The organism is Nonomuraea sp. NPDC048901, from assembly GCF_040649695.1.
Lineage (GTDB): Bacteria > Actinomycetota > Actinomycetes > Streptosporangiales > Streptosporangiaceae > Nonomuraea.
The window spans coordinates 233,147-455,886 of the sequence record NZ_JBEZFW010000001.1; the positions used below are offsets into that span (position 1 = coordinate 233,147).

Consider the following 222,740-nt stretch of genomic DNA (forward strand, 5'->3'; position numbering starts at 1 on the left):
CAGGACGTTCAGGATCAGGACGTTCAGGATCAGGACGTTCAGGATCAGGACGTTCAGGATCAGGACGTTCAGGATCAGGACGTTCAGGATCAGGACGTTCAGGATCAGGACAAGGTGTCCTTGACCGCGATCTGGCCATCCTCGACGACGAACTTCTGGTTGGTGTTGTTGGGGTCGCACTGCCACAGGTACACCTGGATGCCGTTGCCGCGTCCGTTGGTGGCGTCCAGGCATAGGCGGTTGCCTGAGTTGAGGGTGGACTTGAGGATGATCTGGCCGCCCTGGATGACCCAGAGCTGGTTGGCGTTACCTAGGCACTGCCACTGGTAGACCCGGGTGCCGTTGGTTCGGCCGTTGGAGGAGTCCAGGCACATCATCTGGCTCGTGCCGATGGTGTCTTCCACCTTGATGAGGCCGTCCTCGACGACGAACTTCTGGTTGGTGTTGTTGGGGTCGCACTGCCACTGGTACATCAAGATGCCGTTGCCGCGGTAGTTGCTGACGTCGACGCACATTGCGGTCCCGACCGGGATGGTGCGGTTGGCGGGCTCTTGACCAGCGGCCAGCGCAGGCGGAGCAGTGACCGCGCCCATGGTGGCGGAGATGACGGCGGCGGCCAGCAGATGGCGAGCAAGCATGGGTGCCTCCAGAGGAGTTGATCAAGACTCGAGCACCATGACACAACCGAACGTAGTTGATCAATCACCGTCCGCACAAAGCTTGGTGCGTCGCGATGTGATGCCCGCCAGGGGCGAAGCTTCGGGCATCCGCGCTTGCGGTTCAGGATGATCCAGAACGTACAGACTGGATCATGGCACGTCACACCCGGACGGAGGCCGCCGTCGAGGGAGGCGTCCCTAGTTCTTCGACGGGTACGTCGAAGGCACGCTGAGTGGTGAGACTCGCGCGTTCGATCCGATCGAGGCGGAACCATCGGATGGCCTCGCGGCGCCGGCAGCGCGCCACGAGGAACCAGTGCCCGGCCGTGAACGCGAGCAGCTGAGGGTCCACCCGGCGCGTGGTCGGCGTACCGTGACGATCGCGGTAGTGCAGCGAGAGGACCTTGCGCTCCTCAAGGGCATGTTCGATCGCGTCGCGTCGGCGCGGATCAGCTGTCTCGGTGGTGCTGTGGTCGATCCAGATGCGCTCGGTCAAGTCGTCCGCGTGCCGTCGCGCCTGCGGGTCCATCACCGCCAGTACTTTCACCAGGGCGGCTCGAGCCTGCCTGTCGAATGGTTGTCCCCGGTGTGCCGCGATCGCCGCGGCGAGCGCGCAGGCTTCGGTGGCGGTGAAGTTCACCGGTGGCAGGGTGGCGGCACGATCGACGACGTATCCGCCAAGCCGGCCCGTGCGTGCCCAGACTGGGAACCCGCCCTGTTGCAGAGCGGAGATGTCGCGCTTGACGGTGCGGATACTGATCTCGAATGCGGTGGCGAGCTGCTGGGCGGTGCGGCCTCGGGGACCCGCACGGCGGAGATCTTCGCGGATCGCGTAGAGCCGGTCGGTGCGGTTCATTCATAAATGGTGCCATAACGGTGACACCCAGCAGCTCCAGAATCGGAGCATGACGAAGTCGCGAGAACCCATCCTGTTGCTGAGCGGTGCCGGTCTTCCCGTCTGGATCTGGGACCAGGTGCGCGAAGAACTGGCCGCGTCGCACCAGACGGTGGTCGCTGAGCGACCGCGTCATGATCGCGCTTCGCTCACGGAGTACGCCGCCGCGGCACTGGATTCGGCACCGTGGGAGCGATTCGCGGTCGTCGCGCACTCCAGTGGCGGGACTGTCGCAGCGGAACTCATGACCCTCGCGCCTGACCGGGTGGGCGCGTTCCTGGCGGTCACGGCCGTCGTGCCGAAGCCGGGACGCAGCTTCGTCGCGTCGATGCCGTTGCCGAACCGGCTCGTGCTGAGCCTGGCGATGCGGCTGGCCGGCACCCGACCGCCCGATGCCGCTATCCGGCGGGGCGTGGCCAGCCGCGTCGACACGAAGACGGCCGATCGCATCGTGGCGGAGTTCCACCCCGAGTCTGTGCGTCTCTACCGGGACACGCCGCAAGGCGGTGGTTTTCCCGAACGTCGAGGCTACCTCTCCACCAGCCAAGACGCTGAGCTCCCGATCGGACTGCAACAGCGGTTCGCGCGCAACCTCGACACGAGCTGGAACGAATCCCTCGCCAGCGGACACCTGCCGATGCTCGAAGCGCCCGACGCTCTCGCCCGGCGAATCGAGAACTTCCTCGCCGACAGACCCAGTTGACCGAGAGGCGCACGAGGGCCACCCCCATAGTTGGGAGTGGCCCTTCTACTCAGCTCCAATGAAGCAGCTTCTGACGGCTCAGTTGTAGGGGTTGTCGTAGGTCACGGATTTGGTGCGACTGTTGTAAGTGTTGCCGGGATAGAACCAGCCGCCCGTCACGTACAAGGTGACATTCGTGAGGGTAGTGGAGTGGGTGTATTCACCGTCGTAGAGGTACAGGTACAACTGGCAGCCGGGGGGAGCAGTCGCCGTGCCCGTCTGGCTCGGATAGAAAATGGTGCTGCCGTTGACGGAGACGTAGAAGTTCGGCATTGGGTAGGACCCGCTCCCCCAGCACAGCCGGAGCGCGTACCTGAACTTCGTGTTCCCATCGTCGAACGCCAGCGTGCCGGTCAGCTGGGCGAGCATGATCGACGGGCCGGCGTTCGAGGTCACCGTGATGGACACGGCCTGGTCAGGGCCGTAGGCGGCGTGCGCGGGAGTGACGGGCACCAGGATTGCCGCGAGGGTTGCGATGGCGACGGCGACAGAGCCGGCCGCACGACGTACTTTGGAGCGTGTCAATTCCAACCTCATCTCTCGCATGATGTCGGCGGAGCGCGCACGGAGACTATTTTCGGGGTCTCCAGGTGTCCAGAGAGACGATCGAGAGCCATTGATTCGGCCGGCATTAACTTGTGCCATAGCGGCTCTCGCGAGGGTGAATCAGGCGTGCTACCAGGTCGGGGATCAGCCTGCGGAGCCGTAATACCGACGTGACGGGTGAAAGTTTCATTTCACCGGACACCTGCGGTGGCGATGGGGTGCCGGTACAAGCCGCAGGAGCAGCGATGAAGCAGGCTCCGCGCCGTCAAGAACTTCCTGGAGCTCGGCGAGTGTCCGCCGCCGCGTCGTCCTGGTCGGTCAGGGGCGTCGGCTCGGCGGCCGCCCCGCCGTCCTGCTCGTACGAGCCATCCTGCTTGTACGAGGCCGACACCAAGATCTCTTCGGCGTCCTTGTTACGAGTCACCCAGAGATAGACCAGTGCGCCGAGGAACAGCACGATCGACGTCCACTGGTTGATCCGCAGCCCCAGGAACGTCACTGCGTGGTCCACCCCGCCAACCGGGTCGATCCGCAGCCCTTCGATCCAGAACCGCCCCAACGTGTAGCCGGCGACATAGAGGGCGAACAGCCGGCCATGGCGGAGTGTGAACCGCCTGCCGGCCAGGATCAGCCCGAAGCCGAGGGCCACGTCCCACAGCGACTCGTACAGGAATGTCGGGTGGTAGAGCACGCCCGGCCGGCCGCCGTGCGCCTGGTCGATCTCCAGGCCCCACGGCAACGTGGTCGGACTGCCGTACAGCTCCTGGTTGAACCAGTTGCCCCAGCGGGCAATCGCCTGCCCGAACGCGATGCCGGGCGCGATCGTGTCGCCCACGGCGCCGAGGGACAGCCCCCGGCGGCGGCAGGCCAGCCACACGCCCACGCCTCCCAGAGCGACCGCGCCCCAGATGCTGAGGCCGCCTTCCCAGATGAACAGGGCCTGGTAGGGCTTCTTGATCGCGCGGCTCCCGCCGACGCGGAGTCCCTCACTCGATGCGAGGAACTCCTCCTGCAAAGCTTTGACGAGCTCAGGAGCTCCGCCTCAATTTCAGTCTCGAAAGACGCGGTGGAGACGGAGGATGGGGCCCTGAACGGCAATCCCTCATCCCACTTCAGCCGGCTGTCCAGCCACTGGCGTGGGACGGGCGAAGCGGAAGAGCTGTCCGGGGAGTTCCGGATCCCCCATCTCTATCGCGCCATCACGAAACCGCCTCCTCCGTTGGCCTGGGACGGCTCGTCCGACGACGAGCGCGAACTCATCCGCGAGTCCCGGGAGATCGACGGCACTCCACGTTCTGGTACGGGGGCAATAGTCACGGCGAGGCTCAGCACCCCGCTGGAAATCTGGCTGTGGTACCGGGGGCAGCCCACGCAGATGGACGTGGACTATCTGGGCTACCTAGAGGCCCTGGCCCTCACTAAAGGGACACACGGATGGCAGTACCTGTTCACCGATCTTAGTTTCTCCGACCCGGACCTCTACTGGATCGCCGATGATATGCAGGCGATGCTGCATCATTTTCCTAGGCTGTTCTCGCAGTATGACTACACACCGCTACACGAACGCCTCGAAGAGCGCCTTTGGGAAGGGCCTCCGCTTCGCTCCGAGCTGTTCTTCGTTGGGCATGACTTCGGCGCGCAAGGTCTTTCGCTGTGAGCGCTTCGTGCTTCAGGGGATCAGCAGAGACGAGAGCGTTGCCGGGTATCTTCCATGTTCTGAGCAGGGCTCCTCAGAACCGGCAGTGGAGGGCCGTCGCATCGTCGAAGGTGTTGCCTCGTGGCCAGCAGCTGCCGTTCGGGTCGGACTGCTCTATCACCACCACTTGGGTTCACCGGTCTACACAGGATCGTTACGGGAAATCCCTTATCTCGCCGACATCGCCCTCTTACTCTTTTCCCTGCTGTATTCCCCCAACCAAGGACACTGATGAAGCGCTTATTCGCAGGCCTCGTAGCAACGGCCGCGGCCGTGTGCGCGGTGGCCGCACCCGCTCAGGCGGCATCCGTAGCATCCGTGCAGGCCGCTCCAGCGGACCCGGTGAAAGCCCTGAAAGCCCAGCTGACCCCGGGCAAGGGCGTAAAAATCACCGAATCAAGCAGCATCACCGTCGATTTCACCACCGGCGACCAGGCTATGCAGGTACGGGTGAACACCCGTACGGCCGGCACCCTGGCTTTCGGCAAAGGCAATGTAGCGGCTGCCGACCTCCGTGTCCGCATGTCCTCACGCCAGCAAGGGCCCAACCCTCCCTACCGGGTCATCGCTGAGGGCAGAAACGCCTACGTGACCAACGCCGGCATCGCCAAGGCGCTGCCTTCCGGCCGTTCCTGGATCCAGTCGAAGGCCAGTGGGCAGGAAAATGCCGTCCTCGGCATGGGCGTCACCTCAGCAGAGCTGCAGTACATGGTGAAAAACGCATCAGAAGTGGCGACCGGCGAATATCAGGGCACCGCCAAACTCACTGACTTCCGGCACGACAAGTCCGCCGGGGAAGGCAACGTCGAGTTCCATCTGTACTTCGATCAACACAACCTTCTCACCCGCACGGTCGTCGACACGACGGCCTACCCGGACAGCGACAGCACGGCCTATGACCAGATGGTCTTCCACACCGATACCAAGTATTCGGGCTGGGGCGCCAAGGTGAAGATCGCCGCACCGGCGGCCCGTAAGGTCATCAGCGAGAAGAAGCTCAACACGAAGACCCGCAAGGCCGCCATAAAGGCTGGCTATCCGGAGAGCGGTCCCTTCTAAACCAGCGCCGTAACTAGCACCGTTCGAGCGTGAGCAGCGGCTCAGCGAACACCGGCGCCGGCGCGTCGGGGTTCGCGGCAACCGCCTCCTCCAGGCGGCGGAAACCGGCCTCCAGCTCGTCCGGACTGAGCTGAGCGAAGAACGAAAGGGTGCGCAGGCGCAGCCGTTGGAGCATGTCAGCACGGGTGCCGACGGACGGCTCGGTAACCGTGCCGAAGCCGGCAACGCGCCAGCCGTCCGACGTGAACATCTCGATGACCTCGTGCAGCGGCTGGAACAGCGCGGCGTCCGCCGCGAAGCCGCGGGGGAAGTGCTCCAGCCACCACGGCCTGGGATGGTGGTCGCTGAAATTCGCGCGCAGTAGCAGCCGCCCGGCGGGCCTGAGCACCCTGGCCAGCTCCCGTACCGCCAGCGGTTTGTCCTGGACGTGGTGCCAGGACAAGAACATGAGAGCGTAATCGGCACTGGCGGACGGCACCGGCATGTCCTCGGCGGAGCCCGCCAGATATCGCACATCGGGATGCCGGGACTGTGCCTGCGCTATCTCGCGCATGCGGACCGACGGCTCGACGCCAGTGACCGGCCCGAACGCTCGCGCCAGGGCGGGGGTGAACCGGCCGGTCCCTGCGCCGACGTCCAGCCCCACCAGCGGGCGCCCCTCGGGCAGCACCGCTGCGAAGGCGCTGATCCATGTCTGCTGCTGCCGCTCGGTAAGCGCGCGGCCACGCGCGTAGTCCTGGTGCTGCTCCGTGTCGTAGTCGATCCGCCTCATCGCCGCTCCCGGTCAGCCGGGCCACAGCGAACCGTCGGCCCGATATATCGACTGGATACATCGGCAAGATATGCGGCGTCGCGTCATGCCACAAGTGGGGCCATGACGGTCAGGAACGCAGGCTTCGCCCGGCGAAGCCGACTGGGATCTGGACCCGGGGGCTAATCCGAGCCTGTCCGACCTACCAGTTCCGTGAGGCGGCGTTCGAGGAAGCGCCGTTCGGCGCCGTCGCCGGTGAGTTGCCTCGCACGTCGATAGGCGTCACGCGCCTCGTCGGTACGCCCGAGGCGTCGCAGGAGTTCGGCCCTGGTCGAGTGCAGGTAGCGGAAGTCGTCGAGACCGAGTTGGTCGACGACGCGCAGACCGGCCTCGGGGCCGTCGGTCTCGGCGACGGCGATGGCGATGGCGATGGCGCGGTTGAGCTCCACGATGGGCGAGCCGGTCAGGCGGGCGAGCCGGCCGTACAGGGCCGCGATCTGCGCCCAGTCGCACGGCGTCTCGGCGTGCAACGAGGCGATGGCGGCCTGCAGGACATAGGGCCCACGGCCGCGCAGGGCGAGCGCCCGGTCGAGCTCGGCGCGTCCGGCGGCGAGCTGTTCGGTGTTCCACAGGGACCGGTCCTGATCGCCGAGCAGTACGAGCTCGCCGTCGCGGAACCGCGCCTCGCGACGGGAGTCGTGCAAGAGCATCATCGCCAGCAGCCCGTGAACCTCGGGGCCGTCCGGAAGCAGTTCGGCGAGCACGCGCCCCAACCAGATCGCCTCCGCCGCGAGCTCGTCGCGGCCCCCGCCGAGGGTGCGCAGGGTGAGCGCCGTCATCATTGGTAGTCGGCGTAGACCTGCTTCTGCTCCTCCTCGGACAACGCGGCCTGTTCCTCAAGCGCGGTGCCCTGAGAGATCAGCATGACGTACTTCATCGTTTCCTCCTCGTCGCTACCAGATTGGTCGGGCAGTAAGACGAACGGCGGGTCGCGAAATCGACAGGTCGGCACTGGAAATCTGACGCGACCATGATCAGGCGTCGGGGTCAGGGAGCGGTGAGGTGGGCGCGGATGGCGGCGGCGCCGGATTCGGTAAGCCAGTCGGTGAGCGTACGCAGTCCGGGGTGGATGACGCGCAGCGACTCGATGTCGGCGTGCCATCGGTGACCGGTGTGCCAGTGTTTCCTGATCTCGGCGACCTCTGAGCTGATGGCGGCGGCCTCTTCATCGGTGACCTGCTCGTACCGGACCGGAATGCCCGTGGCCTCGGTGATCGCGGCGGCGGCTTCGACCGGGGTCGGTTCGTCGCCGGCCAGTTCCAGGGTTCGTCCGGCGAACCGGGTCGGCTCCGCGAAGGCGAGCGCGGCGAACTCGGCGATGTCCTCCAGCGCGATGATCTGCATGGGCTCGTGCGGGGTAAACAGATGGCGGTGTACGCCGTTGGAAATGCCGTCGATGCCGATCGCCCCGTCGCTGAGATAGTTCGTCATGAACCGTACTGGACGCAGCACGGTAGGCAGCGCGATGTGGTCGTGCAGGTACTGTTCGATCAGCGCTTTCCCCGCTGAACCTGGCACTTCTGTCGATGCCGAGGCGAGGGTGCTGAATACCACCTGCTTGATTCCCGCCGCGGCCGCCGCGTCGATCAGCGCCCGGCCACGGGCCACCTCGAGGTCTGTCGTGAAGGACAGGGGCGGTATGCCGAACAGGGCGGCCGCGCCATCGAGTGCCGGCGGCAGACTGGCCGGATCGTCGAAGTCGCCGCGTACGAGCTGGGCACCCGCGGCGGCCAGTGCGGTAGCGGCGGGTGCGGTCAGGTCGCGCACCAGGGCTCGCACCGGCCACCCTCCGGCAAGCAGCCGCCGGGCGGTGGCGCCGCCCTGCTTGCCAGTGGCGCCGGTGACGAGGATGGGGGAACCGAGATTTGCCGGCGTCACGGTGGTCATGGCGTCCTTTTCGGAGACGACGGATTCGGAGATGGTGGATACTGACACGATCCGGAATGCTCCACCCCCTTCCACGCCACGGACAAGGATTACGTGACATGACCGCAGCACCGGCGCCAGTACCGGATGCGGCACGTGCCGAGCGGGCCGATGCCCGCCGCAACCGAGAGATCGTGCTGCGCACCGCGATGCGCGTGTTCGCCGAGGAAGGGCGGGAGGTGTCGCTTGGCCAAATCGCGCATCGTGCCGGGGTCGGCGCCGGGACCGTCTACCGGCACTTCCCGAGCAAGGAGATCCTGGTCGAGGCGGTGCTCGCCGAGCACGTCCAGGGATTCGTGGTCTCCGCGGGTGGATGGGCCGGCCGCGCGGCGCCCGGTGACGCCCTGTTCGGGTTCCTGCTCGAAGTGATCGAGAAGCTGGCCGACCGCAAGCACGTCTGCGAAGCGCTCACCGCTGACAAGGGCTGGCCGCGTGCCGTGCTGACCGCCGCGGCGCAGCGGTTCCACGAGGCGCTGGCCCGCTTGCTGCACGACGCGAAACAGGCTGGTGCGATACGCGCCGACGTGCGGGTCGACGATCTGGCCGCGCTGGCCGTCGGCGGCGCCGCACTGCGTTCGGCACACCGGGACCTGGCACGCGGTACGCGGCTGGTGCGGCTGCTGCTGGACGGATTGCGTACCCCTACTGTCACGAAAGCCAGCGAATTACGTGACGCGCCCTCCCATCAGCGTCACGAAACCGCGGCCCCCAGCGAGAGGCGCTGCGAGGAATGCGGTGCTCGGCTGCGCATCCGGGCTACCGGGCGGCCACCCCGCTACTGCGGTCCGACCTGCCGCCAGCGCGCCCGCCGCCGTCGCGTCGCCGACGGCGGCATGGAACCTCTGCCGTCATCGGCGGCGCCGTCGCAGCGGTGACCGCTTGGGCTCCACCGCAGCGAGGATGCGGGGCGGCGTGATCCACGACCGCACTCATTGGGCGTCGGCTCCGGGCGTGCGGTAGGCGGCGAGGAAGACCCGGACGGCGGCATCGGCGTAGTGGTCGAGCTCGGATGGGGCGAAGCGAATGTCGTCGCCGCAGAGCATGACCTTGTTGACCGGGATCGAGGAGACGAGCCAGGTGAAGTGGTTGGCCGCGAGGACGGGATCGTCGATACGCAGTAGTCCGCGGCCGGTCAGCTGCTCGAAGCAGGACGCCAGCGCGGCGTGCACGCGCTCGGGACCCGCCTCGAAGTAGGCGTGGCCCAGGTTCGGGAAACGGCCGGCTTCGGCGATGACGAGGCGGCGTACGCGCAGGTGGGATGGTTGCGTGAGGGCGTGGACGAACTGGCGCGCGACCGCCCGCAGGGTGGTCTCGACATCATCCGTGGCCGCCAGGTCGACCATGGCGTTCCGGAAGATCTGATCGATGCCGACGAGGCGGTCGAGCACGATCTGCTCGAACAGGCTCTCCTTCGGCCCGAAATGCTTGTAGATCGTCTGCTTTGACGCGCCCGCGGCAGAGGCGATCTCGTCGGTCTTGGCACCGACGTAGCCGTCACGAAGGAACACCTCCAGCGCCGCATCCATGATCCGGCGCCGTGTCTGCGCGTGCGTGTCTGCGGCTTGCGGCATTCAGGCCCTCCAGGGTTCGCGCCGTTGACACTCTCCGAAGTGTACCGTACGGTACTGTTCACTATGTCGGTACAGTACCGTACGGTACGACTTGGAGGAACCAAGGTGGGCACTGTCCAGTCCAAGGACGGCACTGAGATCGCCTTCGACGTCTGGGGCGACGGCCAGCCATTGATCATGATCGACGGGGCCACCGCCCATCGCATGGTCAACCCGACCAATGGTGAGGTGGGGCAGCTGCTGCGCGAGGAGTTCCGGGTCTACGCCTACGACCGCCGTGGTCGCGGCGAGAGCACCGACACCGCACCGTACGCGGTGGAGCGCGAGTTCGAGGACCTTGCCGCTCTGATCGACCACGCCGGCGGGTCGGCCATGGTGTTCGGCTGGTCCTCAGGGGCCGTGCTGGCCCTGCACGCCGCCGCCGCGGGCCTGCCGATCACCCGGCTGGCGCTGTTCGAGCCGCCGTTCGTCGTCGACGACAGCCGCCCGCCGCTGCCGGCCGACTACGTCGAGCGGCTCGACGCCCGCGTCGCCGACGGCCGTCCGGGTGACGCGGTGGAGCTGTTCATGACCGCGGCGGCCGGCGTCCCCGCCGAGGCCGTCGCCGGTATGCGACAGGCCCCGTTCTGGCCCGCCGTGGAAGAGGTGGCGCACACCATCGCCTACGACGGGCGGATCATGGGCACCACCATGTCCGGCGCTCCGCTGCCCCGCGACCGCTGGGCCGCGGTGACCGTGCCCGTCCTGGTCATGCACGGCACCGGCACCATGCCGTGGCTGATCACCGGGGCCCAGGCGCTGGCCGATCTCCTGCCCACCGCGACCCTGCGCGCCGTACCGGGCGAGAACCACGGCACCACAGCCGACGTGCTCGCTCCCGCGCTGCGGCAGTTCGCCCAAGGTCGCTAGGAAACGCCGGCGGATGACCCTTGCCGCGTCCACCGGCGAGGCTCACCGGGGGTGGCAGGCGAGGGCTCTACACTCGCTCGCCATGACCCGATTAACTGATCGTCTCGGTCCTGCCTCCCTGCTCATCGCGCTGCTCGCCATCTTCCTCGGCCTCCGGCTGACCCAGGACTGGGTGCGGCCTGGCCTCGGGGTCATCGCGGCGGCGCTGGCATGGCCTGGGGTGCGGAAGCAAGCCACGATCGCGACGGTGTACAACCGCAGTACATCGGTGGCGGGGATGTCGGTGGCGGCGGTGGCGATCGGTCTCACGGCGGCGAAGTTGGCGGCCACCGCTCTCTTTTAGCGCCGGCAGCAAGGGCAGCCTCTTCGCGGCTCGGTGGTTGTCCGTTTGATTCCCACCCCTGGCCAAAGGAGGTAATGGGGGTCGACCATGGTCGGTGACGGCGGTGCCACCGGGCTCCCCCATCGGTTCGCCGGCTGGCTTCCGCTCGGAGCGCTCATCTTGTGCGTTGCCGCGACGCTGCAAGCGATCGGCCTCGTCCGGCTGGCTCGCCGAGGGACGACAGTGCCCGCCGCGTAGAAAATATCCCGCGCCATTAGCGTGCGATTAAGACAGCCGCCATAAAGTGGTCGATCGTGACAATGAACCCATGGCCGTTGGGCGGCGACCTGAGCGTCGCGAGGATCGGCTACGGAGCGATGAAGCTGACCGGCTGGCCGCAGGGTGATCGGCCCAGCCGGGAGACGGCTCTGGCGATCCTGCGCCGGGCGGTGGAGCTCGGCGTGAATCACATCGACACCTCGCACTACTACGCGCGTGACGGAGTGGCGGCCAATGAGCTGATCCGGGAGGCGCTGTCTCCCTACCCGGCGGACCTGGTGATCGTGACCAAGGTGGGCGCGCTGGTCGAGGGCTCCGATGTCGCCTTGCCGGCGGCCGAGATGACCGGCCTGACACCGGACGGCCTGCGCCGCGGCGTGGAGGCGAACCTGCGCTCGCTCGGGGTTGACCGCCTGGACGTGGTGAATCTGCGAATGGGTGGCCACGACCGCTCCGAGACGTCCCTGGCCGCGCCCCTGACAACGCTGCTCGAGCTGCGCGAGGAGGGCTTGATCCGCCACCTGGGCGTATCGAACGTCACCGCTGACGAGTTCGCCCAGGCCCGCGCGATCGCGCCCATCGTCTGCGTCCAGAATCTCTACAACCTGTCCAAGCGCGATGACGACCCACTGGTCGACGCCTGCGCGGACGCGGGCATCGCCTATGTCCCCTACTTCCCTGTCGGCGGGTTCCAGCCGATCAAGGCGGGGCACCTGGACGCCATCGCCGCCCGCCACGGTGCGACGGTGCCGCAGGTGGCCCTGGCCTGGTTGCTGGCCCGATCCCCCAACATCCTGGCGATCCCCGGCACCGGCTCACTGGCGCACCTGGAGGAGAACATCGCCGCCGGCACACTGAAGCTGAGCGAAGAAGACCTCGCTCAACTGGGGTAGGCGCATGCCGCCCGGACAACCCGTTCCGAACGTCAGAGTCGCCAGTAGACCGCAGTGGCGTCGTCGTGTGCCTTGCCGCGCGGCCAGCGGGCGCCGTGGGGGTCGGTGTGCTCGGCCGTACGGACCTGGCTGATGAGTTCGGCGGGACCGTCGGCTTCCAGGATGTTCAGGAGGCCTCGCCAGCTCGCGAGGTCGAAGCAGTCGACCAGGCGCGATGCCCCATCGCTGAGCAGCGCGGCAGCCCGTACCGCGTCCGTGGGAACGCTGCCGGTGAGAGAGTGTTCGGCGGCCAGGGGGTCGGTGGAGGCGACCCAGTAGCCTCCGTCACGGTTGCGGTGCTGGAGCTGGGCTTCCACGGATCCAAGGCGTTCCCGCTCGTGCTCCTTGGAGCCGGTGGGCAGGGTGTCCAGGTGCGTTCGCAGGGTCGCCGTGACATCAGCCAGGCGATCATCGCTGACCACCATGGGTTCCGCGGCGGAGTTCAGGTCCAGGACGAGGATGGAGTCCGCCAGTACCAGCCAGTCCAGGGACTCCGTTGTCCGGCGGAGTAGGAGCACGGTTGCCGCGGGTGATCCGGGATGGGCGAGGTCGCAGGTCGAGGAGTGCAGAGAGGAGACGGTCTCGATGCCCTCGGCCAACACGTCGGCCAACGAGCGGTCGTCGGCCGTCAGCGTGGCGAGCGTGGAGAGTAAGGACGAGCCGAGTATGCGCGTGTACCAGGCCACGGTGTGGACGCATCCGGTCGGCAGGCGTGCGGGATAGCCGGCGCCGTCGAGAACGACCACCGCGTCAGGGGTCGCGCCGACGAAGTCTTCGTTCTCCCGGTTGAGACCACCCACCTCAGTGGCGAAGGCCAGGCTCACGCTGGTCAGCTCTCCTCGTGTCGGTGCAGCGGACTTGCCGACTCAGCGTACGGCGACGACAGCAGGTGCCGCTCGCGTGTCACGAGCGGCACCTGCTCCGTTACGGCTTGCTCAGACGGCTATGGCCTGCTTCAGACGGCGCAGCCCCCGTCGGAAGCGCCGTCACGAGCTCCCCGTCAGACGGTCCCCTCCCGGCCGGTCCCCTCCCGGCCGAACTCCAGAGTGATCCGAGAGTTGATCTCCTGGGCCTTGGGGGAGTAGGCGGGGTAGAACTCCTTTCCGCACTCCAGGTCCTTCAGCGCCGCCTTGATCTCCTTGTCCAGGTACGGCTTGGCCTCCTCCGGCTTGAGCTTCGGCTTCAGGACGAGGGTCTTGCCCTTGGGCACCTTGGGCAGCGGGTCCTTCCAGGTCTTCTTGGCAACCTCTGTGACCTGCTGCCAGTACGTCCTGCGGCCCAGACCGTTCAGTGCGCTCGGCTTGGTCTCGCTGACTCCCAGGCACTTGGCGAACTGCTTGCCCAGCTGCGCAAGCTGCTTGTCCTTGTCGAGGACACTCAGCTCCTTCTTCAGCGCGGCTTCGAGCTGATTCCAGTAGTCGTCCTGGGAGGTGACGGTCTTGCCCAGCACCTCCTTGGCCGCCTCGGAGAAGCAGGCGTCGTCGGCGGCGCGCCACTTCTTCAGCCCGTCGGCCGAGAGCGACATCATCGTCTTGTTGTTCGGATTGTCGGGGCGGGTGGGGTTGACCACCTCGTCCTTCGGGAAGGCGTTCTCGGCCCAGACGCCGAAGCCGTACTTGGCCCGATACGTCCGCAGCGCCTTGAGGTCACCCTGAAGCCGCTCCCACTCCCCGGGCTGCCAAGTGTGCTTGGGCATCGGCGTGGCCACGTAGTCGAAGCCCTTCTCCGTCATGCAGGCGACACGCTTCGCCTCCAGTTTGGTCTGCGTCTCGTACGCGGCATCGGCCCCCGAAGGGGGTGATGTGAAAGCGCCGAACGAGCCGACGAGCACGGTGGCCGCGATGGCCTTGGCGATGAGCATGGGTCGTTCTCCTTTGCTATGAGGGCATGCGAAACAGAACTTCCGGCCGAAAAGGCCGGATCGGGGGAAAGTCTCAGCAGGGGATCTTCATGTGAGACGCCTTCGGCGCCACCTCGGGCAGCCCGGGTACGAGATCGACGGCGAGCACGGCGGTGCCTTGCCTCGCGCCCTTCCTTTCGGTGATCTCGTCGGTGGGCGTCTTCACCTTTCTGTCCCTGGTGTTGACCGTGCGTTCGCCCAGGTAGCCATAGGTTTCCCGGTCGAAGATCAGCTCGGACCGGGTGCCGTTGCCCTCGTCCATGGCGACGGCCAGGCCAGGGCGGCCGGCGGCGTCCACGGTGTCGCCGATGAGCACGATGCCGTCCAGCCCAGCGGCGACCTGGTACAGCGCGGCGCCCAGGCTGGGCCGTACCACGGACTCGGGGACCAGGCCCTGGAGGGAGTGCCAGATGCGCAGCGGCTCCTCGCCCGTATCGGCGACGATCTTCGCGCGTACCTGGCCGGGGTCCGTCGGCCAGGCCCCCAGCCGCGCGTACGCCGGCTGGCCGGGACAGGCCCCCGGCTCGTACACGATGTCCTCGACGCCGCGGTCCCAGTACTTCCGGGGCACCGGTCCCGTGGCCGACAGGGCCTGCGTGCGGCTCAGCCAGGGCTTGCCCACGTCGGCCGCCTCCCAGCGCTCCTCGTTGACCAGCACCTTGGTGTACTGCGTCCTCCCCGACCGGTCCTTGGTGTACAGGCTGCGCTGGGCCAGCATCTTGGTGTGGACGTACTGGCCGCGGGGCGGCACCATGTCAGGCTGGTCGGCGGCGGCCCGCGCGGCCAGGTTGAGCAGCGCCTTGGCGTCGGCCGGAGGCGCCGCGACCAGATACCCGGGGGTGCGCGGATCAGAGCCGCCCAAACCCACCTCGGTGACAAGGATGCCGGCGGTGAGCGTCACCGCCATCGCGCCGACCAGCGCGACGCGCCGGACCGGCAGCACGGTACGCCACCTGCGGCGCGGACGGTCGAACCGGGACACCAGGGCGGCACGCGAGCCCGCCAGTTCGCGCTCGGTCGCCTCGGGCACCTCGGCCAACAGCCGGCCGAGCTGCTCCATCTCATCCATGATCTGCTCCTTCCAGCGCCTGGCGAACCTTCTTGCGCGCCCGGTTGAGCCGGGATCGCACAGTCCCGACCGGGACGTTCAGCGCCTCGGCCACCTCCTCGTACGTCAGCTCCGCCCACGCCACCAGCAGCAGCGCGTTCCGGTCCCCGGTGCGTAACCCGGCCAGCGCCGCCCATCAGCGGCCGGTTGACCGCGAGCGTGCCCACTCCGTCCTCCACCGGCCCGCCGGTGATCTCCGCCGGGTCCACCCCGCCCCGCACGTACGCCCGGTAGCGGGCCACCTCGCGCCGCCGCCGTTTGCCGATCACGTTCGAGGCGATGCCGTACAACCAGGGCCGGGCACTGGCCTGGCCGTACTGGTAGCGGTCCCGATGCTCGAACGCCGCCAGGAACGTCTCGGACACCACGTCCTCGGCCGAGTCGTGACCGAGCCTGCGAGCCGCGAAGCGGTGCAGGGCGGGCGCGTGCCGGTCGAACACCATGGCGAACGCCTCCGGCTCCCGCAGCGATCGGCGGATCAGATCGGTGTCGGCGGCCTCGGCTATCGCCGGTTCGGCCATGAACTGGTCAGCTCCTTCATGCGGTGCCTTGTGCGGCAAGTGGGCAGATTCGCATGTACTTACCGCTGCTCCGCCGAAGAGTTCACGTCGGCCCGATATTTTGCCGCTCCCGTTGAAGAGCCTCCGCTTCGTTCCGGGCTGTTCGTCCTGGGCACACCTTCGGTGGGCGCTTCGCGCACGAGGGGCTCAGGCGTTCTCCCAGGCGCATAACAGCATGGGACCTTCCGGTGCAGCAGGCCTTTGACGCCGCTGTTGTCACCGGAAGGTCGCTATGCGCTGTGTGAATTTCGGGCGTACCCGCGACGGGCACTGGGTCCAGGCGGCTCCTTACTGCGGAGTGGTAGGCGTGGGGGCCGGGCGTACGGCGATGGACTGGCTCAGCGGACGCTCCCCGCCCGTGAGGAACGGAGATCCCGTGGCCTCCTTCAGCGTGCCGCCGGATCCGATCTGGAACGCGGCCAGCTGGTTCGTGTCCCGGATGGCGGCGAAGACGTCCCGGCCGTCCGGCGTGATCGCGACCGCCGCCACCTCGGCGTGGTCAGGGGTGTGGACGGGGGAGTCGGCGGTCGGCTTGAGCGAGCCGTCCGCGAGGATCGTGAAGCCGAGCAGGCCGCCGCGAGCCGTGTCGACGTCGGGGTCGTTGCTGGCGACGTACAGGTGCTGACCGTCGGGCGTGACCTTGAGACCGACCGGGCCGGTGGGCGCGGGGAACGGCGATCCGGGCACGGGCGTCAGCGCGCCGTCCGCGCCGCGCCGGAACCCCCACACGTTCTGCCCGACCAGCGAGGTCACGTACACCAAGCCGCCGTCCGGGCTGATCGCGATCCCGAAGTTGGCCTGCCCGACCTTCGCCACGTCCTGCGCGGGTCCGAGCGTGCCGTCGAAGCGCACGTCGAATCTGGTGATGACTCGCGGCGGGCTGTCGGCGGTCTCGTCCACATCGGCGTACGAAAGGTAGAGGAAGCGCCCGTCGGGGGACAGCACCGTCTGCTTGGGGTTGTCGGAGGTGGCGCGGAAGTCGCCGAGCTTGCTGGGTCTGCCGTCGAGACCGATCCGGTACGCCGAGATCGTTCTGTCGGCGGTGTTGGTCACGTACAGGGTGCGCCCGTTCGGGGAGACGGTCGCCCCCCACGGCTCGTCGCCGGTCTGGACGATCTGCGGATCCGGCTGGAGCGCGCCCTGCGCCCCCACGCGGAACACCGAGAGCGTGTCGGAGTCGCTGTTGACGACGTACGCGGTGGCCCCGTTGGGGGTGAGGGCGATGCCCCGGGGGAACTTGCCGAGGGTGGACACGGGCTTCCCAAGCGGTTTGAGGACCGCCCCCGGGCCGATCGCCAGGGAGGAAACATCGCCGGAGCCGGCGTTCGTGACGTAGACCACGCCGCCCGACGGCGGCAGGACCGGCCCCGTGGCGGCGTGCGCCAGGGCGGGAGAGGAGACGGCGAGCAGCGCGACCGCGGCCAGGACGGCACCGCCCGCTCGCGTGGACGACCAGATGGACAGGGATGACTTCTTGTACTTCATGGATTTCCCCATGGTTCGACAGATGGGCCTGCACCTGATGGGCGTGCCATCCCGTTCCATCTGTCTTTGAGGGTTCCATGCCCGCCTCTACATAGTCCGGTTCCCATGCAGGCGCCGTCGTTCCCACCATGCCCAATCGGAATCGGGGGACGTAGGCGGAGCTGGTGAGGTTCGACGGAGGTCCCGGCCGCATCCGGGTGTGCTCAAGGGCGATCACCGCCGCCATGGGGCGACGGCCGAGCCCGGGAACATGATGGATCAGAGCCAGGCGGAAGAGGGGGATCATGACGGGATACGTGCGGTGGTAGGACATGCGTACCGAGGGCATCGAACGCGCCGGTGGCGACGGAGTCCTCTATGTACGTACCAGCGACTCCATCGTGGCGCTCTCCAAGGAGTACAGATGAGACAACACGTGCGCATTCCGGTGCCCGACGGCGATTCACTGGCGGCGACGGTGGCACTGCCGGAGGGGACGGCGCCCGTGGCCGGATGGCCGGGGGTGGTGGTCGTGCACGAGATCTACGGCGTCGAACCGGACATGCTTGATGTGATGGACCTGTTCGCCGAGCGTGGGTACGCGGCGGTCCTGCCTGATCTGTACAGCCACGGGACCAGGATCGCGTGCCTGGCGCGGGCTATGCATCAGCTCGCGACCGGTAAGCCGGGTCGGCCGACGGCCGACATTGACGCGACCCGGCGGTGGCTGGCCGGTCGTGCGGACGTCGACGGTGCTCGGCTGGGTGTGATCGGGTTCTGCATGGGGGGCGGGTTCGCCCTGGCGTATGCGGCGGGCGCGCCGCCCGGTGTGCGGGCCGCATCGGTGAATTATGGGGCGGTTCCCCGGCGTCAGGAGGAGCTGCGGTCGGTGTGTCCGGTCGTGGCGTCCTACGGTGCCCGCGACCAAGGGTTTCGGTCGCACGGCAGGCGGCTGCAGGAGCATATGGCGGCGCTCGGCATCGAGCACGACGTCGAGATCTATCCGGAGGCCGGGCATTCCTTCATGACCGACGGCCATCATCCCATCGCGAAACTCGCGCTGTTTCCGTTGCGTCATGGTCTTGTCCGCTCAGCGGCGGACGACGCGTGGCAGCGTACATTCGGCTTCTTCGACCAACACGTAGACCAACACGTGGCTGGCGAATAGCTCGGAATCGCTAAAGAGGAGAAGCGCCCGGTTCAGTACAGACGGGCGGTACTTCGGCTGATAGCCTAATTCGCCATGAGGAAAGCTATCATCGCGTTAGTGATCGCCGCTGCCACGCTCTTCTCGCTGTCCGCGTTCTTCGCGTCGCCCGCCTCGGCGACCGACGGGACGATCATCTCAGAAAATTGAAATAGGCTTTCTCCCCTGTTTCGGTCCCGTCAGTAACACCATTTGAGGCTGAAGGCCACCACCCATGAGTGGGTAGTGGCCTTCGATGTCGTGCTTCTTTATCGCACTGTTCTAAGGGCTAATCGCAGTGCTCGAAGCCGCTGGTGTACGAGCTGCTGCCGACCGAGCCGCCCCACTTGACGCACTTTCCGGGCGCGCTGCGCTTGACCGGTCCCGCGTAATAGTCGTAGCTGCCCGAGTCGGTCGACCGGCTTTCCCCTTCCGGTTCCAGGAAGGCCGACACCGCCGACGCCGTGCCGAGGCTCGTCGTCTTCAACGTCGCGACGCAGTTGTAACCATTACCCGAGTTGTAGAGCAGGTAGGTGCGACCGCCAGTGAGAGCGGCGGAGTCGATGACGGAATAGCCGCTGCCGCAGACCTCCTCGGCGGTGTAGGGGTTGCCACCGCAGGCGTTGGTACTCGTGACGGCCTTCTTCTGGCCCAAGGACACGGTCACGCCGTCCACGGTCGGGCTGGTGTCCATCGCGCCGCTGGAGGTTCGCTGTTCGTAGTGCAGGTGGGGAGCGTTGGCGCCGCCCGTCGAGCCGACGGTTCCGATGGCGGTGCCCTGGCCGACGCTCAGTGAGCCGCCGGCCGCCTTCACCATGGTCGCGAGGTGGGCGTACCGGGTTCTGGTGCCGTCACTGTGCTGGATCTCTATCCACTTGCCATAACTCGTGCTTCCCGCGTCGTAGAAGTACGCGGTGCCCGCGGCGGTGGCGCGTACGGTCTCACCGTTGATGTCGTCGCCGCCGTAGTCCTGCCAGTCGATGGAGCCCGATGGGTTGTGGTTGGGGGTCCAGTTGTTGGCGTAGAAGGTCTTCCCACAGTTGAACGGGCTCTTGTGGGACACCGCCATGACGCTGCTGTCCTGCGCTGAGGCGGCTTGGGGGATCAGCGCCGTCGCGAGAGTGAGCGTCAGGGCGGTGATCGTGGTTCTGAGGGTCTTGGGCCAGGTCGGCTTGCCAGTTGTGGGCATGCTTGCCTCTCTGAACGAGTCGTATGGGGGGATACGGTTAGGCGCCCAGGTCCTGATGTCGGTGAGCCTCGTGGTGACAGAGCTGCGTCGGGAGGGTCGATCATGAAGATAACTCTGAAAGTTCTCTTCATCAATCTCTGTGACATGAAATTTTGCGGCTGTTCCACTTATGGTCGTGCGTTCAACCAGGACGCGACCTGTGAGCGGCCTTCGTGCGAGAGCAGTGAGTCGAACCCCGGGAGACGACGCCATCTCCGGCCGGTAGCGTCAACGCCATGCGGCTTCATGTGGGATGCGCGATGTGGACGCACGTGCCCTGGCAGGGACGCTTCCTGCCTCATCCGCTTCCTCCCGGCGAACGCCTGCGGGCCTATGCCACCTGGTGCAACGCGGTGGAGGGCAACACGACGTTCTACGCGACACCGGCGCGGAACACCGTGGAGTCGTGGGCCCGGCAGACCGACCCCGACTTCCGCTTCGTGGTCAAGCTGCCCAAGTCGATCACGCACAAGCGCCGTCTTACCGGTGCGGGCGCCGACGAGGAGTTGCGCGCGTTTCTGTCGGCGATCGAGCCGCTCGAATCGCGGACCCACGCCCTCTGGGTCCAATTGCCGGGGTCATTCGCGCCCACCGACCTCGGCGCGCTGGCGGGCTTTCTCCACAGCCTGCCTCCTTCGTACAGATACGCCGTCGAAGTGCGTCACCGGGCGTTCTTCGACGACGCGCGGTCAGTACGGCTGCTCGAAGGCGTGCTCGCCCGCGCCGGTGCCGAATGGGTCCCGTTCGACACCACCACCCTTTTCCAGAGCCCTCCGACCAGCGACGCCGAACGAGACGCGTGGACGAAGAAGCCGCGCGTGCCGCGCCGGACGACGGCTCTCACCGACCGTCCGATCGTGCGTTACCTCGGCCGGGACGCCACGGAACGTACGGTCGAGGGCTGGCAGGAGTGGGTCGCCACGGTCACCGAATGGCTGCGGGAAGGCCGCTCGCCGACGGTGTTCGTCCACACCCCCGATAACGCCGACGCGCTGACTCTCGCTCGCCGCTTTCACGACGAGGTACGGGCCCGGGTGCCCGAGGTCGAGCCGCTCCCCGAGCCCATGCCGAGCGAGCCACTGACCCTGTTCTGAGCGAAGGCCACGCGCCCCTGCCCTATATGGATTTCACCCACGAACGAGCCTTGGCCATGGGCATCGCAAGCTCGTCCTGAACGAGACGTACCGCTTCGTCCTCGTCGCCGCGCACCTTGAGCTGGCGCACGCGACCAGTGATGTCCATGGCCCTCATCGGGTCTGTGTACTTGTGTATGCGCCGCTGCCGCATGACCTTGACCAGCTGCATGACCCAATAGATGAGGAAGCTGAGAAAGAGTCCGGCGAAGATGAGAGAAATCACCGTTTCTAGCACGGATTGATCTTAGGATGCGGCCGCCGCCTCCCACGGAGTCCACACGGGGGATTCGCCCAGCTCGCACGTAAGCTTTGCCTTTTGACGGGGCAGCACAGTGGGCGGCCGACCTGCCGATTCCCCGCTCTCGACCGCCGGAGTCCTGACCCCTCGGCCGTGGCCGTCTACGAGGTTCACCACGCGGACGCCTCGCTGCCCCCGATGGGAGACGTGTCCGTCATTTCGGCATGTCGACATGGTCGCGAGACGCTTTCAGGGAAGGACGCCCGCCCATGACGATCTCTCTCACCGGCCGCCCCACAACCGGCCGCTACACAGTCGGCATGGCCACGAGCGCTGCCGACGTACAGGCCGCGCAACGGCTTCGCCACGAGGTCTTCGTCGAGGAGATGGGGGCGCGGCTCGACAGCCCGATCTCCGGTCTCGACGCGGACAGGTTCGACGCGTACTGCGACCACCTCCTGGTCCGCTACGACGACAAAGTGGTCGGCACCTACCGGTTGCTCCCTCCGGGACGTACGGACCGGCTGTACTCCGACGCCGAATTCGATCTCCGCAACCTGGCCGTCCTCAGGAAGGACCTGGTCGAGGCGGGCCGCACCTGCGTACATTCCGATCACCGCGCCGGCACGGTGGTCAGCCTGATGTGGGCGGGCATCGCGCGCTACATGGTGAACGGTGGCCACAAGTGGCTGGCGGGTTGCTGCTCGGTACCCCTCGACGACGGGGGCGCGGTCGCGGCCGGTGTCGTCGAGCGGGTGCCGCTCGGCCCGGCGGAGTACCGCGTAACGCCGCGCGACCCGTGGCGGATCAAGGGCGCCGCCCGTTCCGACCGGTTCGTACCGCCTGCGCTGCTCCGCGGCTACCTGCGGCTGGGCTCCTGGGTGTGCGGGGCGCCCGCGCACGACCGTGACTTCGGCACCGCCGACTTCTTCGTCCTGCTCTCGATGGCCAACGTCAACGCCCGCTACTTGCGGCACTTCCTGGGAGAACCGCAGTGACCGTCACCGCGGCCGGCCCGGTGGAGCTCAACCCGTGGCTCCGCATGGGCCCATGCACTCCCGACGCCTGTGTGGAGCCCCCGGCCGCGCTCGCCGGTCCCCTCCGCCGCGTGGCGCGGCTTCTCGCGGCCGTTCTCGTGCTGCTCGCGGGCCTCACGATCGCCCTGGCGACTCGCCGAGCCGGTACGGCCTGGCGGGCGGAGATCACGAAGACGTGGGCGCGGCTGCTGTTGCGCGTCCTCGGCATCAGGGTCAGAACCACGGTCGGCGTCGCCTTCTACACCGAACCACAGCCCGCGCCGACCGCACCAAACGCACGAAGCGCGCTGACCGCGCCTACCGTCCCGGCAGCGGGAGGCGCGCTTCTTGTGGCCAACCATGTCTCCTGGCTCGACCCGCTGGTCATGGCGGCCACGGTGCCGTCACGGCCGCTGGCGAAGCGGGAGATCGGTGAATGGCCGCTCATCCGTACGCTGGCCGCGGGTTCGGGCGCGCTGTTCATCGACAGGGAACGACTCTCCGCCCTGCCCTCGGCCGTCGCCACGGTCGCGAACGCCCTCAAAGCAGGCGACACCGTGATCGCGTTCCCCGAGGGCACGACGTGGTGCGGACGTGGGATGGGGGAGTTCCGGCCGGCCGTGTTCCAGGCGGCGATCGACGCGGGCGCCGCCGTACGCCCGGCCACACTGCGCTACCGCGAGGGGGACTCGACGTCGACCCGCGGCTGCTTTGTCGGAGACGACTCGCTTCTCGCCTCCCTCCTGCGGGTGACCGCGACCCGCCACCTGGTCGCCGAGGTCACCCTCTTCGCTCCCGTACGGCTCGCGCCCACCGGGCAGCGGCGGCACGAGGCGCGCGCCACGCTGGCCAGGATCGCCGAGGCCCAGGTACGCGCCGGCGTCGTCGAGCAGCACGGGGAAGTCGTTGTGCGGCACGAGAAACGCACCGACGCGCGTGTTCCTGGGCGGCGCCGCGAGATGGCACCACTATCGCCATGACATGGCCCGATACCGTCGTGAAATGGACACCAACCCCAGAGTTGCCCGTCGTCACGGGACGACGGGCAACCCGGAGCGTCCTAGCGAGCCAGGGACGCGAGGGTGTCCGGCTTGTTGGTGATGATGCCGTCCACCTCATAGCCGATCAGCCGACGCATGACGTCGGGGTCGTCCACCGTCCAGGCGAAGACCGCCATCCCCAGGCTGTGGACGCGCCGCACGTACTGCTCGGTGATGTTGCCGTACGGCGGGTTGATGTGGGTCGCGTACGCCGCCACCTTCGGCAGGTCCGCCATGGCCGGCGTGCCGAGCAGGCCGATGGGCACCTGGGGCATGGCGCGGTGGAACGTACGCATCGAGGCCCAGCTGAACGACTGCACGACCAGCCGGCCGGAGCTCAGCCATGAGGCGTTCTTCCGCAACTCGTCGGCGACCCGCTTTTCGATGCCCGGGTAGAGCTCCGGTGCCTTGATCTCCAGGAGCAGGCTGAGGCCGCTGCCGTCCATCTCGCTCAGGGTCTCTCCGAGGGTCGGTACGGGCTCGCCGTCGTACTTGACGGCGAACCACGAGCCCGCGTCCAGCCGCTTGATCTCCGCGAGCGTGAAGTCGCCGACCCGCCAGGGCGCCCGGCCGGGGAAGACCCTCTCGACGTCCGTGGTGCGGGACAGCGTCGTGTCGTGCATCAGGACGAGCTTGTGGTCCTTGGTCTCCTGCACGTCGAGCTCGAACGCGTCCGCGCCCAGCTTGTCGGCCAGCTGGAACGCGGTGATGGTGTTCTCGGGCGCGTCCGCGGAGGCTCCGCGATGCGCGACGACCTGGGGGGCTTGGAAGTAGATCGCCGATGACGGGGTGGCGGTCGCTGTGGGGGCTACGGTGGCGAGGGCGGCGAGGGACGTGGCGATGATGGCTCCGAGTCGGGGGAACATGGGGGCTCCTCTGGCTTGGGAAGGCAGCCGGCAAACCGAACTTGACAACCACGTGTGACGCGGAGTTGAGGGGAGAGCAACCCGCCGATGCCAGGGAGATGAGCATTGAGGACACCGGCTGTCCGGTCAGCCGCTCCCGCCCACGACGCGTTCCTGACGCTCCGGCTGATTGCCCTATGTCATCGGTCGAGCACGTGTCGTAACAAAGCGTTCCCCGTTCGACGGCCCGCCACGCGCGGCCGTCCTATCCCCTGGGCCAGTGCGGATCTTCGGTGTAGATCACGACCTGAAACGCATATGGCCTGTTGCGATCGTAAGTAGAGTTCTGGCAGGGTCCCACGGGAGATTCAGGATCGAGCGATGAACGAGCAGTGGCGGGAAATCGGCGACCGGGTCTATGTCCGGCGCCATGAGTCCTTCGACATGAACGTCGGCCTGATCGTCGGTGATGGCCACTGCCTGGTGCTCGACACCCGCGTGTCCCACCAGGAGGCCGCCGACCTGATCGAGGCGATCAAACGGGTCACCACCAGCCCGTGGACGGTCGTCAACACCCACTCTCACTTCGACCACTACTTCGGCAACGCGCTGTTCCTGCCGGGCGAGATCTGGGGTCACTCCAGGTGCGCCGAGGAGATCGAGCTGTACGGCGAGCAGCAGCGGGCCAAGTGGATCGAGCGCCTGCCCGAAGACCGGCGGGCGGAGCTGGAAGAGGTGGAGATCGTGGCGCCCGACCACACGTTCACCTCGACGGCCACGCTCGACATCGGCGGCCGGCTCGTGCACCTGAATCACTTCGGCCTCGGCCACAGCAGCAACGACATCGTGGCGCACGTACCCGATGCCGGGGTGGTGTTCGCCGGTGACCTGATCGAAGAGGGTGCCCCGCCGGCCTTCGGCGACTCCTACCCGCTCGACTGGCCCGCCACGGTGGCCGCGATGCTGACCGAGCTGCCCGAGCGGGTGATCGTGCCGGGACACGGCGCGGTGGTCGATCGCGCCTTCGCCATCGCCCAGCAGGCCGAACTGGTCGCCGTGGCGGAGCTCGCCGCGCGGGCGCACGTGGAGGGCCTGCGTGACCTGATCACCCAGTTCCCCTACCCCGAGGACGTCGCCAGGCAGGCCATCGAACGGGCCTTCCTGCAGCTCGACAGCCAACTGGCCTGACCGTCGCGCACGAGGCTGGACAGCCGTACTGTCGTTTTCTATAGTGCGTATTGCAATATAGAAGGAGGCATCATGGCACGACGCCACGACCTGGTCGGGCTGACCGTGCTCGCCATGCTCTCGGTACGTGCCAGCCACCCCTACGAGCTGCACCGCTTCATCGTCGACACGCACAAGGACTACGTGACCGGCCTGCCGCGCAGCCTCTACCACGCGGTCGAACGGCTGGCGAAGGACGAGCTGATCGTGCCGACGAAGACCGACCGCGAAGGCCGCCGGCCCGAGCGGACGGTCTACGAGATCACCGAGGAGGGCCGCCAAGAGCTGGCGACGAGGCTGCGCAGGATGCTGGAGCAGCCGGATGCCGACCGGCGCACGCTGGTGGCCGCCGTCTCCCTGATCGGCGCGTTGCAGGTGCCCGACGCCAAGCGGGCGCTGCGCACGCGTACGGCCTCCATCGAGGGGACGATCAGCGGCATCGAGGCGCACCGGCGGGCGATGGCGGAGAGCGGCCTGCCGGAGATCCTCATGCTCGAGATGGAGTGCGAGCAGGCCCTCTACACGGCCGAGCTGGCCTGGTTGCGCAGCGTGCTCGACCGGCTGGACAAGGGCGAGCTCGACTGGTCGGGCACGGTCAAGCAGTCGCTGATGGTGCAAGTGCTGGAAAGTTGAGTGGCCGCCGGGGTGCGCCAACACCCCAGCGGCCGGAAATCCGAACAAGGCGCCTGCCCTGTCCAGGACTCGCAGTCTCAGGATAGGCGCCGCGACAACAGGAGCAGTGCCATGTCCACTGAGATCAGAGACCTCCTCGCCAGGCTCACCGCGGCCTGGAACTCCGGCGACGCGGCGGCCTACGCCGCGCTGTTCACCGAGGACGCCGACTACATCACCTTCTTCGGCCTGCACCTTCAGGGCCGGGAGGCCATCGAGGTCGCCCACCGGCAGCTCTTCCAGAGCCCGATCAAGCTGACCGGAGGCGGCGGCGAGCCCATCGTCAAGCCGCTGGGCGACGGCGTCGCGCTGGTGATCTCCGGTGGCGGCTCGACCGTCGACGGGCGGCCCGACCCGAGCCGCGACTCGATCGTCACCTTCACCGCCGTCAGCACGCCCGGCGGCTGGCGCTTCGCCTCGTTCCAGAACACCCGGGTGCGCACGCCATGAGGAAGTCCCTGCTCGTCGAGGTGTCCGGGGTGGTCGAGGCGCCACCTGAGCGGGTACGCGAGGCGCTGATCAACCGCGACCCGCTGATCGACCGCGGGGGCCGGTTCACCGTCGAATACCACCCGGGTCACACCATGACCGTCGAGGTCACCGACCGTTCGATCGCCTACCAAGGCGGCTGGTGGTACCGGGCCGAATGGTCGCTGACCGGGCACCCCCAGGGCACGCTCATCGTCCATCGGGTGTACAACATCGCCGAGCGGATGCGGTGGGCCGTACCGCTGGCGAACCGGTTCTTCATGGGCTTCGACGAGGCCACACGCGAGGGGTTCGCCGAGGGGCTTGCTCAGATAGGAGGGGACTTGGGGTGCTCCGTGCACCTCACTTAAGCTCGCTGAGCGTAGACGCCGACCACCCCACGGGAGCCGCCGGCGTCTACATCCGAGCCGGGTTCGAGATCTGTCAGCGCGCCACGATGTACTCGCTGCCGATCACGCCAGCCTGATCTTGCCCTTCACCAGCTTGATCTTCTTCTTGGCGAGCGGACGCTTGGCCGGACCTTGCACCACCGCACCCGTCAGGGCGCTGAACTGGCTGCCGTGGCACGGACAGTGGATCTTGCCCCCGCTTACGCTCGCCACCGTGCAGCCCTGATGGGTGCAGATGGCGCTGAAGCACTTGAAGACGCCCTTCTTCGAGTGGGTGATCACGTACTTGCCACTAACGATCTTGCCTTTGCCGACCGGGATGCTCTTGGCGCTGGCCAGGACCGGACCGGCGGCCTCCTCTTCGGCCTCGGCGGGTCGCGCCCACAGGAAAACGGCTCCTGCTGCGCCCGCTGCGGCGCCACCTCGGGTGATCAGTGCACGGCGTGTGAGCATGATTGCCTCCTTCAACTAACCACACGATGAGAAGTGGCTAGTGGTTCAGGGGAAATCTCGCGATAAATCCACCTTCTTCGGCCAGCAGCGTGCCGCCGTGCAGCAGCGCGATGTCCCGCGCGATCGGCAACCCGAGCCCGGCCCCGCCGACATCCCTGGCCCGCGCCTCGTCCAGCCTGGTGAACCGGTCGAACACCGCCTCACGCTGCCCCACCGGAATCCCCGGCCCGTCGTCGAGCACCTGAAGCACGGCCTGACCGCCCTCCTGGCGTACTCGCACCCGTACGACCGCCGTGGCGTGCCGTACCGCGTTGTCGACCAGGTTGGTCACCAGGCGGGCCAGGTGCGCCCGCGAGCCCTGGAAGACGACGTCGGGCTCGACGTCCAGCTCCATCCGCAGCTCGGGCCGCCGCTTGATGCGCAGCGACTCCTCCGCCGCCACCTGGCCGAGGTCGAGGTCGCTCGTACGCAGCGGCTCACCCGCGTCGAGCTTGGCCAGCAGGAGCAGGTCGGCGGCCAGCGACTGGAGGCGCTCCACGTCGGCGAGCGCCTCGGCGGTCAGCTCGCTCGGCTCGGCCAGCTCCAGCCGGGCCCGCAGGGTGGCGATGGGGCTGCGCAGCTCGTGCGCAGCGTCCGCGACGAACCGTTTGTGCGTCTCGACGGCCGTCTCCAGCCGGTCGAGCGTGCCGTTCACGGTCGTCGCCAGGGCGGCGATCTCGTCGCCCGAGCTGGGCACGGGCACCCGCTGGTGCAGGTCGCGGGCCGTGATGTCGGCCACCTTGGCCCTGATGGCCGCGACCGGGGCGAGCGTGCGGCCGACCGAGAACCAGGTCATGCCCGCCACCACGAGCAGCAGCGCGGGCACGCCCGGCAGGAGGGCGCGGTTGAGCGTCTCCAGCGCCTCGTCGGCACTGACGAGCGAGGCCCTGGCCCAGATCTCCGCCGATCCGCCGGCCGTCGACACGGGCATGCGCGCGACCGCGAACTCACTGCCCTGCGCCCAGCTCGTCGCCGCCGGGGCCCCCACTGTCGTGAGCATGACGTCTGGATCGGCGATCCGCAGCGCGAGCGCCGGCTGAACCACCAACCCGCCCACTAGGTCATCGGCGAGGCGCGCCCGTGCGCCCGCGGTCGGCCCCGTCGTGGGCGCGTCACTGGAGGTACGTGTCAGCCCGCTGATGGTCGGTGCGTCACTGGAGGGGCGCGCCTTTCCTGCTGTGGGCGGCTCTCCCGCCGACGGGCTGCTGGAGGTGCGCGCCCGTCCAGTTGCGGCCGGCGCGCCGGAGGCGGGCGTCTGGGCAGTCGTGGGCCGGCTGAGCAGGGTGGTCAGGTCGACGGTCTCCGCGTACGGAGCCGCGGCCACGGCCTTCCTGGCCGCCTCCGCGCCCGCGCTGCTCTGCAGGCTGCCCCGCAGCGCCAGCACCAGCACGACCGCCGCCAGCCCCAGCGCCACGGCCACCACCAGTGTCGCCGCCGCGGTCGCGCGCAGCCGTACGGACGCCATCCCCACGGGCAGCCGTCCCAAGGTCAGGTGTCCGCGCCACCAGGTCATGCCGCCTCCAGCCGGTACCCGGCGCCGCGCACCGTCACCAAGGTCGTCCTGCCGAACGGTTGGTCGATCTTGCGGCGCAGCGCGCTGATGTACACCTCAACGATGTTCGGATCGCCGTCGTAGGAGAAGTCCCAGGCCTGCGCCAGCAGCTCGCTCTTGGAGACCACCTCGCCGGCCCGCCGCGCCAGCCCGTGGAGCACCGCGAACTCCTTCGGCGTCAGCGCGATCTGCACCTCCCCCCGGCGGCAGCGCAGCCCGGCCGGGTCCACGACCAGGTCCCCGACCGTGATCGTCACCGGCCGCTCGTGCCCGCCCCTCCGTACGAGAGCGCGCAGCCTGGCCAGCAGCACCACGTACGAGAACGGCTTGGCCAGATAGTCGTCGGCGCCCGTGTCGAGCGCCTCGGCCTCGTCGTAGATGCCGTCCTTGGCGGTGAGCATCATGATCGGCGTCCAGTTGCCGGCCTCGCGCAGCCGGGAGCACACGGTGTAGCCGTTCAGCCTGGGCAGCATCACGTCGAGCACGATCACGTCGTACGTGTTCTCCGAGGCCATCCAGAGCCCGTCGCGCCCGTCATAGGCCACGTCGACGGCGAACCCCTCACCCGCCAGGCCGCCCTTGACCAGATCGGCCAGCCGCTGCTCGTCCTCCACCAGTAGCACTCGCACACCGAACAGGGTCCCGCACCCAACCTAAAGCCAACCTGAAGATCATTTAGGGCGCCTTCAGGATCACTTCAGGTACGGCGGGCCAGGCTCGGGGCGTCCGATCGTTTCCAGCAAGGAGATTCCATGTTCAAGCGACGTCTCGCGGTCCTCGGCGCGGTGGGCGTGCTCGTGCTCACGGGCCTGGGCGGATCCGCGATGGCCGACGAGGCTCCGTCGGCCGTCCCGGGTGTCAAGGTGACGTGTACGACGAGCGACGGCAAGACCATCGCGTTCGCCGAGCGGGCGCGCACCCTTGGGGACCTCGCCGCCAAGCCGGGCGAGAAGGCGCCTGAGGGCGGTGTGGCCCTGCGCCTCCGGGACGACCAGACGATCGAGATCGAGTCGCTCCCGGAGGGGGCGGTCACGAAGGCGCTCCCGGCCAAGCCCGCTGAGGGGTTCACCGCCGAAGGCGGCGAGCCGGCCGACGACGCCGGGAAGACAGGCATCGCCCGGCCGACGGAGGACGGCAGCCTACCGACCAAGATCGCCAAGACGGTCGCCGTCAAGTGCGAGCCGATTAAGTGAGGGCCGATTAAGTGAGGGCCGCGCCCGCCGTAGCACCGGGGGTGTACGGCGGGCGCGCTCACTCGAACCTGACGGGTGCGCGTCCACGGGGGCGTTCACTCACTCCGGGAGCGACGGGTGCGGCCCCAAGGCCCAGTACTCGAACAGGCCGTGACCCACGAGCCCGTCGTACTCGAAGCGCCCCACGGCGTCGACCATCCCCCACATTTTGGACGCGTCGTCGGGCAGCGTGTAGGTCACGCCTTGCACGACCGGCTCCGCGCCCTGGTACATCCCGTGCTTCCAGTCCGGCTCCAGGCCGTAACCGGTGCCGACCATGAGGTGGACCGGCAGCACAGGGGTGCAACGCACGTCGAACGCCTTGCCGCCGGGAGGTGAGAAGGTGATCGTGGCCTCGACGACGTCCCGGGTCCCGGGCGCGTAGACGGGGTGGTACTCGGGCCGGCCCAGATACTCCTCCTCGCGCCCGTCGGACCAGACCCTGGTGGCCTCCTCCAGGACGCGGCGGCCCTTCTCGTCCTCCTGGATGATGCAGAGGATCGCGTGGTCGTCGAACCGCATGGGCGTGTACAGCCAGTAGAAGCTCCCCGCGTTCTTCGCCTGGATGCCCGGCGGCTCGGGCTCGCCGACGGGCCTGATGCCCCAGGACCGGTCGCGGGTGCCCTGCCATCGGTCAGGGGTGACGGATATCTCGTCGTCCCCGATGCGGATGTGGCCGGACCAGGCCCCGGTCTGCGCCAGCCGTACGGAGTCGAAGATGACCCGCTCCTGCCAGCGGACGAAGTGCCGTGGCTCGAGCGTCGCCGGGATCGTGCCCTCCCAGGTGAGGTCGAAGGACAGGCCATGCTCGTTGGGCTCCAGGATGATCTGGAGCCGTTTGAGCCCTTCGATGACCTTCACCTGGAACGGGCCGATCTCGGTGTTCATCCGGTCGGTGCCGAGCTCGCGTGAGGCGCGGACGACCCGGTGCAGGTTCCCGTAGCGGACGCAGGCGAAGGCGTCGGTGACGCCCAGGTTGGGGTACTGGCCGGCGCCGACGATCAGCATGAGCTCGTCGGTGCCGGGGTGGCAGTTGAAGTAGTAGCGGTCGTAGAAATTGCGGTCCGAGGTCGCCACGTGCCGCATGACCTGAGCCGCCTGGTGGATGGGGTAGTCGTCGAGCGGGGACAGCGCCATGCCGCCGGTTGTAGCAAGCGCTTGGTGTAGGCGTCAACGCCTATGGGCGGAAACGCGAAGCGCGCCCCCCGCTCGATCGAGTGGGGGGCGCGCTTTCGCGCGGATCACGTCATCTTGCGCGATGCCTCATCCGCCTTGTCGGACATCTCGGACGCCATCCTCTCGGTGGTGTCCGCGGTCTTGTCCGCCTTGTCGCCGGCCCACTGCGACGCGTCCGAGGCCGAGTCCTTCATGTGCTCGGTCCACTGCCGGGCGTTACGCCGGTAGAACAGATAACCGAGCGCGCCCACAGCGATACCGGTCAGAAGGATCATCACTGGCATCCCCCGCGACCTTCGCGGGGTCGGGTCGATCCGCTCGGCGGCGTTGATCAGCATGGCGCTGACCTTGGGGGCGAGCTCATCCTCGACCCGATGCGCGGCCTCTTCCAGCCTCGGGGCCGCCCAGTAGCGGGCGTCCTCGATGCGATGCGCGGCGACCACCTTGGCCTGATCCGCCATCACCTTGGCTTGATCCGCCATCACCTTGGCCTGATCCGCCATCGGCGTCATTTGCCGGCCAGTTCTCATGGCCCGGGCCTTCATACGGCCCATCCACGTGGTTGGGACTACGATGACCACGCGGCGATTTTTCAGTGTCAGGGACACAACAACCTCCCCTGCTTGATGGGGCCCCGAGCCTGACCTTCCCGTAGCGAAGCGGCTCAATCATGGCGTCCGTGGCAGGATGGCTTTTGCGGCCTAACGACCGTGGTCATCAAAATCCACAAAACCAACCTTGTACATAGAGGGGGGCAGCTGTCTCGTGGCCGAGAAGCTGATCGCAAACCTGCAGACAAATCGCGGAAATATCAAGATAGAACTCTTCCCCAACAAGGCTCCCAAGACGGTCCGCAACTTCGTCGAGCTCGCCGAAGGCGGCCGTGAGTGGACCCACCCGGGCACCGGGGAGACGAGCACCGGCCGTTACTACGACGGCACGATCTTCCATCGGGTGATCCCCGGCTTCATGATCCAGGGTGGTGACCCGCTGGGCGAGGGCATCGGCGGCCCGGGCTACGACTTCGACGACGAGATCCACCCGGATCTCTACTTCAACCGCCCTTACCTCCTGGCCATGGCCAACGCCGGCATCCGGTTCGGCAAGGGCACCAACGGCTCGCAGTTCTTCGTCACGGTCGTGCCCACGCCGCACCTCAACGGCAAGCACACCATCTTCGGCGAGGTGATCGAGGGCCAGGACGTCGTCGACGCGATCGCCAAGACGCCGACCGGCCAGCGCGACAAGCCGATCGACGCGGTGGTCCTGGAGTCGGTCACGATCGACCGCGTCCAGGGCTGACCTACGTGGGCTGACCAGGTACCACCCAGGATTGACCTAGGCACACATCCTGGGCTGACCCCGGCGAACCGTCCAAGGCCGCCCAAGGCGCACGGGGCGGGCTGAACACGCCAGCGCGGTGATGCCGCGCAGGCCATAGGCTGCGGTCATGACCAGCCAGCCGCCCAGCCCGCCCCCGCAGCCCGAGCAGCCTGCGGAGACCGTGCCGACGTGCTACCGGCACCCCAACAAAGAGACTTGGGTCCGCTGCCAGCGTTGCGAGCGTCCCATCTGCCCCGACTGCATGCGCGACGCCGCCGTGGGCTTCCAGTGCCCCGAGTGCGTGAGCGAGGGCAATCGAGGGGTACGCCAGGCGCGGTCGACGTTCGGCGGCGCCCTGGTCACCACGCCATACGTCACCTGGGTGACCCTGGCGCTCAACGTGCTCGTCTTCGGCGCCCAATATCTGACGGGCAACGCAGTCACCGAACAGCTGGCCATGCGGCCGTACAACGTCGTCGCCGGGCATGAGTACTATCGGCTGCTCACGTCGGCGTTCGTGCACGACGGGCCGTTCCACATCCTGTTCAACTGCTGGGCGCTCTACGTCATCGGCCCCTACCTGGAGCGGGCCTTCGGGCACACCCGCTACCTGGCCGTCTACCTGGTCAGCGCGCTGGGCGGCTCGGTGCTCGGCTACTGGCTCGACCCGCTCGGCCAGTACACGGTCGGGGCGTCAGGAGCCATCTTCGGGCTGTTCGGCGCCGTGTTCGTGGTGGGGCGCAAGCTGAACATGGACGTACGCGGCATCGCCGTGCTGATCGCGATCAACCTGGCGATAACCTTCCTGGTCTCCGGCATCAGCTGGACCGGCCACATCGGCGGCCTGATCACGGGATCGGCCCTTGCCGGGGCCCTGGCCTACGCTCCCAAGAGCAACAGGACCCTCTGGCAAGTGCTGACGGTCGTGGGAGCGCTGGCCATCCTGGTCGTGCTCGTGGCCGTCAGATCCTCGGCCCTCCTGGGCGGCGTGGGCTGACTTCCCCAGGGTGTGGAAAAACTGTGGAAAAAAACTAACGCCAGCGGGTGGAGAGCACGACCCCGAAGATGATGAAGACGAACCCGATCAGCAGATTCCAGTTGTGGAGATCGCCGATGAAGGGTGCGCTGGGCGCCACGTAGTAGACGGCGATCCACAGGATGCCGAGGATCCACGACACCACCATCGTGGGAGCCAGCCAGCGCGGGCTGACCGTGACCTGCTGGGACTTCTGCGGCGGCGTGTAGACCGCCTTCTTGCGAGCCTTGGACTTGGGCACTGGAAACTCCTGCTGGGCGCCTGGGCATCCGGGTTGTCCACAGGCTATTAGTTTTGAGCGTAATTGCTTTGAGCGTAGTGGAAGCGTGCCCAGGATAGTCGCCACGCGCACGAGATGGCGATCCCCGGCCTCCGGATGGGCCGCGCTTACGCTGAGTGAGTGAGGGCCGTGCTGCGGGCCGCGGGGGAATCGAGCATCACCGCGGGCCTGATCCTGTTGTTGTTCTGCGCCTACCTGCTGTGGGGGACGGGCGTCTATACCCAGCGCATGCAGTTGCAACTGCAGCAGGAGCTGGTGGAGGAACACGCGCGCCCGGAGCCGGCCAAGCTCCGGAAGATCGAGCTGGGCCGGGCCGTGGCCATGCTGCGCATCCCGAGGCTCGGGCGCGACTACCACTACGCCGTGGTCGAGGGCGTGGACGCGGAGCACCTGAAGAAGGGCCCGGGCCACTACCCCGGCACCGCCCTCCCCGGACAGATCGGAAATTTCGTCGTATCGGGTCACCGGACCACGTACCTGGCGCCGTTCAACCGGATCGACGAGCTCCAGCGCGGCGACGAGATCATCGTCGACGCCCCCGAGGCCCGCTACACCTACCGGGTGACCTCGCAGGACGTCGTGTACCCCGACGAGGTCGACGTGATCGCCTCGGTGCCCGGCAAGCCCGACACCAAGCCCATCAGGGCCTACATCACGCTGTCGACCTGCCACCCCGAATACTCCGCCGCCCAGCGGCTCATCGTGTTCGGCGTGCTGAAGAAGACCGAGCTCAGGATGGAATGACATGTACGGATGGCTCTGGGACAGGCTGCCCGGCGGCACGGGCACCAAGCTGCTGGCGGCCACCGCGCTGGTCGCCGTGGCGGGCGTCGTACTCTGGTATGCCGTGTTCCCGCTTCTCGAACCCGCGGTGACGCTCGACGAGGTGACCGTACGGAAATGACCCGCGTGCTGGTCGTGGACAACCACGACAGCTTCGTCCACACCATCGTCCAATATCTGCGTGAGCTGGGCGCCGCGTGTGACGTGCGCCCGCGCGACGACGTGCGCGTGAGCGACGCCGACGGCTTCGACGGCGTCCTGGTGAGCCCGGGGCCCGGCACACCGGAGGCGGCGGGCGTGAGCGTCCCCCTGGTGCGCCACGCGGCCCTGCGCGGCCTGCCGCTGCTCGGCGTCTGCCTCGGGCACCAGGCGATCGGCCTGGCCTACGGTGCCACCGTGTCGCGGGCGCCTGAGCTCGTACACGGGCGGACCAGCGCGGTGTCGCACGACGGGCTCGGGGTGTTCGCCGGGATCCCCTCGCCGGTGCGGATGACCCGCTACCACTCGCTGGCCGTACGGCCCGACACGGTACCCGCCGAGCTCGACGTGACCGCCCATACCGAGGACGGCGTCATCATGGGGCTGCGGCACCGCACGGCGCCCATCGAGGGCATCCAGTTCCATCCCGAGTCCGTGCTGTCGGAGCACGGGCACCGGCTGCTCGGCAACTGGCTGCGCGGGATCGTGTAACACTCGACCGCCGCCGGACGACAGACAGATGAGCGTCCCCGCCGTCGCCCCCGAGCGGCGGGGACGCTCTTTTACGTGTCCGACGTGCCAGGGCCGCCCCCCGGTGTGGGAAGGCGGCCCTCTTTTACGTGCCTGACGTTCCGGAGCCGCCCTCCCGGTGTGGGAGGGCGGCTCCGTCGCCAAGCTCTGCTCAACGCCTCGCGGGTCAGCCTTGGATGCTGTCGTCGTCGATCGGTGAGTCGTCGGTCGGCTGCGTGTCGTCCGTGGGCGAGTCGGTCGGCTGTGGCTGGTCCGTCGGTTGGTCCGTCGGCTGTGGCTGCTCCGTCGGCTGCTGCTCCGGACCCGTGGAGACCACGATCGTCACGGTGGTGTTGGGGTTCTGCGGTGTGCCCGCTTCGGGGTTCTGCTGGATGACCGTGCCCTGAGGCTGGTCGTCACTTGCCTGCGGGACCGCCTTGACCTTGAAGCCCGCCCCTCTGAGCGTCTTGGTGGCGTCCGCCTGGGTCAGGCCGATCACGCTCGGGATGGCGGTCTGCTCCTTGGGCACGTAAAGCGTGACGGTGCCGTCCTTCTCGACCTCCTCGCCGGCCTTGGGATCGGTCTCGATGACCTTGCCCTGCGGCTTGCTGGAGACCTTGGTCTTGACCGTGCCGGTCAGCCCGACCTTCTCGAGGATGTCGTTGGCCTCCGCGGTCGTGGCGCCGATCAGCCCGTCGGGAACCTTCACCTTCGGCGGGCCCTTGGACACGACCAGCTTGACCGTGGAGTCCTTCGCCACGTTGGTGCCTGCGCCGGGCTCGGTCCTGATCACGGTGTCCTTGTCGTACTCGGCGCTGGCCTCCTTCACCACCTCGGCCTTCAGCCCCAAAGTTTCGAGCTGGGTCGTGGCGGCCTGCAGTCGCTGCGCGGCGAGCGAGGGGACCTTGATCTCGCCCGTGGGCTTGTCGCCGCCGCTGCTGAACACCACGTAACCGATGCCGATGAACGCGCCGATGATCAGGAGCGGGATGACGATCCAGGCCGCGGTCTTGAGCGCGGTGTTGCCGCCGCCGCTGTTGGCGCGCCGCCGGCCGCCCCGGCCGCCGTGCCCGCCCTCGTCGTACTCGTAGGGGGGCACCGCGCGGGTGCCCTGAGTGGCCGGGCCGGTGGCGGCCTGGGTCGCCGTCATCATGCGGGTGCCCGCGCCGTAGTTGCTGGTCATCGCCATCGTCTGGGCGTCGACCGGCATGCCGGACATCGCCCGCTGGATGTCGGCCCGCATCTCGCCCGCGTTCTGGTAGCGATGCGCCGGGTCCTTGGCCATGGCCTTCAGCACGATCGCGTCGCACCACGCGGGGATCTCGGGGTCGATCTGCGACGGCGGGATGGGTTCCTCGCGTACGTGCTGGTAGGCGATCGCCACCGGGGAGTCGCCGGTGAACGGCGGCTGGCCGGTGAGCAGCTCGTAGAACACGCACCCGGTGGAGTAGATGTCGCTGCGGGCGTCGACCCGCTCACCGCGCGCCTGCTCGGGCGACAGGTATTGGGCGGTCCCTATCACCTGCGCCGTCTGCGTCATCGTCGCGGCCGAGTCGGCCATCGCGCGGGCGATGCCGAAGTCCATCACCTTGACGTCGCCGTTGCGGGTGATCATGACGTTGGCCGGTTTGATGTCGCGGTGGACGATGCCGCCGCGGTGGCTGTAGTCCAGCGCCCGCAGGATGCCGTCGACCAGCTCCGCCGCCCGCTCCGGCAACAGCCGCCGGTCGGCCCGCAGCAGGTCGCGCAGCGTCCTGCCGTCGACGTACTCCATCACGATGTAGGGCACCGGGGCGCCCTCGCTGACGTCTTCGCCGGTGTCGTAGACCGCGACGACCGCCGGGTGGTTCAGCGAAGCCGCGGACTGCGCCTCACGGCGGAAACGCGCCTGGAAGGTGTGATCGCGCGCCAAGTCAGAGCGGAGGGTCTTGATCGCGACTACGCGGTCCAGCCGGATGTCTCGGGCGCGATAGACCTCGGCCATGCCGCCGCGCCCGACGACGCCGTCGAGCTCGTAACGACCTCCGAGTCGCCGAGGCTGAGTCATTTCCTGCACTGTCCCTTACCGTTCATCTTGGGTACCGGCCTGCTCGCGGGCCGCCGGTGTCCATCATCGACCCCGTGGCGCATCACGTCTCCTCCTTCGGCGGGTTTGTGACACCCGGGTCAGGCGAAGCACTTGGTGTCGGAGTTGTCGGTGTAGTGGTGGGCCTGGGCGTCGGTGTGGGAGTCGGGGTACGGGTTGTCGGGGTGGACTTGGGGGTTGGCTTCCTGGTTGGAATTGCCGTCACGCTTACCGTAGCCGACCGTGAGGGTACCGGCCTCTTCGACTTCACCGTAACGACGGGAGGTCGTCGAGTGTGAGTCTTGGCCTTGGACGGCTTCCATACCGGGGTCACGCTCACCGACTCCGACGGGTCGGCGATGCTGGGCGGGCCGGACACCGCGTCGCGGTCCATGAAAGTGAAGGCGCTGAGCCCGACGGCGGCGGCGCAGCCCGCGCTGGCGAACAGCGCCAGCGTCAGCCTGCCCCTGCGGCGGCGGGGTGGAGCGGGCGCCGCACCGGGCCGCCCGGTGATCGAGCCGGGGGACGGCGAGCGCAGCGTCGTGGCCGTCGGCGTGGCGAGGTCGTCGGTGACAGACCCCTCATCCGGCCGCCCCCGAAGGCCCTCGTGCTGCCGCCACTCCTGGAAGCCCTCTTGCCGCTGCCGGCCCCGGACGCCTTCCTCCTGCTGGCGTACGCGGAAGCCCGCCGGATCGGTGAGCATGCTGAGCTCGGCACCCGACTTGTTGGCGGCCAGCGACTGGCGCAGCCGCTGGGAGCGGTCGGCGACCTCCATGGCCGACGCGGGCCGCTGCCGCGGATCCTTGGACAGCAGCACCATGACCAGCTCGCGCACCGCGGCGGGCACGTCGACGCCGAGCGGTGGCGGCGGGTCGTTGAGGTGCATGAGCGCGATCGCCACCGGCCCTTCGGCCTGGAACGGCGTGCGCCCCGACAGGCACTCGTAGGCCACCACGCCCAGCGAGTAGAGGTCGGTCGACGGGGTGAGAGGCAGCCCCTGCGCCTGCTCCGGGCTGACATATTGGGCCGTACCGAGCACGGTGCCCGTCAGCGTCACCGGAGCCGACTCCATGGCGCGGGCGATGCCGAAGTCGGTCACCTTGATGGTGCCCTCGGGCGTGACGAGCAGGTTGCCGGGCTTGATGTCGCGGTGGATGACCCCCGCCGAGTGGGCGGCGTGCAGCGCCTTGGCCGTCTGGTGCACGACGTCGAGCGCCACTTCGGGCATGAGCGAGCCGTTGCGGGTCAGGATGGCGGACAGCGGCTCGCCGTGCACCAGCTCCATCACCAGGTAGGCGAGGTCGCGCTGCTCGCCGTAGTCGAAGATCTGCGCGATGCCGGGGTCGGCCAGGGCGGCCGTGATCCTGGCCTCGTTGCGGAAGCGGCCGCGGAAGGACTGGTCGTCCTGGATGTGGCTGCGCAGCACCTTGACCGCGACCTCACGGCCGAGCAGCTCGTCACGAGCACGCCAGACATCCCCCATACCGCCCGAGGCGATGCGGGAGAGCAAGAGGTAGCGGTTACCGAGCCGCATGATCCAGCAGAGTAGCGGTCATCACTTGTTCAGCACCGCCTCCATCACGGCTTTGCCGATCGGCGCGGCGGTGTGGCCGCCCGTCGCCTCGGCGCCGACGTTGGCCGCGCCCGACTCGACGATGATCGCGACCGCGACCTTCGGGTCGTTGGCCGGCGCGAAGCTGATGAACCAGGCGTGCGGCGGCTGACCGTCGGACGTCTCGGCGGTGCCGGTCTTGCCCGCCACGTCGACGCCGGGGATCTGCGCCAGGTTGGCGGTGCCGTTGTTGACGACGCTGACCATCATCTCGCGCAGCTTGCCCGCCGTCTCGGAGCTGACCGCCTCCGACAGCTCCTCGGGCTTGGCGTCCTCGACCGAGTCGCCCTTCGAGTCAGTGATCTTGTTGACCAGGTACGGCTTCATGACCTTGCCGTCGTTGGCGATGCCCGCGGCGATCATGGCCATCTGCAGCGGCGTCATCTGGTTGCTGCGCTGGCCGATGGAGGACATGGCGATGGCCGCCTTGTCCTCCTTGGGGCCGAAGGAGCTCTGGGCCACCGACATCGGAATGCCGATCTGGGTCCCCATGCCGAACTTCTCCGCCTGCTGCTGCATCTTGTCGTAGCCGAGGTCCATGCCGATCTGGCCGAACGGCGTGTTGCAGGACTTCTCCAGTGCGTAGACCAGCGGGACCTTCCCGGCCCCGCAGGCCGCGCCGCCGTAGTTGGGCAGGCTGATGTTGGTGCCGGGAAGCGGGAGGCGCTGCGGGGCGTCCACGACCGTCTGGGGGCCGCGGCTGGAGTCGTCTTCGAGGTAGGCCGCCGCGGTCACCACCTTGAACGTGGAGCCGGGCGGGTAGGTGCGGTCGATGTTGCGGTTGAGCAGCGGCTGGCCCTTGTCCTTGGCCAACTTGTCGTAGAGGGGGAACACCTCGCCCTTGTTGGTGCCCGACAGCTCGGTCGGGTCGTAGGTGGGCAGCGACACCATCGCCAGGATCGCCCCGGTCTTCGGGTCGAGCGCGACGACCGCGCCGCGCTTGCCGCTCTCGCGCAGCGCGTCGTAGGCCGCCCGCTGGGCCTTGGGGTTGATCGTCACGTCGACGTTGGCGCCCCTGGTGGGCTCACCGGTGAACAGGTCGATGCTCCGGCGCAGTAGCAGGTCGGGGCTGGAGCCATCGAGCAGTTTGTTCTCGGACCGCTCGATGTTGGACTCGCTCTCCGGCGAGAAGAAGCCGGTGATGTGCGCGTAGAGCTTGCCGTCGGGGTATTCCCTGAGGAAGCGGAAGTCGCCGTCCTTCTTCTCCACCGACTGCGCCAGGATTACCTTGCCACCGGCGGTGATGCGACCCCGCTCCACGGCGTAGCGCGCGTAGTAGTTGCGCTGGTTACGGGAGTCTGCGCTGTATTGCTCCGCTTTTACGGCCTGCACGTAGTTCACGTTGATCATCAGAAGTGCGAACATGGCCAGGCAGGCCACGGCCGCACGCTTCAGAGTGCCGTTCATCGCTGGAACACCTGCGTCATTCCCTCGTTCTGGATCGCCTGGGGCGGAGGTCGCCGTGCCGAGTCTGACATGCGTACCAATAGTGCGATAAGGATCCAGTTAGCCAGCAACGCCGAGCCACCCTGGGACATGAACGGGGTGACCAGACCGGTCAGGGGGATGAGGTTCGTCACGCCGCCGACGATGATGAAGACCTGCCAGGCCAGGATGAACGACAGGCCGCCCGCCAGGAGCTTGGAGAACGGGTCGCGGGCCGCGAGCGAGGTGCGCAGGCCGCGCTGGACCAGCAGGGCGTACATCATGAGCAGCGCCATCAGCCCGGTCAGGCCCAGCTCCTCGCCGGTCGCCGCGAAGATGAAGTCGGAGAACGCCAGCGGGATCAGGTACGGGTGTCCCTGGCCGAAGCCGGTGCCCAGGATGCCGCCCGCGCCGAACCCGAACAGGCCCTGCATGGTCTGGTAGCTCTTGCCGCACATCGGGTCGCCCGGAGGATCCTGCTGGCAGATGTCGGCGTTGCCGTAGTAGACCTTGTTGGCGGGGTCGAGCCAGACGTCGAATCGGGCGCCCACGTGGTCGAAGACCTGCCCGGCGAGGAAGGCGCCGCCGACGAAGAGCAGGATGCCGATCAGCACCCACGACGTGCGCTGGGTCGCGATGTAGAGCATCGCGATGAACGTGCCGAATATCAGCAGCGAGGTGCCGAGGTCCTTCTCGAAGACCAGCACCAGCAGGCTGAAACCCCAGGTGACGAGGATCGGGCCGAGGTCCCTGGCCCTGGGCAGGTCGATGAAGAGCAGCCGCCGCCCGGCCAGGGCCAGCACGTCGCGCTTGGCCACCAGGTAACCGGCGAAGAAGACGACCAGCGCCAGCTTGGCGAACTCGCCGGGCTGGATGGAGAAGCCGCCGATGCGGATCCAGATCTTGGCGCCCTGCACCTCGCTGAGGCTGCCGGGCAGCATCGCGGGGATGGCGAGCAGGACCAGGCCGACGGCGCCCGCGGTGTAGGTCAGCCGTTGGAGCACGCGGTGGTCGCGCAGCACGATCAGGGTGATCGAGAACATGACGACGCCGAGACCGGTCCACATGATCTGGTTGGCGGTGGACGCGCCGCGCATCCCGGAGGCCTCGAGGCGGTAGATCGTGACCAGGCCGAGGCCGTTGATCAGGGTCACCAGCGGCAGGATCAGGGGATCGGCCCAGGGCGCGAACTTGGCCAGGACGAGGTAGGCGGCCAGCATCAGACCGCCCAGCCCCAGGCCGTACGTCAGCATGCCCGAGGGGATCGCGCCGTCGAGCGCCAGCCCGACATTGGCATAGGCGCCCATGACGATCACGACCGCGAACGCGAGCATGGCCAGCTGGGCCCCACGCCGCTTGGCCGGCATGAGGACGGGGGCTTCCGCCACTTCACTCATCTACTGCGGTTTCGCCTTCGTCTTCGTCGCGCTCGCGGAGGGCGAGGCGGTCGCGGTCGGGGTGGCGGCCTTCTGGTCAGTCGGCTCCGCGGTGGCCTTGAAACCGTTGATTCTCGTCATGCCTTCCGCCAGGGTCTTGACCTCGATGCCGCCCTTGATCAGCGCCTGGTCGGGCTCGGAGAGCTGGGAGAGCGGCTTGCCGGTGTGCTGGGCTACCGAGAAGAACTGGAACGGCCCCACCTCCTGACGGATGCCCCGGAACACGACCACCTCGTCGCCCTTGGCCCCGACGAAGAACTGGTCCTGGGTCCACTGCCAGCCGAAATAGCCGCCGGCGCCAATGGCGACGACGGCCACACCCAGGACCGAGACCAGCATGGGCCACGCCCGGCGCCGCTTGACCGGCCGCCGGGCCGCCTGCGGGCCCGGCTCGTCGAAGTCGTCGTCGGTGAGCACCGGCTGGGGCGCGGTCACCGCGCCCGGCCGGCCCGGCGAGGTGTCGTGCGCTTCGAGCCGCAGGCGCGTCATGCCCGCCGCCCCGACGGTCGCCGACTCGGTGGTGGGCGCCTGCTGCCCCTCGGCGAGCTCCAGCACGTCGGCCAGGACGCAGGTGATGTTGTCGGGCCCACCACCCCGGTTGGCCAGGTCGATCAGCTGACGCACGACCTCTTCCGGGTCGTCGATGTTGGTCAGCGTGGCATGCAGGGTCTCCGCGCTCACCACTCCGGACAGGCCGTCGGAGCAGAGGAGATAACGGTCGCCCACCTGCGCCTCGCGCAACGTGAGGTCGGGATCGACCTCGCCGCTCCCGTCGAGTGCCCGCAGCAGGATCGAGCGCTGCGGGTGCGTCGCGGCCTCCTCAGGCGTGATGCGCCCGTCGTCGACCAACTGCTGCACCAGCGTGTGGTCGTGGGTGATCTGGTATAGCTCCCCGCGTCTGAGCAGGTAGGCGCGCGAGTCGCCGACGTGCACCAGGGCCACCGAGGTGCCGTTCCAGAGCATGGCGGTCAGCGTGGTGCCCATGCCCTTGAGGCTGGGATCCCGGCCCACCATCTCGTGCAGCTTGCGGTTGGCGTCGCGTACCGCTGCCTCGATGGCGTTGAGCAGGTCACCACCCTGTTGGGCCTCGTCGAGAGAGGCCATTGCGGCGATGGCGACAGAACTCGCCACCTCACCGTGTGCGTGTCCGCCCATACCGTCTGCGACGGCTAGCAGACGGCCGCTTGCGTACGCCGAGTCCTCGTTTCCTTCGCGGAGGAGGCCGACGTCCGAGCGGGCGGCGTAGCGGAGTGCGATGGTCATTTGCGCAATTCAATGACTGTCTTGCCGACGCGGATCGGAACACCGAGCGGCACCGGGGTCGGGCGGGTGACTTTTGAGCGGTCGAGATATGTGCCGTTGGTCGAACCGAGATCTTCCACGATCCACTGACCGTCCTGAGGGAAGAGCCGGGCATGCCGGCTGGAAGCGTAGTCGTCGGTGACTACCAGCGTGGCGTCGTTCGCCCGGCCAATGGTGATGGGCGTCTCCGTGAGATTAATGGTGGTGCCTTGCAGCGGGCCACCCGTCACAACGAGCTGGCGTGGCTCGCCCTTCTTATTCTTCGGCTTGGCCGCCGGTTTGGTGGGCTTGATGCCCTTGCGTGGGCCCGCGGGGGCCGTACGTGATCCGAACAAGTCTGTCCGGATCACGCCGACTGCGGCAATGACGAAGAACCACAGCACAGCCAGGAAGGCGAGCCGGATCAGCAGCAGCGTGAGCTCGGACATGGACCGTCTGTCTACCCCTAATCGCGCCGGAACACCAGTGTCGTACGCCCCAGGGTCACTCGCGTGCCGTTCTGGAGCTCGACTCTGCGTACCGGCTGGCCATTGACGAACGTGCCGTTCGTCGATCCGAGATCGACTAGGGCGACTAGCTGACCCTCGACGCGCAACTCCGCGTGGTGGCGAGAGACGCCGGGGTCGACGAGACGAAGATCGCAGTCGGTGCCCCTGCCCAGCAAGGTCACCGGAGTGGTGAGCTCGTAGGAGCGGTCGCCCTGCGGATCGTCCTGAGTGGACACGAGCAGCCGGGGCCGCCCGTTGAACGCGTTGGGCCTGGATGGTGGCAGATCACTCGCCGGCTGGCGAATTTCGTCCTGCTCCACCGTCGCGCCGCGGATGACTCCCGACCTGATGCGGAACAACCCCACTGCCAGGTCGGCGGCGGTTTCGAAACGAACCCGGACCGGTCCCACGAAGGAGTAGCCCTGTTCTTTGGCGTACTCCCTGGCGAGGTTGGCCAGCTCGTGGCTGATGCTGTCGGCATAGACCTCAAGCCGCTCGCTGTCGGTCGTGGACAGTTCAACCACGAAGTCGTTGGGCACGAGCGTCCGACCTTGAGCGACGATCGCCGCACGCTCATCCATCTCCCGCTGAACCGCGCTGGCGACCTCGACCGGCTGAAGGTCAGATTTGAACGCCCGCGCAAAGGCCCCCTCAACCAAGCCTTCGAGCCTTCGCTCGAAGCGCTGAAGGACTCCCACCGGGTACCTCCCTTCCTCCGTGCATATGATCGCGGCCACCAAACGCGCACCGCGCCTGGCCTCCGCTCCTCCCACGTCGCGGGTGGTCCCGGCGCTCGTCGGCTGTCGCGCCCAGCTCCTCCGCTCCCGTGTCTTATGCGATCGTATCCGGGTTCAGTACCAGCGGCTGTTCCGTGCTACTGTTTCTCCGCACCCACAAGGGCGGGTGGCGGAACGGCAGACGCGCACGGTTCAGGTCCGTGTGTCCGAAAGGACGTGAGGGTTCAAATCCCTCCTCGCCCACTCGTTGACGGGGACCCTATGGTCGCCAGCCCCCCTCCGGGGGGCTTGCTTCCCTCGGGTCCCCTCGTCGTTTACACCGGGGGGCGACCCCCGGACCCCCAGCAGGAAACCCGCTGGTGGTTGTTCACCGGCCGGTTCCTCGCCTTAACCCGCTGGTGGTTGTTCACCGGCCGGTTCCTTGCCTTAACCCGCTGGTGGTGCTCTTCGGGCGGTTCCTTGCGTTAATGCCTGTAGTGCTCTCATCGGCCAGTTGCTGGCTTGAATCCTTGTGTACGCGGCAGACCCACAGTGGCGAAAGAGGGGCCGGATCGCAAGGGGCGGGGACTCCTGTTTTTGGGAACCTTGTGGGCCCGCGTTGGGAACGGTAGGCCCGGCCGGTTGCAGATCGCTTTCGGATGGCTTTCCGGCCGGGCGTGTGTTATTGCCCACACTTGTGGGGTTAGGCGGCCATTGCTCGGGTGTCGAGGAGTTCGCCCACCAGGTCGGTCAGGCTGACCATTCCGATGACCGTGCCGCCCTGGCCCGTGACCAGCGCCAGGTGGGCGTGGGCCTCCTGGAGTGCGGTCACCGCCTCGGGGACCTGGGTGACGCAGGGCAGGCGGGGGACCGGGCGGGCCAGGTCGCCCGCTGCGCGGTTGGGATTGATCAGGGCGTCTCGGGCATGCAGCACGCCCTGTACGTCCCCTGGAGCGCCCACCAGGAGGCGTAGGTGGCCGCTCTCCGCCGCCGCCTGCTTGATGCGCGTGGCGTTGGCCGACGCCGGCACGGTGACCACCTGGTCGATGGGGACCATGAGGCGCTCGATGCCTTCTGCCTGGAGGCGGAGGGCTCTGGTGAGCAGGTCATGCTCTTCTCTGTCCAGGAGGCCCATCCGGCCCGACTCGCCCACAAGCATGGCGAGCTGGCGCGGGGTTCTGGTGGTGGCCAGTTCGTCACGTGGGACCACGCCGAACAGGCGCAGGATCACGTTGGTCAGGCCGTTGAGCGCCGACAGAAGCGGGCTCATCAGCGACGTGAAGCCGCGGAAGGGCAGCGTCAGCAGCAGGGCGGCCCGCTCGGGGTGGGTCAGCGCCCAGGACTTGGGGGCCATCTCGCCCACCACCATGTGCAGGAACGTCACCAATGCCAGCGCGATGGTCAGCGCGATCGGCATCCGCATCGACTCGGGCACGCCTACTGCGGCGAAGACCGGCTCCAGGTAGTGCTCGATCGCGGGCTCGGTGACCTGGCCCAGGCCCAGCGTGCAGAGCGTGATGCCGAGCTGGGCGCCGGCCAGCATCAGGGACAGTCGCCGGCCGCCGCCCACCGCCGACTTCGCGGTGATCCGCACCAGGCGGTTGCCGTTGGCGGCCATCTCCTCCAGGCGGTGCCGCTTGGCGGAGACGAAGGCGAACTCGGCCGCCACGAACAGCGCGTTCAGCAGTAGTAGGGCCAGGCTGATCAGGATCATCGTCATCGGACGGCCTCCGCGTGCTGGACCGGTGCCAGCCGTACCCATTCGGGGACGCGGCGGTTGAGGGACAGGACGGTGAGTTCGGCCTGGTGCTCCTGTTCGTCCTCGGCGAACGGGTCCGTCTCCGGGATGACGGGCACGGTCACGGTGTCACCGGGCTCCGGCATACGCCCCAGCCTGGCGAGGACCAGCCCGGCGAGCGTGTCGTAGTCGTCGCTCTCGGGCAGTGAGACGCCGGTGGCCCGCTCGACCTCGTCGAGCCTGAAGCGGCCCGGCACCTCCCAGATACCGTCCGGCTGCGCGACCGCGCCGTCCGGCTCCGGGTCGTTCTCGTCGATGAGCTCGCCGACCAGCTCCTCCGCCAGGTCCTCGACGGTGATGACGCCGGCGAGGTCGCCGTACTCGTCGATCACACATACCAAGTCGTCCTTGGCCGAGCGCATCTGGTTCAGTACGGCCGGCAGCGGCAGCGAGTCGGGCACCAGCACCGCGGGGCGGGTGATGCCGATGATCGAGCCGTCTTCGAGACCGGAGGTGATCAGCTCGCGTACGCCCGTCACACCCACCACGTCGCCGTCGGCGCCGAGCACCGGGTAGCGGGAGTGGCCGCACTCGCGTATGACCTCCACGAGGTCGGAGATCGGCTGGGAGTCGCGGAGCACGACCACGCGCGGGCGCGGGACCATGATCTCCTCCGCGTTGCGGTCGCCGAACTCCAGCGCCCGCTCCAGCAGCTCCGACAGCCGCGGCGGCAGCTCGCCCGCCAGGGTGGACTCGGCGATGATCCGCGAGAGCTCCTCGGGGGTCGCGCCGTGCTCCACCTCCTCGACGGGCTCGATGCCGATGCGCCTGAGCAGTCCCGTGGCCGCCGAATCGAACAGGCGGACCACCGGGCCGACCACGGCCAGGTAGACCAGCGTCGATCCGGCGAGGAACTTGGCGACGGCCTCCGGCCTGGCGATGCCGAGATTCTTGGGCGCCAACTCGCCGAGGACCATCTGGACGATGGTCGCGACGAACACACCGATGGCCACGGACAGGCCGGTGATGAGGCCGTCGGGCATGCCGGTGTCCGTCAACCACGGACGAACGATCGTCGCTATGGCGGGCTCGGCCAGGAAGCCGACCAGCAGCGCGGTGACGGTGATGCCGAGCTGCGCGCCGGAGAGCATGAAGGAGAGGCGGGAGGTCACCTGGAGGGCCTTCTCCGCGGCCTGGTCGCCGGCGGCGGCCTGCTCGCGCAGGAGGCCCCGGTCAGCGGCCACGAAGGCGAACTCCTGCGCGACGAAGTAACCTGTCGCGGCGGTGAGCAGGAAGAGGGCGATGAGCCCGAGGTACGCGCTCACCGGGACGAGCTCCGAAGAGGTGAGCGATCAGGGGATCCCGTGCGTCCGCACGGGCGAATATTCCAAGGGTCCGGGGCGGACACGATCATCCTTTCGATGGCGGAAGTCCGTAAACCGTAACGATGCAGATGGCAGCAATGTTTCCGACGTGACGCTCCGCTAGTTCTGCGTACTTTTCCGTGGGAAAACCTTGGCGAGACGTCTTCACTGGTGGGGGGTTGGACGTAGCGTCTATGACAACCGAAGGGGAAAGAGGCCAAGTGTCTGAGGAAGACCGGACGAGAGCCATGCGCTCGCCGGGCGATGGTCGCCCGCTGCCGGGTCGGAACGGCGACGGGCCGCGGTCGGGTGGTGCCCCCGCGCATCGGATTCCGTCGACGCAGCAGGTCCCTCCGCCGGCTCAACAGGCGCCGCCGACGAACCAGTCGCCCTCCGACGCGCCGCGCGCCGGTGGTTCGCGCGTGTACGGCCGCGAGCGCTCAGGCGGCAGCCCGATGAAGCCGTTCACGCCCAAGGCGGAGCCGGCCCCGTCGGGGCCGAAGCCGCCGCGCAGGCGGATCAAGGGCCGGACCATCCTGAAGATCGTCGCCGCCGTGGTGGCACTGCTGATCGTGGCGGCAGTGGGGCTGTTCTTCTGGATCGACTCTCGGCTGACCGGGATCCCCGGCGTGCTCGACGGCGAGGGTCACCCCGCCGACACCCCGGGCACCAATTGGCTGCTCGTCGGCTCCGACAGCCGCAAGGGCCTGTCGGCAGCCGACCGCAAGAAGCTCGCCACCGGCAAGGCGGCCGGCCAGCGCACCGACTCGATGATGCTGCTGCACATCCCGGCGGGCAGCGACAAACCGACTCTCATCAGCCTGCCGCGCGACTCGGCGGTCACCATCCCCGGCAAGGGCCGCAACAAGCTCAACGCCGCGTACGCCATCGGCGGCCCCAAGCTGCTCGCCCAGACGATCGAGTCCGTCACCGGGGTGCGCATCGACAACTACATGGAGATTGGTTTCGCCGGGTTCGTGGACATCGTCGACGCGGTCGGCGGCGTCGAGATCAACGTCCGCGCCGCAGTCGACGACCCCAAGGCCGGGCTGAAGCTCAAGAAGGGCGTCCAGACGCTGACCGGCGCCCAGGCGCTCGGCTACGTCCGTACCCGCAAGGGCGGCGCGCTGCCCGACTTCGAGCGGACCAAGCGCCAGCGCCAGTTCCTCGGCGCGGTCGTGAAGAAGGCGGCCAGCCCCGGCACGCTGATCAATCCGTTCACCTCGATCCCGCTGGCCATGAGCGCCACCGACGCGGTGGCGGTCGATTCGAGCACGGGCGCGTTCGACATGCTCTCGCTGGGCCTGGCCATGGGCGACAGCCCGGTGACCACGGTCGTGCCGTTCGGCGGCAACGAGATCGCCGGCGGCGGCAGCGCGGTCAAGTGGGACAGGGAGAAGGCCACCGCCCTGTTCAACGCGATCAAGGAGGACAAGCCGGTGCCGAAGGAGATCCTCGACGCCGGCTGATCCCGTCTTCTTTCTGGTCTTCTTGCTGTCCTTCTTCTCCTCCGAAGGTGGAATCCCTTCGGGGGAGAGTCCTGCCACGACGGGCCGTCGACCCCTGCTGTAGCTAGCTTCCTGCGGTGGTGGCGCCGGTGCTGGCGCCGATGGCGGCGGTGGTGGCGGCGATCACCATGACCGAGTTGATCGCGGCGATCGTCTTGGCCACCGCGTCGCCCGCCCAGTCGCCCTCGGAGATCTCCTTGATGCGGGCCTTGTTCGCGCCGGGGAACGCCTTGCGGTCGAGCTTGGCGGCGTGCATGACGGCGATGAGCACCGCCGTACGCCCGTCGGGCTCGGCGCCCGCCAGGACGCCGCTCACGCGCTGCCTGACCTCCGCCTCGACGCTGCCGTCGGCCTCCGGCCAGCGGGTGGTGGGGAAGATACCGAGCACCTTGCCGCGCTCCTCGGCCAGCACGCCCGTCTCGGCGAGCCGGACGAGCAGGCGCCGGCGCAGCTTGGTGGAGTGGAACCGCTGGACCCACCAGTCGGGCTTGCGCTCCTTGCGCTCCTCCGCGATGCGGGCCAGCGCGGCGTCGAGTTCGTCGTCGCCCAGCGGCGTGGCGTCCTCGAGGGACACCTTCTTGCCGGTCAGGGCCACCCGCTCGTTGATCGCCAGCTCGGCGAGGATCGCGCCGCCGAGCGCCGGATCCAGTTGACTGGCGCTGATGAGTTGCTTGCCCTCCTTCTCGCTGTACGCGAGCAAGAGGAGTTCTTCCGCGATCGTCACACTCATTCCCTGACACTAACCTGCCGCTCATGGGTATCTCCGAGAAGTTGCACGCGGCCGGGCGCCCCCTCCTCGACGCGCAGCTCGCGCATCCCACGGTCGTCGGCATCGGGCGCGGCGATCTGGCGGAGCCGGTGTTCCGGTCGTGGCTGGAGCAGGATTATCTGTTCCTGCTGGACTATGTGCGGGTGTTCTCGCGGTTGGCCTGGCAGGCGCCGGCCGCGCATCTGGGCGATCTCGTCGACCTGGCGCACACGACCTTCCATGACGAGCTGAGGCTGCATCGGGAGCTGTCGGCCTCGTTCGGGGCGACCTTGGAAGGCGCACGGAAGGGGCCGGCGTGCGCGGCCTACACGACGTTCCTGCTGGAGTCGGCCGCCGATTATGGCGAAGGGCTGGCCGCGCTTTATCCGTGCATGTGGGGATATTCGCAGCTTGGTCGGCTCTTGGCGGAGGACTTGCCCGCCGAGCCGCGCTATCGGAGATGGGTGGAGACGTACGCCGATCCGGGATTTGCGGCGCTGACTGTGCGGATCGCCGAGATGATCGACCAGGCCGATCCCGAGCCCGCGCGGGCGGAGGCGTTGTTCCGCGAGGGGATGGCGCACGAGCTGGCGTTCTGGGACGTCCCATAGTTATCCACAGGCTGTGGATGACGGTGCGTCGTACCCTGGTGGCATGCCTGAACTCCCCGAAGTGGAATCGCTCGCCGGTTTCCTGCGCGAGCGGGCGGTCGGTCGCACGCTCCTGGGCGTCGACGTGGTCGCCTTCTCGGCGCTCAAGACGTTCGACCCGCCGGTCACCGCGCTCGGCGGGCTGACCATCACGGGCGTGGCCAGGCACGGCAAGTTCCTCGACTTCGACTGCGACGGCCTGCACCTGGTCATCCACCTGGCCCGCGCGGGGTGGCTGCGCTGGCGCGAGGACCTCTCGGGCGCGAAGCCGGTCCGTCCGGGCAAGGGCCCGCTGGCGGTACGGGTGCGCCTGGCGCCCGACGACGAGGGCCTGGCGCCCGGGTTCGAGCTGACCGAGGCGGGGACTCAGAAGCGCCTAGCCGTCTATGTCACGAAAAATCCTGATGACGTGCCGGGTGTCGCCGCCCTCGGCCCCGACCCCCTCGACGACGCCTTCACCGTGGCCACGCTCAAAGCCATCCTGAACGGCAGCCGTACCCAGGTGAAGGGCCTGCTGCGCGACCAGAAGGTGATCGCGGGCATCGGCAACGCCTACTCCGACGAGGTGCTGCACGCGGCCAAGATGTCCCCGTTCAAGATCGCCTCGACCCTCACCGACGACCAGATCGCCGACCTGCACGAGGCCATTGTCACCACGCTGCGCGAGGCGGTGGAGCGGGCGCACGGCCTGGCCGCGAAGGACCTCAAGGCGGAGAAGAAGTCCGGCCTCCGTGTCCACAACCGCGCCGGTCAGCCGTGCGACGTCTGCGGTGACACCATTCGCGAGGTGTCCTTCGCCGACTCCTCGCTGCAGTACTGCCCCACCTGCCAGACGGGCGGCAAGCCGCTGGCCGACCGCCGCCTGTCCCGCCTGCTGAAGTAACGCCTCCGTGCCTATGGTCATGCTCTGACGATGATGGGTTCCTCGGGCTCTCCGGACCTGTCGGTCCCCTGCGTGGGGGTGGGCGGGCGTCGGCGTAGGCCGGTGGCCATGATGAGCGCGGCGACTGCCGTGGCGGCCAGCGGTACCAGCAGTGCCGTCCTGATGGCCGCCAGTCCGGCCTCTGCGGAGGTCGCGTCGCCGAGTGCCGCCACGCTGACCGCCGTGACCATGGACAGCCCGAGTGCCGCGCCGAACTGGAAGGCCGAGTTCAGCAGCCCACCGGCCAAGCCCTGCTCGTCCTCCGCGATGCCCTCCGTGGCGACGATCGTGAGCGGGCCGTACACGAAGGCGAACATCAGGCCGATCAGCAGCATCGACGGCAGCATGGCCGCGTACGACCAGTTCATCCCGACCCCCACGAACAGGCCGTAAGCCGCGAGCCCGGACAGCAGGCCGCCGAAGATCACCCGGGCGTTGCCGTACCTCTGCACCAGCCAGGGGGTCAGCGTGGGCGCGAGCGCCACGTCGGCGGCGGCGGCGAGCAGGGCCAGCCCGGTCTGGACGGTGGACCAGCCGCGCAACTCCTGCAGGTACAGCGTGACGAGGAACTGGAAGCCGAAGAACGACGCGGTGAGCAGCAGCGCAGTCAGGTTGGCGCGCACCAGTGGCGCGGAGCGCAGGATGCCCAGGCGGACGAGCGGAGTGGCCGACCGCCGCTCGATCACCACGAACGCCGCCAGCAGCGCCACGCCGCCCGCGAACGCGCCGACGGTCCAGGCCGGGCCGTCGGTGGGGTGCTCCAGCCGTACCAGGCCATAGACCAGCAGCGTCATCGCGCCGGTGATGGTCGCGGCCCCGGCCAGGTCGACGCCGCCGGCGGGCCGGGGCGTCCGCTGCTCCTTCAGCAGCGGGACGGCGGCGATCAGGATCGCCAGCGAGAAGAGGACGGGCGCGAAGAAGACCCAGCGCCAGCCGATCGAGCTCAGCAGACCACCGATCACCAGCCCGAGCGCGAACCCGGCGGCCCCCGTCCCCGCGTACACCAGCAGCGCGCGGTTGCGCTGCCTGCCCTCGGAGAAGCTCGTGGTGATCAGCGACAGCCCGGCGGGCATCATGAAGGCGGCCGCGACCCCGGTGAGGAACCTGGCGACCAGCAGCACCCACCCCTCGGTCGCGAACCCGCCCAGCCCGGAGAACACCACGAACACGCCGAGCCAGAGCAGGAACATCCTGCGCCTGCCCAGCAGGTCGGCCGCCCGGCCGCCGAGCAGGATGAAACCGCCACAGCCCAGGACGTAGGCGCTCACCACCCCGCTCAGCATGCCCGTGGACAGCCCCAGATCCGCCCTGATCGACGGCAGGGCCACGTTCAGCATGGCCACGTCGGTGCCCTCGATGAAGATGGCCCCGCACAGCACGATCAACATGCCCCAAGCGCGTTTGGACATGGTCAACTCCTGGTTACTTATCGGCATTCGGTTATCTCTGGTAACCATCCAAATCATCCGGCAGTATGAAATGTCATGGAAGACGGCACTTCTAAGTCACCCGGTTACTGCGAGAGCACCGTGGACGACGACTACGACGTGTGGCAGTGGGACACCAGGGAGGACTGCGAGGTCCGGCAGATACTCGACCGGGTCGCCGACAAGTGGTCGCTGCTGGTCATCGCGCTGCTCGACTGCCAGAGCCTGCGCTTCACCCAGTTGCGCCGCGAGATCGACGGGGTCAGCCAGCGGATGCTCAGCGTGACCCTGCGCCACCTGGAGCGCGACGGCCTGGTCAGCCGTACGGTCCACCCCGTCGTGCCCCCGAGGGTCGACTACGCGCTCACGCCGCTCGGCCGGACGCTGCACCAGACGATCAAGAGCCTGGTCACCTGGACCGAGGAGCACCGGCAGGAGATCGCCACGGCGCGTGCTGCCTACGATGAGCGACGCGAGATGATGGAGGCATGACGGTTCCAGAGATTCCGGCAAGCGACGTTCCCGCTGACGCCTACCTGCTCGACGTGCGCGAACAGGACGAATGGGTGGCCGGGCACGCCCCCGAGGCGGTGCACATCCCGATGACGCAGATCCAGGGGCGGGTCGAGGAGGTGCCGGGCGACCGGACCGTCTACGTGGTCTGCCGGGTCGGCGGCCGGTCGTTCCAGGTCGCGGCCTGGCTCAACCAGCTCGGGCGCGAGGCGGTCAACGTCGACGGCGGCATGCAGTCCTGGGCGGGCGCGCGCCGCCCGATGGTCAGTGAGACGGGGCGCCCGCCGTTCGTCGCCTGACGGATGGCATAATCCGCTCGACAACTACACAAACCGCGGGAGCTCGGGGTGCACCGGGCTGAGAGGGCGACTGATCTGTCGCCGACCGCATGAACCTGTCCGGGTAATGCCGGCGTAGGGAGTGTGAGATGACGCATGTCGTCGACGAAGTCCCGCTGACCCTCGAAGGGACGCCCCCCAAGACGCTCGGGCTGCTCGACCAGGGGGCCCTGTGGGCGAACCTGGCGGTGAGCCTGCTGGGGTTCAGCGGCGCGCTGTTCCTGCTCGACCCGCTCGGCGGCAGCCCGCTCAGCCTGACCGCCGCCCTGCTCGCCGCGCTCGTCGGCAGTCTGGTCGGCACGGCCATGGTGGGGCTGTCGGCCATCCCGGGCACGCAGACCGGGCGGCCGGCGATGGTGCTGCTGCGCGGGTTGTTCGGGGCGCGGCTGTCCTACATCCCGACCGTGCTCAACATCGTCCAGATGATCGGGTGGGGCGCCTTCGAGCTGTGGGTGATCGCCAAGGGTGCGATGGCCATCTTCGGCGACGTGGTGCCGTACCAGGTGTGGGTGGTGGTGGCGGGGGCGTTGACCACGTCGCTGACCATCTGGCCGCTCGGGTCGGTCCGGCTGCTGCGGCGTTACGTCACCATCGGGGTGATCATCTCGCTGGTCTGGTTCGCGGTGGCGTTCCTGTCGAAGGCTCCCCCGCAGGGCGGCGGGTCGTGGACGGCTTTCGCGCCCGCGGTCGACTACGTCATCGCGCTGTCGGTCTCGTGGGTGCCGATCGCCGCCGACTTCGCCCGGCACTCCAGGTCGAGCCAGGCGGCCTTCGCGGGCGTGGTCGGCGGCTACACGCTGGCCCAGGTCGCCTGCCTGGGGCTGGGCGTCTACGCGGTGGCCATCGCCGGGTCCGCCGCGGTGGCCGCCGACGGCACGGCCGTGTTCGGGGCGTTCGTCGCGGTGCCGCTGGGCGCGCTGTTCTTCGCGATCCTGGTGCTGCGGGAGGCCGACCAGTCGTTCGCGAACGTCTACTCCACGACCATGTCCCTGCAGAACCTCATGCCGCGCGTCGACCGGCGGGTCTTCTCGATCGCCATCGGCGTGCTGACCACCGCCATCGCGCTGGTGGTCGACGTGAACTCGTACGGGGCGTTCCTGGGCGTGATCGGTGCGGTGTTCGTGCCGATGTTCGCGGTGCTGGCGGTCGACTACTTCCTGCTCGGCGGATCCTCGGGGTGGAACACCGACGAGGACGCGCCCGCTCGCTGGTCCATGCTGGTGCCCTGGGCGCTCGGTTTCGTGGCCTACTGGCTGACCACCTCCACGCCCACGGTCGCGCAGTGGGACGGCCTCTGGGCGGCCGTACGCGAGGCCATCGGGTTCACCAGGCAGCCGTGGATGAACGGGGCCCTGGGCGCGGCTCTCGTGGCGGCTCTGGTGACGCTGGCGATCGGCTGGGCGACCAGGCGCGCGTCGATCACGCGTCGTTGAGTACGTACCTCAGGCCCGCGAGCGTTTCTCGATGTTGAGGAGATGACGCTTGGCGGCCTGGCCGCCCGCGTAGTCGCCGAGTTCGCCGTCGCCCGGCACGATCCGGTGGCACGGCACGACCACACAGACGGGGTTGGCGTTGAGCGCGTTGCCGACCGCGCGCAGCGCGCGCGGGCGGCCGATGCTCTCGCCGATCTCGTCGAGGGTCGCCGTCTCCCCGTAGGGCACGGCCATGGTCTTCTGCAGCACCGTGCGGGCGAACGTCGTGGCGATGGACAGGTCCACCGGCGTGGCGAAGGCCCGCAGGCGCCCGGAGAAGTAGGCGTCGAGCTCCCTGCGCACCGGATCGAGCCGCCCGGGGTCGGGCCCGACGAACGCGCCCACATGCCGGACGACCAACTCGAAGACGGTGTCCTCCGACTCGAAGCTGCACGCCACGATGCCCTTGCCGCTCACCGCCAGCACCAGCCGGCCGACCGCGCCGTCATAGGTGCCGAACGCCACATCGGGCGGCACCTCGCCGCGATAGGTGGCGGAAGTCACCCGCAGCAGGGCATCGAGGTCTCCACTGGACATACCCGCCACCCTCTTCCGCCGCCCTGAAAGGCCGTGCCCGCAGCGTATCGGACGGATCGCCCGACGAACGCCGCACGCCACAGGCACTATGGAGGTGTGGGTGACGACAGAGCAGGCAGTGACGATGAGATCGCTCGCGCGGTGCTCGCCAGCTCGCCCAACGCCGTGGTCGCGCTCGACAGGGACCAGACCGTACTCGTCTGGAACCGGGCGGCGGAGCGGCTCTTCGGCTGGTCGGCCGAGGAGATGCTGGGCCGCAGGGCGCCGATCGTGCCGGGGGAGCTGACAGCGGAGCACAACGCGGTGCTCGAACGGGTGCGTACGGGCGGCCAGGTGTCGCTGCGCACCAAGCGGTTGCGCAGGGACGGCACCGTGCTCGACCTGAGGGTCGACACGAGCGCGCTGCTCACGGGCAGCGCCGTGGCGGGCTACGTCTTCGTGCACCATCTGACCGAGGCTGACGAGGCCGCCAGGAACCGCATGGCGCGGCGGGCCCGGCTGGTGCGCCGGCTCACCGACGTGGTCGGCGACATCAACGCCGAGCTGGAGCTGTCCACGGTGCTCGACCGCATCGCGGCCAGCCTGACCGAGCTGACCGGCGCCGACGCGGGCGGCTTCGTGCTCATCGAGGGCGAGCGGCTGCGGCTGGTGAGCGCGCACCAGTTGCCCGACTCGCTCAAGGACGTGACGGCCGAGCTGCGTACCAGCCTGGTCGGCAAGCTCTTACGTACCGGGAAGACGGTGATGCTGGAGTCGCAGGGGCTTGGCGACCTGGTGTGGGCCGAGCTCGACGGGCTGCACACGATCGCGCTCGGCCTGGCGGCGGTCGGTGGCCGTCCCTACGGGGCGCTGTACGCGCTGTTCGCCGAGCACAAGCCCGGCCATCTGGAGCTCGAACTCCTGGAGCTGCTGGCCGGGCACGCCGGCATCGCGGTCGGCAACGCGGTGGCCTATCAGGAGGCCGTACGCCAGCGGGCGCACGAGCGGGCGGTGTTCGACGCCAGCGCCGACGGCATCGCCGTGCTCGACCGCGCCGGGCGGGTCAGCCAGTGGAACCCGGCCGCCGCCGAGCTCACCGCGACGCCGGGAGAGGCCGTAATCGGCGGGCCGCTGCCCTTCCCGCTGCCCAGCCCGGGAGAGAAGCTCACCTACCAGCTGGAGAGCGGGCGCTGGCTGGACGTGGTCAGCGCCCAGATCGTGGAGACCGGAGAGGTGGTCGTCGACTTCCGCGACGTGACCACGGCCAAGGAGCTGGAGGAGGCCAAGGACCTGTTCCTGGCCACGACCAGCCACGAGCTGCGCACGCCCATCACGATCGTGCGCGGGTTCGCCAGCACGCTCGACGCGCGCTGGGACAAGCTGAACGACACCGAGCGGCGCTCCGCCGTCCACACGATCGCCGAGCGGGCCAGGTCGCTCGGCCAGCTCATGGACCACCTGCTGCTCGGCGCCAGGGCGGGCGCCGACGAGCCGCCGGTGCGCATCGAGGCGTTCGATCTGGCCGAGCGGATCCACGCGGCCACGCTCGGGCTGCCCGTGCTGTCCGACAGGCACCGGGTGGAGGTGGCCATCCCCGACGCGCTGCCGTACGTCAGAGGCGACGCGCTCGCCACCGACATCATCCTCGGCCAGCTGCTGGAGAACGCCTTCAAGTATTCGCCGACGGGCGGCCTGATCAGCGTGGGCGCCTGGCCCGAGGACGACGCCGTGGTCGTGGTCGTGGACGATGAGGGCGTCGGCATCGCCGCGCCGGACCGGGAGCGGGTCTTCGAGCGGTTCGTCCAGGTCGACAGCGGTGACCGCCGCAGGTTCGGCGGAGTCGGCCTCGGGCTCTACATTGTCCGCAGTCTGGCCAGGGCTCAGGGCGGCGATGTGAGTGCCCATCCGCGACCCGGTGGAGGCACTCGAATGCGGCTCGTGTTGGGCAACGCTTCCCCTATCCGATCCGACACACCGATGCGGTAACGAGGTGGTAACGGTTACGCTGATCTATCGTCCGATGTGTACAAGCTGTGATCGAGATGCGGTTTCTGGGATCGAGTAACGGGGCATTTCGGTCGTACCGGGGAGTGTTCCCGTGGGGGGCACTGGGAGCGGGGAGGTGGGTGTGTCAAGCGTGGTGCTACTGCCGTACGCGCCGTCCAGTGTCGCCGTCGCCCGCCAGCGTCTGAGCACTGACCTGCAGGATCGCGGTGTTTTCGCCACCGCGATCGACGATGCCGTCCTCGTGGTGAGCGAGCTGCTGAGCAACGCGCTACGGCATGCGCATCCGCTGCCGTCGGGCATGGTCAGGGTGGCCTGGCTGCGGAGCGACGAACACATCGAGGTCGCTGTGAGCGATGGCGGCGCGGCCACCGAGCCCCGTGCCGGCCGGCCGACTCTGTCGTCGCTCGGGGGCAGGGGACTCGGCATCGTCGAGTACGTCGCGGAGAGCTGGGGAGTCCGCCACGACGGTGACATCACGACGGTGTGGGCGATCTTGCACGCCCCCAACGGATTGATGAACGGGCAGGTCCACGCACTGCGAGAGGCCGGATAGCGGCTACGCGCTCAGCGGCCGGCCGGCCAGGATCGCGCGCTCTCCCACGGTCCACGCCGTGGAGATCAACAGGTAGAGCGCCGCGCCCAGCGGTAGCACCGCGGCGGCCAGCACCGTGCCGAACGGCATCAGCGGCATGATCCTGCGGATCAGCGCGGGCTGCTCGTCGGGCAGTGTGGCACTGACTTTGCGGGCTGAAATCCACGCCACGACCGCGATCAGCGCGATGACCACGGCGAAGACCGAAAATGGCACACTAACCAGACCGTAATTGGTGACGATTCCCGCCACATGCTGCCCCAAAGGGGCGCCCAGCAGGTCATGGCCCAGGAAAGCGGTCGGGTGCGTGGCGACCCGATACATCACCCAGATGAACGGAAGCTGCCCCAATCCCGGGAGGATCGTGGCGAAAGGTGAGGTGCCTTCCTTCGCGTACAGCTTGGTGGTCTCCTTGGCCAGCCGCTCGGGGTTGCGCGACCACCGCTTCCGCAGCTCGGCCAGCTTGGGCGCCAAGCGCTTCTGGACCTGTGCGGCGCGGGCCTGGCGGATGCTGAGCGGCAGCAGCAGGAGGCGTACGGCCACGGTGAACAGCACGATGGCCACGGCGGCGTTGTCGCCGGCCACGGCCAGCAGAAATGACACGAAAGAGTCGAACATGAGCCCTTCAATCAAAGAGAGATGGATCAGGGCTCACTGAAGAGAGCCCCGCTTAGCCGGAAGCGGGGCGCGATGACGGGGCTCGTGGCCGTGGCCGGCCTGCCGCCGCGGGATGGCGCTGGCGCTGGAAGGCCGTGCGCCGGGCGTACATCAGCGGGAACCCGGGCGCGTCGCCGCCGATGGCGGGCAGCAGCCGGGCGGCCCAGGTGGCGAGCAGCAGGATCGCCACCATGGTCACGCCGATGAGCCAGGGGTCGAACAGGAAAAGCGTCACCGTGACGAGGACGACTTCCCGACCAAGGTGACGGCGATGAACACCAGAAGGGCGACCACACCGATGATGAGGGCGACCTTGACCAGGCCCATGATCATGGGGATCACGAAATTGAACAGCACGAAGAGGCCCAGGAGGGCCCCCAGCACGAGCATGACGACGCGACTCATGCGCCCACCGTACGTCCTGCGAGCATGATCCGCGAGGCTTACGAAGCAATGACGTAAGTGTCGATTCGGCACGCTCCCGCCGTACGGTGAAAGGGTGAACACGCGCATCCTGGTGGTCGACGACGACCCGACCGTGGCCGAAGTCGTGGCGCGATATCTGGAGCGCGACGGGCACGAGGTCGAGTGCGTGGGCGACGGCGCCGAGGCGCTGCGGCGGGCGCTGGCCAGCCCGCCGGATCTGATGGTGCTCGACCTGATGCTGCCGAAGATCGACGGGCTGCAGGTGTGCAGGAAGCTCAGGGAGCGCTGGCCGGTGCCGGTGATCATGCTGACCGCGCTCGGTGAGGAGATCGACCGGGTGGTCGGGCTCGAAACCGGCGCCGACGACTATGTGACCAAGCCCTTCAGCCCGCGTGAGCTGGCGCTGCGCGTCCAGTCGGTGCTGCGCCGCGCCCGCGGCGCCTCGGTCACGGGCGGCACGGGCGTGCTGCGTGACGGCGACCTGGTGGTCGACGTCGGGGCCCACGAGGTACGGCTGGGCGGGGCCGAGGTGCTGCTCACCGCCCGCGAGTTCGACCTGCTGGCCTACCTCGTGCGCAACCCTCGGCAGGCGTTCAGCCGGTCGGCGCTGCTCAACCAGGTGTGGGGATGGTCGTTCGGGGACTCCTCCACGGTGACCGTGCACGTCCGGCGGCTACGGGAGAAGATCGAGCCGGATCCGACCGCGCCGCGGCGGATCGTCACGGTCTGGGGCGTGGGATACCGGTACGAACCGCTCGAACCCGCCGGTGACCCACATATCGCTGGCGACCCACTCGACGGTGCGTCGTGACTCCCCATCCCGCGGTGATGAGCGATCTGGGGATGATCGTGGCGGTCACGGCGGGGCTGGGGCTGCTGGTGGGGATCCTGGGCGTGTCCGTCATGTGGCGGCTGCGTACTCGCTCGATCGGGGTCATGCTGGCCGTCGTCATGGTGGTCGCGATCGTGGCGACGCTCGCCGGCGTGGTGGCGATCACGCTCAAGATGATCATCGAGGGCGCGGTCAGGGACATCGTGCTCAGCGTGGTGGCCGTCGGCGGGCTGGTCGGGCTGGGGGTGGCGTTCGTGCTGGCCAGACGGGTCGTGGGGGAGAGCAGGCGGTTGGTGGCGGCCGTACGCGATCTGCCGTTCACCGCGCCCAAGGGGCTGCCGTCGGAGCTGCAGACGATCGCGAACACGCTGGAGGAGGCGTACGAACGGGAGCGCGCCCTGGAAGGGGCTCGGCGCGAGCTCGTCGCCTGGGTGAGCCACGACCTGCGCACTCCGCTCGCCGGGCTGCGGGCGATGGCCGAGGCGCTCGAAGACGGCGTGGTGTCCGACCGCAGGACCGTCGCGCGCTATCACGGCCAGATCAAGCTGGAGGTGGAGCGGCTTTCGGCGATGGTCGACGACCTGTTCGAGCTGTCGCGGATCCACGCCGGAGCGCTGCGGCTCACCCCTGCCCGGATCGGGCTCGCCGACCTGGTCGCCGACACGCTCGCCGGGGCCGAGCCGCTGGCCCGCGCCAAGGGGGTGCGACTGACCGCCGAGGCGGCCGAGGCGGTCCCCGTGCGGGCGGACCCGAACGCCCTGAGCCGGGCGCTGGGCAACCTCGTCGTGAACGCGATCCGGCACACGCCGTCGGACCGCACGGTCGTGTTGCGGGCGGCCGTCGACTCGGGCATGGCGTGCCTGTCGGTCAGCGACTGCTGCGGAGGGATCCCCGACGAGGACCTGCACCGGGTGTTCGAGGTGGCCTTCAGGGGCGAGGCGGCCCGGACCCCGACCAAAGACGGCGGGGCCGGGCTCGGCCTGGCGATCGCGCAGGGCATCGTGGAGGCGCACGACGGGGTGATCGGTGTGGTCAACGACGGGCCGGGCTGCCGCTTCGAGATCCGGCTGCCGCTGGTCTCGGGATAGCGCGCCCGTCAGGTTTGGGACTTCAACCGGACTCCGGAAGTGCGCTGTCGTGACCGGCGCCGAACGACTCCGACATCGCGCGGAACGTCGGGCACGGCCAGCGCCACATGCAACTCCGGCACCGCAGGATGGGGTGCTCGGCGTCGCTCGTGATGCCGCCCGCGTCGCGCGGCTGGTGGAGGTCGAACAGCCGCAGCCCGAGCTCGGAGAATCTGAGCAGGTCGTCGCGGGCGTCGGCGAGGAAGTCGAGGTCCTCGCCGGCGAGTTTCGTGTGTACGGGGACGAAGCCTTCGTGATTGATCAGACTACGCAGGCGCCCCACTCTGTCATGCCACGAGGTGGCCTTCTCTGTGCGGATGAGGATGGCTTCCAGCCGTTCGCGGAGCCGTCGTCGGTGCGGGTCTTCGGGTTTCTCTGTTCTCATGAATGCTCGGGCCCGTGGGTCTCGCCCGGCCCCTCCTTCTCAAGTGAAGTAGTGACCAGAAGCGAGGTGCCGGGCCGCCCCCCTCTCCGGCCATGCCGGTGTCACACAGTCAAGCTTCGCGTACTCTCTGTTTTCATGGAGTCCAAACGGAGGACAAAATCCTGAGGTTGCCCTATCGGCGTGACAACGTGACCGGAAGCCTCCGCGCCGCTAGCCTGCCCATGTGGAGCTCAAGGTCTCGACTCGATCACATGCCGGCCATGCGCTAGTCGCCATCACCGGTGAAATCGACCTCTATACGGCACCCCACCTGCAGGCGGAGTTCGCTCGGCTACTGCAGGACGGGCCCAGCCGCGTGGTCATCGACATGTCCGGCGTGGATTTCTGCGACTCCACGGGGATGAACGTCTTGCTGTCCGCGCTGAAACGCGTCAAGGAGCAGGGCGGGGCGCTCGACGTCGCCGCCCCACGGCCGGCCGTACGCAAGATTCTGCAGGTCACCGGTCTCGATTCGGTCTTCACCGTGCATGACGAGGTGCCGCAGGAGTTCCTCATCTCCGAGGGGTCATGAAGGATACGGCAGTTATCGTCCCGGCCAAGGACGAGGCCGACCGCATCGGTGCCACGGTCACCGCGGCCCTCGCGCTGCCCGGCGTCGATCTGGTCGTGGTCGTCGACGACGGCTCGACCGACCAGACCGGCCGGGTGGCGCGGGCGGCGGGGGCCAGGGTGGTCCGGCACAGCCGCAACCGCGGCAAGGCGGCGGCCATGGAGTCGGGCGCCGAAGCCGTGCGCCTGCTCGACGGTGAGACGCCGCACCACTTACTCTTCCTGGACGCCGACCTGGGCGACACCGCCCGGGCCGCTTCCCCGCTGATCGAACCGGTGCGCGCCGGCACGGCCGACATGACCATCGCGGTCTTCGCCACCCGCGTCAAGCTGGGCGGCCACGGCCTGGTCGTCCGCCTGTCCAGGGACGGCATCCGCAGGGCCACCGGCTTCGAGCCCGCTCAGCCGCTCAACGGCCAGCGCTGCATCACCAGAGACGCCTTCGAGGCCGCCCGGCCGCTGGCGCACGGGTTCGGCGTGGAGACGGCGCTGACGATCGACCTGCTGCGCAAGGGCTATCGGGTGGAGGAGGTCGAGGTGGAGATGGCCCATCGGGCCTCCGGCACGGACTGGCGGGCCCAGGTGCATCGGGCCAAGCAGCTACGGGATGTGGCACGCGCGCTCGCCACTCGGGAGCCGCTAATCACCCAAAACCTCGACAAAATCCGCCCAAAGCGCTAGCCCCCTCCGCTCCTTTACCTGGCAAACTTCCCCAACTTTCCTGATCGGCCGGGAAATGGGCGGTTTTCCCGGTTTGTGGGCATCGGTGGTTGGGGGGCATCGGGCTTGCGCTGCGCCGGCTTCGCCGACGGCAGCACCGTGATCGACGGCAGCGCCGTGACCGGCGACGTGCTGGTGGCCGCTGACGGCGTGATGTGCGCTGCCTTCGAGCTGCCGGACGGCTTGTTCAGCTGCCGGACGGCCTGTTCGAGCTGTCGGACGGTTCGTGCGAGCTGCCGGATGGTTCGTGCGAGCTGCCGGACGGTCTGTTGGAGCTGTCGGATGGCTTGTTCGAGCTGCCGACCGCGGGGCCGTGGCGGAACAGTGGCGGAACTGTCGGTGCGGGTCTGTTCACTGTGTTCATGGACACCGAACCGCGGCGGCGCGGGCCATTCTGGGATGTGCTGGCCGGGCGGGTCCCGCCGCCGGCCGCGGCCGAGACCCTGGGCTGGCAGCTGATCGAGGTGGATCCCGAGCGGGGCACCATCGAGGTGGCGTTCGAGGCGAGCGAGCGGTTCGTCAATCCCGTCGGGGTGATCCAGGGCGGTTTCCTCGCCGCGATGCTCGACGACACACTGGGGCCGGCGCTGGTCGCGACGCTGCCGGAAGACCAGTTCGCGGTCACCCTCGACCTGCACGTCCAATACCTCCGCCCGGCGCGGCCGGGGCGGCTCACCGGCCGGGGGCGGGTGGTGCGGCGCGGCAGGGAGGTGTGCTTCCTGGCCGGCGAGCTCATCGCGCCCGACGGCAAGACCGTGGCCGTGGCGACCGCGACCGCCCACCTCCAGACCCGCCGGGATTGAGGAGAATGTGGCACTCGGTCGCCGACTGATATCTCGTACGCGTTATGCCCGTAGAGACCACTAAAGTGGCTCTTGGACGAGCGTGGCCGGGGGCCGCGGTCAACCTCAGGAATGGAGTGTCATGAGCGATGACATCCCCACCGGCCAGTCCGCATGGGAACGCATTGACACGACCATCCCCCATTCAGCCCGCGTGTGGAACTATCTGCTGGGCGGCAAAGATCACTTCGCGCCCGACCGCGAGGCCGGTGAGCTGCTGCTTCGGACATTTCCTGACTTCGCCGAGGTTGCTCGGCTGCAGCGGGAGTTCCTCATCCGCGCGGTCACGTACCTGGTGGAAGAGGCCGGAGTCCGGCAATTTCTGGACATCGGGACCGGCTTGCCGACGGCCAACAACATCCACGAGGTCGCTCAGCGCACCGCCCCCGAGACCCGGGTCGTCTACGTCGACAACGATCCCATCGTGCTGGTCCACGCCCGTGCCCTGCTGACCAGCACCGAGCCGGGCGTCACCGCGTACATCGACGCCGACGTACGCAACCCCGATGTCATCCTCCAAGGCGCGGCCAAGACTCTCGACTTCAGTCAGCCCATCGCCCTGGTGATGTTGAGCATCGCCGGGCAGGTGCCCGACGAGGACGACCCGTGGGGGATCGTCGACCGGCTGATGGCCGCGTTATCGCCGGGCAGCTACCTCGTGCTCAGCGACGGCACCAACACCAACCCGGCCCTGATGGAGGCCGTCAGCGCCTACAACAAGGCGGCCGCCAACTCCTATCACCTGCGCAGTCCCGCCCAGATGGGTACGTTCTTCGAGGGGCTTGAGCTTGTCGAGCCCGGCGTCGTACCCACTCCCCAGTGGCGGCGGCGCAGTGACGCGTGGGACGAGCCGTCCAAGCTGGTGAGCGCGGTGTGCGGGGTCGCGCGAAAGCCGTAGGAGCTCCAGGACATCCATCGCGCTCTCTGATCCGAACCACCTGTGGCCGGCGCCACGTCGGCCACGGCGGGAGGGTGCATGGAAGCGGGACGCGAACCGGGCCGCATTGAACCGGGACCCACGTCGGGCCGCATCGAACCGGGACGTGCGTCGGGGGGTTTCGAAGCCCGGTATGGGCCATCGAGTCGCGGCGAGGGCCGCGGGCCGGGGGATTTCGAGGCCCGGTATGGGTCGTCGGGTCCTGGTGAGGCGGGACGTGGGTCGGGCGGTTTTGACGCCCGGCATACGTCGCCGGGCCGCAGCGCGCCGGGGCGTACCTCGGGCCGTGGCGAGGCAGGACGTGCCTCGGGCCGCGTCGAAGCGGGATGTGAGCCGGGCTGGGGAGGCGAGCGGGTCCCTGGGGTCGAGGAGTTGCTGGAGGACGTCGCGCGGGGGGACAGGGCGGCGTTCGAGCGGCTGTACGAGGTCGTGGCGCCGCGCGTGTTCGGGCTTGTGCTGCGGGTGCTCCGGGATCGGGCCCAGAGCGAGGAGGTGGCTCAGGAGGTCCTGGTGGAGGTGTGGCGCAACGCCGCGCGCTTCCAGTCGGGCCGGGGCTCGGGGATGGCCTGGGTGCTGACGATCGCGCATCGCCGGGCGATCGACCGGGTCCGTTCGGCTCAGGCGAGTATGGATCGCGAGGAGCGAGCGGCCCGGATGGACGTGCACCGGCCCTTCGACGAGGTCGCCGAATCCGTCGAAACCCGGCTCGAACGCGAGCGCCTGCGCCGCTGCCTGCAGGGCCTGACCGCGTTGCAGCGAGAGTCGGTCACCATCGCCTATTACGGCGGATATTCCTATCGTGAGGTCGCTGAGCTGGTCAAAGTCCCGCTCGCGACGGTGAAGACCAGGATGCGCGACGGGCTGATCCGGCTGCGCGACTGCCTGGGGGTGGAGCGATGAGAGGCATGACCGGCGGGCCCGATCCGCACACGCTGGTCGGCGCGTACGCGCTGGACGCCGTCGACGACGAGCTGGAGCGGCGCCACTTCGAGGACCATCTGACCGGGTGCGCCGAGTGCGCGCTGGAGGTCGCCGCGTTCGCCGAGACCGCGGCCCGGCTGGGTTCCGCCGTGGCCGTCGAGCCGCCGCCCGGCCTCAAGGAGCGGGTATTCGCCCAGATCGACCAGGTCCGGCAGGTCCCGCCGACCGTCGCCGTACCCGCCCAGGAAGACAGCTGGGGGACACCGCGGCGCCCCGAGCATCGGGCTGGGCGGCGCCCACAGGGGCGGGCCCAACGGTCTCGGCCGCGGCTGCGGTGGCGGCCGCTGGTGGCGGCCGTGGGCGTCGCGGCCTGCCTGGCGGCGGCCGTCGTGTTCGGTGTCGGCGCCTTGCAGGCCCGTGACGAGCTGGACCAGGTACGGCGGATGAACCAGGAGGTCGCCGCGGTGCTGACCGCGCCGGACTCCCGCATCGCCACGGCCGCGGCCAAGCAGGGCGGTCGTGGCACGGTGGTCGTGTCGCGCTCGCGGGGCAAGATGGTGTTCCTGGCCGCCGGGCTGGCCGATCTGCCGGAAGGCCAGGTCTATCAGCTCTGGCAGCTGGCCCCTGGGCGGATCAGGTCGGCCGGGCTGCTCAGCGCCGACGCCGCAGGCCGCACGCAGCCGGTGATCGCCGCGCCGGGACCCGGGGTGGCCAAGCTCGGCGTCACCGTCGAACCGGCCGGCGGCTCCGCACAGCCGACCACCCGGCCGCTGTTCCTGGTCAACCTGCCCGCCACCTGACCCCGTCACCGCGCGACACGGTCACCGCACGGTGCCCACCACCTGACCCCGATCGCCACTCATCCACGGTTGCCCATCCATCCGGGGGTCGGCCGCGAATACCTGGTACGGCAGTGGCGGCGAGCGCGTCACTCGAGGCCATCTCGTGAGTGACGCGCCGACCGGCCCGTTGTTGAACGGTTATCCGGCGCACCGCGTATCTCCACGTGACCCATCCCCACACCCCCCAAGGGGAAGCATGCGTTGGACCACGATCGTCGGCGCCCTGCTCTGCGCGACACTGGCCGGTGGGTGTGCCGCGTCGGCGGCGGGAGCGCCCGCCGCCATGGCCGCCTACGACCAGCAGGACGTCACCTTCAGCCAGGAGATGATCACTCATCACCGGCAGACCATCCAGCTGGCCGAGCTGGTCGCGAAGCGCACGGACACGCCGTACGTACGCGAACTGAGCCAGAAGCTGGAGACCAACGAGAAGGCCGACATCGAGAAGATGTCGTCGTGGCTGAAGTCCTGGCAGGTGGCCGTACCGGCCGAGGACACCAAGGGCGTCGCCGACCAGGTCGCCCAGCTGACCCCGAAGTCCGGTAAGGCCTTCGACAAGCTCTGGCTCTCGCTGATCTCGCAGCACCTCGACCACGGCGTCATGATGGCCACGTCCGCCCAGAGCGGCGGGAAGCACGGTCCCACGATCGAGATGGCGACTCGGCTCGTCTCCGAGCAGACGGCCCAGATCGCGGAGATCAAGGAGCACCAGGCCTGATCGTGACCCGTACACAGGACTCGCGGCGGCAGGTGGGCGCGACGCGCGCCAGGCTGCCGATGCGTCTTGCGCGGTCGGCCTCGTTCACGGTCGTCTGCGTGGCCCTGTCCGCCATCGGGCACTGGCTGGCGGGCGGCAACGCCCCAGGGCCTGGCATGGTCGCGGGCGCGGGCGCCGTCGTGCTGGTCGCGGCCACCGCTATGGCCGGCAGGGAGCGATCCCAGCCGCTGATCATCGGGCTGCTCGGCACGGGGCAGGTGGGCCTGCACGTGCTGTTCGCCTCGACGGGCGAGTCCCCGCACCTGGCGGATGTCCATGGCCAGAGCACCTGGCCCGGCATGTTCCTGTGTCACGCCGTCGCCACGCTGCTGACCGCGTGGTGGCTGGCCGGCGGTGAGGCCGCCCTCTGGTCGTTGCTGCGCCGTCTCGCCTCGCGCGCCGTACGGATCCTCACGCCTGTCGTCGGCCCTCTCTGGCCGCCCGCCGCCCCCGTGGCCGCGGATCTCGTTCCCGACCGGCCGCGCGAGCGCATGTTGCGGTACGCGGTCGTACGGCGCGGCCCCCCACTTCGTTCTGCCTGACCCCTCAACGACGCGAGCAGTCGAGCGCGTCGTGTCCGGCATTTCCGAAAACGAAGTGGAGACTCCCATGCTTTACCGCCGAATCGGCACCGTAGCCGCGGCAGCCCTGGCCCTCACGGTGGGCCTCGCGATCCCCGCCCTCGCCCATGTCACGATCAACCCCGGGACCGCGGAGAAGGGCGGCTGGACCAAGCTCGCCTTCCGGGTGCCCAACGAGCGTGACGACGCCTCGACCACCAAACTCGTCGTCACCTTCCCCATCGACCATCCCCTGCCCTTCGTCTCGGTCAAGCCGGTTCCCGGCTGGAAGGCCGAGCTGACCGAGGGCAAGCTGCCCGAGCCCGTGGTCGCCGACGACGGGGACAAGGTCACCGAATCCGTCCTGAAGGTCACGTGGACGGGTGGCAAGATCGAGCCGGGACAGTTCCAGGAGTTCGAGGTGTCGGTCGGGCCCCTGCCCAAGGACGTGGACGAGATCGCCTTCCCGACCGAGCAGACCTACACCGGCGGCGAGGTCGTCAAGTGGGCGGACGCGCCCAAGAGCGACGGCACGGAGGCGGAGCACCCGCTGCCCACGCTGAAGCTGGTGGCGGCGGCGTCCGGCGGGGAGCACGCCGGGATGGCCATGACCACGGCGGCTCCGCCCGCCGCGCAGCAGACGGTCGCCGTGATGAAGCAGTCCGCCTCGTCGCCGGCGTCCGACGGCACGGCCCGGGTCATGGGCGTGGCGGGCATCATCGTCGGGCTCCTGGGCGGCGGTTTGGGGCTGGTGAGCCTCAGACGGCGCTCCCCGGCCGCCTGACGCGCCGCTCCCCGGCCGCATGACAAGCCGCTGTCACGCCCTTCCCGATGAGTTTCCGGCCGTTAGCGTCTTCAACTCTCTGTGTTTACCTGAGTAAAGCGGACATCAGCGTAGCCTCGTCGCTTTCCGGCCGAGGTCGGGAGGCGATCCGGTGGAAGCCGATGCCGCGTCCGTCCGGCGAGCCGGGCGGACCGTGGTTGAGAGCCGCGTTGTCGGGGCCTGATTCCGCATTCCCGGATGGGGTGCGGCTCTTGGGCCACCGCCCCGCCGGACGCTGTCCCGTTGGTGCGAACACCAATGGGGGCGGGGACCGAGCGCCAGTCAGGCACCCGGCTGTTGCTGAACATTACCATACGATTACTTTCGGTAGCGGTCGGTCGGAAGCTTCGATCACAGTTCTTCTGGCAACCACAGGTTGGCGTAGCGAGCGCTAGCAACGGTTCATAGCCTGTCTACACCCGCGACAGCGGTAGCAGCAGGCGGAGGGGCGCGGTGATGAGCGACATCCAGCAGCAGGTCCAGCAGGCCATCGACCGGATGGTCAAGTCCGGAGCCGAACGTGGCGTGCAGGTCGCCGTCTACCAGCACGGCGAGCAGGTGGTGGACGCCGTGGGGCCGCTGGGCGTGGCCGACGAGCTCTACTTCGGCATGCCGGCCGCCGAGCACGGCCGCCTGGCCCGGCTGGAGGACCAGGAGGGCGCCGCGGACATGATGGCGGGCATGCCGCCGGACTCGCCGATGTTCAGGGCGGGCCCGGCGGCAACGTTCCCGTCGGCCGCTCTGGGCAACCGGGCGGACATTCTGGCGGCCGACATCCCGGCGGGCGGCAAGACCTCGGCCCGCGCCATCGCGCGCGTGTACGCCGCGCTCATGGGCGACGTCCCCGGTGTGCGGCTGATCTCTCCGGAGCGGCTGCGCGCGTTCGCGGTGACCAAGAACCGGCTGACCGCCGACTTCTCCGCCGCCACCCAGCTCATCCAGATCGTCTCCGGCCGCTGATCCCTGCGTGAACGAGTACTCCAGGCGGTTGTTCCTGCGGCTCGGCGGTGCCGCCGTGGCCGGTGGGCTGGTCCCCGCCGCGCGGGGATCGGCCCACTCGGCGGACTTCGCCCTCCTGCGCCGCCGGTGGCGGGACGTGACGGCGGGCGGGGGGTTCGACGCGACCGCGGAGCCGTACCGGACCAGGCTCGTACAACTGGGCAGCACGGCGGCCGGCTACCGGGACACCATGGCGCCGACCGGCACGTCGCTCTGGCCCGGCCTGGCGTTCCCGTCCTTCGTCCAGACCCCGGTGCGGCTGCAGGCCATGGCCCGTGCGTACGCCTTACCCGGGACCGGCCTGACCGGCGACGCGAGCCTGGCCGCGGCCGTCGCCACCGGTCTCGACCACTACCGGCGGCAGGTGTACGCGGCGGGCGCCCGCCCGGTCGGCAACTGGTGGCCCTGGCAGATCGGCACCCCGAAGCGGCTCCTCGACGTGGCCCTGCTGATCGGCCCGCACCTGACGGACCAGCAGAGCCGGGCGCTGAGCGAGGCTGTGGACCACTTCGTACCCGAATGGCGCCTGGACGACTACAGCGGCAACAGCACCGGAGCCAACCGGGTGGACCTGTGCACGGTGACGCTGCTGCGGGCCATCCTCAGAGCCGACGCGGACAAGGCCGCGCTGGCCGTCTCGGCGCTGGAGCCGGTCTTCCCGTACGTCACCGAGGGCGACGGCTTCTACCGGGACGGCTCGTTCATCCAGCACACCTCCATCCCATACCAGGGCGGATACGGAATGGTGATGCTGTCCGGCCTCGCGACGCTGTTCGCGGTGCTGCGCGGCACTCCGTGGGAGATCGCCGCCCCGAACCTCTTCGACATGGTCGAGCGGTCGTTCGCGCCGTTCATCCACGACGGCTTCTGCATGGACCTGGTCAGCGGGCGGGGGATCGGCCGGGATCCGTACGGCGACCACAGGAGGGGGCGGCTGATCGCCTCGGCGATCCTGCTGCTCGGGGACGCGGCGCCCGTCGCGGCCCGGACCCGCTGGCAGGGCATGGTCAAGGGCTGGGCGGTACGTGACACGGTCCAGCCGATGCTCGAAGAGGCCGACCTGGGGTTCCACGCCCGCCTGGCCGCGATCCTGGACGACGAGACGATCCCCGCCGCGCCGGAACCGGCCGGGCACAGATTGCTGCCGATGAGCGCCCGCGCCGTCCACCGGGGGCCGGGCTGGTGCGCGGGGCTCAGCATGGCCTCCTACCGGATCGGCCACTACGAGCACGGCAACGGCGAGAACCTACGCGGCTGGCACACCGGCTCGGGAATGCTCTACTGGTGGGCGAAGGGCCACGGCGACCAGTACTCCGACTCCTTCTGGGCCACCGTCGACCCCTACCGCCTGCCGGGCACGACCGTCTCCACCAAGCGGCTGGCCGACGGCGCCGGCGCGGCGTGGGGCGACACCTGCCCGCCGGGCCGCTGGGTTGGCGGCGCCACGGACGGCAGGTACGCGACGGTCGGCCAGCACCTGAACGGCCTCCAGAGCACGATGGAGGCGTTCAAGTCGTGGTTCTTCCTCGATGACGCCGTGATCTGCCTGGGGGCCGGGATCACCGGGCGGGACGGTGTGCCGGTCGAGACCATCGTGGACAACCGCCGGACCGGCGCGCTCCTCACCCTCGACCAGAAGGCGGGCTGGGCGCACCTGGCGGGCCACGGCGGCTACGTCTTCCACGGCCTCCTGCGCACGCTGCGCGAGAACCGCGCCGCCGGCTCGGTGACCCGGAGCTATGTGACCCTCTGGCTCGACCACGGGATCGACCCGGACGCGGCCGGTTACTTCTACGTGCTCCTCCCGGGCGCGACCCCGGCGCGGACCCGCGCCCGCGCCACCGACCCGACCTGGTTACGCGTCCTGGCCAACACCGCGCGCCAGCAGGGTGTCCAGGTGCCATCGCTCGGCCTGACCGCCGTCAACTTCTGGAACGCCGGAGCGGTCGGTGGCCTGACCGCCTCCGCTCCGTGCGCGGTCCTCGTCAAGGAGTGCGGCGACGGCACGGCCACGCTGACGGTGTCGGATCCCCGGCGCGACCTGAGCGAGCTGACCGTGACCTGGGACCGGCCGGTGACCCGGGTGCTGCGCGGCGATCCGCTCCTGGTGAGTGCCACGACGGGCGCGCGGCTCACCCTCCGGTGGGGGCGGCTGTCGGACCGGGGCGGCAGCTCGAAGACGATCACCGTACGGCTGGGCTAGGGGCGACCTCGCCTACAGGTCCAGGCGGACGCCGTGGGACTCGAGCCAGACGTTCAGGTCCAGGGCCAGCTCCAGGCTCATCCTCGACATCGTCGTGGTCGTCTTGCCGACCGGGGCCGCGGTGAGCTCCCTGACGGCCGCCGCGTCGAGCAGCGGCAGGACCGGCGCCGTCCCGGCGCGGACGAGGCCGCTCAACGTGTCGCGGAGCGCCTGCTCGTAGGCGACGTCCTGGGTCGCCGGGTAGGGGCTCTTGACCCGCCGCAGGATCGACTCGGGCACCAGGTCGCCGGCGGCGGCGCGGAGCAGGCTCTTCTCCCGGCCGTCGAAGGTCTTCATCGCCCATGGCGTGTTGAAGACGTACTCGACCAGCCGGTGGTCGCAGAACGGCACCCGGACCTCCAGGCCGACGGCCATGCTCAACCGGTCCTTGCGGTCCAGCAGGACCGGCAGGAACCGGGTCAGGTGCAGGTAGCAGACCTCCCGCATCCGCCGTTCGAGGGCGTTCTGGCCAGGCAGGTACGGCACCTCGGCCAGCGCGCTCCGGTAAGTGTCCGCGGTGTAGGACGGCAGGTCGAGCCGGTCGAACAGCGCCCTGTCGAGCAGATCGGCCGGATCGTGGTCACGCATGACCATCGCGAGCCACGGGAAGGTGTCGGCCTCGACCGCCTGTGGCATGTGGAACCACGCGTACCCACCGAACAGCTCATCGGCCGACTCTCCGGACAGGGCCACGGTGGAGTGCTCGCGGATCGCCCTGAACAGCATGTACAGGGAGCCGTTCATGTCACCGAGGAAGTTCGGGATGTCGAAGGCGCGCACCACCGACGAGCGCAGGCGCGGGTCGGTCAGCTCCGCGGTGTCGAGCATGATGTCGGTGTGGTCGGAGTCGACGTAGCGCGCGAGCTCCTGTACGAACGGCGCGTCCGGATCACCGCGCAGCTCGTCGGGCTGGAACTGCTCGGCGTATCCGGCGAAGTCCACGGCGAAGGACCGGATCTGCCCATGCTTCTTGGCCAGCGCGGTGATGGTGCTGGAGTCCAGGCCGCCCGACAGCAGGCTGCACAGGGGCACGTCCGAGACGAGCTGGCGGCCCACGATGTCCTCGAGCAGGGCGCGGATCGTGCTGATGGTGACGTCGAGGTCGTCGGTGTGCTCGCGCGGCTCCAGCGCCCAGTAGCGGCGGATGGCCAGCCCTTCCCGGCGTACCCGCAGCAGGTGGCCGGGGCGCAGCTCGCGCATGCCCTTGAAGACGGCCCGCTCCGGGCTCCTGCCCAAGGTGAGCAGTTCGCGCAGGCCGTCCGTGTCCACCACCGGCTCGACCAGCGGGTTGGCGAGGATCGCCTTCGGCTCCGAGCCGAACAGCACGCCATCGCGCAGCGGGTAGTAGTAGAGCGGCTTGACGCCCAGGCGGTCGCGCACCAGCAGGAGCTCCTGGGCGCGGTCGTCCCAGATGGCGAAGGCGTACATGCCGTTGAGCCGGTCGGCGACACCCGCGCCCCATTCCAGATAGCCGTGGAGCACGACCTCGGTGTCGCTCCTGGTGCGGAAGCGGTGCCCCTTGGCCGCCAGTTCGGCCCGCAGCTCGACGAAGTTGTAGATCTCCCCGCTGTAGGTGATGACGACCGGGCCCTCGGCCGTCATGGGCATGTGGCCGCCCTCGACGTCGATGACCGCGAGCCGCCGGTTGCCGAGTATGGCGTGCGGTGACAGCCACAACCCCCGATCGTCCGGGCCGCGGCAGCTCATGGTCTCGGTCATGGCCTGGGCTGTGCCATGTTCACGGGCCAGGTCGCGGCTGAAGTCCACCCATCCGGCGATTCCGCACATGCGAGAGTCCTCCCAAGGGTTTGGGGGTGTCTTCATATCGGGATACGTGCAACGTATCCGCGCGTAGGCGGATGGTCTATGGACGGGAACGGAAGGGCTCGTACAAATCAGGCGCTCAACCGCTGGAATGGCGGTATCGGGCGAACCTTTCAGTCCTAACTGGATTTGCCGAAATTGATCGACCCGAAAATGTCGCCCGCTTGGAGCACCGGGCCGGTGATCCGGGCGTCGCCGCTGATCGTGTTGGACACGTCGTGCTTGGTCTGGACGAGTCTGGCCGTCTCCGTGGTCCACGACGTCAGGTTCTGCCCGAATTCAGCGTCTTCCTGGGCGCGTTCGACCAGGCTTTTGGCGGTTTCCTCCGGGGTTTGCGCTGTTTCGATGGCGGCTACGGCGTCGTCGCCGAAACGGCGGCGTACGAGGCCCGTCAAAGAGGTCCAGGCATTCTTGCCGGCTTCGCCCGCGGCGCCGCCGACAATCGCCGATATGACCGCCGCCAGAGCGGGAATGACGCTCGGATCCATCGCGCAGCTCTTTTCGTCAAGGACGTTCTCCCAGACTAGCGCTCCGCTTGCCACGATCCAGTGCGACGGGAACACTACTGAACCGTGGCTGGGCCGGAGAGCGCTGGGCAGGCGAACGACGCTGATATACGCAACGAGGTGTCCGGACAGGTGTCCGGCGGGGTGGTGCAGGCCAGGGACATAGGGTCCGTGACCATAGGCGCCACGCCTCCGCCGCCCGTACGGATCCCCCGGCAGCTGCCCGCCGCGCCGCCCGGCTTCGTCAACCGGACCACCGAGCTGGCGCTGCTCGACCGCCTCCTTCTCCTTGAGGAGGGACCCGCGATCGCGGTGGTCAGCGGCCTCAAGGGAGTCGGCAAGAGCGCGGTCAGCCGCCGCTGGGCGCACCAGGTCCACGAGCGGTTCAGCGACGGCCAGCTGTACGCCGACTTCGGCGCGCTGCGGCACCGGGGCGGCACCGAGGTCAGCGACGTCCTCGGCGGGTTCCTGCGCGCGTTCGGCGTCCATGAGGAGTGGATCCCGGCGGAGCTGCCGGAACGGGCGGCCATGTTCCGCTCCATGACGGCCGACCTGCGGCTGCTCGTGCTGCTGGACGACGCCGAGCACGCCGCCGAGGTGACGCCGCTGTTCCCCGCCTCCGCCGCGAGCGCGGTCGTCGTGACCAGCCACCACCAGCTCGGCGAGCTGCTCGTCGCGGGCGCGCGGCCGGTCAGAGTCGCGCCGCTCCAGGACGAGGAGGGGGTACGACTCCTCTCGGGCATGCTCGGCGAGGACCGGGTCGCCGCCGAGCGGGAGCGGGTGAGCGAGCTCGTACGGCTGTGCGGCGGCCTGCCGATCGCCCTGCGGGTGGCCGGGGCGCGGCTGGTCCAACGGCCGACATGGACGGTCGAGCGGCTGGTCGGCGAGCTGCGGGACGCCGAACGACGGCTGGACCACCTGATGACGGAGGGCAGAGCGATCGTCGAAGCGGTTTTCGACTCCGCGTACACCGGGCTGCCGGAGCAGGCGGCCCGGCTCTACCGCCTGCTGGGCACGCTGCCCGGCCCCGGCTTCTCGGCCGGGGTGGCGCGGGCCGTCCTGGAGAGCGAGCCGGACCACGCGCTGGACCTGCTTCTCGATGCGAGTCTCGTCGAGGAGCTCGACGGCGACACGTACCGCTTCCATGACCTGGTCCGGCTGCACGCGGCCCGGTGCGCGCGGCGCGTGGACCCGCCCGAGGCGCGGGAGGCGGCGCTGCGGCGGGTGGCGGAGTGGTACCTGGGGCAGGTGGCCGCCGCCGACGCCGCCATGGGTCCCCGGCTGCGCCTGGCCGACCATCGGGAGCGGTTGTCGGCCGTCGGCCTGCCGTTCGCCACACCTGGAGCGGCCCTCGACTGGCTGGAGAAGGAGCGCCCCAACGTGCTCGCGCTACTGCGCGCGGCGGCGGCAGGTGAATGGGACGAGCTGGTCTGGCAGCTGGCCGAGGCCCTGTGGCCGCTCTATCACGAGCGCAAGCACTACGCGGACTGGATCGAGACCAACCGGCTGGGCGTGGCCGCGGCGCTCCGCGTCGGCGACCGTGCCGTGGAGGCCAGGATGCGGAACCAGGTGGCCCGCGCCCACCTGGAGCTCGGCGAAACCGACCAGGCCCAGGCCGAGCTGGTCCACGCGCATCAGGCGGCCCGCGAGGCGGCTGACCCGAGGATGGAGGCGGTCGTCCTGGAGTCGCTCGGGCAGGTCGCCCTGACCCAAGCCTCCGCCTTGGAGTCCCTCGGCCAGGCCCGGGAGCTGATGGAGGATGCCGTCGCCCACTTCGCCGCCGCGCTGGCCATCCACGAAGGGCTGGGCAACACGCGGGGGATCGGCCTGCAGAGCTACCATCTCGGCCTGGTTCACAGCCGCGCGGGCCGGCACGAAGCGGCGATCGCCGCCTTCGACCGGGCTCTGGCTCTCATGATCTCGGCCGGTGACCGGCTCAGCCAGGGGAAGATCCACCTCGTCCTGGGCGAGGCCCACCGCGAGCTCGGCCACTCCGCGCAGGCGCTGCACTCGGCACGGATCGCCGTGGACATCATGCGCGAGCGCCGCATTCCGGCCAAGGAGACGCGTGCCCTGGAGCTGCTGGCCGACCTCGACCCCAGGGACGCCGAGGGCTATCTGCGGCAGGCCATCGCGGTCTGCCTCGCCTCCGGCAACCTGCCCAAGGCCGAGGAACTCCGCGCCCGCCTGAGCGGCGACTAAGCGAGGTCGATGGCCGCTTCCCGGTCGCCGACCCGGACGGTGGTCAAGGGGCCGTCGCCGTTGACCAGCCAGCCGTACACCGCGGACGGCAGGCACCGGGGGTCGAGGTCGCCGCGCGCTCCGGCGGACGCGGTGACGTCGAAACGCCGCCCGTCCCGTAGCGTCAGACGGACCCGCCGCGCACCGACCACCTCGGCCGCCATGAGACAGCCGGGATAGCGCCGCAGAGTCTCCGCCGCCCAGCCGTCAGCCGGGTCCCCGCGGACGATGATGGCCGCGGTCTCCAACCGCCGCCGGTCCGGCTCCTCGGCGTCCACGACGAGATGCGGGTCTCGTACGCGCTCCCCCTCACCGGTCACGGGGAAGCGCTGCCCCGCGCCGGCCACAGGGAAGCGGCGCAGGGACACGGTGCCGTCCTGGACCTCGGCTTCGACCAGGAACGAGAGCACCTCGCCACGCTCCCCCAAGGGATCGGGCAGCGCGGTGGCGGCGGGCTCGGGTCCGGGTTCGAGGTCCATCAGCCGGTACGCGACGTGCCGTAACAACGTGCCCGCCCGGCCGGACTCGCCCAGCGTCCGCCCGGTGACCTCGTCATAGGCACCCGGCCGGTACGTGTCCATGATCCGCTCGATCTGCCCCAGCAGGTCCCGCCGCGGGTCGAGGCGGGGCAGCGCCCGGGACAGCGCGGCCGTGGGGGAGGCCGGATCGAGCTCCTCGGCCTCCCGACCGGACGAGGCCAGGAGGGTGGGGCGGCCCAGCGCGGCGCCGTAGAAGGTGACCGACCCGTGGTCGCCCACGACCACGTCCGCCGCCAGGAGCGCCGCCTGCCAGCCCTGCCGGGGAGGCAGCAGCACCAGGCCGGCGTCGAGGGCGTCCCCCAGCCACAGCCGGACCTGCAGGCCGCCGTGGCCGTACCAGACGTTCGGATGCGCGGCCAGGACCACCTGGTACTCGTCCACCGGCAACTCGGCCGTCAGCCGCGCGACCAGGTCGTCGTTGGCGCCGAGCAGGGAGTGTTCGCCCCAGGTGGAGCTGATCAGCACCAGCTTGCGGTCGTCGGTGCCGAGGGCGCGCCGGTAGCGGTCGCGCCGCGCCGCGTTCGCCAGGATCCGGTCGAAGCACGGATCGCCGGTCACCACGGCCAGAGGCACCGCCTCCGGGCATTCGCCCGCCAACCGGGTCAGCTGCTCGTGGTGCGGCAGGGCGATGGCCGCCGGTACGAGCCGGCCGTCGTGCACCAGCTGGCGCCGGGCGAGACCCGAGACGCCGCCTGCGGCGGGAAGCAGCCGGTTGTGCCCGGCGCCGTGCGGAACCAGCAGCAGCGGGGCCCTCAGCCGGTGCAGGTCGCCGTTGGCGCTGGCGGAGACGGCCAGGTCGAAGGGAGTGTCCACGGCCTGCGCCCAGGAGACGACACGTGCCTCGACGTCCCGCAGATAGTCGCCGATCCCGTCGTCGAACGCCGAACCCGCGGCGACCGTGAACAGCACCTGGACGCGAGGATCCGAACGGAACAGCGGCAGCACGTCCAGCAGCCGGCTCGCCGAGGTGACCGTACGCGCCACCGCGAGGATGTTCCGGCTGGTGCCGACCGTGCGCCAACGGCGAGACCCGGCGCCGATCGGTACACGAAGCCAACCCTCGCCGCTCACCACCACTCCGACCGGCCCGATTCCGCAGTAAAAGCCCACCATATGCCGCGAACCCGTCGTACATGGTACGCGGCCGCCCATTCCCCGGGAGGTCTTGTCGATGGATGCGGCGGCGGCCCGCGCCGCCGTCGATGCGGCCTGTTCGGCGCGCCAATACCGGGCCGCGCCGGCCGCCACAGCGACGGCGGCGTGGGCCGCCGGTCTGGGAGAGCCGCACGTGGGCGAGCGCCAGGCAATCACCTTTTCCGTCATTTACCATTTTCCTGGTGTGTCGTTGAAGAGCCGGGGGAAGCGCCGATCGCCTCTCCGGTGAAGACGATGAATTCCCGGCATGATGCTTTGGGGCGCCCCTCCTCGCGCGATGCCGCATTTCCCGACATATCCGATGCATTCGTATTATGTGGCCCCATGTTGTGAAATGAGGCTTTGCCTGTCGCCGGGAGACCGGGCCGCTCGCCGGGATTATGGTGGGATATGTTCATGCCGTATCGGCGTATCCCGGGAAACCGAATCCGGCGCTCTCATCCGATCCCCATCATCATCGGGGGAACGATCGTCATTCAGGGAGTGATCTCTGGTGCTCAAGCGTCTGCTTCTCAGCGCCGCCCTGGCGGCGTCCACCGTAATCGTCACCGGAACGGCCACCACGCAGGCCGCCGGCGCCGCGAGCGCCTGCCCGCCCACCGCCCAGCTCGCGGGCACCACGCCGCAGAGCGTGGCCAAGAAGTGCAAGTGGATGTGGGACAGTCACCACAACTGGTGCAAGTTCTGCTGGAGCCACGGCCACTGGTCCAAGCAGTGGTGCAAGAGCGGCGGCGGCGGTGGCGGCATGGGCGGTCACGGTCACGGCCATGACCACTGGTGGGATCACCACGACAATGGGTGGTGGGACGACGACCACTGACCCACCAGCACCGACCCACGCACAACGGACGCTCCGCGCGGCATCATCGCGCGGAGCGATCCCCCATGTAAAAGGCGCATTCTTCGGCGTGCTTGGTGGTGAATTCCGGAATCTCGCGTCGGCCGGAACCAGGCCCCTGCGGGGAGTCAGGAAGTCGCGCTCGGAGGCGCCAGGCCGAGCATCCGGGTGGTGATCCGGTGCAGGTGGACGCGGAAGCGGTCCACGCTCCTTTCGCCTTCGGAGAAGCTGGAAAGGGGCGTGCTCATCGTGGCGTAGCGCACGAAAATGATGACGGACCAGGCGATCGCTCGCACACAGAGCTCCACGTCGGCCTCGGAGTCCATGAGGCCCGCCGCGGCGGCGCTGTTGAACTTGCTGTAGACCGCATGGACCAACGGCTCGTTGTAGATCTGCTCCAGGTTCTGCAGATCGGCGGCGTCGCCCAGCCAGCGGTGCATCAGCAGCGCGGAGACGTCGGGGTTGTCGAGGCAGAAGTTCAGGTAGTCGTCGACCAGGGCGTGGACACTCGCCGCCAGTTGCGGCGCTCCCGACTCGTCCAAACGGGCGAGGGCGTGCTCCAGCAGGGCCTTCTGCGCGGTGTAGCCGCGCCCCATCACCGCCAGATAGAGCTCCCGCTTCGAACCGGCGAGCTCCATGACGGTCTCGATGTTCAGGTCGGCGGCTTCGGCGATCTGCCCCATCGTCGTTGCGTCGTATCCGAGGGCCGCGAACAACCGCGTCGCGGCCGAGATGATCCTTTCCACGCGGCTCCTTTCCTGAACGCCCGCGATCCGCTCCTCCATACGCGAGGTAACCCCCGTCCACTCCAACAGATCAGCTGTCAAGTCCGGGCAAAGCGACACGCGGCACGCCGGTCTGGCATCATGCGATCATGCGAATCGGGACGCTCGGCGCAGCTCGCATCACCCCCATGGCGCTCGTCAAGCCCGCCCGCGCCGTGCCCGAGGTCGAGGTGGCGGCGGTGGCCGCCCGGGATCGGTCGCGTGCCGAGAAGTTCGCGGCCAAGCACGGCATCCGGCTCGTCCACGACTCCTACGAGCAAGTGATCGCCGACCCCTCCCTGGACGCGATCTACAACCCGCTGCCGAACGCCCTGCACGCCGAGTGGACGCTCAAGGCGATCGAGGCGGGCAAGCACGTGCTGGCCGAGAAGCCGTTCACCTCCAACGCCGCCGAGGCGCGGTCCGTCGCGGACGCCGCCGCGAAGTCCGGCGTGGTGGTCATGGAGGCGTTCCACTACCGGTATCACCCGCTGATGGAACGGGCTCTCGAGATCGTCGCCACCGAACTCGGCGAGGTCCGGCATGTCGAGACATGGATGTGCTTTCCGCTCCCCAATTTCTCCGACATCCGCTACTCGCTGGAGCTCGGCGGCGGCGCGCTCATGGACGCGGGCTGCTACGCGGTGCACTGCCTGCGTACGCTCGGGCCGGGCGAGCCCTCGGTCGTGAGCGCGGCGGCCCTGCTGCGATCGCCGGGCGTCGACCGGGCGATGGCCGCCGACCTGCGCTTCCCCACCGGCGCGACCGGGCGGATCCACGCCTCCATGTGGTCGGGAAACCTGCTCAAGATCGCCGCGCGGGTCGACGGCGAACGCGGGTCGCTGCGCATCACGAACTTCATCGCCCCGCAGCTCTTCCACCGGATGACCGTGACCGTCGACGGCCGGCGGCGCCGCGAGCGCGTCGCGGGCGACGCGACGTACACCTGCCAGCTACGCGCCTTCGTGGCGGCGGTGGAGCAGGGCACCCCGCCGCTGACCCCGCCTGCGGACTCCGTCGCCAACATGACGGTCATCGACGACATCTATCGCAAGGCGGGACTCCCCCTCCGCGGCGTCCAGTAGCCGGCCCCGGGCCCTCACACGGTGAGCATCCCCTGTCCAATTGCCTACTTGAACATCCTATATAACTGGTAGGAAATTGGATGTTAGGCGCCGGGATTTGGAGGGATGACCGTGGATATGCCGAACTTCCTGGTCGTAGGGGTTCCGAAGGCGGGAACGACGGCCCTGCACGCCGCTCTCCAGCGGCATCCGCAGCTCTTCCTGCCACAGGTGAAGGAGCCCAAGTACTTCCTCACCGACGGCCCGCCACCGGCCAAGGGCGGGCCCGGCGACGTGGAGACGTACCGGGAGCACGTCTGGCGCCGCGAGGACTACGAGGCGCTGTTCGCCGCGGCGCCCGCGGGGACGCTGGCCGGCGAGTGCACGCCCTTCTACCTGTACGACCGGGACGCGCAGCGGCGCATCAAGGCGGCCATCCCGCACGCCAGGCTCATCGTGATCGTGCGGGACCCGGTCGAGCGCGCCCACTCCAACTGGACCCACCTGTGGTCGGCCGGGCTCGAACCGATCGGCGACGTGGTGCGCGCCTGCGAGGCGGAGGGCAAACGGATCGCGGCCGGGTGGGCGCACTTCTGGCACTACGTGGGACTCGGCCGGTACGGCGAGCAGCTGGCCGCCCTGTACGAGCTGTTCCCGCGCGAGCAGGTGCTGCTCTTCCGCTACCGGGACCTCGTCGACCGGCCGGCCGACACGCTCGACCGGATCTGCGGCTTCCTCGGGGTGGAGCGGGGGCTGCTGACCGAGATGCCGAGGGAGAACGTGACGGCGCATCCCGACGCGAGCCCCCGGCACGCGGTGCTGTCCTCGGTCCGGCGGCTCCTGCCCGGGGCTCTGGCCGATCCCGTCGAGCAGCTGCTCCAGCGGCGGGCCGCCCCGCGCCGCCCTCTGACCTGGGAGCAGCGGCGGCAGCTCATCCCGTACTTCACCGACGACATCCGGCTCCTTCAGCAGGTCACCGGCGAGGACTTCAGCGACTGGCTCAGGCCCAGGGAGCGTTCGGGTGGCCTGGTCGGCAGCCGGCCGCCCGGCCAGCGGCAGTCCAGGAACGGGCGCCCGCACCCGTCCTGACGATCAGCGCAGCTCGGTGCGCAGCTCGTGGGCTCCGTCGGCGCGGGTGTACTCGTAGTACAGCCGGATCCGCCCGTCCGGCAGGTCGACGATGTCGAGGTAACGCAGGCCGCCGCCCGCGTGCGGCGACATGGCCGCTGGGGCGGTCCCCACCGGGGTCAGCTCGCCGGGGTCGGTCCCTACGGCGATCCCGGTGCGCTCCTCGTAGTTCTCGGCCGCGCTGGCCCGCCCGTCGTAGAAGGCCAGCACCCGGTCACCGTCGAAACGTACCGAGCTGATCCGTACGCCCCGCCCGTCCCACAGCCCCGGCCGCCCGCTCAGCGCCGTGCCGTGCCACGTCCACTCCAGGCCGTCGGCGCTGGTGGCGTAGTCGGTCACCATCTGGTCGGCCTCGTCGGAGTCGGCCAGCGGATGGCAGGAGGCCCACAGGTGCCACTTCCCGTCGCGCCGGACGATCACCGAATCCTTCACACCGGTCTTGGGGTCGCCGGGCAGGACGGTCTCGCGCGAGCGCGGGTCGAACCCGGCGGGGTCGTCGCTCTCCAGCACCTCCACCCGCCAGTGCTTGGTGCCCGGGGTGGCGCAGCTCAGGTACAGCCGCCAGCGTCCGTCCTCGGTGCGTACCAGGGTGGGCCGTTCCAGGGACTCGGCGGCCATCTCCTCGCGAGTGATCGTCGTCAGGGTCTCGAACCGTTCGCCGTCCACCGAACGGGCCACCACCACCGCGTACCCGCGTCCCTCCCCCACGGGGCGGCGCAGCCGGTAGGCGAGGTAGATCAGCCCGTCCGCCGCGACCGCGCTGGGACCCCCCGCCCAGTGCCCTTCGCCCGCGATCGGTGGCGCGATCGCGACGGTCGCGCGGTCAGGGTCGGGGAGCAGGGCAGCGGGAACGTCCGTGGGGTTCGACATGGACTCGAGGCTAGGCCACGACGTGGAGTGCGACACCGCTGCTCACCGACCCTTTGCATTCCCTTATTCCTACCTAAATAGTATGGATAATACACGCCCTGGTCCACGCAGGGCGCATCATGTGGACCGCCTCCCCGAATATGCAGGAATCGGTAAGGGAAGTGACCTGGTCGTCCGCATTCCTCCATCGACGTGGTCACTATGTGCATCGAATGCTTACTCGTTGTCATTAGGGGCGATACCTACGGCATTCCCCCAGCTGCCGAGACGAGGGCCGGGTACATGAGCGAAACCACGACGAAAACCGCTGTGGACGAGGTTCACGTGCTGTGGACCTCGGAGGGCATGAGCTGCGACGGCGACACGGTCTCGGTGACGGCGGCCTCCAATCCGAGCCTCGAAGCGGTGCTGCTCGGCCTGGTGCCCGGATTGCCGAAGGTGCATCTGCACAACAAGGTGCTGGCGGCGGAGGTGGGCAAGGACTTCATGGCCCCCTTCCACCAGGCCGCGGAGGGCCAGCTACGCCCGTTCGTCTTCGTGGTCGAGGGGTCGATCCCCAACGAGCAGATCAACGGCGACGGTTACTGGACGTCGATGGGGAACGACCCGGTCACCGGACAGCCGATCACCGTCAACCAGTGGATCGACCGGCTCGCGCCGCAGGCGTGGGCGGTGGTCGCGATAGGCACGTGCGCGACGTACGGCGGCATCCACGCCATGGCGGGCAACCCGACGGGCAGCATGGGGCTCGGCGACTACCTGGGCCACGACTTCCGCTCGGCCGGCGGGCTGCCCATCATCAACGTGCCGGGCTGCCCGGTGCAGCCCGACAACTTCATGGAGACCCTGACCTGGCTGCTGTACCAGGCCGCTGGGCTGGCTCCCATGATCCCCCTGGACAAGGAGTTGCGACCGACCTGGTTGTTCGGCAAGACGGTGCACGAGGGGTGCGACCGTGCCGGCTACTACGAGCAGGGCGACTTCGCCAAGGACTACAACTCCCCCAAATGCCAGGTCAAGGTCGGCTGCTGGGGGCCGGTGGTCAACTGCAACGTCCCCAAGCGCGGCTGGATGGGCGGGATCGGCGGCTGCCCCAATGTGGGCGGCATCTGCATCGGCTGCACGATGCCCGGCTTCCCGGACAAGTTCATGCCGTTCATGGACCAGCCACCCGGCGCGCTGGTCTCCTCCACCGCCACCGGGGCGTACGGGTCGTTCATCCGCAAGCTGCGCGGCATCACCAACAGGACGGTCAACAAGGAGCCGAAGTGGCGCCACAACCGGCCTGAGCTGACCAGCGGCTACCAACCGGACCATAGCTAGGGGAGAGGGAACGTCGCGGTGACCATCCGATCCAAGGAGGCTCAGGAGACTCGGCAACTGGTCGAGATGTCCTGGGACCCGATCACCCGCATCATCGGCAACCTGGGGATCTACACGAAGATCGACTTCAACAACAAGGAAGTCGTCGAGTGCAAGAGCACCTCCTCGTTGTTCCGGGGCTACAGCGTGTTCATGCGCGGAAAGGACCCGCGGGACTCGCACTTCATCACCAGCCGCATCTGCGGCATCTGCGGCGACAACCACGCGACCTGCTCGGTCTACGCCCAGAACATGGCCTACGGCGTCAAGACGCCGCCGCTGGGCGAATGGATCATCAATCTCGGCGAGGCGGCCGAGTACATGTTCGACCACACCCTGTTCCAGGACAACCTGGTCTTCGTCGACTACTGCGAGCAGATCGTCAAGGAGACCAACCCCACCCTGCTGCGCAGGGCGGAGACCACCGAGGCACCGCACGGCGACATCCACGGGTACCGGACGATCGCCGACATCATGCGGGCGTTCAACCCGTTCACCGGCGCGATGTACCGCGAGGCGCTGCAGGTCAGCCGGGTCACCCGGGAGATGTTCTGCCTGATGGAGGGGCGGCACGTACACCCCTCGACGATCTACCCGGGTGGCGTGGGCACGGTGGCGACGCCCCAGCTGTTCACCGACTACCTGTCCCGGCTGCTCAGGGTGCTCGACTTCGTGAAGAAGGTCGTCCCGCTCAACGACGACCTGTTCGACTTCTTCTACGAGGCGCTGCCGGGGTACGAGGAGGTCGGCAAGCGGCGGACGATGCTGGGCTGCTGGGGTTCGTTCCAGGACCCGGCCGTGGTCGACTACGACTACCGGAACATGGGCGAGTGGGGCCGGGGCATGTTCGTCACTCCGGGCATCGTCCTGGACGGCGAGCTGCGCACCACGAGCCTGGTGGACATCAACCTCGGCATGCGGATCCTGCTGGGCAGCTCGTTCTACGACGACTGGGTGAACGAGGAGGTCTTCGTCACCCACGACCCGCTGGGCAACCCGGTGGACCGGCGTCATCCGTGGAACCAGACCACACTGCCGAAGCCGCAGAAGCGCGACCTGGCGGGCGGCAACTACAGCTGGGTGATGAGCCCCCGCTGGTACGACGACCGCACGGGCGATCACCTCGCGCTCGACACCGGGGGCGGGGCCCTCGCGCGGCTCTGGACGACGGCGCTGGCCGGCATCGTCGACACCGGAGGCGTCCGGGCGACCGGCAGCAGCGTGGAGATCAACCTGCCCAAGAGCGCGGTCCTGCCGGAGATGCGGTTCGAGTGGAAGATCCCCAAATGGTCAAACACGATCGAGCGCAACCGGGCCCGCATCTACTTCGTCGCCTACTCCGCCGCGATGGCCTTCCACTTCCTGGACCAGGCGATGGCCGAGGTACGCGCCGGCCGGACGCGGGTCTTCGCCGACTTCGACGTGCCCGATGACGCCATCGGCTGCGGGTTCCACGAGGCGGTACGCGGGGTTCTGTCCCACCACATGGTGATCCGCGACGGCAAGATCGCCAACTACCACCCGTACCCGCCCACGCCGTGGAACGCCAGCCCGCGGGACGTCTACGGCACTCCCGGTCCGTACGAGGACGCGGTCCAGGGCATGCACATCTTCGAGGAGAACGGCCCGGAGAACTTCAAGGGCATCGACATCATGCGTACGGTCCGCAGCTTCGACCCCTGCCTGCCGTGCGGCGTCCACATGTACCTCGGCGACGGGAAGGTGCTCAAGCAGGTGCACTCCCCGACGCTGGGCACGAGCATCTCCGGTTAGGGGCGGACGATGTCACTGACCGACCGTGAGGTGGCCGACCGGCTGGCCCGGGTGGACGCCCTGCTGGACGGCGTCGAGTCGCTGCCCGACCCGGAGTCCACCATCGAGGTGCTCCAGGCGCTGCTCGACCTGTACGGCGAGGCGCTCGCCCGGATCGTCGCGATCGGCGGGGAACGGCTCGGGCCGGCGCTCGCGCAGGACGAACTGGTCTCCTACCTGCTGGTGCTGCACGACCTGCACCCGCTGGACGTGTCCGCCCGGGTGGAGAAGGCCGTGAGCGGTGTACGGCCCCGGCTCGGCGGCGCGGCCGTGGAGACGGTGGCCGTGGCGGACGGCGTGGCGAGCGTACGGCTCCTGCGCGGTCGCGGCGGCTGCGGCACTGCCGATCGGGCGGCTCTGCTGGAGGAGGCGATCCGCAACGCGGCCCCGGAGCTCGACCGGGTGGAGATCGAGGAGATCGGCCCGCCACCCGTCTTGATCTCCATCGACGCCTTGCGCCGCAACCCCGGCGCGCGGACGTCGTGAGGGAGCGCGGCATGGCACGAGGGGGTCTGCGCGGCCTCATCGACCGGACGGCCGAGCGACGCGCGGCTGACCAGCCGGCGGCTGACCAGGATGCGGCCGACCACGGCGGCAACCCCTGCCGGTGTGAGCTGTGTGCCGCGCCCATCCCCGCCGACCACCGGCACCTGCTCGAACCGGCGGTCCGCGAACCGCGCTGTGCCTGCCGCCCGTGCGCGCTGCTCTTCGAGCATCCACCGGCCGAAGGGGACCGCTACCGCCTGGTGCCCGACCGCCGGTGGTACCTGCCGGACTTCGTCCTCGACGACGCCACCTGGGCGTCCCTGGACATTCCCGTACAGATGGCCTTCGCCTGTCACGACTCGGCCGAGGGCCGGACCGTGATCCGATACCCCGGCCCGGCCGGCGCGGTCGAGGCCGCGGTCGAGCCGGCCGCCTGGGCCGCGGTGGAGGAGGCCAACCCCGTGCTGCGGCGGCTGGCCCCCGACGTGGAGGCGCTGCTGGTCAACCGGACGCGCGACGCGCGAGACCACTGGCTGGTGCCGATCGACGACTGCTTCGCCCTCGTCGCCGTGCTCAGGTCTCACTGGAAGGGCCTGGCCGGCGGCCAGGACGTCTGGAACGAGGTCGGCGCCTTCTTCGCCGAACTGCGGCGCCGAGCCAAGCCCATGCCCATGCCCGTGGGCGTGTCGAAAGGAGTTCCACGATGACCGGCTCCATCAAGGTGGGCCGCCCAGATGCGCGGCCCAACATGACCGCGCATCTGAAGGGCGTCCATGAGGGCAACTCGGTCGGCAACTACGAGCAGCAACCGGGTCATCTTCCCGACGGCCGCTCGACGGCGGCGCGTTCCACCGGGATCAACCCGAAGGACCATGACCCGATCGACCCGGCCATGCCCAACCTGTCCCCGGCATGAGGCCGGACTCCGCCTTCGCCTCGCGGGAGGACGCGCCGCCGCCGGCGCTCAGGTTCGTGATCGAGAGCGCCGAGGCGGTGGAGTTCGCCGCGGTGCCGACGGTGCGGTTCACGCTGCGGATCGACGGCGCCGGCTCGTCGCCGATCCGCAGCGTCGCGCTGGACACCCACATCCGCATCGACGCCGCCCGGCGCCAGTACGACCCGCCCACCCGGCGGCGGCTCACCGACCTGTTCGGCGCGCCCGAGGATTGGGGCCGGACGTCGAGGAGCCTGCTGTGGGCGCGGGTGGTGACGCAGGTACCCGGCTTCGACGGGCACACGGTGGCGAGCATCGACGTGGCCTGCACCTATGACTTCGAGGTGGCGGTCGCCAAGTACTTCCACTCCCTGCCGGACGGTGAGGTCCCGCTGACCTTCCTGTTCAGCGGGACGATCTTCTACCTTGACGCCGGCCTGCTGCGGGCGGCCCGGATCCCGTGGGACACCGACGTCGCGTTCCGGATGCCGGTCCAGGTCTGGAAGGACGTCATGGAGCACTACTTCCCGCGCAGCGCCTGGCTCCGGCTGGACCGCGACGCCTTCGACCGGCTGTACGACTACAAGGTCCGGCACACGCTGGCGACCTGGGACGACGTCGTGTCGGCGCTGCTGGTACGCGAGCGTCAGGGAAAAGAGCAGGACGGTGGCTGATCGATGGACCAGGTGACAAAGGTCGCGCGCGCGGTCCTGTACGAGGGCTACCTGCTGTGGCCCTACCGCCCCTCGGCGCTCAAGAACGCGCAGCGCTGGACCCTGGGCGGCGTCTACCCGGAGCGGTGCGCCGAGACGGGCGACTCCTCGCTGATGCGCACCCAGGTGCTGATCGAGGCGGACCCGGCCGACACGATCGACGTCCGGGTGTGCTTCCTGCACTCCGTCGCCCGCCAGGTCGCGCGCGGCACCGGCGAGGAGCTCGTACCGGTCGCGGAGCTGACGGCCGGGGGCGAGCGTCACGTGGCCAGGGACGAGGCGACCGAGCGGGAGGTCGCCGCGCTCGGACTCGACCTCGCGGGTCTCGTCCAGCGGGCCGCCGTGGTGGACATCGACATACCCGAGGGCGGGGACGTCGAATGGCTGATCGGCCCGGACGGGCGGGGGGTCGGAGCGCTTTCGCGCAGCTGGCGGGCGCTGCGCGGGCGGGTCGAGATCAGCGCGGAACGCCCGGCGCCCGGCCTCTTCCGGATCACCGTCGAGGTCGCCAACACGACCGGCTGGGCGGGCGGCAGCCGTACCGAAGGGCTGAAACAGGCGTTCCTCTCCGCGCACACGGTCCTGCACGCGCCGCGCGGCCGTTTCGTCTCCCTGACCGACCCGCCGGAGGAACTGCGGCCGCTCGCGGAAGGCTGCGACAACGCCGGCGCCTGGCCGGTCCTGGTGGGCGAGGAGGGCGAGCGGCACACCATGCTCTCGGCGCCGATCATCCTGTACGACTACCCCCGGATCGCGCCGGAGAGCCCGGGTGACCTCTTCGACGCCACTGAGATCGACCAGTTGCTCACCCTGAGCGTGCTCGCCCTGACCGAGGAGGAGCGGCGGGAGATCCGCGACGGCGATCCCCGGGCCAGGGAGATCCTCGACCGATGCGCCTCGCTCACACCCGAGCGGCTCATGCGGTTGCACGGCACGGTACGCGAGATCCGTCCGCTGATCGAAGAGGAGCCGGTACATGACCGCGACGGATGACTTCTGGGCCCGGATGGAACGACGGGGCCCGGACACGGTGATCGTGGACGGCGTGACACTCGGCGCGGGCAGCCGGGTGCGGCTGCGCCCACGATCGCGGGCGGACGTCTTCGACCTCGCCCTCGGCGGCCGGGTGGCCGTCGTCGAGAGCGTCGAACAGGACGAGGCGGGCGCCCTCCACCTGGCCGTCACCCTTGAGGAGGACCCCGGCCGCGACCTGGGAGAGGCGAAACTGCCCGGACACCGGTTCTTCTACTCCGCCGAGGAGGTCGAGCCGATCGTGGCGGAGAGCCGGCCCGCCCGCGTCCTGGTCGCGGGCATCGGCAACATCTTCCTGGGCGACGACGGCTTCGGCGTCGAGGTGGCGCGGCTGCTGGCGGCCGAGGACCTGCCGCCCGGAGTGGACGTCGTGGACTTCGGGATCCGCGGCATGGACCTGGCCTACGCCCTGCAACGCGACTACGACACGGTGATCTTCGTGGACGCCGCGCCCCGTGGGGAGGCTCCCGGGACGCTGACCGTACTCGAACCGGCCGAGCCGGAGGCGGGCGTACCCATGGAGACCCACGGCATGGATCCGGTACGCGTGCTCCGGCTGGCCGCCGAGCTGGGCCGGATACCGCGCCGGGTGCTCGTCGTCGCCTGCGAACCGGAGACCGTGATGACCGGGGAGCCGGACGAAGACGTGCTGGTCGAGCTGAGCGAGCCGGTACGCGCGGCCCTCGGTCCGGCACTCAAGACGGTCCGATCCCTTGTCGAGACTTGATCGAAGCCATCGATGGACCGGGGTTACCGAAAAGCGAGGAGGTGGAAACGGATGAGGAAGGGGCCTGTGGTGGCTCTGGTGACGCTGTGCGCGGCCGTCGCGATGATCGCCGCGCAATGGCCGGAGATCAAGCGCTACCTGAACATGAGAAGGATGTAGGCACTTCATGCATGAGCTAGGAATGTGCGAGGGCCTGGTCGACCTGGTCCGGCAGCAGGCGGAGGGCCGGCGGGTCACCGGGCTGCGGGTCCGGATCGGCGCCCGCCACGCCGTCGTGGGCGAGGCGTTCGACCATGCCTTCGCGCTCGCCGCCGAGGGCAGCGCCGCCGAAGGGGCGGCGCTCGACCTCGTCGTCACGCCCGTCACCGTGGACTGCGGGGCCTGCGGTCACCAGTCGGAGTCCGTCGACGTGCTCGCGGTCTGCGCGCGGTGCGGCGACGACGACGTGGACGTCAGCGGCGGCGACGAGCTGGTCCTGGAATCGGTCCAGTTCAAGGAGGAAGCCGATGTGCCTCGGGATCCCCGGTGAGCTGGTGGGGGACGTCGAGGAGCACACCGACCTCGCCATGGTGGACGTCAGCGGGGTACGCCGCCGCATCAACATGGGGCTGCTCGCCGACGACCACCTCAAGCCCGGCGACTGGGTGCTCGTCCACGTGGGATTCGCCCTGTCGAAGATCTCCGAGGCCGAGGCCAAGGCCGTGATGGACATGCTGCACGGCCTCGGGCAGGCGTACACCGACGAGATCGACGCGCTCAAGGAATCGGACATCTCATGACCCTCCTCTGCAAGGAGCGCGATGCGCTTCGTCGATGAGTTCCGCGACGCCGACGCGGCCCGGGCGCTGGCCGCGCGGATAGCCGCCCGGTGCGAGCCGGGACGCCGGTACAAGTTCATGGAGGTGTGCGGCGGACACACCCACACCATCTACAAGCACGGCATCGAGGACTATCTGCCGGAGGCCGTGACGCTCGTGCACGGGCCGGGCTGTCCCGTCTGCGTCATCCCCATGGGCCGGGTGGACGACGCCGTCCACATCGCCCGGCAGCCCGATGTGATCATGACGTCGTTCGGCGACATGATGCGGGTGCCCGGGGGAGCGGCCACGTTCCTCGACGCCAAGGCCCAGGGCGCCGACATCCGGATGGTCTACTCGCCGCTCGACGCGCTCAAGATCGCCCGGGACAATCCGGACCGGCGGGTCGTGTTCATGGCGATCGGCTTCGAGACCACGGCGCCGTCGACGGCGGTGACCGTGCTGCGGGCGGCCGAGGAGGGCATCGACAACTTCTCCGTCTTCTGCAACCACGTCCTGATCATCCCGGCCGTCAAGGCGATCCTCGACTCGCCCGACCTGCGGCTCGACGGTTTCATCGGGCCCGGCCACGTCTCGACGATCATCGGCTGCCGGCCGTACGAGTTCATCGCGCGCGACTACCGGCAGCCGTTCGTGGTCGCCGGGTTCGAGCCGCTCGACATCCTCCACGCGGTCGACCTGCTGCTCGGCCAGCTGGCCGAGGGCCGTGGCGAGGTGGAGAACCAGTACGCGCGGGTGGTCCCGTGGGAGGGCAACCGGATCGCCATGGAGGTGATCGGGACGGTGATGCGCGTGCGCCCGCACTTCGAGTGGCGTGGGCTCGGCTTCATCTCGCACTCGGCGCTGGGGATGGCCGAGGAGTACGCCGCCTTCGACGCGGAGCGGATCTTCGACATCCCCGGTACCCGCATCGCCGATCCCATGGCCTGCCAGTGCGGCGAGGTTCTCAAGGGAGTGCTCAAGCCGTGGGAGTGCAAGGTGTTCGGCACCGCGTGCACCCCGGAGACGCCGATCGGGACCTGCATGGTCTCGTCGGAGGGAGCGTGCGCGGCGTACTACAACTTCGGCCGGTTCAGCCGGGAACGAGTGCGGGAGGCGACCCGGGCATGACCACCGAGAAGCAGGTCCTCGACCGGATCGAGCGCGTACGGCGCCGCCGCGCGGTGGTCCGGGAGGAACGCATCACCCTGGCGCACGGCTCCGGCGGCAAGGCGACCCGGACGCTGATCGACGCGGTCTTCCTGGAGGCGTTCCGCAATCCGCTGCTCGCCCCGCTGGAGGACGGGGCCACGCTGGCGCTGGGTGGCTCCCGCGCGGTGTTCACCACTGACGCGTTCGTGGTCTCCCCGCTGTTCTTCCCTGGCGGCGACATTGGTGACCTGGCGGTCAACGGAACTGTGAACGACCTCGCGGTGTGCGGGGCCCGTCCGCTGTACCTGTCCGCCGGGTTCATCCTCGAAGAGGGGTTCCCGGTCGGCGACCTGCGGCGGATCGTCGCCTCGATGGCGGCCGCGGCGGAGGCGGCGGGCGTCACGATCGTCACCGGCGACACCAAGGTGGTCCAGCGGGGCAAGGCCGACGGCTGTTACATCACCACCGCCGGGGTCGGTGTCGTCGAGCGTCCGGTCACGCCGTCCATCTCCGCGGCCCGGCCCGGTGACGCGGTCATCGTGTCCGGGCCGATCGGTGAGCACGGCGTCGCCATCATGCTGGCGCGCGGCGAGCTCGGCATCGAGGCGGACACGGTCTCGGACACCGCCCCGTTGAACGGCCTGGTGGCCGAGCTGCTGGACGCCCTCCCCACCCAGGTGCGGACATTGCGGGACGCCACCCGCGGCGGGGTGGCCACGGTGCTGAACGAGGTGGCGAGCGCCTCGGGTGTCTCCGTGGTGATGGACGAGGAGTCCGTACCGGTCCAGCCAGCCGTTACCGGGATGTGCGAGCTCCTCGGGATCGACCCGTTGTACGTCGCCTGCGAAGGGCGGCTGGTCGCCGTTGTCGACGGTGAGCACGCCGAGCGGGCGGTGGACATCATGCGCGGCCATCCGGTCGGCGCCGGGGCCGCGATCATCGGGTGGGTCGGGGAGGACCCGCCCGGCCTGGTGCTGCTGAGGACCGCCTTCGGCGGCACCCGCATCGTGGACCTGCTGGTCGGCGACCCGCTGCCGCGCATCTGCTGACGCCCGGCGACCCGTTCAACGGGTCGCTCGGTCCTGAGCCCCCGCCACCACGGCCTGCCCGAGGCTGATGCCGCCGTCGTTGCAGGGGACGCGCCGGTGCAGCAGGACGCGCAGGCCGTGGCGGCGCAGCCCGTCGACCACGGCGCCGAGGATGAGGGTGTTGCAGAACACCCCGCCGGACAGCGCCGCCACCTCCAGCCCGTTGGCGGCCGCGACCCGCGTCGTGGCCGTCACCACCGCCTCGGCCAGCCCGTGGTGGAAGCGCGCCGCGATCACCTCTGACGCCTCGCCCCGGCGAAGGTCGCCGACGACCGCGCGGATCAGGTCGGTGCTGCGGATGACCGTTCCGGTGACGGTGACCGGATAGCCGCCGCGGATGCCCGGGTCCGCCCGCTGCTCCAGCTCCACCGCCGCCTGTCCGTCGTAGGTGACCGTGTCGCGGATCCCCAGGAGCGCGGACACCGCGTCGAACAGCCGCCCGGCGCTCGACGTCACCCGTTGCGCCGGGCCGTTCGTCACGAGCGCCGCCACGGCCGGCCACCGGTCCTGATTGCGGCGGACCACGTCGAGGTCGTCGAAGGACCCTGGGCCGTACGCGCTGTGCAGGAAGGCCGCGGCCATCCGCCAGGGCTGCCGGATCGCCGTCACGCCGCCGGGCATCGGCACCGGCTCCAGGTGCCCGGCCCGCTCGAAGCCCGCCAGGTCGGCCACGAGCAGCTCGCCGCCCCAGATCGTGCCGTCCGTGCCGTACCCCGTGCCGTCGAGGGCCACGCCGACGACCGGGCCGCTCTCGCCGTTGTCGGCCAGGCAGGAGGCGATGTGGGCGTGGTGGTGCTGTACGCCGAGTGGCTGGACGCCGTCGAGGGTGAGGGCGTACTTGGTGGACAGGTATTCCGGGTGGAGGTCGTGCGCCACCACCTCCGGCTCGATCCCGAACAACCGCCGGAAGTGGGCGACGCCGCCGGCGAAGGCCTGCATCGTCGCGTAGTTCTCCAGGTCGCCCAGGTGCTGGGAGACGAACGCGTGGTTGCCCGTCGCCAGGCAGAAGGTGCTCTTGAGCTGCGCTCCGCAGGCGAGGACCGGGCGGGGGAACGTCCAGGGCAGCGCGAGCGGCGCGGGAGCGTGCCCACGGGCTCGCCGTACCGGAACCTCCGTGTCGCGGAAGACCCGGACCACCGAGTCGTCAAGGCCCGCGTGAATCGGCCGATCGTGGGTGAGAAAGGCGTCGGCGGCCAGCCGCCGCGCGTCCTCGTCGCGGTGCGCGATGGGCTCGCCCGACAGATTCCCGCTGGTCAGTACGAAGGGGCGGCCCAGTTCGCGGGCCAGCAAGTGGTGCAGGGGCGTGTACGGCAGGAGCACGCCGATGTCCCGGTTGCCGGGCGCCACTGAGCTGGCGATGGGCGAGCCGGGGCGTCGTGGCAGCAGCACGATCGGGCGACGCGCGCCGGTGAGGGCGGCGACCACCCCGCTCGCCTCGCCGTCCAGCACACACAGCTCGCGTACGGCGGCCAGGTCCGGCGCCATCACGGCGAACGCCTTGTCCCCACGGTGTTTACGGACCCGCAGCGCCGCCACAGCGTCCTCGTCGGTGGCGTCCACAGCGAGATGATGGCCGCCGAGTCCCTTCACCGCCAGGATGGAACCACCGCGGAGCAGCGCCGCCGCCTCGGACACCGGATCGCCCGCGACCATCGTGCCGTCGGAGGTGTGCAGGACGAGCGTGGGACCGCAGGCGGGGCAGCACACCGGCTGGGCGTGGAAGCGACGATCGCGGGGGTCGCGATACTCCGCCGCGCATGCCGTACACATGGCGAAGGTCCGCATGGTGGTCGCGGCGCGGTCGTACGGAATGGCCGTGATGATCGTGAACCTGGGGCCGCAGTTGGTGCAGTTGACGAAGGGGTAGCGGTAGCGGCGGTCGGCCGGGTCGAACAGCTCGGCCAGGCAGTCGTCACAGGTCGCCGCGTCCGGTGACACATGCGCGCGTGGGATGCCGCCGATCACGCCTGGTCCGCCGGTCTCGTTGCGGACGCTCATCTCGCTCGGTACGCACGTCCCGCCTCGTCTACCCGTCTCGCTCGGTTCGACCGTCTCGCTTGGTCTGCCCGTCTCGCTAGGTCTGCCCGTTTTGCTTGGGACGATGCGAAAGCCGCGGGCGCCTGTGGGCGGCACCGATTCCACGCTCACCCGGTCCACGACCGCCAGCGCGGGCGCGTTCCATCGGACCGCCTCGACCAGTGAGTTCACCGCCCCCGCTGGGCCCTCGACCTCGATGAACACCCCGAAACCGTCGTTGCCGACCGTGCCCGACAGGCCGTACTGGACGGCCAGGCCGTGGACGAACGGCCGGAAACCCACGCCCTGGACGATGCCCTCGACCCGGATCCGGGAGCGCACGATCGGGTCCAACGGTCAGTCCGCCTCGTCCAGTGCCCGCCGAACCGACTCCCACAGCACATGGCACACGGTGGCCTGCGCCTCCTGGATCCGATGTACGGATGAGGATGGGATGACCAGCAAATGATCTACGGCACCGCACTCGGCCAGTTGGCCGCCTCCCGAGCCGGCGAGCCCGACGGTCACCATGCCGAGGCGTTTGGCCTCCTGGAGCCCGCGGACCACGTTCAGCGAGCCGCCGCTCGTCGAGATGCCCATCGCGATGTCCGTACCGGTGCCCAGGGCGGCGAGCTGCCGGGCGAAGACCGCGTCGAAGCCGATGTCGTTGGTGAGCGCGGTCAGCAGCGCGACATCGGCCGTCAGCGACATCGCCGGCAGCCCTCTGTGTCCGTGGCCGGGAGCGAGGAACAGGTGGGCCACGGCCTGCGCGTCGGTGCTGCTGCCCCCGTTCCCGAAGGTGAAGAGTCGACCGCCGCCGGAGAATGCCGCGGCGAGCGCCCCGGCGCACGCGGCGATCCGGGGGCCGAGCAGGGTGAGCACTTCCCGCCGCAGCGCGACGATCTCCCTGGCCTTCTCCGCCGTGGACCGGGTCACCGTGGCCAGCAGCGCTTCGACATCGCCCGCTGCAGAGGACAGGAAGGGATAGAGCGCGTCACTCACGGCCTTCTCCCCAGCACCGCGCACTCCGGCACCGCTCTTCCCGGAACCGCTCTTCCCGGAACCGCTCTCTCCGGCACCGCTCACTCTGGCACCGTTCTCTCCGGCACTGTTCTCTCCAGCACCGCGATGGCTTCTTTCGCGTGCACCAGGACCACGTCACCGGCCCGCGCGTCGACCAGCCGCACGCTGATCTCCTCCGCACCGACGGCGGTGTCGACCAGTGCGAGGTGGCCGGGCAGCAGGGCGACGATCCGGACGGGTACGGCCGTGTCCGAGCAGGTCACACACACCTCGCCGGGACAATCCGGACTCGACCGGCCCGAACCTCCCGGCGAATTCACCGGACTCGACGGGTCCGAACCTCCCCGCGAATTCACCGGACTCGACGAGTCCGAACCTTGCGGCGAAGTCACCGGACTCGACTGGTCCGGATCTCCCGGCGAGGTCATCGGGAGACCTCCGTCGCCGCGAGCAGAGGGTCGTTCAAGAACACATGCACCAACTCCCACAGCACGTGATATGTCGTCATATGGAGCTCGCGGGCGACCTGCGGATCACGGCTGCGTGCCGTGAGAAGGTGATCCACCACCGCGCTGTCGAGCCCGCCCGCCTTCGTCAGCGCCAGCGTCGTCATGCCCATCTCACGCGCCACGGCGAGCCCCGCCGCCACCTCGTCACAGTCGTCGTCGACCGTGATGCCCACCGCGACGTCCCCGGCGCGCCCGAGCAGCCGCAGCTGGGTCGCGAACACTCCCGCGCGGGCGAGCCCGCTCATCGCCGACGCATCATTGGCCAGCGAGAAGGCCGGCAGGGCGCGCTTCCCCACGATCACCGGATGAACGAACTCCACCGCGAGATGCGCCGCGTCGGCCGCCGACTGACCGGTGCCGAAGCTCAGCAACCGACCGCCCTGATGGAAGCACAGGGCCACGGCATGACACGCGCGGGCGATCCGCTCGGCATCCTCCGCCAGCGCGAGGCCGGCTTCGTCCCGTTCCTGGAGAGACGTGCCGAGAGCGAGTGTCATGGATGATCCTTTCCTCGGCTCTCGATTCTCAGTGCCCCGAAAGAAAGGCTGGCAATCGCGTTTTACAGGAGGTTGGAGTTTCGTTTCCTTTTAGCGGCGACAATGTATGCAAACGGTGGTACTGGCGCAGAGAAAAGACCTCAACCGGCGCTGATTCGGTGGCGGAAAACCCAATAAGTCCAGCTCTGGTAGAGCACCACCAGCGGCAGGAAAATCGCCGCGATCCTGGTCATGATGCCGAGCGTCTTCGGCGTCGAGGCCGCGTTCTGGAGGGTCAGGCTGTAGGCCGGGTTGACCGTCGAAGGCAGGACATTGGGATACAGGACCGCGAACAGGCAGATCACGGTCACGCCGACGGCGACCGCGGACAGCAGGAACGCCCACCCCTGACGGCCCTTGGCGACGGCCCCGAGCGCGGCCACGAAGGAAAGAGCGGCGAGGGCGGCCAGGATCACCGTGCCGGGCCCGCCGCCGTGGAACTGCGTCCAGACCAGGAAGATCACCGCGAGCAGGGCCGCGACGCCGCCGCTCTGCAGCGCCAGCGTGGTCGCGCGCCGGCTGATCTCGCCGCTGGTCTTCAACGCCACGAAAACGGCGCCGTGCGTGACGAACAGAAACAGCGTGGTCAGCCCGCCGAGCAGCGCGTACGGGTTGAGCAGATCCCCGACCGTACCGACGTAGTCGTGATGGGAGTTGAGCCGCACGCCCCGCACGATGTTCGCGAACGCGACCCCCCACAGCAGCGCGGGCACGAACGAGCCGATCGCGATGCCCGCGTCGCACCACCGCCGCCACGTCACGGAGCTCCGCTTGCCGCGATACTCGATGGCCACTCCGCGCACGATCAGCGCCAGCAGGATGAGCAGCAGCGGGACGTAGAACCCGCTGAACAGCGAGGCGTACCACTCGGGGAAGGCGGCGAACGTGGCGGCGCCCGCGGTGATCAGCCACACCTCGTTGCCGTCCCAGACGGGGCCGATCGTGTCGAGCATCGCCTCGCGTTCGGCGTCGTTCCGCGCCATGACGTGCAGCAGCATGCCGACGCCGAAGTCAAACCCCTCCAGGACGAAGTACCCGACCCACAGGATGGTGATCGCCACGAACCAGATCTCGGTGAGCTCCACTACCCGATCCCCCTAGTAGGCGAAGGACGTCTCGCCGCCGTCCTGCGGCTCGGCACCGTCGGCGGGCGGCGGGGCCGCTCTGCCGTACTTGATCATGAGACCGACCTCCACCAGGGCCAGCGCGCCGTACAGGGCGGTGAAGACGATCAGCGAGGTGAGTACGGTCCCCGCGCCGACGCTCGGTGAGACGCCACGCGCGGTCTTCATCTGGCTGAAGACGATCCACGGCTGCCTGGCCATCTCGGTGAAGATCCACCCGAAACTGTTCGCGAGGAAGGGCAGTACGACCGACCAGACGGCGGCCTTCCAGGCCCAGTCCTTGCCGTGGATCCGTCGTCCACGAGTCATCCAGAGCAGGAGGAGCGCCACCAGCGCGGCGAGCATGCCGAAGCCGATCATCAGCCGGAAACCCCAGTAGGCGACCGGGATGTAGGGACGGTAGTCGCCCGGTCCGAACCTGCGCTCGTAGTCCGCCTGGATGTTGTTGACCCCCTCGACCTTGCCGCTGAACGAGCCGGTGGCCAGCTGGGACAGCAGGCCCGGGATCTCCAGCTGGTAGATCGGCTTGGTGCCGTCCAGCGTCCCGATGGTGAACAGGGAGAACGGCGCGGGCTGCCGTGTCTCGTAGAGCGCCTCGGCGGCGGCCATCTTCATCGGCTGGGTCTGCGTCATGATCTTGCCGAGCAGGTCCCCGGAGACGAGGGTGCCGAGCGCGCCCAGCAGTACCGCCGCGATGCCCAGCCGAAGCGACGGACGAAAGACGTCAACATCCCGCTTTCTAGCCAGATGCCAGGCGGAAACCGCCATGAAGATCACGCCACCGGCCAGCCAGCACCCGAAGATCGTGTGCGGAAAGGTGGCCAGCAGCACCTTGTTGCTCAACACGGCCCCGAAGTCGACCAGCTCAGCCCGCCCGTCGAGCCGGAAGCCCACCGGCCACTGCATGAACGAGTTTGCGGCCAGAATGAAGTAGGCGGACATCATTGTGCCGAACGCGACAATCCAGATGCACGCGAGATGCACCTTCTGCGGCAATCGCTCCCAGCCGAAGAGCCACAGCCCCAGGAATGTCGACTCCAGGAAGAACGCCAGCAGCGCCTCCATCGCGAGTGGCACCCCGAAGATGTCGCCGACGAACCTGGAATAGCTACTCCAGTTCATCCCGAACTGGAATTCCTGCACAATCCCCGTCACCACGCCCATGGCGAAGTTGATGAGGAAAAGCGTCCCGAAGAACTTGGTGGCGCGAAGGTAGGCCACCTTGCCGGTCCACACCCAGGCCGTGTTCAGGATCGCCACCAGCAGTGACATCCCTATCGTGACGGGCACGAACAGGAAGTGGTACACCGTAGTGACCCCGAACTGCCAGCGTGCGAGATCCACGGCATTCATGGCCACTACTGTACGTATCCGACCATGCCCAGTGCGTCATGACACACTGGGCCGGAAGTAGCGTACTCGAGCGTGGTCAGTCCCAGGTGGGGAGGTGCTGCTCGGGATAGCGGGCGCCGAAGCCGCCGGTCGGGAGGATGTCGGCGATGCGCTTCAGATCGGTGTCGTCGAGGGTGAGGTCGGCGGCGGCGACGTTCTCCGCCAGGCGCTTGGGGTCGCGGGTGCCCGGGATGGGGACGATGTCGTCGCCCTGGGCGAGGAGCCAGGCCAGGGCGAGCTGGGCGACCGTGGCGCCCTTGGTGGCGGCCAGGTCGGCGAGCTGGTCGGTGGCCGCCACGTTCTTCTCGTAGTTGCCGGGCTGGAAGCGGGCGTCCCAGACTCGCATGTCGGTGGCGTCGTACTCGGCGCCGGGCTTGGCCTGGCCGGTGAGGAAGCCCCGGCCGAGCGGCGAGTAGGGGACGAACCCGATCCCGAGCTCGCGCAGGACGGGGAAGAGGGATTCCACCTCGCGCTCGAACAGGCTGTACTCGGTCTGCAGAACCGACACGGGATGTACGGCGTGCGCGCGGCGGATGGTGTTGGCGCCCGCCTCGCTCAGGCCGAAGTAGCGGACCTTACCGGCCTCGACGAACTCCTTGACCGTCCCGGCCACCTCCTCGATCGGCACACTGGGGTCGACGCGGTGCTGGTAGAGCACGTCGATGACGTCGACACCGAGGTAGCGCAGGCTGTTGTCGACGACCTCGCGGATGTGCTCGGGACGGCTGTCGACGCCGCCCTCCCGGGTGCCGGTGAAGTCGAACCCGAACTTCGTCGCGATGACCACCTCGTCCCGCACCGGTGCGAGCGCGGCCCCGACGATCCGCTCGTTCTCGCCCTGTCCGTAGAGCTCGGCCGTGTCGAAGAACGTCACTCCCAGCTCGTGGGCCCGGCGGATCGTCGCGGCCCCCTCCTCCTTGTTCGAGGGTCCGTACGCCAGGGAGATCCCCATCGCGCCGTATCCCAGAGCCGACACCGTCAGGCCCTGTTGTCCGAGATTTCGCTGCTGCATGATGCGCCTCTGTTCCGAATGTTAGAAGGCTCTTACATAAAGTAAGGGTACTCTAACATCTGGAAGAGGGGACAATCGTTCGCCGTGAGCAGTCCAACGACACCGCAACGCGGTTACCACCACGGCGACCTGCGCGCCGGTTTGATCCGCGAGGGCATCGCACTCCTGGCCGAGATCGGCGTGGCGGGTTTCTCCGTGTCCAAGGTCGCCGCCCGCGCGGGTGTGTCGTCGGCGGCGCCCTACCGCCACTTTCCCGATCGCGAGGCTCTGCTGGCCGCCTGCGCGGCCGCCATCGTCGCCGACATCGCCGACCTCCTGGCCCAGGCGGCCGAGCAGGCGGGGCCCGATCCGGTCGACCGACTGGCCGCCACCGCGGGCGCGTACACCCGCTATGCCCTGGATCATCGCGCCGGCGTCGACCTCGTCTACTCGTACGACTTCGGCGCCTCCTACAAGCAGACCGTTCAGGAGCAGGGCCGCCGCCTCATGGACACCCTCATGGCCCTGACCTCGGCCGCCCTGCCCGACGACGTCTCCTGGGCCGAGACGACGGACTTCGTCTACGTTCATCTGTCCATGGCGCACGGCTACGCCACGCTGGTCCCAAGAGACGCCCGGCCACCGCAGGAAATCGACAACCTGGCCACCCGCGCCGTCACCGCCGCCCACGACCACATCACCGGCTACCTCTTGCGCCTGCGCGACCGGTGAGACCCCCGACGAAGCCCCTAAGGCATGATCACCGTCGTCAGGCGTCAGCCTTCGTCCGAACGCTCCCGGGCACGGTTCATCCGCAGCGCTTCGGCGAGCTGGTCTTCCAAGATGACGATGCGGCAGGCGGCTTCGAGGGCGGTGCCCTGGTCGACGAGCTCGCGGGCCCTGGCCGCCAGACGTAGTTGGTAGCGGGAGTAGCGACGGTGGCCACCGCTGGAGCGTTGCGGCTCGATCAGTTTGGCGGCGCCCAACGCGCGTAGGAAGGCGGCGGTGACGCCGAGCATCTCCGCGGCCGCGCCCATGCTGTAGGCGGGATAGTCCTCATCGTCGAACCGGTCATTGGCTTTGCTGGGTGCGAGTGTGGGGTCGCTACGCGCTGGAGGTGTTTGATCCATAAATGCCTTCCGCATGCGTCAGGGGGCCCCGGCGCGCATTGCGCCGGGGCCCCGAAGAGGTTCAACACCATCTACCGGCCATCTGGCCGGTCTACTGTCGTCCGCATCAGCCGTAGTGGACGGCCATGACGCGGGGATCGCGGATGCGTGACCGTGTACCACCTTCCCATCTGTGGAACTCCGGTACCCGAGCGGCGAGTGATCAGCCGGCAGCGGGCGATCCCGATGGCGTTCAACACTCCCTTCTCTTACTCGAACTTCTTTTCCTACTTCTCGTGTGGCAGCACATCCACGGCCAGGGCCCCTTGCCACTGCGCTGGCCCCGTCAGTCCGACCTGCTGCCATCACCTGGTATTTCGTCAAACTCATCCGGGCAGTTCGTCGTGGTGCTGGGGTCTTCGTGTTCTGCCCGGTTGGATCCGTTCCTTGCGATGTCAGAAACTCTAGCTTCCGTCATCGCGAATGTCTACCGCAGCCACTACAGATTTTCGGCAGCCGGTGGAGCAGGCCCTGAGCTCGTGGTTGATCGTCTTCGCGGTACGGAACGGGCGCGACCCGCGTGCGACACTCGGGGGTGACGGGCCCGCCGAGCCGTCCCGGCGGCAGCTGGACGGCCACCGCCGCCGGGTCAGGCGCGCAATGTGGGAGGCCTCAGCGTGAGCGTGCAGCGTTCGCAGCCGTACCGGCACTTTGACACGGCGCTGATCCGCGCCACCGCGCACGGGACTGAATTGGATCTCCCTCCATGGCCCGAGCCGCATGTCCCACCGCCCCCTCAGCCGTATGTCGCGCCGCGTCCCGAGCCGGATATCCCGCATGTCCCGCTGTCGCGCGAACTGGATGACGAGGCCGCCGTTGAGCGGTGGTGTGAGTGGCTCGTCCAGGTCTGGGCACGGGAACCCGTGGCAGCGGCTGTCTCGCTGGCCAGTCCGGTTCTGGCGGCTCAGATCGAGGCAGTCTGCGCGGGCCGTCGGCCCCGGCCCGGTCGCCTCCGGCGCATGGCGCTGTCACTGGCCCGGTATCTGGTGCGGATGCGCGGCCGAGCCACGCCGTTCGGGACGTTCGCGGGCGTGGCCCCGCTCCGCTTCGGCGCGGCACCGGAGTACCAGGCCGGAGTCTCGCGTATGCGGACGACCGCGGACGGCGTGTGGCTGGCCGCGGTGATCGCCCGGCTGGAATCGGACCCGGAGCTGCGGCATCGCCTCCCGGTCATGGTGAACGATCTCGCGTTCGTACGGGGGGAACGCCTCGTGGTGCCCTGGCAACCGCACGCGGGCGATCCGGCTCGAAGCGAACTGACGGAGGTGTCGGTACGGCACAGCGCGGCCGTCCGCACGGTCATGGAGCTGGCCCAGGCACCCGTTCGGGCCGGTGACCTGGTCGACGGGCTGGCCGCCACGTTCCCCGCTGCCAGGGTCCCGGCGATCGAGGCGATGGTCGCGGAACTGGTCACGTGCGGGGTGCTGATCACCAGCCTGCGTCCTCCTTCGACCAGCGTCGACGGGCTCGCGTACGTGCTCGACCGATTGCGAGACACGGCGGCGGACTGGCCCGGCGACGCCACCCCGCAGGGCCAGGTACGAAAGGCCGTCCCGCAGGACCAGGCACAAGAGGTCCCGCAGGATCAGGCGCAAGAGGCCGTCCCGCAGGACCAGGTAGAGGCCGTTCCGCAAGGCCGGCTACGAGAGGCCGTCTCGCAGGATCAGGTACAAGAGGCCGCCCTGCTGGGCCGGGAATCCGAGGTTAGCTCGCTGGGCCGGGGGTTGGAGGTTGCCGGGCTGGTTCGGGAACTGCGGGCGATCCACGTGGGGCTGCGGGCGGCCGACCGCGCGACCGGCGCGACCGGCGCGACCGACGAGGCTGGCGAGGCCGCCGTACGGGCCAGGCGAGCGGTCGGGGAGCGGATGCGGGACGTGGTGCCGGTCGAGGTCGCTCAACCGCTCGCGGTTGACCTGCGGCTGGGTGGCACCGCGGTACTTCCTCGGGAGGTGGCTGCCGAGGCCGAGTCCGCCGCCGGGGCGTTATGGCGGCTGACGCCGGACCCGGCCGGGCATCCGGCCTGGCGGGAGTACCACGTCATGTTCCTGGACCGGTACGGGGTCGGCGGCGTCGTACCGATCGAGCAGCTCGTCAATCCCACGGCGGGGTTGGGGTTTCCTGGCCATTACGACGGGCCGGCCGTCCCCGCGCCTCTGTCGCGCAGGGATCAGCGCCTGCTGGCCCTGGCGCAGCAGGCGGCCCTGGACGGCGAGCGGGAGATCGTACTGGACGACGCCGCGATCGAGGCTCTGGCGGCGGACGGGATGGACGGGGCGCGACCGCTCCCGTACATGGAGCTGGTCGCCGAAGTCTGCGCGCCCACCGCCGACGCGCTGACCGCCGGAGCCTTCACCCTGACGGTCCTCGCCGTCGACGGCACCGCGGCCGGCCTGGCGGGCCGCTTCACCGATCTCTTGCAGGACGGCGACGGACAGGACGGCGACCCGCGTGACGGCCTCCCGCGTGATCGCGACCGCGACCAACAGGACAGTGACCAACAGGACAGTGACCGGCAGGCCAGTGATCGGCAGGCTAGTGATCGGCAGGACAGTGACCGGCAGGACAGTGATCGGCAGGACAGTGACCGGAGGCCGATGGTCGGTGTCTACAGTCGGTTGCCCGTTGCGGTGGACGGTGCCGTGCCGGTGCAGTTGTCGTTTCCGGCCCGGCATCCGCGCGCCCAGGACGTCGCCCGTACCCCACCCCTGTTGCCGGAGCTGATCACCCTGGCCGAGCACCGTGCCGGCCCCCACGGGCGGATCCCCTGGCGGGATCTGGCGGTCACGGCGGACAACGACCGCATGTACCTGCTGTCGCCGTCGCGGCGGCAGGTGGTGGAGCCGGTGCTGAGCAGTGCGGTGGCGCGGCATGCGATGCCGCCGATCGCGCGCCTGCTGTTCGAGATCCCGCGTGCTCGGGCAGCTGTGGTGTCGCCCTTCTCCTGGGGGGCGGCGGCGTGTCTGCCGTTCCTGCCGCAGGTCCGCTACGGCCGCAGCGTGCTCGCGCCCGCCCGATGGCGCATCTCCACCGACGTCCTGCCCGGGCCGGACACCCCGTGGCCGGAGTGGGTGCGGGCCATGACAGAACTGCGCGCCCGCCTGCGGTTGCCCGCCGTCGTGTCCGTGGGTACTGCGGACCGTCGGCTGCGCCTGGATCTGGACGAGCCTATGAGCCTGGCGCTGCTCCGCGCCCACCTGGACGGCGCCGGCGAGGCCGTCGTCGTGTCGGAGGCGACGGGACCGGCGGACCACGGCTGGTTCGGCCGCCGCGCGCATGAGGTCGTCATCTCGATGGCCGCCACCGCGCCGCCCGCCCGTGCTCCCGCCGTCGTGACGGTGCCGGGGCCGCTGCCGCTGGTCGGGCGGGAGGACGGGGTTCTGCCTGGGGCGCGTGTCCTGTACGCCAAGCTGTACGGGGATCCCGGTGTTGTCGACACGATCCTCACCAAGCACCTGCCCGACCTGCTTGAGACCTGGGACGAGCCGCCGATGTGGTGGTTTGTGCGTTACCGCGACCCTCGTCCGCACTTGCGGTTGCGGCTGCACCTGGTCGGCGAGCACGACTACGGTCCGTCCGCCGCCCGGGTCGGGGCGTGGGCCGCCGAGTTGCGCGGTCGCGGCCTCGTGGGTGACCTGGTCCTGGATACGTACCACCCGGAAACCGCACGGTATGGGGCGGGAGAGGTCCTGGCCGGCGCGGAGGCCATCTTCGCGGCCGACTCCGTCGCGGTGGTCGCCCAGCTCGCGGCCCTGTCTGCGGCTCGCCACGTACACCCGCACGCGCTCACTGCGGCGAGCCTGGTCGATCTAACGGCCGCCCTGATGAGAGGCCGGGCGGCGGGCGCGCGCTGGCAGATCGAGCACCCTCCGGCCGGGCGCGGTGCCCCGAATGATCGCGAGGTCGTCCGCCAAGCGATCGGCCTGGCGGACCCGGGCGGGGAGCGGGCGACGCTCGCGGCTCTCCCCGGCGGCTCGCGGATCGCCAGGGCATGGGAGCACCGGCGGCGAGCCGTGGCCGCCTACATGGACCGCCTTCCAGTCGGCGCCCCGCATCTGACCGAATCGTCGGTGGTGGCGTCATTCCTGCACATGCACCACATACGGGCGCTTGGAATCGACCGCGATGTCGAACGCCGGTGCCGCAAGCTGACCCGCGCCGTCGCGCTGACCTTCGCCGCCCGCGACGACACTTCACTTGGTGTCGACGAGTGACGGTGCGTGTCGGCCGTGGCCTGGGGGCTGTTGCTGATATCGCTCGGCGGTCATGTCCTGACTGATCGCCTGGCGCAGTGGTAGGTATGGACTGTGGCCCCTTTTTTCCGGACCAACAGCCCGGAATTCGACTTCCCGCCGTTCGCCGGGCTGCCGCCGACCCGCTATGTCCTGGCCGCGGCGCCGCGTTCCGGCAGCAATATGCTCGTCCGTACGCTCTGGCACACCGGGCGGGCCGGTTTCGCCGACGGATATCTGGCGGACACCCATGTTCTCGACTATTTCGAGCGCTGGGGATTCGACACCGTCGATCCGGAAGGCCGGGTTAAGGACTATATCGGCCGATTAATGACCTGCCGGACCAGCCCGAACGGGGTTTTCGGCATCAAGGTGCATGGCGAGCACCTGCAAGGGCTCGAAGTCGACCTGGACGAGCTTCTCATGTCACCCCGATACATCTGGCTGCGGCGCAGGGACCGGATCCGGCAGGCCATCTCGTACGTCCTGGCGAAGCAGACCGGCGTCTGGATCGTGGACGGGATCTACCTGTCGACCAGCCGGGCGCAGTCCGAGCCCCACTACGACTACGCCGAGATCCGCCGCCACCTGCAGCACCTCGACGACGAGACGAGGGCGTGGCAGCAGTATTTCGACCGCCGCGAACGCGTCCCGCACGTCGTCTACTACGAGGACATGCTCGCCGACTACCCGGAAACCGTCCTCGGCTGCCTGCGGCACCTGGGCGTCGGCCCGCCCGAATCCCTTCCCGAGCCCGGCATCAAGCGCCAGGCGGGTGCGGTCACCGAACGATGGCTGGAGATGTTCCAGCGGGACAGTGCCCAGGACGGAAGCGAAGCATGGGTGAGCGCCAACCGCTAAGGGCCGCTAAAGGCGCCGTTAGCAGCCGTTAGGGGATTGTCGAGCTGAGCGGCCAACGCCTGATCCGGTACGGCGTCCACCACACGTACCGCCCCACCTGATGCAGCAGTTCCGCCCGCAGATACCGCTCCGTCACCGTCGGCGCCAGGCTCGCCGCCCGCACGCCCCGCAGCAGCGGCGCGATCGCCTCCTCGCGGTTCGGGTTGCGAATGACGAGGCGTCTGAACGAGCCCGTCCGGCGGTCGCGGATCTCGATGAAGCCGGGACCGAGCCGGTAGCCGCACTTCGCGATGTGGAAGGTGTCGCGCCACTCGGCCGCGATGCCGTCCCCGGCGGACCCCGCGTACACGGCCGCCGGAGGGTGCAGGTGACTGAGCGGCCGCCAGCCGGCCGGGCCGACCGACATGCGGAGGGTCCAGTCGACCGCGATCCCGTGGCTGGTCAGCTCGCGGATGACGGCGAGGGCGGCCACCGCCGCCGCGCCGCCCGGGTCGTCCAGATCGACCATGTCGTCCAGCTGGGCGAGCTGGACGCCGTCCGCCGCCAGCCGGGACACGGTCGCGAGGGGGTCGCCGGTGACGTTCACGCGGCCCGCGTACATCCCCCGGACCCGCATGGCCGCCGGGTCGCGATCCTTCCACAGCGTCATCGGTACGTGAGCCGGAAGCCCGGCGACGGTGCTCATCGGGGTGTCCCCACTGGTACCGCAGCCTTCGAGAGTGCCGGTACGAGCGGTTCGCCGCGACTGAGATTCTCGCCGTCGAGCCGCATCAGGTCCTGGTTGGCGACGGCCGGGGCGACGTGGACCGCCTGGCCGGCGTCGCAGAAGATCAGGCCGAGTTCGCGCCAGCGCGCGAGCAGCACGTCGATCCGGTCATCGGTCACGTCCTCGTGCCGGGCCGCGGCCTTGCGTACGAGCGCCGCCGGGCTGTGCGGCGTGTCGAGCAGGCGGAACACCGTCAGCTCCAGCGGTTCGGTGAGGTCGAGCAGGTGCCAGGAGAAGCCGGGCCGGGTGTCGACGAACACGATGTGGTCGCCCAGGTCGCAGTGGGTCAGGCGGCTGCGCGGGTAGGCGTCCGTCCAGGCGGCGACGGCCGCGCGCAGGCGGTCGAGGCAGTCCGCGTCGATGCCGCGGCGCGGGGAGTCGAAGACATAGACGAGGTCGGCGAGCTCGGCTTCGGGCAGATCGTAAATATGCCGATACTGCGCGGCCGGGCGGAGCTCCCCGAAACCCAGCTCGGGCCGGTCGAAGTACGGGCTGAAGCGCTCGACCTTCAACCGGGTGGCGTTAGACGGCGGCATGAGGTGGACCAGGGCGGGCACCTGGTCGATCACGCTGTCATAGTCGGCCTCGGACTCCTCCGGGAAGCCGTAGAGGTAGTTCCAGTTCAGGTTGATGCCGACGGTCTCCGCGTCACGCAGCAGCCGTACGTTCAGGCAGCCAGTCACTCCCTTGTCCATCAGGGTGAGCACCCGGCTGCTGAGGTTCTCGATTCCGGGCTGCATGTAGTCGATGCCGGCCGCGCGCAGGATCTCCAGCTGGTCCCGGCGCAGGTTCGACTTGATCTCGTACCCGATCCGCAGGTCGTAGCCGGACTCCTGAAGGCGCGGCGCCATCGACGTCAGGTAGGCCATGTCGAGGATGTTGTCGGTCACCCACACGTCGAGGACCCGATGCCGTTCGACCAGGCTGAGGATCTCCGCCACGAACCGGCCGGGGTCCTTGCTGCGGAACTGCATGAGCGAGCCGTTCAGCCCGCAGAACGTACAGTGGTGCTTCTCGCCCCACCAGCAGCCGCGCGAGCCTTCGACGGTGAGCCGCGGTTCCACCCAGGTGCCCGCGAGGGACCTCGCGTGCTGTTCGAAGTAGTCGCCGAAGTCGGGCGGGACCAGCGCGTCGGGCGGTAGCGGCCGGGCCTCCACCGCGTTCACGACGGACTCGCCGCTCGGCCCGCGCCAGCACAGTCCGGCGATCTCGCTGACATCGCCCCCGTCCCCGCCGTCGGCGCCGATCGCGGAGAGCAGCTGCGGGAAGGCCAGCTCGCCCTCGCCGCGTACGACGAAATCGATGAACGGGAAATTGCGGTGCATCGCCGCGCCCTGCGGACCCTCGCAGTTCGCGCCCCCGAACACCGTGACGGCATCCGGCGCCTGCCTCTTGACCGCGCGTGCCGCCGCGAGGGCCGCGGCGTTCTGCGCGAAGGTGGCGGTGAAGCCGACCACGTCCGGCGTCATGGCCGCGATCCGGGCGGCGGTCTCCTCGATGAACAGCGGCGCCAGCTCGTGGAGTTGCGTCGCCTTGGCGAGCATCGGCTCCGGCACGCTGCCCCCGAGGAACTCGGCGAACTCCGCCACCTTCCACCGAGGCCGCTCGTTCAGCGCCGCCGAGAAGATCCACTCGCTGTGACCGGAGAAGTAGGAGCTCACGAAGGTGTCGTACTCCTCGAACGTGAAGCCCACGTGCTCGTCCACCCAGTCGATGTAGTCGAGCTTGGCATGGACGACGTCGACCTCGGCGTCCGGGAACACGTCGAGGACCCGGCGTTTGAGCACGCCGAGCGAGAGCGACGGCGCGTCGATCGACGACCACGGCATGTCCACCAACACGATGTGCATGGGTTTGTCCCTCATCTCCAGGTCGTACGTCTTACCGGGTCACCACAGGCCGCGCCGGGACAGCGCGCGACGTGCCGCGTCGCTCTCGGCCGTCGGCTCGGCCGCGAACGCCGTGGCCACACGCTCGGAGATCACTCCGCGAGTGACCCCGGCGGGCGTGGCGAAGTACGCGTACGGCACGCTTGCTTGGCCGGTGCCCGGCGTGGCCTCGCCCCAGGAAGTGAGGGAGGCCGGCGCGTACCGGCGCAGGGCGGCGTGACCGCGGCCGGTCTCGACGATCCCCTCGCTCTCGATGACGAACGACAGCGGCTGCTCGCACGCCAGCGCCGCGAACAGGGCGATCATCAACTCGTGGTCCACGGTCTCCCGCAGGATCGCGGCGTCAGCGACCCGCTCCTCTGTCAGGTCGAGCAGGAACGCGGCGAACGCCTCCTCCACCGACACTCCGGCCCCCGAGTACGGGACCAGCCGGAACCTGCTGAAACGCGGCGACCCGAGAAAGCCGTCGAGCAACTCCGCCTCGCCGATGCCAGCCGCGACCAAGGCGGACACGCTGCGCGGGAACGCCGACGCCAGGCTGCCACCCGCACCGAGCCGCCAGATGGTCGAGCGGAACCGGCGGGCGGCGGCGTCGAGCTCGTCAAGGTCGATGGTCTCCAGGCACTCCAGCTCGCCCGCGTCCGCCGCCACGGCCGCGGCGCCGTCGGCGGCGAGCCGCTCCCGGAGCCCGCTGTCGAGCAGCAGCCGCATGATCAGGTCGGCGAGCTGCTCACCGTCGAGGGACCGCGCCACCGAAGTGCTCATCACGTCGTCCCGTCGCGCCATGCGCCTACCAGCGCCTTCAGGCGGCCGTAGTTCCGCCGCGACTTCTCGACCAGCCGCCCGTCGTCGCGGAACATCGGGTCCTCGTAGGTCACGCCGAGCAGGTTGGGGCAGCGCGGCAGCAGGTACTCGGTGAGTTCGAGCTGCTCGTCCAGCAGCACCCCGTGATGCAGGTCGCGGAACTTGCCCTTCACGATCTGGCAGCCGGACAGGTGCAGCTCGCGGCAGCGTTCGAGCGGCAGCGCCTCGATGTCGTCGACCATGTGGCGGCCGGTACGCCCGCGCAGCCACTGGTAGCTGAGCAGGTGGCCCACGTCCAGCGTGACGTGCACGTCGGCGTCGTCGGCGAGCCGCCTGAAGTACCCGAAAGCGTCGAGGTGCCCGAGAACGAACGACCCGCCTTCGGTGAACCCGGGGAACTCGACGTGCAGCGGCAGCTCCAGGAGGCGGGCCGTCTCGGCCACGTTCCGCGTGGCGATCTCCAGGCCCGGCTCGGTCAGCGGCGGCGGCAGCGGGTACGGCAGCGGATAGCCCCGGAGGTTCCAGATGCCAAGGTCCTCGACCACCCAGCGGAAACCGTAGCGAGCCGCGAGTTCGTTGGTGAACTCGGCCGCGGGTCGCCGGTCGTAGCGCTCGGGTGTGCCCATGTTGAACTCGGTCTGATGAAAGGCCCGGCCGAGCCCGGCGGGCAGCGCCTGGAAGAAGCGGTCGTAGGTGCGGACGTAGTCGGCCGCTCGCGGGGTCGCGCGTGAGCGGGGCTGGTAGGCGAAGGCGGCGTACGCGAAGTCGTCGCCATGGCGCTCGGCGAAGGCGCGCACCCGTGGCGTGATGTCCCCGCCGTCGTCCGTCTCCACGAACCCGACGCCCCGCCGGCCGAGCGACCCGCCGCCCCACGGCATGTCCATGAGGAGACCGAACCCCAGCCTGGCTGGGCCGGTCTCGCCGGCCCGCATGGTCCCGGTCGTGATGTCGGTCGTCATGTCGGCCTCCTGACGGGCTCGCCGCCCGCGACCACCGGCGGCGTCTCCCGATGCTCCTCATCCGCGCGTTCCGCGCTCGCGCGTTCTGTGTCCGCGTGTTCCTCATCCGTGTGTTCTGTGCCTGCCGTCGCCTCGACCAGGCGGGCCAGCAACCGCCCTCCCTGGGAGGTGCGCGCCACGAGCACGCCGTCGGCGCGCTGCTCGACGTCGCGCCGCGGCAGCGCGTAGAACCGCTCCCAGACCAGATCAGCCACCAGAATCCGGCGGTACGTGTCCGCTTCGCGCTTCGCCCCCGTGAACCCGGCCGCGTCGACGCCCGCCGGCACCGTCCGTACCCATGGATACGGCCTGACGGCTGCGACGGTGGCTCGGGCCCCGGTGCGGCGGGGCAGGATCGCGCTCACCTTGCCCGGCTTGACCGTGTGAAAGACGCGCACCAGGCGGTCGAGCGCCTCCGCCCGAGTGGGCCCGCCGGGCACCGTCAGGGGATGCCCGACCCGCCCGGAAAGGTAGCTCAGCTCCGGATTGCCGGCGAGCGCACCCGAGGTGTCCAGCGAAAGGCCGAAGCCGTCCGGGTCCCCCGCCAGCCTGCTGCCGGGCTCGGACACCATGAGCTCCAGCGCGTCGATGCCGATGCGCTCCTGGTTCGCCGCGAGGAAGCGCAGGGACTCCTCGAACTCGGCGGGCGTCTCGTCGAAGACGTACCCCATCACCGAGAACCGCAGGACGATGCCCGCCGCCGCGACATTTTCGACGATCCGCTGGTAGTCGGCCGCCCGCACGCCTCTGTCCATCAGGTCGAGCAGCCGCTGGGAGGTCCCCTCGTAGCCGACCGACATCAGCTCGCACCCCACCTGGGCGAGGCTCCGGCAGAACTCGGGGTCGGCCAGGGTGGCGTCCAGCCTGCTGCGTACGCCGAACCCCACATTGACGCCGCGCTCGCGCACCTCGCGCATCGCCTTCACGATCAGCCGCAGGTTGGTGTTCTCATCGGAGATCGACACGAAGGCCGCGCCCGTGTCGCGGACCACGCTCTCCACGGCGTCGGCGATCTGGCGCACCGTACCCTGCTGGTAGGCGCCCGGCGCGAGGGACCGATTGCCGTACGAGCAGAACGCGCACCGCCCCCAGTAGCAGCCGACGCACGAGATGATCGCGACCTCCATGGTCTCGTTGAGGTACGACCGGACCGGCAGCCCGGCGAAGTCGGGCGGCCCGAGGTCGTGGAAGCGCAGCGTGACCGGCTCCTCAGAGCGATAGGCGGGCGCGGTGCGCGGCAGCCAGGTCATGCCGGGGACCGCGTCCGCCGGGATGTTCCCGTCCAGGGCGTCCAGCCAGCGTTCGAGGGGCTGCTCGCCGGCGGTCCAGCACAGCGCGTCCACCGCGGCCCGTACGCCGGGCAACCGCGCCAGCTCCTCGTGCCGGAGCATCACCTGCTGGCCACCGAGGCAGATCTTGGCGTCCGGCCGCAGCCGCCTGATCCAGGCGGCGATGAGCAGCGCGGGGGCGAGCTGGCTGAAGAACGCCACGGACAGGCCGACCACGCGCGGCCGGTGCCGGGCCAGCAGCGCCTCGACCATGAGATGCAGCCGCTCAAGCGGTATCCCCGACGCGGCGGGCGGCAACCGGGCGGACCGCCGCACCGCGTCGTCGAGCTGGGCCAGATCCTGCCACGTCCGGACCAGGAACGTATCGCGCACCAGCAGCTCGATCGCGTGATGGGCGAGCCTGACCGCACGAGCGGGGCCCAGCTCTCCGGTCGGCTCCTTCCGCAGGACATGCGCACGGAGCTCGTCGACGTATCGGGCCACGACGTCGGCCATCGCCCCTCGGTACCAGGTGCCCGCCCCGTCGTCCGGCTGCTCGCGCACCACGTCGCCCAGCAGTTCCGGATGCGCCAGCAGGTCGTGCAAGAGGGCGATGTTCAGATCGGCCTGGTGGACCCGCCGCCCGTGCCGCCGTAGATGACCGGTGAGATAAGGCAGGCTCAAATAGGGAAAGAACCTGGCTTCGGTCTGCGGCGGAAACAGGAGCAGAACGTCGGCGTCGCGCGATTCCACCGGACCGGCCGACAGCCTCGTCAGCCCTTGGCGGGTAGGTCGCCGGTGTCCTCCGCCGCCTTGTAGGTGTAGGAGTGGTACGACCCGCTGAGCTTGAGCTCGCTGGATTCGATCACCTCAAGCTGGTCCAGCTCGGTGAATTCGTCGTCGATGACCATTTCGGGTTTCACCGCGACCACGGTGCCTCCTCGTGGGAATCTGCCAGGCAGTCTGGCGGTCCCGGCGGCAGTCAGCGCATGGACCGCACCCTTCTTAACCTGTTCAACGATAGCCACGTCATTCCGCACGTCAATAGCCGTCGAAAGCAGCCAAGGGGATGCATCTATTCCGGCCGGACATTAAATCGGGCGGGCCGATTCCAGAATGAATAGTATTCGTCACCCGGCGGTGTGGGTCGAGGCGCTGTGGTAGTCGGTATAGGTATACGGATTATCGAGGATGGTCGTCTCGGGAATGTCGGGGTTCATCCCCTTCTGCCATGCCTCTTCGCCCATCGTCGAGCGCAGATACTCGATCGTCCGATCGGCGGCGCCGCGGGCCGCGGCGAGGTCGACGCCGACCAGGCGGTGCTCGTGCTTCACCACCCGGCCGTTGACCAGAACCGTGTGGACATCCCCGCGCTGAGCCTGGAACGCGACGTGCCCGTACGGGTTGAGCAACGGGAACGACACCGGCGAAGCCTCGTTCTTGATGAGAACCAGGTCGGCCTTCTTCCCGGCGGCGATGACGCCGAGATCGTCGCGGCCGAGGGCGCGGGCGCCGCCGCGGGTGGCCCACTCCACGACCTGGTCGGCGCGCAGACTGCAGTGCGTGACCGTGTCGCCCCTGGCGTGCGCCTCCAGATGCTGGCGAGAGCGGTCGGCGCCGAGGGTGGCGCGCATGGCGGAGAACAGGTCGCCGCTCCACCAGACGCTGGTGTCCATCGACAGTGACACGGGAATGCCGTGGGCGCGGATGGCCCAGGTGGGCGGGTAGCCCTGGCCCGCGCTCTGCTCGCTCTCGGTGGAGACCGAGATGGAGCCGCCGGTGGCGGCGATGCGGTGGTAGGAGTCGGCCGACAGCGACGCGGCGTGCACGTACACGGTCTCGGGCGTCATGAAGCCGTGGTCGTGCATGAGCCGGATGCCGTCGTCGCCGGTGGCGCCCCACACCCCGGCATGGGTGGTGACCGGGACGCCGAGTTCGCGGGCGACCTCGAAGGCCGGCCGCTCGGGGAAGGCGGGGTCGCCCAGGACGTCGAAGGCGAGCTGGAAGCCGAGCAGGTCGTCACCGGTGATCCGGCGCCGCACGAAGTCGCGGAACTCCGGCGTGCCCGTCCACGCCGCGGGTGGCTGCTGGATGTTGCCGTACGCGAGGACGTACCGGCCGGGCGCCGACTGGAGCGCGTCCACGGCCGCGTCGGCGTGGTCGACCGTCTGGAGACCGTGCGACCAGTCAACGACGGTCGTGACCCCGGCGTCGACGGCTTCGAGCGCGGCCAGCAGGTTGCCCGCGTGCACGTCCTCGGGCCGGAACAGTTTCCCGTGCTCCAGGTAGTACCAGACGAAGTACTGCGTCAGGGTCCAGTCCGCGCCGTAGCCGCGCATGGCGGTCTGCCACATGTGCCGATGGGTGTCGATCATCCCGGGCATGACGATGCCGTCGCTCGCGTCGATCTCGACGGCATTGTCCGGCACCTGCAGATCGGGCCCCACGGCCGCGATCCGGTCGCCGGCGACGAGGACGTCCGTGCGGGGGAGCACCTGCCGCCCTTCGTCCATCGGGAGCACGGTGCCGCCGCGCAGCACCACGGGCTGTCCGTCCATCGACTCCATCGCCCTCTCCTTACCGCCTCGCGCCGTGTTGCCGAACGAGTGTCCGCTGTACGGTCAGCGCAACTCTAGAAGCGCGGCAGAGGATGTCAAGCAGAGGATTTCCCGGTTAGAGTGCAACGGACCAATGTCCGTTGAACGGACGACGGAGGGTGAGTCAATGAGTGATGGGCCGCTGTCAGGTGTCCTGGTGGCCGACTTCTCCCGGATCCTGGCCGGTCCGTACGCCACGATGCTGCTCGCGGACATGGGCGCCGACGTGGTCAAGGTCGAGGGCCCGCAGGGAGACGACACGCGTACGTGGATGCCGCCGGTGCGCGAGGGCGTGTCGACGTACTACCTCGGCGTCAACCGCGGCAAACGGTCGATCGCGCTGGACCTGCGCGACCCGGCCGACGCGGCGGTGGCCAGGGAGCTGGCCCGCCGCGCCGACGTACTGATCGAGAACTTCAAGCCGGGCGGGCTGGCCAAGTTCGGCCTCGACTTCGCGTCGGTACGGGCCGCCAACCCGGGCGTCGTGTACGCCTCGATCACCGGGTTCGGCTCGGGCGCCGGGCGCGACGTGCCGGGCTACGACCTGATGGTCCAGGCCATCTCCGGCCTGATGAGCCTCACCGGCGACGCGGACGGGCCGCCGTACCGGGCCGGGATCTCGGTCTTCGACGTCATGGCGGGCAACCACGCCGTCATCGGCATCCTGGCCGCGCTGCGGCATCGCGACGCTGCGGGGCAGGGGCAGCTGGTCGAGGTCAACCTGCTGTCGTCGGCGCTCACCGGGCTGGTCAACCACAGCTCGGCGTACGTGGCGGGCGGCACCGTGCCGTACCGGATGGGGAACGCGCACCCGAGCGTGTTCCCGTACGAGCCGCTGCCGACCGCGGACAACGACCTGATCATCGCGGCGCCCAACGACGGGTCGTTCCGCCGGCTCTGTGAGGTCCTCGGCATCCCGGACGTCCCCAGCGACCCACGGTTCGCGCGCAATGTCGACCGGGTGGCGCACCGCGAGGAGCTGCGGCCCATCCTCGTCGAGCGCCTGGTCAAGCGGGGGGCCGTGGAGTGGTTCCAGCTCCTCGTCGAGGCGGGGGTGCCGAGCGGGCCGATCAACACGATCGACGGGGGCTTCGCGATGGCCGAGCGCTTCGGGCTCGACCCGGTCGTGGCCGCCGGGGAGGGTGAGCGCGCGATGCCGACGACACGGCATCCGATCAGGTTCTCCGAGACTCCGGTGAGCTACCGGCTACCACCGCCCGACCTCGACGAACACGGCGAGGAGCTGCGCGCATGGCTGACTCCGTGAACGGTTACCCCACGGCGCTCGGCGCGTCGACGCCCACGTCGATCACGCTCCTCGGCCACGACCTGGCCGATGAGGTCATGGGCAAGGTCGGCTTCGGCGAGCTGGCCTTCTGGCTGGCCACCCAGCGGCGGCCGACGCCGGGCGAGACCCGCGTGTTCGAAGCCGTGCTCGCCGCGCTGGCCGACCACGGGTTCACGCCCACGGCGATCGTGACCCGGCTGACGTACCTGTCCGCGCCCGACTCCGTACAGGGCGCGCTGGCGGCCGGGCTGCTCGGCGGCGGGTCCCGCTTTCTCGGGGTCACCGAGGACAGCGGCCGGTTCCTGCACGACGTGCTGACCTCGCTCGACGGCCCGCCGCCGGACGACGACGCCGGGTGGGACGCCGTCGCCCTGGACGTCGTGTCGGCCCAACGTACGGCGGCGCGGCGCATCCCCGGCCTCGGCCACCACGTGCACAAGGAGGTCGACCCCCGGACGCCGCGGCTGTTCCAGATCGCCGAAGAGGAGGGGCTCCTCGGGCCGCACCTGTCGCTGTTCGCCGCGATCGGCCGCGTTCATCCGCGAGTGCTGGGCCGTACGCTGCCGCTCAACGGGGCCGGGGTCTGCGGCGCGGCGCTCGCCGACCTGGGGCTGCCACTGGAGCTGCTGCGCGGGTTCGCGTTGCTGGCCAGGACGGCGGGGCTGATCGGGCAGCTGGCCGAGGAGCTGCGTCGCCCGGTGGCCAACGAGATCTTCCTGTCGGTCGACCTGAACCACCGGTCCGTCTCACCCGAGCCACATCCCCCAGGAGGTTCGCATGGCTGAACTGGTCGCGGTGATCGCGTCCACCCACCATCCCTTCTTCTACCGGGCCAGCACCGCCACAGGGGAGGACCGCCCGCCGTTCGCGGACGAGTGGGTACGCAAGGTGGAGGCGTTCCGGGAGACGCTGACCCGGGCCCGCCCGGACGTGCTGGTGATGGTCGGCTCGGACCACTTCCACCAGCTGTGGCTGGACAACATGCCGCAGTTCCTGGTCGGCAAGGCCCCCTTCTACGACGCGAACTTCTACAACGAGGAGCGCGAGTTCGGCCTGCCGAGGATGCTGTTCAAGGGCCAGGAGGACCTGTCGGCGTACGTGCTGCGGCAAGGCCTGGACGCCGGGTTCGACCTGGCCTTCTCCAACGAGCTGCGGATCGACCACTCGATCACGTGCCCGATCATCACGCTCCGGCCGCAGAACGACCTGCCGATCGTGCCGATCTACACCAACATCTTCGCGCCGCCGTTACCGCGCCCGGCCAGGTTCGTCCAGCTCGGGCGGACGATCCGGCAGCTGGTCGAAGCATGGCCCGCCGACAAGAGGGTCGCGGTCATCGGCACCGGGCACCTGTCGCTCGAGCTCGGCGGCCCCCGCCAGTTCGGCCCGCACGGGCCCGACCCGGAGTTCGACCAGAAGGCCGTCGGCTGGATCGCGTCCGGGGACATCGAGGGCTGCCTGGCCGAGGTCACGCTGGACAGCCTGTGGACGCCGGGCAACGCCACCCACGGGTTCATGGACTTCATGTTGATGATGGGCGTCGCGGGCGAGGGCAGGAAGGCCGACTACGTCGACACGTACGACCTGTTCCACACCATGGAGGCCTACTTCACCTGGTATCCCACCGGAGGCGGCTCATGAGCAAGTACCTGCTCGACAAGTTCCTGTTCACCGTCGACCGCGATCCCGAGCTCGTCGAGCGCTACCGCGAGGACCCGCGCGGCACGGTGGCGATGTGGGAGACCGACTACGCCAACCGCATCCTCAACTGCCACGACGGCGAGTCCTCCACCTGGCTGCGGTTCGACGACGTCGAGCGCGAGGCGCTGGCCACGCACGACTATCCGGCGCTGTTCGGGCTGGGGGCGCACCCCTTCCTCACGCTCACGCTGTTCATCGCGATGTTCGAGCGGGACCACGAGCCTTTGGGATTCCAGCTCGAGTACGCCCAGCGGCTCGCGCACTTCGCCATGCCCTATCCCGACATCGCCACCTGAGCCGCTGCGGTGATCACGAGGCGGTGACCTCGGGCACCGTCTCGTACTGCGCCCAGTCGGCGCTGATCGCGCCGGCCGTGGTGAGCAGCAGCGGCAGGTATTCCTGGGTCAGCTTCCGTACGGAGGTCTCGGCGGCGTGCACGTTGACGTTGACGGACGCGATGACCTCGCCGAGCCCGTTGCGCAGGGGCGCGGCCACCGACCGGATGCCCAGCGAGAGCTCCTCGTCCGTGAGCGCCCAGCCCTTGGCCCGCACCACCCGCAGCGCCGCGTCGCGCTCCTCCGCGTCCGGCTCCCAGCGCGGCTGGATGCCCGAGCGGCTCGGCTCGGCCAGGACCCGGCCCACCTCAGCGGGCGGCAGCGCGGCGAGCAGCACCTTGCCGAGCGAGGTCTGCAGGGCCGGGAACCGCGTCCCGATCTGCACCCGAAGGGCGACGATCTTCGGCACGGCCACCCGGGCGACGTACACGATGTCCGACCCGTCGAGTTGGGCGATCGAGGAGGACTCGTTGGTCTGCTCGACCAGCCGCTCCAGATGCGGCCGGGCGACCTCCCACAGACCCATCGAGCGCACGTACGACATGCCGAGCTCGAGCACGCGCGGGGTGAGTGCGAAGCCACCCTGCTCGGCCCGCGCGTATCCCAGCTCCTGCAGGGTCAGCAGGATGCGCCGGGCCGTCGGACGGGCCAGCCCGGCCGCGGTGGCCACCTCGGTCAGCGACATGCTCGCCCGTCCCGGCTGGAACACTCTGATGACATCGAGGCCACGGGCCAGCGCCTCGATGAAATCGGGTCCGGTCTCGGCGCGCGCCATGGGAGGTCTTCCTCTGCTCGGTTGTCCGCATGGCGGCGGCGTCCCGGCCGTGGCACCTGCGGCGAATCGCCTGATTATATCAGCGGGCGACCGCCAGTCGGACAGTTGTCCGAGCAGACTGGTTCTAACCGCCGATCACCCCGAAGACGGCGATGGAGACCGCGTAGCAGAGCGCGATTACGACGACGCCCACCACGTTCGCGCGGGCGGAAGTCGTCCGGCCGGGTACGAGCCATCCCGCGAAGACCCTGTTCACCAGCGGCATGGCCAGCCACGTCAGGACAGTGACACTCAACACGTTGCTGAGGAACATGGCGAGATATCCAGGCAGGTGCGCCATCGCGAACCCACGGACCGCTGTCAGGTTGAGGATCATCACCGTGGGATAGAGAACGAGCAGCACGGTCATGGCCTGTTTCCAGCTCGGCGGGGCGCCGTCTCCCGCTTCGCGGCCGAACTGGAACCAGCCGCTGAACGCCGACTGGACCTTACGCACGTCGTAGTCGACGAAGTAGTCACGACCCTCCTCCAGCAGTTTCGCGCGGCTGTCGGACCCGAGCCATTCGTCCAGATGCTCACGCGTGTCGTAGCGCAGCAGCACGACCCAGCGATCCTGAACACCACTCACGGGCTCGAACTCCTCGGTGCCCATGAAGCCCGCGAACCTCTCCTGCGCTTTACGGACCTTCTCCTGCCAGCGCGCGAAGTCGGCCTCGCGTCCCGGCCGCACATTGTGCGAGATCACCGCCGTGACGGCTTCCCGGACCGCCGTCCCCCCGGCGAGAACCTCCTGCGACGCGGGCTCCTCCAGCATCGGGCGAACCTCGTCGAGCAGTTTCCGCCGCACCTCGGAATCAAGCCACGCGGTCAATTGCCCGATGCTGGAGAAGCGAAATACGACGACCCATGAATTCTGCTCGCCGGCGATCGGCGGATAAAGCTCGGTGCCCTCGAACCCGGGGAAACCACGGGCGATCTCAGTCGTCTTTTTCTGCCACCGCTCATAATCATTGTCGCGGCCTTGGCGAACTGTCGAGGAAATAACCACGGTCGCGCCCTGACCGTCGGGACTGTGGCCACCACCAGGCTTCATAAGGCCGAGTGTAGTGCAGCAACGCCCGGGTAAGGAGCAGGATGCGGCGGTTGACCAGATCGGCGAAGGGCCGAAACTTCAACCGCCTTTTACGGATCGGAGGGTTCGGAATGGACTCCAAGGATTTCATGGCGGAAGCGGTGCGGCTCGCTATCGAGTCCGTAGAGAACGGTTGGGGCGGCCCTTTCGGTGCGGTCCTCACCAACGATGGAGAAATCATCGCCCGAGGGCAGAATCGCGTCCTTCTCACCGGCGACCCCACGGCCCATGCCGAAGTGGAGACCATCCGCAAGGCCATTCAGATCTTGAATTCCCGGGCCCCCTCCATACCGGAGAGCCAACAGAACGAATCGACACTGGAGCTCGTGCCACGCCCTGAGGGATCCCCGGATCTCATGCCGGAGCGGGCCCGGATGCTCATGGGATACACGCTCTACAGCAGTGGCGCCCCTTGCCCGATGTGCATGAGCGCCATCTACTGGTCACGTATCGACAGGGTCTACTTCGCCTTCGACCTGGCGGCGACGAAGAAGATCGGCTTCGACGACGAGTTCCAGTACCAGGACTTCACCCGGCCTCTCGACGAGCGAAGGATCCTGATCCAGCAGGCTCAGCCCGAACTCGGCGCCAAGGCCTGTGCGGCGTGGATGAACAAGCCCGACCGGCACCCGTACTGACCGGGTTGTTCAGGTGATGGTGATACGGCCGCTCCAGGTCGCGGCCGCGGCGCGATAGATCGTGAACAGCCCACTGTCGAAGTACGGGGAGACTCCCGTGTCGTAACGGCCGTCGCCGTCGGTGTCGGAGACGCCGGTCGTGATGCCGTTGAGATAGCCGAGGCCCTGGTCGTCGCGGTAGCTCTGCAGCCAGGAGGAGCCGAGGGAGCCTTCGCCGGTGAACGGCGAGTCGACGCCGACGGGCTGGTCGGCGGGCGGATCGGAGAGCTTCATGACAAAGGTCTGCCCGGTGGATCGCTCGAGGGTCGCGCCGGTGTAGGGCCGAGTCCCGTCGGGGTGGGGACCGGCTGGATAGCCGAAGACGTCGACGGCCGTCGTCGTCGTCTGGTCGATCGTCTGATTGAAGGCGAGGCCCTGCGCGCCGACGATGTCCGCCAGCCTCCCATTACTGGTCAGCGCTCCTGAGGCGGAGGGGACGACGCCGTAGTAGACGTTCACGAAGGCGAAGTCGCGGTCCTGATCCCTGTACGTCGTGAAGTCGTAGTGGGTGAACGCCTGCTTTCCGACGTACAGACCGAACGGGGTGGCGCCCTCGGAGTAGCCGGGCACGAAGGCCCACTTGTCGACCGTGGCCGAGGCGCCCTCCATGTCGTACACGCAGTGCGCGTCGGTGGCGACGAGGTTGCGGTACGCCGACTGGACGGCGGTGCCCGAACACCAATGCGGCTGACCGTCGGCGCCGACGAAGAACACCTTCCCCGAGGTCTGAGGCAGCTGCCCTTCCGCCTCCGGAGGCACCGGCACCACCAGACCGGGCTTACCGGACGGAACGACGGCGTCGGACGTGCGTTCCCCGTGGATCTCGGCCGGTGGGGCGTAGGGCGTGGCGCTCTTGAGGTTGGCGCCCCCATCGGCGAGCCAGAACGTCGCGACCTGCTGCCCACCCGCCATGCTGGCCAGCGGGGCCGACACCACGTCCGCGGCCTGAGCGGGCGTGGCGACGGCGGTGGCGCCCAGCAGCCCTACGCCGACACCTAGCGCGAGCAGCCTGCGTCGGATCATCGATCATCCCCGTTCCGTTGTGGCGCGTCCATGACGGCCTCATCAGCATGGAAAGCCGGTCTGGACCGACCAGCACCAAGATCGTAATCCGCGCGGGTCGTCTCGGGAAGACCTAATGCGAACTTATGTTCGACATTATGTGGAGCGTCAATTGCCACGGCTCGCACCAGAAGGCCACACGGCCTTGAGGCAGATGCCGTCCGCTGCTTTGGCGGGGATTTACGTGGGATAGACATGGATCATGTCCGGGCGATCCTCCCGGCCGAGAGCGGCGTGTCCGTGGGAGGCAGCAGGTGTTCGAGAGCCCGCGTCCACTGGTCGGCAGAACCGCAGAACTGGCCCACCTGTCGGGTCTCCTGGACGCGCGGAGGCAGTGGGTCTTCGTGTTGCTGACCGGTGAGCCGGGCATCGGCAAGACCCGGATGCTGGGCGCGTTCGCCGACCTCGCCCGCGAACGTGGCGTTACGGCCATCGCCGGACGGGCCACCGAGTTCGAGCGCAGCGCGCCGTACGGGATCGTGCAAGACGCGCTCGCCGACGCCCACCAGCATCCCGACCTCGCCGGACACCTCGATGGGCTGCGCGCGCTGCTGTCGCGGGAGAGCGGGACGGGCGACCTGGCCGGTCTGGACCGTCACCGCCGCTTCCGCGAAATGCGTCAGGGCGTGGAGCGAATGGGCGAGTCGAGCACGCTGGTGGTCCTGATGGACGACGTGCAGTGGGCCGACGACGCCTCGGTGGAGGTGATCGACTATCACATCAGACATCCGCCGAACACGAGCGCCGTGATCGTGCTCGCCTGCCGTACCGGCGAGCTGCCCAGAGGGCTGGCCCGGTCGCTGACCTCGGCGAACGTCGTCAACCTGCCACTCGGCCCGCTGTCGGCCGCCGAGGCCGACACCATGCTCGCCGGGCAGCCGTCCCGTCCGGGGAGGCGGCAACTGTCCCGTCCGGGAAGGCGGCGTCTGTACGAGCGCAGCGGCGGCAACCCGCTGTTCCTGGAGATCCTGGCCACGCTGCCGGACACCCCGGCCGCCGACCTCGCGGAGGTCACCGGTGCTCTCACGGAGGTCACCAGGACCGATGTCCTTGACCGGTTGATCGTGGCCGAGCTCGCCGGGCTGGACCCGGACCGGCAACTGGTGGCCCAGGCGGCGGCCGTCGCCGGTGACGACGTGGATGTGGCGTTCGTGGCGGCCGTGTCCGGGCTGGATCCTCGTACCGTCGAGCCGGCGCTGGACGAACTGGTGCGCCGAAGGGTGCTCGGCACGGCAGGGCGGGCGCTGGTGTTCAGGCATCCGCTGGTTCGCGCGGCCGCGTACCAGCTGGCCGGGCCCTCCTGGAGGAGGGCGGCACATCGCCGGGCGGCGGAGCACCTGCTCTCGCGGGGCGCCTCGGACGTCCGCCGCGCGGTGCACATGGAGCACGCGATAGGCGTGGGCGACGCGGACGGGGCCGCGCTGCTCGTCTCGGCGGCGGGAGCGGTGTCGGTCAACGCGCCCGCGACGGCGGCGCGATGGTTCCGCGCCGCGCTGGAGGCGTCGCCCGCTGACGCGACGCCGGAGCTGCGGATGTCGCTCGCCGCGGCGCTCGCCGTGTCCGGGCGGTTGGAGGAGGCCCGGGGGCTGCTGGACGAGCTCGTACGGGAAGGCGACGGCAGCAGGGACCGGGCGGTGGGGCTGCTGTCCGCGATGCAACGGTCGCTGGGACGGCTGGAAGAGGCCAGGGCGCTGCTGACCGGCGAGCTGGCCAGGGTGGACGATTCCGCGGGCAGGCCGCCCCTCCTGGTGGAGCTGGCGGCGATCGACCTCTTGCAGGGCCAGTGGGACTCGGCCGCGGACAACGCCTCACAGGCCCTGGACCAGCTGGACCAGGAGAGCCCCCAGGGGGAGCGGGCGACCGTGCGGAGGTCTCCCCGGCCGGGGACATCGGCCTCGGCCGTCACGCTGCTCGCGGTCGCCGAGCTGTACCGCTGCCACTTCGCCGACGGATATCGCCTGCTCGCCCGCGCCAAGGCGCTCATGGACGCCATGACCGATCGCGAGCTGTGCGACGACCTCGGCTTCGTGGCACCTCTGGCGTGGGGCGAGTTCATGGTCGACCACCACGACGACGCGCTGCGGCACCTGGCCCGCGGGTTGCAGGTCGCCCGTGACCACGGTCGCGACAACGTCGTCCCCCTGTTGCACGCGGCACGGGCCATGGTCCGTTCCGCGCTGGGCGAGATCGAGGCGGCGCTGGCCGACGCCGAGGAGGCGGAGGAGATCGCGCGTCATCTCGGCAGCGCCGAGATGCTCGCGTTCGCGCACGTGGTCAAGTCCCGGCCGCTGCTGTGGCAGGCGGGTCCCGAGGCCGCCGTGCCGCTGGTGGAGGAGGTGCTGCACGGTCCGGGAATGCGCTCGGCGTGGTGGCGGACCATCGCCGACGACGTGGTGTCGGAGGTGCTGCTGTCGGTCGGCCGTACGGAGGACTGCCGGCGGTTCCTGGCCGCCCGCGTCGGTGGCGATCCGTCGGGGCTGGGGCCCGGCGCGGCGAGTGTCTTCGCCCGTCGCGCGCGGGCGGAGGCGGCCTGCGGCGACTTGACGGCGGCCGGGCAGTGGTACGAGCGGGCCGTCGCGGTCGTGGCGTCGGGAGCGCCGCCCGCCCGGTCCGCCGACGTCGAGGCGGCCCGCGCGACGCTGGCGATGGCCGCGGACCGCCCGCACGAGGCGGACGCGGCGGCTCGCGAGGCCGTGGCGTGTCTCGTCACGGCCAGACTGCCCGTCGGCGAAGGCTTCGCCCGGATGCTGCTGGCGGAGGTGAGAGCGGACGCGGGCGACGTCCGCACGGCGCAGGAGCAGCTCGGCCAGGCCAAGGCCCTGTTCACGCGGGTCGGTGCGCCGTGGCCGGCGGCGCAGGCCGGGCGCAGGCAGCGCGGCACCGCGGCCCATGGGGCGGGCGGGCGGCTGTCGGAGCGCGAACGCGAGATCGTCGAGCTGGTCGGCGAGGGCCTGACGAACCGGCAGATCGGCGAGCGGCTGTACCTGAGCCCGCGCACGGTCGAGACGCACCTGGCCCGGGTCTTCCGCAAGCTCGGCGTCAACACCCGCGCGGCCCTGGTCCGCCGGTCGTCGGGTCAGGCGTGAGGTCACCTGGACATGGTGGATGGGCGGGCCCGGCCGCGGGATCCGTTGAACGACGTACCCCCTGACAGGGCGGCATCCGTGAAATGACGGACCTTCCCGATTACGGGTCGGTGGCTCTTCGCCGGTGAATGGCCGCGTGGTGAGAATTCGGACGGATCACCCGAGCACCACGAACGGAAAGGCCTCCATGGGCACCCCCAGAAGACTGATCACCGCATTACTCACCGCCCTCATCGCCCTGACCGGCTTCGTCGTCGCGTCACCGCCGGCCAGCGCCGACAGACTGGTCGCCGAGGCGTCGCTCCACTCCTGGCACGCCAACAACCAGAACAAGACCATCGACACCACGGTCAAGGTCTACGCCAGCGGCAACGTCTACGGCGTCTCGACGGTCGAGTCGGGCGTCTACCTCACCGGCGTCCGCCTGTGCGCCAAGGCCCTGCTCCTCAACGTCGACGGCATGGTCATCGGCGAGGTCGGCGGCGACTGCTGGGGTGTCAACGGCACCGCCTTGGGCTACTCCAAGCGTACGGAGAACTGGTCCGGGCAGGTCTCACCGGACATCGCCGAACAGACGTACGCGGTGTCGATCGTGCACTGGAACAACGGCATCGACTGGGGTCAGGTCCTCGGCTTCGCCAAGTTCATCTGGACCGTGTACAAGACGCTCAGCACCGACGGCTCCGACGCCTCGGCCAACACCGTGGTCCTGCCCAACTACCAGCCCATCCAGTTCGCCGGCAACAACGGCAGCAGCGGTGGTGGTGGCGGTAGCCCGCACAACCCCAAGCCGAACGATCCCTGACCGGAACCCCCGGGGTGGCGCGACGACATACTCGCGCCACCCCTCCGGGTGTCACGTCGCGCTCCAGCCAGGTCAGCCCAGGTCCCGCCCCGACCCCCTCTTGAAGACCATCAAGCACCCTGGGGAATGCCGATCGAACGACACCGACTCATCCTTCAACTCCACCACCGGGGTGAACCCCACCAGTTCCCACCCGTCCGCGCCGAGTTCGTCGCACTGCCGCTGCAACTCGCTGCGACTGACCTTGTCGCCGAGTCGCTTCATCTTGTACTCCCACACCATGCTGCCTGCCTCCCGCGCGATCACCCGTCCAGGTAACCCCGGATCGCCGCGTCACGCTACCGCGAGGTGGCCGCCGTCCATGGCCGGAGCTTTTCGGGGTTGCGTACCGCCCAGATGCGCTTGATCCGGCCGTCTTCGACGTCGAACGCCGCCACCGTCACGGCGACGTCGTTCTGCTGAGCCACCAGACCGGGCTGACCGTTGACCGTACGCTCCAGGATGGTCAGGTCGGGGGCCCGGCCGGCGAGGGCGAGGATGTAGCGGGCGATCCGCTCGCTGCCTTCGATCGGGTGGAGTCCGGCGCTGACCAGGCCGCCGCCGTCGATGATCGCCGTGGCGTCAGGGTCGAGGAGGCCGATGAGGGCGTCGATGTCCTTGGCCTCCCATGCCTGTTTGAAGTCCCTGACGATGCCGGACTGCCGCGCCGCCGGAGTTGTCGGCGCCTGCGAGGCAGCAAGACGGCGGCGGGCCGAGGAGGCCAGCTGGCGACAGGCCCCCGGCGTACGGCCGACGATCTCGGCCACCTCGGCGAAGGAGTAGCGGAAGACGTCGTGCAGGACGAGCGCGACGCGCTCGGCGGGGGTCATCGAATCGAGCACGACCAGGAAGGCCATGGTGATCGACTCGTCGAGGGTGACGCGGTCCACCGGGTCGACCGGCCGCCCGGTGATCCACTCCGTGGGGTCGGGCAGCGGCTCGGGGATCCATTCGCCGACGTAGCTCTCGCGCCGGGTCCGTGCCGAGCCGAGCAGGTCCAGGCAGATGCGGCTGGCGACCGTGGTCAGCCAGGCGCCGGGGACTTCGATGGCGTCCTGCTGCTGCCGGGTCATGGCGTACCAGCGGGCGTAGGTCTCCTGTACGACATCCTCCGCGTCGGCCAGGGAGCCCAGGAGGCGATAGGCGAGATTGATCAGCTGACGCCGCTCACTCATGATCGCGCTCAGTCCCGGATCGGATGGGGTGGTCATGGTGACGATGGCTCCCTTGCTCGCGGCTGCCCTCACCCGTTCGACGAGACAGCCCACGGGACTGTGAGGTCGGCGCATCGCCTGACATTCTCCGCGGTTGTTTCGTCGGACTGCTGGGACCCGGATCGCAGTGATCAACAATGCCCGGGCCGGCTTCCTCGACGGAAGTTCTCGCAGCTGACAACCACAAAGGAAACCTTATGTTCACCGCTTATGTCGCGGTCACCATCTTCGCCGCGCTCTTGTTCGGCAGCGCCGCCGTCGTCTACCTGATCGGCCACGAATTTCCCAAGGCCCAGGCGGACATGAAGCGCCTGCCACGGTCGTGGGTACCGGTGCTGGGCATGATGCTGGCGGCGGGCTCTTTGGGGCTGCTGGGCGGGTTCGCCGTGCCGATGCTGGGCACACTCGCCGCCTACAGCCTCGTGCTGTACTTCGTCGGCGCGCTCCTCGCGCACCTGCGAGTGGGTTCCCGCAAGCTCGTGAACTGGGGCGGATTCTTCTTCACCGCGGTGGCCGCACTAGCCGTGAACCTGGCCTACCACTGGTCGTGATCCGTAGAGATGGAGAAGGGAAACTCGAACTACACCGGGTAATGAAGGCGAAGCGTGGCCGTCGCGCCGCCGTCCGGGGCGTTGGCGAAGGCGAGATCGGCGCCGATCACCCGTGCCTGTCCGGCGGCGATGGCCAGGCCCAGGCCATGGCCGTGGCCACGCTCGGCCCCGCCCGTACGGAAACGCTGCGGCCCCTCTGCCAGCAACCCATCGGGGAACCCGGGCCCGTGGTCGCGTACGACGATCGTCGTGTCGTTCACGGCGACCTCGACCGGAGCGCGCCCGTGGCGGTGGGCGTTGATGACCAGGTTCGTGATGATCCGGTCGATGCGCCGCGGATCGGTGTCGACCACCGGCTCACCGGTCACCGTCAGCCGGACCGCAAGCTTCGTCCGGGCCACGCACTCCTCGACGACCCGGCCCAGCGGCACCGGACGGCGATCGGCCCACTCCGCGCCCGCGTCCAGCCGGGAGATCTCCAGCAGGTCCTCCACCAGCGCCCGTAGCACCCGTACCCGGTCACGTACCAGGTCGGTGGCCTCGCTCTCCGGGAGCAGTTCGGCCGAGACGACCAGCCCCATCAGCGGGGTACGTAGCTCGTGAGCCACATCGGCGGTGAAGCGCTGCTCGCTCAACAGCCGGTCCCGCAGACTGTCGGCCATCGAATCGATGGTGGCCGAGATGTCGGTGATCTCGTCGCCGCCCCGGCCGCCCATCATGCTCCTGGCCTCCAGGTCGCCGTCCGCGATTCGCCGCGCGGTGCGGGCCACCCGCCTCAGCCGCCGGTTGGACGTCTCGGCGGCCAGCACGGCCAGAGGTACGACGATCGCGAGCGTGACCAGCGACGCCTTCACGATGTTCCGGTCCAGGGCCCACAGGCCGCGTATCTCCGAGCCCATGTCGATCTGCACGGCCAGCACCTGGCCGTCGATCTGCTGCGCCGCCCACATCCAGGGAATGTCCGGCCGGCGGTCGTCGTACCAGGTGCTGAACTCGCCGGTGCTCCTGGCCTGTTGGAGCAGCGCGGGCGGGACCTGAGCGGGCTGCGGCGCCTCGCCCGTACGCCGGTAGGCGTCCACCTCGGCCAGCAGCGCGCTGAAAGCCCGGTCCCTGCCCAGGCTCATGGACCGGTCGAAGGCGCTCCGGTGGATCAGCACTCCGACGGCCAGCGCGACCGCGCAGGACGTCACGGCCACCAGCGCGGCGATCTTCCAGCGCAGTGACCGCCAGTTCAGCAGTCCGCGTGCGGCCTGTCCCACGTCAGCGCCGCAGCTTGTAACCGAAGCCGCGGACTGTCTCGATCCGGTCGGCGCCGATCTTCTTACGCAGCCGCTGCACGCACAGGTCGACGACGCGGCTGTCCCCGTCCCAGCCGTAGTCCCAGACGTTGCGCAGCAGTGTCTGCCGGTCCAGCACGATCCCCGGATTCGCGGCGAACTCCAGCAGCAGCCGCAACTCGGTGGGAGCCAGCTCGACCAACTCCCCGGCGCGGCGCACTTCCAATCCCTGCGGATCGATGGCCAGGTCCCCGAAGACCAGGCCGGTGGCCTCCTGGAGGTGTTCGGGACCCGGAGCGAAGGAGGCCCGGCGCAGCAGCGAACGGATCCTGGCCACCAGCACGGAGGTGTCGACCGGCTTGACCACGTAGTCGTCGGCCCCCGCCTCCAGCCCCGACACCACGTCGAGAGCGTCGCCCCGCGCGGACATCATCAGGATCGGCACCAGGCTCCACTCCCTGACCTGCCGGCACAGCCCGATGCCGTCCAGCCCTGGCAGCATCACGTCCAGGAGGAGCACGTCATGCCGCTCCTCCCTGAACAGTTCGAGGCCGGTCAGGCCGTCGCCCGCCGTGCTCACGCGATAGCCGTAGCGCTCCAGCACCATCCCGACGGTCTTGCGGATCACTTCGTCGTCCTCGACGAGCAGCACGGTTACCGGAGCCGACACCGAAAGCGACATTTCTCCCCAAAGGCCTGAGGCAACAGACGATACAAGCCGCCGACATCCGCGACGCCTCAGCCGTGTATCAGCCACGAATCAACCCTCATACGGAGGAGGGGTATAGTCCGCACTCTACAACCCGTACATAGATGTACGAGATAGCGAGGAATGCGGATGCCATCCATTCAAGTGCGGCTGTCGGTGAACGGCCGCAAGCATGAGCTGGAGCTGGACACCCGGGTCAGCCTGCTCGACTGCCTGCGCGAGCACCTCGGCCTGACCGGTACCAAGAAGGGCTGCGACCAAGGGGCCTGCGGCGCCTGCACGGTGCTGCTGAACGGTGAGCGGGTCAACTCCTGCCTCGTGCTCGCCGCGCAATGCGCGGACGCGGAGGTCACGACCATCGAAGGGCTGGCGTCGTCAGAGGTCGGCCGGGCGATGCAGGAGGCGTTCGTCCGCAACGACGGCCTGCAGTGCGGCTACTGCACCCCGGGCCAGGTCTGCTCGGCCGTGGCCATGCTCGCCGAGTACGAGGCGGGGGTGCCCAGCGCCATAGGCGAGCCCGGTCTGACGGACACCGAGATCAGGGAACGGCTGGCGGGCAACCTGTGCCGGTGCGGCGCGTACAACGGGATCCTCGCGGCGGTGCGGGAGGTCGCCCGGTGAACCCGTTCTCCTACGTACCGGCTACCGACACCTCCTCGGCCGTTGAACTCGCCGCAAAAGGGGCGAAGTACCTGGCAGGCGGCACCAATCTCGTCGACCTGATGCGCCAGGGCATCGAGACGCCGCACGAGCTCGTGGACATCACCCGGCTACCGCTGGCCGACATCGAGGAGCACGCAGGCGGCCTGCGGATCGGGGCCCTGGTCCGCAACACGCGGGTGGCCGCCGACGAGCGGATACGTGATCGCTACCCGGTGCTGGCCCAGGCCATCCTGAACGGCGCCTCTCCCCAGCTGCGCAACCGCGCCACCGTGGGCGGCAACCTGATGCAGCGCACCCGCTGCGGCTACTTCTACGACCGGCACTCGGCCTGCGGCAAACGTGATCCTGGCGCCGGCTGCGACGCTCTCGACGGGTTCAACCGCACGCACGCCATCCTCGGCACGAGCGAGAGCTGCGTCGCCGTACATCCGTCGGACATGTGCGTGGCCCTGGCCGCCCTGGACGCCGTGGTCAACATCGCGGGCCGCGATCCCGTACCGCTGGTGGACTTCCACCGCCTGCCCGGAGACACGCCGCACCTGGAGACGGCGCTCGCGCCGGGGGAGTTGGTGACCTCCATCGACCTGCCGCCGGCTCAGCCGGGCCGCTCGGTGTACCTCAAGGTGCGTGATCGGGCCAGTTACGCCTTCGCGCTGGTCAGCGTGGCCGCCGTCGTCCGCATGGAAGCGGGCCGCGCCACCACCGTACGCATCGCGCTGGGCGGGGTCGCCGCCAAACCGTGGCGCGCGTACGAAGCCGAACAGCTCCTGACCGGCACCACTCTCGACGACGAGCTCATCCACCAGGCGGCCGAACAGGCGCTGGCCGGCTCCCGCCCACGCGCGCACAACGCGTTCAAGGCCGAGCTGGCCCGGCGACTGATCCGGCGAGCGTTGCAAGGAGTCAGATCATGAATCTCGCCGCACGCGGCTTCACCCTCGCCAGCAAGGCGCTGACCAGGCTGGCCAGACTCCTGCCCGACGGCAGGCCCGATCCCCTGGCCCACCACCGCGCCGAGCTCGGCAGGCCCGCCGACCGGCTGGACGGCCGCGCCAAGGCCACCGGCGCCGTCCGCTACACGGCCGAGCGGCACCTCCCCGGCCTCGCCCACGCGGTCGTGGTGGGCAGCACCATCACCAGAGGCCGGATCACCGCCGTCCACGTTCCGCAGGCGCCCGGTGTGCTGCTCGTGATGACCCACGACAACGCGCCCGCGATGAAGCGCACCCCCGCGTACGCCACCATGAAGGGCCCGCTCGGCGCCGCCGCGATGAGCCTGCCGGTGCTCAACACCGACGAGATCTTCTGGTACGGCCAGCCCATCGCGGTCGTCGTGGCCGAGTCCCTGGAACAGGCCCGGTACGCGGCGTCGCTGATCCACGCCGACTACGAGCCGTGGCCCGCCAGGCTGTCGATGGCCGACGGGAAACCGTACACTCCCGCGCACGCCGTGCTGGAGGAGCCCGTGACCAGGCGCGGCGATGTCCGTACGGCGCTCGGCGCGGCGGCGGCCACGGTCGAGGCCGAGTACACCACGCCGCTAGAACACCACAACGCCATGGAACCGCACGCCACCGTGGCCAACTGGGAGGGCGACCGCCTCACGGTCTACGACACCGCGCAGTACCCCTATGGCGTCAAGGAGATGCTGGCCAAGAAGTTCTCACTCGCCGAGGAGAACGTCCGCGTGCTGGCGCCGTTCATCGGCGGCGGCTTCGGCGGCAAGACTCCGGCCTGGCCGCACGTCTGGCTCACGGTGGCGGCGGCCAAGCTCTCCGGCCGTCCCGTCAAGCTCGTGCTCTCGCGGGCCGACGTGTTCGCCATGACCGGCGGCCGGGCCCCGACCCGCAGCCGCGTCGCGCTCGGCGCCGACGCCACGGGACGGCTCACCGCGCTCGAACACGACGCCCTGGCCCCGTGCACGACCGACGAGTTCGCCGAGGCCGCCGTGGTCGCCTCCCGCCATCTGTACGCCTGCCCGAATGTCCATGTCGTCCAGCAGGTGGTTCGCCTGGACCGCATCCAGAACGCCTTCTTCCGTGGTCCGGGCGTGGCCCCCGGATCCTTCGCGCTGGAATCCGCCATGGACGAGCTGGCCTGGCGGCTCGGCCTCGACCCGCTTGAGCTGCGCCTGCGCAACGAACCTGAGCGGGACCCGATGAGCGGAATCAGCTTCACCAGCCGCCACTTGCGTGAGGCGTACGCCCTGGGCGCCGAGGCGTTCGGCTGGTCACAGCGCCCACCCGCGCCCCGCGCGACGCGGGACGGCCGCTGGCTCATCGGGCATGGGATGGCCGCGGCGATCAACCCCGACGCCGTGCTCATCGCCGGAGTCAAGCTGCGCCTGTCCGCCGACGGCACCGTCACCATCCGCAGCAGCACCAACGAACTGGGCGCCGGCACCTCGACCGCGCAGAGCCAGGCCACGGCCGACCGTCTTGGGCTGCCTCTCGACCGGATCCGCTTCGAGCAGGGCGATTCCAACGTGGCCAGGACCCGCATCCCCGGTGCCTCGGCCGCGACCACGACGCTCGCCTCGGCCGTCTGGTCCGCCCGCGACAACCTCGTCCGCGAGCTGCTGAAGCTGGTGCGCGACACCGACTCACCGCTGGCGGGACGGTCGTTCGAGGAGGTGGACACCCGCGACGGTGGCCTGTTCGGGCCCCGTGGGGGTGAGAGCTATGAGCGCATTCTGGCCAGGGCAGGGCAGGAGGCCGTGGAGGTGGCGGGGAAGTCGGCGGTGCCGTACCAGACCATCAAGCGGGGCACCTACTCCTACGGTGCGCACTTCTGCGAGGTGCGGGTCGACGAGGAGACCGGCGAGGCGCGCGTAACGCGCTGGGTCGGCGCCTTCGACGGCGGCAGGATCGTCAACCCCAAGCAGGCCACCAGCCAGATGCGCGGCGGCATCATCATGGGCATCGGCATGGCATTGACCGAGGAGACGCTGCTCGACGAGCGCACCGGCCTCATCGTCAACCGCGGCCTGGCCGAGTACCACGTGCCCACGCACGCCGACGTGCCCGACATCGACATCCACTTCGTCGACCAGCCCGACCCGCAGACCCCGCTGGGCGCCAAGGGCATCGGCGAGCTCGGCATCGTGGGCGTGGCGGCCGCCATCGCGAACGCCGTCTACCACGCGACCGGCGAACGCGTCCGCTCCCTCCCCATCACTCCGGACAAACTCGTGTAGCCAGATTGGAATACGGTAGGGGGGTATAGTATGTTGAAGGAGTCGAAAGCGATCCTGACGGCCGAGGAGGCGGTATGACATGAACACCGCGAGCAAACTAGGTGCCTACGCTGTGGGGCTGGCCGTCGTCTTCGGCGGGGCCCTGGGCGTCGGAAACGCGGTCGGGGAAGGCACCCCCGCACCGGCGCCCCCCAGCCATGGGAGCGCCCACACCACTCCCACTCAGGTCGGCGCAAAACCGCAGGACGATACCCCCGGGGGGCTGCAGGTGTCCCAGAACGGCTACACCCTCAATCCGTTGACCACCGTCAAGACCGGCGAGCCCACCGATTTCCGGTTCACTGTGACAGGGCCCGATGGCAAGCCGGTGACCGACTATCAGGTTCAGCACGACAAGAAGCTCCATTTCATCGTGGTCTCGCGTGACCTGGCGACGTTCCAGCACCTGCACCCCGAACAGGCCGGCGACGGGGTGTGGTCGGTGAAGCTGACGCTGGACGCTCCTGGCACCTACCGGGCCTTCGTCGACTTCGCTCCCGCGGGTGGGAGCGGTCTGACCCTTGGTACGGATGTGCCGGTCGCGGGCGACTACGCGCCGCGGGCACTGCCTGCGGTCAGCCGTACGGCGGAGGTGGACGGTTACACGGTTACCCTCACGGGTGACCTGGTTCCCGGCCAGGCGAGCAAGCTCACGCTGAGCGTGAGCAAGGACGGCAAGCCGGTGACGGATCTGCAGCCATATCTGGGGGCGTACGGCCATCTGGTGGCGCTGCGGGCGGGGGATTTGGCCTATCTGCACGTACATCCAGAGGAAAGCGACAAGGCCGGGCCCGAGATCACCTTCTACGCCGAAGTGCCCAGCGGCGGCGACTACCGGCTGTTCCTGGACTTCCAGCACGCCGGCAAGGTACGCACCGCCGATTTCACCGCCCGAGCAGGGGCCGGACAGCCCAAGCCCGCGGCGGAGCCGAGCGTCAGCCCGTCCCACGGCGACCACACGCACTGAGTAGAAAGGGGGAGTGATGTCTTCCCTCACTGAAGGCAGAGCTGTCGAACTCACCATCGGCGGCATGACGTGCGCATCCTGCGCCAACCGCATCGAACGCAAGCTGAACAAGCTCGAAGGCGTGACCGCGACCGTCAACTACGCGACGGAGAAGGCGAAGGTCACCTTCCCCGAGGGCATTGATCCGCAGCAGTTGATCACTGAGGTGGAGAAGGTCGGCTACACGGCCGCGCTGCCCGCCCCGCCCAAGACGGAGGCGCAGCGGCAGGAGGAGCCGGAGGACGAGCTGCGGCCGCTGCGTCAGCGCCTGCGCACCTCGTTGGTGCTGAGCGTGCCGGTGGTGGCGATGGCGATGGTCCCGGCGCTGCAGTTCACCAACTGGCAGTGGCTGTCGCTGGTGCTGGCCGCGCCGGTGGTGGTGTACGCGGGCTGGCCCTTCCACAAGGCCGCCTGGACCAACCTCCGGCACGGCGCCGCGACCATGGACACGCTGATCTCGCTGGGCACGCTGGCCGCGCTCGGATGGTCGCTGTGGGCCCTGTTCTTCGGCACCGCGGGCACGCCCGGCATGACGCATCCCTTCACGTTCACCATTGAGCGCTCCGACGGTTCGGGCAACATCTACCTCGAGACGGCGGCGGCGGTGACCGCGTTCATCCTGGCCGGTCGCTACTTCGAGGCCCGCGCCAAACGCCGCGCCGGCGCGGCACTGAAGGCGCTGCTGGAACTGGGCGCCAAAGAGGTCGAACTGGCCGACGGCCGCCGCATACCCACCGAGCAACTGCAGGTCGGTGACACCTTCGTCGTACGGCCGGGCGAGAAGATCGCCACGGACGGCGTGATCACCGAGGGCAGCTCCGCCGTGGACGCCTCGATGCTGACCGGCGAATCCGTGCCCGTCGAGGTGAAGCCCGGCGACGCGGTCACCGGTGCGACGGTGAACGCGGGCGGACGCCTGATCGTCAAGGCCACTCGAGTGGGCGCGGACACCCAGCTGGCGCAGATGGCCAGGCTGGTCGAGGAGGCGCAGACCGGCAAGGCACAGGTGCAGCGGCTGGCCGACCGCATCTCCGGGATCTTCGTACCGATCGTGATCGCGTTGGCGGTCGGGACACTCGGATACTGGCTCGGCACGGGCAACGGCGCGGCGGCGGCGTTCACCGCGGCGGTCGCCGTGCTGATCATCGCCTGCCCCTGCGCGCTGGGCCTGGCCACGCCGACCGCGCTGCTGGTCGGCACCGGGCGGGGCGCACAGCTGGGCATCCTGATCAAGGGCCCGGAAGTGCTGGAGTCGACCCGCAAGGTCGACACGATCGTGCTGGACAAGACCGGTACGGTCACCGAGGGCAAGATGACCCTGGTCGCCGTCCACCTCGCCGAGGGAGAGAACCGCGAAGAGGTCCTCAGGCTGGCGGGCGCGCTGGAGCACGCCTCCGAGCACCCGATCGCCCAGGCCATCGCCCGCGAGGCCCGATCCGACGCCACGGTGGAGGACTTCGCCAACGTCGAAGGGCTCGGCGTACAGGGCATCGTCGACGGCCACGCGGTGCTGGTCGGCCGTCCCCGGCTGCTGGCGGAGTGGTCCCAGCACCTGCCCGTCGACCTGGAACGCGAGCTCGCCGACGAGCAGGCCAAGGGCCGCACCGCGGTCGCGGTCGGCTGGGACGGCCAGGCCCGCGCCGTGCTGGTGGTGGCCGACGTGGTCAAGCCGACCAGCAAGCAGGCCATCGCCGACCTGCGGGCACTCGGCCTGACACCGGTGCTGCTGACCGGCGACAACGAGGCCGTGGCCCGTACGGTGGCGGCCGAGGTGGGCATCGACGACGTGATAGCCGAAGTGCTGCCCGCCGACAAGGTCGACGCCGTCAAGAAGCTGCAGGCCGAGGGCAAGGTCGTGGCCATGGTGGGTGACGGGGTCAACGACGCCGCCGCCCTCGCCCAGGCCGACCTGGGCCTGGCGATGGGCACCGGCACCGACGCCGCCATCGAGGCCTCCGACCTGACCCTGGTCAGGGGCGATCTGCGGGTGACGGCCGACGCGCTGCGCCTGTCCCGCCGCACGCTGTCGACCATCAAGGGCAACCTGTTCTGGGCCTTCGCCTACAACGTGGCCGCCCTGCCACTGGCCGCGCTCGGCCTGCTCAACCCGATGATCGCGGGGGCCGCGATGGCGTTCTCCAGCGTGTTCGTGGTGAGCAACAGCCTGCGCCTGCGCCGCTTCAAGTAATCCATTCGCGTGGCCGAAGGCGCTCATCGCCTTCGGCCACTCAGTGGTGATACTGGTGCACCACCGCATGGCCCTTGCCCCGGGAGATCAGCCACTTGTTCACCGGCGTCGTCACCACGAAGGCCACGACCAACGACCCGGCCAGCGACGCCCAGAACAGCCAGCTGGTCAGCCCCGCGTCCATGGCACCGGGCACGACCACGACCACCGCGTTGTCCATGATCTCCATCACCGCGATGGAGACGGTGTCCGCGGCCAGCGCCACCTTCAACGCGTCGCGAAAGCCGAGTCCGGCCCGCAGCACGCCACGCATGGTCAGCCCGTAGCCGAACACGAAGGCCAACACCACCGACAGCACCACGGTGGTGAAGTTGGACAGGCCGGCGGCGGTGCCGATGACCATGCCCAGCACCTCGCCGATGGCGCATCCGGTCAGGCAGTGCAGGGTCGCCTGCGCGGCCACCGTCCACGTGGCCGTGGGAGGGGCGTGGTGACCGGTGGCCGGTTGATCGCTGTGGTCCATGATGCTGCTCCTTAGCTGGCGTCAAGCCTTGAGCATACTCATAGGGGGTATCTCATCGCATTTGTCGCTGGTACGGCGGCGTGTATCCAGCTCGCCGGTTCGTAAACTGGCCGGGTGCCGAAGCTGTGGAACGAGACGATCGAGACGCACCGCCGTACCGTGCATGACGCGATCCTGGACGCCACCGTCGAGCTGGTGCGGGAGCGTGGGCTCCTGGCGGTGACGATGTCGCAGATCGCCGAGAAAACCGGTATCGGCCGCGCGACGCTCTACAAGTACTTTCCCGACGTCCAGACCATCCTGCTGGCCTGGCACGGCCGTATGGTCGCCGGGCATCTGGAGCACCTCGCCCAGGCGGTGGAGCGCGAGAGCGACGCCCGGGTGCGGCTCGAAGCCATGCTGGAGACGTACGCCCTGATGCATCGGCGGATGGCGCGGCATGGCTTCAGCCCTGATCTCGTCATGCTCCTGCACCGGTCCGAGGACGCCGGCCGCGCCCAGCGGCGGCTGCATGACATGCTGCGCGACGCGCTGACGGATGCCGCGCGGGCCGGTGACGTACGTGAGGACGTGGCGGCGGACGAGCTCGCCGCCTTCTGCACGCACGCGCTGCAGGCGGCCGTCGACCTGCCCTCGGAGGCCGCGGTCAAGCGCCTCGTCTCCCTTACCCTGGCCGGGCTGCGACCGCGCTGAGCTGATCTCCCTACCTGCGTTCAGCGGGCCTCGGCCGGCTCCGGCGGGCTTCAGCGGGACTCAGTGAGAGCCCGCGGAGGACCGGCGGCGGCGCCGGAGATGGCCGGTGATCAGGACGGCTTTCGCCAGGGCCATCACCAGGATGATCCCCAGGACGGCGTCCGAACCCAGTCCCGCCCACTGCGGGATCGCCAGCACTCCGGCGGCCAGCCCCACGTGCACGGCCACGGCCAGGACGGCGACCAGCGCGAGGCCGAGCGTCAGGTACCGGCTCCGGCGCGGCGTGCCCGTGGCCGGGACGGGGCTCGTGGTTCCGTCAGGGCGGCGCCAGTCCACGCTCAGGTGGTCACGCCTGCCCATCCTGGTGATGTTCCTGGTGAGAAGGGCTTGGACACGCTGTAACCGGTCCTCGTCCACGGCTTCGACGCGCACCGTCAATCCTTCCGGGGTGGCCCGCAGGGTGCAGGTGCCCCAGTCGAGGTTGATGGTGCCGTCCGTCTCGGACCAGTCTGCTTTGACGCTCTTGGGCCTTTCGCCGCCTGCGTGCGGGCCGTGGCCGGGGCCGGTGGGCAAGCCGAACCGTGAGGAGCGCGGAACGGCGGGTCGTAGGCTGGTCGTATGGTGAAGACCGCGGCACGGCAGCCGGTACCCGCCCGGCGTGCGGACGCCGAGCGCAACATCGCCGCGATCCTCCAAGCGGGGACCCGGCTGCTCAGCGCCGACCCCACGGCCAGCGTGGCCGACATCGCCAAGGCCGCCGGGGTGGGCAGAGTCACCCTTTATGGCCACTTCCCGTCGCGGGAGGCGCTGGTGGACGCGGTGCTCGACCACGCGGTCGGTGTGGCGGAGGCGGTGCTGGCGGACGATTCGATCGACACGGCACCCGCGCCCGAGGCCATGGCCAAGCTCCTGCGGTCGTCCTGGGAGATCCTCGACCGGCACCGCCGCCTGTTCCTGGCCGCCGACCGGACGCTGGCCACGGAACAGATCAGGAAGCACCATGACCGGCCGCTGCAGCGGGTGGAGCGGCTCATCGCGCGCGGTCAGCGTGCGGGCGACTTCCGTACGGACCTGCCGCTGGCCTGGCTGGTGACGACGTTCTTCTCGATCATCCACAGCGCGGCGCAGGAGCGTGAGACCGGACGGCTGGCGGCCGAGGAGGTCGAGCCGGTGCTGATCAAGACGATGCTGGCGCTGCTCTCCAAGCCCGCCTGACCACGGCCTCCGCGGGCTCCCCCCAGAAGCTCATCCCGAATGAACCCTACCCGTGTATGGTTCACGGCTGCTAACTTGAACATCAGTGTTCGAGTTAAGGAGACTTCGGATGAGTCATGGCATGCCTTCCGCCCAGACACGCACGAGCGGGTGGGGCCTGCTCGTGCTGCTGTGCCTGGCCCAGTTCATGTTGATCGTCGACATCACGGTGGTGCAGGTGGCGCTGCCCACCATCGGTACGGACCTCGCGCTCGACCGTGAGTCGCTGACCTGGGTGGTGACCACGTACACGCTCTGCTTCGGCGGCCTCATGGTGCTCGGCGGGCGGCTCGCCGACGCGTGGGGCGCCCGTCGCACGCTCGTGATGGGGCTGGGACTGTTCACGGCGGCCTCGCTGGCGTGCGGGCTGGCCGGGAGCGGCGCGATGCTCATCGCCGGGCGCGCGTTCCAGGGGGTCGGAGCGGCGCTGCTCTCCCCGGCGGCCCTGGCCGTTATCACCACCACCTACCAGGGCGAACGACGCGGCCGGGCGCTCGGCGTCTGGGCGGCCATCGGTGGTACGGGGGCGGCCCTGGGCGTGCTGCTCGGCGGCGTGCTGACCGCCGGGCCGGGCTGGACCTGGGTGTTCATCGTCAACGTCCCGATCGGGCTGGTGGTGCTCGCCACCGTGCCCGCCGTCGTACCGCCCACGCCCGGCCGGAGCGAACGGGTCGACGTACCCGGCGCCCTGGTCGTCACGCTGGCGACGGCCCTGCTGATCTACGGGCTGGTGACGGCGGGCGACGCCGGCTGGGGCGCGGCGGGCACGGTGCTGCCGCTGGTGGGGGCCGTGCTGCTGTACGCGCTGTTCGTGGTCGTCGAGCGGTCGGTACGCGCACCGCTCATGCGCGCCGAGACCCTGGCCAGACGGCCGGTGATCTCGGGGACGTTCGTCATGCTGATGGCCACCGGGCTGATGCTGGGGTTGTTCTTCCTCAGCTCGCTCTACCTCCAGAACGTGCTGCGGTTCAGCGCGCTGGAGACCGGGCTGCTGTTCCTGCCCGTGGCCATCGCGATCACGATCGGCGCGCAGCTCGGCGGGCATCTCATCGGCCGGATCGGCGGCCGGCCGGTGGCGGTGGCGTCCTTCGTGGTGACCGCGGCCGGGGCGGCGCTGATGACCCGCATCTCGCCCGACGCGAGCGCGTACACCACGTTGCTGCCCGGCTTCGTGCTGGCCGCCCTGGGGATCGGGCCGGCGTTCGTGACGGCCACCACCACGACCATGGCGAACATCCCGCCCGGCGAGAACGGTGTCGCCTCCGGCGTCATCAACACCTTCCACGAACTCGGCGGCTCGATCGGCGTGGCCGTCATCTCCACGGTCGCCGCGTCCAGCCTCGTACCCGGCTCGGCGGCGGGCATCGGCGGCTTCGTCTCCGGGCTCACCCTGTGCGCCGTCGCCGCGGGTGTCGCGGCAGCCGTCACGCTGTGGCTGGTGCCACCGGGCAAGCCCGCGGCGGCGTTCGTCGGCCATGGGCACGGACACGGCCACTGACGGGTACGACGCGCGTGGGCCGGGCGGCCAGGCCGTCGAGGCCGGCACCCAGCTCGCGGGCGTGATGAACCCCGAGGGGCGCTAATCGTCCTCGCGGAGCCGCTCCAGCCGAGTCTGGGCGAACGAGCGGATCGCCTCATCCCTGGCCATGGCCGCGTGCGCCAGGAGGTACGTGTCCTCCTTGTGGGACAGGCTCGCGGCGGCCGCCCCGGCGAACAGCCGGGTCAGCGGGTCGCCTTCTTCCATCCGGATGACGATGCCGGTCCGGTCAGACTCCTCCTCGTCCTGGAGGATCAGCCACTCCACCAGCTCCTTGAGCTGGCCCGGGGGCAGACATGACGCCCCTGCCTCAAGCTGCTCGATCGAGGCCTCGGTCAGGAACTCGAGGATCTTCCAGCGGATGGCGCGATCGGGGTCGAGGCTCAGGTTGATGACCTGCGCGAGGATGGGCCCGTGCCGCCCGTCGGCGTTCGCCAGCGCGACGGTGATCGCGTTGTACCGGGTGTTGCGGACCGGGCTGGACAGCAGGGCCGGGAGCTCGTCCATCATCGGGGCCGCGAGCTCGGCCAGCTCGGAGAGCAGCCAGGAGGCCACGCCGACGACCACCTCTTCGCCGCTGCGAAGGAGCCTTGCGAGGTTCTCGACGGGGTATCCCGCGTACAGCTCGCTCAGCAGGTCATTGGCGGCCTCGCCCATGATCTCGTCGTCGGCCGGATGCGTACGAATACGCTCGATCAGATCGTCGCCTGTTTGCGTCTGCATCGACTACTCCCAGTATTCGCCGTTCCAGTACGGCTTCCGGCCCATAGTTCTCTCGAACTCGCTGGCATCCGGGCTCCCCCCGGCGCTGGGTCCGCTCCCGGAATCCTGGTGGAACTCCCGCCGTTGGATGCTCTCCTCAAATTGCTTGAGATTTTTTTCTTCCCTTTCGATTCGCTGCGCGTGCCCGACCTCATAACCCTTGACCTCCTCTTCTTGCTTTCTGACCTTGAGGCTTCTCTTCATCTCGGACAGGGCCTTCCTCGCCTCCGCCTCTGTCATGCCCCTGGCACTGGTCGGGGTCTCCTCATGGATTCTTCCGTCTCTCTCCACGCGGTAGCTCTTGTTGCTTCTTCCTCTGCCGAGAAAGCCGCGGCCTCTACCTCGGTTGCCCCCGTTCCCTCGATTGTTGTTGCGGGGAGACATCCGGGCGATGCCGTTCTCGGCCGAGCGGGGGCCGGACGACGCCCTCATGCCGGCGGGCCGCAGGGGCACTCCGCCGCGCGGGCCGGCCAAGGCCATGCGCCCGCCGGGCCCGCCGCCGCGGCGCGGGAGATCGTCCAGGATGCGGCGCATCGGCTCCTTCAGCCTCCTGATGACCACCTCCCCTACTCGCTTGCCCGTGATCTCCATGCCCTCGGCCTGGGCTCTCCTGAGCTGGGCCCGGGCCAGTCTCATCCGTACCAAGGCCAACGAGACTCCGGTCACGCCCCCGACCGCCAGCAGCTTCGCCACGGTGACCGCCGTGGCCGCCGCCTGCATGCCCGAGACGACCTTCACCGCCGACACCACGGAGGCGGCGCCGTCCAGGGCCGCGGGCGCCACGGATAAGGCCTGACTGGCCTGCCCGAGGGATCCGCCGTTGACGCCGAGCCTGTTCCACTGGGTCTGCATGGCTTCGGCGGAGCCGCCGTGGTAGTTCTGCTGGGCGCCGCGGACCGCCGTCTCCGCCTGTGTCGCCGATGTGAGCGCGGTCGCGGCGGTGCCGCGCATGGCGTTGGCCTCGGCCCGCATCTCGTCTTCGTTGATGTTCGGCCAGTGGCCGATCATCTGCATCATCCCGGCGGCGGCCGGGTCGAGCATCACCGCCATATGTCACCGGCGTTCCGCGCGTTCGCGGCCTCGGCTTCGGAGTTGTTCCTGACCACGCGGTGGAGCCCGTCGCCGGTTTCGCCGAGCGCCGTGGACAGGGCGGTGAGCGCGGCCATCGAGGTCTCGCGGGCATCGGCGTAAATGCCGGCGAACATGCCGAACATGCCGTCGTCCCCCCAGGACGAGACGCCGTCCCCCCGCTGCACGAGAGGGTTGAGCGCCGAATTGTGCTCTTCTGCGTGGGTTCTGAGCCGAGAGGCATCCTGTCCCACAGCCCCCAGGCTGATCTCCAATCCCGTCATGCCGGATGACCATACCTCGACATTTCGCCAAATACGCAGCTTCCTGCGATGGACCGGCAAATGCGGCGCCGACAGTTTTCATCGTCCATCGGTACGGAAGAAGAGCGGAAGAAAAACGGAAGAGCGATCTCCTAACATTCTCCGACGTCGGTCACGACCAGTTAGGAAAGCGATAACCGAGTGCCCGCGCTTTGCGCCATTGCGGCGGGCCCCCTTCACCGAACCCGCACGGAGTCGACGTGTCTGTACCCACCCCAGAGCAGGACGCGGCGTTCCTGGCCGAGTACGTGGACCGTTGCCGGGAGGTCATTCGTGGCCTGTACGCCGCGCAGACGGCCATCGGACGGCTCGAGGGTCAGGCGGAGAGCGCCGACGGTCTGGTGTGGGCCACCGCTGACGGCCAGGGCCGGGTGACACGGCTGAGCATCAACCCGCGGGCGCTGCGAAAGAACGAGCGGGAGCTCGGCCGCGAGGTGACCGAGGTGCTCCAGGCGGCCCAGAACGACGCCGCACGGCAGGCGCAGGAGGTCGTGGACAAGGCGTCGAGACGAGCCGACGCCTTGCCGGAACCGCTCGACGCGACCTTCGTCCGCGCACGGGGCGAGCAGGCCATCCGCGATCTCATCTAGCTCATCCAGGAGGCGCAGCGTGTACTTTCCGGAGAACGACTTCGGCGTCCGGGACGTGGACGGGCCTGCCCGCGAGGGCGCGCGGATGCTGACCGCCCTGGAGGCGGCCCAGGAGGACCTCGACAAGATCGTCGGCACGGCCAAGAGCCGGTCGGGCCACGTCGAGGCATCCGTGAACCCCGAAGGCCGCGTGCTGAACGTCTCCTTCGGCCCCCGCGCTCTGCGCATGGGCAGCGAGGACCTGGCAGAGGAGGTCATGGCGACCCTCGACCTGGCGGGCGCCGACGCCCAACGCCAGGCCGACGCCCTCCTGCGCGACACCCTTCCCGGGTACGACCTGGAGCAGGCCGCCGCCGACCTCCGGCGCGTCATCGGCGACTGGCGCTGACCTACGACGCCGGCGGCGTGACCTCGACCCGAGCGGGGTCAGGCCACTGGCGGCCGGTTCAGTAGGTGATGAATCCGTACAGCGCCATATGGTTCGACTTCGTGCTGCTCACCGTGTGATCGATGCTCGACGGCTGCACAGCGCCCTTGACGAACAGATAGTCGATCTTCCTGGAGCCGGACGTCACCTTTGCCCCATAGCCGGTCATGCCGAAGCCGCTGAGCGTCGTGGAGGCGATGTTCGTACGATTCGCGTCGATCCCGATCACCCGGATCGTCGAGGCGTTCATCAAGCTGGTGGCGTCCGCGCCGACGTGGATACCGGAGTTGGCGATGCCCGTGTCGCCGGCGCCCGCGCAGGCGTTCGCTCCGTTCTGTTCCGGGAGGTGCATGGTCGCGGCGAAAACCGTGGTGCCCGTTTCCTTGATCGTGAACTTCGCCGCGATGGCGCTCGTACGCTTCCATTTGTAGGCGTTGGTGCTGCCGTCGTCGTTGCTCGGCGGCTTGTACAGCGTGCACCCGGCTCCGCCGCCGTACGATGTCCCGGGCTTTAACCAGCCCGCACTCCAATACGCGGAAATGTCGCCCGCCGCCAGGCTCAGCGTTCTGGTGTTGTAGACGATGCCGTTGGTCTGCTTCTTCTTCAGGTCGCCCAGCGCCTGCTGAGCGCACTTGTGCGTGGAGCCCCACGCCTCGGGGTCGTCCCAGGCCACGATCGCCTTGTAGGTGCCCGCCGGATATCCGAACTTGGCCGAGAGCTGGTCGGCGTAGGCCGTGGCCTGTCCGGTGCCGCGTACCTGCTGCACGATCAGGAGATCGGGAGCCTGCACGCCGGAGGTGCCCGTCTTGCCGTTGTCGTCGACCAGCATCGACGTTAGGTGATCCGGCCCGGAGATCCGGGTGCAGGAGCCGTCGGCGTTGTTTCGCACCAGGTTCTCGATGTTGTTGTTGTAGACGCGCAGGACCCGGTCGGCCGCGGCCGTGGGCGCCGCTTGCGCCTGCGCGATCGAGGTCGTGGTGGTGGCCAGTGCGGTGGCGGCAGCGAGCGCGATCGCGCCGGATGATCGATAGATGAACGACATGATCGCAGGTTAACGATCGACGCTGAGAGCACCCCGCGACCGTCAGGCCAACCCGGGTCATTCCATGCTGGGGAGATCGATAGGTGGGAAGAGCGGGGGGTCGTTGGCCAGGTCGAACGCGGCGGCGAGGATGCTGACGACCTGAGGCATGGCCTGAGGCGCCAGCTCGTACTCGCCGCGCCGTCGTTGCGTGATCAGCCTGGCGCTCTGCAGCGCGCGGAGGTGGTGATAGAGCTGGCCACTGGTGGTCTGCTCACCGTCTCCGGCAAGGGAGTCTTGGAGGTCGGTGCTGGTCCGCCGCCCCTGTCGTAGGAGCGCCGCGAGCAGCGCCAGCCGCGGCTGACTGCCAAGGGTCTCCAGGACGTGGGCCACCGGCGCCCAATCGGCCGACAGCAGATCGGCGAGGGAGAGCTGCCTGTCCCAGAGAGTCTCGCCGGCGGCCAGCCGTGAGGCTCCGATGTAGCCCACTGTCCCGAGCTTGTCCTCTTTCTTCGCCTGGCGAAGCATGCCGGTGGCCGCCGCGCTGAGTGACGGCGACTCCGGCGAGCGTCGCGGTGGGCCGGCGGTGTCGAGCCGACTCTCCAGGTGGGCGATCCGGCGTTCGAGTGCGGCGAGTCTGTCCTCGCTCATCGGGCTCTCCTACGTTATTCCATTATTACGGAGTAGCGTAGGAGATTGGTGCCGGGCATGGCAATGGGTGAAGTCCCGGTTGTGCAACGCACGAAGAACAACTCAAAGTGCGAGGTGCTCAGCAGGCTGAGAGCCATCTGACGAACACAGCCCTGGACGGGATGCCGTTCGGCACCACCACGACGTGGTCCCATTCGTAGACGATGCTCGGTCCCTCGTCGCCTTCGGCGGGCACCATGTCGGGCGAGTCCAGAGGGCTCGAGCCCGTGCTGCCCACGCTGGCCACCACGCGCTGCTGGGCGTCCATGAAGACGAGCTGGCTGTGCCAGACGTCGGCGTGCTTGGTGAAGTCGGTGTCGCTCACGGCGTGCACGTGCACGCGAGTAGTGCCGCTCTCGATATAGACGTAACTGGGAAACTCCAGATGGCAGTCCCCGACCTTCCACGGGCTGCCGAACGCCCCTCGCGCGAAGAGCGAGCTCGACGTGAGCGACAGAATCCTGGAGTCGGTGGCGGCGTCGGCGGAGGCCGGGGTCGGGATGCCGAGCATGGCGGTGAGTGAGACGATCGCGGCGACGGTGAAGAGACGCGGTCTTGAGATGCGCATGGATCCCCCTGAAAGGCAGTCTTGCCCTTTAGGCGTTCCACGCCGTTCCTTCATGGCTTGGGGCGGCCGGCTCCTCAGCCTCATCCGGCGCTTCAGCGACAAACGTCGCGCAAGCAGTTACTGTGCTGCGGCAGACTTGCCTAGATACCGGTCGGAATGATCCATGACGCAGCCAACCGCAACGAACTGGCCGGGCCAGGAGGACGAGCTTCCGCCCGATACCTAGGGGCGTGGACAGTCGGCGGACTCTCCGCTTCCGTGGGCGTTCATCGTCTTGGTCGGGCTGTTGGTGGCGGGGCGGTTCCTGCTGGCCTCACCCGCCATCAACCCGGTGGTGATGGTGGCGACCGCGGTGGCCTTTCCCGGCGATCCTGAGATGGTGCTGGCCCGGTTCGGCGCCTCGCTGGCGGTGGCGGTGCTGGTGGGCTGGATGTGGGCGCGGTTCGGGCGCGGGGAGTGGTTGCGGACGCCTCGCCGTACGAGCTCGCCGGGGCAGGGCCGGTGGAGCGCGTTCGTGGACGCGATGTGCCACGATCTGTTGCACGCCGGCGGCTTCCTGGTCGTTGGCGCGCTGGCCGCTGCGACGCTGAACGTGCTGGTGCCCAAGCCCTGGCTGACGACTGTGGCGGGGGTGCCGGTCACCGGCAGCTGGATCCCGTGGAAGGGCAAGATCCCCAACGGGTACGTGATCCCCGCCATGACCGCCACCGACGTCACGAAGATCGACCAACCGGCCGAGCCGTACGAATGAACCGGCGGCCCCGCAGGAGCGACCTCGGGAACGCCAGAGTCACCGATGCCCGGCCTGGGCGACCGCGTCCCTGCCACGAGGCGATCGGTGGCAGGGACGCTTTCCGGTCGGATGCGTCGGCCGGCGTCCTGTCGCTAGCTCTTCGCCTTGACGCAGTACGGGCAGAAGGGTTCAGGGTCGACGCAGACCTTGACGCTGTCGGAGTCGTTGGCGGGATCGAGATCCAGTTCCTTGCCGTCGGCGGTGGCCGCGTTGGTCGTCTCTCCGATCGCTGTGGCCTTGGCGTGGATGGTCAATGTGGCCGAGGCGCCACTGGCCAGCGTGCCGACCGTCCACATCCCGCTGGCCGGCGCGTACGTCCCGTTGGAGGCCATGGCGGACACGAAGGTGAGGTTGGACGGCAGCATGTCCTTGACCGTGACCCCCGTCGCGTCGTTCGGGCCGGCGTTGCGTACGGTGACGCGGTAGGTGACGGTCTGGCCCACGGTCACCTTGGTCGAATCGGCGGACTTGACCACGCTCAGGTCCACGGCCGGGTTGACCTTGGTAACGGCGTCGCCGCTGGTAGAGGTCAGCAGCTCCGGCTCCGGACCGAGCCGGTTCTCGTAGCCGACCGTCCCCTGGTTGGTCACCTCTCCGCCCGCGGCGTCCCGGCCGACCTTGACCTTGAACTGCACGGTGGTGCCGCCGGGCAGGCTCGCGGCGTTGGGCAGCGAGCCGCCGGCCGCGGCGGTGGCGCCGTTGCCCAGGGTGAAGGAGACCTTGCCGGCCGCGGCGTTGAACTCGCCCTGGTCGTCGCCCGCCTGATCGGTCTTGTCCCCGCTGCCCGGGCCGTCGACCACCTGGAGCGAGCCGGGCACGTAAGTGGTCCCCGCCGGGACGGTGTCGGTGAGGCGCACGTTCTCCGCCGGGGCGCCGCCCCTGTTCACCGCGGTGAGCCGGTAGGTGATCACATCACCGACGTCGACCGGCCCCTGCGGGCTCGCGGATTTGCTGACGACGACGCACGGCGCGGTGGCGAAGGAGATGTCGTCGAGCAGGTTGCCGAAGGTGGCGTTCCCTCCGGCCGCCGAGACGGAACGGAAGGCGAACCTGGTGGTCGTCTGGCCCGCGGGCACGATGTAGATGCCGGAGTAGGTGCCCCAGCTCCCGGTGCCGTCCGACATGACCCTCTGTTGCACCGGGGACGCCGGAGCGCCGATGTCCAAGGCCATCGAGTCGACCCCCAGCCGGCCGCGGTGGGACAGCCGCCAGTACAGCTTCGCCCCCGGGGTGGTCGCGTGGTCCTGGTACAGCGTCGAGACCTGGTTGGCGTTCAGCTCGGCGAGTTGTCTGCCCTCCTTGGGCGGGGTGTTGGCCGGGTTCGGCGGGCTGGCCCACAGCTCGATCATGTGGTCGGTGGCGGTGGTGAGCCAGCCGGGCACATGGTTCGGCACGCCGGTCTGCGAGGCATCGGGGAACGAGGCCCACGTCCCGCGGCTGACGACCGGCTGCTCGAAACCGCCGTTGACCAGCGACACCTGGTCGGGGCATGAGGCGGGATCCGGCGCGACCCGCGAAACCGCCGGGGCGGTGACGGCAGGTGCGGCCTCAGCCGGGACCGCGCCGAACAGCGTCAGCGGAAGGGCCGCCGCCGCGAGGGCGGCGACCGGGTAACACATCCCTCGGATGCGCCTCATCGTGATGTTCCTCTCGTCGCAGAGCACTGCCTTCATCCACCGGACCGGAAAACGGCACCGGCGCCGGACGGTAGCCTCACCCGACGAGGGCACGCGGCGGCACGCGACACGTACGGTCGCACCAACAGTTGGGGTGATCTTGTTCAGCGCGTATACGACCCTCGGCATCGCCCCCGTGCGCCAAGAGAGGCTGGGCGGGTCACCAGCCCAGGTCGTCGCAGCCGGTGTGGTCCACGGGTTCGACCTGCAGAGTGGCATGGGCGACGCCGTGGCGCTGTCGTAGCAGGTCGCGGGCCTGGTCCAGGACGGCGTGGTTGTTCTCCTGGTCCACGGTGACGAGATGGGCGGTGGCGACGTTCATACCGGAGGTGAGGGTCCACAGGTGCAGGTCGTGGATATCGCGTACGCCGCGAATGGCGGCCAGGTCGGCCGCCACGGCGGCGGCGTCGAGACCTTCGGGGACGTGCTGACCGAGGACGGCGAAGACCTGACGGCCGAGCGAGACAGCGCGTACGGCCACGAAGACGCCGATGGCCAGGGCGACGACGGTGTCCCAGAACGCCTGGCCGGTCGTCGCGACGAGCCAGCCCGCGATGATGACGCCGACCGAGCCGGCGGTGTCGGCGACGACCTCCAGGTAGGCGCCCTTGACGTTGAGACTCTCACTTGCTCCGGAGCGCAACAGGAGCAGTGCGATCAGGTTCACCGCAAGTCCGATCGCGCCCACGACGAGCATCGGACCGGTGGAGACTTCGGCGGGTCCGCCGATGCGGCCGATGGCTTCGGCGACCACGTACAGGGCGACGCCCAGCATCATGATCACAGCCAGCAGGGAGGCGAACACCTCGGCCCGGTAGGAGCCGTAGCTGCGGCGGCCGGTGGTGTCGGGGCGGGTGGCGATCCTGGTGGCGACCAGGGCCGCGCCGAGGGTGACGACGTCGGCCGCCATGTGCCCGGCGTCCGACATCAGCGCCAGCGAGCCCGAGATCAGCCCGAAGGCGAGCTCGACCACGAAGTACGCGCCGATCAGCGCGAAGGAGACCGCCAGCCGCCAGCGATGGCGGCCGCCCGCGTGCCCGTGCCCGTGTCCCACGCCCATCAAGTGTTCCCGCCACGTTCGGGATGGATGGCGTCGGTGTGCTCGGTGTGGGCGAGCGCCAGGTCGAGCAGCATGCGTACGTGCGGGTCTTCCAGACGGTAGTAGGCCATCCGGCCGGAGCGGCGCGCGGCGACGATGCGGTGGGCGCGCAGCAGTCGCAGGGCGTGGGAGACGGCGGACTCGCTCTGGCCGGTCACGGCGGCCAGGTCGCACACGCACAGTTCGCCGTCCAGCAGGGCGACCAGGAGCCGCAGCCGGTTCGGGTCCGACAGCAGCCCGAAGATGTCGGCGGTGTCGGTGAGATCCTCGGCGGCCGGCATCCGCTCGCAGACCGCGGCTACGCGATCGGCGTCGACCACTTTGGCGGCACAACCGTCCATCGCCAACACACCCTCATCTGAAGAAGCATTCATATGAGCAAGATAAAGCGTCGCCTGGACGGCATGTCAAGCGCGCGGTCTTTGCCGGCATATGTCGCACAGCGCGGCCGTTAAGGGCAGTGCCGGTAGTCTTCTACTTTGAGTAGAACGCGGGCAGGAGGGGTGACGGTGCAGCTCGGCAACCTGGAGCGATCGGTCATGGAAGCCCTGTGGGAGCATCCCGAGGGCATGTTCGCCCACGTCCTCGCCGCGGAGCTGCCGTCCCGGCCCGCCACCACGACGGTGTTGACCGTCTTGATGCGGCTCTCGAACAAGGGCATGGTCTCCCGCGAGCGCATCGGACGAGCACACCTGTACAGGGCCACCGCGGACAAGGACGCCTTCGTCGCCGAGGCCATGCGCGCAGCCCTGAACGAGGCCGGCGACGTCGCGGCAGCCGTGCAACGCTTCGTCGGAACGGTGACGCCGGAGGTGGCCGCCGCCTTGCGCGCGGCCTTGGGCGAGCGGGGCGGATCGGCGCGATGATCGCCTGGCTGGTCGTGGCCGGGATCGCGCTGCTACCGGTGGCGCTCGGCGACCGGGCCGCGCGCAGGCTGGCCGGGGCGGCGTGGACGCACCGCTGCCCCCGCGCGGCGCTGGCGCTGTGGCAGGCGATCGGGCTGGCCGCCGGTCTGAGCGCGGTCGGTCTCGGATTGGTGGGCGCCGTCGCGCCGCTGGCCGCGGTGTTTCCGCACGGAGCGCACACCCTGGTGAGCCAGATCGTCAGCGGGCATGGCCTTGACGGGCTCGGGCCGGTGCATCTGCTGGCCCTGGCCTGGTCGGCGGGCCTGATGGGCTGGCTCGTCATCCACACGGTGCGCGTCGCCACCAAGACGATCCGGGAGCGACGCCGGCAGCGCCTGCTGGTCGACGTGGTCGCTGATCATTCACCGGCGCATGACGTCTATGTGCTGCCTGTCTCCGAACATGTCGCCTACTGCGTACCGGGCAGAGACCGGCGGATCGTGCTGAGCCGGGGCACTCTGGAGCTGCTGGCTCCGAAGGAGTTGCAGGCCGTTCTCGGGCATGAGCGGGCCCACGCCCGGGGCCACCACGACCTGGCGCTGCTGCCTTTCGTCGCACTGGTGCACGCGTTCCCATGGCTGGCCTCCGCCCGGACGGCGCGGCACGCGGTCGCGGTGCTGGTGGAGATGATCGCCGACGATCACGCGTGCCGGGCGCACGGCGCGCTGCCTCTGGCGCGCGCTCTTGTCCGCATGGCGACCGCCGAATCCGGCCCGGGTCTCGCCGCGCTCTCCCTGGCCGACGCGGGAGTCGTCGAGCGCCTGAACCGACTGCTCGGCGAACGCGCGCAGCCTCGCTGGGTGCCCGCAGCGGCGTACTCGACCGCCGGCCTCCTGCTCAGTGGCCCGGTGGCCGTGCTGGTCGCGCCGCTGGTGTGCATCACGCTCTGACCGCGTCTCGCCTTATGACCTCTATATATTCGACGTACGGTAGAAGTTCTACAAGGCGTAGAAGCTAGCGGTCGGAGGAGGTCGGATGGGCGAGAAGCCGCAGGGCTCGATCAAGGAGCGGCTCTCCGTGTTGCGGGCCCGCCAACGGAGAGAGGAGCTGCGGCGCCGGGCCATCATGATCGGCCTCTCGCTGACCGGAGCGGGCATGCTCGCGGCCCGCGGCGCCGCGGAAACCCGCACCATCCCGAAGAGCGGAAGATGACGACGAACCTGAAGGTAACCCTCGGCATGGGCGCGGTCACGGCTTTGATCGTGGCGCTGATCGTGGGAGCGGTCGCGATGTTCGGCCCCGAGCCCGCCAACGCGCCGGCGTCCGCATCCGGTACGGATACCGTCCCGGAGCGGTTCCTGGTACGAGAAGACAGCCACCGGCTCGCAACGGCCCCCGACGGCAAGGTCACGCTGGTCGAGTTCCTCGACTTCGAGTGCGAGGCCTGCGGCGCGGTCTTTCCGCACATGGAACGCATCCGTGCCGAGTACGCCGGGCGGATCAACCTGGTCGTCCGCTACTTCCCGATGCCCGGCCACCGCAATGGCGAACTGGCGGCACGCGTCGCCGAGGCCGCGGCCCAGCAGGGCAAGCTCGAGGTGATGTACGCCAAGCTGTTCCAAACCCAGGCGCAGTGGGGTGAGGCAAGCGCATCGAAGGAGTCGTTCTTCCTGGATCTGGCCAAACAGGCCGGCCTCGACATGACTGTCTTCAAGCGCGACCTCGATGCCGCGAAGACCGCCGAACGGGTGAAGAAGGACCAGGGTGACGGACTCGCGCTCGGCGTGCAGGGCACGCCGACGATCTTCTTCAACGGCGCGCCGCTGGATGTCGAGCCCAGCTACGACAACCTCAAGGCCAAGATCGACGCGGCTCTGACGTCATGACGGCGGTCCCCGGCTCGATCGTCACGCGCTCGCTGCCGTACGTTCTCGTCCTGGGCGGGGTACTGGGATTCGGTGCGGCGTTCCTGCTCATCGTCGAGCGGCTCAAACTGGCGGCGAACGCCGACCATGTCCCTGCCTGCAGCATCAATCCGATCATCAGCTGCGGCTCGGTGATGAGAACCGAGCAGGCCTCGGTCTTCGGCTTCCCCAACCCGTTGATCGGCATCGCCGCCTTCCCCTTGGTGCTCGCCGTCGGCATGGCTCTCCTGGCCGGTGCCCGCTTTCGCGCGTGGTTCTGGCACGGCCTGCACCTCGGCTCCGGGGCGGGCGTCGTCTTCGTGCACTGGCTGATCTTCCAATCGCTGTACCGGATCGGCGCGCTGTGTCCGTACTGCATGCTCGTCTGGGTGGCCACAGTCGTCGTCTTCTGGTACGTGAGCCTGGCCAACGTCGAGGCGGGCCGGATCCGGCTCCCCTCCGCCGTACGCAACCTCGCGGCGGTGGCCGCGCGCTATCACACGGTCGTGGTGATGGCTTGGGGGCTCGTCATCGCTGGGCTCATTCTCCAGCGGTTCTGGACGTACTGGACACAGTGGGCAGGCAGCCTTTGACAGGGCGCACGCCTGAACTTCTATAGCTTGTAGAAAAAGTTGCTCAGGCGCCGAACTGGCGCCCGTCCCTTGACGTATCTCCCATCGATCGCAGTTTGGGAGGCTACGCCATGTCTGCTCCGTTGAAATGCGCTATCACCGCTCTGGCCGCGCTCGTTCTCGTCGCCGGGTGCGGTTCTAACGACCAGCCCAAGGTTGCGGCTTAACCCTCTCTACCAGAATGCGGTGCTGAGCGCCGAGGACCTCGCCGCGAAGCTCGGCTGCAAGCCCGAGATGCGGACCAAGGCCGCCGAGCTTCGCCAGGGGATCTGCAAGACGGCCGACGGAAACTACGCGGTCACCAGCTTCACGACGGAAAAGGGGCGGAAAGACTGGCTGGATTATGCGCTGATGTACAAAGGCACCGATCTCGTCGGACGCCAGTGGGTCGTCACAGCCCCGCCTCCCGTCCTGGAGACCTTGCGCAAGAAACTGGGCGGCGAGCTCCAGAGCAGTGACGGCAGCGGCTCCAACCGCGCTTCCGGCACGTGATCTCCCTTTCCGGCCAGGCGGCTGTCGGGCACGGCCGGGATCGCGTCGCCGCCCGGCCGTGCCCGGTATTTCAGTGGCCGGCGTGGCCGTCCGCGTTCGCCACCGGTCCGGGCCTCAGCCTGTGGTGGGTGGGGCCGTGCGGGTCGGCGCAGTGCTGGACGAGGCGGCGCAGGGCTCCGTCGTCGAAGGCGTGGGTGTCGGAGGTGGCGTGGTCGATCTGCAGGGTCGTGTGCTCGATGCCGTGCTCGTCATTGAGGTAGCCCTCGACGGCCATGCGGGCGGCGTGACAGTCGGCTCCCGGGGTCACCAGCACGTGGGCCGACAGGGAGAGGTATCCGGAGGTGACCTCCCAGATGTGCAGATCGTGCACCTCGACGACGGCGTCCAGGGCGACGATCTGGCGGCCGACCTCGGCCGGGTCGAGTTCGGGCGGTGCGGCCTCCATGAACACCCGTCCTGAGTCGCGGACCAGCCCCCAGCCGGCCTTGAGCATCAGGGCGGCGACCACCAGGGCGGCGATGGCGTCGGCGCGGGTCCAGCCGGTCAGCCAGACGACGAGCCCGGCGAGGGTGGTGGCGATGAAGGCGTACAGGTCGTTGAGGATGTGCTGGAAGGCGCCCTCGACATTGAGGCTGGAGCGATTGGCCTTGGACAGCAGCCAGGTGGCTGCTACGTTGACGGCGATGCCGGCCAGCCCGGTGACCACCACGAACAGGCCCTCGACCTGGCCCGGCTCGATCAGGCGGCGGATGCCCTCGAAGGTGAAGTAGGCCGCGAGCAGCAGCAGGGTGATGCCGTTGACCTGGGCGGAGACGATCTCGGCGCGCTTGAGGCCGTAGGTGAAGCCGCCGCGGGGCGGGCGGGCCGCGATCCGCATCGCGATCAGCGCGAACATGAGCGCCATCGCGTCGGTGAGCATGTGACCGGCATCGGAGATCAGCGCCAGGGAGCCGGCGATCAGGCCGATCACCACCTCGACGGCCATGAAACCGACGATCAGGGCGAGCGCACCGCTCAGATAGCGCCGGTCCGCTTGCGCGCTGACCCCATGCCCATGCCCATGGCCGTGGGTTCGGTCGTGCGTGTGTTGATCAGACATGCGCTGAGCTCCTTGTAGAACGTCGTCACATCGACATCTGCCCAAGTGTTCATATATGCACATGATTGCGATGCCAGGGACCCGCCGTCAATGCGTCAGGGCGCCAAACTCTCTCGCTTCTACATATGAACATCACATCAGATGTTCAAGCGCTTCGTGGTGTGTCGACTACTCTCGGTGGAAGCCGGTCGGATCCTGGCCGCGGCTGACCGTTGCCCGCGTACGACGACCCCGCCACCGGAGCGTGCCGATCCTGCTCGGTATGGTCACCGGCGTGCTGCTATGAGCCGATGACTCCCGCACGGCGCGTCGTGACATACGGGAGCCGAGGGAGGAGCCGGGTCAGTCCGGCCGGGCGGCCGGCACAGTGGAGGCGAAGTGCCCGCGTCGTGTCCGTGATCGGCGTCTCCGGCCGGTTCAGGCGGTCTGGAGCAGCTCGGCCAGGTCGGCGGGCATCGGCATGGGCTGGGTCAGTCCCACCATGGCGCGCCCGGTGTTGCCCTCGGGGTAGCGGCCCAGCGCCGAGCCTGGCGCGGCCACGATGATGCGCACGACCTGCCCGAGGGCTTCGCGCCGGTCGCGCAGGCGGACGGCCAGGGCGAACATGGCGATGTGGTTGGCCGTGTGCGGCCAGGGCCAGGGCTGGGAGATGATGTGCGCCCGTTCCAGATGCCGCCACCTGGCCTCGGGGCCGGTGGTGGTGCGGGCGGCGCGCATCTCGGTGCGGTAGGCGGCCCGCACGCGGCTGGGCATCGGACGGCCGATCATCGGGATTCCTCCTGTGCGGACGAGCAGCAGCCACTGGCGCAGCCGTCGGGTCCGGCGGCGGGCTCGGCGGCGCCGGCGGCCGGGGTGAGTGCCGTGGCGGCGGGGATGGCGCAGCAGGCGTCGCCGCGCCAGGCCTCGCGGCCCTCTTTGACCGCGACCGCGGCGATGACCAGGGCGGCGATCGGATCGGCCCAGGACCAGCCGAACAGACTGTTGAGCGCCAGCCCCACGAGCAACACCGCGGACAGGTAGGTGCACAGCAGGGTCTGCTTGGAGTCGGCAACGGCCGAGGCCGAGCCGAGCTCGCGGCCGGCGCGGCGCTGGGCGTACGACAGGAACGGCATGACCGCCAGAGAGAGCGCGGCCAAGATGAGGCCGGGCGTGGAGTGCTCGGCCTCGCCGACGCCGAGCAGCGCCCGTACGGCGTCGAAGCTCACGTACGCGGCCAGCGCGAAGAACGAGATCGCGATGACGCGCAGAGCCACCTTCTCCCGCCTCTCGTGGTCGGCGACGGAGAACTGCCAGGCCACCGCGGCAGCCGAGGCGACCTCCACGATCGAGTCCAGGCCGAACCCGATGAGCGCGGCGGAGGAGGCGATGGTGCCCGCGGTGATCGCCACGATGGCTTCGATCACGTTGTAGGTGATGGTCGCTGCCACCAGCAGCCGGATTCGGCGCCGCAGCATGGCGCGCCGGGCTGGGTCGGGAGCCGGGGGCATGCCGATGCCGGGCAGGTTCACGGCGCTCATGACAGCGCTACCCCGTCGCCGCTCTCGACACCATAGACCGGGCACAGCGCCACAGCGTGGCCGGTGGCGCCCAGCAGGTGCTCGGCCGAGGCCAGCAGGTCCATCAGCTCGGGCCGGGTCAAGCTGTAGAACGACTGCCGTCCTTCGGCCCGGTAGTCGACCAGGCCGCAGTCGCGCAGGCAGGCCAGGTGCTTGGACACCGTGGACTGGGCCAGCCCGAGCTGGCTGGTCAGATCCACGACGCGGGCCTCGCCGCGCGCGAGCCGCTGCACGATGCGCAGCCGGGTCTCATCGGCCAGAGAGTGGAACAGCGCCGCCGCCGGAGAGATGCCGGCGGCGATGTCAGCGCTGACGCACCGGCCACTTTCAGAATCAATCGCCATATAGCGATGATATCCCGATAGGGGCATGTCAGCGCAAGGCCCATCAAGATCGCCTGGCAGGGCGATGTACCAATCACGGACCGGTGGAGGGCCAGTGGTGTGTCGCGGCGAGGGTGAATGCTTGCAGGCGGTCGGCCAGGTCTTGGCGTGTGGAGGCAGGCATGCGCTCAAGCGCTCATCCCCCGTCTGGGCTTCCTGCCGCCGCCCCGAAGCGCTCATCCAGGCTCAGCGATTTGTCCGCGTGCTACGGAATCTGTAACGTTCAAGTAACCATGGCTCAGTCATCTAATCCGGGCAACCGTCGGCCGACGGTGCGCGACGTGGCCAAGCTGGCCAACGTCTCCATGCAGACCGTCTCCAACGTGCTGCACAACAGGTCCAGCCAGATGACCCCCGAGACGCGGGCGCGGGTGGAGCAGGCGATGAAGGACTTGGCCTACCACCCCAACGCCGCGGCTCGTGGGCTGCGCTCGTCGAGCACGCGGACGTTCGGCTTTCTGCTTCTCGATGAGGCTCCGAGCTTCATGGCCGACCCGCTGACCAGTCTGCTCGTCGCGGGGGTGGGGGACATCGCCCGCGACGAGGGCTATGAGCTGCTGCTGCGCGCCGAGCGCCCCCTTGCGGCCGAACGTTCGCTGGTGCGTCCGCTGCACGCGGGCCGGGTGGACGGCGCGGTCGTGCTGATGTCCGGCGAACCAGGGCTGCGGCAGGACTACATCGGGCAGCTGGCCGGGACGGGCGTGCCGTTCGTCTTGTTCGATGAGGTCGTCCACGATACGGCGCTGCTCTCGGTACGGACCGACGAGCGTCAATGCGCGCGCAGGCTTACCGAGCATCTGCTGGCCGCGGGGCACCAGCGGATCGCGTTCATCGCGGCGAAGCTGCCGTGGGCGGTGGTGGAGCAGCGTCACCTCGGTTACCGGGACGCCTTGGCCGCCGCCGGGCGCGGCGTGTCGCCGCACCTGGAGCTCTTCGAGGCGACCTGGCAGGCGGATGGCGGCGAGCGGATGGCCCGCCGGCTGCTGGAGCTGGCCGATCCGCCATCGGCCATCATGTGCGCCAGCGACGTGCTGGCCATCGGAGCCATTCACACGGCCAGGGAACTCGGGCGCCGGGTTCCGGATGACGTCGCCATCTGCGGGTTCGACGACTTCGAGTTCTCCCGCTTCGTCGATCCACCACTGACCACGGTCCGTGTTCCCGCGTACGAGATGGGCCGGAAGGCCGCTGGTTTGCTGCTCGACCGCCTGGCCGGGCGGCCCATCAGCGAGCCCCACGTGGTCCTGAGCAATCAGCTGGTTCTCCGCGCGTCTGCCTGATAATCGCCCGCACCCCCTTGAACGTTCTAGTAGCAACAGTTAGCATCCTGGACATCGAAGCTTTAACGTTCTAGAAGCCTCGCTGCTAGAAGGAGACGACATGCGCGCCCGGACCACGATCGGCCAGATGCGACGGAGCCTTGCCATCATGTCGGGCGTCTCGCTCGCGACTCTGCTCGTCGCCTGCGGGACCACCGGCTCCGCCGCCGAAGAAGGTTCCGGCGCCCGCGTGGTCAAGGTGGCGATCGTCCCCACGATGCCCTACATCGGCGTACAGAACGGCAAGCTCATCGGCCTCGACGGTGAGCTGTTCAACAAGGCAGCGGACAAGCTCGGCCTGGAAGTGAAGCCGTACACCGTCAACTTCACCGGCCTGATGGCCGGCGTCCAGGCCCACCGCTATGACATCGGGATCGGCGACATCTTCTGGAAAGCCGAGCGGGCGCAGGAAGGGATCTTCACCGACCCGCCCTTCTACTCGCCGGTCGTGCTCGCTGAGCGGCAAGGCCTGAAGGTCACGACCGTCGACGGGCTGAAGGGCAAGCAGTTGGGCACCGGTCAGGGCTTCGTCTACGTTCCGGCCCTGCAGAAGGTGCCGGGCGCGAAAGTCCACACATACCCGACTTATCAGGACACGCTGCAAGATTTGAACGCCGGCCGCATCGACGTAGCCTTCCTCGACCCGCTCACTGTCTCCTACTCCCGGCAGCGGGACCCGAAGTCCACTTACGATGTCGTGCCGCTCACCCCACCGGACGCGGCACAACTCGCCGCCCAGCCCCAGTACTCGGCATTCCTCCCGCTCATGACGGGGTGGTACCTCAACAAGGCCGAGAGCGCGTTGGAGGGCAAGCTCAGCAAGATCATCCGCGAGTTCTACGCGTCGGGAGAGGCCGGCCAGATCGTCCGTAAGTACGGCGGCGATCCGGAGACGATGCTCAAGCCCTACCGGGAGTTCAGCGCCCAGCGGCGCGCGACGGATCGGCCCGCGGATTGGAAAGCTCCGAGCATTCCCTGATCAGAGGGCGCTCGTAAGGAGGATGACGCATGAACGACCTGTTCCAGGGCGTGCCGTGGGCCGACTACGTGCCGGATCTGTGGGCCGCGTTTCTCAGCACTCTCAGCTACACCGTGGTCAGCTTCGTGGCGGCGGCCGTCATCGGCCTGGTGACGGCGCTGGCCCGGCTGGCGAAGTTCAGACCGGTCAGCGCGGCAGCGCAGATCTACACCGAGACGTTCAAAAACCTCCCGCTGATCACCGAACTCTACATCCTGTACTTCGGCCTGGCCTCGGTCGGCGTCAACCTCAGCGCCTTCCAGGCGGGGAGCCTGGGGCTGGCCCTGTTCTACGGCGCCTACCTCTCCGAGATCTTCCGAGCCGGCCTGCGTGGCGTACCCAAGGCCCAGCGTGAGGCCGCCTACGCGCTGGGGTTGTCATCCGGCCGGACGTTGCGGCACGTGATACTGCCCCAGGCCGCGCGGATCGCGGTCCCCGGCACCAGCACGATGATGGTCGACCTGCTCAAGGGCACCTCGCTCATGGTCGCGATCGGTGGTGGCGAGCTGATGACACAGGGCACGCTCATCGCGTCGGACACCTTCCGCGCCCTGCAGGTCTACATCGTGATCGGTCTGATCTACCTCGCCCTGTGCGCTCCGCTGTCACGCCTCATGCTGCGGCTTGAGCGCCGGATGCACGCCGGTGACGCGCTGTCGCCCAGCCGCCGCCGGGTGTGTGGCCTGATCCGGCAGGCGCAACAGGACGGCACGGCCCTGTACGCGTCCAGCCGGTCCTGACACCGAATCCACACGAAAGAAGCTGTGATGAGCACGTCCCCTTCCCGACCGGTGGTGGAGAGCGAATCGCCGGCGATCCGGCTGCGCGGTCTGCGCAAGAGCTTCGGCGGCCACGAAGTGCTCAAGGGCGTTGCCCTGGACATCCGCCACGGCGAGGTCATGAGCGTCCTGGGCCGCAGCGGGGGAGGCAAGAGCACCGTACTTCGCTGCGTCAATCTTCTGGAACGCCCGACGAGCGGCACGATCGAGATCGAGGGCGAGACGATTTTCGCCGATGGTGCGGCCGTTCGGGGCCAGAATCTCGTACGGTTGCGCCGCCGGGTCGGCATGGTCTTCCAGAACTTCCAGGTCTTCCCCCACCTGACGGCCGCCGAGAACGTGGTGTTGCCGCTGGTGCACGGCGCCGAGGTGCCCGAGCCCGAAGCGGTCGACCAGGCGCTGCGGATGCTGCACAGGGTCGGCCTCGCGGACAAGGCGCTGCGGACCCCGGACACCATGTCGGGCGGGGAGCAGCAGCGCGTGGCCATAGCCAGGGCCCTCGCGCTGAACCCCGTCGCGCTGCTCTTCGACGAACCCACCTCCGCGCTCGATCCCGAATCCACCCGCGAGGTTCTGGGCGTCATCAAGGAGCTGGCGGCGGAAGGCATGACCATGGTGGTGGTCACCCACGAACTGGGCTTCGCCAGGGACGTCGCCGACCGCGTGGCGTTCTTCGACGACGGCGTCATCGTCGAGGAGGGGGACGCCCAGGAGGTGATCGGCAACCCGCAGCACCCGCGTACACGCGCCTTCATCACGGGCATGGAAACCGAGCCGCACACCGTTCACTGACCCTTCGTGGCCGCGACGACACCCGCCTGACAGCCGCGCGGCCGAGCACGTCCCGAGCGGGAACCAAAAAGGAGATGAGATGGATCGCTGGGTTACTTTCGACTGCTACGGCACGCTGATGAACTGGAAGGCAGGTCTGGCCGAGATCGTCCAGCCGCTCGCCGGCGAGCGCACCGACGCGCTCGTCGACGCGCTCGCCTACCTGGAACCGCCGATCGCCGCCCGGCAGCCGCATCTGTCCTACCGGCAGGTGCTCTCACAAACGCTGCAACAGGCTGCCGCCCGGGAGCTGATCCCCTTGACGGCCGAGCAGCACGACCTGCTCGCGGACGGTTGGGATCGGTTGCCGGCCTTCCCGGACGCCTCCGATGCCCTGGCCGGGCTGCGCTTGGCCGGATGGCGGCCGGCCGTACTGACCAACTGCGACGACGACCTGTTCGCCCACTCGGCCCGTACGCTCGGTCAACCGCTGGACGAGGTGGTCACCGCGGAGCAGGTCCGTTCCTACAAGCCGGTGCTGAACCACTTCCGCGAGTTCGCCGCCCGTACCGGCGCGGGGCCGTCGAACTGGGTGCACGTCGGCAACAGCTGGATGGCCGACATCGTGTCCGCCGCCCGGCTCGGACTGCCGCGCGTGTGGATCGACCGGGACCGCAGTGGCCATGACCCCTCGCTCGCCACGATCGCCGTTCCGGATGCCAAGGATCTGGCGGACGTCGTAGGGCGCGCCCTGGACATGGGAGCGGCGCCCGGCATCGACCCGCTGCGATGAGACCCGGATCCCGGCGCCCCCACCCCCCGACGCAAGGAGAAGAACTGCCCATGACCAGAGATAGCGCGTTCCTGGCGGCGCTGGCCGAGCTGCGCTCCGCCCCCGTCGCGGACTGCCTCGACCAGGCGGGGCTCCCCTGTGCGGTGATGGCGCCGCACATCCGGCCCGTGTCCCCGGACTTCCGGGTGGCCGGCTTCGCCGCCACCATGCACGTGGTGGAGGTCGAAGCCAAGCCCGCCGACACCGCGAACTACTACACGAACGAGCTGGCCGCGGTGGACGGGCTGCGCCCAGGTGACCTGCTGGTCGTGTCGCACGCTCGAAAGGCCGGGTTCTGGGGTGAACTGCTGGCCACGGCCGCTGCCAGGAAGGGCGCGGTGGGACTGGTCGGCGACTGCTACGCACGCGATTCGCACGCCCTGACCGAGATGAACTTCCCGTCCTTCGTGGCCGGTTTCAACCCGCTCGACAGCCTGGGACGGCTCGACGTCGACAGCCTGGGCACGGATGTCGAGTGCGGCGGGGTCACCGTGCGTCAGGGCGACCTGGTGGTCGCCGACGCCGACGGGATCGTGGTGGTGCCCGCCGAGGCGATCGAGCCGATCGTCTCGGCGGTCCGGGACAAGCTGGCACGCGAAGACGCCATGCGTCACGACTTGCGGACCGGTATGGGAATCGTCGACGCCTTCCGCAAGCACGAGATCCTCTGAGTTTTCCGGAAGGGACAATGATGGCAATGCTGAAAAGGGTGGTGGTGCTCGACCACCCGGAGCCGCAGGGGCTGGATCCCGCCCTGGTGGGCCCGGAGGCCGAGCTGATCGACGCCTCCGGGCGTCACGACGCCTTCGAGCTGTGCCGCTCGGCTGACGTGATCGTCACCGACACCGTTCCGGTGCCCGCCGCGCTGGTGGCGGGGCTGGAGCGGTGCCGGCTGATCTGCGAGTACGGCGTGGGCGTCGACAACATCGACGTGCCCGCCGCGACGGCGGCCGGGATCTATGTGTCGCGGGTGCCGTCCTACTGTGTGGAGGAGTTGGCCGACCACGCCGTGGCGCTGATCCTGGCTTCGACCCGGGGCATCGTCAGATATCACGATCATGTACGGGGTGGCGGATGGGACTACCGCCAGGCCGGTACGCTCCGGCGTACCCGGGGGCAGGTCCTCGGCCTGCTCGGTATGGGCCATGCCGGCCATGCGGTCGCTGTCCGAGCCGCCGCGCTCGGGTTCCGCGTCCTGGCGACCGATCCGGTGATCGACCCTGGAGATTCTCGCGCGGGGGCCGCCGAGTTGGTGCCGCTCGAGCGGCTGGTGGCCGAAGCCGACGTGCTCAGCCTGCACGCCCCACTGACGCCCGCCACCACGCACGTCATCTCCGCCGCGCGGCTGGCGGCGATGAAACCCACTGCTTACCTGGTCAACACCGCACGGGGCGGCCTCGTCGACCAGGAGGCACTGGTGGCGGCACTGCGGGCCGGCCGGATCGCGGGCGCGGCCCTCGACGTCCTGGCGGCCGAACCTCCGCAGGTCCACGAGGAGCTTCTTGGTCTGCCGAACGTGATCGTGACCCCGCACGCGGGCTTCTACTCCGAGGAGTCGCTGGCGGACCTCACCCATGGGGTGTTCACCGAGGTCCGTGCCGCGCTGAGCGGGCTACGCCCGCGCAACGCGGTGAACCAGCCGCTCGACACCGACTGACTCATGGAGACCTGGCGGGTGACGGTGGCGCCGCCGATGGTCGTGTCGTTCTCGCGGGCGCTTTCGTGACCTTCCAGGGTGCGATCGGCCGCCCCTGGAAGTGCTCAATGAGTCCCTCATAACCCAAACGGCCGTGCCCTGTACGCCATCGGCGGCAACGTGGACGCGGCCAGGGCGGCCGGCATCCGTACCGACCGGGTGCTGTGGACCGCCTTGGTGGGCGCAGCATCTACCGGGCCCTGGCCGAACGCGAGAAGCGGGCGGTGTACCCCGAAGCCGTCACTGTGAGTCGAGAATGCCCAGTGACTTCACGACGAGGAAGGTGTCCTCGTACAAGTGCATGCGCGTGATCAGGCCGTCCGTCACGGTGAAGTGGAAGGCGACGGGCATGCGGAACTGGCGGCCGTTGCTCGCGACCGTCTGCCCCAAATGGGCCAGGACGACGGCGTCGGAGCCGGCGATGAGGATCTTGTCGATCGACATCTCGGCCCTGCTCGCGACGAACAGCCTCAGTCGGCGCCGGCCAGTACTTCCCGCATTACCTCGACGAGGGTGGTGCGGGCGAGTTCGGCTCGCAGGGTCTCCTCAATGTGGTCGTAGATCTCCTGCATGGCCGGTTGGATGCCTACACCCACCGGACACTCCAGATTCGGCGTCGACCGGTGCATCGCGAACAGAACGCCAGGCTCCACCGCCCGATAGACGTCGAGCAGTGTGATCGACTCCAGTTCGCGGGTCAACGTCCAACCGGCTCCCGCGCCACGGCGGGATTCCACGAGGCCAGCCTTCTGCAGCTCTCCCAGGAGTCGGCGAATGACCACGGGATTGGTGTTGACGCTTCCCGCGATCTGCTCCGACGTGGAGATCTCGTTCCCCTGGCGTCGGTGCACCTCCATCCAGGTCAGCGCATGGACCGCGATGGTAAGTCTGCTGTTGGCGCCCACTCCGCCACCTCCTCGGCGTCGTAACATTAATTATTGCTACTATCGGCGTCAAGCCTCCATCCCTGTTCCTTCGGCGGCCGCGTCCAGCGCGATCGCTTCGCCGATGCGCAGGCCGGTGAGGTCAGCAGCCCCAGCAGTGACTGGTAGATCACCGCGTTCAGCCAGGCCGCCACCTCCTGCCGCCCCTCGATGTCAGAGCTGGTTGAGGCCGCCGTCGACGTACAGTTCGCTGCCGGTGGTGAAGGTGCTCTGGTCGGAGGCCAGGAACAGTGCGGCCGCGGCGGACTCCTCGGGGCGGCCCATCCGGCCCAGCGGCACGGTGCTGGCGAGGTGGGCCTTGAGCTGCTGCGCCTTCTCCTCGTTGGCGGCCAGACCGGTGATACCGGGAGTCTCGATCGGGCCGGGCACGAGGGTGTTGACCCTGATACCGCGGTCCCTGAGCTCGTTCGCCCAGGTGCGCGCGAAAGAGCGGACGGCGGCCTTCGATGCCGCGTAGACGCCGAACGCCTCGGCGCCCTTGGTGGCTGCGGTGGAGCCGGTCAGGATCACCGAGGCTCCGTCGGCCAGCAGCGGCAGGGCCTTTTGCACGGTGAACAGCATGCCGCGCACGTTGCTGCCAAAGGTGGTGTCGAAGTGCTGCTCGGTGATCTGCTCCAGGCGAGCGAACTCACCGCCACCGGCGTTGGCGAACAGCACGTCCACCGGGCGGCCGCGCTCGGCGACCGCTGCGTACAGCCGGTCGAGGTCGGCCAGATCTGACACGTCGGCACGCACACCAGTGACGTTGGAGCCGAGCTCGGCGACCGCGGAGTCCAGGACGTCCTGGCGGCGGCCGGTGATGAACACGTGGGCTCCCTCCATGGCGAAGCGCCGGGCGGCGGCCAGGCCGATACCGGTGGTGGCGCCGGTGATGACAGCTGTCTTGCCCTCAAGTTGACCCATGACTGCACTCCTGTTGTCGATGTGGAAGTAACTGGTTTTGCGGCTTGGCCAGCACCGCGACACGGTGACAGCCGTTGTAACAATAATTGTTTCGACAAGTATGTCAAACTATCCGCCCTGGTCATGGGCAGGGCGCGGCTCCCAGCACATGAGCCTGCTCGACGTCCGCCCGCGCATCGCCGAACCCTGCGAGCACCACAGCCGCCGGAGGAACCAGGGACCGCACCCCGTCGGCCGCTGTCACTTTCTCGGCGAGGTCACGTCCACGGATCACGCTGGCGACGTAGGTGGTGTCGAGGTGATGCCACGCAGCGGGTTGGACTCCATCACAAACCCGTCCGCTTGCAGTCGCTCACACCCAGAACCTTAAGGACCCCCAGGGAAACACGATCACCCGATCGTGCGATGAGTTCCCCTTCTCCGCCACTCGCCAAGGAGCGTCACTGGCGGGCACCAACTATTCGGCTCGCGCGATTCTGGCGACCGACAACTCCACCGCGGGATCCTGAATGGGCTGGTGGTTCGGGCGTAACCGTGTCGCATAAGGTGTGGCCCGGCTTCCGGCTTTTCCGGTGGGCCGGGCCCTTTCTCTTTGCCGGGAGACGACATTGGACTCCGATGCGCTGACGCACTATCGCAAGCTGCTGGAGGAGAACCTGGACGTGCCGTTGTGCGTCACGTGGATCGAGTGCATGCCGGCCACTGAGGCGCTCGTCGCGGCGGGAGGGCAGGAGGACGGCTCGGGCAGGCGCACTTTCGCGCAGACCGTAGAGGCGGCCTACGACGCGATTCCCGCTCGGGCCGGCGCGGCGATGGCCGGAAGCCTGGGATCCTGGACCGTCCTGGTCGAGCCCAATGGCTTTCAAGGGACGCGTCCAGAGGTTCTGGCCCGGTTGGCGCGGCAAGGGCGGGCGCTCAGCGTGTTCTGGAACGCCAACGGGGACGGGCAACTTGCCTATGCCGAGCACGGTCGCGTCCTCGTCACGGCGGATCTGTTCGACCCCGAAGAGCTGGAAGACCTCGAAGACCTGCCCGACGTGCTGTCGGCCTGGCCCGAGCTGGCGGAACAGGACGATCTCCGCAGCGCGGCCCTGACCTTGGGCGAGATGCTCGCCGGCGGGCGTCTGGAGGCGGAGTGGCTGGCCGCGGAGCACCAGAGCGCCGTTCTGGACGCGTACGCGGAACCGGCCGGAGCGGTTCTGTCCGGCCAGGACGAGCGCGACCATCTCGCTTATCTCGCCGGCGACCCACGCGTGGCCGACCTCATCGCCGCTCCCGGCCCCGGTCGCGCGCGTGAGATCGCCGCGCTGGTGGCGGAGACCGCGTGCGAGCTGAGCGGCCTGCACGTGCCGGTGGCCGACCGTGTTCTGGCCGCTCTGGCGGGGGCGCCGAGCCCGGCCGTTCTCGCCGAGCTCCGCGCCGAAGTACGTCTTCTCAGCCAGGAACTGCTGGCCCAGAGGCCGCCGGCCGATGCTTCCGTTGAGACCGTGGAACGCTGGCGCGCGCGGTACCAGGCGTCGAGCGTCCTTGAGGCCTCGGTCGATGAGGACGCCCTGGCCGCGGCCCGGGATGCGATCTGGCGGATCGGCATGCTTCGACTGGGCGACCGGGGCGGCCGCCGGGTGGGCGCGCTCATGGCAGTGCTGGAACAGCTTCAGAAGTAGGGCTGGGATCGCTTCGTCACTCAGAGCTACCTTGGGGCTCATTGTACGGACCCGAGTGGGGGCCGCCGAGGGCGGTGCGTGGCACGGCGGGTTCAACTGGACCGGTCGCCTCTGAGGGCAGGGAGTAGGGCATTCTTAGGTACGCGCAGATCACATCCACGATCGTCTGCCGCAACTCGGGGTCAGGATTGTCCTGGCCGAGCTGCTCCAGGGCGTACAACCACCGAGGCGGACCGGGGCCTGGGTGCTGCCGAGCTGCTCGATGGCCTTGCCGTAGCGGTCGGTCACATGGCCGCGCTCGCCGAGCTGGAAGGTGCGCCGGGCGGTGTTGGCGTTGCGCGCGGTGTAGTAGATCGCGGACCAGCGCGGCCAGACCGGTAGCCAGGGCCAGCACCCGGCCGCGGACCGCGTCCAGGGCGGCCGCCAGGTCCTTGCCGGTCAACCCCGCCGATCCACCGACCGCCACCCCATCGACGTGCTCCAGCACCCAGTGCGCCCCCGGGCCCAGCACCTAGACAACTCCCGCCACCAACGCCACGCCGACTACAGCCGCCACTATCGAGACAGCTCTACCCTGACCCGGATCGATCAGCGGTACGACCCTTCGTCCAGGTGTAAGGATCTCGCCGAGACCTGGACCGGGGATGATCGATGCAAGCTGACCCCGGAGTGCGGGGCCAACAGGGCCCTAGCCCTGGGGAGACGACGTCTGCATGAATGCTGACCTTAGGGCCAGGGCCGTTCCAGCCGTCCCTCCTCATCACGGGTGTGCCGCCGGCTGACCAGCACGTCATGGTGTCCGCGCAGGTGGTCCTCGAATGACTGGGCCTGCGGGCCGAACGGGCCGCCGTGGATCTCCCACTGGATCACCTGGCCACGGCGTCCGATGTCATCGGGCGCGAGATCGATGCAGAACAAGTTGCCACCGCTGTCCTCGGCGAACGGTATCCAGCCCGGGTGCCACCACACGTACCGCACATAGCCCTCGATCGGGTCGAGTTCGCGGGGTTCCAGGTCGTCAAAAATCCCTTGATCGTGCAGCTCTTTGAGGCTCCGCCACCGGCTCAGCATCTGCTCGACCGACATCCCCTCGTACTCGTAGTAGGGCAGTCCACCGTGGCCGCCGAACAGCCGCAGGTACGCCAGGAAGTCGGCGGGCAGCGGCTCTCCGATCGCCGCCTGGAGTTCGGCCACCGCCGCTGGGTCCGCGGCGCCTCGGGCCTTGACCAGTGATGCGTGGTCGGGACGCGCGTGCTCGGCGAGCCAGGCGGATATCTCCGATACCAAGCGGGTCAGCCGTGCGGCGCACAGGTCGACCGGGTCGGCCGCGCCCAGCTCGCGCAGCACGCGTACGGCATCGCTGTGTCCTTCCCTGTCGGCGACACCGGCCGCCGTGACCTTCCCATCGTCCTTGGACGCGAGCACGTCCGCGCCGGCCGCCACCAGGGCTTGGATGACCTCGACATCCCCCTCCAAGGCGGCCAGCATCAGTGGCGTCCAGCCGTCCGGCCGGGACAGGTTCGGGTCGGCGCCCGCGCGCAGCAGCGCCGATACGATCGCCTGCGACTCCGCAAGTTCCAGGGCCAGGGTCAGGACCGTGGCCGCCTCTGCCCCGCGCCCGGTCCTGTTGACGTCCGCATCCGCGCTGATCAGGAATTCCACCAGCGGAAGGCTGCGGGCACCGACCGCGCACATGAGCGGCGTCCACCCCGATGAACTGACCTCGGCGTCCACGGGCAGGCCCGCATCCAGGAATGGCCGCACCAGATCGATCTGGCCGGTGTCCGCCGCGTCATACGCCACCAGGTGGAATTCGCCGCTTACGGCGGGATCGACGTTCTGCGCGAACAGTCTGATGAGAGCGGCTGAGTCGCCTCTGGCTACGGCGTCGAGCACAGCAGCGGCCGGATCATCCATGATCGGATGCTAGAGCCCGTATGCCCCACTGTTCAGCTTGATCCTCGATCTCGGCTCAGCACTGTGACCATCCCTGTGATCTCAACTCCGTACAGGCTTTAAGCCGCTGGAAGCGGTCCACCAGCGAGGCTCGGCAACGCAATCTAACTATATGTCGCTGATTAACTACAGAGAGTGATAGATCTGAGGAGTCGACACTTCCGAGACCCGAAAAGGGGAATCCTCGTGATCAAACTTTCGCTGGCCGGTCTGACCCTGGCCGTCACCGTGGCGACGGTCGGGTTGGCTCTCGTCAACCCATCGCTTGCTGCGGCCCAAACGCCGGAGCAGCAGTGGTTCATGGAGTTGGACGGCGTGCCGCATGGAAAGATCTGGACCCGGAGCAGTGGGCACAGCGAGTGCCTGACCGCGAACACCTCCGCCATCGCCACCGCCCCGTGCGGCAACAGCACCCCGGGGCAGTACTGGTTCATGGAGTTCGACGGCGTGCCGCAGGGAAAGATCTGGACCCGGAGCAGTGGGCACAGTCAGTGTCTGACCGCGGACCCGAACACCTCCGCCGTCACCACCGCCCCGTGCGGCAACAGCACCCCGGGGCAGCAGTGGTTCATGGAGTTCGACGGCGTGCCGCAGGGAAAGATCTGGACCCGGAGCAGTGGGCACAGTCGGTGCCTGACCGCGGACCCGAACACCTCCGGCGTCACCACCGCCCCCTGCGGATGACCTCTCGACTCTCCGTCGCCTGGGTAGTCAGTACGACCGCTGCATGACTTTGGGCTCGCCTTTGGCCGGCCCCAACAAGGGCGCCGGCTACGCCAGCAGGACTCCGAGCGAGGTCGTCGGCTTCAACTGCGCCTAGCCGCACCGTCGCCCGCTCCGAGCCGGGAGCGGGCGGCCCGCCGCGTGATCGCGGCTACTCAGCGCTACTTCGCGCGGGTGAGCCGCATGGCCGGGTCCAGCTCCTTGACGAAGGCGGACAGCATGTCGTCACTCGGATTGCCGCGTCGCTGCTCGGCGAGGTCCACCAGGTACCCGCCCATGTCGCCCCGGGCCTGTCGCCCCGCCCTGCCGTCTGCCTGCCGTACCCCGGGACCGGCGTACCGGAGTCCACCTCACGGGCCGTGATGCCGCCGACGAAGCCGAAACCCGTCCACCTCGATCACCCCGTCCGGGCCCTGCAGGCTCCACTCTCCGTCCTCCCGCCACAGGCGCAGATCGGACTCGTCCCAGTTCCGCCCCGCGGGCCCGGGGACGTCCCGCAGGACGTCCCGGACGTCCTGCGGGACGTCTTCGCCGGCGTGGTCGACGTCGGCGAAGTCCTGGCGGTCGCGGGCGGCGGCCTGGACCTCTCAGCGGGTAGACGGAGTTGCGCACCGTGACCTGCGGCGAAGCCGCTCGTTTGGGCCGTGTGACGCGATGCTTACCACCGGGCCTACTTGTCGAAGGCCGCGTAGAGGCCGTCGGTCGCGTTCAGGGATTCGGCGGCGACCAGCGGGTTCCAGAAGTCGACGTAGCGGCTGATCTTGCCGTCGATCGTTTCGACGACCGAGATGTAGGTCTGGTGGTACGGCTTGCCGGTGCTGATGGCAGTGCCCACGCTCTTGAACTCGGCGATGACCAGCGACGGGTCGACGGTCTCGTGGAAACGCAGGTCAACGAAGTCCACCTTGAAGTGCTCCGGGAAGTTCTTCATGTAGTCGAAGAGCGCGGCCTTGCCGCGTACCTCCTTGGGGAAGTCGGCAGGGCCGTAGGGGAACTCCAGAACCCCGTCGTCGGTGAAGAGCTCCACCCAGTCTGGGATCCGGCCGGAGGACAGGTACTCGAGGTGGTTCTTGAAGGCTTGCTGGGCGGCGTCGCGAACGGTCATGGTGCACTCCAGCTACTAAGGAGAAGAATTTCTCTTTTAAGATAGGTCAGGGATCGCCTAAACGTCAACTTCTTCTCGTTAAGATGGCGACATGCCGAATCAGAGCTCCGCGCGCCCCGGTGGACGCACCGCCCGCGTACGTGCCGACGTCCTGCGTGCCATTGACGAGCTGGCACTGGAGCAACCGCTGGCCCAGCTCACCCTCGCCCAGATCGCCGAGCGCTCCGGCGTGGCCCTGGGTTCGCTCTACCGCCGCTGGGGTTCACTCGACGGACTCCTGCTGGACGCGGTCACCGAGAGGCTGACCACGCGTTCACGCGTGCGCGACACCGGCGACCTGCGCACAGACTTGGAGGACTACGTCCGGCGCGCGGCCGAGGACATCGGTGGGCCCGACGGAAAGCTGCTGCTGCGCACCCTCGTCGCGGCCCGGCTGGGCCAGCCCGGTATGGAACTGCCGCCCGCCCTGTCCCGCCGCTACGAGGAGGTGCAGGAGATGCTGGACCAGGCGAAGGCGCGTGGAGAGGACCCGCCGACCCTGCACGAGATCATGGAGATCGTCATCGCCCCGCTCTACACCGCCCTGCTGTTCGGCGCCGAACCGAGCACCCCGGCTGTGCTGGTCGACCGGCTACTGGCACTCCGCTCCGGAGAAATGCGGCCTGGCTGTGGCCGGAACTCTGGGTGAGCCTCGAAGCGAAAGCAAACAACGCGACACCGTACAAATCCCCGCCGTCATACTGATCGGCCCCGGCACCCGCATCACCCACGGCGCCGTCCAACTCCTCGGCGACTCCGGTACCGCCCCGGCGCGAAGCGTCCTTGACGCGGTCGTGAGCCGTGCGACGCAATCGGTCGGCGGAGGCAGCCCGCGGGACCCGCGACCTTGCTCCGGTTCAGGCACCGGCCTCGAGTACGGCGAGGTCGCGTACCGCATAACGGTGATGCTCGGCCTCTTCCTTGAGCACCACCTTGAGGCAGCGGCGCACGACGTACTCCTGGTCGGGATATGGGTCCGCCGGCTTGCGACCACACACCCGATCGAGCTCGGCCTCGGTGAGCCCGTCGACGACACGCCGCATCGTGGCCATGCGGGCGAGCCGCGGCACGAGTATCTCGTCGAGCGTCGGGGTGGCTTCGAGGGTGAGCCCGAGCTTCGCCGCTGCGTCGGGCGGCATCCCGCCATGAGGAAGGCCCAACGGGTGGTACGGCGCATCCTCCTCGAGCACGGCATTACCAAGCCAGGCATCGCCGGCCATCAGCAGGTGCCGTTGGGTCTGGACGAACGACCACTCGCCGTTGACCTGCTCGTGCAGCTTGGCCTCGGGCAGAAGCCTGGCGCGGTCGAGCGTCGCCTCCCATTGCGTCTCGATGGCATCCCAAGCAGCCCGGTAGTCGACGCAGGACGCGGCGTCACGCGCCAGCACCCGCGTGGGATGCTGCCGGTCGAGCTCGGCCTCGACATAGGCGGTCACGTCGACGTCGTTAACAACAAGACGCTCGAAGTCGCCACCGAGGTAGACGTCGCCCCCATAGCAGTCCACGATCTTCAGGCCGCTGACCTCGCAATCGCGAATCTCAAGGCCGGCAAGATCGCATAGGTGGATGCGGGCACCACGGAACTGGTCACTCTGGGCGTAGTCAGCAGGCATCGAGGCAGTTTCCCGCATCCGTCCCGCCTGCGCCAGTGCGCAGCACAGCGTGAGGGTTCTGTCGTTCGTCGGGGTACGGCGCCGGGCTGTGAGAGGACGAGCGCGGGTGGCTGGCGTGCGCCGGGTGCGGCTGCCTGGGCTGGGCGCAAGAGAACCGACGTCCAGATGGGGCTCTCCCGTCCCGGAAGGTCATCGCTCGCGCAGTCCTCGTTGGGGACGCTGGATCAAGAACGCGGCCGTAGAGCCGTAGATCGGTCCCTTCATTTGTAGATCACAGAGGTTACCGTTCGGTCTGGGGCTGCGGTGCGGGGGATGACGCTTCGTGCCCGGCGAACAAGATCGCCCAGCCCGGAGCTGCCTACAATTCGCCGGATCGTCGGGAGGACGGCATGAGCTCCTCGGCCGTGATGCGTTCGAGTTGCTTGTGCCGGGTTTCCGGGCCGAAGGCGATGAGGGCGATCATGGCCAGGGCCATCGGGATGACGCCGACAGCGGCGGTCACTCGTACGGAAGGGATCGCGACGGCGGTGACCACCAGGGCCAGGATCAGCACGCCACCGGCCTTGGTCGCGCCAGCGGACAGACCGCTGGTGCGGGCGCGGATCACGGTCGGATAGATCTCCGCGGTGTAGGCGGCGAGCACGGCGTTCAGGATGCTGATTCCCCATACCGGCACGACGAGCAGGACGTACAGCAGAGTGCGGTTGGCGGCCACCTGATCGCCCAGCAACGCGAAGGTGGCGAGGGAGCCGCCCATCACCGCGGTCACGAGGATGATGGTCTTCTTGCTGCTCCAGAATCCGTACAGCAGCGCGATCGGCAGGCTGAACGGGAACCCGATGATCGCGGCGTTACGGAGGATCTCGCTGGCGTTCACCTCGGAGAAGCCGAGCCGCTGGAGGTTGGACGGCATCCACTGCTGGAAGCCGTACTGGGTGGTGCCGATGCTCAGGGCCAGCAGGACGACGACGACGGTCAGGCCGAGGAACGGCTTGCTGAACGCCAGCCGGGAGCCGCGTCCCAGGTCCTGCTCGACGGCGAGCTCGGACGGCGTCTCGACGATGGTGGCGCCGTATTTGCGCATGACGGACTGGGCCTCCTCATCGCGGCCCTGCTTGATCAGGAAGCGCGGCGACTCCGGGATCCAGCGGTTCAGCAGCAGCAGGATGAGACCGGTGGGAAGGCCGATCAGCCACAGCAGGCGCCAGCCGAGCTGGTCCGGCGCGGCCCAGGTGGAGGCCAGCCAGCTCACGATGATGTAGGCGCCGGCGATGTCGCTGCCGATGAGCACGATCATCCAGCCGCGATGTCTCCTCGGTACCGTCTCCGAGAGCAGCACGAAGGTGAGGGGCAGCATGCCGCCGACGCCGAGACCCATGACGAAGCATGTGATCAGGTTCATCCAGAACTCGGGCATGGTGCCGCACGTCGACGTCGCGATGAAGATGATCGCCGCCAGCAGGATGGACGCCCGTCGGCCGATGCGATCGCCCAGCCATCCCCAGATGAACGAGCCGATCATGGTTCCGGAGATGCCGGCCAGCGGGTAGAGGCCGATCGGCAGCGCGTCCGCCGTCGGGTTCAGCGGTCCGCGCAGCCCGTACTCCGCCGCGGCGCCGGGCGCGAGGAACGCGAAGGCGGTCGGTTTCATCACGTCGATCGTGATGGCGGCCGCCATGACCAGGAGCAGCCCGATGTGGGCGGGCCTGATCGGCGCGTCGTCGAGAGGGGTGATGCTCACCTTGCTCAGCTCGGGCCGGCTGCCTCGGGACTTCGGGAACAGGCTGTAGGTGGTGATGCCGACGCCGATGAACAGCAGGACCATGCCGACGGCCATCTCGGTCGTCACGGGCATGCCGGCAAGGTGATAGTGCATGTCATGGGCCATGAAGTAGCTCGGCAGCTGTAACAGCACGCCGACCGTGGTGATCGTTACGCCGGACCAGAACGCCAGAGGATGTTCGTACGAGGCAGATCTCACGTCAGTACCCTTCTGGCGGTTTCCGGCAGGGCTCGGTCCGGGGGATCGCGGCCATCAGGAGGCGCTTGTCCGGTTTGCCGTTCGGCGCCGTCGGCGCCTCGTCGATGACGGTGATGGTCGCCGGTACGCATGCGTCACCGAGTCGCTCGCTGACCAGTGTCCGCAGCGAGGCGAGGTCGAAGGCCCGGCCCGCCACTGGTACCACGAATGCGTGCACCGCCTCGCCGGTGTCCTCGTCCGGGGCGCCGATCACGTACGCCTCCGCGATGTCAGGGGAAGCGGCCAGTACCCGCTCGATCGGACCGGCGTAGTAGAGGTTCGCGTTGACGATGATGACGTCCCGCGTCCGCCCGACCAGGTACAGTCGCCCGTCCTGGTCGAAGTGGCCCAGGTCCCGGGTGCGCACCCACCCGTCGATGAACACCTCCGCGGTCTGCGTCGGTTCGGCCCAGTACCCGGTGGCCTGGGAGGGCGTGCGGACGTACAGCTCGCCGTCGACACCGGGCGGGACGGGCCTGCCGTCCGCGTCCCGGATCACGACGTCGATGACGTCGGGCGGGAACCCGACCGAAGGGGCGACATCTGACGGCCTGGCCATGGAGATCGTGCCGGTCTCGCTCTGCCCGTAGCCCTGGAACACGATCGGGCCGAGCACATCGAGTGCTTCGCGGAGCCGGGACGCCTCCAGCGGCGACCCGGACACCATGAGCGCCCGCAGGCTGCTCAGGTCGGCCGGGGCGCTACGCTGCGCGGCGACGAGTTTGTACAGGCGGGGCACGGTGATGACGCTGGCGGACGCCCGATGTCTGGTGATCGCGTCGGGAAACACGGGCGGGTCGGCGACGACCATGGTCCCGCCCGCGGCAAGGGTGAGGACACCGTACTCCATCATCACTTGGCTGCTCAGCGACCCGAACACGAGGTAGCGCCGCAGGCGGGACGCCAGTTCTCGGATCGCCGGCGGCCACGCCGCCGGGCGGGCCGTCCACGCCGCGTTCAGCGCGGCGTAGGTCTGTGCGCATGCCTTTGGTGTGCCGGTGCTGCCGCTGGTGTAGACGAGTCGGGCGACGTCGTGCGGGTGGCCGGACAGGTGCAGCGGACCGTCCTCGTCGGGTGCGGCCAGCAGCTCGGAGACGGTCAGGGTGCGCGGAGCGTGCTCCGGCCCGGTGGCCGCGTCGGTCACGACCGCGGCGACGTCCTGGTGGAGCACGTGGCGCAGTTGGCCGTCGGACAGCCCGGGCCGCACACCGACGACCCGAGCCCCCACGACGTAGCCGGCGATCATCGCGGCGAACGCTTCGGCAGTGACGCCCAGCAGCATGGCGAGGCCGTCCCCTGGCCCGATGGCCGCCGCGCGCAGTCCGGTGGCCATCCGCCGGACGAGGTCGAGCATCTGCGCGCCGGTGACGGTACGGGCACCATGCTCGAAGACGGATCGGTCTCCAGCCGCGCCAAGGAGGTCCAGAATGGAACGCGGGTAGGGTTCAGCCGGCGTCGGCAAGGCACTCCTTGACGAAGACGGCCAGGGGCTGCTGGTGCACCTCCGGCAGGTTCCACTGGTTCTCCAGGTTCTCCGCGAGGTGGTGGACGCCGGTCGGCGTCCCCTCTCGGTAGTGCCGCACCACCGGGTGCAGGTAGTTCGCGTCGTGAGCGTTGGCGACGTCGTTCTCGACGACCCTCCGGATCGAGATGTCGAACGGGTCGACGGCGTCGTGATCCTTTCCGTACTCCAGGGTGACGACGAACCTGTGCCGGGCACGGCCGAGGCCGCCGTCGGCGGCGTACGCCACCGGGACCTCCTCCTGGTACAGCGCGGTGTCGCCCTCAACGGTGACCACGTCTCCGAGCACGCCGAACTGCTGCCACAGCGCGGAAGAGCGGTTGACCCGGGCGATGATCGCGTCGCTGATCGCCACCGGGGTCGGCTCGACCTTCCTGGCAGGCCAGGTCCCACCGTGGTAGCGGGTGGCCAGGATCCGGTGGAGCGCACGCACCCCATAGCGGAAGCCGTGGATGAACCCGCTCGTGGACTTCTTGAAATCGCGCTGCTGGGTGAGCGTGCCGGCGAAGTACAGACCGGGCACGGTGGTCGACTCATACGCTGACGTCTGCTCGGGGAAACGGTCGTTGATGACCAGCGCCGGCCGGCAACTGTCGTCGAACGCCGAGGCGTCGAACCGGAAACCGGTGCACACGATCACCCGGTCGTAGAAAAGCTCGCGCAGCGCTTCCACGGTACGGGCGTAGCGGAACATCACCCGGTAGCGACCGTCATCACGGCGTTCGATGCTTTCCACCGTGCCGTCGAGGACCGTGTTCTGGGACTTCAGTTGGTAACTGTCGAGGAAGTTGTTGTTGACCGCGCGTAGGTGCCCGACGAAGTGCGACTGCCAGGCCATCTTGATGGAGTGCGGCCCGGCGACGTGGATGACCGCGGCCTTGGCCATGAGTGCCTCGGCGGTCTCGAACCCCGAGTTGCCCTTGCCGATCACCAGGACCCGCTGGTCGACGAAGGACGCCGGGTCGGTCTCGAACGTGTCGTAGCGTTCTGTGGCCTCGATGCCGGGGATCGGCGGGATGTACGGCTGGGAGACGCCGGTGGCCACGACCAGCCGCCGGCCCCGCCATGAACGTCCGCCGAGGTCGACGGCGGTGAACCCATCGTCGTCCCGGCTGATCCGGGAGACGTGGGTGTCGTAGTGCACCCGAACGCCGCTCGCCGACGCGAAGTCGGACAGGTAGCGCACGAGATCGTCGGCCTGCGGGAAGTACAGCTCGCTGTACCGGGTGAACAGCAGCTCCGGATCGTCGCTGAGCAACGAGTTCCAGTCCATCCGCAGCCGCAACTCCGGGTCCTCGTACCCGGTGTGCACCTTGTTGATGGAGATCAGCTGGCGGTGCCGTGGGAACCGGGTGAAGAAGGTACCCGGCCCGGCTCCGCGTTCCAGGACGACATAGTCGTGACCGCCCAGTTCCAGCAGCGCGGCGAGCTGCAGCCCGGCCGGTCCGGCCCCGATGATCAAATAGTCATGAGCCATGATCCGGAAGCTACGGACGGATTCTCAGAGGATTCTGAGAATTCACCGCCTATGGTCCAGGCATGCCCGCCGTCGAAGGCTCCATCAACCTCAGCGCCCCGCTGCGCTCCGCCGACCTGCACCGCGCCGCGACACCGGTGTCCGTCGTGGTCGACGAGGCCGTCCGCGGCCGCGTCGAGCGCGGCCGTGATCACCTGCGCGGCGTGCTGAAGGAGGAGGAACGCCCGGTCTACGGCGCGACCACCGGCTTCGGCGCCCTGGTCGGGTTCGCCGGCCGGGACGAGGAGGCGGACCAGTGTGACAACACCCTGGCCCACCTCGGTGCCGGGCAGGGGCCGGATCTGGCCCATGACGTGAGCCGCGCCGCGATTCTCGTGCGCGTGTGGTCTCTCGCCCAGGGACTGTCCGGGGTGTCGGCTCACGTGGTCGACGGGCTGGCCGCGATGTTCGCCACGACGTTCGTTCCGGTGATCCCACGCTACGGTTCGGTCGGCGCGAGCGGAGACCTGATCCCGCTCGCCTATGCCGCCCAGGCATTGCGTGGCCGGGGACAGGCGTGTGTCGACGGCCGGCGGATGCCCGCCGCCGAGGCGCTGCGCCATGCTGGGCTGACCCCGTTGACGCTCGACGGCCGGGATGCCCTCGCGCTCGTCAACGGCACCTCCCTCACCACCGCCGCGACCGCCCTGGCCCTGGACAGCATCCGGTCCTCCCACCGCGCGATACAGGCGCTCACCTGTCTGCTGGTCGATCTGCTCGGCTGCGACCCGGGCTTCCTCAACCCGCGTCTGCTCGACGCCTATGGCCATCCCGGCGCGATCGACGTCGCCGACGGCATGCGCAAGACCCTTTCCGGGATCAGCCCGACCCGCACACGTGCGCTGCAGGAGCCGTACAGCATTCGCTGCTCCCCGCAACTGCTGGGCGCCGCCGAGGACGCCCTGCGGTACGTCGACGGTGTCGTCGAGGCCGACCTGTCCAGCGTCAGCGACAACCCGCTGTTCTTCCCCGACGACGACCTGGTGGTGCACGGCGGTAACTTCTTCGGGCAGCCGGCCGCGTTCGCGGCCGATGTCCTGGCGATGGTCACCGCTCAGCTCGGCAACCTCGCCGAGCGGCAGCTCGACCTCCTCGTCGACCCGGCCCGCAATGGCGGGCTCCCCCCGATGCTCGCCGCCGGGCCCGGCCGCCAACACGGTATGCAAGGCGTACAGCTCGCCACGACCGCGTTCGTCGCCGAGATCCGCCGCGCTGCCGTTCCGGCCGGCATGCAGAGCCTGCCGACCAACCTGCACAACCAGGATGTCGTGCCGTTCGGTACCCAGGCCGCCCTTCGCGCCTATGACATGGCCGCCCTGTTGCACCTGCTCTGCGGCTCGCTGGCGGTGGGACTGCGGCAGGCAGCGTACGTCGGCGCCCGCCGCCCCACGGCCCCAGGCTGCGCGGCACTCCTCGACGCCCTGGTCGAGGCGATCCCTCCCGTCGATCCCGACCGCCCGCTGGACGCCGATGTCCGCAAGGCCGGTGAATTGCTCACCGCGATACTCCCCTGAAGTCCCGCCATCCTGTGCGGCAGAGCCCCGGGGATGGCGGACGGCGCCTCGTCTCGCATTTGCCGGACATCTCCCACGAGTCAGTTGCCGGCCAGGTCGCGCCGCTGGAAGGCGGTGACACCGGCCAGAACGAGCGCCAACGCGACGGCGGTCAACCAGAGCAGCGGCGCGGCGCTCACCTCGCCCCCGGGCACCTGGGGGAGGTGGGCGAAGGGCGACAGGTTCCTGATCCAGTCATCGAGCTGGAGCAGCTCGCCGAGCTGGCCGAGCAGGGCGAAGGCCACCAGAGCCGCCCAGGCCAGGGCGGTCAGCCGGGGCAGCAGGCCGAACAGCAGCATCGCGATCCCGGCCAGTACCCATGCTGCGGGCACCTGTACCCAGGCCGCCCCGAGCAGCCGGGGGACCTGCTCGCCGACCTCGCCCGTTCGCACGCCGTGAGCCAGCCCGGCCGCCAGGCCGCCGGCCGTGATGATGATCGGGGTGCCGCCCAGTGCGATGACCAGGTGGCTGAGCGTCCACCGCCGGCGGGGTACGGCCGCCGCCAGCACGGGCTCGGCGCGGGCGCCGGCCTCTTCACCCTGCAACCGCAGCGTGGCCTGTACGGCGAAACCGCCCACGGCCAGGCCGAGCAGCCCCATCACGGCGGCCAGGAAGGTGTCCGCCAGCGCCCCCGCGCCGCCTATCCGCTCCAGGATCGCGGCGAGCTGAGGGTTGTCGTTGACGATGTCGCCCACGCTCTGGGCCAGCGAGCCGAACATGGCCCCGCCGATCGCGAAGCCGATCACCCAGCCCAGCAGCCCGCCCCGCTGCAACCGCCACGCCAGCGCGAGCGCACCGGCCAGGCTCGGCGCCGCGTCGGATGGGCCCAGCCGGGGCGGCAGCAGCCCGGCGCCCACATCTCGCCGCCTGGACAGCAGCGCGGCCAGCCCGACCAGGACGAGTCCGGCCAGCGCCAGCAGACCGACCACCCACCAGCGTTCGCCGGCGAAGGCACGTACCCGCTGAGCCCAGCCCAACGGCGACAGCCACGCCAGCGCCTCGACACCGGCGGCGTCACCCGAAGCCCGCAGCAGATAGGCCAGGCCGAGTACCGAGACGGCCAGCCCGTTGGCGATGCGGGCATGCTCGGTCACCTGCGCGGCCACCACAGCGATGCCGGTGAACACCCACCCGGTGCCGCCCACCGCGAGCCCGAACCCGAGCGCGCCGGAGCCGGGAAGTCCTTGGCCGGTCAGAGCCACAGTGAGCAGGAGCGCGATAAGGAGGTTGGCGCCACCTGCCACGATCACCGCGGCCGCCGGGATCGCGTGGCGGCCGACCGCGCAGGCCCCGATCAGCTCGGCGCGGCCGGTTTCCTCCTCCGCGCGGGTGTGCCTGGTCACCACCATGATGCTCATCAAGCTGGCCAGGCCGGTGGCCAGGGTGGTCGCTCGCCAGGCGGTCAGTCCGCCCACCGATGTCGGGTCGAAGACCGGGCCGGTGAGCGCCTGCAGCGCGGGGGTCGAGCCGATGGTGACGCCCAGGGCGAGGCGTTGTGCCATGCCGGGGTAGAGCTCGCCGATCGCCGCGGCGGTGGCCGCGACGACACCCGTGATCATCACGATCCAGACCGGCAGCAGGAGGCGGTCACGGCGCAACGCCAGCCGTACCAGCTTGAACGTGCCCGTCATGACGCGCTCTGATAGTGCCGCAGGAACAACTCTTCCAGCGTAGGCGGCTGGCAGGTCAGGCTACGTACGCCCGCGTCGGTCAGCAGTCGCAGCGCGCCGCCGAGCCGATCGGCCTCGACCTCGAAGCGCACGCGCGCGCCGCTGACGGCCAGCTCGTGCACGCCCGCCAGCTCGGCCAGGCCGTCGGGGATCCGGTCCAGCTCGGCGGTGACGGAGCTGCGGGTCAGGTGGCGTAACTGCGCCAGGGTGCCGCTCTCGACGGCTCGGCCGTCGCGGACGATGGTGACCCGGTCGCACAGGGCCTCCACCTCGGACAGGATGTGGCTGGACAGCAGCACCGTACGGCCGTTGCCGCGTTCCTCGGTGACGCACTCGCGGAAGGCGGCCTCCATCAGCGGGTCGAGCCCGGCGGTCGGCTCGTCCAGCAGCAGCAGTTCCACATCGGAGGCCAGGGCCGCGACGAGGGCCACCTTCTGCCGGTTGCCTTTGGAGTAGGCGCGGCCCTTCTTGGTCGGGTCGAGGTCGAAGAGCTCCAGCAGCGCCTTCTTGCGCCGCTGGTCGAGCCCGCCGCGTAGGCGCCCGAGCAGGTCGATGGCCTCGCCGCCGGACAGCGTCGGCCAGAGCACGACGTCGCCGGGTACGTAGGCCAGGCGCCGGTGCAGCTCGACCGCGTCGCGCCACGGGTGGCCACCGAGGAGTTCGGCGTGGCCGGAGCCGGCCCGCAGCAGGCCGAGCAGGATACGCAAGGTGGTGGTCTTGCCCGCGCCGTTCGGGCCGAGGAAGCCGTGGACCTCGCCGGTGTCCACGGTGAGATCGAGCCCGTCCAGGGCGCGCACGCGCCCGAAGGACTTGGTCAGCCCACTGATGAGAATGGCAGGATTGCCCGGCATGGGCGCCTCCCTGAAGCCGGTCCGATATGACGTTGCCGACCAGACTTCCCGGCGCTCCAGGATCGACGTTAACAGCACCGACCCCTCCACACCAGACATACCTCAACGAATCCATTGCGCCATCGGGGGCCTCGACCCGGATCCCGCGGCTGAACGATCAGCTCGGCGCAGGGCCACTGGATAGCCGCAGGAAGCCAGGGTGGCACTGGACGAGCTCACCGGGTCCTTGTTATGGAGGGTGGTCACCCAGCCGGCGGCTGTGTCGTGTCGCGGATGGCGCGGGCGGCGTTGACCAGGCCGATATGGCTGAAGGCTTGCGGGAAGTTCCCGATGGGTTCGCCTGTGGCGGAGTCGACCTCCTCGGCCAGCAGGCCGACGTCGTTGGCGTATGAGGCCGCGGTCTGGAACGCCTGCTTGGCCGGGGCGCTCTCGCCTGCGAGTGCCAGAGCGTGGGCGAGCCAGAAGGTGCACAGCAGAAACGTGCCCTCCTCTCCCGGGAGTCCGTCGGCGGCGTGGTATCGGTGCACCAGGCCGCGGGCATCGGTCAGGCGCGCGGCCACGGCATCTATGGTGGCTCGGACGCGCGGGTCGTCGCCGGGCAGGAATCCGACCATGGGCATCATCAGCACGGACGCGTCCAGATCGGCTGCGGCGAACGTCTGGGTGAAGGCGCCCACCTGCTGGTTCCATCCGTGGGTCAGGATCGCGGCGCGGATCTGCTCGCGGTCGCGGGTCCAGCCGGGGACGCGGCTGGTGGCGTCCAGCAAAGGTGCCAGGGCGATCGCCCGGTCCAGGCCCACCCAGCACATGAGCTTTGAGTGCAGGAAGTGCCGGCTGGGGCCTCGTATCTCCCAGATGCCCTGGTCCGGCTCGCGCCAGTGGTGGGCGGCCGCGTCGGCCACGCCGGTCAGGAAGGAGCGGGTGAGTGTGTCGATCGGGCCCGCGTCCTGGTAGATCTGGTGGGCCGCGTCGAGCAGTTCCCCGTAGATGTCGATCTGGCGCTGCTGCCAGGCGTCGTTGCCGACGCGTACCGGGGCGCTGCCCCGCCAGCCGCTCAGGTGGGTCAGGGGTCGCTCGCTCAGGTCCCGCTCGCCGCCGACGCCGTACATGATCTGCAGGTCGACGTCGTGGTCGAGTTGGCTGGCCGAGGCGCGGGCGAGGAAGGCGAAGAATGCGGTCTCCTCCATCTCGCACGCCGCCGTGGCCAGTGCCTGCAGGGTGAAGCTGGTGTCGCGGATCCAGGTGTAGCGGTAGTCCCAGTTCCGCTCTCCGCCGACGCTCTCGGGCAGGGAGGTCGTGGCCGCGGCGACGATGGCCCCGGTGGGTGCGAACGTCAGCGCTCGCAGCACCCGGCCGCTCTGGCCGACCTGGTCTTGCCAAGGGCCTTGGTAGCGCGCGTGCAACCGGGACCAGGAGCGCCAGCCGGTGACGGTGTCCCTGAGGCGGCGGCGGATGTACCGGGGATTCAGCGGCGGTTGTTCGGGACCCCACGCCCAGCCGGCCCGCAGGGCCAGCCCCAGGCGTTCTCCCGCTCGCAGGGTGTGGGTGGTGTCGGCGACCGCACCGCTCACCCGCAGGTCGATGGGTGTCGAAAGGGTGAGGACGTGGGCGCCGCCGTGCGCGATCAGGCCGCTGCGGATCGGCTCTATCAGTGGCTTGACCAGCCCGAACTCGGGCCTCGGCGCGTACACCACCTCTACCGGCACGCGTCCCTCGACGCAGGTCACCTGGCGCAGGAGAACACCGGGTGAGGACGCGCCCATCGAGTGGCCGCGTTCTCCGTGGCCCAGTGCGAGGGCGTCCACGAGTACCACGGTTCCGTCGGGGCCACGGAAGGTGGTCTCCAGCACCAGGGTGTCGTCCAGATACCTGCGGGTGATCTCCGTGGGCCGGGTGGGCCGGATGGACCAGTGCCCGGCGTTCTCGTCGAGCAGCCGGGCGAAGATCGATGGGCTGTCGAAACGCGGCATGCAGAGCCAGTCCACCGAGCCGTCGGAGGTGACCAGGGCCGCGGATCGGCAGTCCCCCAGCAGGGCGTGGTCGCTGATCGGCCTGGTGCTCAAGGGCGCCTCATCCACTCGGCGAGGATCGCGGGGCTTGCGGTGCGCGAAGGCGGGGCCGTCGCGGCTCAGCCGCGGCCTTGTGTCGGCGCAGCCCGATGGCGTAGGCGAGTGCGGATCCAGCGAAGAGCACGCCGGTGACCAGCAGCCAGCGGCCGAGGTACGGGCTCGTGTCCAGCGCCGTTGACCGCTGGTAGTTGCCCTCGGCCAGTCGGAGGATGAGGGGGAACCAGATGAGGAACAGCAGACCGGACAGCGCGCCCGGTATGCGCAGGTAATTGATCGGTGGCGGCCAGGTGGGGGTGCCGGACGGTCGCCGGCGGCGACGCCACGGCCGCCGTTGCGCGGCGACGTCGGCGAGGGCGTACAGCGGGTACAGCAGGAGGTCGTGGATGATCGCGGCGCCGACGAACCACACCAGGAAGCCGATCCAGATGCCCGCGGCGACGACGCGACTCGCGGCGTATCCGGCCAGGGCGAAGCAGGCGAGCAGCGCCAGCAGGTGCAACGGGTCGGCCCCATAGCGGCTGGCCATCCTCCTGCGGATCCAGGAAGGCATGTCGTCACTCATTTCGCCGTCGGATGGAAGCTGAGTTCGCGGACCCATTTCGTGTTGTGGACGCCTGGGGCGTTCGGGACGATGATCCTGGCGGGATAGCCGTGGTCGAGGGACAGATCGGCGCCGTTGACCCGCAAGGCGAGCAGGGAGCGGGGGTCGGCCACCTGACCCGCGCTCAGCGACGCCCGGCTGAAGGAGCCGCCGCGTTGCAGGGATTCGACGAGCACCTCCGCCGTGCCGGGCACCACCCCTGCCAGCCGGGCCAGATCGGCCAGCCGTACGCCCGTCCACGACTCTTCGGTGGACCATCCCTCCACGCACGCGATCGGCAGCGCGTAGGTGTGCAGCGGCATCGCCAGCAGTTCGGCGCGGCTCAGGCGCGCCGAATGCGGTCCGGCCAGCTCCAGCCTCCATGCCGGGCCGGTGTCCGCCAGATGGACACCCATGGCGGTGGCGGACTTGTTCACCTGAAAGTCGTTGGCGCCGGGGCCGTAGACCCGTCCGTGCGGGGCCAGTAGCGCGGTGCGGCGCAGCGGTCCGTCTATTGTCTGGCCGACGGACAGGCCGAGGGTGAGCAGCGAGGCGCCGCCGACGAAGGCGAGCACGCCTCGCCGGGACATGGTGGGCTCCGCCGGAGACGGGGGAACCAGGCCATCGGGATCGGGTGGCTCCGGCCGGGTCTCTTCCAGTCCGGTCCGCAGCTCATGGAGCAGGCTCCGCGAGCGCAGCGATCGGATCATCTTCGGCAGCTTGAAGGCGACGTGGACGACGAAGGCCGCGAGGAAGATCCACGCCCCGTACAGGTGGGCCGGGTAGAAGGAGAATGGGAAGACGTAGAAGAGCTGGATGTTCAGGATGCCGGTGACGAACTCGAACACCGCGCCGCCGACCAGGAGCAGCAGGCTGGCACGCTCCACGGCTTCGGCGGGGGAGCGGGCCGGTGGCCAGGTGAACAGCTTCGGTATCACCGACCACAGCTTGGCCAGCAGCACCGAGGTCAAGGTCAGCCCGAGGACGACGTGCACTCCCTGCGTGACCCGGTACAGCCAGGCCGGGTGTGTTGGCCAGTCGAACAGGTAGAAGCCCAGCCATCCCTTTTCGGGGGTCGTGTCGTTGATGGGCAGCTGCGGATCGTAGGCGGCGTAGGACACCAGTCCGGTGATCGCGATGATCGGGATCCCGAACAGCAGGACGAAGCCGAAAACCGAGGTCAGCCACGGGCCGCGCAGCGGGCTGCGCCAGAACTCCGGCCGGAAGGGGCCCGGTGGGGGATGTTCTCGCAGCCAAGCGGTGACGCTTTTCCGATCTGACACCGAATCACCCCGAAACAAGTGTTATGCCGGAAATACCCCTATTCGGGATCGCATAACTAGGCCGACTGACGTCGGCCGCCGCGGTCACCCGAGCCGTCGCGCGATCTCCGCGCAGGAACCCTCGCCCCAGGGGGAGCCACAGGGTCGAAGGCGGCGGAGGGCCCCGCCGATCGGCCGGAACACCCCTTTCTGGACGTCCGCCAGGAGCCTCTCAGGGCAGCGGCGGTAGTACCGCGTCAGGTCGGGGGAAATCCCCGGAGATCGGCCGGCCGTCCGACCACGATCGCGGCGAACCGCCGTTCGGCCACCGCGCGGGCGATGCTACGTTCGAGCTCCGCCCAGGCGGCGCCGTCGGTGCCCGCAGGACGTCGGCGGCGGCGGCTCGGTGGGCCAAGGGCGGGATCCCGGCCACCATGTTCGGTCTCGGATCGGAGAAAACCGCCACCGGCCCGTCGAACTCACCCAGCCACGCGCGGAGCCGCTCACCCACGCGCCGGTCAGCGGGGCCCGGGACCATCCGGTCGGCATCGAAGGTACTCACGGCCAGGACGGCGATCTGCGCCAGGACCAGCAGACCGGCCACCGCCCCGCGCGAACCGCCCATCCCGATACCGGCGAGCAACGCCGCCGCCATATAGGCCGGGCGCGCCGAGCGCATCGCGTTGGTCTACGATCCCGAGACTCGCGCCCTGAGGGCGGACACGCGAGGGGAGGTGAAGGTCATCCTGGATTCCGCCCGCTGACTTGTAGCGGACAAGACACGGTGCTCCGGTGTCTCCGGCCTGCTGGAAGGAGGAAGGTCGGCAAGCCCTGATCTCGGCGTCAGCCGTCGGCTGGGCCAGGGTGACGTACCGTCATGCCCGGAAATACCCAGCTATGTAGAACTTACGTGTCCGAGGGGCGTGTTGAACCGTTCGCCTATCTCCTTGAGCAGGGAGAACGATGGCTTGCGCTCGACTAGGCAGAGCCGATGGTTTTCAGCTCGTGGCCGCTTCCAGCCCCGCATAGCGCCTGGCCTGCGCTAGTTAGCTACCGTGCCGCTCTCAAAAGCATGATCATTGCACGCATCTTGCACGGCGTCCCGAGTGCCCCACATCCCCGAGGATGGGCAAGGTGGATGAGTTCCAGGGTGATCAGAAACGCGTCCTGCGGGAGATGCTGGCCAGTGGCGAGCCGCACTTCGTAGTGCAGTTGACCCTCGTGAAGACAGAGGAGGGAGGACGCCAGGGACGAATTGCGCCCGGCTACCGTCCCCAACTGTGGATCGGGCAACGTTCAGCGTCGGGTGACATGATCCATTGGGACAGTCGGCTCTACCCTCACAGCGGTCGAGGAATAAGGCCGGGAGAGACGGGCAAGGCCCTGCTATTCCTGCTCAGTCTTCCCCCTGCTGTGCTACAGGTCGGTGAGCGCTTGGAGTTCTTTGAGGGTCAGCGCCGAGTGGCCATCGGCGAAGTCCTCAGCGCAGTCAACCTGCCATGAGCCAACAGCACCGACTGGTCACCTGTGAGCTGGCAGCCGAACCCATGCTGTCAGCTTGGGAAATCTTTCACGAGCATGGCCTTCGATCAGGGGAAACGCGGACCTGGCCGTATGCCGGCCAAGTAACCGTGAGTCCCCGTGACTTCCCATGGTCGCCATCCGAACGGGCACGCAACGGGCACGGGTTGCCCGACCTACTGGTCAGAAATCCGCACCGACGTTTTTCTTGGCCGCTGAGGGAGCAGTAGTGCAAAAATTGATCTATGCGGTACTTCAGTGAGACGGGCTGGACTGCGATCTTCGCCGGGTCGGAGACTGAGACCGGACGTATGCGACCGGTGGAGGCATGGGATTCGGCTACCGGGGTGGCGCTTGTAGTGGATCCCCAAAGGGGTGCGCTGCGTCCCGTCACCGACTGGCCGGACTTCTCTCATCTGGAACGGGGACAGCGCGTTGTGAGTGTCATCTCAGGGGATGGGTGGCGTACTCACTGGAACGAGGGATACGACGGAACGCCGGTGACTGAGCCGGTGCTTGCTTGGCTTGTCCATAGTGATGGCCGAGCCACTCCCATCAGCGTTGAGCCTGATGGCAGCGTGAGCACGGCGGAGTTGGCTGATCGTACTATCGCGCCGGGACAGGATCTGGACTGAGTCGCTTGCAACAAGAGGCTCGGGCTTGGACGTCTGATCCTGAGCTGGCCTTCTTGTTTGGAGCGGGTGACGGGAATCGAACCCGCGCTGTCAGCTTGGGAATTGCAGGGTTCTTGGCTTATAGGGGCGTTGACCTGGCGCTGAGACCGGCCGCGAGTGACCGTGGTTGACCCCTTGTTACCGCCCTCAATGGCACGCTAATGGCACGACGATCAAGACTGCTACCCGGCTATATTTGGCTGTTGACGCAGCCCGTGAAACCGGAAGACAGCGCCACGTTGTTGCTCGAGTGAAGCGATCTCGTGGGGCTGAGCCGGTGCGAACAAGTCGACTTCCGTGAATGCCTCGCCTGGAAGTTTGGATGCCAAGACGTATCCGAAGCGGCCGTTGGTGAACTGTCGGAGCTGGCCTGATGGCCAGACATCCGCTCGTGCTCCTTGGCAGCAGAGGTTGAGGCCTTCGGCTTCCAGCTGGCGACGGAGATCAATGAGGCAAGCCAGCAGGTCCTCGCCCTCCACATCCAGTAGGAGGCTGTGGCACGTGAGTGCGAGCCGGGCCGGTACAGAGTCGTAGAGCATAAGGGTCGCCGCTGTGGTCCGGCCCTCGCGGTCGACAACGTCTCGTTGAAGGATTTCATCAGGCGATGTCTGCATAGACGATCAGCCTAAGGCTGGCGCTGTCGACTGCCTGCTGATGGCCAGCAATGGCGACGGCGACCAGCTACGTTACCCGGTGAGCCAGGGTGAGGAACGAACCCTGGATCTTCGATCGCCCCCGACCATGTACGGCGACCGGCCATGCTGTGGCGATCGTAGTGCTGTGTCTGTGCGGCGGCGTGGCAACCCCGGCCGGTGCGATCGGTCGGTACGGCGGGGGCGGCGTGCAGTGCCCGGCCCGGTGTCCCGCCGCCGTCCGGGACCGGCCCCCAGGCCGCACGCCCGGACGGCGGGCGGGCGAAGGGCCGGGGGTACGGCGGCGCGCCGCGCCGCCGCTTGATACCTATGAGCGCTATTCGGCAACGTTCCCAGGCTGTCGCTGGGAAGTGCGTGTACGTCGGGGTTGTGGGCCGGTAGCTTCACTGTGTGGCTGATGACGCTGAGCTGACGCGCTGGGTCGTGCACGGGGAACGGCTGATCTACGACAACCGGTGGATCCGGCTCGGCATGGCCGATGTGGAGATCCCTGGCGGGGAGCGGTTCGAGCATCATGTGGTGCATCTGGATCGGGCCGCCATCGCCGTCGTCGTGGACGAGCAAGACCGGGTTTTGCTGATGTGGCGGCATCGGTTCGTGTTCGATCGGTGGGGGTGGGAGCTGCCCGGCGGCTTGGTCGAGGCGGGTGAGGACCCGATGACCACCGCTGTGCGGGAGGTGGAGGAGGAGACTGGGTATCGGCCCAAGCAGGTCGAGCACTTGGTGAGCTATCAGCCGATGGCCGGCATGGTGGACTCCGAGCACAGTCTCTTCCTGGTGCGTGGAGCCGAGCTGGTCGGCAAGCCGGAGGGTGAGGTGGAGGCCGACCGGATCGAGTGGGTTCCGATGGCGGAGATCCCCGGCATGATCTCCCGCGGTGACATCTGGACGTCGGGGACGTTGATCGGCCTTCTCCAGGCGCAACAGCGGCTCAACGGCCAAGGGCGCGGCTGACCGCCCGCGACAGCTCGTCAATCCGTCGGCGCTGACGGCGGGAGCCGGTCATGGTGGCGAGCTGCTGCGCTCGCTGGATGTGAGGCTGAGCGGCCTCTGGTTCGCCAGCCGCGAGCAACGCATGCCCCAGGTCGCAACGGACGCCGGACTCGGCGCGGTTGTAGGTGCCATCCATCCCGGCAAGTGCTGAGCGCAGGTCCTCGACAGTGCCGGGGTCGCCGAAGCGCAGGAGGCAGCTGCCTCTCCAGCGGGCGAAGTGGTGGACGTTGATCGACAGGTAAGGCATCTCCGGGTCGCCGTCGCCTTTCGGCAACACCGCGGCGGCCTGGTCGAGAGCGCGACGGCAGGCTCCCTCGTCCCCAAGGACGGCGGCGGCTTCCGCTTCGGCAGCTGCGAGCCAGGTTCTGAGGCGGACGGGGACGTGGTCGCGGTGGGTGGCGTGGATGTACTGGAGCAGTTCGGCAGCCTCGGCCGGTCGCCCCAAGTCCATGAGTACGTATGCCTGTTCGCCGGAGACGTAGGCGAGGACAGCGGGGTCGTCGGCTTCGCGGGCGGCGGCCTTGGCGCGTTCGTAGTGGTTCCAGGCGTCGTTGAGGGCAACGGTGTTGATGGCCTGCCATCCGGCCAGTGACGCGGTCTCGGCGAGGAGGTGGGCGAGTTGGGCACGAATGTGGGGGCGTACGGCGTGGTGATGGGCGCGTTCGATCTGGGCTATCTGGGCGCGCATCTTGTCTGCGATGGCGATGCTGCCGAGTCGGCGGTCTTGTAGGCGGAGGTTGTTGGTGTCCGTGGTGAGGATCATGACCATGGTGGGGTCGATGGCTGCGGCGGCGTCCAGGCGGGCGGCCAGTTCGCTGGTCTGCTCCTGGTGCTCGTCCTCGTGATCGCCTGTCGGTGAGGCGAGGTCGAGCGGGGCCAGGCCGAGGAGCATTCGGGCGTGGTCGGGCAGGCCGAGTCCGGTGGCGATGCGTTCGAATACCGCCAGTTCTTCGATGGGGCCTGCTGTCCCGTTGAAGATCTTGTTGACGCGTGGTTGTGCGATCTCGGTTGCTGTCGCGATGCGTACTTGGCTGAGACCGCCGTATTTGGCGGCCATCCGGAATAGCCCGGTGATGTCGCGCTTTTGGAGGATTTCGCGGCACTCGTCGCGATCCCACACCCATTCTGGTATGTCGATGGGGTCGAAAGCGCTTTTGCGCATGTGGACCTCCGGAAGTCGGCTTCCAGGTGGTGTATTGATGTGCCGCAGACGCTATATGGCTTCGATGTATAACGCCGTGGGATATGTATAAACGGTCTGGCTGCTCATGCTGTCGGGCATGACAACTCCGGTCAGGTGTACCGAATGCGACGGCCGAGGATGGAAGATCGTCACTCGGCGCGGTCACGTCGCGGCATCGAGGTTGGGCATGGCCTCGTCCGCCAAGGAAGACTGCCTGTACTGCGACGGCCCCGGACAGGGCGGCGTGCTGGGCGAGCTGTTCGAGTGGGAAGTCCGCATCAGCATCGGTGACGGTGACGAGCTGGGCCCTTGCGGGTCGAGCCCGTTCCAGGCCACCTCCATGGACGCGCTGCGCACGGCGATGCGGGGCATGCCTGACGGTGCTTGCGTGCGGGGGCGCATCGTGCACAGCGTCTGCGACTTCGGTGCGGCCCCCGATGACCGCTCCCGCCGCGAGATCTTCCGCGCTTACCTTGACCCGGCGGGCATGGTGCGGTTCGAGCGGGTGGCCGCATGAACGCGCCGACATTGATCCCGATTGATCCGCGCCATTCGGCCGAACTTCTCCGGCAAACGTTGGCGGGGAAAGGGATCGCTGCCGACGTTCACGACGGTTACGGGCTCGCGCTGGTATCGGTGTGGGTCGGTCTGGTGGTGTGGTGCGATGGCCGGCACTTCTGGTGGCGAACGGGGTGGAATGCCACGCGTCGGCGCGTCATCTATGCCTGGCATCCTGCGATTGATCCGGTCCGGGCCGCTCACCGTATCTCCATGCAGTATGCAGACCTGCGGGCCGCGCATTCGGGCAAAGGGCCGCTAGCTGATTTCGTGCGTGAGGTCGAGCCATGAGCGAAGCGGCCTTTTGGGGATGTGGCGTGGAGGCCGTCCGGCGAAACGCTGTGCTGGTGCAGCATGCAGTGCGTACGGGCGGCAGGAAGGCGTGGTGCGGGGTGTCGGTCCGGCCGGTGATGATCGACGGCTGGCATGTGCCGTTCGCCCCGGCCTGTCCGACCTCGTGCCAGGAATGTGCTCGGAAGTGGGAACGTGCCCTCAATGGGGCACAGAAGACTGCCGTGAAAGGGCCCTGACAGGCCGTGTCTTAGCCAGTACTGTACTTGTGCGGACGAGCGCAAGAGTGAACGGACGGCCAAGATGAGCATGGACTTCGCCCCGCCGAAATACGCCCAGGTCATGCGGGCGATTCAGGAGCGGATCGAGTCGGGCGAGTACGCCCCTGGCGACATGCTGCCGTCCGAGACGCAGTTGGTGCGTGAGCTCGGCGTGGGCCGTACCACGGTGGTGCGGGCTCTCCAGACGCTGGCCATGCAGGGCTGGATCGAGCGGGAGCACGGGCGCGGCTCGTTCGTGAAGGGACGTCCCGACAGCGGGGGCGAGCGCGTCCGGCCGAGTCTGAGCACGGCGGAGCAGGGTGAGAGCGCTGACGGCCTGGTGGAGGTGGCGCGCGTTGCGGCTCCTCGGCACGTGGCTCGGCTTCTCGGTGTGGCAGAGCGGACGCCGGTGATCGTGCGTAGGCGGGTGGCCCGTCAAGGGGAGGTCCCGTCAGCGGTGGAGACCGTGTGGATTCCCCTGGAGATCGCGGTGGGTACCGACCTGGACAAGCCCGAGCCGCTGCGCAACGGCATCCGCCGGCATCTCCAGGCGGTCAAGCACCTGCGGTTCGATCACATCACGGAGCGGCTGTCGGCCCGCAAGCCCACCAAAGAGGAAGCCGAGCTGCTCGGCTCGTCCAACCCGGTGCTCGGCGTGCTGGCGTCCGTGCACGACCCCTCGGGAGCCGTACTGCTTGCCATGAGCCTGGCGCTGCCCGGCAGCCTGCACGAACTTGAGGATGTCTACAAGGTCGGGTGAGCCTTGCCGCCCTCCTCCGGCTTCGCCACGTAGGCCGCGAGTCGAATCGGATGCTCTGTATCGGGCGGCCTGAAGCTCCCTGTGATCCGCTGGGCCAGTGAGCCAGAGGATCATCTTCGGCGGTCGGTGTTACCGGGCACCAGGGATAGGGCGGATCTCAGGTGATCTTCACCTGCTGAGGAGTGTTCCGGGGGAAGGCCCAGACACGCCCTGCGGTAGTGATGGCCGTCACGGTGGTCGCATCCAAGGCGACCTCGGCGAACGGATCGGCCTCACTGGAGACCGCGACCCATTCCAAGGTGCCCTCGTCATCGTCTCGTGTGAGGGCAACCCAGCCGATACTGCCGTGGGCAGCTGATTCTCCTGCCAAGGCGCGGCCATCGGCGTAGGTACACGAGGCGAGCACACAGTCGACGTCCATCCAATCGTTGGCCGTCCACGCGGTGGCTCGTAGGAGCTCCACCCACTGCCATTTCTCGGCCTGTAGGCCGTGGAGCTGGGAGAAGCGCATGAGGCGCATCACTGACAGAGAACCATCGGCGAATACGATGAAGTCCCCGTCAGGCGCCTCCCGGGCACGCCATCGGCGATGTACCTCGTAGGCGGCAGCTGTCATGTCCGAGGCATCCATGTCCGACATCCTGACATTGGGCGGCACTCGCGCAGAGCGGACGCGACAACGGGCGATTGAGCCTGGCGCTGCCCGGCAGCCTGTATGAGCTTGAGGGTGTCTTCAAGGTTAGCTAAGTCTTACCCCTTCCCTCCGCGATAACCACTTGTGCGGACGAGTTGCCGGACGTACTCTCAACTCATGCGGACAAGTGGACGAGCGAATAAGCACTCTTCCCCGCTATCGAGAGGAACCACATGGCAATCCAGGGACCCATCCCGATCGGCTTCGAGCAGGTCTTCCCACACGGCTGCTACATCGTGGGCCAGGTCGAGCAGGTCAAGGACTTCGACGCCTCGACCAACGGCAGGACCGTCTACGCCAAGGACAAGACGACCGGTGAACTGGTCTGGCAGGTCCCGGTCATGGACGGAGACCCGACCGTCAAGGCGTCACAGAAGACCGTCGCGGTCAAGATCCTGTCCGCGACCGAACCAACCGCGCCGCCCGCTGCGGCCGGTCTCCCGATCACTCCCGTGGAGTTCGTCGGGATGACCGTCACGCCGTACGTCGGCCAGACCGGGCGACTGGCCTACTCCATCCGCGCCACGGGGATGCGCCCGCCGCGCACCAAGCAGACCTCGATCAGTAAGGAGGCGGCGGCGTGAGCCTCGGCCCGTACACCTACGTCACGCTGTCGATCGTTCCGGCGGAGACTCCTCGTCTCATCGTCTCCTTCCACACCAACGAGGTGCGGGTGCGCGCCCACGTGATTGACGAGCGTCGCCCGTACTTGGGGTTCAGCACGCCGGAGGCGGACGTTTCGGTCTCCACCACGGGCGGTGGGCCAGTCACCGACGCCGATCTGGCCCTGGCTCGCGACATCTACAGCGCTGCTGCCCACTACCTGGCCGACTGCGAGCGCTTGCACATCGAGCAGTCGGTCACCGACCAGACGGCGGCCTGACAGACAAGGCGGGGCCGCTGGAAGCGGCAACTTCCGGCGGCCCCTCGGTTCTCCCTGATCTCACTCACGAGAGGTTCCCAGCATATGTTCAAGCTGCTGCCTGGCGACGAGACACGCAACCTCGTCACCACCACCCCCGACACGGCCATCGTCTTCCGCCCGGCCGTCATCCGGACCCCCGCCATCCTGACCCTGATCATCTACACCTGGCGTCTCCTCGCCGGACTCGTCCGGCTCCTGTGGCGCCACCCCGTCGCCATGCTCGCGACGCTCACCCCCGGCGTCCTCACGCTGCTGTACGGCTGGCAGACGGCGGTCCTGCTCACCACACCGGTTCCGGTAGGTCTGGCGGCCTGGGCCCTGACCAACTGGAACAGCTTCGTCCGCCTGATCGGCCGGCGACTGCTGGCCTGGTGGCGGCTCGTCTGGGTCTACCGCAGGCACTGGCAACCCGTCATGATCGTCTCCGGCCTTGGCAGGCACCTCTGGGGCCGCGACTATCTTCCCCACCTCGGCAAGGTCACCTGCACTCCGTGGGCTGACCTGGTATCGGTCCGCATGCTCAAAGGGCAGTCGGTCAAGGACTGGGCCGACCGCCTCGACCACCTCGCCCAGGGCTTCGGCGCGGCATCCTGCCGCGTGGCGCTCACGCGGGCCGGTCGCCTCACCTTGACCTTCCCGCGCCATGACCCGCTGGCCGAGCGCATCCCAGCGCTACCTGTTCCCGGCACGCCGACCGTGGGGCCGGTCGAGATCGGCAAGCAGGAGGACGGGCGGCCGTGGCTGCTCAAGGTGCACGGCACTCACGTCCTGGTCGCGGGCGCCACCGGGGCGGGCAAGGGCTCGATCATCTGGTCCACGATCCGCGGGCTCCTCCCGGCCGTCCGGGCGGGCCTGGTCGAGATCTGGGCGCTGGACCCCAAGCTGATGGAACTGTCCTACGGACGCTCCCTGTTCGGCGCCCGGTACGCGGCCACCCCTGAGGACTGCGCCGACCTGCTCGACCAGGCCGTGACCGTCATGCAGAACCGCGCGGCCCGCTTCGCCGGCCTCCAGCGCTCCCACACCCCAACGGTCGATGACCCCTTCGTCCTGGTGGTGGTCGACGAAGTGGCGTTCCTGACCGCCTACCAGTCCGACAGAGAGCTGAGACGCCGGATCTCCGCCGCCCTGGCCACCCTCACCACACAAGGCCGCGCGGTGGGCGTGGGCGTCCTGGCAGCGCTCCAGGACCCGCGCAAAGAGGTCATGAACATCCGCAACCTGTTCCCCGACAAGATCGCACTCCGGCTGGACGAGTCCGAACAGGTGGACATGGTCCTCGGCGACGGCGCACGCGACCGGGGCGCCCTGGCCGACCACATCTCACCCGTCCCCGAATTGGGCGCTGGTGTCGGCTACGTCCGGCTGGAGACCTCACCCGACCCGGTCCGCGTCCGCGCCGCCTATGTCTCCGACACCGACATCCGCGACATGGCCGACGCCTTCGCCGCCGGAGAGGACCCCCGATGAAGGTCTGCTTCCACGGCACCGCCGAAGAGATCGAGCTCGTAGCAGGCCGTTCAGTCCTCGTCATGCTCACCGTTCGTGACCTACCCCACGTGCGAGCGTTCGAGGTCTTCCACACCCACATCAGCCGCCACCCCTACCAGGGCCTCTACCGGCTGTGCGCCCACCTGGCCGAGACGGAGGGCAGCGACCATGCGTGACCTCGCCTACCTCCTCGACGGCTTGCGCTGCTCGGCCTGCCTGAGCGACAACACGCTCTGGCTGGACCTGGCGGCGGGGCTGGTCGAGTGCCGCGAGTGCGGCCAAGGAGCCCTCATCGACCCCGACCACGACGAGGAGGACCTGTGACCTACGACCGCGCGTTGCCTCGCGCCGAACGGCTGGCCATGCCCCTGGCCCGTGACGTGGCTGAAGAGGTCGCCAAGCAGTACGGGGTGTGCATCCGTCCCGTCCCGCTCAAGCGGCTCGACACCCACACCGGGCACTGGGAGATCGTCGATGTCCCGTGCGGGGCCACCCTGGAGGCCAAGTGCGCGCCGTGCGCCAAGCGCAACCGGCAGCTGCGCATGGCCCAGTGCCGGGAAGGCTGGCACCTGGAGGCCGAACCGGCCATCACACCGGACGAGCCGAACGAGGAACAGCGCTGGCTGGTGGAGTTCCGCGCCGACGTCCAAGCTCAACGCGACCAGGCCGACCAGGCGGGTCAGGACGCCGCTGACCTTGACGAACTGATCTCGGGTCTGGATGAGGAGATCAACGCGGCGGGTATGCGCGGCAACGTCCTCGGCCGTACCGTCCCCAAGCGCAACCGCTCGACCCGGCGACGACAGGATGCCCCCGACCTGCCCAAGCGCAAGATGGCGGCAACGACGCTCGGGCGGACCTTCACCAGCTCGGACGGCAAGATCTACCGGCCGTCGCTGTTCGTCACCCTCACCCTCCCGTCCTACGGCAAGGTCAAGAACGGGACTCCGGTTGATCCGGACAGCTACGACTACGCCCGCGCCGCCCGTGACGCGCTGCACTTCTCCAAGCTGGTCGATCGCTTCGTGCAGAACCTGCGCCGCGTCGCGGGCTACGACGTGCAGTACTTCGCGGCCGTAGAGCCTCAGAAGCGGCTCGCGCCGCACCTGCACATGGCCATCCGCGGCACCCTCCCCAGAGCGGAGATCAAGCAGATAGCCGCCGCCACCTACCACCAAGTGTGGTGGCCGCCGGCTGACCGGGTGATCTTCGACGGTGACCGTCTGCCCGAATGGGAGGACGGGACAGGCTACTTCGACCCCGTAACGGGCGAGGTGCTGCCCACCTGGGATCGGGCACTCGACCAGCTCGACACCGACGAGGCGGCCGAACCCCTGCATGTGCTCCGCTTCGGCGTCCAGGTGGACGTGCAAGGCATGCTCGCCGGTACTCCGGACGCCGACCAGTGCATCCGCTACCTGTCCAAGTACCTCACCAAGTCGATCAGCGACAGCCTCGACCCCGACGACCAGGCCCAGCGCGACCACGCCGCACGGATGGCTGAGGCGCTGCGCTTCGAGCCCTGCTCGCCGACCTGCCCCAACTGGCTGCGCTACGGCGTCCAGCCCAAGGGCGCCAAGCCCGGCATGACTCCCGGCCGGTGCCGGGGCAAGGCCCACAAGCCCGACCACCTCGGCTACGCAGGACGCCGCGTCCTGGTCTCCCGCAAGTGGTCCAACAAGACCCTCGCCGAACACAAGCAAGACCGCCGCACCTGGGTCCTGGAAGCCCTCGGCCAGACCGACCAGCCGACAGACCCACACCGCTACATCTGGAAGCCCGTCCCGGCCAGTGATGCGAACGTGGCTCCGCTGGCCATACGCCTTCTTCGGTCGGTCGCCGAACGGCAACGCTGGCGCGCCCACATGGTCCGGCTCCAAGCCGAAGCCGGAGAACAAGATCTTTCGGCAACTGAGGGGAGGGCGGCATGAAGGCAGTCAACGAACTGGTGGTCGTCCTCCCGCCTGGGCTTCCCACGCTGAACGCGAGCGCTGCGGCGGAGTTGCTTGCGATCCTGCTGGAGGCGCAAGAGTCCCAGAACATCCACGCCGATGCCGCATGAGGAGCGACATGGACACCATTCGTTTCGGCTTCTACGGCCGGGTTTCCACGGAGGACAACCAAGACCCCGCGTCGTCCCGTGCCTGGCAGCTCACTCGCTCTCGTGCGCTCATCGAGCCACGTGGGGGAGTGGTCGTCGCTGAGTTCTTCGACGTGGACAAGTCGCGTTCCATCCCTTGGCAGCGTCGTCCCCATGCCTCGGCGCTGCTGGCCGAACTGCGGGTCCCTGACCGCGGTTTCGATGCGGTCGTGATCGGCGAACCACACCGAGCGTTCTACGGCAATCAGTACGGACTGACCTTCCCGATCTTCGAGCACTTCGGCGTCCCGCTGTGGGTACCTGAGGTTGGCGGTCCCATCGACCCGGCAAACGAGGCTCACGACCTCGTCATGAGCGTGTTCGGTGGAATGAGCAAGGGGGAGCGGAATCGGATCAAGATCCGCGTCCGCACAGCCATGTCAGCTCAGGCTCAGATGGAAGGCCGGTTCCTCGGCGGGCGTCCACCGTACGGCTATCGCCTGGTCGATGCGGGACCGCATCCCAATCCGGCGAAGGCAGCGGACGGCAAGCGCCTGCACCGTCTGGAGCTGGACGCCATCGCCGCGCCAGTCGTCGCCAGGATCTTTCACGAATACCTGAAGGGGCGCGGGCTCTACGCGATAGCCGAAGGACTGACGGCGGATGACGTCCTCAGCCCGGCGGCGCATGATCCGGAGCGAAATCGGCATCGTTCCGGTGTGGCGTGGGCCAAGAGCGCCGTCCGTGCGATCATCCTCAACCCTCGCTACACCGGCCGTCAGGTGTGGAACCGGCAGCGCAAGGACGAAGTCCTCATCAACGTCGATGACGTGGCCCTGGGCCATGCGAGCAAGCTGCGCTGGAACACCCGCGATCAGTGGGTGTGGTCCGATGAGGTGGTGCACCCGCCGATCGTCAGCGCGGAGGATTTCGAGGAAGCTCAAGAGGTGCTGGCAGGGCGTGGCGGACACCAGACCGGACGACGGCCCAAGCGGGCCAACAACCCTTACATCCTGCGTGGGTTGCTCTTCTGTGCCGCTTGCGAAAGACGAATGCAGGGCAACTGGGTCAACGAGGCGCCGTACTACCGGTGCAGGTTCCCGGAGGAGTACGCCCTGGCCAACCGGGTGCATCACCCTCGCAACGTCTATGTTCGCGAAGATGCCATCGTCCCAAGGCTGGATAACTGGCTCGCTTGGTTGTTCGCCCCACACCGGATAGACGCAACCCTCGATGCGCTTGTGGCCGCCCATCACATCGGTCTGGTGGACGATGGCGGGTTCGCTTCCGCGAGACGTTCGATCGCAGAGTGTGATCGCAAGCTCGCTCAACATCGGGCTGCCCTTGAGGCCGGCGCCGATCCCGTCGTGGTGGCGGGCTGGATCCGGGAGGAACAGGCCAAGAAGGTTCAGGCTGAGGCGCGGCTCCGCCGGACGCCTTCTCGACGAGCGCGATTCACCCGCGAGGACCTGGCCGAAAAGCTGAACGCGGCCGGTGAGATGGTGCGGCTGCTGGATCGGGCGGAACCGACGCGCAAGGCACAGTTGTACGGCAGCTTGGGGCTGCGGCTGGTATATCACCCCAGCAAGCGCAAAGTCCTGGTCAGCTCTACGTCTGACCAGGACTCCATAGGCGAATCGAGTGTGTCCGAGGGGGGACTTGAACCCCCATGCCCCGCAAAGGGCACTAGCACCTCAAGCTAGCGCGTCTGCCTATTCCGCCACCCGGACTTGGTGCCTGCACGTGGGACCGTCATCCCGCGTCGGCTCCGTAAGGTTAGCAAACTCTGAGGGGTGCGTCATACCAGGATTCCGGAGGGAGGATGAGACGGCAATACGTACCCGATCGTAAGGAGCCTTCATGGCCGAGGACGAGGTCGTCGAGCTGTGCCGTGATCTGATCCGTATCGATTCGACCAACGCCAGCGACAACGCGGGGCCCGGGGAGAGGGCGGCGGCCGAGTACGTCGCGGAGAAGCTCGCCGAGGTAGGGCTCGAGGTGACGATCCTGGAGAGCGACGATCGGCGGGCGAACGTCGTCGCGCGTATCGAGGGCACCGATCCGGGCCGTGACGCGCTGCTGTTGCACGGGCATCTCGATGTCGTGCCGTTCGACGCGGGCGACTGGCGGCATCATCCGCTCTCGGCGGAAGTGGCCGACGGGTGCGTCTGGGGGCGCGGGGCCGTGGACATGAAGGACATGGACGCGATGATCCTGGCGGTCGTGCGGCAGCGGCTCAGGGAGGGGCGCCGGCCCGAGCGTGACGTGGTGCTCATGTTCACCGCCGATGAGGAGGCGGGTGGGGAGTACGGGGCGAAGTTCCTGGTCGAGGAGCACCCGGAGGTGTTCGAGGGGGTCACGGAGGCGATCGGGGAGGTCGGCGGCTTCAGCGTGTCGATCGGGGCGGATCACCGGCTCTACCTGATCGAGGCCGCGGAGAAGGGCATGGCGTGGATGCGGCTGACCGCGAACGGCCGGGCCGGGCACGGGTCGATGCTCAACCTGGACAATGCCGTGACCGAGCTCGCCGACGCCGTGGCGCGCGTGGGGCGGTATGAGTGGCCGGTACGGCTGACGCCGACCATGACCAGGTTCCTGGAGGAAATAGGCGGCGGCGACGCCGAGGCCGCGATCGCCAAGCTGGGGCCGGTGGCCAGGATGCTGGGCGCGGGGCTGCGTAACACGGTCAATCCGACCATGCTGGAGGCCGGTTACAAGGCGAACGTGGTGCCGCAGACGGCCTCGGCGACCATCGACGGGCGGTTCCTGCCGGGGTTCGAGGAGGAGTTCTTCGCCACGGTCGACGAGTTGCTCGGGCCCAACGTCACGAGGGAGTTCGTGCAGCACCAGGTGGCGCTGGAGTTCGGCTTCGAGGGGCCGCTGGTGACGGCCATGGTGGAGGCGCTGCTGGCCGAGGACCCGGCCGGGCGCGCCGTGCCGTACACGATGTCCGGAGGGACGGACCTCAAGTCGTTCAGCAGGCTCGGAATCCGGGGCTACGGGTTCGCGCCGCTCAAATTGCCTGCGGACCTGGACTTCTCTGGGATGTTCCATGGGGTCGACGAGCGGGTGCCGGTGGATTCGCTCAGGTTTGGGGTGCGGGTGCTTGACCGCTTCCTGGATCACTGCTGAAAACCCCTTGCGGCAACCTTGAGTGATGCTACGGTTACGGATCGTTGAGGGGTGAGTCCACGGACCGGCCTCACATTGTGAGGTCGGTCCTGGTGCTTCTGAAGGAGGGTTCACGTGGCACGCATGCCGGTGCGGTGGTGGCGGGCAATGCCCGCCCTCGCTTCCCGGCGCGTGCCCGTGATCACCTTCGCGGAGGATGCGATCGCCGATCGGGCCGCCCGGATGGCGCGGTTCGCGGCCGGCGCCCGCCAGGTCATCGCACGAGTAGTCGCGGCTGGCGTTCTGCTGGCCGCGGGATGGCTGCTCGCCGTTCTCTTCGGACTGCTCTTCGCCGCTCCGGCGGCCGCGGATTCCACCGCGGCGACAGGGACGGCCACAGCAGCCGGCACCTCTCACACCGTCGCCGGGTCCATCACGGACGGTTTCCCCACGGCTGACGGAAGGCTCTCGGCGTCGGACAACGTCGAGATGATCGGAAAGGTCTCGGCGTGGGACAACGCCGAGGCGATCGGAAAGGTCTCGGCGTCGGACAATGCCGAGGCGATGGCGGGGCGGACGGTCGACGGGCTCAACAGCCAGTCCGATCCCGGCCTGCCGCCTGCTTCTCCTGCGACCGACATCCTGGACACCAATGGTCTGGTGCCCAGCGGCGGTGGCAGCGGCCCGTTCGGGCCAAGCACGGGAGATATCGCGCGGTCCTTCTTCGACCCGCGTATCGAGGCTCGGCGCGCCCCCTTGGCGTCCGTGCTTCCTCCGGTCGTCCGCACAGCGGCGGATGACCCTTCTTTCTCACCTGACTGACCCCCGCCACAGGTTCCGATGAGTACGGCGGCGGAGCGCGGCTAGATCCCCTCCGCCAGCGGGTGACATGTCAGTCATCTTGGTTCGCGATTCCCCGAGGTCTCCGCTGTGCGCGGCGCACTGCGACCTCGCATGCCCTCGGCTGCCCGCGAACCGTCAGGTATCCCCCTATGAACCAAGTAGGAGCATTCATCATGCGTACGTGGGCGAAGGCTTCGGCCCCCGCGGCTCTTCTAGCTGTAGCCGTCATGTCCTTCGGCAGCGGCACCGCGCTGGCCGACACCTCCGGCGACTCTTCCGTCGGCGGTGGCAACCAGGTCAACCTGCCGGTCTCGCTGCCGATCGACATCAGCGGTAACTCCGCCGCCGTGCTGGGCAAGTCCGAGGCGAGTTCCCAGGGCGGCGCCACCGTCGTCAACACCGGCAAGGGCGGCACCTCCGACAGGACCTCCGGCGACGGGAGCGTCCTCGGCGGCAACCAGGTCAACGCGCCGATCAACGCGCCGATCAACGCCTGTGGCAACGCCCTGGCCGTGCTCGGCAAGTCGGAGGCGGGCTGCAAGGGCGGCGCCTCGGTCAAGAACACCGGCAAGGCCGGCAGCTCCAACAAGACCTCCGGCAAGGGAAGCATCCTCGGCGGCAACCAGGTCAACGCGCCGATCAACGCGCCGATCAACGCCTGCGGCAACGCCCTGTCCCTGATCGGCAAGTCTGAGGCGGGCTGCAAGGGCGGCGCCTCGGTCAAGAACGCCGGCAAGGGCGGGGCCGGGGGCAACCACACCTCTGGCCAGGGCTCCGTGCTCGGCGGCAACCAGATCATCGCGCCGGTCAGCGCCCCGATCAACATCTGCGGCAACGCGGTGGCCGTGATCGGCAAGGCGTTCGCGGGCTGCAAGGGCGGCGCCACGGTCAAGAACGGCGGGCACACCCACTACCGGGGCGGTCACGGCTCGACGGGCAACGACACCGACGGGCGCTTCGGGGTCGGCAGCGGCAACCAGGTCATCGCACCGATCAACCTGCCCATCGTGGCCTGCGGCAACGCCGTCGGCAACGCGCACGCCGGCTGCAAGGGCGGCGCCTCGGTCAAGAACACCGGCAAGGGCGGCCCCGGCGGCAACACCACGTCCGGCAAGGGCTCCGTGCTCGGCGGCAACCAGGTGATCGCGCCGATCACCGCGCCGGTCAACGTCTGCGGCAACGCGGTGGCCGTGATCGGCAAGGCGTTCGCCGGCTGCAAGGGCGGCGCCTCGGTCAAGAACGGTGGCAGGGGCGGCGCCGGGGGCAACCACACCTCGGGTAAGGGCTCTGTGCTCGGCGGCAACCAGGTGGTCGCGCCGATCACCGCGCCGGTCAACGTCTGCGGCAACGCCGTGGCCGTGCTCGGGCTGTCCGGGGCCCGCTGCAAGGGCGGCGCATCGGTGGTCAAGAACGGTGGTTCGGGCGCGGGTGGCAACACCACGTCCGGCAAGGGCTCCGTGCTCGGCGGCAACCAGGCGATCGCGCCGATCACCGCGCCGGTCAACGTCTGCGGCAACGCCGTGGCGGTGCTCGGCGACGCCGCGGCCGGGTGCCTCGGTGGCTCGAGTGTCGGCAAGCCGGGACACGAGGGCTACCACCCCTACGGACACTACAGCTCCCACCAGGCCGCCGACTCCAAGCCCGCTGGCGTGCTTCCCGCGCTTCCCCCGGTCCCGGTCCTGGGCAGCCTGCGGGGCGTGGGGAACATCACTCCGATGCGTGGCGGCGGCTCGCCCGAGCTGCCGGTCGTCGGCGACATGCCCCTGGTCGGTGACCTGCACGAGCTGTTCGGCCTGCCCGAGCTGCCCGGTCTGCCCGGCCGGCCCGCCACCCCCGTCAGGCACGTCACCCCGGCCAAGCACATCAAGAACGGCAAGGCTCCGGTCACCCACGCCGCCCGCGCCGAGGACACGCAGTCGCCGCTGGCCCCGGCCACCGCGCTGATCGCCGGCACCCCTGTCGGTGGTGCGGTGAAGCTCGCGACCAGCAGCCTGCCCACCGGCGACCTGGGGCTGATGAGCGCGGCTCAGCCCGCAGGCGTCACCGGGATGACCACCGGCTCGCTGTTCGCGCTGGTCCTGGGCGCGATGTTCGCCGCCTCGGCCACGCTGTTCGCGGCCACCCGCCGCTTCCGGCTCGGCCGGAAGTAAGGACAAGAACGTCTACCGCTCACAGCCGGTGAGCGCGTAGCGAAAGACGCTTTGCCCGTTCCGGGGGCGCGGCCCGGGGCGGGCAAAGCCATGTCTGATCACAGGGTGCTACGGACGCGCATGACCTTGCGGCGCAACCGTACATGACGGCTTCCGTCAGGATGCAGGCGCACGCGCGAGAGCTCCCACTTACCGTACTCCGCGTGTTCGGTGAGCAGCTGACGTGCTGCTTCGCGGGACAGATCGCGCGGAATGAAGATATCCATGTAGGAGTAGTCGAGCACAACGATTAGTCTCCAGGGTGAGTCAGGGCGCGATGCCGCTCGATGGGGCTTATTCTGCGTGCTTGTGGGTGCGTCCGGAAGCTAGTGGGTAGTCCCGGGGGAAGGAAAATTCCGCGAGTCGGGTTACCTTTCAGATCAGTGCCGGCTCCCGGCAGGGGGAATTGCAAGCGAACAGTGAGGTAGGAAGCAGCGTGCCAGCCAACAACGGCAGCACCGGTGGAACCCGCCGTCTGGTGATCGTCGAGTCGCCCGCCAAGGCGAAGACGATCAGGGACTACCTCGGTGCCGGCTACATGGTCGAGTCCAGCATTGGCCACATCCGCGATCTGCCGGAGCGAGCCGATGACATCCCCGAGAAGTACAAGGGGGAGCCATGGGCGCGCCTCGGGGTCAATGTCGAGCATGAGTTCGAGCCGCTGTACGTCGTCAACCCCGACAAGAGGTCGCAGGTCAGCAAGCTGAAGCAGCTGCTGAAGGATGCCGACGAACTCTACCTGGCCACTGACGAGGACCGCGAGGGCGAAGCCATCGCATGGCATCTGCGCGAGGTGCTCAAGCCCAAGGTGCCGGTGCACCGCATGGTCTTCCACGAGATCACCCCACAGGCCATCCGGGACGCGGTGGCCAATCCGCGCGACCTGAACCTGCGCCTCGTCGACGCCCAGGAGACCAGGCGCATCCTCGACCGGCTCTATGGCTACGAGGTCAGCCCGGTCCTGTGGAAGAAGGTCAAGCCGCGGCTGTCGGCGGGCCGGGTGCAGTCGGTGGCGACCAGGCTGGTGGTGGAGCGCGAGCGGGAGCGCATGGCGTTCACGTCCGCCCATTACTGGGACCTGCAGGCGCTGTTCGACACGGGCAAGGCCGAGGAGCGTCCGCGTGACTTCACCGCGACGCTGACCTCGGTCGACGGCAAGCGGGTCGCCCAGGGGCGCGACTTCGCCCCCACCGGCCTGCTGAAGACGAACGACGTGCTCCACCTGTCGGAGGCCGCCGCCGGTGAGCTGGCCGGCCGGCTCCAGGGTTCGTCGTTCGCGGTCAAGTCCGTCGAGCGCAAGCCGTACACCCGTAAGCCGTACGCTCCCTTCCGGACGACCACTTTGCAGCAGGAGGCGAGCCGCAAACTGGGCTTCTCCGCCAAGTACACGATGCAGGTGGCGCAGCGGCTCTACGAAAACGGCTTCATCACCTACATGCGTACCGACAGCATCACGCTGTCGGAGACGGCGGTGGCGGCCGCGCGCTCCCAGGCGATCAAGCTGTACGGCTCTGCGTACGTTCCCGACAAGCCGCGTGTTTACACCAGCAAGGTCAAGAGCGCGCAGGAGGCGCACGAGGCGATCCGGCCTTCCGGGGAGGAGTTCCGCACTCCCGGTGAGACCGGGCTGAACGGTGACCAGTTCCGCCTGTACGAGCTGATCTGGCAGCGGACCGTCTCGTCCCAGATGAAGGACGCGGTCGGCGAGTCCGTCACGGTCAAGGTGCGCGGCGCGTCGGCCACTGGCGAGGACGTCGAGTTCAGCGCCTCGGGCCGGACGATCACGTTCTACGGCTTCCTCAAGGCGTACGTCGAGGGTGCCGACGATCCCTCGACCGACCGCGACGACTCCGAGAAGCGGCTGCCGAACCTGACCGAGGGCGACGCGCTGAGCGTCTCGCGGCTCGACGTGGCCGGTCACTCGACCAAGCCGCCCGCCCGCTACACCGAGGCTTCGCTGGTCAAGGAGATGGAGGATCGGGAGATCGGGCGTCCTTCGACGTACGCCTCGATCATCGGCACGATCCTCGACCGTGGCTACGTGTTCAAGAAGGGCACCGCGCTGGTGCCGTCCTTCCTGGCGTTCGCCGTGGTCAACCTGCTGGAGCAGCATTTCGGCAACCTGGTCGACTACGACTTCACCGCCGAGATGGAGAAGGTGCTCGACGACATCGCCAACGACCGGGCGGAGCGGGTGCCGGAGCTGCAGCGCTTCTACTACGGCGAGGACGGCGACGAGGGCCTGAAGGAGATGGTCACCGACCTCGGCGACATCGACGCCAAGGAGATCAGCTCCTTCCCGATCAAGGGCACCGACATCGTCATCAGGGTCGGGCGATATGGCCCATACCTTGACAGGGGCGGCGCTCGGGTGAACGTGCCCGAGGACATGACGCCCGACGAACTGACCGCCGAGAAGGCGGAGGAGCTCTTCTCGCGGCCCACCGGCGACCGCGAGATGGGGACCGACCCGGTGACCGGGCACATGATCGTCGCCAAGGACGGGCGATTCGGCCCGTACGTCACCGAGATCCTGCCCACGCAGGAGGAGGAGACCCCGAAGCGGCGCACCAAGAAGGCCGACGCGGCGAAGCCGCGGACGAGCTCGCTGTTCAAGTCGATGTCGCTCGACACCGTGACGCTCGAGGACGCGCTCAAGCTGCTGTCGATCCCCCGGGTCGTCGGCGAGCTGGAGGGCGAGGAGGTCGTCGCGTACAACGGGAAGTTCGGCCCCTACCTGAAGAAGGCCACCGAAACGCGGTCGCTGGCCGCGGAGGAAGACCTGTTCACGATCACGATCGAGCAGGCCAAGGAGCTGTTCTCCCAGCCCAAGCCGCGGGGCAGGGGCCGGGCGGCGGCCGCGCCGCCGCTGCGGGAGCTGGGTGAGGACCCCAACTCCAAGAAGCCCGTCGTGGTCAAGGAGGGGCGATTCGGTCCCTACGTGACCGATGGCGAGACGAACGCGTCGCTGCGCAAGGGCGACACGGTCGAGGAGATCACGATCGAGCGGGCGGCGGAGCTGCTGGCCGAGCGGCGTGAGCGGGCCCCGGCGCCGAAGAAGACGACGACCCGGAAGGCGCCGGCCAAGAAGGCACCCGCGAAGAAGCCGGCGGCCAAGTCGTAAGTAGCATTGCCGCGTGGTGGTCTTGGTCTTCGTGGGCCTGGTGTTCGTGGCGCATCTCTATCTGTGGCATCGGATGGTGCGCTCGACCACTCGGCGCGGGCGGGTGCGCACCGGCCTGACCTGGGGGTTGGTGGGGCTCCTTGCGCTGGTCGTCGTGACGTTCGCGGGGATGCGGCTGGAGATGTTCCAGTGGCTGGCGTGGCCGGGCTATCTCTGGATCGCGATCATGTTCTATCTGGTGATCGCTCTGGTCCTGCTGGAGATTCCTCGGTTGGTGGCGTGGTCAGCGCTGGTCCGGGGGCGGGTGGCCGTGTCGTCGCTGTCGCCGCCGTCGCCGGTTGAGGTGGTGCGGCCGGTGACGGTGCCCGCCTCGGACATTTCGGATATTTCGGGTTTTGGGCAGGTTTCGGGAGTGGAGTCGTCGCCGGGCGGCGACGCGATGAGCAGGCGGCTCTTCCTCGGACGGACCACCGCCGCCGTCGCGGGTGTGGGCGCGCTCGGCACGGTCGGGTACGGCATCAGCGCCGCGCTGGGTGATCCGGTGATCGAACCGGTCAAGGTCACGCTGGCGGGGCTCGACTCCAGGCTGAGCGGCCTGCGGTTCGCCGTGGTCAGCGACATCCACCTGGGACCGCTCACGGGCAAGGCGCACACCGAGCGCATCGTGCGGATGATCAACGGTCTGCGGGCCGACGTGGTGGCGATCGTCGGCGACCTGGTCGATGGCTCGGTGGCCGAGCTGGGCCCGCTGGCCAGGCCGCTGCAGAGCCTCGAATCCCGCTATGGCGCCTATTTCGTGACAGGTAATCACGAGTACTACACCAGAAACGGCCCTGGTGAGTGGATCGAGGAGCTGGACCGGCTCGGCGTTCGCTCGCTGCGGAACGAACGGGTGGAGATCCGGCACCAGGGCGGCGTGCTCGACCTGGCCGGGGTGAACGACCTCAACGGCGCCACCGCGAACGATGGGCCCGACTTCGACAGGGCGCTCGGCGGTCGCGATACGAGCCGCTCCACGGTCCTGCTGGCCCACCAGCCGGTTCAGGTCTCGCAGGCCGCGCGTTATGGCGTGGACCTGCAGTTGTCGGGGCACACGCATGGCGGGCAGCTGGCGCCGTTCAACCTCGTGGTGCCGCTGCAGCAGCCGGTCGTGTCGGGGCTGGCGACGGTTGACGGGGTGCAGGTGTACGTCACGCGCGGTGCCGGGTTCTGGGGACCGCCGGTCCGGGTGGGCGCGCCGCCCGAGATCACGCTGCTGGAGCTGCGCGCCTGACTTTGTGGCGGCCCGAGCTTGCGGGCGACTTTGCGGGCGCGGCGCCCGAGACCCGCGCTGCTTCCACCGTGCTCCCGAGTTCCGCGGTGTTTGAAGTGGGCTGCTGACTTTCCGCGATCCGCTGGTCACTCAAGCCGCCAAGGGGATAGTATCCAAGCGGATACGTTGGAGGTGGGATGATCTCTTCCCCGGTGGAGGGGGCGTTCGGCGACCTGCTGCCTGAGCAGGGCGCGATGCCCGAGGGGCCGACGCCCGACGTCACGTTCTGGGCGGAGCGCGGCGGCCTGCTGCTCAAACAGGCCAGACACGCGGCCAACATGAACCAGAAGGCGCTGGCCGGCATGAGCGGCACGTCGCGGACGACGCTGTCGGCCTACGAGCACGGCCGGAAGTCGCCCACGCTCGAAACGGCCGGGCGCATCCTCGACGCCGCCGGGTTCCGGCTGGTGCTGGAGGCCAAGGTCGAGTTCGCCACCTGCCAGGGGGCCGATGGCCGGCCGTTCCACGTGCCCAATCGGTTGCCGCGCCTGCCGGCGTTGCGGGCCCTGGCTACCGTCCGCCTTGGCGACAGGGTCTATGACCTGGCCGATCGCGGGGATCGCCGGGACGCCTACGTCATGCTGTTGCGGGAAGGGAGTCAGCGGGAGCTGCTCGAGCATCTCGACGGGCTGCTGCTGGTGGAGCTCTGGGACGAGCTGGTGCTGCCTGAGCCCGTACGGGCCGGCTGGCAGCCGTTGGTGGAGCTCGCCCGGCCGTACAAAAGGGACTAGCGAGACAAGAGGGATCTGTCTGGTGTTTTCGGGGGGCCTATTCGAGCTGTGTATCATGCGCGACGGCCCGTATACGTAATACTCTCAGCGACGAGCAGCCGGGTATATCCGGCTCGTCTCCTGTCTTCCCATTTCCGGCGAGCACCTGGATACGCTGACATTATGACCGCCCGTGGCCGACGCCAACCGACACATGTGCTGGCTAACGCATCTTTCCGCCGGCTTTGGACGGCGATGTCGGTGTGCAGCCTCGGCGACTGGCTGAACATCCTGGCACTGACCGCCCTGGCAGGAAATCTGACCCAGGGCGACTACCGCACGCAGTCGCTGGCCGTCGGTGGTGTCTTCATCGCGAAGATGCTGCCCGCCGTCCTGCTCGGACCCCTCGCGGGAGCGTTCGCCGACCGCTTCGACCGGCGGGTGACGATGTTCACCTCCGACCTGGCCCGGTTCGCCGTGGTGCTGTCGATTCCGCTGGTCGGCAGCTATCAATGGATCATCGTCGCGACGATCCTGGTCGAGTGCGTCAACCTGTTCTGGGTCCCGGCCAAGGACGCCACGGTCCCCAACCTGGTGCCGAAGGAGCAGCTCGAATCGGCCAACCAGCTCAACCTGCTGGTCACCTACGGCAGCGCGCCGGTCGCCGCGATCCTGTTCACGGCGCTGTCCTTGGTGGGCGACGTACTGAAGAGCGCCGTGCCGTTCCTGTCCGGCATGGACCCCACCGGGCCGGCACTGATCGTCAACGCCTGCGCGTACCTGGTGTCCGCGTTCCTGATCTTCACGCTGCGCGGCATCCCCAAGCGTGACGGCGCCATCTCCACCCCGTCGGTGCTCAAGCAGATCGTCGAGGGCTGGCGGTTCGTGGGCGCCAACCGGCTGGTGCGCGGTCTGATCATCGGCATGCTGGGGGCGTTCGCGGCGGGCGGCGCGGTCGTGGGCGTCGCGAAGATCTACGTGGGCGCGCTCGGCGGTGGCGACGCGGCCTACGGCGTGGTGTTCGCCGCGGTCTTCGTCGGCATGGCGCTGGGCATGTTCTTCGGCCTGCGGCTGCTGCGCGAGCTGTCGCGGCGCCGGTTGTTCGGTCTGGCGATCACCGTGGCGGGCGTGGTGCTGGTCGCGATCGCGATCATCCACAACCTGGTGATCGTGGTCATGCTGACCGTGCTGCTCGGGGCGTGCGCGGGCATCGCGTGGATCATCGGCTACACGCTCATCGGCCTCGAGGTCGAGGACTCGATGCGGGGGCGGACGTTCTCGTTCCTGCAGTCGACCGCGCGGGTCACGCTGCTGTTCGTGGTGGCGGTGGCCAACCCGCTGGCCGCGCTCGTCGGCGCGCACCCGCTGAGTCTGGGCGACGTGGTCTACCGGTTCGACGGCACCAATCTGGTGCTGGTGGTCGGTGGCGTGCTCGCGACGGTCGTCGGCCTGCTGGCGCTGCGCCACATGGACGACAGGAAGGGCGTCTCGCTCTCCGAGGACCTGATCGCGGCGGTGCGCGGCGAGCGGCCGAAGTCGGAGACGGCGGAGCAGGTGCCGGGGCTGTTCGTGGCGTTCGAGGGTGGTGAGGGGTCGGGTAAGACGACCCAGTCGCGACTGCTCGCCATCTGGCTGCGCGATCAGGGCTTCGACGTCGTACAGACCCGTGAGCCCGGCTCGACCAAGGTCGGCATGCGGCTGCGCGCGATCCTCCTCGACGCGGCCGAACGCGGGCTCTCGGCGCGCGCCGAAGCGCTGCTGTACGCCGCCGACCGGGCCGAACACGTCGAGAAGGTCATCAGACCGGCCCTCTACCGGGGCTCGCTGGTGATCTCCGACCGCTACGTGGACTCGTCGCTGGCCTACCAGGGAGCGGGACGGGCGCTCGACCCCGAGGACGTCTCCAAGGTCAACGCCTGGGCCACGGGTGGACTGGTCCCGCATCTCACGGTGCTGATCGACACGCCGCCCCAGGTGGGGCTGACCAGACTGGGCGGCGCGGCGGACCGGATCGAGGCCGAGCCGCTGGAGTTCCACGAGCGGGTGCGCAAGGAGTTCCGGGCGCTGGCCGCCGCCGATCCCGACCGCTACCTGGTGGTCGACGGGATGCTGCCGCCCGAGCAGATCACCCGGCTGATCCAGGACCGGGTGCACGAGCTCCTGCCCGATCCGGTCCCCCAGGAGTCCGAGGACATCACGGGCACGATGCCCGCCATCCGCGACTAGCCTTGTCGGGTGAGCGTCTTCGATGACCTCGTCGGTCAGGACCAGGCGGTGGCCGTGCTGTCCCGCGCGGCCGTGGCGGCAGGCGACGCCGTGCGGGGTGGTCGCGGCGCGGGCATGACGCATGCCTGGCTGTTCACCGGCCCGCCCGGGTCGGGCCGGGAGGAGACCGCGCGGGCGTTCGCGGCGGCGCTGCTCTGCCTGGACGGCGGCTGCGGTCACTGCGACCAGTGCCACCAGGTGCTGATCGGTTCACACCCCGACCTCGAGACGGTACGCCCCCAGGGCCTGTCCTACAGCGTCAAGCAGACGCGCGAGCTCATCCTGAGGGCGGCGGGCGCGCCCACGCAGGGCCGCTGGCGGGTCATCCTGTTCGAGGACGCCGACCGGGCCACGGAGTCGGCTGCGAACGCCCTGCTCAAGGCCATCGAGGAGCCGCCTCCACGTACGGTCTGGCTGCTGTGCGCGCCCGCCGCCGACGACATGATGATCACCATCCGATCGCGCTGCCGGGTGATCACCCTTGCCACCCCCGCCACGGAGGCGGTCGCCCACGTGCTGGCCACCCGCGACAGCGTGCCCTGGGAGACCGCCCGCTTCGCCGCCCGCGCCTCTCAGGGGCACATCAGCCGGGCCAGGGCGCTGGCCCTGGACGAGAACGTACGTCGGCGCCGGGAGGCCGTCCTGGCCATCCCTCGCTCGCTGTCCGGGGTCGGCGATTGCGTCTCGGCCGCCGAACGCCTGGTCAAAACGGCCGAAGAAGAGGCCGCGGCGGCGACGGCCGCGCTCAACGAGACCGAGACCACCGAACTGCGCAAGATCTACGGCGAGGGCTCCACGGGCAAGGGCCTCAATCGTGGGTTGGTGCGGGGCGGCGCGGGAGCGTTGAAGGAGCTGGAGGACCGGCAGAAGTCGCGGGCCACGCGCATCAAACGCGACTCGCTCGACGCGGCGCTGCTGGAGCTGGTGTCGTTCTATCGGGACGTCCTGGCCATGCAGTTCGCCGCCGGGGTGGAGCTGGCCAACGACGACATCCGCTTCGAGCTCGACCAGCTGGCCAAGCTGTCGACTCCGGAGGAGACGTTGCGGCGGATCGATGCGATCATGCGGTGTCGCGAACGCCTCGACGCCAACGTCAACCCGCAGATCGCGGTCGAGGCGATGATGCTCTCCCTCCGGTCCGCCGCGTAGCGGGCTGTCGGCTTGGTCCGGCTTATGGGCGACCAGTCGGCTCGGGCAAGCGGACGACGAAGCAGGCAGACGCACGTCACGGCATTCAGCCCCGTAGAACCGCAGGAGCGTGTCCCTGGACGGTGGCTAGTCCCGTAAGGGATGGGGTTCACCGGGTCGGCGGGGCCGACGAAGGAGGTCCCACGGCGGCGATCGCGCCCGGCCCTGTCGGCCGGAAAAGCGCGCTGTAGAGCGGCGGAAGTTCGTCGTGTGGCCAGAGCAGCAGATGGGGTTGCTGGGCGTCTCTGTTATGTGAAAGTCGAGCAGCTGTCCCCTGGAGGGGCTCTGATACAGAAACGCGTCGATGTCGCGGCGGTCTTCGCCGAGCATCATGTGGGTCTCGTCCGGCTGGCGCTGGTCATGGTCGGTGATCAGGCGACCGCCGAAGACGTCGTCCAGGAGGCGTTCGCCCGGACCCACGCGGGTCGGGGGAGGTTGCGAGATCCGGACAAGGCGCTGGCCTATGTGCGATCGGCGGTGTTCAACGGCTGCCGGTCGGTGATGCGGAGGCGGGCGACGGTCTTCCGCCGCGCCGTGCCGTACGAACCGCCTGTCTGGTCAGCGGAGAGCGCGGCCATGGTGAGCGAGGAGCGTCGCGAGGTGCTGCGCGCCCTGCGAGGGCTGCCGGGCCGGCAGCGCGAGGCGCTGACGCTGCGCTACTACCTCGACCTGTCCGATCAGGAGATCGCCGAGACCATGGGGATCAGCGGGAGCACCGCCAGGTCCACGATCGCGCGTGGGCTCGCCGCCCTCGGCCGCGCACTTGGGGAGGATTCATGAACAGTCCGATGGAAGACCGCCTGCGCGAGGCGCTGGCCGAGGCGGGGGCGACCGTTGACCCCAGCACGCTGAGCCCCCTGCAGCCGTCGGGGCGGCCTCGGGTGCGGGTCGACTTCCGGTTGCTGGCGGCGGTGGGGGCGGTGGTGCTCGCGGGGGCCGTGACCGCCGCCGTGCTCGTCTCTCCCGGTGACGAACAGCGGGCGGCGGTGGCCAACCCGCCTGCCGATCAGAAAGGCGAGACGGAGCTGTTCGTATTCCTGTGCTCCAAATCGGTGAAAAGCCCGGACTGCCCTGGGGGCAGCGTCACCGCGCAGCACACCGGGAGGATCCAGCAGGCTCTGCAAGCGGCACCGGGGGTGTTGGAGCTGACCTACGAGGATTCGGCGAGAGCCTATGAGAGCTTCCGCCGAGACTTCGCCGGCAACAAGACGCTGCTCGACGCGGTCGACGCGGCCGACATGCCGCCCTCGTTCCACGTCCAGCTGAGGCCGGGAGCCGATGTGAAGGCGCTGCAGGCCAAGTTGAAGTCCATAGGAGGCGTGTCCGGCACCTCTGAGCCGGAGACGGACAACCTGCTCGCGTCAGAGCGGGAGAACAACAATGCAGATATCTCAGTCTTTCTCTGCACGGAGGGGTCGGGCCAAGCGTCGTGCGGAGCCGTTGCCGCGCCCGGCTGGACGAAAGATGCCCCCAAGTTCACCAAATACGGCAAGGCCATCACGCCTGCACAGCAGGGTGACCTCGCCCGGGAGATCGCGAAGACACCCGGCGTCCAGTCGTCACACTTGGAGAGCCAGCAGGAGGCCTACGAGAATTTCAAGCGCGCCTATGTGAGTAACAAGGCCCTCCTTAAGGCCACCAAGCCATCGGACATGCCGAAGTCGTTCCGCCTTCAGCTGCGCCCGGATGCCGACTCGGGCGAGGTGATCGCTCAGCTGCAACACCTACCCGGCGTCGCCTCGGTCATCAACAGCAAGTGCGTGACTGAGCGGCTCACCCTCTATCAGCGCTATGGCCTCTTGTTGCCGGCGAGCAAGGTCTGCGGCTCCTAGCCGGGGTAGAGACTCTCACGCTGCGCGCGCCGACACACGTAATGTGGCAACCGAAGGCCGTAAGAACCCCCGAGGCCGTCAGGAGGCGAGCACGAGCCCATGGGAATGATCATGGCCGTGAGCTTCACCCGCTACGGGCGGCTCTACTACCTCGATCCCGGTGGCCACACTCCCAAGGTGGGCGACAAGGTACTGGTCCCGACCGACTCGGGTCCTGAGGTGGCGGAGTGCGTGTGGGCGCCGCAATATTCGAGTGAAGACATCGACGGAATGCCGGTGTGCGCGGGCATAGCGGGAGAGGAACACCTCTCCCGCGACGAGACAAACAAGCGCCGCAGGGCCGAGGCCCGCAGCGTGTCCAAGCGGTTGATCAAACGGCACGAGTTGCCGATGAAGGTGGTGGGCGTCGACTACCTCGACCAGGACAACGTCTACACGGTCTACTTCTCCGCCCCGCATCGGGTCGACTTCCGCGCGCTGGTCCGAGACCTGGCCCGCAACCTGCGGGCCCGGGTGGAGCTGCGGCAGATCGGCCCGCGTGACGAGGCGCGGTTACAGGGCGGCATCGGCCCATGCGGTCGCGACCTGTGCTGCGCCACGTTCCTCAAGGACTTCGAGCCGGTCTCCGTACGCATGGCCAAGGACCAGGACCTCCCGGTCAACCCCTTGCGCATCGCTGGCGCGTGCGGGCGGCTGATGTGCTGCCTCAAGTACGAGCATCCGCTCTATGTCGAAACCCGCAACCGGATGCCGCGTACGGGCAGCCGGGTGAGCACGCCGCAGGGAGAGGGGAGTGTCCTGGGGCATAACGTTCCGGCGGACACGGTGACGGTGCGTCTGGACGATGGTGGACGGCGCTGTGCGTGCCCTTCCGCCTCGGTGTGCTCGCCACGGCAGCAGCACGACAAGATGTACGGCGAGGAGGGCGGCGCGCCGTCTCCTGACGGATAGCGGCGGGGAGCGACAGGTAGCGGCGGATAGCCAGCGGGCATGAGGCGGGGAAGTTCACGGGCGGTGCTCGTGAACTCCGCGCCCGCCCGCCGCGCCTTTGTGCTCCTCGGCTGTACTCCTTGGCTGGGGCACGTTTTCGGGCACAGGGTCGGCGAGGCACGCCTGGCCCGTATGCAGTGCGGCGCCTGGCCCGTATGCGGCGCGGGTTGATGCCATCCGCAGGCGGGAGGGAGACGGGGCACGCGTAAGATTCGGAGCGTGTGGGTTCGGACACTGACCGTCGTCGCCGCGACTGTGTTGTTCGCCTCCGCCTGTGCCGGGACAGAGGCACCGGCGGATGGGCTGAGCTGGTCCGACTGTGGTGACGGGTTCGACTGCGCGAAGCTGTCGGTGCCGCTCGACTACGGTCAGCCGAACGGCGAGCACATCAAGATCAGTGTGGTCCGGCTGCCGGCCACCGGCGACCGAATCGGGTCTCTCGTGGTCAACCCAGGCGGTCCAGGAAGTTCCGGGGTCACGTATGCGCGAGCCGCCCGATCGATCGTGAGCGAGGAGGTGCGCGAACGGTTCGACATCGTAGGGTTCGATCCACGCGGTGTGGGTGAGTCGTCGCCCGTCGAGTGTCTGAGTGACTCGCGGCTCGACGCGTTCATCGCCCTGGACACCACTCCCGACACGCCGCAGGAACGGGCCGCGCTCGAGCAGGGCTCACGCGAGTTCGCGAAGGGCTGCCAGGCCGGGTCAGGCCGTTTGCTACCGCATGTTGGCACCGTTGACGCCGCGCGGGACATGGACGGGCTGCGCCAGGCACTTGGCGACCAGAAACTGACCTATCTCGGCAAGTCCTACGGCACCTTCCTGGGCGCTGTTTATGCGGATATGTTCCCCGGCAAAGTCCGAGCCCTCGTGCTCGACGGCGCTCTCGACCCGGCCATCTCCCGGCTGAAGCTCAACGCCGACCAGGCCATGGGGTTCGAACGCGCCCTCCGCGCCTACCTGGAGTCCTGCTTGGCCGAGGGCGACTGTCCGTTCCGCAGCCGTACCGTCGACGGCGCTCTGGCCGAGTTGACCGAGCTACTGCACCGTACAGACGCCCGTCCATTGCCGGCCGACGGGCGGCAGGCCGGCGAGTCACTCGCCACCCTCGGCGCCCTGACGCCGCTCTACGACCGTGGCTCCTGGCCTGAACTAACCGAAACGTTCCGCCAGGCCCTGAACGGCGACGGCAGATTGCTCCTCCGCAACGCCGACCAACTGATCGACAGACACGCCAACGGCGCCTACTCCAACCAGACCGAGGCCAACATGGCCATCAACTGCGTAGACGGCTTCTACCCCAAGGACGTCTCCGCCTATGCGGCCGCGGCGACGGAGGCGGAACGCCAGGCACCCAGGTTCGGCTCCTACCTCATGTGGAGCTCGCTCCCCTGCGCCTTCTGGCCCGCCAAGCCGACACTCACAAACCGCCCACTCACCGCCAACGGCGCCGCCCCGATCCTGGTCATCGGCACCGAACGCGACCCAGCCACCCCGTACGCGTGGGCGCAGGCCCTGGCGAGCGAACTGAACTCGGGTGTGTTCCTCGGCTATGACGGTGACGGTCACACGGCGTACTTCAACGGCTCGACATGCGTGGACGACACGGTGGACCGCTACCTGCTGACGGGCACACCACCAGAGGACGGAACAGTCTGTCCGGGCATCGGCTGATCGGGGGAGCAAGAACCCCTTGGGCTCCTGTAGACTCGTTCACGCTGTACGGCACGCCGCCTTAGCTCAGTCGGCCAGAGCACTTCACTCGTAATGAAGGGGTCTCGGGTTCGAATCCCGAAGGCGGCTCCCAGCTAGAGGGCCCCTCGCGGTGATCGCGAGGGGCCTTTTACATGGGCGTACGGCAGCGAAATACAGCTATCGAGCCCGACAATCTAGGCTGTCGCGAAGAGCATTCGTGTTGGCTGCCATCCGCCGGTTACGGACTGTGTCGTCGGAGTGCGGCAGGTCAGGAGATGCGGCGAGTTCACGTAGGTCAGGGGTCGCCTCCCACGACGCCAGCGTCAGGTTCACCAGGCTCAGCCCAGCGCCGTCAGCGAGTGCCGTGGCAACACCTGTGCGGCGTCGTGACCGGCTCCCGTCTGCGAGTGGGCGCTCACGTGGCACTTGCGCGGGGCACGATGTCTCCGGTCGAGGCTGTGACGATTCTCAATGGAGTTGTCAAGATGCCGGCGAACGCCTTGAAGAACGGGCCGAATGGCCGATTCGTCGTCAAAACCTGACATGCAAGGATGTCTTATGAGCAAGCTGACCGGACAGCAGATCGCAGACGAAGGGCTGGACGGGTCCTGCTCGGCGGCCTGCAGACCCGCATCCTCACCAAGAACTTCGCGGCCGGGCTCTCAGTCGTCAACGCCATCGGCGCGGCAGCCGAGCAGATGAGCCATCATCCCGACCTCGACCTGCGCTACACCCACGTAGACGTCCGATTGACCAGCCACGACGAGGGCGCGGTCACCAACCGCGATGTCCGGCTGGCTCGCGTCATCTCCTCCATCGCCGCCGACGCCGGGGCGCGGCTGGAGGCCTCGAACGTCTCCCGGCTCGAACTCGCCCTCGACACCCCGGCCGGAGAGTCGATTCCGCCGTTCTGGGCCGCGGTGCTGGCGATGGAGCATCTGTCCTGCCCCGACATCGGCGACGAACTCCGCGACCCGGCCGACGTTCTGCCGACCGTGTGGTTCCAGACGTCCGGCAGCGAGGAACCCCGCCAGCGCTGGCATCTCGACATATGGGTGGATCCCGCGCAGGTCCAGCCACGCATAGACGCGGCGCTCGCCGCCGGCGGCACACTGGTCAGCGACGCGGAGGCGCCGAGCTTCTGGGTGCTCGCCGACCCGGAAGGCAACCGGGCGTGCCTGTGTACCTGGCAGTCCCGTGGCTGATAGCTGTCTGCGGCCCCGCAGCAGAACAAGGGCGTCATGTGGTCGGTCGTATCCGGCTCCGCACTGAAGCTCTCCGCCGGTCGCGGCTCGTCACGCTCGCGTCCGGCGGCAACAGATGCGCAACGCTCATAAGAAGCTCAAGGTACGGCTTGCGCGGATTTCTCATCCTCATCCGGACCGCGTGCCGCCATCATTTTCGGGCGCACCAATGCTGAAGTACTTGCGAATAATGCAAGGGCGGGCCCGCGTCGAAGTCGGCGTCCGGCGGAGGGCGACTGTCCATATTCGTACGCCACTGCACAGAACCCTGAGCAGAACAGGGTATTCGACTGGGCTCGCCGAGTAACGCCTGACATCGCGCAAAAGGCGATCCACTACGTGGGGTCGCCGCCGCTTTGAAGGCCCGGCTCTCGTTCGTCCTCTCCAGGTGGCGTTCAACGAAGCGCTCGTGTAGGAGCCGGGGCCATCGGGTGCGGTGGCACAGGCCGGGGAGCGCGTCAATCGAAGAGGTCCTGACCATCGCGACCCGACGGGTCCATGCTGAGCAGGCTTTCGTGGAGCGATTGAACAGCGCGGCCGGTTAGTTCGCCCGTTGCTGTGGTCTCCATCAGCCGCCAGCCGGGGGAGTCGTCCGGTGCTTCGTCGTCCCGGCCGTGGGTGGTGAGGCGGTACAGCAGGCCAAAGATCGCGTCATAGGTCGTGCTGCGTACGAGCTGTGCAAGGTCGTCGCGGTATGCGCCATTGGAGAGCAGGCGGTTCGCCGCCGGAATCGTCTCCAACGAACCAGGAGCGGCCCAGACGTCGATCAGTTCTGGCCAGACGCTTCTCAACGCCAGGAAGCGAGCGAGTTGAGGGATGTTTTCGGTGATCTCCGAGACCGCCCGGCCTTCAGGGTCGTCGGCCCCGAGAGCTTCGAAACAGGTCCGCAGTGCGGCTACCGCGTCGCGATCCACTTCGTCCATCCCGACATCTCACTACAGCCTCCTGCAAAAGGCCCCGAGGATAATCCTCGCATTCATCTGGTGACGGACGGATCTGCGCCTTCAGAATGCCGTGTCGAAGGCTGAGGTCAGGGCCTGGCGCATGAGGGTGGGGAGGTCCTGCCGGCCGTCTCCTTCCGCCCAGCGGATAAGCGCGACATGGATGACCGCCAGACATGCGGCAGTCGTGCTGCGGATGCGGAATTCCAGCTCGGGGTCGGTGGTGCCGGCGCAGAGTGCGTCGACAACGGCGATCTCCGTGGCGTACTGGCTGTCCAGATGACGGGCCTGCAGGGCGGGTGTGGAGATCATCAGGTTGAGGCGGGCGAGCAGGAGGTCCCGGTCGGAGTTGACGGCCATGGCGGCGGTCTGCACCAGGGCCCGGCCGATCCGCTGACGTAGTGGCTCCTCCTGCTGCTGTCCCGCCAGCGCCGCCGCGGTCTCCTGGTCGAACTCGTCGTAGAGCACCAGGTCCTCTTTGGTGGCGAAGTGCCGGTACAGGGTCATCGCGGATACCCCGGCCGCCTGCGCGACGTCGTTGATCGTGGTCGCGTCATAGCCCCGTGCCATGAACAGGCGTACTGCGTGCGCCTGGAGCGTGCGCCGGGTCTCTGCCCGGCGGCGCTCACGCAGGCTTGCCGTCTCTCCTGTCACCTGATAGAACCTACCATGCTGATAGTTACTAACAAGTTTGCGGGGTACGCAATGGGACGGCTGGCAGAGAAGACGGCACTGGTGACTGGGGCCTCACGCGGGATCGGGCGGGCGGTCGCCGAACGTCTCGCCGCCGACGGGGCCCTCGTCGCCGTTCACTACGGAAAGGACGCGGCAGCGGCGCAGGAGACGGTCGAGCGGATCGAACGGGCCGGCGGGCGTGCGTTCCCGATCGGCGCGGACCTGGAGGACGCGGGGGCCGTCGACGCGTTGTTCGCCGAGTTGGCGGCCGGGCTGGCCGGACGGCGCCTGGACATCCTGGTCAACAACGCCGCGGCCGCCCCGGCCGGTCCGATCGAGACCGACACGGCCGAGCAGTTCGATCGGCTCTTCGCGGTGAACGTCAAGGCGCCGTACTTCATCATCCAGCGCGCGCTCCCGCTGCTGGCCGATGGCGGACGCATCATCAGCGTCTCCTCGGCCGTCACCCGGATCGCCAATCCCGCGCAGACCTCCTTCGCCATGACCAAGGGCGCGATAGAGACCATGAGCCGCACCCTCGCCCTGGCGCTGGGCGAGCGCGGCATCACCGTGAACGTCGTCGCGCCGGGTGCGACCATGACCGAGGCGAACACATCGCTGTTCCCCCCTGAGGCGGCGGCCTTCCTCGCGGGGCAGGCTGCGCTGGGGCGGGTCGGCCGGGCCGAGGACGTGGCCGACGTGGTGGCCCTTCTCGCCTCCGACGATGCCCGCTGGGTGACCGGGCAGGTGGTGGACGCCAGCGGTGGGCTCCACCTCGGGGCTCGGGTAGCGCTCGCCACCTCAGCTGTACGGGATGAGGCGTTGTCGTAGGGCGGTGCTGCCAAGACTGCTGAAGGGCCTGATTTGCGGCAGGAAGCCGGGGTGGCCTTGCTATTCGGGCAGCGAGCTATATGAGTTGCGTACGCATAGCGCCATCGCTGTACGCTCTGCCCTATCCCGCCGACCCCCAACGAACGGAAACCCTCCGTGGCGAAGCTGAACCAGATCCTCGCCGTAGAGAAGGGCGTGAAGGCCAGTACGCAGCGCGCGGTGTCCGACGCCTATCACGCCATTCAGAAGGCGCCGCTCCTGTCGGGCCTGTCGCGCACCTATCAGCCGATCGACGACGAGGGCGAGCAGTTGCCGCCCGAGTCGACGCGCGTCCAGGTGAAGACCGAGGCGATCATCGCCGACGTCGCGAAGGCGCTGACGCGGCTGTTCGACGTGACCGCGACCAAGGACTGGACCAACGCCACCGCCAAGGCGGACGTCGTGGTCGACGGCGAGACTCTCATTTCCGGCGCCCCGGTCACGTACCTGCTGTTCCTGGAGAAGCAGCTCGTCGACCTGCACACGTTCGTGTCGAAGTTGCCAACGCTCGACCCGGCCGAGACGTGGTCGTTCGACGACAACGCCGAGACATGGCGTACCGAACCGGTCAAGACGACCCGCACCAAGAAGGTTCCGCGCAACCACGTGCTCGCCGAGGCGACGGACAAGCACCCCGCCCAGGTGCAGGTGTTCACCGAGGACATCGTGGTCGGCTACTGGACGAAGACCGCCTTCTCCGGGGCCCTGCCGGCCAAGCGCGTGAACGAGCTGCTGTCCCGCGTGCAGAAGCTGCAGGACGCCGTCAAGTACGCCCGCGAAGAGGCCAACGCGACCGCCGTCGATGAGCAGGAGGTCGGCGACGCCGTGTTCGGGTATCTGTTCGCCTGACCCAAAGACTCCCCGTTGAGCGCGGGGTGCGCGCAAGCGCAAAGCTGAAGCTCAAGCTGAAGCTGACGAACGGCTCAAGTGGAGGTTCGAGTCCTCCCCGGGGTACGCGCCTCGGTAGCCCAAATGGTAGAGGCAGCCGATCAAACTCAGATTCTCGCTCTAGCCTCAGCATCGCCGTCGAGCGCCAGATCAACCGAGGATGGACTGTGATTGTTGAGATGCCGGTTCGAATCCGGCTCGGGGCTCTTCGTGCCCCGGTGGCTCAATGGCAGAGCGCACGTCGTCAGGACTGATCCGTTCTCTTAAACGCCGCTGGCGCCACATGTGGCGGCACACATCAGGCCCCCCGGCTTGGGTAGTCCGGGGGGCCGCTGCCATTCAAGGGCACGGTCGTCACGGCGCGCCTGACGGTCTCGCGGAGCAGGGTACGGCGCTGCTCATGCAGCTCCGGCGGCTCCTCGGCCGTCGCGGCGTAGACGTTGCTGACGGGCGACCACGCCATGGACATCGCGATGACCAGGGCCATCACGTCGAAGGGGTCACCCGGTCTCACGATGCCCGCGGCCTGCGCCTCGGCGATGGCGCGTAGCTTGTGGTCGTCGAGACGGTCGGCCTCCTCGACGAGGTGGCCGGCGGGACGTCGTTCCAGACGGGCCCAGGTGGCCAGCCGGATGAGGTCGGGGCGGCGGAGATATTCGTCGTAGAGGCGTACGGCCCAGTCCGCGAGGTCGGTGGCGTCGATCGGGACGACGTTCACGATCCGCTCCAGCGAATCGGCGAAGATGGCGTCGAACAGCCCTTCCTTGCTGCCGAAGTAGGCGTAGAGCTGCGCCTTGTTGGTGCGGGCGGCGGCCACGATCCGCTCGATGCGTGCCCCGGCGATCCCATATTCGGCGAACTCCTGAGTCGCCACGTCGAGCATGCGACTGCGGGTCGCCGCGCCACGGGAGGTCATGGGCTGATCGGCCATACCGTCCACTCTATCAAACAGAACAGTCGGTTTGTTTTGCGGTCGGTAGCCGGTTAGTCTGCGATAGACCGAACAGTCTGTTTGCGAAGGAGTCGGCGTACATGAGGAGCACGGTGGGATGGCAGACGGAGGGTTCCGCGACACTGCGGCGGGTCTCACTTGAACGGCGCGACCTGCGGCCCGACGACATCGCGGTACGCGTGGACTACTGCGGTGTCTGCCACTCCGATCTGCATGCCGTCAGCGCTCATCCTGGTGACACGAGCGTGCCCCTTGTGCCGGGCCACGAGTTCACGGGAGTGGTGACCGAGATTGGGCCCGAGGCCACCCGGTTCGGCGTCGGCGACCCGGTCGCGGTCGGGAACATCGTCGACTCATGTGGTGTGTGCGCCATGTGCCGGGCCGGCCAGGAGAACTTCTGCCACGAGTTCCCGACCCTGACCTACGGCGGCACCGACCGCCGCGACGGGTCGACCACACTGGGCGGCTACTCCCGCGAATACGTCGTCCGCGATCATTTCGCCTACCCCCTCCCCGCCGGCCTCGACCCCGCCGCCGCGGCCCCTCTGCTCTGCGCCGGGGTCACCGTCTGGGAGCCGCTGCGCACACTCGGCGTGGGA

At 68.8% G+C, this 222,740-nt stretch carries 224 protein-coding genes, 4 tRNA genes, 4 pseudogenes and 1 riboswitch (1 of these 233 cut by a window edge); of the genes and pseudogenes, 129 read left to right on the forward strand and 103 right to left on the reverse strand.

Annotated elements, in window-relative coordinates; translation table 11 throughout:
* Nucleotides 1-104: 104 nt before the first annotated feature.
* Both AB0C30_RS01190 and AB0C30_RS01195 read right to left on the reverse strand, forming a co-directional pair.
* The gene (locus AB0C30_RS01190; RefSeq protein ID WP_357938287.1) at nt 105-638 is read right to left on the reverse strand and encodes an RICIN domain-containing protein; all 534 of its coding nucleotides are present in this window, start codon (nt 636-638) and stop codon (nt 105-107) included.
* Nucleotides 639-819: 181 nt separating this feature from the next.
* Nucleotides 820-1,515 (reverse strand): WYL domain-containing protein, encoded by a 696-nt coding sequence (locus tag AB0C30_RS01195; RefSeq protein ID WP_357938289.1) that lies wholly within the window; start codon nt 1,513-1,515, stop codon nt 820-822.
* A 49-nt stretch (nt 1,516-1,564) separates the two neighbouring features.
* Here AB0C30_RS01195 and AB0C30_RS01200 point away from each other — a divergent pair, with 49 nt between their 5' ends.
* Nucleotides 1,565-2,257, forward strand: coding sequence for an alpha/beta hydrolase (locus AB0C30_RS01200; RefSeq protein WP_357938291.1), 693 nt, complete (start codon nt 1,565-1,567; stop codon nt 2,255-2,257).
* 78 nt (nt 2,258-2,335) lie between these two features.
* On the opposite strand, the gene AB0C30_RS01205 is transcribed toward AB0C30_RS01200, so the two are convergent.
* A complete protein-coding gene (locus tag AB0C30_RS01205) occupies nt 2,336-2,833 on the reverse strand; it encodes a hypothetical protein (RefSeq protein ID WP_357938293.1) in 498 nt (165 codons plus the stop codon).
* 433 nt (nt 2,834-3,266) lie between these two features.
* A pseudogene (locus AB0C30_RS01210) lies at nt 3,267-3,797 on the reverse strand (prolipoprotein diacylglyceryl transferase family protein); the annotation flags it as partial.
* Between the two features lie 111 nt (nt 3,798-3,908).
* Here AB0C30_RS01210 and AB0C30_RS01215 point away from each other — a divergent pair.
* Nucleotides 3,909-4,499 (forward strand): hypothetical protein, encoded by a 591-nt coding sequence (locus AB0C30_RS01215; RefSeq protein ID WP_357938295.1) that lies wholly within the window; start codon nt 3,909-3,911, stop codon nt 4,497-4,499.
* A 270-nt stretch (nt 4,500-4,769) separates the two neighbouring features.
* On the forward strand, nt 4,770-5,597 hold the full coding sequence (locus AB0C30_RS01220; RefSeq protein ID WP_357938297.1) for a hypothetical protein: 828 nt from the start codon (nt 4,770-4,772) through the stop codon (nt 5,595-5,597).
* Nucleotides 5,598-5,610: 13 nt separating this feature from the next.
* On the opposite strand, the gene AB0C30_RS01225 is transcribed toward AB0C30_RS01220, so the two are convergent.
* The 3 genes from AB0C30_RS01225 to AB0C30_RS01235 all read right to left on the reverse strand — a co-directional run bounded on the left by AB0C30_RS01225 (nt 5,611) and on the right by AB0C30_RS01235 (nt 8,343).
* Entirely contained in the window at nt 5,611-6,369 is a 759-nt protein-coding gene (locus tag AB0C30_RS01225; protein ID WP_357938299.1) for a class I SAM-dependent methyltransferase, read from the reverse strand.
* A 161-nt stretch (nt 6,370-6,530) separates the two neighbouring features.
* Nucleotides 6,531-7,190 (reverse strand): DUF6596 domain-containing protein, encoded by a 660-nt coding sequence (locus tag AB0C30_RS01230; RefSeq protein WP_357938301.1) that lies wholly within the window; start codon nt 7,188-7,190, stop codon nt 6,531-6,533.
* A gap of 205 nt (nt 7,191-7,395) precedes the next feature.
* Nucleotides 7,396-8,343 carry an NmrA family NAD(P)-binding protein gene (locus AB0C30_RS01235; RefSeq protein ID WP_357938302.1) on the reverse strand — a complete coding sequence of 316 codons (948 nt, stop codon included), beginning with the start codon at nt 8,341-8,343 and terminating at the stop codon, nt 7,396-7,398.
* A 50-nt stretch (nt 8,344-8,393) separates the two neighbouring features.
* Between AB0C30_RS01235 and AB0C30_RS01240 the strand changes: the two genes are divergently transcribed.
* Nucleotides 8,394-9,209 (forward strand): helix-turn-helix domain-containing protein, encoded by an 816-nt coding sequence (locus AB0C30_RS01240; RefSeq protein ID WP_357938304.1) that lies wholly within the window; start codon nt 8,394-8,396, stop codon nt 9,207-9,209.
* A gap of 54 nt (nt 9,210-9,263) precedes the next feature.
* Here the strand turns inward: AB0C30_RS01240 and AB0C30_RS01245 are convergent, their stop codons facing one another.
* Nucleotides 9,264-9,905: a TetR/AcrR family transcriptional regulator gene (locus tag AB0C30_RS01245; RefSeq protein ID WP_357938306.1), complete on the reverse strand. Its 642-nt coding sequence runs from the start codon at nt 9,903-9,905 to the stop codon at nt 9,264-9,266.
* 105 nt (nt 9,906-10,010) lie between these two features.
* Here AB0C30_RS01245 and AB0C30_RS01250 point away from each other — a divergent pair, with 105 nt between their 5' ends.
* The 3 genes from AB0C30_RS01250 (at nt 10,011) to AB0C30_RS01260 (ending at nt 12,308) form a co-directional block, all read left to right on the forward strand.
* Nucleotides 10,011-10,814, forward strand: coding sequence for an alpha/beta hydrolase (locus AB0C30_RS01250; protein WP_357938308.1), 804 nt, complete (start codon nt 10,011-10,013; stop codon nt 10,812-10,814).
* Nucleotides 10,815-10,896: 82 nt separating this feature from the next.
* Entirely contained in the window at nt 10,897-11,157 is a 261-nt protein-coding gene (locus tag AB0C30_RS01255; RefSeq protein WP_357938310.1) for a hypothetical protein, read from the forward strand.
* A 299-nt stretch (nt 11,158-11,456) separates the two neighbouring features.
* On the forward strand, nt 11,457-12,308 hold the full coding sequence (locus AB0C30_RS01260) for an oxidoreductase (protein ID WP_357939733.1): 852 nt from the start codon (nt 11,457-11,459) through the stop codon (nt 12,306-12,308).
* Between the two features lie 32 nt (nt 12,309-12,340).
* Here AB0C30_RS01260 and AB0C30_RS01265 read toward each other — a convergent pair whose 3' ends face one another.
* The 6 genes and pseudogenes from AB0C30_RS01265 to AB0C30_RS01290 all read right to left on the reverse strand — a co-directional run bounded on the left by AB0C30_RS01265 (nt 12,341) and on the right by AB0C30_RS01290 (nt 17,400).
* The gene (locus AB0C30_RS01265) at nt 12,341-13,171 is read right to left on the reverse strand and encodes an integrase (RefSeq protein WP_357938312.1); all 831 of its coding nucleotides are present in this window, start codon (nt 13,169-13,171) and stop codon (nt 12,341-12,343) included.
* A 176-nt stretch (nt 13,172-13,347) separates the two neighbouring features.
* A complete protein-coding gene (locus AB0C30_RS01270; RefSeq protein ID WP_357938314.1) occupies nt 13,348-14,208 on the reverse strand; it encodes a hypothetical protein in 861 nt (286 codons plus the stop codon).
* 73 nt (nt 14,209-14,281) lie between these two features.
* A complete protein-coding gene (locus AB0C30_RS01275) occupies nt 14,282-15,316 on the reverse strand; it encodes a CU044_5270 family protein (RefSeq protein ID WP_357938316.1) in 1,035 nt (344 codons plus the stop codon).
* Nucleotides 15,309-15,440, reverse strand: coding sequence for a sigma factor-like helix-turn-helix DNA-binding protein (locus tag AB0C30_RS01280; RefSeq protein ID WP_357939735.1), 132 nt, complete (start codon nt 15,438-15,440; stop codon nt 15,309-15,311). The genes AB0C30_RS01275 and AB0C30_RS01280 overlap by 8 nt, the downstream gene beginning before the upstream one ends.
* 217 nt (nt 15,441-15,657) lie before the next feature.
* Nucleotides 15,658-15,876, reverse strand: a pseudogene (locus tag AB0C30_RS01285) (sigma factor); the annotation flags it as partial.
* Between the two features lie 327 nt (nt 15,877-16,203).
* Nucleotides 16,204-17,400, reverse strand: a complete 1,197-nt coding sequence (locus tag AB0C30_RS01290; RefSeq protein WP_357938318.1) for a beta-propeller fold lactonase family protein — start codon at nt 17,398-17,400, stop codon at nt 16,204-16,206.
* 403 nt (nt 17,401-17,803) lie between these two features.
* Between AB0C30_RS01290 and AB0C30_RS01295 the strand changes: the two genes are divergently transcribed.
* Entirely contained in the window at nt 17,804-18,547 is a 744-nt protein-coding gene (locus tag AB0C30_RS01295) for a dienelactone hydrolase family protein (RefSeq protein ID WP_357938320.1), read from the forward strand.
* 307 nt (nt 18,548-18,854) lie between these two features.
* On the opposite strand, the gene AB0C30_RS01300 is transcribed toward AB0C30_RS01295, so the two are convergent.
* Nucleotides 18,855-19,754 (reverse strand): M23 family metallopeptidase, encoded by a 900-nt coding sequence (locus tag AB0C30_RS01300; protein ID WP_357938322.1) that lies wholly within the window; start codon nt 19,752-19,754, stop codon nt 18,855-18,857.
* A gap of 275 nt (nt 19,755-20,029) precedes the next feature.
* Between AB0C30_RS01300 and AB0C30_RS01305 the strand changes: the two genes are divergently transcribed.
* Nucleotides 20,030-20,887, forward strand: a complete 858-nt coding sequence (locus AB0C30_RS01305; protein ID WP_357938324.1) for a DUF72 domain-containing protein — start codon at nt 20,030-20,032, stop codon at nt 20,885-20,887.
* 22 nt (nt 20,888-20,909) lie between these two features.
* Here AB0C30_RS01305 and AB0C30_RS01310 read toward each other — a convergent pair whose 3' ends face one another.
* On the reverse strand, nt 20,910-21,164 hold the full coding sequence (locus AB0C30_RS01310) for a hypothetical protein (protein WP_357938325.1): 255 nt from the start codon (nt 21,162-21,164) through the stop codon (nt 20,910-20,912).
* A 272-nt stretch (nt 21,165-21,436) separates the two neighbouring features.
* On the opposite strand from AB0C30_RS01310, the gene AB0C30_RS01315 reads away from it, so the two are divergent.
* A complete protein-coding gene (locus tag AB0C30_RS01315) occupies nt 21,437-22,165 on the forward strand; it encodes a GNAT family N-acyltransferase (protein ID WP_357938326.1) in 729 nt (242 codons plus the stop codon).
* Nucleotides 22,162-23,163 (forward strand): lysophospholipid acyltransferase family protein, encoded by a 1,002-nt coding sequence (locus AB0C30_RS01320; protein ID WP_357938328.1) that lies wholly within the window; start codon nt 22,162-22,164, stop codon nt 23,161-23,163. The genes AB0C30_RS01315 and AB0C30_RS01320 overlap by 4 nt, the downstream gene beginning before the upstream one ends.
* Before the next feature lie 80 nt (nt 23,164-23,243).
* On the opposite strand, the gene AB0C30_RS01325 is transcribed toward AB0C30_RS01320, so the two are convergent.
* On the reverse strand, nt 23,244-24,089 hold the full coding sequence (locus tag AB0C30_RS01325; protein ID WP_357938330.1) for a glycerophosphodiester phosphodiesterase family protein: 846 nt from the start codon (nt 24,087-24,089) through the stop codon (nt 23,244-23,246).
* Between the two features lie 360 nt (nt 24,090-24,449).
* Here AB0C30_RS01325 and AB0C30_RS01330 point away from each other — a divergent pair, with 360 nt between their 5' ends.
* The 4 genes from AB0C30_RS01330 (at nt 24,450) to AB0C30_RS01345 (ending at nt 26,806) form a co-directional block, all read left to right on the forward strand.
* Nucleotides 24,450-25,256: an MBL fold metallo-hydrolase gene (locus tag AB0C30_RS01330; protein ID WP_357938332.1), complete on the forward strand. Its 807-nt coding sequence runs from the start codon at nt 24,450-24,452 to the stop codon at nt 25,254-25,256.
* A 72-nt stretch (nt 25,257-25,328) separates the two neighbouring features.
* Nucleotides 25,329-25,928, forward strand: a complete 600-nt coding sequence (locus AB0C30_RS01335) for a PadR family transcriptional regulator (RefSeq protein ID WP_357938334.1) — start codon at nt 25,329-25,331, stop codon at nt 25,926-25,928.
* A 111-nt stretch (nt 25,929-26,039) separates the two neighbouring features.
* Nucleotides 26,040-26,417, forward strand: a complete 378-nt coding sequence (locus AB0C30_RS01340) for an SgcJ/EcaC family oxidoreductase (RefSeq protein WP_357938336.1) — start codon at nt 26,040-26,042, stop codon at nt 26,415-26,417.
* Nucleotides 26,414-26,806, forward strand: coding sequence for a hypothetical protein (locus AB0C30_RS01345; RefSeq protein ID WP_357938338.1), 393 nt, complete (start codon nt 26,414-26,416; stop codon nt 26,804-26,806). The genes AB0C30_RS01340 and AB0C30_RS01345 overlap by 4 nt, the downstream gene beginning before the upstream one ends.
* A 102-nt stretch (nt 26,807-26,908) precedes the next feature.
* Here the strand turns inward: AB0C30_RS01345 and AB0C30_RS01350 are convergent, their stop codons facing one another.
* From AB0C30_RS01350 to AB0C30_RS01360, 3 genes are read right to left on the reverse strand one after another with little or no spacing between them, the layout of a single operon-like run.
* On the reverse strand, nt 26,909-27,298 hold the full coding sequence (locus tag AB0C30_RS01350) for a Rieske (2Fe-2S) protein (protein ID WP_357938339.1): 390 nt from the start codon (nt 27,296-27,298) through the stop codon (nt 26,909-26,911).
* A 37-nt stretch (nt 27,299-27,335) separates the two neighbouring features.
* The gene (locus AB0C30_RS01355) at nt 27,336-28,850 is read right to left on the reverse strand and encodes an ATP-binding protein (protein WP_357938341.1); all 1,515 of its coding nucleotides are present in this window, start codon (nt 28,848-28,850) and stop codon (nt 27,336-27,338) included.
* Entirely contained in the window at nt 28,847-29,518 is a 672-nt protein-coding gene (locus tag AB0C30_RS01360; protein WP_357938343.1) for a response regulator transcription factor, read from the reverse strand. Before AB0C30_RS01360 ends, AB0C30_RS01355 begins: the two co-directional genes overlap by 4 nt.
* Nucleotides 29,519-29,641: 123 nt before the next feature.
* Between AB0C30_RS01360 and AB0C30_RS01365 the strand changes: the two genes are divergently transcribed.
* Entirely contained in the window at nt 29,642-30,082 is a 441-nt protein-coding gene (locus AB0C30_RS01365) for a hypothetical protein (RefSeq protein ID WP_357938345.1), read from the forward strand.
* A gap of 99 nt (nt 30,083-30,181) precedes the next feature.
* On the opposite strand, the gene AB0C30_RS01370 is transcribed toward AB0C30_RS01365, so the two are convergent.
* Entirely contained in the window at nt 30,182-31,258 is a 1,077-nt protein-coding gene (locus tag AB0C30_RS01370) for a hypothetical protein (protein WP_357938347.1), read from the reverse strand.
* 104 nt (nt 31,259-31,362) lie between these two features.
* Nucleotides 31,363-31,905 carry a YtxH domain-containing protein gene (locus AB0C30_RS01375; RefSeq protein ID WP_357938349.1) on the reverse strand — a complete coding sequence of 181 codons (543 nt, stop codon included), beginning with the start codon at nt 31,903-31,905 and terminating at the stop codon, nt 31,363-31,365.
* Nucleotides 31,906-32,062: 157 nt separating this feature from the next.
* On the opposite strand from AB0C30_RS01375, the gene AB0C30_RS01380 reads away from it, so the two are divergent.
* Nucleotides 32,063-32,599 carry a peptidylprolyl isomerase gene (locus AB0C30_RS01380; protein ID WP_357938351.1) on the forward strand — a complete coding sequence of 179 codons (537 nt, stop codon included), beginning with the start codon at nt 32,063-32,065 and terminating at the stop codon, nt 32,597-32,599.
* 148 nt (nt 32,600-32,747) lie between these two features.
* The gene (locus AB0C30_RS01385; RefSeq protein ID WP_357938353.1) at nt 32,748-33,617 is read left to right on the forward strand and encodes a rhomboid family intramembrane serine protease; all 870 of its coding nucleotides are present in this window, start codon (nt 32,748-32,750) and stop codon (nt 33,615-33,617) included.
* Nucleotides 33,618-33,651: 34 nt separating this feature from the next.
* Here AB0C30_RS01385 and AB0C30_RS01390 read toward each other — a convergent pair whose 3' ends face one another.
* The gene (locus AB0C30_RS01390) at nt 33,652-33,897 is read right to left on the reverse strand and encodes a cell division protein CrgA (protein WP_357938355.1); all 246 of its coding nucleotides are present in this window, start codon (nt 33,895-33,897) and stop codon (nt 33,652-33,654) included.
* Between the two features lie 159 nt (nt 33,898-34,056).
* Between AB0C30_RS01390 and AB0C30_RS01395 the strand changes: the two genes are divergently transcribed.
* From AB0C30_RS01395 to AB0C30_RS01405, 3 genes are read left to right on the forward strand one after another with little or no spacing between them, the layout of a single operon-like run.
* Nucleotides 34,057-34,680, forward strand: a complete 624-nt coding sequence (locus AB0C30_RS01395; protein ID WP_357938357.1) for a class E sortase — start codon at nt 34,057-34,059, stop codon at nt 34,678-34,680.
* Between the two features lies 1 nt (nt 34,681).
* The gene (locus AB0C30_RS01400) at nt 34,682-34,840 is read left to right on the forward strand and encodes a hypothetical protein (RefSeq protein ID WP_357938359.1); all 159 of its coding nucleotides are present in this window, start codon (nt 34,682-34,684) and stop codon (nt 34,838-34,840) included.
* A complete protein-coding gene (locus tag AB0C30_RS01405) occupies nt 34,837-35,409 on the forward strand; it encodes a gamma-glutamyl-gamma-aminobutyrate hydrolase family protein (RefSeq protein ID WP_357938361.1) in 573 nt (190 codons plus the stop codon). The genes AB0C30_RS01400 and AB0C30_RS01405 overlap by 4 nt, the downstream gene beginning before the upstream one ends.
* 205 nt (nt 35,410-35,614) lie before the next feature.
* On the opposite strand, the gene pknB is transcribed toward AB0C30_RS01405, so the two are convergent.
* The 7 genes from pknB to AB0C30_RS01440 form a co-directional block, all read right to left on the reverse strand.
* Nucleotides 35,615-37,474 carry a Stk1 family PASTA domain-containing Ser/Thr kinase gene (gene pknB / locus AB0C30_RS01410; RefSeq protein ID WP_357938363.1) on the reverse strand — a complete coding sequence of 620 codons (1,860 nt, stop codon included), beginning with the start codon at nt 37,472-37,474 and terminating at the stop codon, nt 35,615-35,617.
* A gap of 82 nt (nt 37,475-37,556) precedes the next feature.
* Entirely contained in the window at nt 37,557-39,026 is a 1,470-nt protein-coding gene (locus AB0C30_RS01415; protein ID WP_357938365.1) for a serine/threonine-protein kinase, read from the reverse strand.
* A gap of 21 nt (nt 39,027-39,047) precedes the next feature.
* Nucleotides 39,048-40,511: a penicillin-binding protein 2 gene (locus tag AB0C30_RS01420; protein WP_357938367.1), complete on the reverse strand. Its 1,464-nt coding sequence runs from the start codon at nt 40,509-40,511 to the stop codon at nt 39,048-39,050.
* Nucleotides 40,508-41,926: an FtsW/RodA/SpoVE family cell cycle protein gene (locus tag AB0C30_RS01425; protein ID WP_357938369.1), complete on the reverse strand. Its 1,419-nt coding sequence runs from the start codon at nt 41,924-41,926 to the stop codon at nt 40,508-40,510. The genes AB0C30_RS01420 and AB0C30_RS01425 overlap by 4 nt, the downstream gene beginning before the upstream one ends.
* Entirely contained in the window at nt 41,927-43,228 is a 1,302-nt protein-coding gene (locus tag AB0C30_RS01430; RefSeq protein ID WP_357938371.1) for a Stp1/IreP family PP2C-type Ser/Thr phosphatase, read from the reverse strand. It lies immediately after the preceding gene.
* Nucleotides 43,225-43,695, reverse strand: coding sequence for an FHA domain-containing protein (locus tag AB0C30_RS01435; RefSeq protein ID WP_214635377.1), 471 nt, complete (start codon nt 43,693-43,695; stop codon nt 43,225-43,227). Before AB0C30_RS01435 ends, AB0C30_RS01430 begins: the two co-directional genes overlap by 4 nt.
* A 17-nt stretch (nt 43,696-43,712) precedes the next feature.
* Nucleotides 43,713-44,453, reverse strand: a complete 741-nt coding sequence (locus AB0C30_RS01440) for a DUF3662 and FHA domain-containing protein (protein WP_214635378.1) — start codon at nt 44,451-44,453, stop codon at nt 43,713-43,715.
* Nucleotides 44,454-44,652: 199 nt separating this feature from the next.
* Here AB0C30_RS01440 and AB0C30_RS01445 point away from each other — a divergent pair.
* Nucleotides 44,653-44,735: transfer RNA gene (locus AB0C30_RS01445), tRNA-Leu, on the forward strand.
* Between the two features lie 439 nt (nt 44,736-45,174).
* On the opposite strand, the gene AB0C30_RS01450 is transcribed toward AB0C30_RS01445, so the two are convergent.
* On the reverse strand, nt 45,175-46,191 hold the full coding sequence (locus tag AB0C30_RS01450; RefSeq protein ID WP_357938373.1) for a hemolysin family protein: 1,017 nt from the start codon (nt 46,189-46,191) through the stop codon (nt 45,175-45,177).
* On the reverse strand, nt 46,188-47,534 hold the full coding sequence (locus AB0C30_RS01455; protein WP_357938375.1) for a hemolysin family protein: 1,347 nt from the start codon (nt 47,532-47,534) through the stop codon (nt 46,188-46,190). Before AB0C30_RS01455 ends, AB0C30_RS01450 begins: the two co-directional genes overlap by 4 nt.
* Nucleotides 47,535-48,028: 494 nt before the next feature.
* On the opposite strand from AB0C30_RS01455, the gene AB0C30_RS01460 reads away from it, so the two are divergent.
* A complete protein-coding gene (locus AB0C30_RS01460) occupies nt 48,029-49,042 on the forward strand; it encodes an LCP family protein (protein WP_357938377.1) in 1,014 nt (337 codons plus the stop codon).
* A 103-nt stretch (nt 49,043-49,145) separates the two neighbouring features.
* On the opposite strand, the gene AB0C30_RS01465 is transcribed toward AB0C30_RS01460, so the two are convergent.
* Nucleotides 49,146-49,811, reverse strand: a complete 666-nt coding sequence (locus tag AB0C30_RS01465) for a GPP34 family phosphoprotein (protein ID WP_357938379.1) — start codon at nt 49,809-49,811, stop codon at nt 49,146-49,148.
* Nucleotides 49,812-49,834: 23 nt separating this feature from the next.
* Between AB0C30_RS01465 and AB0C30_RS01470 the strand changes: the two genes are divergently transcribed.
* A complete protein-coding gene (locus AB0C30_RS01470; RefSeq protein WP_357938381.1) occupies nt 49,835-50,440 on the forward strand; it encodes a transcriptional regulator in 606 nt (201 codons plus the stop codon).
* 43 nt (nt 50,441-50,483) lie between these two features.
* Entirely contained in the window at nt 50,484-51,362 is an 879-nt protein-coding gene (locus AB0C30_RS01475; RefSeq protein ID WP_357938383.1) for a DNA-formamidopyrimidine glycosylase family protein, read from the forward strand.
* Between the two features lie 17 nt (nt 51,363-51,379).
* Here AB0C30_RS01475 and AB0C30_RS01480 read toward each other — a convergent pair whose 3' ends face one another.
* Entirely contained in the window at nt 51,380-52,810 is a 1,431-nt protein-coding gene (locus tag AB0C30_RS01480) for an MFS transporter (RefSeq protein ID WP_357938385.1), read from the reverse strand.
* Between the two features lie 75 nt (nt 52,811-52,885).
* Between AB0C30_RS01480 and AB0C30_RS01485 the strand changes: the two genes are divergently transcribed.
* The 3 genes from AB0C30_RS01485 to AB0C30_RS01495 all read left to right on the forward strand — a co-directional run bounded on the left by AB0C30_RS01485 (nt 52,886) and on the right by AB0C30_RS01495 (nt 55,112).
* Nucleotides 52,886-53,320, forward strand: a complete 435-nt coding sequence (locus AB0C30_RS01485; RefSeq protein WP_357938387.1) for a helix-turn-helix domain-containing protein — start codon at nt 52,886-52,888, stop codon at nt 53,318-53,320.
* Nucleotides 53,317-53,640 carry a rhodanese-like domain-containing protein gene (locus AB0C30_RS01490; protein WP_357938389.1) on the forward strand — a complete coding sequence of 108 codons (324 nt, stop codon included), beginning with the start codon at nt 53,317-53,319 and terminating at the stop codon, nt 53,638-53,640. The genes AB0C30_RS01485 and AB0C30_RS01490 overlap by 4 nt, the downstream gene beginning before the upstream one ends.
* 25 nt (nt 53,641-53,665) lie before the next feature.
* A riboswitch (TPP riboswitch) is annotated at nt 53,666-53,778 on the forward strand.
* A complete protein-coding gene (locus AB0C30_RS01495) occupies nt 53,769-55,112 on the forward strand; it encodes a cytosine permease (protein WP_357938391.1) in 1,344 nt (447 codons plus the stop codon). Its footprint overlaps the riboswitch before it by 10 nt.
* Nucleotides 55,113-55,121: 9 nt before the next feature.
* Here the strand turns inward: AB0C30_RS01495 and AB0C30_RS01500 are convergent, their stop codons facing one another.
* Nucleotides 55,122-55,688 (reverse strand): methylated-DNA--[protein]-cysteine S-methyltransferase, encoded by a 567-nt coding sequence (locus tag AB0C30_RS01500; RefSeq protein ID WP_357938393.1) that lies wholly within the window; start codon nt 55,686-55,688, stop codon nt 55,122-55,124.
* A 96-nt stretch (nt 55,689-55,784) separates the two neighbouring features.
* Between AB0C30_RS01500 and AB0C30_RS01505 the strand changes: the two genes are divergently transcribed.
* Nucleotides 55,785-57,653 carry a PAS domain S-box protein gene (locus AB0C30_RS01505; protein WP_357938395.1) on the forward strand — a complete coding sequence of 623 codons (1,869 nt, stop codon included), beginning with the start codon at nt 55,785-55,787 and terminating at the stop codon, nt 57,651-57,653.
* Nucleotides 57,654-57,795: 142 nt separating this feature from the next.
* The gene (locus AB0C30_RS01510) at nt 57,796-58,227 is read left to right on the forward strand and encodes an ATP-binding protein (protein WP_357938397.1); all 432 of its coding nucleotides are present in this window, start codon (nt 57,796-57,798) and stop codon (nt 58,225-58,227) included.
* 3 nt (nt 58,228-58,230) lie between these two features.
* Here the strand turns inward: AB0C30_RS01510 and AB0C30_RS01515 are convergent, their stop codons facing one another.
* The 3 genes from AB0C30_RS01515 to AB0C30_RS01525 are packed head-to-tail and all read right to left on the reverse strand — an operon-like array spanning nt 58,231 to nt 59,328.
* Nucleotides 58,231-58,884 carry a YidC/Oxa1 family membrane protein insertase gene (locus AB0C30_RS01515; protein ID WP_357938399.1) on the reverse strand — a complete coding sequence of 218 codons (654 nt, stop codon included), beginning with the start codon at nt 58,882-58,884 and terminating at the stop codon, nt 58,231-58,233.
* Nucleotides 58,885-58,936: 52 nt separating this feature from the next.
* Nucleotides 58,937-59,158 carry a DUF6412 domain-containing protein gene (locus AB0C30_RS01520; protein WP_357938401.1) on the reverse strand — a complete coding sequence of 74 codons (222 nt, stop codon included), beginning with the start codon at nt 59,156-59,158 and terminating at the stop codon, nt 58,937-58,939.
* The gene (locus AB0C30_RS01525; RefSeq protein ID WP_357938403.1) at nt 59,155-59,328 is read right to left on the reverse strand and encodes a hypothetical protein; all 174 of its coding nucleotides are present in this window, start codon (nt 59,326-59,328) and stop codon (nt 59,155-59,157) included. Before AB0C30_RS01525 ends, AB0C30_RS01520 begins: the two co-directional genes overlap by 4 nt.
* A 94-nt stretch (nt 59,329-59,422) precedes the next feature.
* Between AB0C30_RS01525 and AB0C30_RS01530 the strand changes: the two genes are divergently transcribed.
* Together AB0C30_RS01530 and AB0C30_RS01535 are read left to right on the forward strand one after the other, a co-directional pair.
* On the forward strand, nt 59,423-60,160 hold the full coding sequence (locus tag AB0C30_RS01530) for a response regulator transcription factor (protein ID WP_357938405.1): 738 nt from the start codon (nt 59,423-59,425) through the stop codon (nt 60,158-60,160).
* The gene (locus AB0C30_RS01535) at nt 60,157-61,269 is read left to right on the forward strand and encodes a HAMP domain-containing sensor histidine kinase (RefSeq protein ID WP_357938407.1); all 1,113 of its coding nucleotides are present in this window, start codon (nt 60,157-60,159) and stop codon (nt 61,267-61,269) included. Before AB0C30_RS01530 ends, AB0C30_RS01535 begins: the two co-directional genes overlap by 4 nt.
* Before the next feature lie 22 nt (nt 61,270-61,291).
* On the opposite strand, the gene AB0C30_RS01540 is transcribed toward AB0C30_RS01535, so the two are convergent.
* Nucleotides 61,292-61,693: a hypothetical protein gene (locus AB0C30_RS01540; protein ID WP_357938409.1), complete on the reverse strand. Its 402-nt coding sequence runs from the start codon at nt 61,691-61,693 to the stop codon at nt 61,292-61,294.
* 223 nt (nt 61,694-61,916) lie between these two features.
* Between AB0C30_RS01540 and AB0C30_RS01545 the strand changes: the two genes are divergently transcribed.
* From AB0C30_RS01545 to AB0C30_RS01595, 11 genes are all read left to right on the forward strand, one after another.
* Complete coding sequence (locus AB0C30_RS01545) at nt 61,917-62,264, forward strand: STAS domain-containing protein (protein WP_214635395.1); 348 nt, start codon at nt 61,917-61,919, stop codon at nt 62,262-62,264.
* A complete protein-coding gene (locus AB0C30_RS01550) occupies nt 62,261-62,983 on the forward strand; it encodes a glycosyltransferase family 2 protein (RefSeq protein WP_357938411.1) in 723 nt (240 codons plus the stop codon). Before AB0C30_RS01545 ends, AB0C30_RS01550 begins: the two co-directional genes overlap by 4 nt.
* A 401-nt stretch (nt 62,984-63,384) precedes the next feature.
* A complete protein-coding gene (locus AB0C30_RS01555) occupies nt 63,385-63,825 on the forward strand; it encodes a PaaI family thioesterase (protein ID WP_357938413.1) in 441 nt (146 codons plus the stop codon).
* 121 nt (nt 63,826-63,946) lie between these two features.
* A complete protein-coding gene (locus tag AB0C30_RS01560) occupies nt 63,947-64,762 on the forward strand; it encodes an SAM-dependent methyltransferase (RefSeq protein WP_357938415.1) in 816 nt (271 codons plus the stop codon).
* A 411-nt stretch (nt 64,763-65,173) separates the two neighbouring features.
* Nucleotides 65,174-65,701 carry an ECF RNA polymerase sigma factor SigK gene (sigK, locus tag AB0C30_RS01565; RefSeq protein WP_357938417.1) on the forward strand — a complete coding sequence of 176 codons (528 nt, stop codon included), beginning with the start codon at nt 65,174-65,176 and terminating at the stop codon, nt 65,699-65,701.
* A complete protein-coding gene (locus AB0C30_RS01570) occupies nt 65,698-66,522 on the forward strand; it encodes an anti-sigma factor (protein ID WP_357938419.1) in 825 nt (274 codons plus the stop codon). Before sigK ends, AB0C30_RS01570 begins: the two co-directional genes overlap by 4 nt.
* A 238-nt stretch (nt 66,523-66,760) precedes the next feature.
* Nucleotides 66,761-67,282: a DUF305 domain-containing protein gene (locus AB0C30_RS01575; protein ID WP_357938421.1), complete on the forward strand. Its 522-nt coding sequence runs from the start codon at nt 66,761-66,763 to the stop codon at nt 67,280-67,282.
* Between the two features lie 2 nt (nt 67,283-67,284).
* On the forward strand, nt 67,285-67,863 hold the full coding sequence (locus tag AB0C30_RS01580; protein ID WP_357938423.1) for an MFS transporter: 579 nt from the start codon (nt 67,285-67,287) through the stop codon (nt 67,861-67,863).
* A gap of 67 nt (nt 67,864-67,930) precedes the next feature.
* Entirely contained in the window at nt 67,931-68,665 is a 735-nt protein-coding gene (locus AB0C30_RS01585; protein ID WP_357938425.1) for a YcnI family protein, read from the forward strand.
* A gap of 495 nt (nt 68,666-69,160) precedes the next feature.
* Nucleotides 69,161-69,664, forward strand: a complete 504-nt coding sequence (locus AB0C30_RS01590) for a hypothetical protein (protein ID WP_357938427.1) — start codon at nt 69,161-69,163, stop codon at nt 69,662-69,664.
* Between the two features lie 7 nt (nt 69,665-69,671).
* Nucleotides 69,672-71,906, forward strand: a complete 2,235-nt coding sequence (locus AB0C30_RS01595) for a polysaccharide lyase 8 family protein (RefSeq protein WP_357938428.1) — start codon at nt 69,672-69,674, stop codon at nt 71,904-71,906.
* A 12-nt stretch (nt 71,907-71,918) separates the two neighbouring features.
* On the opposite strand, the gene asnB is transcribed toward AB0C30_RS01595, so the two are convergent.
* A complete protein-coding gene (gene asnB / locus AB0C30_RS01600; protein WP_357938430.1) occupies nt 71,919-73,733 on the reverse strand; it encodes an asparagine synthase (glutamine-hydrolyzing) in 1,815 nt (604 codons plus the stop codon).
* 155 nt (nt 73,734-73,888) lie between these two features.
* Nucleotides 73,889-74,257, reverse strand: coding sequence for a hypothetical protein (locus AB0C30_RS01605; protein ID WP_357938432.1), 369 nt, complete (start codon nt 74,255-74,257; stop codon nt 73,889-73,891).
* A gap of 138 nt (nt 74,258-74,395) precedes the next feature.
* Here AB0C30_RS01605 and AB0C30_RS01610 point away from each other — a divergent pair, with 138 nt between their 5' ends.
* Nucleotides 74,396-76,477: a tetratricopeptide repeat protein gene (locus AB0C30_RS01610; RefSeq protein WP_357938434.1), complete on the forward strand. Its 2,082-nt coding sequence runs from the start codon at nt 74,396-74,398 to the stop codon at nt 76,475-76,477.
* On the opposite strand, the gene AB0C30_RS01615 is transcribed toward AB0C30_RS01610, so the two are convergent.
* On the reverse strand, nt 76,474-78,039 hold the full coding sequence (locus AB0C30_RS01615) for a hypothetical protein (protein ID WP_357938436.1): 1,566 nt from the start codon (nt 78,037-78,039) through the stop codon (nt 76,474-76,476). The genes AB0C30_RS01610 and AB0C30_RS01615 overlap by 4 nt on opposite strands.
* 664 nt (nt 78,040-78,703) lie before the next feature.
* On the opposite strand from AB0C30_RS01615, the gene AB0C30_RS01620 reads away from it, so the two are divergent.
* Nucleotides 78,704-79,030 carry a hypothetical protein gene (locus AB0C30_RS01620; RefSeq protein ID WP_357938438.1) on the forward strand — a complete coding sequence of 109 codons (327 nt, stop codon included), beginning with the start codon at nt 78,704-78,706 and terminating at the stop codon, nt 79,028-79,030.
* A 146-nt stretch (nt 79,031-79,176) separates the two neighbouring features.
* Here the strand turns inward: AB0C30_RS01620 and AB0C30_RS01625 are convergent, their stop codons facing one another.
* Nucleotides 79,177-79,794, reverse strand: a complete 618-nt coding sequence (locus AB0C30_RS01625; protein ID WP_357938440.1) for a helix-turn-helix domain-containing protein — start codon at nt 79,792-79,794, stop codon at nt 79,177-79,179.
* A 128-nt stretch (nt 79,795-79,922) separates the two neighbouring features.
* On the opposite strand from AB0C30_RS01625, the gene AB0C30_RS01630 reads away from it, so the two are divergent.
* Both AB0C30_RS01630 and AB0C30_RS01635 read left to right on the forward strand, forming a co-directional pair.
* Nucleotides 79,923-80,897 carry a Gfo/Idh/MocA family oxidoreductase gene (locus AB0C30_RS01630; RefSeq protein ID WP_357938442.1) on the forward strand — a complete coding sequence of 325 codons (975 nt, stop codon included), beginning with the start codon at nt 79,923-79,925 and terminating at the stop codon, nt 80,895-80,897.
* A 105-nt stretch (nt 80,898-81,002) separates the two neighbouring features.
* Nucleotides 81,003-81,965 carry a sulfotransferase gene (locus AB0C30_RS01635; RefSeq protein ID WP_357938443.1) on the forward strand — a complete coding sequence of 321 codons (963 nt, stop codon included), beginning with the start codon at nt 81,003-81,005 and terminating at the stop codon, nt 81,963-81,965.
* 3 nt (nt 81,966-81,968) lie between these two features.
* Here the strand turns inward: AB0C30_RS01635 and AB0C30_RS01640 are convergent, their stop codons facing one another.
* The gene (locus tag AB0C30_RS01640) at nt 81,969-82,874 is read right to left on the reverse strand and encodes a hypothetical protein (RefSeq protein WP_357938445.1); all 906 of its coding nucleotides are present in this window, start codon (nt 82,872-82,874) and stop codon (nt 81,969-81,971) included.
* 282 nt (nt 82,875-83,156) lie between these two features.
* On the opposite strand from AB0C30_RS01640, the gene AB0C30_RS01645 reads away from it, so the two are divergent.
* The 12 genes from AB0C30_RS01645 to hypE all read left to right on the forward strand — a co-directional run bounded on the left by AB0C30_RS01645 (nt 83,157) and on the right by hypE (nt 92,938).
* A complete protein-coding gene (locus AB0C30_RS01645) occupies nt 83,157-84,197 on the forward strand; it encodes a hydrogenase expression protein HypE (RefSeq protein ID WP_357938447.1) in 1,041 nt (346 codons plus the stop codon).
* 18 nt (nt 84,198-84,215) lie between these two features.
* The gene (locus AB0C30_RS01650; RefSeq protein ID WP_357938448.1) at nt 84,216-86,009 is read left to right on the forward strand and encodes a nickel-dependent hydrogenase large subunit; all 1,794 of its coding nucleotides are present in this window, start codon (nt 84,216-84,218) and stop codon (nt 86,007-86,009) included.
* A 9-nt stretch (nt 86,010-86,018) separates the two neighbouring features.
* Nucleotides 86,019-86,534, forward strand: a complete 516-nt coding sequence (locus tag AB0C30_RS01655; protein WP_357938450.1) for a NifU family protein — start codon at nt 86,019-86,021, stop codon at nt 86,532-86,534.
* 11 nt (nt 86,535-86,545) lie between these two features.
* Nucleotides 86,546-87,241 carry a DUF5947 family protein gene (locus tag AB0C30_RS01660; RefSeq protein WP_357938452.1) on the forward strand — a complete coding sequence of 232 codons (696 nt, stop codon included), beginning with the start codon at nt 86,546-86,548 and terminating at the stop codon, nt 87,239-87,241.
* Nucleotides 87,238-87,450 (forward strand): hypothetical protein, encoded by a 213-nt coding sequence (locus tag AB0C30_RS01665; protein WP_357938454.1) that lies wholly within the window; start codon nt 87,238-87,240, stop codon nt 87,448-87,450. Before AB0C30_RS01660 ends, AB0C30_RS01665 begins: the two co-directional genes overlap by 4 nt.
* On the forward strand, nt 87,447-88,142 hold the full coding sequence (locus AB0C30_RS01670) for a DUF6084 family protein (RefSeq protein ID WP_357938456.1): 696 nt from the start codon (nt 87,447-87,449) through the stop codon (nt 88,140-88,142). The genes AB0C30_RS01665 and AB0C30_RS01670 overlap by 4 nt, the downstream gene beginning before the upstream one ends.
* 3 nt (nt 88,143-88,145) lie before the next feature.
* Complete coding sequence (locus tag AB0C30_RS01675; RefSeq protein ID WP_357938458.1) at nt 88,146-89,174, forward strand: hypothetical protein; 1,029 nt, start codon at nt 88,146-88,148, stop codon at nt 89,172-89,174.
* Entirely contained in the window at nt 89,158-89,940 is a 783-nt protein-coding gene (locus AB0C30_RS01680; protein WP_357938460.1) for a hydrogenase maturation protease, read from the forward strand. Before AB0C30_RS01675 ends, AB0C30_RS01680 begins: the two co-directional genes overlap by 17 nt.
* A 166-nt stretch (nt 89,941-90,106) precedes the next feature.
* Complete coding sequence (locus AB0C30_RS01685) at nt 90,107-90,469, forward strand: hydrogenase maturation nickel metallochaperone HypA (protein WP_357938462.1); 363 nt, start codon at nt 90,107-90,109, stop codon at nt 90,467-90,469.
* Nucleotides 90,447-90,719, forward strand: a complete 273-nt coding sequence (locus AB0C30_RS01690; protein ID WP_357938464.1) for a HypC/HybG/HupF family hydrogenase formation chaperone — start codon at nt 90,447-90,449, stop codon at nt 90,717-90,719. The genes AB0C30_RS01685 and AB0C30_RS01690 overlap by 23 nt, the downstream gene beginning before the upstream one ends.
* Before the next feature lie 21 nt (nt 90,720-90,740).
* Nucleotides 90,741-91,868: a hydrogenase formation protein HypD gene (hypD, locus tag AB0C30_RS01695; RefSeq protein ID WP_357938466.1), complete on the forward strand. Its 1,128-nt coding sequence runs from the start codon at nt 90,741-90,743 to the stop codon at nt 91,866-91,868.
* Nucleotides 91,865-92,938 (forward strand): hydrogenase expression/formation protein HypE, encoded by a 1,074-nt coding sequence (gene hypE, locus AB0C30_RS01700; RefSeq protein ID WP_357938468.1) that lies wholly within the window; start codon nt 91,865-91,867, stop codon nt 92,936-92,938. Before hypD ends, hypE begins: the two co-directional genes overlap by 4 nt.
* Nucleotides 92,939-92,953: 15 nt before the next feature.
* On the opposite strand, the gene hypF is transcribed toward hypE, so the two are convergent.
* From hypF to AB0C30_RS01735, 7 genes are all read right to left on the reverse strand, one after another.
* Complete coding sequence (hypF, locus tag AB0C30_RS01705) at nt 92,954-95,335, reverse strand: carbamoyltransferase HypF (RefSeq protein WP_357938470.1); 2,382 nt, start codon at nt 95,333-95,335, stop codon at nt 92,954-92,956.
* A 15-nt stretch (nt 95,336-95,350) separates the two neighbouring features.
* Nucleotides 95,351-95,995 (reverse strand): SIS domain-containing protein, encoded by a 645-nt coding sequence (locus tag AB0C30_RS01710; RefSeq protein WP_357938472.1) that lies wholly within the window; start codon nt 95,993-95,995, stop codon nt 95,351-95,353.
* Between the two features lie 80 nt (nt 95,996-96,075).
* Nucleotides 96,076-96,279: a HypC/HybG/HupF family hydrogenase formation chaperone gene (locus tag AB0C30_RS01715; protein ID WP_357938474.1), complete on the reverse strand. Its 204-nt coding sequence runs from the start codon at nt 96,277-96,279 to the stop codon at nt 96,076-96,078.
* Between the two features lie 161 nt (nt 96,280-96,440).
* Nucleotides 96,441-97,022, reverse strand: coding sequence for an SIS domain-containing protein (locus AB0C30_RS01720; protein ID WP_357938476.1), 582 nt, complete (start codon nt 97,020-97,022; stop codon nt 96,441-96,443).
* Between the two features lie 140 nt (nt 97,023-97,162).
* Nucleotides 97,163-98,146, reverse strand: a complete 984-nt coding sequence (cydB, locus tag AB0C30_RS01725; RefSeq protein WP_357938478.1) for a cytochrome d ubiquinol oxidase subunit II — start codon at nt 98,144-98,146, stop codon at nt 97,163-97,165.
* A 12-nt stretch (nt 98,147-98,158) separates the two neighbouring features.
* On the reverse strand, nt 98,159-99,538 hold the full coding sequence (locus AB0C30_RS01730; RefSeq protein ID WP_357938480.1) for a cytochrome ubiquinol oxidase subunit I: 1,380 nt from the start codon (nt 99,536-99,538) through the stop codon (nt 98,159-98,161).
* A 76-nt stretch (nt 99,539-99,614) separates the two neighbouring features.
* Nucleotides 99,615-100,589 carry an aldo/keto reductase gene (locus AB0C30_RS01735; protein ID WP_357938482.1) on the reverse strand — a complete coding sequence of 325 codons (975 nt, stop codon included), beginning with the start codon at nt 100,587-100,589 and terminating at the stop codon, nt 99,615-99,617.
* An 84-nt stretch (nt 100,590-100,673) separates the two neighbouring features.
* Here AB0C30_RS01735 and AB0C30_RS01740 point away from each other — a divergent pair, with 84 nt between their 5' ends.
* Nucleotides 100,674-101,300, forward strand: coding sequence for a TetR/AcrR family transcriptional regulator (locus AB0C30_RS01740; protein WP_357938484.1), 627 nt, complete (start codon nt 100,674-100,676; stop codon nt 101,298-101,300).
* Nucleotides 101,301-101,344: 44 nt separating this feature from the next.
* On the opposite strand, the gene AB0C30_RS01745 is transcribed toward AB0C30_RS01740, so the two are convergent.
* Nucleotides 101,345-101,698 (reverse strand): helix-turn-helix domain-containing protein, encoded by a 354-nt coding sequence (locus AB0C30_RS01745; protein ID WP_225301592.1) that lies wholly within the window; start codon nt 101,696-101,698, stop codon nt 101,345-101,347.
* A 902-nt stretch (nt 101,699-102,600) separates the two neighbouring features.
* Between AB0C30_RS01745 and AB0C30_RS01750 the strand changes: the two genes are divergently transcribed.
* Both AB0C30_RS01750 and AB0C30_RS01755 read left to right on the forward strand, forming a co-directional pair.
* Nucleotides 102,601-105,948 carry a lantibiotic dehydratase gene (locus AB0C30_RS01750; RefSeq protein WP_357939737.1) on the forward strand — a complete coding sequence of 1,116 codons (3,348 nt, stop codon included), beginning with the start codon at nt 102,601-102,603 and terminating at the stop codon, nt 105,946-105,948.
* Between the two features lie 93 nt (nt 105,949-106,041).
* Nucleotides 106,042-106,827 (forward strand): Stf0 family sulfotransferase, encoded by a 786-nt coding sequence (locus tag AB0C30_RS01755; RefSeq protein WP_357938486.1) that lies wholly within the window; start codon nt 106,042-106,044, stop codon nt 106,825-106,827.
* A gap of 28 nt (nt 106,828-106,855) precedes the next feature.
* On the opposite strand, the gene AB0C30_RS01760 is transcribed toward AB0C30_RS01755, so the two are convergent.
* The 7 genes from AB0C30_RS01760 to AB0C30_RS01790 form a co-directional block, all read right to left on the reverse strand.
* Nucleotides 106,856-107,512: a DUF5825 family protein gene (locus AB0C30_RS01760; protein ID WP_357938488.1), complete on the reverse strand. Its 657-nt coding sequence runs from the start codon at nt 107,510-107,512 to the stop codon at nt 106,856-106,858.
* A complete protein-coding gene (locus AB0C30_RS01765; protein WP_357938490.1) occupies nt 107,509-109,443 on the reverse strand; it encodes a RiPP maturation radical SAM C-methyltransferase in 1,935 nt (644 codons plus the stop codon). Before AB0C30_RS01765 ends, AB0C30_RS01760 begins: the two co-directional genes overlap by 4 nt.
* A gap of 39 nt (nt 109,444-109,482) precedes the next feature.
* Entirely contained in the window at nt 109,483-110,247 is a 765-nt protein-coding gene (locus AB0C30_RS01770; RefSeq protein ID WP_357938492.1) for a hypothetical protein, read from the reverse strand.
* Nucleotides 110,247-111,245, reverse strand: coding sequence for a DUF692 family multinuclear iron-containing protein (locus tag AB0C30_RS01775; RefSeq protein WP_357938494.1), 999 nt, complete (start codon nt 111,243-111,245; stop codon nt 110,247-110,249). Before AB0C30_RS01775 ends, AB0C30_RS01770 begins: the two co-directional genes overlap by 1 nt.
* Nucleotides 111,242-113,305, reverse strand: a complete 2,064-nt coding sequence (locus AB0C30_RS01780) for a radical SAM protein (RefSeq protein ID WP_357938496.1) — start codon at nt 113,303-113,305, stop codon at nt 111,242-111,244. The genes AB0C30_RS01775 and AB0C30_RS01780 overlap by 4 nt, the downstream gene beginning before the upstream one ends.
* A 20-nt stretch (nt 113,306-113,325) precedes the next feature.
* Entirely contained in the window at nt 113,326-113,484 is a 159-nt protein-coding gene (locus tag AB0C30_RS01785) for a hypothetical protein (protein ID WP_357938498.1), read from the reverse strand.
* Between the two features lie 198 nt (nt 113,485-113,682).
* Nucleotides 113,683-115,119, reverse strand: a complete 1,437-nt coding sequence (locus AB0C30_RS01790; protein WP_357938500.1) for an amidohydrolase family protein — start codon at nt 115,117-115,119, stop codon at nt 113,683-113,685.
* A 157-nt stretch (nt 115,120-115,276) separates the two neighbouring features.
* Between AB0C30_RS01790 and AB0C30_RS01795 the strand changes: the two genes are divergently transcribed.
* The 4 genes from AB0C30_RS01795 to AB0C30_RS01810 are packed head-to-tail and all read left to right on the forward strand — an operon-like array spanning nt 115,277 to nt 118,434.
* The gene (locus AB0C30_RS01795; RefSeq protein ID WP_357938502.1) at nt 115,277-116,416 is read left to right on the forward strand and encodes a CoA transferase; all 1,140 of its coding nucleotides are present in this window, start codon (nt 115,277-115,279) and stop codon (nt 116,414-116,416) included.
* Nucleotides 116,401-117,222 (forward strand): citryl-CoA lyase, encoded by an 822-nt coding sequence (locus tag AB0C30_RS01800; RefSeq protein WP_357938504.1) that lies wholly within the window; start codon nt 116,401-116,403, stop codon nt 117,220-117,222. Before AB0C30_RS01795 ends, AB0C30_RS01800 begins: the two co-directional genes overlap by 16 nt.
* Complete coding sequence (locus AB0C30_RS01805) at nt 117,215-118,078, forward strand: extradiol ring-cleavage dioxygenase (protein ID WP_357938506.1); 864 nt, start codon at nt 117,215-117,217, stop codon at nt 118,076-118,078. Before AB0C30_RS01800 ends, AB0C30_RS01805 begins: the two co-directional genes overlap by 8 nt.
* Nucleotides 118,075-118,434: a hypothetical protein gene (locus AB0C30_RS01810; RefSeq protein WP_357938508.1), complete on the forward strand. Its 360-nt coding sequence runs from the start codon at nt 118,075-118,077 to the stop codon at nt 118,432-118,434. The genes AB0C30_RS01805 and AB0C30_RS01810 overlap by 4 nt, the downstream gene beginning before the upstream one ends.
* Before the next feature lie 13 nt (nt 118,435-118,447).
* Here AB0C30_RS01810 and AB0C30_RS01815 read toward each other — a convergent pair whose 3' ends face one another.
* On the reverse strand, nt 118,448-119,248 hold the full coding sequence (locus AB0C30_RS01815; RefSeq protein ID WP_357938510.1) for an IclR family transcriptional regulator C-terminal domain-containing protein: 801 nt from the start codon (nt 119,246-119,248) through the stop codon (nt 118,448-118,450).
* A gap of 124 nt (nt 119,249-119,372) precedes the next feature.
* On the reverse strand, nt 119,373-120,341 hold the full coding sequence (locus AB0C30_RS01820) for an antibiotic biosynthesis monooxygenase (protein WP_357938512.1): 969 nt from the start codon (nt 120,339-120,341) through the stop codon (nt 119,373-119,375).
* A gap of 110 nt (nt 120,342-120,451) precedes the next feature.
* On the opposite strand from AB0C30_RS01820, the gene AB0C30_RS01825 reads away from it, so the two are divergent.
* Nucleotides 120,452-121,018 (forward strand): nucleoside deaminase, encoded by a 567-nt coding sequence (locus tag AB0C30_RS01825; RefSeq protein ID WP_357938514.1) that lies wholly within the window; start codon nt 120,452-120,454, stop codon nt 121,016-121,018.
* A gap of 9 nt (nt 121,019-121,027) precedes the next feature.
* Here the strand turns inward: AB0C30_RS01825 and AB0C30_RS01830 are convergent, their stop codons facing one another.
* A complete protein-coding gene (locus AB0C30_RS01830) occupies nt 121,028-122,080 on the reverse strand; it encodes a hypothetical protein (protein ID WP_357938516.1) in 1,053 nt (350 codons plus the stop codon).
* Nucleotides 122,081-122,373: 293 nt separating this feature from the next.
* Between AB0C30_RS01830 and AB0C30_RS01835 the strand changes: the two genes are divergently transcribed.
* Together AB0C30_RS01835 and AB0C30_RS01840 are read left to right on the forward strand one after the other, a co-directional pair.
* Nucleotides 122,374-125,205 (forward strand): AAA family ATPase, encoded by a 2,832-nt coding sequence (locus tag AB0C30_RS01835; RefSeq protein WP_357938518.1) that lies wholly within the window; start codon nt 122,374-122,376, stop codon nt 125,203-125,205.
* Between the two features lie 187 nt (nt 125,206-125,392).
* Nucleotides 125,393-126,010 carry a hypothetical protein gene (locus tag AB0C30_RS01840; RefSeq protein WP_357938520.1) on the forward strand — a complete coding sequence of 206 codons (618 nt, stop codon included), beginning with the start codon at nt 125,393-125,395 and terminating at the stop codon, nt 126,008-126,010.
* 72 nt (nt 126,011-126,082) lie between these two features.
* Here the strand turns inward: AB0C30_RS01840 and AB0C30_RS01845 are convergent, their stop codons facing one another.
* Together AB0C30_RS01845 and sigJ are read right to left on the reverse strand one after the other, a co-directional pair.
* On the reverse strand, nt 126,083-126,316 hold the full coding sequence (locus AB0C30_RS01845) for a hypothetical protein (RefSeq protein ID WP_357938522.1): 234 nt from the start codon (nt 126,314-126,316) through the stop codon (nt 126,083-126,085).
* 32 nt (nt 126,317-126,348) lie between these two features.
* Entirely contained in the window at nt 126,349-127,260 is a 912-nt protein-coding gene (sigJ, locus tag AB0C30_RS01850; protein WP_357938524.1) for an RNA polymerase sigma factor SigJ, read from the reverse strand.
* A 200-nt stretch (nt 127,261-127,460) separates the two neighbouring features.
* Between sigJ and AB0C30_RS01855 the strand changes: the two genes are divergently transcribed.
* On the forward strand, nt 127,461-127,814 hold the full coding sequence (locus AB0C30_RS01855) for a DoxX family protein (protein WP_357938526.1): 354 nt from the start codon (nt 127,461-127,463) through the stop codon (nt 127,812-127,814).
* Between the two features lie 29 nt (nt 127,815-127,843).
* On the opposite strand, the gene AB0C30_RS01860 is transcribed toward AB0C30_RS01855, so the two are convergent.
* Nucleotides 127,844-129,073 carry a HAMP domain-containing sensor histidine kinase gene (locus AB0C30_RS01860; RefSeq protein WP_357938528.1) on the reverse strand — a complete coding sequence of 410 codons (1,230 nt, stop codon included), beginning with the start codon at nt 129,071-129,073 and terminating at the stop codon, nt 127,844-127,846.
* Between the two features lies 1 nt (nt 129,074).
* A complete protein-coding gene (gene cseB / locus AB0C30_RS01865) occupies nt 129,075-129,773 on the reverse strand; it encodes a two-component system response regulator CseB (protein ID WP_357938530.1) in 699 nt (232 codons plus the stop codon).
* Nucleotides 129,774-129,929: 156 nt separating this feature from the next.
* Here cseB and AB0C30_RS01870 point away from each other — a divergent pair, with 156 nt between their 5' ends.
* From AB0C30_RS01870 to AB0C30_RS01890, 5 genes are all read left to right on the forward strand, one after another.
* Nucleotides 129,930-130,421 carry a 2Fe-2S iron-sulfur cluster-binding protein gene (locus AB0C30_RS01870; protein WP_357938532.1) on the forward strand — a complete coding sequence of 164 codons (492 nt, stop codon included), beginning with the start codon at nt 129,930-129,932 and terminating at the stop codon, nt 130,419-130,421.
* Nucleotides 130,418-131,377 (forward strand): xanthine dehydrogenase family protein subunit M, encoded by a 960-nt coding sequence (locus tag AB0C30_RS01875; protein ID WP_357938534.1) that lies wholly within the window; start codon nt 130,418-130,420, stop codon nt 131,375-131,377. The genes AB0C30_RS01870 and AB0C30_RS01875 overlap by 4 nt, the downstream gene beginning before the upstream one ends.
* Nucleotides 131,374-133,659 (forward strand): xanthine dehydrogenase family protein molybdopterin-binding subunit, encoded by a 2,286-nt coding sequence (locus AB0C30_RS01880; RefSeq protein ID WP_357938536.1) that lies wholly within the window; start codon nt 131,374-131,376, stop codon nt 133,657-133,659. Before AB0C30_RS01875 ends, AB0C30_RS01880 begins: the two co-directional genes overlap by 4 nt.
* A 79-nt stretch (nt 133,660-133,738) precedes the next feature.
* Complete coding sequence (locus AB0C30_RS01885; RefSeq protein WP_357938538.1) at nt 133,739-134,665, forward strand: hypothetical protein; 927 nt, start codon at nt 133,739-133,741, stop codon at nt 134,663-134,665.
* 16 nt (nt 134,666-134,681) lie between these two features.
* Complete coding sequence (locus AB0C30_RS01890) at nt 134,682-136,892, forward strand: heavy metal translocating P-type ATPase (protein WP_357938540.1); 2,211 nt, start codon at nt 134,682-134,684, stop codon at nt 136,890-136,892.
* A gap of 40 nt (nt 136,893-136,932) precedes the next feature.
* Here AB0C30_RS01890 and AB0C30_RS01895 read toward each other — a convergent pair whose 3' ends face one another.
* Nucleotides 136,933-137,415, reverse strand: coding sequence for a DUF4396 domain-containing protein (locus tag AB0C30_RS01895; RefSeq protein WP_357938542.1), 483 nt, complete (start codon nt 137,413-137,415; stop codon nt 136,933-136,935).
* Nucleotides 137,416-137,529: 114 nt separating this feature from the next.
* Between AB0C30_RS01895 and AB0C30_RS01900 the strand changes: the two genes are divergently transcribed.
* Complete coding sequence (locus AB0C30_RS01900; RefSeq protein ID WP_357938544.1) at nt 137,530-138,108, forward strand: TetR/AcrR family transcriptional regulator; 579 nt, start codon at nt 137,530-137,532, stop codon at nt 138,106-138,108.
* A 60-nt stretch (nt 138,109-138,168) separates the two neighbouring features.
* Here the strand turns inward: AB0C30_RS01900 and AB0C30_RS01905 are convergent, their stop codons facing one another.
* On the reverse strand, nt 138,169-138,681 hold the full coding sequence (locus tag AB0C30_RS01905; protein WP_357938546.1) for a DUF2218 domain-containing protein: 513 nt from the start codon (nt 138,679-138,681) through the stop codon (nt 138,169-138,171).
* Nucleotides 138,682-138,726: 45 nt separating this feature from the next.
* On the opposite strand from AB0C30_RS01905, the gene AB0C30_RS01910 reads away from it, so the two are divergent.
* A complete protein-coding gene (locus AB0C30_RS01910) occupies nt 138,727-139,323 on the forward strand; it encodes a TetR/AcrR family transcriptional regulator (RefSeq protein ID WP_357938548.1) in 597 nt (198 codons plus the stop codon).
* Nucleotides 139,324-139,432: 109 nt separating this feature from the next.
* Nucleotides 139,433-140,860, forward strand: coding sequence for an MFS transporter (locus tag AB0C30_RS01915; RefSeq protein WP_357938550.1), 1,428 nt, complete (start codon nt 139,433-139,435; stop codon nt 140,858-140,860).
* 81 nt (nt 140,861-140,941) lie between these two features.
* Here the strand turns inward: AB0C30_RS01915 and AB0C30_RS01920 are convergent, their stop codons facing one another.
* From AB0C30_RS01920 to AB0C30_RS01930, 3 genes are read right to left on the reverse strand one after another with little or no spacing between them, the layout of a single operon-like run.
* Complete coding sequence (locus AB0C30_RS01920) at nt 140,942-141,622, reverse strand: hypothetical protein (protein ID WP_357938552.1); 681 nt, start codon at nt 141,620-141,622, stop codon at nt 140,942-140,944.
* A gap of 3 nt (nt 141,623-141,625) precedes the next feature.
* On the reverse strand, nt 141,626-142,705 hold the full coding sequence (locus tag AB0C30_RS01925; RefSeq protein WP_357938554.1) for a hypothetical protein: 1,080 nt from the start codon (nt 142,703-142,705) through the stop codon (nt 141,626-141,628).
* On the reverse strand, nt 142,702-143,013 hold the full coding sequence (locus AB0C30_RS01930) for a hypothetical protein (protein ID WP_357938556.1): 312 nt from the start codon (nt 143,011-143,013) through the stop codon (nt 142,702-142,704). Before AB0C30_RS01930 ends, AB0C30_RS01925 begins: the two co-directional genes overlap by 4 nt.
* A 239-nt stretch (nt 143,014-143,252) precedes the next feature.
* On the opposite strand from AB0C30_RS01930, the gene AB0C30_RS01935 reads away from it, so the two are divergent.
* Nucleotides 143,253-143,642, forward strand: coding sequence for a YbaB/EbfC family nucleoid-associated protein (locus AB0C30_RS01935; RefSeq protein WP_357938558.1), 390 nt, complete (start codon nt 143,253-143,255; stop codon nt 143,640-143,642).
* A 19-nt stretch (nt 143,643-143,661) separates the two neighbouring features.
* The gene (locus tag AB0C30_RS01940) at nt 143,662-144,030 is read left to right on the forward strand and encodes a YbaB/EbfC family nucleoid-associated protein (protein ID WP_357938560.1); all 369 of its coding nucleotides are present in this window, start codon (nt 143,662-143,664) and stop codon (nt 144,028-144,030) included.
* A gap of 58 nt (nt 144,031-144,088) precedes the next feature.
* Here AB0C30_RS01940 and AB0C30_RS01945 read toward each other — a convergent pair whose 3' ends face one another.
* From AB0C30_RS01945 to AB0C30_RS01955, 3 genes are all read right to left on the reverse strand, one after another.
* Entirely contained in the window at nt 144,089-145,111 is a 1,023-nt protein-coding gene (locus AB0C30_RS01945; protein ID WP_357938562.1) for a hypothetical protein, read from the reverse strand.
* A gap of 57 nt (nt 145,112-145,168) precedes the next feature.
* Nucleotides 145,169-145,741 (reverse strand): helix-turn-helix domain-containing protein, encoded by a 573-nt coding sequence (locus AB0C30_RS01950; RefSeq protein WP_357938564.1) that lies wholly within the window; start codon nt 145,739-145,741, stop codon nt 145,169-145,171.
* Nucleotides 145,742-145,859: 118 nt separating this feature from the next.
* Entirely contained in the window at nt 145,860-146,348 is a 489-nt protein-coding gene (locus tag AB0C30_RS01955; RefSeq protein ID WP_357938566.1) for a hypothetical protein, read from the reverse strand.
* Between the two features lie 289 nt (nt 146,349-146,637).
* Between AB0C30_RS01955 and AB0C30_RS01960 the strand changes: the two are divergent.
* A pseudogene (locus AB0C30_RS01960) lies at nt 146,638-146,988 on the forward strand (permease); the annotation flags it as partial.
* A 245-nt stretch (nt 146,989-147,233) separates the two neighbouring features.
* On the opposite strand, the gene AB0C30_RS01965 reads toward AB0C30_RS01960, so the two are convergent.
* The 3 genes from AB0C30_RS01965 to AB0C30_RS01975 form a co-directional block, all read right to left on the reverse strand.
* Nucleotides 147,234-148,778, reverse strand: coding sequence for a CARDB domain-containing protein (locus AB0C30_RS01965; protein WP_357938567.1), 1,545 nt, complete (start codon nt 148,776-148,778; stop codon nt 147,234-147,236).
* Between the two features lie 199 nt (nt 148,779-148,977).
* Nucleotides 148,978-149,877: a cation diffusion facilitator family transporter gene (locus tag AB0C30_RS01970; protein WP_357938569.1), complete on the reverse strand. Its 900-nt coding sequence runs from the start codon at nt 149,875-149,877 to the stop codon at nt 148,978-148,980.
* Nucleotides 149,877-150,257 (reverse strand): metalloregulator ArsR/SmtB family transcription factor, encoded by a 381-nt coding sequence (locus AB0C30_RS01975; RefSeq protein ID WP_357938571.1) that lies wholly within the window; start codon nt 150,255-150,257, stop codon nt 149,877-149,879. The genes AB0C30_RS01970 and AB0C30_RS01975 overlap by 1 nt, the downstream gene beginning before the upstream one ends.
* A gap of 162 nt (nt 150,258-150,419) precedes the next feature.
* On the opposite strand from AB0C30_RS01975, the gene AB0C30_RS01980 reads away from it, so the two are divergent.
* The 6 genes from AB0C30_RS01980 (at nt 150,420) to AB0C30_RS02005 (ending at nt 153,789) form a co-directional block, all read left to right on the forward strand.
* A complete protein-coding gene (locus tag AB0C30_RS01980) occupies nt 150,420-150,782 on the forward strand; it encodes a BlaI/MecI/CopY family transcriptional regulator (protein WP_357938573.1) in 363 nt (120 codons plus the stop codon).
* Complete coding sequence (locus AB0C30_RS01985) at nt 150,779-151,711, forward strand: M56 family metallopeptidase (RefSeq protein WP_357938575.1); 933 nt, start codon at nt 150,779-150,781, stop codon at nt 151,709-151,711. Before AB0C30_RS01980 ends, AB0C30_RS01985 begins: the two co-directional genes overlap by 4 nt.
* Nucleotides 151,712-151,796: 85 nt before the next feature.
* The gene (locus AB0C30_RS01990; RefSeq protein WP_357938577.1) at nt 151,797-151,973 is read left to right on the forward strand and encodes a hypothetical protein; all 177 of its coding nucleotides are present in this window, start codon (nt 151,797-151,799) and stop codon (nt 151,971-151,973) included.
* Between the two features lie 26 nt (nt 151,974-151,999).
* A complete protein-coding gene (locus tag AB0C30_RS01995) occupies nt 152,000-152,647 on the forward strand; it encodes a DsbA family protein (RefSeq protein ID WP_357938579.1) in 648 nt (215 codons plus the stop codon).
* The gene (locus AB0C30_RS02000) at nt 152,644-153,258 is read left to right on the forward strand and encodes a vitamin K epoxide reductase family protein (RefSeq protein WP_357938581.1); all 615 of its coding nucleotides are present in this window, start codon (nt 152,644-152,646) and stop codon (nt 153,256-153,258) included. Before AB0C30_RS01995 ends, AB0C30_RS02000 begins: the two co-directional genes overlap by 4 nt.
* Nucleotides 153,259-153,483: 225 nt before the next feature.
* Nucleotides 153,484-153,789, forward strand: a complete 306-nt coding sequence (locus AB0C30_RS02005) for a hypothetical protein (RefSeq protein ID WP_357938583.1) — start codon at nt 153,484-153,486, stop codon at nt 153,787-153,789.
* A 70-nt stretch (nt 153,790-153,859) separates the two neighbouring features.
* Here the strand turns inward: AB0C30_RS02005 and AB0C30_RS02010 are convergent, their stop codons facing one another.
* From AB0C30_RS02010 to AB0C30_RS02025, 4 genes are all read right to left on the reverse strand, one after another.
* Entirely contained in the window at nt 153,860-154,888 is a 1,029-nt protein-coding gene (locus AB0C30_RS02010; protein ID WP_357938585.1) for a cation diffusion facilitator family transporter, read from the reverse strand.
* Between the two features lie 417 nt (nt 154,889-155,305).
* Nucleotides 155,306-155,656, reverse strand: coding sequence for a DUF3703 domain-containing protein (locus AB0C30_RS02015; protein WP_357938587.1), 351 nt, complete (start codon nt 155,654-155,656; stop codon nt 155,306-155,308).
* Nucleotides 155,653-156,405: a cation transporter gene (locus tag AB0C30_RS02020; RefSeq protein WP_357938589.1), complete on the reverse strand. Its 753-nt coding sequence runs from the start codon at nt 156,403-156,405 to the stop codon at nt 155,653-155,655. The genes AB0C30_RS02015 and AB0C30_RS02020 overlap by 4 nt, the downstream gene beginning before the upstream one ends.
* Complete coding sequence (locus tag AB0C30_RS02025) at nt 156,402-156,788, reverse strand: metalloregulator ArsR/SmtB family transcription factor (protein ID WP_357938591.1); 387 nt, start codon at nt 156,786-156,788, stop codon at nt 156,402-156,404. The genes AB0C30_RS02020 and AB0C30_RS02025 overlap by 4 nt, the downstream gene beginning before the upstream one ends.
* 272 nt (nt 156,789-157,060) lie before the next feature.
* Here AB0C30_RS02025 and AB0C30_RS02030 point away from each other — a divergent pair, with 272 nt between their 5' ends.
* The 7 genes from AB0C30_RS02030 (at nt 157,061) to AB0C30_RS02060 (ending at nt 163,203) form a co-directional block, all read left to right on the forward strand.
* A complete protein-coding gene (locus AB0C30_RS02030; protein ID WP_357938593.1) occupies nt 157,061-158,107 on the forward strand; it encodes a LacI family DNA-binding transcriptional regulator in 1,047 nt (348 codons plus the stop codon).
* Nucleotides 158,108-158,207: 100 nt separating this feature from the next.
* The gene (locus tag AB0C30_RS02035) at nt 158,208-159,125 is read left to right on the forward strand and encodes a transporter substrate-binding domain-containing protein (RefSeq protein WP_357938595.1); all 918 of its coding nucleotides are present in this window, start codon (nt 158,208-158,210) and stop codon (nt 159,123-159,125) included.
* A 29-nt stretch (nt 159,126-159,154) separates the two neighbouring features.
* Nucleotides 159,155-159,904 carry an amino acid ABC transporter permease gene (locus tag AB0C30_RS02040; RefSeq protein ID WP_357938597.1) on the forward strand — a complete coding sequence of 250 codons (750 nt, stop codon included), beginning with the start codon at nt 159,155-159,157 and terminating at the stop codon, nt 159,902-159,904.
* A 27-nt stretch (nt 159,905-159,931) separates the two neighbouring features.
* The gene (locus tag AB0C30_RS02045) at nt 159,932-160,735 is read left to right on the forward strand and encodes an amino acid ABC transporter ATP-binding protein (protein ID WP_357938599.1); all 804 of its coding nucleotides are present in this window, start codon (nt 159,932-159,934) and stop codon (nt 160,733-160,735) included.
* Nucleotides 160,736-160,814: 79 nt separating this feature from the next.
* The gene (locus AB0C30_RS02050) at nt 160,815-161,507 is read left to right on the forward strand and encodes an HAD family hydrolase (RefSeq protein WP_357938601.1); all 693 of its coding nucleotides are present in this window, start codon (nt 160,815-160,817) and stop codon (nt 161,505-161,507) included.
* 50 nt (nt 161,508-161,557) lie between these two features.
* Entirely contained in the window at nt 161,558-162,217 is a 660-nt protein-coding gene (locus AB0C30_RS02055; protein ID WP_357938603.1) for a hypothetical protein, read from the forward strand.
* Nucleotides 162,218-162,243: 26 nt separating this feature from the next.
* Nucleotides 162,244-163,203 (forward strand): C-terminal binding protein, encoded by a 960-nt coding sequence (locus AB0C30_RS02060; RefSeq protein ID WP_357938605.1) that lies wholly within the window; start codon nt 162,244-162,246, stop codon nt 163,201-163,203.
* Nucleotides 163,204-163,482: 279 nt separating this feature from the next.
* Here the strand turns inward: AB0C30_RS02060 and AB0C30_RS02065 are convergent, their stop codons facing one another.
* The 3 genes from AB0C30_RS02065 to AB0C30_RS02075 form a co-directional block, all read right to left on the reverse strand.
* On the reverse strand, nt 163,483-163,686 hold the full coding sequence (locus tag AB0C30_RS02065) for a nuclear transport factor 2 family protein (protein WP_357938607.1): 204 nt from the start codon (nt 163,684-163,686) through the stop codon (nt 163,483-163,485).
* Nucleotides 163,687-163,712: 26 nt separating this feature from the next.
* Complete coding sequence (locus AB0C30_RS02070; protein ID WP_357938609.1) at nt 163,713-164,147, reverse strand: Rrf2 family transcriptional regulator; 435 nt, start codon at nt 164,145-164,147, stop codon at nt 163,713-163,715.
* Nucleotides 164,148-164,339: 192 nt separating this feature from the next.
* Nucleotides 164,340-165,089 (reverse strand): SDR family oxidoreductase, encoded by a 750-nt coding sequence (locus AB0C30_RS02075; protein ID WP_357938611.1) that lies wholly within the window; start codon nt 165,087-165,089, stop codon nt 164,340-164,342.
* A gap of 608 nt (nt 165,090-165,697) precedes the next feature.
* Between AB0C30_RS02075 and AB0C30_RS02080 the strand changes: the two genes are divergently transcribed.
* Nucleotides 165,698-166,753, forward strand: coding sequence for a DUF6461 domain-containing protein (locus AB0C30_RS02080; protein WP_357938613.1), 1,056 nt, complete (start codon nt 165,698-165,700; stop codon nt 166,751-166,753).
* 726 nt (nt 166,754-167,479) lie between these two features.
* Here AB0C30_RS02080 and AB0C30_RS02085 read toward each other — a convergent pair.
* Nucleotides 167,480-168,670 (reverse strand): ankyrin repeat domain-containing protein, encoded by a 1,191-nt coding sequence (locus AB0C30_RS02085; RefSeq protein ID WP_357938615.1) that lies wholly within the window; start codon nt 168,668-168,670, stop codon nt 167,480-167,482.
* Between the two features lie 225 nt (nt 168,671-168,895).
* On the opposite strand from AB0C30_RS02085, the gene AB0C30_RS02090 reads away from it, so the two are divergent.
* On the forward strand, nt 168,896-169,393 hold the full coding sequence (locus AB0C30_RS02090) for a ricin-type beta-trefoil lectin domain protein (RefSeq protein ID WP_357938617.1): 498 nt from the start codon (nt 168,896-168,898) through the stop codon (nt 169,391-169,393).
* A 709-nt stretch (nt 169,394-170,102) separates the two neighbouring features.
* On the opposite strand, the gene AB0C30_RS02095 is transcribed toward AB0C30_RS02090, so the two are convergent.
* Nucleotides 170,103-170,537: a nuclear transport factor 2 family protein gene (locus AB0C30_RS02095; RefSeq protein WP_357938619.1), complete on the reverse strand. Its 435-nt coding sequence runs from the start codon at nt 170,535-170,537 to the stop codon at nt 170,103-170,105.
* A 91-nt stretch (nt 170,538-170,628) separates the two neighbouring features.
* Between AB0C30_RS02095 and AB0C30_RS02100 the strand changes: the two genes are divergently transcribed.
* The gene (locus AB0C30_RS02100; RefSeq protein ID WP_357938621.1) at nt 170,629-171,225 is read left to right on the forward strand and encodes a TetR/AcrR family transcriptional regulator; all 597 of its coding nucleotides are present in this window, start codon (nt 170,629-170,631) and stop codon (nt 171,223-171,225) included.
* A gap of 208 nt (nt 171,226-171,433) precedes the next feature.
* Here AB0C30_RS02100 and AB0C30_RS02105 read toward each other — a convergent pair whose 3' ends face one another.
* From AB0C30_RS02105 to AB0C30_RS02120, 4 genes are all read right to left on the reverse strand, one after another.
* Nucleotides 171,434-172,189 (reverse strand): DinB family protein, encoded by a 756-nt coding sequence (locus tag AB0C30_RS02105; RefSeq protein WP_357938623.1) that lies wholly within the window; start codon nt 172,187-172,189, stop codon nt 171,434-171,436.
* 358 nt (nt 172,190-172,547) lie between these two features.
* Nucleotides 172,548-174,170, reverse strand: coding sequence for an MFS transporter (locus AB0C30_RS02110; protein ID WP_357938625.1), 1,623 nt, complete (start codon nt 174,168-174,170; stop codon nt 172,548-172,550).
* 1 nt (nt 174,171) lies between these two features.
* The gene (locus AB0C30_RS02115; protein ID WP_357938627.1) at nt 174,172-175,671 is read right to left on the reverse strand and encodes a fatty acid--CoA ligase family protein; all 1,500 of its coding nucleotides are present in this window, start codon (nt 175,669-175,671) and stop codon (nt 174,172-174,174) included.
* Nucleotides 175,655-177,208 carry an NAD(P)-binding domain-containing protein gene (locus AB0C30_RS02120; protein WP_357938629.1) on the reverse strand — a complete coding sequence of 518 codons (1,554 nt, stop codon included), beginning with the start codon at nt 177,206-177,208 and terminating at the stop codon, nt 175,655-175,657. The genes AB0C30_RS02115 and AB0C30_RS02120 overlap by 17 nt, the downstream gene beginning before the upstream one ends.
* Nucleotides 177,209-177,270: 62 nt before the next feature.
* On the opposite strand from AB0C30_RS02120, the gene AB0C30_RS02125 reads away from it, so the two are divergent.
* Nucleotides 177,271-178,761 carry an aromatic amino acid ammonia-lyase gene (locus AB0C30_RS02125; protein ID WP_357938631.1) on the forward strand — a complete coding sequence of 497 codons (1,491 nt, stop codon included), beginning with the start codon at nt 177,271-177,273 and terminating at the stop codon, nt 178,759-178,761.
* Nucleotides 178,762-178,841: 80 nt separating this feature from the next.
* On the opposite strand, the gene AB0C30_RS02130 is transcribed toward AB0C30_RS02125, so the two are convergent.
* From AB0C30_RS02130 to AB0C30_RS02155, 6 genes are all read right to left on the reverse strand, one after another.
* Entirely contained in the window at nt 178,842-180,431 is a 1,590-nt protein-coding gene (locus AB0C30_RS02130) for an ABC transporter permease (RefSeq protein ID WP_357938633.1), read from the reverse strand.
* A complete protein-coding gene (locus AB0C30_RS02135; protein ID WP_357938635.1) occupies nt 180,428-181,321 on the reverse strand; it encodes an ABC transporter ATP-binding protein in 894 nt (297 codons plus the stop codon). The genes AB0C30_RS02130 and AB0C30_RS02135 overlap by 4 nt, the downstream gene beginning before the upstream one ends.
* A gap of 242 nt (nt 181,322-181,563) precedes the next feature.
* Nucleotides 181,564-183,384 carry a glycoside hydrolase family 15 protein gene (locus tag AB0C30_RS02140; RefSeq protein ID WP_357938637.1) on the reverse strand — a complete coding sequence of 607 codons (1,821 nt, stop codon included), beginning with the start codon at nt 183,382-183,384 and terminating at the stop codon, nt 181,564-181,566.
* Between the two features lie 7 nt (nt 183,385-183,391).
* A complete protein-coding gene (locus AB0C30_RS02145; protein WP_357938639.1) occupies nt 183,392-183,940 on the reverse strand; it encodes a hypothetical protein in 549 nt (182 codons plus the stop codon).
* A gap of 8 nt (nt 183,941-183,948) precedes the next feature.
* Nucleotides 183,949-185,253: a molybdopterin-dependent oxidoreductase gene (locus AB0C30_RS02150; protein ID WP_357938641.1), complete on the reverse strand. Its 1,305-nt coding sequence runs from the start codon at nt 185,251-185,253 to the stop codon at nt 183,949-183,951.
* A gap of 211 nt (nt 185,254-185,464) precedes the next feature.
* The gene (locus tag AB0C30_RS02155) at nt 185,465-185,911 is read right to left on the reverse strand and encodes a hypothetical protein (RefSeq protein WP_357938643.1); all 447 of its coding nucleotides are present in this window, start codon (nt 185,909-185,911) and stop codon (nt 185,465-185,467) included.
* A gap of 455 nt (nt 185,912-186,366) precedes the next feature.
* Here AB0C30_RS02155 and AB0C30_RS02160 point away from each other — a divergent pair, with 455 nt between their 5' ends.
* On the forward strand, nt 186,367-186,735 hold the full coding sequence (locus AB0C30_RS02160; RefSeq protein WP_357938645.1) for a hypothetical protein: 369 nt from the start codon (nt 186,367-186,369) through the stop codon (nt 186,733-186,735).
* 1,735 nt (nt 186,736-188,470) lie between these two features.
* Complete coding sequence (locus AB0C30_RS02165) at nt 188,471-189,034, forward strand: NUDIX hydrolase (RefSeq protein ID WP_357938646.1); 564 nt, start codon at nt 188,471-188,473, stop codon at nt 189,032-189,034.
* Here the strand turns inward: AB0C30_RS02165 and AB0C30_RS02170 are convergent.
* Nucleotides 189,012-190,235 carry an XRE family transcriptional regulator gene (locus AB0C30_RS02170; protein WP_357938648.1) on the reverse strand — a complete coding sequence of 408 codons (1,224 nt, stop codon included), beginning with the start codon at nt 190,233-190,235 and terminating at the stop codon, nt 189,012-189,014. The two genes, AB0C30_RS02165 and AB0C30_RS02170, sit on opposite strands and share 23 nt — an antisense overlap.
* Nucleotides 190,236-190,443: 208 nt before the next feature.
* Between AB0C30_RS02170 and AB0C30_RS02175 the strand changes: the two genes are divergently transcribed.
* From AB0C30_RS02175 to AB0C30_RS02185, 3 genes are all read left to right on the forward strand, one after another.
* Nucleotides 190,444-190,773, forward strand: a complete 330-nt coding sequence (locus AB0C30_RS02175; RefSeq protein WP_357938650.1) for a hypothetical protein — start codon at nt 190,444-190,446, stop codon at nt 190,771-190,773.
* The gene (locus tag AB0C30_RS02180) at nt 190,770-191,105 is read left to right on the forward strand and encodes a hypothetical protein (RefSeq protein ID WP_357938652.1); all 336 of its coding nucleotides are present in this window, start codon (nt 190,770-190,772) and stop codon (nt 191,103-191,105) included. The genes AB0C30_RS02175 and AB0C30_RS02180 overlap by 4 nt, the downstream gene beginning before the upstream one ends.
* Nucleotides 191,106-191,408: 303 nt before the next feature.
* Nucleotides 191,409-192,125 (forward strand): GntR family transcriptional regulator, encoded by a 717-nt coding sequence (locus AB0C30_RS02185; RefSeq protein WP_357938654.1) that lies wholly within the window; start codon nt 191,409-191,411, stop codon nt 192,123-192,125.
* A 157-nt stretch (nt 192,126-192,282) separates the two neighbouring features.
* Here the strand turns inward: AB0C30_RS02185 and AB0C30_RS02190 are convergent, their stop codons facing one another.
* Nucleotides 192,283-192,756, reverse strand: a complete 474-nt coding sequence (locus tag AB0C30_RS02190; RefSeq protein ID WP_357938656.1) for a hypothetical protein — start codon at nt 192,754-192,756, stop codon at nt 192,283-192,285.
* 236 nt (nt 192,757-192,992) lie between these two features.
* Here AB0C30_RS02190 and AB0C30_RS02195 point away from each other — a divergent pair, with 236 nt between their 5' ends.
* From AB0C30_RS02195 to AB0C30_RS02230, 8 genes and pseudogenes are all read left to right on the forward strand, one after another.
* Nucleotides 192,993-193,403, forward strand: coding sequence for a plasmid replication, integration and excision activator (locus AB0C30_RS02195; RefSeq protein ID WP_357938658.1), 411 nt, complete (start codon nt 192,993-192,995; stop codon nt 193,401-193,403).
* On the forward strand, nt 193,400-193,702 hold the full coding sequence (locus AB0C30_RS02200; RefSeq protein ID WP_357938660.1) for a hypothetical protein: 303 nt from the start codon (nt 193,400-193,402) through the stop codon (nt 193,700-193,702). Before AB0C30_RS02195 ends, AB0C30_RS02200 begins: the two co-directional genes overlap by 4 nt.
* Before the next feature lie 84 nt (nt 193,703-193,786).
* Nucleotides 193,787-195,214: an FtsK/SpoIIIE domain-containing protein gene (locus tag AB0C30_RS02205; protein WP_357938662.1), complete on the forward strand. Its 1,428-nt coding sequence runs from the start codon at nt 193,787-193,789 to the stop codon at nt 195,212-195,214.
* Nucleotides 195,211-195,411 carry a hypothetical protein gene (locus AB0C30_RS02210; protein WP_357938663.1) on the forward strand — a complete coding sequence of 67 codons (201 nt, stop codon included), beginning with the start codon at nt 195,211-195,213 and terminating at the stop codon, nt 195,409-195,411. Before AB0C30_RS02205 ends, AB0C30_RS02210 begins: the two co-directional genes overlap by 4 nt.
* Nucleotides 195,404-195,559, forward strand: coding sequence for a hypothetical protein (locus AB0C30_RS02215; RefSeq protein ID WP_357938665.1), 156 nt, complete (start codon nt 195,404-195,406; stop codon nt 195,557-195,559). Before AB0C30_RS02210 ends, AB0C30_RS02215 begins: the two co-directional genes overlap by 8 nt.
* A 38-nt stretch (nt 195,560-195,597) precedes the next feature.
* Nucleotides 195,598-197,166 carry a replication initiator gene (locus tag AB0C30_RS02220; RefSeq protein WP_357939739.1) on the forward strand — a complete coding sequence of 523 codons (1,569 nt, stop codon included), beginning with the start codon at nt 195,598-195,600 and terminating at the stop codon, nt 197,164-197,166.
* On the forward strand, nt 197,163-197,297 hold the full coding sequence (locus AB0C30_RS02225) for a hypothetical protein (protein WP_357938667.1): 135 nt from the start codon (nt 197,163-197,165) through the stop codon (nt 197,295-197,297). The genes AB0C30_RS02220 and AB0C30_RS02225 overlap by 4 nt, the downstream gene beginning before the upstream one ends.
* 8 nt (nt 197,298-197,305) lie before the next feature.
* A pseudogene (locus tag AB0C30_RS02230) lies at nt 197,306-198,424 on the forward strand (recombinase family protein); the annotation flags it as partial.
* Between the two features lie 535 nt (nt 198,425-198,959).
* On the opposite strand, the gene AB0C30_RS02235 reads toward AB0C30_RS02230, so the two are convergent.
* Nucleotides 198,960-199,045 (reverse strand) — tRNA-Leu (locus AB0C30_RS02235).
* Nucleotides 199,046-199,175: 130 nt separating this feature from the next.
* Between AB0C30_RS02235 and AB0C30_RS02240 the strand changes: the two genes are divergently transcribed.
* The 3 genes from AB0C30_RS02240 (at nt 199,176) to AB0C30_RS02250 (ending at nt 203,419) form a co-directional block, all read left to right on the forward strand.
* Nucleotides 199,176-200,447, forward strand: coding sequence for a M20/M25/M40 family metallo-hydrolase (locus AB0C30_RS02240; protein ID WP_357938669.1), 1,272 nt, complete (start codon nt 199,176-199,178; stop codon nt 200,445-200,447).
* A gap of 123 nt (nt 200,448-200,570) precedes the next feature.
* The gene (locus AB0C30_RS02245; protein ID WP_357939741.1) at nt 200,571-201,248 is read left to right on the forward strand and encodes a hypothetical protein; all 678 of its coding nucleotides are present in this window, start codon (nt 200,571-200,573) and stop codon (nt 201,246-201,248) included.
* 248 nt (nt 201,249-201,496) lie between these two features.
* The gene (locus tag AB0C30_RS02250) at nt 201,497-203,419 is read left to right on the forward strand and encodes a chaplin family protein (protein WP_357938671.1); all 1,923 of its coding nucleotides are present in this window, start codon (nt 201,497-201,499) and stop codon (nt 203,417-203,419) included.
* Nucleotides 203,420-203,517: 98 nt separating this feature from the next.
* On the opposite strand, the gene AB0C30_RS02255 is transcribed toward AB0C30_RS02250, so the two are convergent.
* Complete coding sequence (locus tag AB0C30_RS02255; protein WP_357938673.1) at nt 203,518-203,703, reverse strand: DUF5703 family protein; 186 nt, start codon at nt 203,701-203,703, stop codon at nt 203,518-203,520.
* Between the two features lie 191 nt (nt 203,704-203,894).
* Between AB0C30_RS02255 and topA the strand changes: the two genes are divergently transcribed.
* From topA to AB0C30_RS02310, 11 genes are all read left to right on the forward strand, one after another.
* Entirely contained in the window at nt 203,895-206,582 is a 2,688-nt protein-coding gene (gene topA / locus AB0C30_RS02260; RefSeq protein ID WP_357938675.1) for a type I DNA topoisomerase, read from the forward strand.
* A 13-nt stretch (nt 206,583-206,595) separates the two neighbouring features.
* Nucleotides 206,596-207,855, forward strand: a complete 1,260-nt coding sequence (locus AB0C30_RS02265) for a metallophosphoesterase (RefSeq protein WP_357938677.1) — start codon at nt 206,596-206,598, stop codon at nt 207,853-207,855.
* 176 nt (nt 207,856-208,031) lie between these two features.
* On the forward strand, nt 208,032-208,625 hold the full coding sequence (locus AB0C30_RS02270; protein WP_357938679.1) for a helix-turn-helix transcriptional regulator: 594 nt from the start codon (nt 208,032-208,034) through the stop codon (nt 208,623-208,625).
* 162 nt (nt 208,626-208,787) lie between these two features.
* Entirely contained in the window at nt 208,788-210,830 is a 2,043-nt protein-coding gene (gene tmk, locus AB0C30_RS02275) for a dTMP kinase (RefSeq protein WP_357938681.1), read from the forward strand.
* Nucleotides 210,831-210,839: 9 nt separating this feature from the next.
* Entirely contained in the window at nt 210,840-212,018 is a 1,179-nt protein-coding gene (locus tag AB0C30_RS02280; RefSeq protein ID WP_357938683.1) for a DNA polymerase III subunit delta', read from the forward strand.
* A gap of 291 nt (nt 212,019-212,309) precedes the next feature.
* Nucleotides 212,310-212,837, forward strand: a complete 528-nt coding sequence (locus AB0C30_RS02285; protein ID WP_357938685.1) for a SigE family RNA polymerase sigma factor — start codon at nt 212,310-212,312, stop codon at nt 212,835-212,837.
* Nucleotides 212,834-213,889, forward strand: coding sequence for a permease-like cell division protein FtsX (locus AB0C30_RS02290; RefSeq protein ID WP_357938687.1), 1,056 nt, complete (start codon nt 212,834-212,836; stop codon nt 213,887-213,889). The genes AB0C30_RS02285 and AB0C30_RS02290 overlap by 4 nt, the downstream gene beginning before the upstream one ends.
* Nucleotides 213,890-213,994: 105 nt before the next feature.
* Nucleotides 213,995-214,840, forward strand: coding sequence for a regulatory iron-sulfur-containing complex subunit RicT (ricT, locus tag AB0C30_RS02295; RefSeq protein WP_357939743.1), 846 nt, complete (start codon nt 213,995-213,997; stop codon nt 214,838-214,840).
* 258 nt (nt 214,841-215,098) lie between these two features.
* Entirely contained in the window at nt 215,099-216,550 is a 1,452-nt protein-coding gene (locus tag AB0C30_RS02300) for an alpha/beta hydrolase (RefSeq protein WP_357938689.1), read from the forward strand.
* Nucleotides 216,551-216,605: 55 nt separating this feature from the next.
* Nucleotides 216,606-216,679 (forward strand) — tRNA-Thr (locus AB0C30_RS02305).
* A 443-nt stretch (nt 216,680-217,122) separates the two neighbouring features.
* Complete coding sequence (locus tag AB0C30_RS02310; RefSeq protein WP_357938691.1) at nt 217,123-217,776, forward strand: 4a-hydroxytetrahydrobiopterin dehydratase; 654 nt, start codon at nt 217,123-217,125, stop codon at nt 217,774-217,776.
* A 497-nt stretch (nt 217,777-218,273) separates the two neighbouring features.
* Here the strand turns inward: AB0C30_RS02310 and AB0C30_RS02315 are convergent, their stop codons facing one another.
* Together AB0C30_RS02315 and AB0C30_RS02320 are read right to left on the reverse strand one after the other, a co-directional pair.
* Complete coding sequence (locus AB0C30_RS02315; protein WP_357938693.1) at nt 218,274-218,738, reverse strand: hypothetical protein; 465 nt, start codon at nt 218,736-218,738, stop codon at nt 218,274-218,276.
* 81 nt (nt 218,739-218,819) lie between these two features.
* Nucleotides 218,820-219,410, reverse strand: a complete 591-nt coding sequence (locus AB0C30_RS02320) for a TetR family transcriptional regulator (RefSeq protein WP_357938695.1) — start codon at nt 219,408-219,410, stop codon at nt 218,820-218,822.
* Nucleotides 219,411-219,491: 81 nt separating this feature from the next.
* On the opposite strand from AB0C30_RS02320, the gene AB0C30_RS02325 reads away from it, so the two are divergent.
* The 3 genes from AB0C30_RS02325 to AB0C30_RS02335 all read left to right on the forward strand — a co-directional run bounded on the left by AB0C30_RS02325 (nt 219,492) and on the right by AB0C30_RS02335 (nt 221,395).
* Nucleotides 219,492-220,262, forward strand: coding sequence for an SDR family oxidoreductase (locus AB0C30_RS02325; RefSeq protein ID WP_357938697.1), 771 nt, complete (start codon nt 219,492-219,494; stop codon nt 220,260-220,262).
* 156 nt (nt 220,263-220,418) lie between these two features.
* Nucleotides 220,419-221,150 carry a hypothetical protein gene (locus AB0C30_RS02330; protein ID WP_357938699.1) on the forward strand — a complete coding sequence of 244 codons (732 nt, stop codon included), beginning with the start codon at nt 220,419-220,421 and terminating at the stop codon, nt 221,148-221,150.
* 108 nt (nt 221,151-221,258) lie between these two features.
* Nucleotides 221,259-221,395 (forward strand) — tRNA-OTHER (locus tag AB0C30_RS02335).
* Nucleotides 221,396-221,487: 92 nt separating this feature from the next.
* Here AB0C30_RS02335 and AB0C30_RS02340 read toward each other — a convergent pair.
* Nucleotides 221,488-222,120: a TetR family transcriptional regulator gene (locus tag AB0C30_RS02340; RefSeq protein ID WP_357938701.1), complete on the reverse strand. Its 633-nt coding sequence runs from the start codon at nt 222,118-222,120 to the stop codon at nt 221,488-221,490.
* A 101-nt stretch (nt 222,121-222,221) separates the two neighbouring features.
* Here AB0C30_RS02340 and AB0C30_RS02345 point away from each other — a divergent pair, with 101 nt between their 5' ends.
* Nucleotides 222,222-222,740: the 5' portion of an NAD(P)-dependent alcohol dehydrogenase gene (locus AB0C30_RS02345; protein ID WP_357938703.1), read on the forward strand. Its footprint extends 522 nt past the window's final position; the window shows 519 of its 1,041 coding nt (coding positions 1-519); its start codon is at nt 222,222-222,224; its stop codon lies off the right edge, out of view.

Bases quoted from the DNA above. Each gene is read 5' to 3' on its own strand.
- AB0C30_RS02340 (WP_357938701.1), bottom strand. From the start codon at position 222,120: ATGGCCGATCAGCCCATGACCTCCCGTGGCGCGGCGACCCGCAGTCGC.
- AB0C30_RS01335 (WP_357938334.1), top strand. From the start codon at position 25,329: ATGGCACGACGCCACGACCTGGTCGGGCTGACCGTGCTCGCCATGCTC.
- AB0C30_RS01255 (WP_357938310.1), top strand. From the start codon at position 10,897: ATGACCCGATTAACTGATCGTCTCGGTCCTGCCTCCCTGCTCATCGCG.
- AB0C30_RS02075 (WP_357938611.1), bottom strand. From the start codon at position 165,089: ATGGGTCAACTTGAGGGCAAGACAGCTGTCATCACCGGCGCCACCACC.
- AB0C30_RS01270 (WP_357938314.1), bottom strand. From the start codon at position 14,208: ATGCTCATCGCCAAGGCCATCGCGGCCACCGTGCTCGTCGGCTCGTTC.
- AB0C30_RS02310 (WP_357938691.1), top strand. From the start codon at position 217,123: ATGTCTTATGAGCAAGCTGACCGGACAGCAGATCGCAGACGAAGGGCT.
- AB0C30_RS01585 (WP_357938425.1), top strand. From the start codon at position 67,931: ATGCTTTACCGCCGAATCGGCACCGTAGCCGCGGCAGCCCTGGCCCTC.
- AB0C30_RS01555 (WP_357938413.1), top strand. From the start codon at position 63,385: ATGGACACCGAACCGCGGCGGCGCGGGCCATTCTGGGATGTGCTGGCC.
- AB0C30_RS01190 (WP_357938287.1), bottom strand. From the start codon at position 638: ATGCTTGCTCGCCATCTGCTGGCCGCCGCCGTCATCTCCGCCACCATG.
- AB0C30_RS02085 (WP_357938615.1), bottom strand. From the start codon at position 168,670: ATGGATGATCCGGCCGCTGCTGTGCTCGACGCCGTAGCCAGAGGCGAC.
- AB0C30_RS01200 (WP_357938291.1), top strand. From the start codon at position 1,565: ATGACGAAGTCGCGAGAACCCATCCTGTTGCTGAGCGGTGCCGGTCTT.
- AB0C30_RS02240 (WP_357938669.1), top strand. From the start codon at position 199,176: ATGGCCGAGGACGAGGTCGTCGAGCTGTGCCGTGATCTGATCCGTATC.
- AB0C30_RS01770 (WP_357938492.1), bottom strand. From the start codon at position 110,247: ATGAGCACTTCGGTGGCGCGGTCCCTCGACGGTGAGCAGCTCGCCGAC.
- AB0C30_RS01315 (WP_357938326.1), top strand. From the start codon at position 21,437: ATGACGATCTCTCTCACCGGCCGCCCCACAACCGGCCGCTACACAGTC.
- AB0C30_RS02250 (WP_357938671.1), top strand. From the start codon at position 201,497: ATGTCCTTCGGCAGCGGCACCGCGCTGGCCGACACCTCCGGCGACTCT.
- AB0C30_RS01675 (WP_357938458.1), top strand. From the start codon at position 88,146: ATGGACCAGGTGACAAAGGTCGCGCGCGCGGTCCTGTACGAGGGCTAC.
- AB0C30_RS02185 (WP_357938654.1), top strand. From the start codon at position 191,409: ATGAGCATGGACTTCGCCCCGCCGAAATACGCCCAGGTCATGCGGGCG.
- AB0C30_RS01830 (WP_357938516.1), bottom strand. From the start codon at position 122,080: ATGATCCGACGCAGGCTGCTCGCGCTAGGTGTCGGCGTAGGGCTGCTG.
- hypE (WP_357938468.1), top strand. From the start codon at position 91,865: ATGACCACCGAGAAGCAGGTCCTCGACCGGATCGAGCGCGTACGGCGC.
- AB0C30_RS01775 (WP_357938494.1), bottom strand. From the start codon at position 111,245: ATGACGACCGACATCACGACCGGGACCATGCGGGCCGGCGAGACCGGC.
- AB0C30_RS02050 (WP_357938601.1), top strand. From the start codon at position 160,815: ATGGATCGCTGGGTTACTTTCGACTGCTACGGCACGCTGATGAACTGG.
- AB0C30_RS01685 (WP_357938462.1), top strand. From the start codon at position 90,107: ATGCATGAGCTAGGAATGTGCGAGGGCCTGGTCGACCTGGTCCGGCAG.
- AB0C30_RS01290 (WP_357938318.1), bottom strand. From the start codon at position 17,400: ATGAAGTACAAGAAGTCATCCCTGTCCATCTGGTCGTCCACGCGAGCG.
- AB0C30_RS01640 (WP_357938445.1), bottom strand. From the start codon at position 82,874: ATGTCGAACCCCACGGACGTTCCCGCTGCCCTGCTCCCCGACCCTGAC.
- AB0C30_RS01540 (WP_357938409.1), bottom strand. From the start codon at position 61,693: ATGAGAACAGAGAAACCCGAAGACCCGCACCGACGACGGCTCCGCGAA.
- AB0C30_RS01790 (WP_357938500.1), bottom strand. From the start codon at position 115,119: ATGGAGTCGATGGACGGACAGCCCGTGGTGCTGCGCGGCGGCACCGTG.
- AB0C30_RS01490 (WP_357938389.1), top strand. From the start codon at position 53,317: ATGACGGTTCCAGAGATTCCGGCAAGCGACGTTCCCGCTGACGCCTAC.
- AB0C30_RS02020 (WP_357938589.1), bottom strand. From the start codon at position 156,405: ATGAGCGCCGTGAACCTGCCCGGCATCGGCATGCCCCCGGCTCCCGAC.
- AB0C30_RS01635 (WP_357938443.1), top strand. From the start codon at position 81,003: ATGACCGTGGATATGCCGAACTTCCTGGTCGTAGGGGTTCCGAAGGCG.
- AB0C30_RS01570 (WP_357938419.1), top strand. From the start codon at position 65,698: ATGAGAGGCATGACCGGCGGGCCCGATCCGCACACGCTGGTCGGCGCG.
- AB0C30_RS02025 (WP_357938591.1), bottom strand. From the start codon at position 156,788: ATGGCGATTGATTCTGAAAGTGGCCGGTGCGTCAGCGCTGACATCGCC.
- AB0C30_RS02225 (WP_357938667.1), top strand. From the start codon at position 197,163: ATGAAGGCAGTCAACGAACTGGTGGTCGTCCTCCCGCCTGGGCTTCCC.
- AB0C30_RS01425 (WP_357938369.1), bottom strand. From the start codon at position 41,926: ATGAGTGAAGTGGCGGAAGCCCCCGTCCTCATGCCGGCCAAGCGGCGT.
- AB0C30_RS01480 (WP_357938385.1), bottom strand. From the start codon at position 52,810: ATGTCCAAACGCGCTTGGGGCATGTTGATCGTGCTGTGCGGGGCCATC.
- AB0C30_RS01225 (WP_357938299.1), bottom strand. From the start codon at position 6,369: ATGAGGCGGATCGACTACGACACGGAGCAGCACCAGGACTACGCGCGT.
- AB0C30_RS01195 (WP_357938289.1), bottom strand. From the start codon at position 1,515: ATGAACCGCACCGACCGGCTCTACGCGATCCGCGAAGATCTCCGCCGT.
- AB0C30_RS02270 (WP_357938679.1), top strand. From the start codon at position 208,032: ATGATCTCTTCCCCGGTGGAGGGGGCGTTCGGCGACCTGCTGCCTGAG.
- AB0C30_RS01405 (WP_357938361.1), top strand. From the start codon at position 34,837: ATGACCCGCGTGCTGGTCGTGGACAACCACGACAGCTTCGTCCACACC.
- AB0C30_RS02000 (WP_357938581.1), top strand. From the start codon at position 152,644: ATGACGGCGGTCCCCGGCTCGATCGTCACGCGCTCGCTGCCGTACGTT.
- sigJ (WP_357938524.1), bottom strand. From the start codon at position 127,260: ATGACCACCCCATCCGATCCGGGACTGAGCGCGATCATGAGTGAGCGG.
- cseB (WP_357938530.1), bottom strand. From the start codon at position 129,773: ATGTCGCTTTCGGTGTCGGCTCCGGTAACCGTGCTGCTCGTCGAGGAC.
- AB0C30_RS02290 (WP_357938687.1), top strand. From the start codon at position 212,834: ATGAACAGTCCGATGGAAGACCGCCTGCGCGAGGCGCTGGCCGAGGCG.
- AB0C30_RS02030 (WP_357938593.1), top strand. From the start codon at position 157,061: ATGGCTCAGTCATCTAATCCGGGCAACCGTCGGCCGACGGTGCGCGAC.
- AB0C30_RS01820 (WP_357938512.1), bottom strand. From the start codon at position 120,341: ATGAAGCCTGGTGGTGGCCACAGTCCCGACGGTCAGGGCGCGACCGTG.
- AB0C30_RS01400 (WP_357938359.1), top strand. From the start codon at position 34,682: ATGTACGGATGGCTCTGGGACAGGCTGCCCGGCGGCACGGGCACCAAG.
- AB0C30_RS02095 (WP_357938619.1), bottom strand. From the start codon at position 170,537: ATGACCGTTCGCGACGCCGCCCAGCAAGCCTTCAAGAACCACCTCGAG.
- AB0C30_RS02215 (WP_357938665.1), top strand. From the start codon at position 195,404: ATGCGTGACCTCGCCTACCTCCTCGACGGCTTGCGCTGCTCGGCCTGC.
- AB0C30_RS01295 (WP_357938320.1), top strand. From the start codon at position 17,804: ATGAGACAACACGTGCGCATTCCGGTGCCCGACGGCGATTCACTGGCG.
- AB0C30_RS01945 (WP_357938562.1), bottom strand. From the start codon at position 145,111: ATGTCGTTCATCTATCGATCATCCGGCGCGATCGCGCTCGCTGCCGCC.
- AB0C30_RS01645 (WP_357938447.1), top strand. From the start codon at position 83,157: ATGAGCGAAACCACGACGAAAACCGCTGTGGACGAGGTTCACGTGCTG.
- AB0C30_RS01930 (WP_357938556.1), bottom strand. From the start codon at position 143,013: ATGACGGGATTGGAGATCAGCCTGGGGGCTGTGGGACAGGATGCCTCT.
- AB0C30_RS01915 (WP_357938550.1), top strand. From the start codon at position 139,433: ATGAGTCATGGCATGCCTTCCGCCCAGACACGCACGAGCGGGTGGGGC.
- AB0C30_RS02315 (WP_357938693.1), bottom strand. From the start codon at position 218,738: ATGGACGAAGTGGATCGCGACGCGGTAGCCGCACTGCGGACCTGTTTC.
- AB0C30_RS01805 (WP_357938506.1), top strand. From the start codon at position 117,215: ATGGCTGAACTGGTCGCGGTGATCGCGTCCACCCACCATCCCTTCTTC.
- AB0C30_RS02180 (WP_357938652.1), top strand. From the start codon at position 190,770: ATGAACGCGCCGACATTGATCCCGATTGATCCGCGCCATTCGGCCGAA.
- AB0C30_RS02055 (WP_357938603.1), top strand. From the start codon at position 161,558: ATGACCAGAGATAGCGCGTTCCTGGCGGCGCTGGCCGAGCTGCGCTCC.
- AB0C30_RS01220 (WP_357938297.1), top strand. From the start codon at position 4,770: ATGAAGCGCTTATTCGCAGGCCTCGTAGCAACGGCCGCGGCCGTGTGC.
- AB0C30_RS01325 (WP_357938330.1), bottom strand. From the start codon at position 24,089: ATGTTCCCCCGACTCGGAGCCATCATCGCCACGTCCCTCGCCGCCCTC.
- AB0C30_RS01355 (WP_357938341.1), bottom strand. From the start codon at position 28,850: ATGACCTGGTGGCGCGGACACCTGACCTTGGGACGGCTGCCCGTGGGG.
- AB0C30_RS01300 (WP_357938322.1), bottom strand. From the start codon at position 19,754: ATGCCCACAACTGGCAAGCCGACCTGGCCCAAGACCCTCAGAACCACG.
- AB0C30_RS01970 (WP_357938569.1), bottom strand. From the start codon at position 149,877: ATGGGCGTGGGACACGGGCACGGGCACGCGGGCGGCCGCCATCGCTGG.
- AB0C30_RS02205 (WP_357938662.1), top strand. From the start codon at position 193,787: ATGTTCAAGCTGCTGCCTGGCGACGAGACACGCAACCTCGTCACCACC.
- AB0C30_RS01745 (WP_225301592.1), bottom strand. From the start codon at position 101,698: ATGGATCAAACACCTCCAGCGCGTAGCGACCCCACACTCGCACCCAGC.
- AB0C30_RS01880 (WP_357938536.1), top strand. From the start codon at position 131,374: ATGAATCTCGCCGCACGCGGCTTCACCCTCGCCAGCAAGGCGCTGACC.
- AB0C30_RS01955 (WP_357938566.1), bottom strand. From the start codon at position 146,348: ATGCGCATCTCAAGACCGCGTCTCTTCACCGTCGCCGCGATCGTCTCA.
- AB0C30_RS02045 (WP_357938599.1), top strand. From the start codon at position 159,932: ATGAGCACGTCCCCTTCCCGACCGGTGGTGGAGAGCGAATCGCCGGCG.
- AB0C30_RS01430 (WP_357938371.1), bottom strand. From the start codon at position 43,228: ATGACCATCGCACTCCGCTACGCCGCCCGCTCGGACGTCGGCCTCCTC.
- AB0C30_RS01420 (WP_357938367.1), bottom strand. From the start codon at position 40,511: ATGAACGGCACTCTGAAGCGTGCGGCCGTGGCCTGCCTGGCCATGTTC.
- AB0C30_RS01665 (WP_357938454.1), top strand. From the start codon at position 87,238: ATGACCGGCTCCATCAAGGTGGGCCGCCCAGATGCGCGGCCCAACATG.
- AB0C30_RS01275 (WP_357938316.1), bottom strand. From the start codon at position 15,316: ATGGATGAGATGGAGCAGCTCGGCCGGCTGTTGGCCGAGGTGCCCGAG.
- AB0C30_RS01800 (WP_357938504.1), top strand. From the start codon at position 116,401: ATGGCTGACTCCGTGAACGGTTACCCCACGGCGCTCGGCGCGTCGACG.
- AB0C30_RS01810 (WP_357938508.1), top strand. From the start codon at position 118,075: ATGAGCAAGTACCTGCTCGACAAGTTCCTGTTCACCGTCGACCGCGAT.
- AB0C30_RS01365 (WP_357938345.1), top strand. From the start codon at position 29,642: ATGTTCAAGCGACGTCTCGCGGTCCTCGGCGCGGTGGGCGTGCTCGTG.
- AB0C30_RS02145 (WP_357938639.1), bottom strand. From the start codon at position 183,940: ATGCCTTCCTGGATCCGCAGGAGGATGGCCAGCCGCTATGGGGCCGAC.
- AB0C30_RS02040 (WP_357938597.1), top strand. From the start codon at position 159,155: ATGAACGACCTGTTCCAGGGCGTGCCGTGGGCCGACTACGTGCCGGAT.
- AB0C30_RS02170 (WP_357938648.1), bottom strand. From the start codon at position 190,235: ATGCGCAAAAGCGCTTTCGACCCCATCGACATACCAGAATGGGTGTGG.
- AB0C30_RS02060 (WP_357938605.1), top strand. From the start codon at position 162,244: ATGCTGAAAAGGGTGGTGGTGCTCGACCACCCGGAGCCGCAGGGGCTG.
- AB0C30_RS01730 (WP_357938480.1), bottom strand. From the start codon at position 99,538: ATGAATGCCGTGGATCTCGCACGCTGGCAGTTCGGGGTCACTACGGTG.
- AB0C30_RS01245 (WP_357938306.1), bottom strand. From the start codon at position 9,905: ATGCCGCAAGCCGCAGACACGCACGCGCAGACACGGCGCCGGATCATG.
- AB0C30_RS01910 (WP_357938548.1), top strand. From the start codon at position 138,727: ATGGTGAAGACCGCGGCACGGCAGCCGGTACCCGCCCGGCGTGCGGAC.
- AB0C30_RS01240 (WP_357938304.1), top strand. From the start codon at position 8,394: ATGACCGCAGCACCGGCGCCAGTACCGGATGCGGCACGTGCCGAGCGG.
- AB0C30_RS01990 (WP_357938577.1), top strand. From the start codon at position 151,797: ATGGGCGAGAAGCCGCAGGGCTCGATCAAGGAGCGGCTCTCCGTGTTG.
- AB0C30_RS01885 (WP_357938538.1), top strand. From the start codon at position 133,739: ATGAACACCGCGAGCAAACTAGGTGCCTACGCTGTGGGGCTGGCCGTC.
- AB0C30_RS01680 (WP_357938460.1), top strand. From the start codon at position 89,158: ATGACCGCGACGGATGACTTCTGGGCCCGGATGGAACGACGGGGCCCG.
- AB0C30_RS02175 (WP_357938650.1), top strand. From the start codon at position 190,444: ATGGCCTCGTCCGCCAAGGAAGACTGCCTGTACTGCGACGGCCCCGGA.
- AB0C30_RS01605 (WP_357938432.1), bottom strand. From the start codon at position 74,257: ATGGATCCGAGCGTCATTCCCGCTCTGGCGGCGGTCATATCGGCGATT.
- AB0C30_RS01435 (WP_214635377.1), bottom strand. From the start codon at position 43,695: ATGTCCGAGCTCACGCTGCTGCTGATCCGGCTCGCCTTCCTGGCTGTG.
- AB0C30_RS01515 (WP_357938399.1), bottom strand. From the start codon at position 58,884: ATGTTCGACTCTTTCGTGTCATTTCTGCTGGCCGTGGCCGGCGACAAC.
- AB0C30_RS02100 (WP_357938621.1), top strand. From the start codon at position 170,629: ATGCCGAATCAGAGCTCCGCGCGCCCCGGTGGACGCACCGCCCGCGTA.
- AB0C30_RS01760 (WP_357938488.1), bottom strand. From the start codon at position 107,512: ATGAGCACCGTCGCCGGGCTTCCGGCTCACGTACCGATGACGCTGTGG.
- AB0C30_RS01690 (WP_357938464.1), top strand. From the start codon at position 90,447: ATGTGCCTCGGGATCCCCGGTGAGCTGGTGGGGGACGTCGAGGAGCAC.
- pknB (WP_357938363.1), bottom strand. From the start codon at position 37,474: ATGACTCAGCCTCGGCGACTCGGAGGTCGTTACGAGCTCGACGGCGTC.
- AB0C30_RS02195 (WP_357938658.1), top strand. From the start codon at position 192,993: ATGGCAATCCAGGGACCCATCCCGATCGGCTTCGAGCAGGTCTTCCCA.
- AB0C30_RS01890 (WP_357938540.1), top strand. From the start codon at position 134,682: ATGTCTTCCCTCACTGAAGGCAGAGCTGTCGAACTCACCATCGGCGGC.
- AB0C30_RS02065 (WP_357938607.1), bottom strand. From the start codon at position 163,686: ATGTCGATCGACAAGATCCTCATCGCCGGCTCCGACGCCGTCGTCCTG.
- AB0C30_RS02245 (WP_357939741.1), top strand. From the start codon at position 200,571: ATGCCGGTGCGGTGGTGGCGGGCAATGCCCGCCCTCGCTTCCCGGCGC.
- AB0C30_RS02010 (WP_357938585.1), bottom strand. From the start codon at position 154,888: ATGTCTGATCAACACACGCACGACCGAACCCACGGCCATGGGCATGGG.
- AB0C30_RS01840 (WP_357938520.1), top strand. From the start codon at position 125,393: ATGGGCACCCCCAGAAGACTGATCACCGCATTACTCACCGCCCTCATC.
- AB0C30_RS01205 (WP_357938293.1), bottom strand. From the start codon at position 2,833: ATGAGGTTGGAATTGACACGCTCCAAAGTACGTCGTGCGGCCGGCTCT.
- AB0C30_RS01550 (WP_357938411.1), top strand. From the start codon at position 62,261: ATGAAGGATACGGCAGTTATCGTCCCGGCCAAGGACGAGGCCGACCGC.
- AB0C30_RS01655 (WP_357938450.1), top strand. From the start codon at position 86,019: ATGTCACTGACCGACCGTGAGGTGGCCGACCGGCTGGCCCGGGTGGAC.
- AB0C30_RS01985 (WP_357938575.1), top strand. From the start codon at position 150,779: ATGATCGCCTGGCTGGTCGTGGCCGGGATCGCGCTGCTACCGGTGGCG.
- AB0C30_RS02210 (WP_357938663.1), top strand. From the start codon at position 195,211: ATGAAGGTCTGCTTCCACGGCACCGCCGAAGAGATCGAGCTCGTAGCA.
- AB0C30_RS02120 (WP_357938629.1), bottom strand. From the start codon at position 177,208: ATGGCTCATGACTATTTGATCATCGGGGCCGGACCGGCCGGGCTGCAG.
- AB0C30_RS01995 (WP_357938579.1), top strand. From the start codon at position 152,000: ATGGGCGCGGTCACGGCTTTGATCGTGGCGCTGATCGTGGGAGCGGTC.
- AB0C30_RS01370 (WP_357938347.1), bottom strand. From the start codon at position 31,258: ATGGCGCTGTCCCCGCTCGACGACTACCCCATCCACCAGGCGGCTCAG.
- AB0C30_RS01415 (WP_357938365.1), bottom strand. From the start codon at position 39,026: ATGCGGCTCGGTAACCGCTACCTCTTGCTCTCCCGCATCGCCTCGGGC.
- AB0C30_RS01660 (WP_357938452.1), top strand. From the start codon at position 86,546: ATGGCACGAGGGGGTCTGCGCGGCCTCATCGACCGGACGGCCGAGCGA.
- AB0C30_RS02130 (WP_357938633.1), bottom strand. From the start codon at position 180,431: ATGACGGGCACGTTCAAGCTGGTACGGCTGGCGTTGCGCCGTGACCGC.
- AB0C30_RS01470 (WP_357938381.1), top strand. From the start codon at position 49,835: ATGGGTATCTCCGAGAAGTTGCACGCGGCCGGGCGCCCCCTCCTCGAC.
- AB0C30_RS01870 (WP_357938532.1), top strand. From the start codon at position 129,930: ATGCCATCCATTCAAGTGCGGCTGTCGGTGAACGGCCGCAAGCATGAG.
- AB0C30_RS01330 (WP_357938332.1), top strand. From the start codon at position 24,450: ATGAACGAGCAGTGGCGGGAAATCGGCGACCGGGTCTATGTCCGGCGC.
- AB0C30_RS01825 (WP_357938514.1), top strand. From the start codon at position 120,452: ATGGACTCCAAGGATTTCATGGCGGAAGCGGTGCGGCTCGCTATCGAG.
- AB0C30_RS02105 (WP_357938623.1), bottom strand. From the start codon at position 172,189: ATGCCTGCTGACTACGCCCAGAGTGACCAGTTCCGTGGTGCCCGCATC.
- AB0C30_RS01475 (WP_357938383.1), top strand. From the start codon at position 50,484: ATGCCTGAACTCCCCGAAGTGGAATCGCTCGCCGGTTTCCTGCGCGAG.
- AB0C30_RS01350 (WP_357938339.1), bottom strand. From the start codon at position 27,298: ATGCTCACACGCCGTGCACTGATCACCCGAGGTGGCGCCGCAGCGGGC.
- AB0C30_RS01630 (WP_357938442.1), top strand. From the start codon at position 79,923: ATGCGAATCGGGACGCTCGGCGCAGCTCGCATCACCCCCATGGCGCTC.
- AB0C30_RS01385 (WP_357938353.1), top strand. From the start codon at position 32,748: ATGACCAGCCAGCCGCCCAGCCCGCCCCCGCAGCCCGAGCAGCCTGCG.
- AB0C30_RS01450 (WP_357938373.1), bottom strand. From the start codon at position 46,191: ATGACGATGATCCTGATCAGCCTGGCCCTACTACTGCTGAACGCGCTG.
- ricT (WP_357939743.1), top strand. From the start codon at position 213,995: ATGATCATGGCCGTGAGCTTCACCCGCTACGGGCGGCTCTACTACCTC.
- AB0C30_RS01815 (WP_357938510.1), bottom strand. From the start codon at position 119,248: ATGGCGCGCGCCGAGACCGGACCCGATTTCATCGAGGCGCTGGCCCGT.
- AB0C30_RS01575 (WP_357938421.1), top strand. From the start codon at position 66,761: ATGCGTTGGACCACGATCGTCGGCGCCCTGCTCTGCGCGACACTGGCC.
- AB0C30_RS01485 (WP_357938387.1), top strand. From the start codon at position 52,886: ATGGAAGACGGCACTTCTAAGTCACCCGGTTACTGCGAGAGCACCGTG.
- AB0C30_RS02125 (WP_357938631.1), top strand. From the start codon at position 177,271: ATGCCCGCCGTCGAAGGCTCCATCAACCTCAGCGCCCCGCTGCGCTCC.
- AB0C30_RS01260 (WP_357939733.1), top strand. From the start codon at position 11,457: ATGAACCCATGGCCGTTGGGCGGCGACCTGAGCGTCGCGAGGATCGGC.
- AB0C30_RS01855 (WP_357938526.1), top strand. From the start codon at position 127,461: ATGTTCACCGCTTATGTCGCGGTCACCATCTTCGCCGCGCTCTTGTTC.
- asnB (WP_357938430.1), bottom strand. From the start codon at position 73,733: ATGTGCGGAATCGCCGGATGGGTGGACTTCAGCCGCGACCTGGCCCGT.
- AB0C30_RS01495 (WP_357938391.1), top strand. From the start codon at position 53,769: ATGACGCATGTCGTCGACGAAGTCCCGCTGACCCTCGAAGGGACGCCC.
- AB0C30_RS01465 (WP_357938379.1), bottom strand. From the start codon at position 49,811: ATGAGTGTGACGATCGCGGAAGAACTCCTCTTGCTCGCGTACAGCGAG.
- AB0C30_RS01460 (WP_357938377.1), top strand. From the start codon at position 48,029: ATGAAGCCGTTCACGCCCAAGGCGGAGCCGGCCCCGTCGGGGCCGAAG.
- AB0C30_RS01230 (WP_357938301.1), bottom strand. From the start codon at position 7,190: ATGATGACGGCGCTCACCCTGCGCACCCTCGGCGGGGGCCGCGACGAG.
- AB0C30_RS01345 (WP_357938338.1), top strand. From the start codon at position 26,414: ATGAGGAAGTCCCTGCTCGTCGAGGTGTCCGGGGTGGTCGAGGCGCCA.
- AB0C30_RS02035 (WP_357938595.1), top strand. From the start codon at position 158,208: ATGCGCGCCCGGACCACGATCGGCCAGATGCGACGGAGCCTTGCCATC.
- AB0C30_RS01765 (WP_357938490.1), bottom strand. From the start codon at position 109,443: ATGCACATCGTGTTGGTGGACATGCCGTGGTCGTCGATCGACGCGCCG.
- AB0C30_RS01975 (WP_357938571.1), bottom strand. From the start codon at position 150,257: ATGGACGGTTGTGCCGCCAAAGTGGTCGACGCCGATCGCGTAGCCGCG.
- AB0C30_RS01795 (WP_357938502.1), top strand. From the start codon at position 115,277: ATGAGTGATGGGCCGCTGTCAGGTGTCCTGGTGGCCGACTTCTCCCGG.
- AB0C30_RS01305 (WP_357938324.1), top strand. From the start codon at position 20,030: ATGCGGCTTCATGTGGGATGCGCGATGTGGACGCACGTGCCCTGGCAG.
- AB0C30_RS02190 (WP_357938656.1), bottom strand. From the start codon at position 192,756: ATGGATGCCTCGGACATGACAGCTGCCGCCTACGAGGTACATCGCCGA.
- AB0C30_RS01340 (WP_357938336.1), top strand. From the start codon at position 26,040: ATGTCCACTGAGATCAGAGACCTCCTCGCCAGGCTCACCGCGGCCTGG.
- AB0C30_RS02015 (WP_357938587.1), bottom strand. From the start codon at position 155,656: ATGATCGGCCGTCCGATGCCCAGCCGCGTGCGGGCCGCCTACCGCACC.
- AB0C30_RS01590 (WP_357938427.1), top strand. From the start codon at position 69,161: ATGAGCGACATCCAGCAGCAGGTCCAGCAGGCCATCGACCGGATGGTC.
- tmk (WP_357938681.1), top strand. From the start codon at position 208,788: ATGACCGCCCGTGGCCGACGCCAACCGACACATGTGCTGGCTAACGCA.
- hypD (WP_357938466.1), top strand. From the start codon at position 90,741: ATGCGCTTCGTCGATGAGTTCCGCGACGCCGACGCGGCCCGGGCGCTG.
- AB0C30_RS02220 (WP_357939739.1), top strand. From the start codon at position 195,598: ATGCCCCTGGCCCGTGACGTGGCTGAAGAGGTCGCCAAGCAGTACGGG.
- AB0C30_RS01965 (WP_357938567.1), bottom strand. From the start codon at position 148,778: ATGAGGCGCATCCGAGGGATGTGTTACCCGGTCGCCGCCCTCGCGGCG.
- AB0C30_RS01735 (WP_357938482.1), bottom strand. From the start codon at position 100,589: ATGCAGCAGCGAAATCTCGGACAACAGGGCCTGACGGTGTCGGCTCTG.
- AB0C30_RS01560 (WP_357938415.1), top strand. From the start codon at position 63,947: ATGAGCGATGACATCCCCACCGGCCAGTCCGCATGGGAACGCATTGAC.
- AB0C30_RS02155 (WP_357938643.1), bottom strand. From the start codon at position 185,911: ATGCGCTCGGCGCGCCCGGCCTATATGGCGGCGGCGTTGCTCGCCGGT.
- AB0C30_RS01895 (WP_357938542.1), bottom strand. From the start codon at position 137,415: ATGGACCACAGCGATCAACCGGCCACCGGTCACCACGCCCCTCCCACG.
- AB0C30_RS02135 (WP_357938635.1), bottom strand. From the start codon at position 181,321: ATGCCGGGCAATCCTGCCATTCTCATCAGTGGGCTGACCAAGTCCTTC.
- AB0C30_RS01920 (WP_357938552.1), bottom strand. From the start codon at position 141,622: ATGCAGACGCAAACAGGCGACGATCTGATCGAGCGTATTCGTACGCAT.
- AB0C30_RS01525 (WP_357938403.1), bottom strand. From the start codon at position 59,328: ATGAGTCGCGTCGTCATGCTCGTGCTGGGGGCCCTCCTGGGCCTCTTC.
- AB0C30_RS01500 (WP_357938393.1), bottom strand. From the start codon at position 55,688: ATGTCCAGTGGAGACCTCGATGCCCTGCTGCGGGTGACTTCCGCCACC.
- AB0C30_RS01670 (WP_357938456.1), top strand. From the start codon at position 87,447: ATGAGGCCGGACTCCGCCTTCGCCTCGCGGGAGGACGCGCCGCCGCCG.
- AB0C30_RS01950 (WP_357938564.1), bottom strand. From the start codon at position 145,741: ATGAGCGAGGACAGACTCGCCGCACTCGAACGCCGGATCGCCCACCTG.
- AB0C30_RS01720 (WP_357938476.1), bottom strand. From the start codon at position 97,022: ATGACACTCGCTCTCGGCACGTCTCTCCAGGAACGGGACGAAGCCGGC.